Source organism: Desulfonispora thiosulfatigenes DSM 11270 (assembly GCF_900176035.1).
Lineage (GTDB): Bacteria > Bacillota > Peptococcia > Peptococcales > Desulfonisporaceae > Desulfonispora > Desulfonispora thiosulfatigenes.
The window spans coordinates 230,685-442,188 of sequence record NZ_FWWT01000022.1; the positions used below are offsets into that span (position 1 = coordinate 230,685).

General features: G+C 30.5%; 233 protein-coding genes, 9 tRNA genes, 2 rRNA genes, 1 other RNA gene and 3 pseudogenes (1 of these 248 running past the window's edge). 130 read left to right on the forward strand and 118 right to left on the reverse strand.

Going from position 1 to position 211,504, the window contains the following annotated elements:
- A protein-coding gene (gene trmL, locus B8965_RS09985) for a tRNA (uridine(34)/cytosine(34)/5-carboxymethylaminomethyluridine(34)-2'-O)-methyltransferase TrmL (protein WP_084054051.1) crosses the window boundary here: on the forward strand, positions 1-392 show its 3' portion. The gene continues 70 nt to the left of window position 1, outside the view; only the last 392 of its 462 coding nucleotides appear in the window; its start codon lies beyond the left edge, outside the window; the stop codon is at positions 390-392.
- A 33-nt stretch (positions 393-425) separates the two neighbouring features.
- Here the strand turns inward: trmL and B8965_RS09990 are convergent.
- Positions 426-500 (reverse strand) — tRNA-Arg (locus B8965_RS09990).
- 150 nt (positions 501-650) lie between these two features.
- Here B8965_RS09990 and B8965_RS09995 point away from each other — a divergent pair.
- The 4 genes and pseudogenes from B8965_RS09995 (at position 651) to B8965_RS10010 (ending at position 5,944) form a co-directional block, all read left to right on the forward strand.
- A pseudogene (locus B8965_RS09995) lies at positions 651-1,896 on the forward strand (adenosylhomocysteinase).
- Positions 1,897-1,931: 35 nt separating this feature from the next.
- On the forward strand, positions 1,932-4,673 hold the full coding sequence (locus B8965_RS10000) for a helicase C-terminal domain-containing protein (protein ID WP_159446327.1): 2,742 nt from the start codon (positions 1,932-1,934) through the stop codon (positions 4,671-4,673).
- A gap of 101 nt (positions 4,674-4,774) precedes the next feature.
- Positions 4,775-5,287 (forward strand): CDP-diacylglycerol--serine O-phosphatidyltransferase, encoded by a 513-nt coding sequence (gene pssA / locus B8965_RS10005; RefSeq protein WP_084054053.1) that lies wholly within the window; start codon positions 4,775-4,777, stop codon positions 5,285-5,287.
- A gap of 87 nt (positions 5,288-5,374) precedes the next feature.
- Positions 5,375-5,944 carry a hypothetical protein gene (locus B8965_RS10010; protein WP_084054054.1) on the forward strand — a complete coding sequence of 190 codons (570 nt, stop codon included), beginning with the start codon at positions 5,375-5,377 and terminating at the stop codon, positions 5,942-5,944.
- A gap of 91 nt (positions 5,945-6,035) precedes the next feature.
- Here the strand turns inward: B8965_RS10010 and B8965_RS10015 are convergent, their stop codons facing one another.
- On the reverse strand, positions 6,036-6,422 hold the full coding sequence (locus tag B8965_RS10015; protein WP_084054055.1) for a TIGR04086 family membrane protein: 387 nt from the start codon (positions 6,420-6,422) through the stop codon (positions 6,036-6,038).
- Positions 6,423-6,667: 245 nt separating this feature from the next.
- Here B8965_RS10015 and B8965_RS10020 point away from each other — a divergent pair, with 245 nt between their 5' ends.
- The 3 genes from B8965_RS10020 (at position 6,668) to surE (ending at position 9,251) form a co-directional block, all read left to right on the forward strand.
- Entirely contained in the window at positions 6,668-7,837 is a 1,170-nt protein-coding gene (locus tag B8965_RS10020) for a tetratricopeptide repeat protein (protein WP_084054056.1), read from the forward strand.
- Positions 7,838-7,942: 105 nt separating this feature from the next.
- Complete coding sequence (lepB, locus tag B8965_RS10025) at positions 7,943-8,464, forward strand: signal peptidase I (protein WP_084054057.1); 522 nt, start codon at positions 7,943-7,945, stop codon at positions 8,462-8,464.
- Positions 8,465-8,480: 16 nt separating this feature from the next.
- Entirely contained in the window at positions 8,481-9,251 is a 771-nt protein-coding gene (gene surE / locus B8965_RS10030; RefSeq protein WP_084054058.1) for a 5'/3'-nucleotidase SurE, read from the forward strand.
- Here surE and spoVB read toward each other — a convergent pair.
- Positions 9,248-10,792: a stage V sporulation protein B gene (gene spoVB, locus B8965_RS10035; RefSeq protein WP_084054059.1), complete on the reverse strand. Its 1,545-nt coding sequence runs from the start codon at positions 10,790-10,792 to the stop codon at positions 9,248-9,250. The genes surE and spoVB overlap by 4 nt on opposite strands.
- A gap of 131 nt (positions 10,793-10,923) precedes the next feature.
- Here spoVB and fusA point away from each other — a divergent pair, with 131 nt between their 5' ends.
- The 95 genes and pseudogenes from fusA (at position 10,924) to B8965_RS10505 (ending at position 93,454) form a co-directional block, all read left to right on the forward strand.
- Entirely contained in the window at positions 10,924-12,927 is a 2,004-nt protein-coding gene (gene fusA, locus B8965_RS10040; RefSeq protein WP_084054060.1) for an elongation factor G, read from the forward strand.
- Positions 12,928-13,055: 128 nt separating this feature from the next.
- A complete protein-coding gene (locus B8965_RS10045) occupies positions 13,056-13,889 on the forward strand; it encodes a PHP domain-containing protein (protein WP_084054061.1) in 834 nt (277 codons plus the stop codon).
- 50 nt (positions 13,890-13,939) lie between these two features.
- The gene (gene thiL / locus B8965_RS10050; RefSeq protein ID WP_084054062.1) at positions 13,940-14,944 is read left to right on the forward strand and encodes a thiamine-phosphate kinase; all 1,005 of its coding nucleotides are present in this window, start codon (positions 13,940-13,942) and stop codon (positions 14,942-14,944) included.
- A 191-nt stretch (positions 14,945-15,135) separates the two neighbouring features.
- A complete protein-coding gene (locus tag B8965_RS10055) occupies positions 15,136-16,299 on the forward strand; it encodes an ABC transporter substrate-binding protein (protein ID WP_084054063.1) in 1,164 nt (387 codons plus the stop codon).
- A gap of 76 nt (positions 16,300-16,375) precedes the next feature.
- Complete coding sequence (locus tag B8965_RS10060) at positions 16,376-17,269, forward strand: branched-chain amino acid ABC transporter permease (protein WP_084054064.1); 894 nt, start codon at positions 16,376-16,378, stop codon at positions 17,267-17,269.
- Between the two features lie 2 nt (positions 17,270-17,271).
- The gene (locus B8965_RS10065) at positions 17,272-18,333 is read left to right on the forward strand and encodes a branched-chain amino acid ABC transporter permease (RefSeq protein ID WP_084054065.1); all 1,062 of its coding nucleotides are present in this window, start codon (positions 17,272-17,274) and stop codon (positions 18,331-18,333) included.
- Positions 18,323-19,102, forward strand: a complete 780-nt coding sequence (locus B8965_RS10070) for an ABC transporter ATP-binding protein (protein WP_084054066.1) — start codon at positions 18,323-18,325, stop codon at positions 19,100-19,102. Before B8965_RS10065 ends, B8965_RS10070 begins: the two co-directional genes overlap by 11 nt.
- Positions 19,095-19,802 carry an ABC transporter ATP-binding protein gene (locus B8965_RS10075; RefSeq protein WP_084054067.1) on the forward strand — a complete coding sequence of 236 codons (708 nt, stop codon included), beginning with the start codon at positions 19,095-19,097 and terminating at the stop codon, positions 19,800-19,802. The genes B8965_RS10070 and B8965_RS10075 overlap by 8 nt, the downstream gene beginning before the upstream one ends.
- A 63-nt stretch (positions 19,803-19,865) precedes the next feature.
- Complete coding sequence (locus B8965_RS10080; protein WP_084054068.1) at positions 19,866-20,354, forward strand: YqeG family HAD IIIA-type phosphatase; 489 nt, start codon at positions 19,866-19,868, stop codon at positions 20,352-20,354.
- 305 nt (positions 20,355-20,659) lie between these two features.
- The gene (locus B8965_RS10085) at positions 20,660-21,190 is read left to right on the forward strand and encodes a shikimate kinase (protein WP_084054069.1); all 531 of its coding nucleotides are present in this window, start codon (positions 20,660-20,662) and stop codon (positions 21,188-21,190) included.
- 34 nt (positions 21,191-21,224) lie between these two features.
- Positions 21,225-22,469 (forward strand): GspE/PulE family protein, encoded by a 1,245-nt coding sequence (locus B8965_RS10090; protein ID WP_084054070.1) that lies wholly within the window; start codon positions 21,225-21,227, stop codon positions 22,467-22,469.
- A 122-nt stretch (positions 22,470-22,591) separates the two neighbouring features.
- Entirely contained in the window at positions 22,592-23,824 is a 1,233-nt protein-coding gene (locus B8965_RS10095; protein WP_159446328.1) for a type II secretion system F family protein, read from the forward strand.
- A 59-nt stretch (positions 23,825-23,883) separates the two neighbouring features.
- Positions 23,884-23,943 (forward strand): annotated as a pseudogene (locus B8965_RS12985) (prepilin-type N-terminal cleavage/methylation domain-containing protein); the annotation flags it as partial.
- A gap of 6 nt (positions 23,944-23,949) precedes the next feature.
- On the forward strand, positions 23,950-24,207 hold the full coding sequence (locus tag B8965_RS10100; protein WP_278336356.1) for a type II secretion system protein GspG: 258 nt from the start codon (positions 23,950-23,952) through the stop codon (positions 24,205-24,207).
- A 78-nt stretch (positions 24,208-24,285) separates the two neighbouring features.
- Entirely contained in the window at positions 24,286-24,894 is a 609-nt protein-coding gene (locus tag B8965_RS10105) for a prepilin peptidase (protein WP_159446329.1), read from the forward strand.
- Positions 24,867-25,355 (forward strand): prepilin-type N-terminal cleavage/methylation domain-containing protein, encoded by a 489-nt coding sequence (locus tag B8965_RS10110; protein WP_084054074.1) that lies wholly within the window; start codon positions 24,867-24,869, stop codon positions 25,353-25,355. Before B8965_RS10105 ends, B8965_RS10110 begins: the two co-directional genes overlap by 28 nt.
- A gap of 9 nt (positions 25,356-25,364) precedes the next feature.
- Positions 25,365-25,721, forward strand: a complete 357-nt coding sequence (locus B8965_RS10115; RefSeq protein ID WP_084054075.1) for a type IV pilus modification PilV family protein — start codon at positions 25,365-25,367, stop codon at positions 25,719-25,721.
- A complete protein-coding gene (locus tag B8965_RS10120; RefSeq protein ID WP_084054076.1) occupies positions 25,714-26,241 on the forward strand; it encodes a PilW family protein in 528 nt (175 codons plus the stop codon). The genes B8965_RS10115 and B8965_RS10120 overlap by 8 nt, the downstream gene beginning before the upstream one ends.
- Positions 26,205-26,654 carry a pilus assembly PilX N-terminal domain-containing protein gene (locus B8965_RS10125; protein WP_084054077.1) on the forward strand — a complete coding sequence of 150 codons (450 nt, stop codon included), beginning with the start codon at positions 26,205-26,207 and terminating at the stop codon, positions 26,652-26,654. The genes B8965_RS10120 and B8965_RS10125 overlap by 37 nt, the downstream gene beginning before the upstream one ends.
- 24 nt (positions 26,655-26,678) lie before the next feature.
- Positions 26,679-27,539: a type IV pilus biogenesis protein PilM gene (pilM, locus tag B8965_RS10130; protein WP_159446330.1), complete on the forward strand. Its 861-nt coding sequence runs from the start codon at positions 26,679-26,681 to the stop codon at positions 27,537-27,539.
- A 3-nt stretch (positions 27,540-27,542) separates the two neighbouring features.
- Entirely contained in the window at positions 27,543-28,199 is a 657-nt protein-coding gene (locus B8965_RS10135) for a PilN domain-containing protein (protein ID WP_084054079.1), read from the forward strand.
- Positions 28,196-28,843, forward strand: coding sequence for a hypothetical protein (locus B8965_RS10140; RefSeq protein WP_084054080.1), 648 nt, complete (start codon positions 28,196-28,198; stop codon positions 28,841-28,843). The genes B8965_RS10135 and B8965_RS10140 overlap by 4 nt, the downstream gene beginning before the upstream one ends.
- Positions 28,844-28,874: 31 nt before the next feature.
- Positions 28,875-30,302, forward strand: a complete 1,428-nt coding sequence (locus tag B8965_RS10145) for a TldD/PmbA family protein (RefSeq protein ID WP_084054081.1) — start codon at positions 28,875-28,877, stop codon at positions 30,300-30,302.
- A 54-nt stretch (positions 30,303-30,356) separates the two neighbouring features.
- Positions 30,357-31,775 carry an MFS transporter gene (locus B8965_RS10150; RefSeq protein WP_084054082.1) on the forward strand — a complete coding sequence of 473 codons (1,419 nt, stop codon included), beginning with the start codon at positions 30,357-30,359 and terminating at the stop codon, positions 31,773-31,775.
- An 83-nt stretch (positions 31,776-31,858) separates the two neighbouring features.
- Positions 31,859-33,205, forward strand: a complete 1,347-nt coding sequence (locus B8965_RS10155) for a TldD/PmbA family protein (protein WP_084054083.1) — start codon at positions 31,859-31,861, stop codon at positions 33,203-33,205.
- A gap of 50 nt (positions 33,206-33,255) precedes the next feature.
- Positions 33,256-33,699, forward strand: coding sequence for a type II 3-dehydroquinate dehydratase (gene aroQ / locus B8965_RS10160; RefSeq protein WP_084054084.1), 444 nt, complete (start codon positions 33,256-33,258; stop codon positions 33,697-33,699).
- The gene (locus B8965_RS10165) at positions 33,696-34,766 is read left to right on the forward strand and encodes a M24 family metallopeptidase (RefSeq protein ID WP_084054085.1); all 1,071 of its coding nucleotides are present in this window, start codon (positions 33,696-33,698) and stop codon (positions 34,764-34,766) included. The genes aroQ and B8965_RS10165 overlap by 4 nt, the downstream gene beginning before the upstream one ends.
- A 20-nt stretch (positions 34,767-34,786) precedes the next feature.
- The gene (efp, locus tag B8965_RS10170; RefSeq protein WP_084054086.1) at positions 34,787-35,344 is read left to right on the forward strand and encodes an elongation factor P; all 558 of its coding nucleotides are present in this window, start codon (positions 34,787-34,789) and stop codon (positions 35,342-35,344) included.
- 62 nt (positions 35,345-35,406) lie between these two features.
- On the forward strand, positions 35,407-35,799 hold the full coding sequence (locus tag B8965_RS10175) for a CD1247 N-terminal domain-containing protein (protein WP_084054087.1): 393 nt from the start codon (positions 35,407-35,409) through the stop codon (positions 35,797-35,799).
- 107 nt (positions 35,800-35,906) lie between these two features.
- Positions 35,907-36,938: a stage III sporulation protein AA gene (gene spoIIIAA / locus B8965_RS10180; protein WP_084054088.1), complete on the forward strand. Its 1,032-nt coding sequence runs from the start codon at positions 35,907-35,909 to the stop codon at positions 36,936-36,938.
- Position 36,939: 1 nt separating this feature from the next.
- On the forward strand, positions 36,940-37,458 hold the full coding sequence (spoIIIAB, locus tag B8965_RS10185) for a stage III sporulation protein SpoIIIAB (protein WP_084054089.1): 519 nt from the start codon (positions 36,940-36,942) through the stop codon (positions 37,456-37,458).
- 31 nt (positions 37,459-37,489) lie between these two features.
- Entirely contained in the window at positions 37,490-37,687 is a 198-nt protein-coding gene (spoIIIAC, locus tag B8965_RS10190; protein ID WP_084054090.1) for a stage III sporulation protein AC, read from the forward strand.
- A gap of 14 nt (positions 37,688-37,701) precedes the next feature.
- On the forward strand, positions 37,702-38,088 hold the full coding sequence (gene spoIIIAD, locus B8965_RS10195; protein ID WP_084054091.1) for a stage III sporulation protein AD: 387 nt from the start codon (positions 37,702-37,704) through the stop codon (positions 38,086-38,088).
- A 12-nt stretch (positions 38,089-38,100) separates the two neighbouring features.
- The gene (gene spoIIIAE, locus B8965_RS10200) at positions 38,101-39,279 is read left to right on the forward strand and encodes a stage III sporulation protein AE (protein ID WP_278336354.1); all 1,179 of its coding nucleotides are present in this window, start codon (positions 38,101-38,103) and stop codon (positions 39,277-39,279) included.
- A 10-nt stretch (positions 39,280-39,289) separates the two neighbouring features.
- The gene (spoIIIAF, locus tag B8965_RS10205) at positions 39,290-39,913 is read left to right on the forward strand and encodes a stage III sporulation protein AF (protein WP_084054093.1); all 624 of its coding nucleotides are present in this window, start codon (positions 39,290-39,292) and stop codon (positions 39,911-39,913) included.
- Positions 39,913-40,545, forward strand: a complete 633-nt coding sequence (locus tag B8965_RS10210; protein WP_084054094.1) for a hypothetical protein — start codon at positions 39,913-39,915, stop codon at positions 40,543-40,545. Before spoIIIAF ends, B8965_RS10210 begins: the two co-directional genes overlap by 1 nt.
- Positions 40,546-40,554: 9 nt before the next feature.
- Entirely contained in the window at positions 40,555-41,211 is a 657-nt protein-coding gene (locus tag B8965_RS10215) for a SpoIIIAH-like family protein (protein ID WP_084054095.1), read from the forward strand.
- A 98-nt stretch (positions 41,212-41,309) separates the two neighbouring features.
- On the forward strand, positions 41,310-41,705 hold the full coding sequence (locus B8965_RS10220) for an Asp23/Gls24 family envelope stress response protein (protein ID WP_084054272.1): 396 nt from the start codon (positions 41,310-41,312) through the stop codon (positions 41,703-41,705).
- A 90-nt stretch (positions 41,706-41,795) separates the two neighbouring features.
- Positions 41,796-42,326, forward strand: a complete 531-nt coding sequence (gene amaP / locus B8965_RS10225; protein WP_084054096.1) for an alkaline shock response membrane anchor protein AmaP — start codon at positions 41,796-41,798, stop codon at positions 42,324-42,326.
- A gap of 20 nt (positions 42,327-42,346) precedes the next feature.
- Entirely contained in the window at positions 42,347-42,568 is a 222-nt protein-coding gene (locus B8965_RS10230) for a DUF2273 domain-containing protein (protein WP_144015902.1), read from the forward strand.
- An 11-nt stretch (positions 42,569-42,579) separates the two neighbouring features.
- Positions 42,580-42,999: a transcription antitermination factor NusB gene (nusB, locus tag B8965_RS10235; RefSeq protein WP_084054098.1), complete on the forward strand. Its 420-nt coding sequence runs from the start codon at positions 42,580-42,582 to the stop codon at positions 42,997-42,999.
- Positions 43,000-43,121: 122 nt separating this feature from the next.
- Positions 43,122-43,967, forward strand: coding sequence for a sulfide/dihydroorotate dehydrogenase-like FAD/NAD-binding protein (locus B8965_RS10240; RefSeq protein WP_084054099.1), 846 nt, complete (start codon positions 43,122-43,124; stop codon positions 43,965-43,967).
- Positions 43,958-45,349, forward strand: a complete 1,392-nt coding sequence (gltA, locus tag B8965_RS10245; protein ID WP_144015903.1) for an NADPH-dependent glutamate synthase — start codon at positions 43,958-43,960, stop codon at positions 45,347-45,349. Before B8965_RS10240 ends, gltA begins: the two co-directional genes overlap by 10 nt.
- 16 nt (positions 45,350-45,365) lie before the next feature.
- Positions 45,366-46,586, forward strand: a complete 1,221-nt coding sequence (gene xseA, locus B8965_RS10250) for an exodeoxyribonuclease VII large subunit (RefSeq protein WP_084054101.1) — start codon at positions 45,366-45,368, stop codon at positions 46,584-46,586.
- Positions 46,576-46,797 carry an exodeoxyribonuclease VII small subunit gene (xseB, locus tag B8965_RS10255; RefSeq protein WP_159446332.1) on the forward strand — a complete coding sequence of 74 codons (222 nt, stop codon included), beginning with the start codon at positions 46,576-46,578 and terminating at the stop codon, positions 46,795-46,797. Before xseA ends, xseB begins: the two co-directional genes overlap by 11 nt.
- Complete coding sequence (locus B8965_RS10260) at positions 46,790-47,686, forward strand: polyprenyl synthetase family protein (RefSeq protein ID WP_084054103.1); 897 nt, start codon at positions 46,790-46,792, stop codon at positions 47,684-47,686. The genes xseB and B8965_RS10260 overlap by 8 nt, the downstream gene beginning before the upstream one ends.
- A 16-nt stretch (positions 47,687-47,702) precedes the next feature.
- Positions 47,703-48,143: a divergent PAP2 family protein gene (locus tag B8965_RS10265; RefSeq protein WP_084054104.1), complete on the forward strand. Its 441-nt coding sequence runs from the start codon at positions 47,703-47,705 to the stop codon at positions 48,141-48,143.
- 99 nt (positions 48,144-48,242) lie between these two features.
- Positions 48,243-50,162, forward strand: coding sequence for a 1-deoxy-D-xylulose-5-phosphate synthase (dxs, locus tag B8965_RS10270; RefSeq protein ID WP_084054105.1), 1,920 nt, complete (start codon positions 48,243-48,245; stop codon positions 50,160-50,162).
- 1 nt (position 50,163) lies between these two features.
- Entirely contained in the window at positions 50,164-50,964 is an 801-nt protein-coding gene (locus B8965_RS10275; RefSeq protein WP_084054106.1) for a TlyA family RNA methyltransferase, read from the forward strand.
- A 122-nt stretch (positions 50,965-51,086) separates the two neighbouring features.
- Complete coding sequence (locus tag B8965_RS10280; RefSeq protein ID WP_084054107.1) at positions 51,087-51,965, forward strand: NAD(+)/NADH kinase; 879 nt, start codon at positions 51,087-51,089, stop codon at positions 51,963-51,965.
- 1 nt (position 51,966) lies between these two features.
- Positions 51,967-52,419: an arginine repressor gene (argR, locus tag B8965_RS10285; protein WP_084054273.1), complete on the forward strand. Its 453-nt coding sequence runs from the start codon at positions 51,967-51,969 to the stop codon at positions 52,417-52,419.
- Between the two features lie 18 nt (positions 52,420-52,437).
- Positions 52,438-53,517: an AAA family ATPase gene (locus B8965_RS10290; RefSeq protein ID WP_084054108.1), complete on the forward strand. Its 1,080-nt coding sequence runs from the start codon at positions 52,438-52,440 to the stop codon at positions 53,515-53,517.
- 223 nt (positions 53,518-53,740) lie between these two features.
- On the forward strand, positions 53,741-54,103 hold the full coding sequence (locus tag B8965_RS10295; protein ID WP_084054109.1) for a DNA repair protein RecN: 363 nt from the start codon (positions 53,741-53,743) through the stop codon (positions 54,101-54,103).
- A 139-nt stretch (positions 54,104-54,242) separates the two neighbouring features.
- Entirely contained in the window at positions 54,243-55,550 is a 1,308-nt protein-coding gene (spoIVB, locus tag B8965_RS10300) for a SpoIVB peptidase (protein ID WP_084054110.1), read from the forward strand.
- 182 nt (positions 55,551-55,732) lie between these two features.
- Positions 55,733-56,521: a sporulation transcription factor Spo0A gene (gene spo0A / locus B8965_RS10305; protein WP_084054111.1), complete on the forward strand. Its 789-nt coding sequence runs from the start codon at positions 55,733-55,735 to the stop codon at positions 56,519-56,521.
- 240 nt (positions 56,522-56,761) lie between these two features.
- The gene (locus tag B8965_RS10310; protein ID WP_084054112.1) at positions 56,762-58,438 is read left to right on the forward strand and encodes a GspE/PulE family protein; all 1,677 of its coding nucleotides are present in this window, start codon (positions 56,762-56,764) and stop codon (positions 58,436-58,438) included.
- Positions 58,439-58,476: 38 nt separating this feature from the next.
- Positions 58,477-59,505, forward strand: a complete 1,029-nt coding sequence (locus tag B8965_RS10315; RefSeq protein WP_084054113.1) for a type IV pilus twitching motility protein PilT — start codon at positions 58,477-58,479, stop codon at positions 59,503-59,505.
- 32 nt (positions 59,506-59,537) lie between these two features.
- Positions 59,538-60,749 (forward strand): type II secretion system F family protein, encoded by a 1,212-nt coding sequence (locus B8965_RS10320; RefSeq protein WP_084054114.1) that lies wholly within the window; start codon positions 59,538-59,540, stop codon positions 60,747-60,749.
- 107 nt (positions 60,750-60,856) lie between these two features.
- Positions 60,857-61,300, forward strand: a complete 444-nt coding sequence (locus tag B8965_RS10325; protein WP_084054115.1) for a type IV pilin protein — start codon at positions 60,857-60,859, stop codon at positions 61,298-61,300.
- Positions 61,301-61,348: 48 nt separating this feature from the next.
- Positions 61,349-62,101, forward strand: a complete 753-nt coding sequence (locus B8965_RS10330; protein ID WP_084054116.1) for a prepilin peptidase — start codon at positions 61,349-61,351, stop codon at positions 62,099-62,101.
- Between the two features lie 17 nt (positions 62,102-62,118).
- A complete protein-coding gene (gene pilM, locus B8965_RS10335; RefSeq protein ID WP_159446333.1) occupies positions 62,119-63,180 on the forward strand; it encodes a type IV pilus assembly protein PilM in 1,062 nt (353 codons plus the stop codon).
- A gap of 9 nt (positions 63,181-63,189) precedes the next feature.
- A complete protein-coding gene (locus B8965_RS10340; RefSeq protein ID WP_084054118.1) occupies positions 63,190-63,777 on the forward strand; it encodes a PilN domain-containing protein in 588 nt (195 codons plus the stop codon).
- Positions 63,761-64,981, forward strand: a complete 1,221-nt coding sequence (locus B8965_RS10345; RefSeq protein ID WP_084054119.1) for a hypothetical protein — start codon at positions 63,761-63,763, stop codon at positions 64,979-64,981. The genes B8965_RS10340 and B8965_RS10345 overlap by 17 nt, the downstream gene beginning before the upstream one ends.
- A 15-nt stretch (positions 64,982-64,996) precedes the next feature.
- The gene (locus tag B8965_RS10350) at positions 64,997-65,656 is read left to right on the forward strand and encodes a type IV pilus modification PilV family protein (protein ID WP_084054120.1); all 660 of its coding nucleotides are present in this window, start codon (positions 64,997-64,999) and stop codon (positions 65,654-65,656) included.
- Between the two features lie 10 nt (positions 65,657-65,666).
- A complete protein-coding gene (locus tag B8965_RS10355) occupies positions 65,667-67,982 on the forward strand; it encodes a pilus assembly PilX family protein (RefSeq protein WP_084054121.1) in 2,316 nt (771 codons plus the stop codon).
- 20 nt (positions 67,983-68,002) lie between these two features.
- Positions 68,003-68,521, forward strand: a complete 519-nt coding sequence (locus B8965_RS10360) for a hypothetical protein (protein ID WP_084054122.1) — start codon at positions 68,003-68,005, stop codon at positions 68,519-68,521.
- 15 nt (positions 68,522-68,536) lie between these two features.
- Positions 68,537-71,089: a vWA domain-containing protein gene (locus B8965_RS10365; RefSeq protein ID WP_084054123.1), complete on the forward strand. Its 2,553-nt coding sequence runs from the start codon at positions 68,537-68,539 to the stop codon at positions 71,087-71,089.
- A 138-nt stretch (positions 71,090-71,227) separates the two neighbouring features.
- Positions 71,228-72,217 (forward strand): putative cytokinetic ring protein SteA, encoded by a 990-nt coding sequence (gene steA / locus B8965_RS10370; protein ID WP_084054124.1) that lies wholly within the window; start codon positions 71,228-71,230, stop codon positions 72,215-72,217.
- Between the two features lie 19 nt (positions 72,218-72,236).
- Positions 72,237-72,914: a glycosyltransferase family 2 protein gene (locus B8965_RS10375; protein ID WP_084054125.1), complete on the forward strand. Its 678-nt coding sequence runs from the start codon at positions 72,237-72,239 to the stop codon at positions 72,912-72,914.
- Positions 72,911-73,717 (forward strand): hypothetical protein, encoded by an 807-nt coding sequence (locus tag B8965_RS10380; RefSeq protein WP_084054126.1) that lies wholly within the window; start codon positions 72,911-72,913, stop codon positions 73,715-73,717. The genes B8965_RS10375 and B8965_RS10380 overlap by 4 nt, the downstream gene beginning before the upstream one ends.
- 93 nt (positions 73,718-73,810) lie before the next feature.
- Positions 73,811-74,875, forward strand: coding sequence for a branched-chain amino acid aminotransferase (locus B8965_RS10385; RefSeq protein WP_084054127.1), 1,065 nt, complete (start codon positions 73,811-73,813; stop codon positions 74,873-74,875).
- Between the two features lie 79 nt (positions 74,876-74,954).
- Positions 74,955-76,337, forward strand: coding sequence for a sodium-dependent transporter (locus B8965_RS10390; RefSeq protein ID WP_242941979.1), 1,383 nt, complete (start codon positions 74,955-74,957; stop codon positions 76,335-76,337).
- 103 nt (positions 76,338-76,440) lie between these two features.
- Positions 76,441-76,773, forward strand: coding sequence for a hypothetical protein (locus B8965_RS10395; RefSeq protein ID WP_084054128.1), 333 nt, complete (start codon positions 76,441-76,443; stop codon positions 76,771-76,773).
- A 342-nt stretch (positions 76,774-77,115) separates the two neighbouring features.
- Positions 77,116-78,126 (forward strand): stalk domain-containing protein, encoded by a 1,011-nt coding sequence (locus B8965_RS10400; RefSeq protein WP_423237179.1) that lies wholly within the window; start codon positions 77,116-77,118, stop codon positions 78,124-78,126.
- Between the two features lie 165 nt (positions 78,127-78,291).
- The gene (locus B8965_RS10405) at positions 78,292-78,630 is read left to right on the forward strand and encodes an STAS domain-containing protein (RefSeq protein ID WP_084054129.1); all 339 of its coding nucleotides are present in this window, start codon (positions 78,292-78,294) and stop codon (positions 78,628-78,630) included.
- 5 nt (positions 78,631-78,635) lie between these two features.
- Complete coding sequence (gene spoIIAB / locus B8965_RS10410; RefSeq protein WP_144015905.1) at positions 78,636-79,091, forward strand: anti-sigma F factor; 456 nt, start codon at positions 78,636-78,638, stop codon at positions 79,089-79,091.
- 10 nt (positions 79,092-79,101) lie between these two features.
- Complete coding sequence (sigF, locus tag B8965_RS10415) at positions 79,102-79,878, forward strand: RNA polymerase sporulation sigma factor SigF (RefSeq protein WP_084054130.1); 777 nt, start codon at positions 79,102-79,104, stop codon at positions 79,876-79,878.
- Positions 79,879-80,150: 272 nt separating this feature from the next.
- The gene (miaB, locus tag B8965_RS10420; protein WP_084054131.1) at positions 80,151-81,506 is read left to right on the forward strand and encodes a tRNA (N6-isopentenyl adenosine(37)-C2)-methylthiotransferase MiaB; all 1,356 of its coding nucleotides are present in this window, start codon (positions 80,151-80,153) and stop codon (positions 81,504-81,506) included.
- Positions 81,507-81,552: 46 nt separating this feature from the next.
- Positions 81,553-81,924 (forward strand): YlbF/YmcA family competence regulator, encoded by a 372-nt coding sequence (locus tag B8965_RS10425; RefSeq protein WP_159446334.1) that lies wholly within the window; start codon positions 81,553-81,555, stop codon positions 81,922-81,924.
- Between the two features lie 68 nt (positions 81,925-81,992).
- Positions 81,993-84,641 carry a DNA mismatch repair protein MutS gene (gene mutS, locus B8965_RS10430; RefSeq protein ID WP_084054133.1) on the forward strand — a complete coding sequence of 883 codons (2,649 nt, stop codon included), beginning with the start codon at positions 81,993-81,995 and terminating at the stop codon, positions 84,639-84,641.
- 4 nt (positions 84,642-84,645) lie between these two features.
- Positions 84,646-86,328 carry a hydantoinase/oxoprolinase family protein gene (locus B8965_RS10435; RefSeq protein ID WP_084054134.1) on the forward strand — a complete coding sequence of 561 codons (1,683 nt, stop codon included), beginning with the start codon at positions 84,646-84,648 and terminating at the stop codon, positions 86,326-86,328.
- A complete protein-coding gene (locus B8965_RS10440; protein ID WP_084054135.1) occupies positions 86,321-87,643 on the forward strand; it encodes a histone deacetylase family protein in 1,323 nt (440 codons plus the stop codon). Before B8965_RS10435 ends, B8965_RS10440 begins: the two co-directional genes overlap by 8 nt.
- Complete coding sequence (gene mutL, locus B8965_RS10445; RefSeq protein WP_084054136.1) at positions 87,636-89,507, forward strand: DNA mismatch repair endonuclease MutL; 1,872 nt, start codon at positions 87,636-87,638, stop codon at positions 89,505-89,507. The genes B8965_RS10440 and mutL overlap by 8 nt, the downstream gene beginning before the upstream one ends.
- Positions 89,497-90,282 (forward strand): class I SAM-dependent methyltransferase, encoded by a 786-nt coding sequence (locus tag B8965_RS10450; RefSeq protein WP_084054137.1) that lies wholly within the window; start codon positions 89,497-89,499, stop codon positions 90,280-90,282. The genes mutL and B8965_RS10450 overlap by 11 nt, the downstream gene beginning before the upstream one ends.
- Before the next feature lie 53 nt (positions 90,283-90,335).
- The gene (gene miaA, locus B8965_RS10455) at positions 90,336-91,247 is read left to right on the forward strand and encodes a tRNA (adenosine(37)-N6)-dimethylallyltransferase MiaA (RefSeq protein WP_084054277.1); all 912 of its coding nucleotides are present in this window, start codon (positions 90,336-90,338) and stop codon (positions 91,245-91,247) included.
- 53 nt (positions 91,248-91,300) lie between these two features.
- On the forward strand, positions 91,301-91,534 hold the full coding sequence (gene hfq, locus B8965_RS10460) for an RNA chaperone Hfq (RefSeq protein ID WP_423237176.1): 234 nt from the start codon (positions 91,301-91,303) through the stop codon (positions 91,532-91,534).
- Positions 91,535-91,711: 177 nt separating this feature from the next.
- Entirely contained in the window at positions 91,712-92,584 is an 873-nt protein-coding gene (locus B8965_RS10465) for an AAA family ATPase (RefSeq protein ID WP_084054278.1), read from the forward strand.
- A gap of 191 nt (positions 92,585-92,775) precedes the next feature.
- Positions 92,776-92,851 (forward strand) — tRNA-Lys (locus tag B8965_RS10470).
- Positions 92,852-92,855: 4 nt separating this feature from the next.
- A tRNA-Glu gene (locus tag B8965_RS10475) sits at positions 92,856-92,932 on the forward strand.
- A 4-nt stretch (positions 92,933-92,936) separates the two neighbouring features.
- Positions 92,937-93,012: transfer RNA gene (locus tag B8965_RS10480), tRNA-Val, on the forward strand.
- A gap of 9 nt (positions 93,013-93,021) precedes the next feature.
- Positions 93,022-93,097, forward strand: a tRNA-Asp gene (locus tag B8965_RS10485).
- A gap of 5 nt (positions 93,098-93,102) precedes the next feature.
- Positions 93,103-93,178, forward strand: a tRNA-Thr gene (locus B8965_RS10490).
- 9 nt (positions 93,179-93,187) lie between these two features.
- A tRNA-Tyr gene (locus tag B8965_RS10495) sits at positions 93,188-93,273 on the forward strand.
- Positions 93,274-93,287: 14 nt separating this feature from the next.
- A tRNA-Met gene (locus B8965_RS10500) sits at positions 93,288-93,363 on the forward strand.
- A 14-nt stretch (positions 93,364-93,377) separates the two neighbouring features.
- Positions 93,378-93,454: transfer RNA gene (locus tag B8965_RS10505), tRNA-Met, on the forward strand.
- A 153-nt stretch (positions 93,455-93,607) separates the two neighbouring features.
- On the opposite strand, the gene B8965_RS10510 is transcribed toward B8965_RS10505, so the two are convergent.
- Positions 93,608-94,249, reverse strand: a complete 642-nt coding sequence (locus B8965_RS10510) for a GntR family transcriptional regulator (RefSeq protein ID WP_084054139.1) — start codon at positions 94,247-94,249, stop codon at positions 93,608-93,610.
- 385 nt (positions 94,250-94,634) lie between these two features.
- Between B8965_RS10510 and B8965_RS10515 the strand changes: the two genes are divergently transcribed.
- The 10 genes from B8965_RS10515 (at position 94,635) to B8965_RS10555 (ending at position 104,895) form a co-directional block, all read left to right on the forward strand.
- Entirely contained in the window at positions 94,635-95,783 is a 1,149-nt protein-coding gene (locus B8965_RS10515; RefSeq protein WP_084054140.1) for a Glu/Leu/Phe/Val family dehydrogenase, read from the forward strand.
- A gap of 26 nt (positions 95,784-95,809) precedes the next feature.
- A complete protein-coding gene (locus B8965_RS10520) occupies positions 95,810-96,019 on the forward strand; it encodes a 4Fe-4S binding protein (RefSeq protein WP_084054141.1) in 210 nt (69 codons plus the stop codon).
- 3 nt (positions 96,020-96,022) lie between these two features.
- Complete coding sequence (gene vorB, locus B8965_RS10525; protein ID WP_084054142.1) at positions 96,023-97,075, forward strand: 3-methyl-2-oxobutanoate dehydrogenase subunit VorB; 1,053 nt, start codon at positions 96,023-96,025, stop codon at positions 97,073-97,075.
- 2 nt (positions 97,076-97,077) lie between these two features.
- A complete protein-coding gene (locus B8965_RS10530) occupies positions 97,078-97,815 on the forward strand; it encodes a thiamine pyrophosphate-dependent enzyme (RefSeq protein WP_084054143.1) in 738 nt (245 codons plus the stop codon).
- Positions 97,808-98,350: a 2-oxoacid:acceptor oxidoreductase family protein gene (locus tag B8965_RS10535; protein WP_084054144.1), complete on the forward strand. Its 543-nt coding sequence runs from the start codon at positions 97,808-97,810 to the stop codon at positions 98,348-98,350. Before B8965_RS10530 ends, B8965_RS10535 begins: the two co-directional genes overlap by 8 nt.
- 106 nt (positions 98,351-98,456) lie before the next feature.
- Positions 98,457-100,538, forward strand: coding sequence for an acetate--CoA ligase family protein (locus B8965_RS10540; protein ID WP_084054145.1), 2,082 nt, complete (start codon positions 98,457-98,459; stop codon positions 100,536-100,538).
- Between the two features lie 34 nt (positions 100,539-100,572).
- Positions 100,573-101,082 (forward strand): MFS transporter, encoded by a 510-nt coding sequence (locus tag B8965_RS12990; RefSeq protein ID WP_144015906.1) that lies wholly within the window; start codon positions 100,573-100,575, stop codon positions 101,080-101,082.
- A complete protein-coding gene (locus B8965_RS12355) occupies positions 101,064-101,819 on the forward strand; it encodes an MFS transporter (protein ID WP_144015907.1) in 756 nt (251 codons plus the stop codon). The genes B8965_RS12990 and B8965_RS12355 overlap by 19 nt, the downstream gene beginning before the upstream one ends.
- 160 nt (positions 101,820-101,979) lie before the next feature.
- On the forward strand, positions 101,980-103,377 hold the full coding sequence (nhaC, locus tag B8965_RS10550; RefSeq protein ID WP_084054146.1) for a Na+/H+ antiporter NhaC: 1,398 nt from the start codon (positions 101,980-101,982) through the stop codon (positions 103,375-103,377).
- A gap of 48 nt (positions 103,378-103,425) precedes the next feature.
- Positions 103,426-104,895, forward strand: a complete 1,470-nt coding sequence (locus tag B8965_RS10555) for an aldehyde dehydrogenase family protein (protein WP_084054147.1) — start codon at positions 103,426-103,428, stop codon at positions 104,893-104,895.
- Between the two features lie 64 nt (positions 104,896-104,959).
- Here B8965_RS10555 and B8965_RS10560 read toward each other — a convergent pair whose 3' ends face one another.
- Positions 104,960-105,538, reverse strand: a complete 579-nt coding sequence (locus tag B8965_RS10560; RefSeq protein WP_084054148.1) for a site-specific integrase — start codon at positions 105,536-105,538, stop codon at positions 104,960-104,962.
- A gap of 343 nt (positions 105,539-105,881) precedes the next feature.
- Here B8965_RS10560 and B8965_RS10565 point away from each other — a divergent pair, with 343 nt between their 5' ends.
- The 3 genes from B8965_RS10565 (at position 105,882) to B8965_RS10575 (ending at position 109,715) form a co-directional block, all read left to right on the forward strand.
- Positions 105,882-106,400, forward strand: a complete 519-nt coding sequence (locus tag B8965_RS10565) for a YehS family protein (protein ID WP_084054149.1) — start codon at positions 105,882-105,884, stop codon at positions 106,398-106,400.
- 33 nt (positions 106,401-106,433) lie between these two features.
- Entirely contained in the window at positions 106,434-107,306 is an 873-nt protein-coding gene (locus tag B8965_RS10570; RefSeq protein ID WP_084054150.1) for a metal-dependent hydrolase, read from the forward strand.
- Between the two features lie 75 nt (positions 107,307-107,381).
- Positions 107,382-109,715 carry an HD domain-containing phosphohydrolase gene (locus tag B8965_RS10575; protein WP_084054151.1) on the forward strand — a complete coding sequence of 778 codons (2,334 nt, stop codon included), beginning with the start codon at positions 107,382-107,384 and terminating at the stop codon, positions 109,713-109,715.
- A gap of 282 nt (positions 109,716-109,997) precedes the next feature.
- Here B8965_RS10575 and B8965_RS10580 read toward each other — a convergent pair whose 3' ends face one another.
- Complete coding sequence (locus B8965_RS10580) at positions 109,998-112,028, reverse strand: thioredoxin domain-containing protein (protein ID WP_084054152.1); 2,031 nt, start codon at positions 112,026-112,028, stop codon at positions 109,998-110,000.
- Positions 112,029-112,753: 725 nt separating this feature from the next.
- Here B8965_RS10580 and hflX point away from each other — a divergent pair.
- Positions 112,754-114,532 carry a GTPase HflX gene (gene hflX / locus B8965_RS10590; protein ID WP_084054154.1) on the forward strand — a complete coding sequence of 593 codons (1,779 nt, stop codon included), beginning with the start codon at positions 112,754-112,756 and terminating at the stop codon, positions 114,530-114,532.
- Between the two features lie 23 nt (positions 114,533-114,555).
- Positions 114,556-116,991, forward strand: coding sequence for a D-alanine--D-alanine ligase (locus B8965_RS10595; RefSeq protein WP_084054155.1), 2,436 nt, complete (start codon positions 114,556-114,558; stop codon positions 116,989-116,991).
- A 92-nt stretch (positions 116,992-117,083) separates the two neighbouring features.
- Here the strand turns inward: B8965_RS10595 and B8965_RS10600 are convergent, their stop codons facing one another.
- The gene (locus tag B8965_RS10600) at positions 117,084-118,085 is read right to left on the reverse strand and encodes a tyrosine-type recombinase/integrase (protein ID WP_159446335.1); all 1,002 of its coding nucleotides are present in this window, start codon (positions 118,083-118,085) and stop codon (positions 117,084-117,086) included.
- 238 nt (positions 118,086-118,323) lie between these two features.
- On the reverse strand, positions 118,324-119,475 hold the full coding sequence (locus B8965_RS10605; RefSeq protein WP_084054279.1) for a D-alanyl-D-alanine carboxypeptidase family protein: 1,152 nt from the start codon (positions 119,473-119,475) through the stop codon (positions 118,324-118,326).
- A 107-nt stretch (positions 119,476-119,582) separates the two neighbouring features.
- Between B8965_RS10605 and B8965_RS12485 the strand changes: the two genes are divergently transcribed.
- Positions 119,583-119,735, forward strand: a complete 153-nt coding sequence (locus B8965_RS12485) for a hypothetical protein (RefSeq protein WP_159446336.1) — start codon at positions 119,583-119,585, stop codon at positions 119,733-119,735.
- 31 nt (positions 119,736-119,766) lie between these two features.
- Here B8965_RS12485 and B8965_RS10610 read toward each other — a convergent pair whose 3' ends face one another.
- The gene (locus B8965_RS10610) at positions 119,767-120,567 is read right to left on the reverse strand and encodes a purine-nucleoside phosphorylase (RefSeq protein ID WP_084054157.1); all 801 of its coding nucleotides are present in this window, start codon (positions 120,565-120,567) and stop codon (positions 119,767-119,769) included.
- A gap of 25 nt (positions 120,568-120,592) precedes the next feature.
- Positions 120,593-121,765 carry a phosphopentomutase gene (locus B8965_RS10615; protein ID WP_084054158.1) on the reverse strand — a complete coding sequence of 391 codons (1,173 nt, stop codon included), beginning with the start codon at positions 121,763-121,765 and terminating at the stop codon, positions 120,593-120,595.
- 154 nt (positions 121,766-121,919) lie between these two features.
- Here B8965_RS10615 and B8965_RS10620 point away from each other — a divergent pair, with 154 nt between their 5' ends.
- A complete protein-coding gene (locus tag B8965_RS10620) occupies positions 121,920-122,177 on the forward strand; it encodes a 4Fe-4S dicluster domain-containing protein (RefSeq protein ID WP_084054159.1) in 258 nt (85 codons plus the stop codon).
- A gap of 133 nt (positions 122,178-122,310) precedes the next feature.
- On the opposite strand, the gene spoIIM is transcribed toward B8965_RS10620, so the two are convergent.
- The 48 genes from spoIIM to B8965_RS10845 all read right to left on the reverse strand — a co-directional run bounded on the left by spoIIM (position 122,311) and on the right by B8965_RS10845 (position 155,543).
- Positions 122,311-122,925 carry a stage II sporulation protein M gene (gene spoIIM, locus B8965_RS10625; protein WP_084054160.1) on the reverse strand — a complete coding sequence of 205 codons (615 nt, stop codon included), beginning with the start codon at positions 122,923-122,925 and terminating at the stop codon, positions 122,311-122,313.
- Positions 122,926-122,996: 71 nt separating this feature from the next.
- Complete coding sequence (locus B8965_RS10630; RefSeq protein ID WP_084054161.1) at positions 122,997-123,674, reverse strand: hypothetical protein; 678 nt, start codon at positions 123,672-123,674, stop codon at positions 122,997-122,999.
- A gap of 20 nt (positions 123,675-123,694) precedes the next feature.
- Positions 123,695-124,228, reverse strand: a complete 534-nt coding sequence (locus B8965_RS10635; protein ID WP_084054162.1) for an NUDIX hydrolase — start codon at positions 124,226-124,228, stop codon at positions 123,695-123,697.
- Between the two features lie 31 nt (positions 124,229-124,259).
- Positions 124,260-125,333, reverse strand: a complete 1,074-nt coding sequence (locus B8965_RS10640; RefSeq protein WP_084054163.1) for a DUF3866 family protein — start codon at positions 125,331-125,333, stop codon at positions 124,260-124,262.
- A 164-nt stretch (positions 125,334-125,497) separates the two neighbouring features.
- On the reverse strand, positions 125,498-126,949 hold the full coding sequence (locus B8965_RS10645) for a DEAD/DEAH box helicase (RefSeq protein WP_084054164.1): 1,452 nt from the start codon (positions 126,947-126,949) through the stop codon (positions 125,498-125,500).
- Positions 126,939-127,580 carry a peptidylprolyl isomerase gene (locus tag B8965_RS10650; RefSeq protein WP_084054165.1) on the reverse strand — a complete coding sequence of 214 codons (642 nt, stop codon included), beginning with the start codon at positions 127,578-127,580 and terminating at the stop codon, positions 126,939-126,941. Before B8965_RS10650 ends, B8965_RS10645 begins: the two co-directional genes overlap by 11 nt.
- Positions 127,581-127,672: 92 nt before the next feature.
- A complete protein-coding gene (locus B8965_RS10655; protein ID WP_159446337.1) occupies positions 127,673-128,686 on the reverse strand; it encodes a nucleoid-associated protein in 1,014 nt (337 codons plus the stop codon).
- An 85-nt stretch (positions 128,687-128,771) separates the two neighbouring features.
- Positions 128,772-129,158 carry a hypothetical protein gene (locus tag B8965_RS10660; protein ID WP_084054167.1) on the reverse strand — a complete coding sequence of 129 codons (387 nt, stop codon included), beginning with the start codon at positions 129,156-129,158 and terminating at the stop codon, positions 128,772-128,774.
- A gap of 178 nt (positions 129,159-129,336) precedes the next feature.
- Positions 129,337-129,411, reverse strand: coding sequence for a hypothetical protein (locus B8965_RS13020; RefSeq protein WP_341451827.1), 75 nt, complete (start codon positions 129,409-129,411; stop codon positions 129,337-129,339).
- 206 nt (positions 129,412-129,617) lie between these two features.
- Complete coding sequence (locus B8965_RS10665; protein ID WP_084054168.1) at positions 129,618-130,934, reverse strand: cyclic 2,3-diphosphoglycerate synthase; 1,317 nt, start codon at positions 130,932-130,934, stop codon at positions 129,618-129,620.
- 94 nt (positions 130,935-131,028) lie between these two features.
- Positions 131,029-131,292 (reverse strand): sigma-70 family RNA polymerase sigma factor, encoded by a 264-nt coding sequence (locus B8965_RS10670; RefSeq protein WP_341451828.1) that lies wholly within the window; start codon positions 131,290-131,292, stop codon positions 131,029-131,031.
- A 395-nt stretch (positions 131,293-131,687) separates the two neighbouring features.
- Entirely contained in the window at positions 131,688-131,945 is a 258-nt protein-coding gene (locus tag B8965_RS10675; protein ID WP_200805911.1) for a phage holin family protein, read from the reverse strand.
- Entirely contained in the window at positions 131,946-132,539 is a 594-nt protein-coding gene (locus tag B8965_RS10680; RefSeq protein WP_159446338.1) for a peptidoglycan recognition protein family protein, read from the reverse strand.
- A gap of 12 nt (positions 132,540-132,551) precedes the next feature.
- Entirely contained in the window at positions 132,552-132,863 is a 312-nt protein-coding gene (locus B8965_RS10685; RefSeq protein WP_084054171.1) for a hemolysin XhlA family protein, read from the reverse strand.
- Between the two features lie 68 nt (positions 132,864-132,931).
- Complete coding sequence (locus tag B8965_RS10690) at positions 132,932-133,393, reverse strand: hypothetical protein (protein ID WP_084054172.1); 462 nt, start codon at positions 133,391-133,393, stop codon at positions 132,932-132,934.
- 175 nt (positions 133,394-133,568) lie between these two features.
- Complete coding sequence (locus B8965_RS12820; protein WP_242941980.1) at positions 133,569-133,742, reverse strand: hypothetical protein; 174 nt, start codon at positions 133,740-133,742, stop codon at positions 133,569-133,571.
- A 2-nt stretch (positions 133,743-133,744) separates the two neighbouring features.
- Complete coding sequence (locus tag B8965_RS10695) at positions 133,745-134,041, reverse strand: hypothetical protein (RefSeq protein ID WP_084054173.1); 297 nt, start codon at positions 134,039-134,041, stop codon at positions 133,745-133,747.
- A 15-nt stretch (positions 134,042-134,056) separates the two neighbouring features.
- Entirely contained in the window at positions 134,057-134,866 is an 810-nt protein-coding gene (locus B8965_RS12825; protein WP_144015908.1) for a hyaluronate lyase N-terminal domain-containing protein, read from the reverse strand.
- Positions 134,867-134,880: 14 nt separating this feature from the next.
- Positions 134,881-135,123, reverse strand: a complete 243-nt coding sequence (locus B8965_RS10705; RefSeq protein WP_084054174.1) for a hypothetical protein — start codon at positions 135,121-135,123, stop codon at positions 134,881-134,883.
- A 14-nt stretch (positions 135,124-135,137) separates the two neighbouring features.
- Complete coding sequence (locus B8965_RS10710; protein ID WP_084054175.1) at positions 135,138-135,521, reverse strand: phage tail-collar fiber domain-containing protein; 384 nt, start codon at positions 135,519-135,521, stop codon at positions 135,138-135,140.
- Positions 135,518-136,333 (reverse strand): hypothetical protein, encoded by an 816-nt coding sequence (locus tag B8965_RS10715; RefSeq protein ID WP_084054176.1) that lies wholly within the window; start codon positions 136,331-136,333, stop codon positions 135,518-135,520. Before B8965_RS10715 ends, B8965_RS10710 begins: the two co-directional genes overlap by 4 nt.
- A complete protein-coding gene (locus B8965_RS10720; RefSeq protein ID WP_084054177.1) occupies positions 136,330-137,508 on the reverse strand; it encodes a baseplate J/gp47 family protein in 1,179 nt (392 codons plus the stop codon). The genes B8965_RS10715 and B8965_RS10720 overlap by 4 nt, the downstream gene beginning before the upstream one ends.
- Positions 137,501-137,860 carry a DUF2634 domain-containing protein gene (locus tag B8965_RS10725; protein WP_084054178.1) on the reverse strand — a complete coding sequence of 120 codons (360 nt, stop codon included), beginning with the start codon at positions 137,858-137,860 and terminating at the stop codon, positions 137,501-137,503. Before B8965_RS10725 ends, B8965_RS10720 begins: the two co-directional genes overlap by 8 nt.
- A 13-nt stretch (positions 137,861-137,873) precedes the next feature.
- Complete coding sequence (locus tag B8965_RS10730) at positions 137,874-138,197, reverse strand: Gp138 family membrane-puncturing spike protein (RefSeq protein ID WP_084054179.1); 324 nt, start codon at positions 138,195-138,197, stop codon at positions 137,874-137,876.
- Positions 138,194-138,985 carry a phage protein gene (locus B8965_RS10735; RefSeq protein WP_084054180.1) on the reverse strand — a complete coding sequence of 264 codons (792 nt, stop codon included), beginning with the start codon at positions 138,983-138,985 and terminating at the stop codon, positions 138,194-138,196. Before B8965_RS10735 ends, B8965_RS10730 begins: the two co-directional genes overlap by 4 nt.
- Positions 138,966-139,313, reverse strand: coding sequence for a phage baseplate plug family protein (locus tag B8965_RS10740; protein WP_084054181.1), 348 nt, complete (start codon positions 139,311-139,313; stop codon positions 138,966-138,968). The genes B8965_RS10735 and B8965_RS10740 overlap by 20 nt, the downstream gene beginning before the upstream one ends.
- Positions 139,314-139,320: 7 nt before the next feature.
- Complete coding sequence (locus B8965_RS12495) at positions 139,321-139,842, reverse strand: phage baseplate protein (protein ID WP_084054182.1); 522 nt, start codon at positions 139,840-139,842, stop codon at positions 139,321-139,323.
- 102 nt (positions 139,843-139,944) lie between these two features.
- Positions 139,945-140,451: a hypothetical protein gene (locus B8965_RS10750; protein ID WP_084054183.1), complete on the reverse strand. Its 507-nt coding sequence runs from the start codon at positions 140,449-140,451 to the stop codon at positions 139,945-139,947.
- Positions 140,452-140,561: 110 nt separating this feature from the next.
- Positions 140,562-141,074 carry a hypothetical protein gene (locus B8965_RS10755; RefSeq protein WP_084054184.1) on the reverse strand — a complete coding sequence of 171 codons (513 nt, stop codon included), beginning with the start codon at positions 141,072-141,074 and terminating at the stop codon, positions 140,562-140,564.
- A 47-nt stretch (positions 141,075-141,121) separates the two neighbouring features.
- Positions 141,122-143,677, reverse strand: a complete 2,556-nt coding sequence (locus tag B8965_RS10760; protein WP_144015911.1) for a phage tail tape measure protein — start codon at positions 143,675-143,677, stop codon at positions 141,122-141,124.
- 172 nt (positions 143,678-143,849) lie between these two features.
- Positions 143,850-144,137, reverse strand: a complete 288-nt coding sequence (locus B8965_RS10765; RefSeq protein WP_084054186.1) for a hypothetical protein — start codon at positions 144,135-144,137, stop codon at positions 143,850-143,852.
- Positions 144,138-144,202: 65 nt separating this feature from the next.
- Entirely contained in the window at positions 144,203-144,604 is a 402-nt protein-coding gene (locus tag B8965_RS10770; protein ID WP_084054187.1) for a phage structural protein, read from the reverse strand.
- Positions 144,605-144,617: 13 nt separating this feature from the next.
- Positions 144,618-145,619 carry a DUF3383 family protein gene (locus B8965_RS10775; RefSeq protein WP_084054188.1) on the reverse strand — a complete coding sequence of 334 codons (1,002 nt, stop codon included), beginning with the start codon at positions 145,617-145,619 and terminating at the stop codon, positions 144,618-144,620.
- Entirely contained in the window at positions 145,616-146,125 is a 510-nt protein-coding gene (locus B8965_RS10780; RefSeq protein WP_084054189.1) for a phage neck terminator protein, read from the reverse strand. The genes B8965_RS10775 and B8965_RS10780 overlap by 4 nt, the downstream gene beginning before the upstream one ends.
- A 1-nt stretch (position 146,126) precedes the next feature.
- A complete protein-coding gene (locus B8965_RS10785) occupies positions 146,127-146,480 on the reverse strand; it encodes a hypothetical protein (RefSeq protein ID WP_084054190.1) in 354 nt (117 codons plus the stop codon).
- Positions 146,480-146,992: a hypothetical protein gene (locus tag B8965_RS10790; protein ID WP_084054191.1), complete on the reverse strand. Its 513-nt coding sequence runs from the start codon at positions 146,990-146,992 to the stop codon at positions 146,480-146,482. The genes B8965_RS10785 and B8965_RS10790 overlap by 1 nt, the downstream gene beginning before the upstream one ends.
- A gap of 2 nt (positions 146,993-146,994) precedes the next feature.
- Positions 146,995-147,252, reverse strand: a complete 258-nt coding sequence (locus B8965_RS10795) for a head-tail connector protein (RefSeq protein ID WP_084054192.1) — start codon at positions 147,250-147,252, stop codon at positions 146,995-146,997.
- 4 nt (positions 147,253-147,256) lie between these two features.
- Positions 147,257-147,451, reverse strand: a complete 195-nt coding sequence (locus B8965_RS12830) for a Rho termination factor N-terminal domain-containing protein (protein WP_084054193.1) — start codon at positions 147,449-147,451, stop codon at positions 147,257-147,259.
- Positions 147,452-147,496: 45 nt separating this feature from the next.
- Positions 147,497-148,519, reverse strand: a complete 1,023-nt coding sequence (locus tag B8965_RS10805; protein WP_084054194.1) for a major capsid protein — start codon at positions 148,517-148,519, stop codon at positions 147,497-147,499.
- Between the two features lie 14 nt (positions 148,520-148,533).
- On the reverse strand, positions 148,534-149,163 hold the full coding sequence (locus B8965_RS10810) for a phage scaffolding protein (protein ID WP_084054195.1): 630 nt from the start codon (positions 149,161-149,163) through the stop codon (positions 148,534-148,536).
- Between the two features lie 61 nt (positions 149,164-149,224).
- The gene (locus B8965_RS10815; RefSeq protein WP_084054196.1) at positions 149,225-149,518 is read right to left on the reverse strand and encodes a hypothetical protein; all 294 of its coding nucleotides are present in this window, start codon (positions 149,516-149,518) and stop codon (positions 149,225-149,227) included.
- A gap of 66 nt (positions 149,519-149,584) precedes the next feature.
- Positions 149,585-150,397 carry a phage minor head protein gene (locus B8965_RS10820; RefSeq protein WP_084054197.1) on the reverse strand — a complete coding sequence of 271 codons (813 nt, stop codon included), beginning with the start codon at positions 150,395-150,397 and terminating at the stop codon, positions 149,585-149,587.
- Positions 150,398-150,400: 3 nt separating this feature from the next.
- On the reverse strand, positions 150,401-151,819 hold the full coding sequence (locus tag B8965_RS10825) for a phage portal protein (RefSeq protein ID WP_242941981.1): 1,419 nt from the start codon (positions 151,817-151,819) through the stop codon (positions 150,401-150,403).
- Positions 151,820-151,833: 14 nt separating this feature from the next.
- Positions 151,834-153,111 (reverse strand): PBSX family phage terminase large subunit, encoded by a 1,278-nt coding sequence (locus B8965_RS10830; RefSeq protein ID WP_084054198.1) that lies wholly within the window; start codon positions 153,109-153,111, stop codon positions 151,834-151,836.
- Positions 153,108-153,671, reverse strand: a complete 564-nt coding sequence (gene terS, locus B8965_RS10835) for a phage terminase small subunit (protein WP_341451796.1) — start codon at positions 153,669-153,671, stop codon at positions 153,108-153,110. Before terS ends, B8965_RS10830 begins: the two co-directional genes overlap by 4 nt.
- On the reverse strand, positions 153,614-153,805 hold the full coding sequence (locus B8965_RS13025) for a terminase gpP N-terminus-related DNA-binding protein (RefSeq protein ID WP_341451798.1): 192 nt from the start codon (positions 153,803-153,805) through the stop codon (positions 153,614-153,616). The genes terS and B8965_RS13025 overlap by 58 nt, the downstream gene beginning before the upstream one ends.
- Positions 153,806-153,874: 69 nt before the next feature.
- Positions 153,875-154,552, reverse strand: coding sequence for a hypothetical protein (locus B8965_RS10840; protein ID WP_084054199.1), 678 nt, complete (start codon positions 154,550-154,552; stop codon positions 153,875-153,877).
- A gap of 112 nt (positions 154,553-154,664) precedes the next feature.
- Entirely contained in the window at positions 154,665-155,543 is an 879-nt protein-coding gene (locus tag B8965_RS10845; protein ID WP_084054200.1) for a hypothetical protein, read from the reverse strand.
- Positions 155,544-155,907: 364 nt separating this feature from the next.
- Between B8965_RS10845 and B8965_RS10850 the strand changes: the two genes are divergently transcribed.
- The 3 genes from B8965_RS10850 to B8965_RS10860 are packed head-to-tail and all read left to right on the forward strand — an operon-like array spanning position 155,908 to position 157,839.
- Entirely contained in the window at positions 155,908-156,786 is an 879-nt protein-coding gene (locus B8965_RS10850) for a ParA family protein (RefSeq protein ID WP_159446340.1), read from the forward strand.
- Positions 156,770-157,156 (forward strand): hypothetical protein, encoded by a 387-nt coding sequence (locus tag B8965_RS10855; RefSeq protein ID WP_084054202.1) that lies wholly within the window; start codon positions 156,770-156,772, stop codon positions 157,154-157,156. The genes B8965_RS10850 and B8965_RS10855 overlap by 17 nt, the downstream gene beginning before the upstream one ends.
- Entirely contained in the window at positions 157,138-157,839 is a 702-nt protein-coding gene (locus B8965_RS10860; protein ID WP_084054203.1) for a hypothetical protein, read from the forward strand. The genes B8965_RS10855 and B8965_RS10860 overlap by 19 nt, the downstream gene beginning before the upstream one ends.
- Positions 157,840-158,085: 246 nt before the next feature.
- Here B8965_RS10860 and B8965_RS10865 read toward each other — a convergent pair whose 3' ends face one another.
- The 13 genes from B8965_RS10865 to B8965_RS10920 all read right to left on the reverse strand — a co-directional run bounded on the left by B8965_RS10865 (position 158,086) and on the right by B8965_RS10920 (position 164,897).
- Positions 158,086-158,613: a hypothetical protein gene (locus B8965_RS10865; protein ID WP_084054204.1), complete on the reverse strand. Its 528-nt coding sequence runs from the start codon at positions 158,611-158,613 to the stop codon at positions 158,086-158,088.
- A gap of 48 nt (positions 158,614-158,661) precedes the next feature.
- Complete coding sequence (locus tag B8965_RS12500; RefSeq protein WP_159446341.1) at positions 158,662-158,811, reverse strand: hypothetical protein; 150 nt, start codon at positions 158,809-158,811, stop codon at positions 158,662-158,664.
- 16 nt (positions 158,812-158,827) lie between these two features.
- Complete coding sequence (locus B8965_RS10870) at positions 158,828-159,220, reverse strand: DUF1064 domain-containing protein (protein WP_242941982.1); 393 nt, start codon at positions 159,218-159,220, stop codon at positions 158,828-158,830.
- Between the two features lie 126 nt (positions 159,221-159,346).
- A complete protein-coding gene (locus B8965_RS10875) occupies positions 159,347-159,547 on the reverse strand; it encodes a hypothetical protein (protein ID WP_084054205.1) in 201 nt (66 codons plus the stop codon).
- Positions 159,548-159,561: 14 nt separating this feature from the next.
- Positions 159,562-159,957, reverse strand: coding sequence for a single-stranded DNA-binding protein (locus tag B8965_RS10880; RefSeq protein WP_084054206.1), 396 nt, complete (start codon positions 159,955-159,957; stop codon positions 159,562-159,564).
- Positions 159,958-159,974: 17 nt separating this feature from the next.
- Positions 159,975-160,781, reverse strand: a complete 807-nt coding sequence (locus tag B8965_RS10885; RefSeq protein WP_084054207.1) for a DnaD domain-containing protein — start codon at positions 160,779-160,781, stop codon at positions 159,975-159,977.
- A gap of 198 nt (positions 160,782-160,979) precedes the next feature.
- Positions 160,980-161,816 (reverse strand): recombinase RecT, encoded by an 837-nt coding sequence (locus B8965_RS10890; protein WP_084054208.1) that lies wholly within the window; start codon positions 161,814-161,816, stop codon positions 160,980-160,982.
- A 15-nt stretch (positions 161,817-161,831) separates the two neighbouring features.
- Positions 161,832-162,764: a YqaJ viral recombinase family nuclease gene (locus B8965_RS10895; RefSeq protein ID WP_084054209.1), complete on the reverse strand. Its 933-nt coding sequence runs from the start codon at positions 162,762-162,764 to the stop codon at positions 161,832-161,834.
- Complete coding sequence (locus tag B8965_RS10900; protein ID WP_084054210.1) at positions 162,764-163,060, reverse strand: hypothetical protein; 297 nt, start codon at positions 163,058-163,060, stop codon at positions 162,764-162,766. Before B8965_RS10900 ends, B8965_RS10895 begins: the two co-directional genes overlap by 1 nt.
- 18 nt (positions 163,061-163,078) lie before the next feature.
- Positions 163,079-163,390, reverse strand: a complete 312-nt coding sequence (locus tag B8965_RS10905; protein ID WP_084054211.1) for an RNA polymerase sigma factor sigma-70 region 4 domain-containing protein — start codon at positions 163,388-163,390, stop codon at positions 163,079-163,081.
- A gap of 32 nt (positions 163,391-163,422) precedes the next feature.
- Positions 163,423-163,989 carry a helix-turn-helix domain-containing protein gene (locus tag B8965_RS10910; RefSeq protein ID WP_084054212.1) on the reverse strand — a complete coding sequence of 189 codons (567 nt, stop codon included), beginning with the start codon at positions 163,987-163,989 and terminating at the stop codon, positions 163,423-163,425.
- 98 nt (positions 163,990-164,087) lie between these two features.
- Positions 164,088-164,453 carry a hypothetical protein gene (locus B8965_RS10915; protein WP_084054213.1) on the reverse strand — a complete coding sequence of 122 codons (366 nt, stop codon included), beginning with the start codon at positions 164,451-164,453 and terminating at the stop codon, positions 164,088-164,090.
- 177 nt (positions 164,454-164,630) lie between these two features.
- Positions 164,631-164,897 carry a hypothetical protein gene (locus B8965_RS10920; RefSeq protein ID WP_200805912.1) on the reverse strand — a complete coding sequence of 89 codons (267 nt, stop codon included), beginning with the start codon at positions 164,895-164,897 and terminating at the stop codon, positions 164,631-164,633.
- Between the two features lie 94 nt (positions 164,898-164,991).
- Here B8965_RS10920 and B8965_RS10925 point away from each other — a divergent pair, with 94 nt between their 5' ends.
- Positions 164,992-165,642 (forward strand): hypothetical protein, encoded by a 651-nt coding sequence (locus tag B8965_RS10925; protein ID WP_084054214.1) that lies wholly within the window; start codon positions 164,992-164,994, stop codon positions 165,640-165,642.
- On the opposite strand, the gene B8965_RS10930 is transcribed toward B8965_RS10925, so the two are convergent.
- Positions 165,624-165,806: a hypothetical protein gene (locus tag B8965_RS10930; RefSeq protein WP_084054215.1), complete on the reverse strand. Its 183-nt coding sequence runs from the start codon at positions 165,804-165,806 to the stop codon at positions 165,624-165,626. The genes B8965_RS10925 and B8965_RS10930 overlap by 19 nt on opposite strands.
- A 109-nt stretch (positions 165,807-165,915) precedes the next feature.
- Here B8965_RS10930 and B8965_RS10935 point away from each other — a divergent pair, with 109 nt between their 5' ends.
- Entirely contained in the window at positions 165,916-166,080 is a 165-nt protein-coding gene (locus B8965_RS10935; protein WP_084054216.1) for a YjzC family protein, read from the forward strand.
- A gap of 262 nt (positions 166,081-166,342) precedes the next feature.
- Here B8965_RS10935 and B8965_RS10940 read toward each other — a convergent pair whose 3' ends face one another.
- Positions 166,343-166,588: a helix-turn-helix transcriptional regulator gene (locus B8965_RS10940; RefSeq protein ID WP_084054217.1), complete on the reverse strand. Its 246-nt coding sequence runs from the start codon at positions 166,586-166,588 to the stop codon at positions 166,343-166,345.
- Between the two features lie 156 nt (positions 166,589-166,744).
- Between B8965_RS10940 and B8965_RS12505 the strand changes: the two genes are divergently transcribed.
- From B8965_RS12505 to B8965_RS10955, 3 genes are all read left to right on the forward strand, one after another.
- Positions 166,745-167,512, forward strand: coding sequence for a helix-turn-helix domain-containing protein (locus tag B8965_RS12505; protein ID WP_159446342.1), 768 nt, complete (start codon positions 166,745-166,747; stop codon positions 167,510-167,512).
- A 116-nt stretch (positions 167,513-167,628) separates the two neighbouring features.
- Entirely contained in the window at positions 167,629-168,090 is a 462-nt protein-coding gene (locus B8965_RS10950; RefSeq protein WP_084054218.1) for an ImmA/IrrE family metallo-endopeptidase, read from the forward strand.
- Between the two features lie 29 nt (positions 168,091-168,119).
- Complete coding sequence (locus B8965_RS10955; RefSeq protein WP_084054219.1) at positions 168,120-169,040, forward strand: BRCT domain-containing protein; 921 nt, start codon at positions 168,120-168,122, stop codon at positions 169,038-169,040.
- Between the two features lie 201 nt (positions 169,041-169,241).
- On the opposite strand, the gene B8965_RS10960 is transcribed toward B8965_RS10955, so the two are convergent.
- The 3 genes from B8965_RS10960 to B8965_RS10970 all read right to left on the reverse strand — a co-directional run bounded on the left by B8965_RS10960 (position 169,242) and on the right by B8965_RS10970 (position 171,855).
- Positions 169,242-169,793, reverse strand: a complete 552-nt coding sequence (locus tag B8965_RS10960) for a hypothetical protein (RefSeq protein WP_084054220.1) — start codon at positions 169,791-169,793, stop codon at positions 169,242-169,244.
- Positions 169,794-169,873: 80 nt separating this feature from the next.
- On the reverse strand, positions 169,874-170,824 hold the full coding sequence (locus B8965_RS10965; RefSeq protein ID WP_084054221.1) for a hypothetical protein: 951 nt from the start codon (positions 170,822-170,824) through the stop codon (positions 169,874-169,876).
- 17 nt (positions 170,825-170,841) lie between these two features.
- Positions 170,842-171,855: a nucleoid-associated protein gene (locus tag B8965_RS10970; RefSeq protein WP_084054222.1), complete on the reverse strand. Its 1,014-nt coding sequence runs from the start codon at positions 171,853-171,855 to the stop codon at positions 170,842-170,844.
- A gap of 464 nt (positions 171,856-172,319) precedes the next feature.
- Here B8965_RS10970 and B8965_RS10975 point away from each other — a divergent pair, with 464 nt between their 5' ends.
- Both B8965_RS10975 and B8965_RS10980 read left to right on the forward strand, forming a co-directional pair.
- Positions 172,320-172,670: a hypothetical protein gene (locus tag B8965_RS10975; protein WP_084054223.1), complete on the forward strand. Its 351-nt coding sequence runs from the start codon at positions 172,320-172,322 to the stop codon at positions 172,668-172,670.
- A 95-nt stretch (positions 172,671-172,765) separates the two neighbouring features.
- Entirely contained in the window at positions 172,766-174,313 is a 1,548-nt protein-coding gene (locus B8965_RS10980) for a recombinase family protein (RefSeq protein WP_084054224.1), read from the forward strand.
- Between the two features lie 61 nt (positions 174,314-174,374).
- On the opposite strand, the pseudogene B8965_RS10985 reads toward B8965_RS10980, so the two are convergent.
- The 42 genes and pseudogenes from B8965_RS10985 to B8965_RS11185 all read right to left on the reverse strand — a co-directional run.
- Positions 174,375-174,776, reverse strand: a pseudogene (locus B8965_RS10985) (sigma-70 family RNA polymerase sigma factor); the annotation flags it as partial.
- A gap of 170 nt (positions 174,777-174,946) precedes the next feature.
- Positions 174,947-176,593 carry a peptidoglycan D,D-transpeptidase FtsI family protein gene (locus B8965_RS10990; RefSeq protein WP_084054225.1) on the reverse strand — a complete coding sequence of 549 codons (1,647 nt, stop codon included), beginning with the start codon at positions 176,591-176,593 and terminating at the stop codon, positions 174,947-174,949.
- A gap of 91 nt (positions 176,594-176,684) precedes the next feature.
- Complete coding sequence (locus B8965_RS10995; RefSeq protein ID WP_084054226.1) at positions 176,685-176,885, reverse strand: DUF4911 domain-containing protein; 201 nt, start codon at positions 176,883-176,885, stop codon at positions 176,685-176,687.
- Between the two features lies 1 nt (position 176,886).
- Positions 176,887-178,101 (reverse strand): peptidase U32 family protein, encoded by a 1,215-nt coding sequence (locus tag B8965_RS11000; protein ID WP_084054285.1) that lies wholly within the window; start codon positions 178,099-178,101, stop codon positions 176,887-176,889.
- 5 nt (positions 178,102-178,106) lie between these two features.
- The gene (locus B8965_RS11005) at positions 178,107-178,757 is read right to left on the reverse strand and encodes an O-methyltransferase (protein WP_159446343.1); all 651 of its coding nucleotides are present in this window, start codon (positions 178,755-178,757) and stop codon (positions 178,107-178,109) included.
- Positions 178,758-178,819: 62 nt separating this feature from the next.
- Entirely contained in the window at positions 178,820-179,845 is a 1,026-nt protein-coding gene (gene mltG, locus B8965_RS11010; RefSeq protein ID WP_084054228.1) for an endolytic transglycosylase MltG, read from the reverse strand.
- Positions 179,846-179,947: 102 nt separating this feature from the next.
- Positions 179,948-180,238 (reverse strand): DUF1292 domain-containing protein, encoded by a 291-nt coding sequence (locus tag B8965_RS11015; RefSeq protein WP_084054229.1) that lies wholly within the window; start codon positions 180,236-180,238, stop codon positions 179,948-179,950.
- Positions 180,239-180,330: 92 nt separating this feature from the next.
- Positions 180,331-180,741 carry a Holliday junction resolvase RuvX gene (ruvX, locus tag B8965_RS11020; protein ID WP_084054230.1) on the reverse strand — a complete coding sequence of 137 codons (411 nt, stop codon included), beginning with the start codon at positions 180,739-180,741 and terminating at the stop codon, positions 180,331-180,333.
- A 23-nt stretch (positions 180,742-180,764) separates the two neighbouring features.
- Positions 180,765-181,712 (reverse strand): aldo/keto reductase, encoded by a 948-nt coding sequence (locus B8965_RS11025; RefSeq protein ID WP_084054231.1) that lies wholly within the window; start codon positions 181,710-181,712, stop codon positions 180,765-180,767.
- A 63-nt stretch (positions 181,713-181,775) separates the two neighbouring features.
- Positions 181,776-182,030, reverse strand: a complete 255-nt coding sequence (locus tag B8965_RS11030) for an IreB family regulatory phosphoprotein (RefSeq protein WP_084054232.1) — start codon at positions 182,028-182,030, stop codon at positions 181,776-181,778.
- 74 nt (positions 182,031-182,104) lie between these two features.
- Positions 182,105-184,753: an alanine--tRNA ligase gene (alaS, locus tag B8965_RS11035; RefSeq protein WP_084054233.1), complete on the reverse strand. Its 2,649-nt coding sequence runs from the start codon at positions 184,751-184,753 to the stop codon at positions 182,105-182,107.
- Between the two features lie 67 nt (positions 184,754-184,820).
- Positions 184,821-185,855 carry an AI-2E family transporter gene (locus tag B8965_RS11040; RefSeq protein WP_084054234.1) on the reverse strand — a complete coding sequence of 345 codons (1,035 nt, stop codon included), beginning with the start codon at positions 185,853-185,855 and terminating at the stop codon, positions 184,821-184,823.
- A gap of 26 nt (positions 185,856-185,881) precedes the next feature.
- Positions 185,882-186,055, reverse strand: a complete 174-nt coding sequence (locus tag B8965_RS12510; protein ID WP_159446344.1) for a hypothetical protein — start codon at positions 186,053-186,055, stop codon at positions 185,882-185,884.
- Positions 186,056-186,069: 14 nt separating this feature from the next.
- Complete coding sequence (locus tag B8965_RS11045; protein ID WP_200805922.1) at positions 186,070-186,267, reverse strand: hypothetical protein; 198 nt, start codon at positions 186,265-186,267, stop codon at positions 186,070-186,072.
- Between the two features lie 12 nt (positions 186,268-186,279).
- Positions 186,280-186,822: a PRC-barrel domain-containing protein gene (locus tag B8965_RS11050; RefSeq protein WP_159446345.1), complete on the reverse strand. Its 543-nt coding sequence runs from the start codon at positions 186,820-186,822 to the stop codon at positions 186,280-186,282.
- 20 nt (positions 186,823-186,842) lie between these two features.
- Complete coding sequence (mnmA, locus tag B8965_RS11055; protein ID WP_084054237.1) at positions 186,843-187,889, reverse strand: tRNA 2-thiouridine(34) synthase MnmA; 1,047 nt, start codon at positions 187,887-187,889, stop codon at positions 186,843-186,845.
- 69 nt (positions 187,890-187,958) lie between these two features.
- Entirely contained in the window at positions 187,959-188,369 is a 411-nt protein-coding gene (locus B8965_RS11060) for an RrF2 family transcriptional regulator (RefSeq protein WP_084054238.1), read from the reverse strand.
- Between the two features lie 141 nt (positions 188,370-188,510).
- A complete protein-coding gene (locus tag B8965_RS11065) occupies positions 188,511-189,800 on the reverse strand; it encodes a replication-associated recombination protein A (RefSeq protein WP_084054239.1) in 1,290 nt (429 codons plus the stop codon).
- Between the two features lie 89 nt (positions 189,801-189,889).
- A complete protein-coding gene (gene trxA / locus B8965_RS11070) occupies positions 189,890-190,207 on the reverse strand; it encodes a thioredoxin (protein ID WP_084054240.1) in 318 nt (105 codons plus the stop codon).
- 21 nt (positions 190,208-190,228) lie between these two features.
- Positions 190,229-190,492: a metal-sensitive transcriptional regulator gene (locus B8965_RS11075; RefSeq protein WP_084054241.1), complete on the reverse strand. Its 264-nt coding sequence runs from the start codon at positions 190,490-190,492 to the stop codon at positions 190,229-190,231.
- A 48-nt stretch (positions 190,493-190,540) separates the two neighbouring features.
- A complete protein-coding gene (locus B8965_RS11080; RefSeq protein WP_084054242.1) occupies positions 190,541-191,266 on the reverse strand; it encodes a tRNA threonylcarbamoyladenosine dehydratase in 726 nt (241 codons plus the stop codon).
- Positions 191,267-191,278: 12 nt separating this feature from the next.
- Positions 191,279-191,457, reverse strand: a non-coding RNA gene (gene ssrS / locus B8965_RS11085) — 6S RNA.
- A gap of 61 nt (positions 191,458-191,518) precedes the next feature.
- A complete protein-coding gene (aspS, locus tag B8965_RS11090; protein ID WP_084054243.1) occupies positions 191,519-193,297 on the reverse strand; it encodes an aspartate--tRNA ligase in 1,779 nt (592 codons plus the stop codon).
- A gap of 1 nt (position 193,298) precedes the next feature.
- Positions 193,299-194,756: a coproporphyrinogen dehydrogenase HemZ gene (hemZ, locus tag B8965_RS11095; RefSeq protein WP_084054244.1), complete on the reverse strand. Its 1,458-nt coding sequence runs from the start codon at positions 194,754-194,756 to the stop codon at positions 193,299-193,301.
- A 12-nt stretch (positions 194,757-194,768) separates the two neighbouring features.
- A complete protein-coding gene (locus B8965_RS11100) occupies positions 194,769-195,395 on the reverse strand; it encodes an MBL fold metallo-hydrolase (RefSeq protein WP_084054245.1) in 627 nt (208 codons plus the stop codon).
- A 9-nt stretch (positions 195,396-195,404) separates the two neighbouring features.
- Positions 195,405-195,854: a D-aminoacyl-tRNA deacylase gene (dtd, locus tag B8965_RS11105; protein WP_084054246.1), complete on the reverse strand. Its 450-nt coding sequence runs from the start codon at positions 195,852-195,854 to the stop codon at positions 195,405-195,407.
- Between the two features lie 20 nt (positions 195,855-195,874).
- Positions 195,875-198,055: a RelA/SpoT family protein gene (locus tag B8965_RS11110; RefSeq protein WP_084054247.1), complete on the reverse strand. Its 2,181-nt coding sequence runs from the start codon at positions 198,053-198,055 to the stop codon at positions 195,875-195,877.
- Between the two features lie 17 nt (positions 198,056-198,072).
- Positions 198,073-200,637, reverse strand: coding sequence for a single-stranded-DNA-specific exonuclease RecJ (gene recJ, locus B8965_RS11115; protein ID WP_084054248.1), 2,565 nt, complete (start codon positions 200,635-200,637; stop codon positions 198,073-198,075).
- A 48-nt stretch (positions 200,638-200,685) separates the two neighbouring features.
- Positions 200,686-201,621, reverse strand: a complete 936-nt coding sequence (locus B8965_RS11120; RefSeq protein WP_084054249.1) for a cation diffusion facilitator family transporter — start codon at positions 201,619-201,621, stop codon at positions 200,686-200,688.
- Positions 201,622-201,770: 149 nt separating this feature from the next.
- The gene (secF, locus tag B8965_RS11125; RefSeq protein ID WP_084054250.1) at positions 201,771-202,619 is read right to left on the reverse strand and encodes a protein translocase subunit SecF; all 849 of its coding nucleotides are present in this window, start codon (positions 202,617-202,619) and stop codon (positions 201,771-201,773) included.
- A 16-nt stretch (positions 202,620-202,635) separates the two neighbouring features.
- A complete protein-coding gene (gene secD, locus B8965_RS11130; protein WP_084054251.1) occupies positions 202,636-203,874 on the reverse strand; it encodes a protein translocase subunit SecD in 1,239 nt (412 codons plus the stop codon).
- Positions 203,875-204,054: 180 nt separating this feature from the next.
- A complete protein-coding gene (gene yajC / locus B8965_RS11135; RefSeq protein ID WP_084054252.1) occupies positions 204,055-204,363 on the reverse strand; it encodes a preprotein translocase subunit YajC in 309 nt (102 codons plus the stop codon).
- Positions 204,364-204,431: 68 nt separating this feature from the next.
- Positions 204,432-205,538 (reverse strand): tRNA guanosine(34) transglycosylase Tgt, encoded by a 1,107-nt coding sequence (gene tgt, locus B8965_RS11140; protein ID WP_084054253.1) that lies wholly within the window; start codon positions 205,536-205,538, stop codon positions 204,432-204,434.
- 11 nt (positions 205,539-205,549) lie between these two features.
- A complete protein-coding gene (gene queA / locus B8965_RS11145; protein WP_084054254.1) occupies positions 205,550-206,575 on the reverse strand; it encodes a tRNA preQ1(34) S-adenosylmethionine ribosyltransferase-isomerase QueA in 1,026 nt (341 codons plus the stop codon).
- 134 nt (positions 206,576-206,709) lie between these two features.
- A complete protein-coding gene (ruvB, locus tag B8965_RS11150; protein WP_084054255.1) occupies positions 206,710-207,708 on the reverse strand; it encodes a Holliday junction branch migration DNA helicase RuvB in 999 nt (332 codons plus the stop codon).
- A 9-nt stretch (positions 207,709-207,717) separates the two neighbouring features.
- Entirely contained in the window at positions 207,718-208,305 is a 588-nt protein-coding gene (gene ruvA / locus B8965_RS11155) for a Holliday junction branch migration protein RuvA (protein ID WP_084054256.1), read from the reverse strand.
- Entirely contained in the window at positions 208,302-208,796 is a 495-nt protein-coding gene (gene ruvC, locus B8965_RS11160) for a crossover junction endodeoxyribonuclease RuvC (protein ID WP_084054257.1), read from the reverse strand. Before ruvC ends, ruvA begins: the two co-directional genes overlap by 4 nt.
- A gap of 113 nt (positions 208,797-208,909) precedes the next feature.
- Positions 208,910-209,521 (reverse strand): hypothetical protein, encoded by a 612-nt coding sequence (locus B8965_RS11165; RefSeq protein ID WP_084054258.1) that lies wholly within the window; start codon positions 209,519-209,521, stop codon positions 208,910-208,912.
- 155 nt (positions 209,522-209,676) lie between these two features.
- Positions 209,677-210,423 carry a YebC/PmpR family DNA-binding transcriptional regulator gene (locus B8965_RS11170; RefSeq protein WP_084054259.1) on the reverse strand — a complete coding sequence of 249 codons (747 nt, stop codon included), beginning with the start codon at positions 210,421-210,423 and terminating at the stop codon, positions 209,677-209,679.
- A 78-nt stretch (positions 210,424-210,501) separates the two neighbouring features.
- Positions 210,502-210,915, reverse strand: a complete 414-nt coding sequence (locus B8965_RS11175) for a hypothetical protein (protein WP_084054260.1) — start codon at positions 210,913-210,915, stop codon at positions 210,502-210,504.
- Between the two features lie 126 nt (positions 210,916-211,041).
- Positions 211,042-211,157: ribosomal RNA gene (gene rrf, locus B8965_RS11180) — 5S ribosomal RNA — on the reverse strand.
- A gap of 67 nt (positions 211,158-211,224) precedes the next feature.
- Positions 211,225-211,504: ribosomal RNA gene (locus B8965_RS11185) — 23S ribosomal RNA — on the reverse strand; the annotation flags it as partial.

The window sequence follows — 211,504 nt, forward strand, 5'->3', positions numbered from 1 at the left end:
TTACTGGATGCAATTTGCATTTAATCAAACCTTTGGGTTTTTTTATCGATGATAAATCACTAAAAAGAGCAGGCCTTGATTACTGGGATATGCTAAACGTAAAGGTATATGAAAATCTAGATCATTTTTTCAAGGAAAATGAGAATGGAAACTTTTATTTAGCTACGACAAAAGGAAGTAAAAACTATACTACTAAAAATTATAATAAAAATGATTATTTTATTTTTGGTAAAGAAACTAAAGGTTTGCCGGTGGATGTTTTAAAGAGATACCCAAATAATTGTATAAAGATACCTATGCTTGAAAATGAAAAGGCAAGGTCGTTAAATTTAGCAAATTCAGTAGCAGTCATTATTTATGAAGCTTTAAGACAAATCAATTTCGACATATAAAAAACTCCACTTTAAAAGTGGAGTTGTATTGTGTGGTACGCCCGATAGGAATCGAACCTACGCTTTTGGCTCCGGAGGCCAACGCTCTATCCACTGAGCTACGGGCGCCTAATTTCTTATATTAGTATACATTTACAATTTAATAATGTCAAAATTAATATTTTAGTTTAAAGAAATATAAACTGTGTTTTTAGGATAACAAAAAAATATTATTTGTTTTATAATATAATTTAAATACTAATTTCTTGGAGGTACCTAATGAAGAGTAAAATTAAAGATATTAATTTAGCGCCAAGTGGTCATAAAAAAATAAATTGGGTTAAAAGTCATATGCCAGTATTAAATTTAATTGAGAAACAATTTGAAAAAGACAAACCATTTCAAGGTAAAAAAGTAGTAATCTGCCTTCATTTAGAAGCAAAAACAGCTTATTTAGCAAAAGTAGTACAAGCAGGAGGAGCAGAGGTTACTGTAACTGCTAGTAATCCTTTATCAACGCAAGATGATGTTGTAGCTGCATTAGTTGATAGTGGAATAACTGCTTATGCGTGGCATGGTGCTACTGATGAAGAGTACTTTGCTCATATTGATTTAGCAGTAAATTCAAAACCTAATTTAATAATAGATGATGGAGGGGATATGGTAGCCTTATTTCATAAAAAATATCCCGAGTATCTAGAAAATATTATTGGTGGGTGTGAAGAAACTACTACTGGTATTGTAAGACTTAGATCTTTAGAAAAAGAAGGAGTACTTAAAGTTCCGATGATTGCTGTTAACGATGCTATGAGTAAATATTTATTTGATAATCGTTATGGAACCGGACAATCTGTATGGGATGGCATTATGAGAACTACAAATTTAGTTGTAGCAGGGAAATCCGTAGTAGTTATTGGTTATGGATGGTGTGGAAAAGGTGTAGCTATGAGAGCAAAAGGATTAGGGGCAAATGTTACAGTTTGTGAAATTGACCCAATTAAAGCTACTGAAGCAATCATGGATGGGTTTAGAGTAATGCCAGTAGAGCAGGCTTCAGAGATAGGAGACTTTTTCATAACAGTAACAGGAAATAAGAATGTGTTACGTGCAGAGCATTTTAGCAGCATGAAAGACAAAGCAATTTTAGCTAATGCAGGTCACTTTGATATTGAAATTTCTAAGCCTGATTTATGTGAGTTAGCAGAAAGAACAAATAATGCTAAACCTAATATAGAAGAATATATTCTAAAAGATAGGAAAAAGAATTTATTTATTAGCCGAAGGACGATTAGTTAATTTAGCTGCTGGTGATGGACATCCTGCTGAAATAATGGATATGACCTTTGCACTACAAGCACTATCTTTAGAATATATGTTAAATGATACTACGCTTACAGGCAAAGTATATAATGTTCCTGAAATAATTGATAAAAAGGTGGCAACTATTAAATTAAACTCATTAGGTGTAGAAATAGATGAATTAACAGAAGAACAGAATGTATATTTAAATAGTTGGCAGATTTAATCCTATTTAAGGATTAAGTTTGAGGTGGTGAAATTTTGAAAAACTTTTCTTTTGTAGCTTTAGATTTAGAAACTACGGGTTTAGATGAATCAGCAGAAATCATAGAAATTGGCTTAGTTAAGTTTATAGATGGGGAAATTACTGATAAATATCAAACACTTTTAAAACCATCTAAACCTATTTCTAAAGAGATAGAAGAACTTACAGGTATAACTAATGAGATGCTTAAAGACAAACCAAAGTGGGCCATGATTGAACACGATGTCCTTGATTTTATAGGTCAAGATTTTTTAGTAGCCCATAATGCATCTTTTGATTCTGGATTTATTAGTAGAGTAACCGATAAGTTAATTGAAAAAATATGGGTAGATACTTACCAGTTAGCTAAAATAGCTTTACCAACTATACCTAATTATAAATTAGCTGATATTGCTCAGTTCTTTAACTTAAAAATAGAAAAATATCATAGAGCTGCTAATGATGCTGAAATGGCAGGAAAGATATTACTGAATTTAGCTAAAACATTGTTTAAGTATTCGCCGTTTTTGATCCAGGAGAATATTGAATTATTGCAAAATACAAATGATGGTTTAACATATATTTTAAAAAATGTACAAACAAAAATTATTTCTAAATTTAGTTATGATGAAAATATACACCAGGGACAAGAACAAAACTATTCAAATACTGCCTTAAATATTAAAGAAGGATCTGAAACTTTAAAACCTGGTGGTATAATAAGTTCATGTTATAATAATTATGAATATAGAGTAGAACAAGTTAATATGTTAAAAGTAGTAGATAAAGCTTTTTTAGAGAATAAACATGCTATAATAGAAGCTGGTACAGGAATAGGTAAATCAATGGCCTATTTAATCCCTGCCCTTATTTGGGCACAAAAAAAAGAAAAAAAGGTTATAATAGCAACTCATACAATTGCTTTACAAGAGCAATTATTTAAAAAGGAAGTTCCCTTTTTAGAAAAGTGCTTTGAGGTAAAGTTACCAGTAGCGATTATAAAAGGAAGAAATAACTATATATGCAAAAGAAGATTTGAAAAAATAAAAGTTCTTAAAAAAACCGAAAGTAAAGAAAATATTTTTTTGATTCAAATTAATAATTGGCTTAGTGAAACAAAATACGGAGATAAAGAAGAACTTAATTTAAAAAAATATGAAAATGAGTATTGGCATCAAATATCTTCGCAAAGTGAAACGTGTTTAGCTAGAAAATGCCCTTTTTTTTACAAAGAATGCTTGTATATGAAAAATAAACGACATTCAGAAAAGAGCAATATAATTATAACCAATCATGCTTTATTACTACAAGATGCCAAGATTAATAATAAATTATTACCTGAATATGATTATGCAATTATAGATGAAGCACATAATCTTGAAGAAGAAGCAACCGAACAGTTTGCAACAAAAGTAGACCTTTTAAAGGTTATTAAATTATGTAATCAGCTATGTAAAGGAAAAAACATAGGCATTATAGATCGCATAAACTTCCAAATAACAAGTAGTGATAATTTAGGGAATTTTGATTTAGTCAAAGAAAATATTCAAATAATTAAAGACGAAACACAAATACTAAAGTCCAAAGTTTTAGAGATTAAAGAATTATTTTTTAATAGTAGAATAAGTAATTTCGATGAAACAAGAATTACCCAAAAAGAAAGAATGTCTCCGGAATGGATTTGCTTTTTAGAACAGTTAGATGAGTTAAAAAACTTTATAACTTCATTAAAAGTAAAATTAGTGAAAGTAATTTCTTATCTTGATAGTATCGAAAAACTTGAAGATTATAATAAGGAAATGGATTTTATAGTTAAGATTATTTCTGAAAATATCGAAACATTAAACATATTTTTAGAAGGTAAAAATCCAAACTATGTATATTGGATTGCAAGCAATAAAGGTAATAATTTTCAAAATCTCATTATATTCACAGCACCAATAGAAATAGGAAGTATCTTGAGTAAAAATTTATTTAATGATAAAAAATCTATAGTTTTAACTTCTGCAACATTAAGCGTAGCAGGAAGTTTTGACTATACTATTAAATCTTTAGGTTTAAAAGGTTATGATATTTTACAATTTACGGCTAATTCCCCTTTTAACTACAAAAATAAATCTCTTATATGTATACCCTCAGACATTCCAGATCCTACTTTAACATCTGAGGATAATTATACAAAAGAAATTATAAATAATATAAAGACAATTTTAAAAGTAGCTAAAGGTGGAGTATTAATTTTATTAACTTCTAATAAAATGTTAAATAAAATATATTATGCCTTAAAAAAGGATAGTAATTTAAAGGATAAAAATATTTTAACCCCGGGAATAGATGGAAGTAGGACTACTGTAATAAAACAACTAAAGGATAATATAAGTACAGTAGTATTAGGTGTTAATAGTTTTTGGGAAGGTATAGATGTAAAAGGGGATGCTTTAACAACAGTTATAATAGTAAAATTACCATTTGTACCACCTACAAGACCTGTTGTTGCTGCAAGATTAGATAAACTTAAAGAAAATGGGGAAATGGGTTTCTTTGTTTATAGCTTACCTAAGGCAATATTAAAATTTAGACAAGGATATGGGAGATTAATTAGAGATAAAAATGATTGGGGAGCATTAATTATTTTAGATCAAAGAATAATTTCCAAGAATTATGGAAAACAGTTTTTATCATCTTTACCCTCACAAAGGATAATCCAAGATACAAGTAAAAAGGTTTATAATAGTTTGGAAAAATGGGTTAATAATTAAAAGGGGGCAGATAGATAAATTATTTAATATTTAATATTAAATAGCACAATATAATATAAACGTAGAAAATTTTATATTTCAATTTAAGGGGGAGATTAGTAATGGGTACTAAAATTATCATCCCTAATATGGTTACTCTATCTAATTTATTATTAGGAATTATTTCTTTGAATTATACGATGAATGAACAATATACAGTTGCAGCTATTTCAATATTATTAGCTATGATGATGGATGGTATGGATGGTAAAATTGCGAGGAAACTAGATGTAGCTTCTAATTTTGGGAAGCAATTAGATTCTTTATGTGATTTAGTTTCATTTGGTGTGGCACCAGCGCTTTTAGTTTATGGTAGCTCTTTACAAGCTATAGGACCAAGTGGTCTCATTATTGCATTAATATTTGCTCTCTGTGGTGCAATACGCTTAGCTAGATTTAATGTTTTAGACATTAATGATCATTTTATTGGAGTTCCAATTACCTTTGCTGGATCTTTATTAGCTTTAGCTGTTTTAATAGCTAGCAGACTTCCGTTATCTGTTTTGTTTTTTTCCGTATTTACATTACTTCTAGCTTACCTAATGGTAAGTAATTTAAAAGTACCAAAATATTAAAGTGGCTGATAGCCACTTTTTTTGTTCTAAATTTAAATTATATGCATAATATACTTGTAGAATAAGGACAAGCATAGGAGAGATAAAATGGTATATTATCTATGGGTATTTTTATTTAGTTTTTTCTTAAATGATGCTAGAATTCTTTACAATATATTAGGTGAATTTTTAAGCCATATTAAATATAAAATAGTTTTCCAAGAATTAGGAATATTATTTTTATTGGTTTGCATTACTCTAAACTTTTGCAAAGGATTTTTTATTATATTTAATGCAGATAGTTCAGATAAATTTATTTTAGCGTTGCTTTTATTACTAGGAAATTTCTTAGGAGCAAGACCTGGAATCACGGGGGGGAGTGAATTTATCTTGCTATGGGGAATTTGGTTTGGTTATGATATAGTACTCGTAAAAATACCCCTAGCCATATTTTTAGGAATATTTATTATATTTAAAAACATTAAATTATCTTTATTTTCGAGTTATATAACTATGTGCTTAATTTTATTATTTAATAATTGTTACTCAATATTTTTTCTTTCGTTTTTAACTTTATTCACTACAAATGGAATAAATAAAGAACTTTTTATTATCAACTTTAATAAACTAAAAGAGAAAAAGTTTTTTATTAACCAAAGAGAGGTGAATGATTTATGAAGATTTATTATATTCCTTTACCAGAATTTTTAAGAGGTGTTTTAAGAAAAATTGTAAATTAAAAGAGGAGCTAAATGCTCCTCTTGAAAAATTAATTACCTGCTAATCCTACACCGATAACTCCACCTAAACCACTACCTAATACAGCATAAAGAATTTTCTTAGCCAATAAGCCTCCTGAAAAAGTATCTCCAGCTATAAAAGAGCCTATAATTAATGCAAATGCAAGATAAGTAAGACCTACCCCCAGTCCATGCAACAATCCTTTAGAACCTGCTATTTTAGATGATATTGTACTACCTAAAAGAATACTTACAAAAAAGATTAAACTAGCCAAAGCAGGTATATAGCTTTCTGATAATGATGAAAAGTGCAAGGTTAGTGTAATAATTAATGTTAAAACAAATGAGATAATTATAGCACCTAATGCCCCTTTTAAAATAGCGCGTCCCTTGATTCCTTCAATAGCTCTAGTCATGATCCTAGCCTCCTTTTATTCTTGTAATCTAAATTTATGTTTGAAAATTAATAATATGTGTTACAACTTTGTAAAATTATTAATTTGTAATTATTTTGTATTTTTGATTAAATGCGAAAATAGTCAGAAAAAACAAGAAATTAACTGGAATAAAAGGAAGGAATTGTAATAATCAATCCAGAAATAAAGAAAGTACCAACCCAAAATAATGTCAGACAAATGAAAGAGAAGAAAGAGGGGTAGACATGATTAAGGGGCATAATGTGTTAAGTAAAAATTCTATATATAAAAAACTTTTTAAGTTATATTGTTTAAGTTTTAGTTCTTTTAAGAATTGGCAGGGAAAACATAATATTTCTGTTGTAAAGTTATTAGACCTTTTAAGGCTAGAACCTGAAAATCCCGATTTACACTGGCGTTTAGGTGTAGGTTACATGAATTTAAATGATTCTGAAAATGTATTAAAACATTTTAGAAAAGCAGTTGAGTTTGGATACAGACAGCCTAAATATTTATTATGGTTAAGTGCAATTGAAAAAACTATCGGAAACTTTGATGAGGCTAAGAACTTAATATCAGAAACATTAGAAAAAACACCAAATTCTGCTGATGCTTGGGTAGTAAAAGGTGAACTGTATATAAAAAAAGAATCATATGAAGAAGCATTAACTTGTTTTGAAAAAGCTCTGGAATTTAATCATAAAAGCTTTTTAATTTGGAATAAAAAAGGAACTACACATTTAGCGTTAGAGCAAATAATCTTAGCTATGGAATCATTTAAAGAAGGATTAAAAATTAAGCCCAAAAATCCTGATTTATTATTTAATCAAGGCATGGCACATTTAAAATTAAATAAATTTAAAGAAGCTAAAGACTATTTTCTAAAAGCTGAAAAGTATAATTTTAAAAATGCTGAGCTTTATAGCTGCTTAGGTATGTGTAATTATGAGTTAGATAATTTAGAAGAAGCATATAAGTTTTATGAAAAAGCATTAGAATTAGACAATGAGAATATAGAGGAATTGGCTAATATGGCCTCTATAAAGGGAAAAATGGGCATGTATTTAGAAGCATTAGGATTATATGAGAAAATTTTAATTTTAAATCCTAAAGATATAACGTCATTAAATAACGCAGCTTGGTGTTTAGAAAAAATAAAGCAATTAGATGATGCAATTAAGTACTATTATCGTTCTTTAGCTCTAGATCCACTTAATTCAATTATTCGTTATAATTTAGCAGGGTGTTTATATACTTATGGATATAAGACAGAATCAATTGACCAATTAGAAACAATTATTAAACAAGAACCACGAAATAAAGATGCCTGGGGACTTTTAGGCAAGGTGTACGATTCTGTTAACTCATATGAGAAGGCAGTCGACTGTTATAATAAGGCCTTAGGTTTAAATTAAGATAAACATGGATTATTATAGTATTAACTGGTACAAATTTTTTACTTTTGCTATAATGAAATAACTTAACTAACTATTTATGAAACATAATCAGAGGTGTCTTTATTGAAAAAGGTTATAATTTTATCAAAAGATCTTTTAATTACTGTAATTCTTGCATTTATTCTTACGTATTTATTACAGAGTTTGATTATGGAAACTAGATATGTGCCTACTACATCTATGGTACCAACTATTAAAGTTAATCAAAGGGTCTTAGTAAACAAATTAGCTTATAAATATCAAAATCCAAAAAGAGGAGATATAATTGTATTTACCCCTCCTGTTGAAAATGAAGATAAAGATTATGTGAAAAGAATAATAGGGATAGCTGGAGATAAAATAGAAGTTAAAGATGGTTATGTATATATAAATGATCAAAAAATGAAAGAAAATTATATCTTTGAAAAACCAAATTATGATTTTGGACCCACGTTGATTCCAGAAAATTGTTTATATGTCCTTGGAGATAATAGAAATGAAAGTTATGATAGTCATTTATGGGGAAAGTGGTTAGATGAAAATCAGATAAAGGGAAAGGTGGTTTTTACCTATTGGCCACTAGAAGAATTTGGTGTAATAGAATAATGGAGGTTAATCTTTCGTGCATATTTTAGTAACAAATGATGATGGAATAAAAGCAGAAGGGATAAAGCAATTAGTTAATAGTTTACAAGAAGTGGCTACTATTACAGTAGTTGCACCAACTCAAGAAAAAAGTGCATGTGGGCATGGTATTACAGTAATCGAACCTATCAAGGTTAGTAGATATGATTGGGGTCAAAATATAAATGCTTTTGCAATAGATGGTACCCCTGCTGATTGCGTCAAACTAGGTTTAAATTCTTTACTTAGAACTCCCCCTGATTTAGTAGTATCAGGTATAAATAAAGGGGCAAATTTAGGTACTGATGTACTATATTCAGGAACTGTATCAGCAGCAATAGAATCAGTAATTCATGATATCCCAGCTTTAGCATTTTCACTTGATACATATGTAGGTAATGATTTTATGCTTGCCCAGGATGTCGTTAAATATTTATGTAAAGAGATGCTAACAAAAAGATTAGCCCACGACACACTTTTAAATATCAATATTCCTTACATTGAAAAATCTCAACTTAAGGGATTTAAAGCTACAAAACTAGGTGAAAGAAAGTATAAAAACATATATGTAAAAGAAACAGATGATGAAAAAAATGATTATTATCTATTAAAGGGAAAAGCTTTAAAAAGCGATTTAACTGACGAAGAAATAGATATAATTGCAATTAAAAATAATTATGTTTCGATAACCCCTATTCATCTTGATTTAACAAATTATCAATTAATAGAAAAAGTAAATGAATGGAATTTAAAAAATAAGGACTTTTAGTCCTTATTTTTTATTAGAGATTTTAAATTTAATTGGCCAAATAAAGTGCTTAAAAGTACATATAACAATCCACTACTTAAAATGCTCCATAAAGTAAATGCTTTTTCAGATAAATAAGGACTTAATATATTACATTGCCAGATAATCATAGCACCCATAACAAGGGCTAAGCAAAAGGGTATCAATATTTGACTAGTTTTGAAATAAAAGTTTGTATTTTTATGAACTGTTAATAAATTAAGAGAACTAACAATAATGAAGCTAAAAGTAAACGCAAGAGCTGCTCCATTAATATTTAATTCAGGAATTGATACTAAGAAAATTATTCCTATTATTTTTATTATAGCGCCAATAGTTGTATTAATGAAAACACTTTTAACAAGCCCTAAACCTTGTAAAATGCCATTAGAAGTTTGAATTAAATAAAGAAAGATAGCTCCAAAAGACAAGATTTTTAGTGTAGTTCCGTTTTCTGGTAGATTAAAAAAGATAGTACTAATTTCAGTAGCTTTTAGAAATAGAACAATGGCAGCTGGAAGTCCAAATACATAAGTGAGCCTAAGTGCTTCAGTACTTCTAGCTCTTAACATTGGCAGTGCACCTTGGGCTTCAGCTTCAGATATAGAAGGAATCAAAGAGGTTGCAAGTGAAAATGTTAATACAGTTGGTATAGTTAATAAAGTGATTGCAACTCCAGAAAATTGTCCGTAACTACTGGCTGCTTGACTTAAACTAAACCCAGATTTTTGTAAAATGAGAGGTATTAAGCTTGCTTCAACAGTTAAAACTATACTTGACACAAGGCGAGTCATAGTTATGGGTAAGCCAAAGCCAAATAGTTCTTTAATAATTGATCTTTTTCCTGAATTACTATTAAGGGATGACGTATTTAAATTAGGTAATAACTTTTTCAGTTTAAATTTGAAAAACACTAACATAAGTAATAGGCTGATTATTTCTCCACAGATCATACTTACCGAAAGTCCTAGAGCAATCATTTTAATTCCATAAGCTTGTAGTTTGTAAATTAAGTAAATTCCAACTACAAACCTTACAATTTGTTCGATACACTGACTTATAGCTGGAGGAACCATGTCTTGAAGTCCTTGGAAAAAACCTCTAAATGCAGAACTTAAAGAAACAATAATAATTCCAGGTGACATAGCATAAAAGCACCAGAGTACACGATTATCTGCATAAAAAAGATTAAGTATTTTGCTTGAAAATAAAATGATTAATATAAAGATCGTTACTGAAAATGTAGTTAAAAGTACTAAAGTAATTTTAAATGTTTTGAGTGCTTTTTTATAATTATTTTGACCTATATGATAGGCCACAATCTTAGATATAGCTATTGGAAGGCCAGCAGAGGTTAATACTAAAATAGTTATATATAAAGGAAAAATCATGTTAAATAAACCAACTGCTTCTGTACCAGCTAATCTAATAATGAGTACTTGGTAAATGAACCCTATAATTTTAACAAAAATATTAGAAACAAATAGAATTAAAGCACCTTGTATAAAAGTATGTTTTCCCATATATCCACTCTTCTTTAAAGCCTTTTTAAATACTTATGCAAATATTTATAATATAAAACCTGTTCTTAATATAAATTTTTGCAATAGTATTTTATAAAATCCTAATTAGTTATTTAGTGGGGAGGGGCTTTATGAAATGGTATGGGAGTGAAAAAATCAGAAATATAGGTATATTGGGTCATGGAGGAACAGGTAAAACTTCTTTAACTGAAGCTATATTATTTGCCACGGGTTTAACTAGTAGGATCGGAAAAGTTGATGAAGGAACAACTGTATCAGATTACTTACCAGAAGAAATTAAAAGAAAGATATCTATTACATCAAGTCTTGCACCATTTTACTGGAATGAATACAAAATTAATTTAATTGATACTCCAGGATATAATGATTTTATAGGCGAAGTATATAGTACATTAGAGGCAGTTGATAATTCTTTACTCATCGTGTGTGCATTTTCAGGGGCTCAAGTACAAACTGAAATTTATTGGAAACTAATTACTGAAAAAAATAAACCATGTACAATATTTATTAATAAACTTGATCGAGATAATGTAGACTTTAAACAACTAATTGATAATTTAAATGATAAACTAGATAAAAGAATAATGCCTATCCATTTACCTATCGGTTCAGGAAACGAATTTGACGGGATTATTGATGTTATAGGTCAAAAGGCATATAGTTTTAAAAATGGTAAAATGATAGAAACCAGTATTCCAGTAGAATTAGAAAGTAAAGCAAAAAAACATTATGATGCTTTAGTAGAAACTGTTATTGAAAATGATGATTATCTTTTAGAAAAGTATTTAGAAGGAGAAGATATTACCCTTTTAGAACTAAAAGAATCAATCAAAAAAATGATTAAAGAAGGTAGTTTATTCCCTGTTTTAATTGGTTCTGTTTTGAATAATATAGGAATTGATAGCTTAATTGAATTTATGGTTGAGTATTTACCATCACCTTTAGACATGGCAGAGAAGAATATTGATGATGAACCTTTAATTGCTTTAGTTTTTAAAACCCTAGCTGATCCATATGTAGGTAAGGTTAATTTTATTAGGATCAAGACTGGTAGATTAAGTAGTAACAGTACTGTTTATAATGCTACAGTAGAAGAGGATGAAAAGGTCGGGAATTTACTTTTAATGAGAGGTAAAAAGCAGGAAATAATTCATGAAGCAAGGGCTGGAGATATTGTAGCTATTAACAAATTACATAGTACTTTAACAGGGCATAATTTATGTTCAAAGGAGAATTATATATGTGAAGAAATTTATTTTCCTCTACCAACATATCAAGTAGCCATTATTCCAAAATATAAAGGTGATGAAGATAAAGTAGCAATAGCTTTAACAAAGCTATTAGAAGAAGATCCAAGTTTAAAATTAGAAAGAAATCCACAAACCAAAGAAACAATTATAAGTGGACTAGGAGAAATGCACTTAGAAATTTTAGCAGAAAGATTACACACAAAATTTGGCGTAGAAATACTAATGAATACTCCAAAAGTACCCTATCGTGAGACTATAACTAAATCTATAAAAGCACAAGGAAAACATAAAAAGCAAAGTGGTGGGGCAGGTCAATATGGAGATGTATGGCTTGTAATAGAACCTTATCCTGATGAGCATTTCTTTTTTAAAGCAGAAGTTTTTGGAGGAGCGGTTCCTAAAAGCTATTTCCCAGCCGTGGAAAAAGGGATTAAAGAAGCAATGTTAGAAGGAATTTTAGCCAAATATCCAGTTACTAATATTAGTGCTACCTTAGTTGATGGATCTTATCACCCTGTTGATTCAAATGAAATATCATTTAAGATAGCTGCCAAACAAGCTTTTAAAAAGGCGATGGAAAAGGCTAATCCTGTCTTATTAGAACCAATTATGAACGCACAAATCATTGCACCAGAACAATTTATGGGAGATATTATTGGTGATCTAAATACTAAAAGGGCTAAAATATTAGGTATGACCACAGAGAAAGAGCAACAAATGATAGAGGTTAATGTACCTTTACAGGAAATGCACAACTATACAATTGATTTACGATCAATAACCCATGGCCGTGGTTCATTTAAGATTAGTTTTTCTCATTATGAAATAGTACCCCAAAAAATAGCAGAGAATATAATAAAATAATAAATCTTAAAAGGGGACTTATCAAAGTCCCTTTTAGTAACTTAAATATTAATTAGCAAGATAATTCTGGTTATGATAAAATTAAAGATAATTTTTTAATTAAAAACAAAACTCAAGGACTGATAATTGTGAATAATTTTATAGATTTACACATCCATTCTACTGCTTCAGACGGAACTAAATCAGCTCAAAATATTTTAAATCAAGCTTTAGAAAAAAAATTGAAATATATAAGTTTAACTGATCATGAAAGTACCGAAGGTTATAAAGAATTATTATTAATTAAGGAAAAGTGGCAAGAAGATTTAATGATTATTCCTGGTGTAGAATTACATACTTACTATCAGGGCAAGGAAATACATTTACTGGGTTATTTTATTAATACCATAGATGATAGTTTTGAACATGAATTAAAAAAGCTGCGCAAAGCCCGCACAGAAGTTTCCTATTACACTGTCGAAAAAATAAACAAATCAGGAATAAATCTCAATTGGCAGATGATAGAAAATAAATTTAATACTGATGTAGCTATTACTAAAGGACACATTATAAAGACAATTAGAGAAAATGATTTACAACTTACACAAGAGGATTTTTACAATTTTTTCAATACTAAGGGTACAGATTATATCCCATTTAGACTTAATCCTTTAGAAAATGCAATTGAATTTATAAGGGAAAATGGTGGAATACCAGTATTAGCGCATCCAGCTTTAATTGGAGATGATTATCTGGTAGAACAAATAATAGCAAAGTATAGAATTGGGATAGAAGTTTTTTATCACTATTTTGGGGATAAGGCAAAAGAGTGGATAGAAAATTATAAAACAATAGCCAAAAGATATAATATATTAATGACAGGTGGTTCTGATTATCATGGTAGTATTACACAGGTAGAATTAGGAGATACATTTGTTCCCCAAGATATAATCGATAATCTTATTAAAGTTAAATATAAATAAGTAAAATTTAATAATAAAATAAAATATGTAAATGCAGAAAGGATACATTTATGAATTTAAAAGACATAGGAGAATTTGGGTTTATTAAAAGAGTAACTAAAGATAGTATTTTTAATCCTAGCGAGATAATTGTTGGAATTGGCGATGATTGTGCTGTTCTTCCTTTAGATGAAAAGAATTATCTTTTAGCCTCTTGTGATATGTTAATTGAAAATGTCCATTTTTTGAAAAATAAGAGTACTCCTTATCAAATTGGTTATAAATCAGTTGCAGTTAATTTTAGTGATATTGCAGCTATGGGTGGTTATCCAACAGGAGTAATGATTTCCATAGGTTTTCCAAAAGAAAATTCTTTAGAAGAAATTGAACAAGTATATCAGGGGATAAGTGATATATGTAAAAAGTATAATGCTAATATTGTTGGCGGTGACACTGTTTCTACAAAAGATGGGTTAGTAATAAATGTAAGTGTATTTGGTAAAGTAAAAAAAGAACATCTTCATTTAAGATCTGAGGCTAAGATAGATGATATTGTTTTTACAACCGGTAATTTAGGAGATTCAGCTGCTGGCCTAGAAATTGTTTTAAACAATGATTTGTTATTAGAAGAACAAAGTAAAGAAAAGCTTTTACTAAAACATTATCAGCCTGAACCTTGTCTAAAAGAAGTTGAATTATTAAATCAAGCTAGGGGATTACATGCTTTAAATGACATTAGCGATGGTTTAGCTAGTGAAGCTAGGGAAATAGCTGAAGCAAGTAATGTCGGTATAGAAATCTATGAAGATAAAATTCCACTATCAAATGAAGCCAAAGAATTAGCGCTTATTACTAAGAAAAATCCACTCGAATGGGCTTTATATGGGGGAGAAGATTTTCAGTTGGTGGGAACTATACATAAAGATGATTTTGAAAAGCTTAATACTACTTATGAAAAGGTGTTCAACCGTTCACTTTATAATATAGGTAAAGTGACGAAAGAAAAGGGAGTATTTTTAATCAAGGATAATCAAAGAACTCAATTAAAAGCAGGGGGATACAATCACTTTGCTTAATTAAGTAAATTTGGTAAAAATATGTCCATGTACATGCAAGAATCTTATCATTTTTCTAATACTCTTAATTTATACACTAAAAAAAATTTTATTGATTTTTCCTTTATAAAATGATAGTCTTTCATGTAGATATACAATTCCACATATGGAGGACATTGTACACTGAAAACTTTATTTAGGGAGGATAAGAAATGTTAAGAAAAAGAAGTGTGTTTTTCGTAGTTAGCTTACTAGTTTTATCCCTGATGGCATTTGGTTGTAGTAATACTGACCAAGACGCAAAAACCAATGAAGGAGCAGAAGATGTAATTAAGATAGGTGTCTATGAACCTTTAACTGGTGATAACGCAGCTGGGGGACAAATGACTTATGATGGTATGAAATTAGCTAATAAATTGTATCCAGAAATATTGGGTAAAAAGGTAGAACTTGTAACTGTAGATAATAAGTCAGAACAAGTAGAAGCGGCAAATGCAGTAACTAAGTTAATCGATAATGATAAAGTTAGTGTTATTTTAGGAAGTTATAGTAGTGGACTTGCTATGGCTGGTGGACAAGTAGCTAAAGAAAAAAATGTTCCGGTTATTGGTTGTTCTCCTACTAATCCTCTTGTAACAAGAGATAATGATTATTATTTTAGAGTGTGTTTTATTGATCCATTCCAAGGAACAGTAATGGCTAAATATGCTTTTAACGAATTAGGTGCAAAAAAAGCAGCAATAATTAGAGAAAATGGCGGCGACTATTCAATAGGTTTAGCTAAATTCTTTAAGGATGCATTTACTGAATTAGGTGGAGAGATTGTATCAGAAATAGATTATCAAAAAATGGATAATGACTTTAACTCTCAATTAACTACAGTAAATAAAGCTAATCCAGATGTAATATTTGCACCAGGAGATTTTGGTCCATCAGGATTACTTGTTAAACAAGCAAGACAAATGGATATTAAAACTCCAATTTTAGGTGGAGATACATGGGAAGCTGAAGAGTTTATTGATGTAGCAGGAGAAGCGGCTAATGGAATATTATTTAGTTCTCATTTTACAGCTGATGCTCCAGTAACTGAAATGACAAAAAAATTCTTAGCCGAATATGAAAAAGAATATGGTAAAAAGGCTAATGCTTTTGCAGCACTTGGTTTTGATACTTACATTATAGCTTTACATGCAATCGAAAAAGCAAATAGTACTGATCCACAAGCAATAAGAGATATTTTAGCAGATGTAAAAGATTTCGAAGGTTCTACAGGAATTATCAGTTTGGATGAAAATGGTGATGCTCTTAAGAGTGCTATTATTAACCAAATAGAAAATGGAAAAGCTGTATTTAAATCTGTTGTTGAACCTAAATAGTTAATTAACTACCTTCCTTCCTAATTTGGAGGGGAGGTAGTTTATTGTTTTGATAGAACATTAAGGGGTGAAAAATTTGGTATTAGATAACTTTTTACAAAACTTAGCTAATGGAATTTCTTTAGGCAGTTTATATGCTCTTATTGCAATTGGTTATACACTTGTATATGGGATTTTAAGATTAATTAACTTTGCCCATGGTGATATTTTTATGATTAGCGCGTATGTTGCAATATTTGGATTTACCGTATTTAATTTACCATGGTATATAAGTTTTTTATTAGCAATTGTTATAACTTCATTAATTGGTGTAGGAATTGAAAAAGCAGCCTATCGTCCACTGCGGACGGCACCTAGAATATCTGTATTAATTTCTGCGATTGGAATTTCCTTTCTTTTACAAAACTTAGGCATGGTTATTTTTTCTGGTAGACCTAGAACTTTTCCTACGCCTGATATTTTTGGTAAAATGCTTACCTTTGGTAATGTAAAGATTATGAGCTTAACCTTTATCATTCCAATAGTAACGGCTATATGTTTAATTATCTTGAATTTTTTAATTAGCAAAACGAAAATGGGAATGGCTATGCGAGCAGTATCTAAAGATTTTGAAACATCTAGACTTATGGGGATCGATGTAGATAAAGTAGTATCTTTTACTTTTATAATTGGTTCAGCACTAGCTGCCGTAGGTGGAATTATGTGGGGAATGAAATATCCAAGAATTGATCCTTTACTAGGTGTAATGCCAGGTTTAAAATGTTTTATTGCAGCAGTAGTAGGGGGAATTGGTAGTGTGACAGGAGCTACTATAGGTGGTTTTATTTTAGGTTTAGGTGAAATCTTATTAGTTGCTTTTTTACCTGCTTTATCAGGATATAGAGATGCTTTTGCATTTATACTATTGATAGTGATTTTATTATTTAAGCCTACAGGTATCATAGGCGAAAAAACAACTGAGAAGGTGTAAATATGATAAAAAATAAAAAAATTAAGTACATGCTTACATTTGGAACACTACTTCTAGCAGCTTTAATGATATTTTTAGCTGATAATTACTTAGATGATTATAGTATACGTATTTTAAATTTATCAGCAATTTATGTTATTTTAGGTATTAGTTTAAATCTAATAAATGGATTTACAGGTTTATTTTCTTTAGGACATGCTGGTTTTATGGCGATCGGTGCTTATACAGTGGCTCTATTAACTATGTCACCAAGCACTAAAGAAATGAATTTTTATATGTACTCTATTTGGGAACCTTTAGCTAATATCCAGCTACCTTTATTTATTAGTTTAATTATTGCAGGAGTGCTTGCTGCTTTTGTGGCACTATTAATTGGTTTACCTACTCTTAGATTAAGAGGAGATTATTTAGCAATAGCTACACTTGGTTTTGGAGAAATAATTAGGGTTATTTTTACTAATACAACTACGATAACAAATGGTGCTTTGGGATTAAAAGGAATACCTATGCAAACAAATTTATGGTGGAACTGGGGACTTGCAATTTTAGTTATCTTTATTATGAAAAATATTATTAATTCTAGCTTTGGAAAAGCTTTTAAAGCTATCAGAGATGATGAGATAGCTGCTGAAGCTATGGGAATTAATATTTTTAAATATAAGGTTTTATCCTTTATGATAGGTGCTTTTTTTGCAGGTGTCGGAGGAGCATTACTTGCTATCTTGATTACCACGATAAATCCAATTATGTTTAGATTTTTACTTACCTTCCAAGTGTTAATGATAGTTGTAATTGGTGGGTTAGGTAGTATAACAGGTTCAGTAATTTCAGGCGTTTTAATTACTGTGATGATGGAAGCTTTAAGGGTAGTTGAGCAACCTTTAAATTTAGGGTTTATGGTGATTCCAGGAATTCCAGGAATGAGGATGGTTATTTTTTCAATTATGCTTTTAGCAGTTATCCTATTCTATAGAAAAGGAATTATGGGTACCAAAGAATTTAATTGGGACTGGGTAATCAGAAAGCTACATCTAGCAAAGGAGGAAGATAGAAATGCAAAATAAAAGTATGCTAAAAACAGATAATTTAGTTATGCAATTTGGTGGACTAACTGCAGTTTCTGGTCTTTCTCTTGATGTAAAAGAAGGACAAATTGCAGGTTTAATAGGGCCTAATGGTGCCGGAAAAACAACTGCTTTTAATATGATCACAGGTGTTTATTCACCTACAAAAGGTCATGTGTATTTTAATAATGAAGATATTACTCCTTATAAACCTAACAAAATAACTAATTTAGGAGTAGCAAGAACCTTTCAAAATATAAGATTATTTTCCAGTATGAGTGTGTTAGAAAATGTAATAGTAGCTAAACATTTAAGAATGGGCGTTAATATTTTTGAGTCAATTATAATGTCTCCTAGTTATAAAAGAAAAGATAAACAAGCATATGATGAAGCGTATCAATTATTAAAAGAAGTACAATTAGAAGATGTAGCCCATGAACTTGCTACTTCCCTACCCTATGGTAAGCAACGAAGATTAGAGATAGCTAGAGCCCTAGCTACAAATCCTAAACTGTTACTTTTAGATGAACCGGCAGCCGGAATGAATCCTCAAGAATCTATGGAATTGATGCATTTTATTAAAGAAATAAGAGATAAATTTAAATTAACTATCTTAATGATTGAACATCATATGAAAGTTGTAATGGGAATATGTGAAAATATAACAGTATTAGATCATGGAGTTACTATTGCAGTAGGTTCACCTAAAGAAATTCAAAGTAATCCTAAAGTTATTGAAGCTTATTTGGGGGTGGACATAGATGCTTAAATTAGAAGACTTAAATGTTTATTATGGTGGTATTCATGCATTAAAAGGCATAGACATGGAAGTAGAAGAAAATAAAATTGTTACATTAGTTGGTGCTAATGGAGCAGGTAAAAGCACTACTTTACGTACAATTAGTTCTTTAGTTAAACCTAAAAGCGGAAAAATAACCTTTAATGGTGAAGACATTACGAATTTAAAAACAACGGAAGTAGTTAAAAGAGGTATAACCCTTGTACCAGAAGGAAGAAGAGTATTTGCTAATTTATCAGTACTTGAAAATTTAAAATTAGGTGCTTTTTTAAGAAATGATAAAAGCGAGATTGAAAAAGATATTAAATATATTTATAGTTTGTTTCCAAGACTAGAAGAAAGGACAGAGCAAATGTCTGGAACATTATCTGGTGGTGAGCAACAAATGCTTGCTATAGGTAGGGCTCTTATGTCTAGACCAAAGGTATTAATGATGGATGAACCATCTCTTGGTCTAGCTCCTTTAATCGTAAAAGATGTATTTAATATAATTAAAGAAATAAATAAAGAAGGTATTACTGTTTTATTAATAGAGCAAAATGCTCAAGCAGCTTTAAAAATTGCTGATTATGCTTATGTTCTTGAAACCGGAAAAATAGTTTTAGAAGGTCCAGGAAAAGAGTTAGCTAGTAACGATGAGGTTAGAAAATCATATTTAGGTGAAAACTAAAGTATAAATATATTATTGTACGAGAAAAATAGTAGGAGTCTTAGTGGTTTAGGAGGTAATTTCTTGTTATCATATTTTAAACCAGATTATTATGCACCCTCCCTATTTGAAATACCTATTGATGATTTAAAAACTTATGGTATTAAAGGTTTAATTATTGATTTAGATAATACACTTACTAATTGGAATACTATTGAAATATCAAAAGAAGTTACAGATTGGTTAGATAAGGTGCAAAAAAAGGGATTTAAGGTCTGTGTTGTTTCAAATAACAGTTTTGATCGAATAAATAATTCCCTGGAAGGTTTAGGTATACCCTTTGTTGCAAATGCTTTAAAACCAAGTAAAAAATCATTTGTAAAAGCCATGAAAATTATAGATACAAATATTAATAATACTGCTGTTATAGGTGATCAACTTTTTACAGATATTTTTGGAGGAAAACGGGTAGGAATAACGACAGTCTTAGTACTACCAATAAGTAATAAAGAGTTTATTGGTACTAAATTTGTAAGACTTGTTGAAAAAATTATAATTAAAACTCTATATTAATCATTGCAGGTTTTAGTCTATTACTTTAGACAAAGCCTGTTTTTTGTAATATTTATGTCTATATTTGTAGAAAATACAATCTTTTTAAGAAAAGAAAAAAGAGGAAATAAGCTGTATGTATGGAAAATTTATACATGGATAATTATATGCAATTACATATAGGAGGTTTTTAATATTGTTAGTTATTTTCTTATAAAATATGGATAAAAAAATAGATAATGAATATTAATAGTAATGGATAGATACTAATAAGTTTGTATTAAGCTAAAACATAGGAGACATAAAATGAAGCAGGGGTGATGCATATGAATAATAAAGGTAATATAATCTTAATAGGTTTTATGGGAACTGGGAAAACAGCAGTTGGTAGACGGTTATCAAGTATTTTAAATATGGATTTTTTTGATACAGATCAAGAAATTGAGACTGTGACAGGAATGACAATAGAGCAAATTTTTAAAAAGCATGGAGAGACACGTTTTAGATCAGAAGAAAACTTAATGGTAAATAAATTAGCTAATAAAACTAATTGCATAATTGCTACTGGAGGAGGAATGGTTTTAGACCCTGTGAATATTGATATATTAAGAAATACAGGGGTATTAATATGTCTAAATGCAAGACCAGAAGTTATCCATGATAGAGTAAAAAGAAGAAATAATAGGCCTCTTCTTAAAAAAGGAGATACATATCAAAATATTATAACCTTATTAAAAGAAAGGGAAGGATTATATAGTTGTTCAGATTATATAATTGACACTTCTGATTTGAATTTTGATGAAATAATAAATGAAATCTTAGAATTTCTTAAAGGACAAAGTAAAGCGCATGGTTAGTTTTTAAAGTATAAAAATCTGAGGTGATGATGCCTTGTACGCAAAAAGTAATCAGTATAATAATGAATCAAATAGTAAAAATGAAATAACCTCTGAGTTAGAAAACAGTATAACTTTAGAAGATATGTCGATTATTTCGATTGTGAATGATATTATTTCTTCAGCTGTGAGAAAAGGCGCTAGTGATATACATATAGAGCCTACAGAAGAAGACTTAAAAATTAGGTTTAGAATAGATGGTATGTTACAGGAATATTTAGGACTTCCTAAAGAAAAAATATTGCCTTTGGTTTCGAGAATCAAACTAATTGGTCAAATGGATATAGCTGAGCGTCGTTTGCCTCAAGATGGTAGAGTACAGATTGAAGTAGAAGAAAATAAAATTGATCTAAGAATTTCTTCTTTGCCTACTATTTTTGGAGAAAAGTTATTAGTTAGGATTTTAGATAAAAGACAAGACTTATTACATATTAGTAAATTAGGTTTTTCTAAAATACAACTAGAAAGATTTAAAGAAATTATTAATTATCCGTATGGTTTAATTTTAGTAACAGGACCTACTGGTAGTGGCAAAACGACGACCCTTTATGCAGCACTTAATTACATAGGTTCTATACACAAAAATATAATTACAATTGAAGATCCTGTAGAGTATGTTTTAAAGGGGATAAATCAAGTTCAGTGTAATTTAAAGGCAGGCCTTGATTTTTCAAAAGGACTAAGGTCAATTGTCAGGCAAGATCCTGATATAATTATGATAGGTGAAATACGTGACCAGGAAACAGCCAAAATTTCTGTACGTTCTTCTAGTACAGGTCATTTGGTTTTTTCTACATTACATACAAATAACGCAACAAGTGCTTTAAATAGACTCGTTAATATGGGGGTAGAGTCTTTTTTAGTGGCATCGTCTGTGATGGCAGTTATATCACAAAGGTTAGTAAGAAAAGTATGTCCTAGCTGTAAAGAAAGCTATATACCAGAAAAGACTTCACCAGAATTTATTTTTTTAAGTAAAAAACATACTAAACACGAAATCAAGCTTGCTTATGCTACTGGATGTAGCGCATGTAACTATACAGGTTTTAAGGGAAGAATAGCAATTCAAGAAGTCTTTAAAGTTTCAGCAAATGAAAGAAAATTATTACTAAATGGAGCTGATGATGAAACAATTAAAAAATCTGCTCTTAATAACGGTTTAATTACTATGGAACAAGATGGAATCACTAAAGCTTTAGAAGGTATCACTACCTTATCTGAAGTTATCAGAATAACTTAACTGTAAATCTAAATAATTAAAGTCTAGCCAGCCCAATAAACCTTTAGGGGCTGGTTTTCTTATGTACAAATGAGATTAAATTTATGGACATATGGCAATAATTGATAATAGTGGTGATGCGAATGCTGAATTTTAATTATAAAGCAAGAGATAAATATGGAAATTTAACTCGAGGAACTATTAAAGGAAATGATAAAAATAATGCTGTTTTACAATTACAGAAACTAGAATTATTTATTATCGAGATAAAAAATGTTAAAGGTACTTTTAGTTTTAGAAATTTAAACGTAAATCTTAATTTCCTGAATTCTGAGCAGTTAAAGCTAAAAGAACTAGAGGTTTTTTGTAGACAATTAGCCTTTTTGTTATCTTCTGGAATTCCAATTTTAAAGGCCTTAGAAATAATTATTAATAATAAAACATCTAAGAGAATACATAAATTCACCAAAAATTTAATTAACCATTTACATCTTGGATTAAGTTTGGGTGATGCTTGTGCGTTAGAAAGTAAAAAGGTACCTCTTATAATGACGAATTTAATTACAGCTGGAGAAGTAGGAGGGTTTTTAGATGTTTCCCTAGAGCGACTGGCCGATCACTTTGAAAAAGAAATTAAAACAAGAAATACGATTAAGACAGCTTTAACTTATCCTATAATTATTTTCTTGATATCTATATTAGCTTTAAATATTATTTTTATTTTTGTTATACCTATTTTTGCAAATATATTGGGAAATATAGATGCAAATCTTCCACTGGGAACAATTTTAGTCTTAAAGCTTAGTTTAATTTTGCGCAAATATTGGGCTGTTATCTGGATTTTAATGTTTAGTGTTATTTTTTTGATATACTATTTTGTTAAATCCATAAAGGGCAAAAAGTTTTTAGAACATTTAATCCTTAAAACTCCATTTTTAAATGAATTTAGTCAAAAAATAATAACTACTCGGTTTTGTCATATACTAGCTAAACTTTTAAACAGTGGAGTTGTCTTATTAAAGGCTTTAGAAATAGGGGAAAAAACTATAAATCATACTTTGTTTAAAAAAGAAATTATTTTAGCCCAAGAAAAAATACAAAAAGGAGTGAATTTATATGAAAGTTTGAAAACAAGTAAATGTATTCATCCATTAGGGTTACAAATGATCGCTATCGGTGAAAGTTCTGGTGAGTTAGATGAGTTGTTATTTAAAGTAGGAACTAAGTTTGACCAAGAAATTGATTATACGGCTGAGAGATTACCTAAATTAATTGAACCAATTCTATTGGTAATCCTAGGGGTTATTGTAGGTACTATAATTATTGGAGTTTTAATGCCCATGTTTAGTGCTATTAATCATTTAGGAGATTATTAAAATTTATTTGGAGGTCTGTTAAAATTGTTTTTACGTTTAATAAAACTTAAAAAAATCAAAAAGGTTTTACTTTAGTGGAATTATTAGTGGTAATTGTAATTTTAGGATTATTAGCTTCTTTAACTATGTGGAATTTAGGAGACAAGGTAGAGGTTGCAAAAGAGGCTAAAGCAAAAGCAGATATTAAAATTATCGAGACAGCAGTAGAATTATATAAAATGGATGAGGGTAAATATCCAGATAGCTTAGATAAATTAAAAAGTAAATATTTAAAAAGCATTCCTAATGATCCTTGGGATAATGATTATAAACTTGGAAAAGACGGCACAGTCGAAGCTAGTAAAACTGAAAATAGTGAAGATCCTAAAAAAGATAAGGAATAAAACTAATTAAAAAAACAGATAAATTTAAATTAACAGTATAGATAGCGAGGATTGGAAATGATATATGTACTTATATTTATGACAGGGTTAGTTATGGGGAGAATTACACTTTTTAGCCTAGATAAATTTTGGAATTGTAGTGTTAAAATATTAAATAAGTTTCCTTTACTAGAATTAAGCTCAGCTGTAATTTATCTAGGTATTTTTTATCTATTTGGGATTAACTTAGCTGCAATTTTTTATAGTTTGTTATTTTCTAGCTTATTAGTAATTACTTTAACAGATTTAAAATACTATTTAATACCTAATAGTATAGTATTCGGATTATTAATATTAGGACTAGCTTTTCATCTAACAACTAGACCGTTTAATTTCTTAAATGCAGCACTTTCATTTATTTTAGCAGGGGTATTCTTTTTAATTTTACAAATTTTTTCTGGAGGAGGGATGGGTGGGGGAGATATTAAACTAATCTCAATTTTAGGCCTATGGTTTGGATTTCCTGGGATTGCTTTAATTATCTTTATTAGTGCCTTAATAGGTAGTGTAATTGGGATAATTTTGATTATGATGAAGTTTAAAAACCGAAAGCAAGGCCTGCCTTTTGGCCCTTTTATTGTATTTGCAACGTTAATTGTATTTTTAGTAGGTGATCAAATATGGGCTTTATATCTAAAAGCGTTCTAAAAAGACAAGATGGTTTTACTTTTCTTGAATTAATGATTGTTATCATTATTATTGGGTTGATTACAAGTCAAGTTTCTTTAAATGTTTCCAAACTTATTGCTAATTATAAATTAAAATCTATAGCACATGAGCTTATTTCAGATCTAAGATATGCTCAAGAAACGTCCATTACTCAGGAAGGTAAAACTAAAATAATTTTTAGTAAGGATGTTAGAAAAACAAGGTTAAGCGGGTATTATGTTCAGTCAGTAAAAAATAAAAATTTCATAACTGACAAACTAATTAAATTTCCACAAGATATTAAAATGGACTATGCTAAATTTGGGAATTATGGACAAATTTTATTTATTAGTAATGGTAAACCTAAGGCCAACGGAAAAGTAATTTTAAAAAATCAATATGGAGAAGAACTATATGTTTATGTTTATAATAGGGGTAGATTTAGAATATCAACTATATGAGGTGTTTAAGTGAAAAGTCAAAACGGAATGACACTAATAGAAATCATGGTGGTAATGGTTATTATTAGTATTGCTTTAATACCAATGATGCATATGTTTACTTTTAATTTTCAAACTCTAAGTACAAGTAAAGAGAAATATGAAGCTATTTTAAAAGCTCAAGAAATTTTAGAAAGAGAAAAAAACAATATTAACACTTTTGCATCTAATTTACAAAGTTCCGCTATTTACGTAAGAAAAGAAGATGGATTTATATCTGAAATAACAGTTTCTCAAAAAGATATTTTATACACTATTGCGGTAAAAGTTTATAATGAAAATCAAAATGTTCAATTGATAACTAAAGTAGGTAATTATCATGAATAATAAAGGTTTTACTTTGCTTGAAATAATGGTGGTGATATTGCTTATTACTTTTCTAACAACTGCTTTAGGAGGATTATTAGTAACAGGTGTACAGACATTTACTAATTTTAAGAATCAAATTGAATTACAACAAAACCTCCGTTTTGCTTTATATAACCTTACCACTGAAATTAGAAAAGCTCGTCAGATATTAGAGATTAATGAAAAGATGATTAAGATAAAAACTCGTAATAATGAAACGTTCACTTATGAATTAGATAAAGACCCCCAGGCAACCGAACATCTCTATCAAATATCAGGAAATAATTTATATCGTTTTAGTCCAAACTCAAAAGCCCCTATCGCTAATTTTATTGACAAAATAATATTTAAGCCTAAAGAAGGTTATCAAAACCTAGAAGATATTACCTATATTGATATTACTATTTTAGGTTTCATGCCTAGTGGGAAGAAAATAGAGCTTAATTCAGGAGTGCAATTAAAATGGAAAAGCTTTGGTTCTTTTGTAAAAGAAGGTTAAACCATCTATTAAAAGATGAGCAAGGATCTGCATTGGTATTTTCTCTATTTATTTTAATTATGCTTGGAATATGGGGAGGGGCTACTTTAACTTTAAGTACAAATGAGTATTATATCTCAAATAATTCATTAAAAGGGATACAGTCCTATTATCTAGCTGAAGCAGGTTTAGAGGAAGCATTAGTGAATATTAAAAATAATCCTACTTCATTTGAGAATTATACAAATACTTTGGAAACAGGCAATTATAAAGTTACATATGAACAAAATAGTGAAAATAATATCGTGAAAATTACCTCATTAGGTCAAGCGAAGGAAGGCAAAAAAGAATTAAATGCTAAAGTAGAAATAAATAAAACACTTACAGAAGAAAATGAGGCAGTTTATGAGGTGAAGTTAATAGATTGGTGGTAATAAATTAATAAAGGAGTGTATAGATTGTTTTTTAATCGAAAAAGATTGGCTCTTCATATTGAAGAAAATAAATTACATATAATAATTTATGCTTTAGTAAAAGGTAGTTATCAAATAGAAAAAACTCAAACGATTAATTATGACCGACAAGAATTATTGGATTTTGTTGGGCAAAATCAGTTACAAAAAGCAAAGGTTCAAATTGTCTTAGGTGGTAAAGATGTAATAACACGTAGTATTACAATTCCGAGCATGCCAACTGAAGAAATTATCAAAACCTTGCGGTGGGAAATAATTAAATATATTCCTCTAAATTTAGAAGATTTAATCTATGATTATCAAATAGTTAATAAAGATAATAACCAAAAGCAAGAAATAATACAGATTTTATTAGTGGCGATAAAAAAGCATATAATTGAACAACATTGTGATTTTATAGCTAATGTAGGTTTAGTTCCGTATATTGTAGATACAGAAGGAACAATATTTAAATATATCTTTAAATATTTAAAGAGTAAAAAAGAAAAGAATGCCTGCTTAATATTTTTAAATAATCAGCGAGGGATTTTTAGTTTTATTGTCAATAAGAAAGTCTTTTTTGTTCATAATTTTGAAATTAAAACTGAAATGACTAAAGAGATAGTGAATGAATATGAAGGAGTTTTAACCTTTTTAAAGAACCAATTCAATTTAGAAGATATACATAGAATATATTTATTTGGTAATCAAGCAAATGATCATATTTGTGATTTGTTTGAAAAGGAGCTTAAGCTTCATATTAGTAGAGGTGAATTGTCTATTGATAAAAGAATAATACTTCCTAATGTTGAGGAAAGTAAGGGTTTACCTTTATTTTCTTTAGGCTTATTATTAAGGGGGAGCTAAATAATGGATATTAATTTATTGCCTCCTAAATATAAAAGTAAACTTTCCTTGAGTAAAAAAGGTATTAAAAGAATATTAATATATCTTTCAATTTTTAGCATAATTATTATTGGAATAACTAGCTATAATTCTTATAAAACTGCACTCTTAAAAAAAGAAGCAATATTACAAAAAAAATTAGCTAATTTAGAGCCTGGTTATAAAAGTATCACCGAATATGAAGAAAAGTTAGCAAACAATAATAAAGTTAAACAAATTACAGAGCACATCAATACCAATAAGCAAGTATGGTCCAGTTTATTAGTGGATATTTCCGGTTGTTTAGAAAATGGAAGTTGGCTTAAGAGTTTAGATAAAAAAGATAATAAATTAATTATTCAGGGAAACGCGGAAAATTTTAATCTTATTAGTACATATGCCATAAAACTTAGAGAACTTACCTGGTTTAAAAATGTAGATATAACCCTAGCAGAAGCATTTAGTGATCCTAATGTAAGTACGTCAAATGGAAATAAACAGCAGGAAGATAACAAGCAAAATTTTTTTGCCTTAAAAGATAATAAAATAAAATTAAATGATAATTTAGTAACATTCACTATAGAAGCTGAGTTAAAGAGACAGCTATCATTTTCAGATTCTCTAGAAGGAGGATCTAAATGATAAATTATTTAGCAGAAAAATTAAACATTCGTAAACCATTTTTATATTTACTGATTATATGTCTGCTAATATGCACTTATTTTATTCTAATAGAAGGTGAAATTAATTTTTTCGTTGAAAAGTATGCGCAGGTAAACTTTTTAGAGCAGGAAATTAAGTCCTTGGAGAAAAAAATTAAACCATTAGATCAGAGAAAATTAGAAAAAACACAAGAGGAAGTTGAGATACACAAAGAAAAGTATGAAATAGGGATACAATCACAACTTGTATTAGAACAGACGAATAAATATGCGCAAAGCGCTGGTCTTACTATTGCAGGATTTAAAACACATCAAAAAAATAATCAAGAGAATTTCAAAAGTAGGGTTTATGAATATATATTTACAGGACATTATGAAAATTTTATTAATTGGTTAAAATTAATGGAAAAAAGCTCGTATTACGTTAACTTAGAAAGATTACATATTTCTCCAGATGAATTTGAGGAGACAGACTTAGAAAATAAAAATTATGATCAAAGGTTACTTATAGTTGTATCAATTAATAATATCTCTCTAAATGAGTATAAGTGGGTAGAAAAAACTAATACTAGTTTTAGAAGGTATCCTTTTTATCCTAGTATTGTTCTTAAAGAAGAAGTATAAAACTAATAAATAAATTGGTAGAGGTGTTTAAATGGATAAAAAATTATTAAAAGAAATTTTAGATGTTTCCTTATCCAAAGGTGCTGATTTTGCAGAAATTTTTATCGAAGAAAAACAAACAACAGGAATTTCTTGTGAAGAAAAAAAAATAGAGCGAATCAATTCTGGTATGGATATTGGAGCAGGTATAAGAGTTATTGCAGGTGAAAGCACAGCATATACATTTACAAATGAATTGACTAAAGAAAAATTGCTAGAAATAGCGGAAGTTGCCAGTAAAGTAGCAAAGGGAAGTAAGAAAAATACATCCTTAGATTTTACTGTTCCAAGTCCAGTAGTAGAATTTGATATTGAAATTAGGCCAGATCAAGTAAACATTGATGATAAGGTTGATAAAATTAAAATTTGTGATAGTGCTTGTCGCTCAGTTGATGAAAAAATAAAGCAGGTTTCAGTGGGTTATGGAGATGTTTTACAAAAGGTTACTATTGCTAATAGTAATGGTGTATTTGTAGAGGATGAGAGAATTAGAACTAGATTTGTTTGTAACGCTATTGCAAATGATGGAAAGAGTATTCAAACAGGATTTTCTTCCCTAGGTGGTACTAGAGGCTTTGAAATATTTAAGCATAATGATCCTAAGGATTTAGGTGTGGAAGCAGCTAATAGAGCTGTTTTAATGTTAAGCGCAGAGGGATCTCCAAGTGGTAAAATGCCAATAGTTATGGCAGCTGAAGCAGGAGGAACAATGGTTCATGAAGCTTGTGGTCATGGTTTAGAAGCAGATTTAGTACAAAAAGGACTATCTGTTTATGCTAATAAAAAAGGTGAAAAGGTTGCTTCTAGTGCGGTAACTGTAGTAGATGATGCGACAATTGCTCATAAATACGGATCATATAGATATGATGATGAAGGAAATAAAGGACAAAAGAATGTTCTTATTAAAGATGGTATTTTAGAAAATTATATGTATGATTATTTAACTGCAACTAAGGATAAGAGAGAAAGTACTGGTAATGGTCGACGACAGTCATATCAAGAAAGGCCAATTCCGAGAATGACAAATACATACATTGCTAAAGGTAATGATGACCCTGAAAAGATAGTTAAATCAACTAAGCATGGTTTATTTGTCAAAAAAATGGGTGGTGGTCAAGTTAATACCACTAATGGAGATTATGTTTTTGATGTGGCAGAAGGATATTTAATAGAAAATGGAGAAATTACTAAGCCAGTTAAGGGTGCAACACTTACGGGAAATGGCCCAGAGACTTTGCAAATGATTGAAATGGTTGGAAATGATTTGGGTTATGCAATCGGTACATGTGGTAAAGAAGGGCAGGGGGTGCCTGTTTCGGATGCCCAACCTACTATGAAAATAAAAGAATTAATAGTTGGTGGGACATTAGCAGCTACAGATAAACAAATCTCGAGGGATTTTAAAATTAAGCGTATATAAATAAAAGCTTAATTAGGGTTTTTATAACCCTTTTTCTTATTAGGGGGAAAGAAGTTGTTTGAAAATATTAAAAAATCATCAAATTATAAGTGGTATGTCTTTGCAAGTGTATCAATAGGGACATTTATGTCAACTTTGGATGGTAGTATTGTAAATGTTGCTTTACCTAGTATTGCCGATGAATTTCAGGCAGATTTAAAATTAATTCAATGGATACCTCTTTCATATTTATTAATTATAACAAGTTGCCTATTGTTTTTTGGTAAAATAGCCGATACCTTAGGAAAAACTAAAGTATTTAGCTGGGGTTTCATTGGATTTATGTTAGGATCAACTTTATGTGCATTTTCTCCCAATATATATATATTAATTATTTCTAGGGTTTTCCAAGGAATTGGAGCTGCTATGATTATGGCCAATAGTTCTGGTATTATCATTGATGTATTCCCTCCTAGCGAAAGGGGGAAGGCACTAGGAACTGTTGGTACTATAGTTGCCCTAGGCAGCATGACCGGTCCGCCCTTGGGAGGATTATTAACAGGTATGGTTGGCTGGTCAAGTATTTTTTTAATCAATATACCTATAGGGATATTTGGACTTTTAGGAAGTATTTATTTATTACCTAAAGAAAAGGTAAATAAATTTAAAAGTTTTGATTTTCTTGGAGCATTTTTATGGGCAATAGGTATAGTTAGTTTAATTTATGGTTTATCATTAATTGAAGAATTAGGTATTACAACAAAGGTAATAACATATATTGCTGTCGGTGTATTGGGGTTATTATTATTTATAAAGATAGAATTTAAAAATAACGATCCTTTGTTAGACTTAGAGTTATTTAAGGATCCAATTTTCACCACGGGAAATATTGCAGGACTTTTATCTTTTGTGGCTATGTTTTTTGCTAATTTATTTATGCCCTTTTACTTTCAAGAAGTAAAAGGTATTGAGGCTAATCATGTTGGGTTATTAATGATGGCATTCCCACTTTCTATGGCCTTTATAGCCCCACTTAGCGGGACTTTATCTGATAAATTTGGTTATCGTATTTTAACAACTACGGGTATGGGTCTTATGGCCTTAAATTTATTTGCTCTTTCTAAAATTTCAGCTACTTCTCCTACACCTTTAATTGTATTTGCTTTTGGGGTTTTTGGAGTTTGTATGGGACTATTTCAATCTCCAAATAATAGTTCAGTTATGGGAGTAGTTCCTAAACCAAAACTTGGAATAGCAGGTGGTATTTTAGCTACAATGAGAAACCTAGGTATGGTTTTAGGTATAGCCTTATCTGTAACATTATTTTCTTATCGTCAAAAATTCTATCTGGATTTACAAGTACAAGAAAAGTTTGCAAATGCTTTAGGCGATACATTTTTCTTTGCTGGATTTATCGCTTTAATAGGTTTAGTTTTATCTTTTACGAGAGCAAAGGAAACAAAAAAGATAAAAGTTAATGTTAAAGGCTCATAAATGTTTAAAAAAACAAATAAGTAGGGATATTTCTTTTGAAAAGTTTAATAATAAAGATACAGGTTATTTTTGGAGGTGAATAAATGCATAAAAATGATTTTTTGAATTTAGGAAATAGTATTGTACAAAAAGCCCTAAAACATGGTGCTGATTTTGCAGAAGTTTTTATATCAAGATCTAAAGATTTAAATATAATGGTATCTAATCAAGAGATTAATAATATTAAAGAAGCTGAAGAACGAGGCTTAGGTTTAAGAGTTTTTAAAAATAATTGTTTAGGTTTTGCTTATACATCTGATTTAAATAGCACTTCTTTAGATAGAACTATCTTAAATGCTATCGCAAATGCGGGCAAAACTGAAAAGGATGAATTTTTAACCTTAGCTCCTAAATATGATTCTTATGCTAATTTAAATTTATATGATGAAAAGATCTTTAATAGATCAATTGATGAAAAAATAGATATAGCTAAGGAAATTGAAAGTTTCTCTAAAAAATATGATAAAAGAATTAAATTAACTGAAAGATCTTCTTATGAAGATTCACTATATGAAATTTGTATTATTAATTCATTAGGCCTTGAAGCTTATTATGAAGGTTCTTATTGTGGTGGATATGCTTTAGTTGTTGGTGAGGAAAAAGGTGAAAGTCAAACAGGTTTTGGCATGAAATATTCCCTAAATTATGAAGACCTTGATCCAAAAAAGATTGGTGAAGAAGCAGCAATGAGGGCAGTACGACTTTTAGGTGCACAGACAATGAAATCACAAAATGCTAGTTTAGTTTTAGAACCATATATGGCTACTAATTTTTTAGGTATTATTGCACCAGCATTTTTAGCAGATTATGTTCATAAAGGAAAATCCTTTTTAGAAAATAAATTAAATACTAAAATTGCAAGTGAATTAATTAGTATAATTGACGATGGCTCGTTACCAGGTAAAATTGTTTCCTCACCTTTTGACAGTGAAGGGGTTCCAACTTCTGAAACTATTTTAGTTAAAGATGGAAACCTTACAGGATATTTACACAATTTATATACAGCAAAAAAAGAAGGAATTAAGTCAACTGGTAATGCAAGTAGAGGCTCTTATCGAGGTTCACCAGAAGTAGGAACAACAAATTTCTATATAGGAGCTGGTAAGACACCGGTTAAAGAATTAATTAAAAATACTGATAAAGGTTTATTTGTAACTGATGTTATGGGTATGCATACAGCAAATCCAATAACAGGTGACTTTTCTTTAGGAGCTTCTGGAATATGGATAGAAAAAGGAGAATTTATTAAACCGGTGCGTGGTATTGCTATAGCAGGAAATTTAAAAGACTTATTATTAAATGTATCTGATGTAGGCAGTGATTTAACCTTCTTTGTAGGAAAAGGATCCCCGACGCTTAAAATAAATAATATTAGTATTAGTGGAAGTTAAAACTGTTCAAATAAGTTTTGTTGTGTTAATATTTTTCCAGGGGTGTAGAAGTGAATATAATTATCTTAGAAGGGCCTAATTTAAATCTATTAGGGACACGAAAACCAGAAGTTTATGGCAACAAAACTTTGCATGATAATCATATGTATTTAGAATCCATAGCTAAGGAATTAAATTGTAAAATATATTTTAAACAATCTAATCATGAAGGAGCTTTGATTGATGCTATTCATGAATCTAGGAATAAATATGATTTTATTATTATTAATGCAGGTGCTTACACCCATACTAGCATAGCAATAAGAGATGCAATAGAAGCGGTAGAAGTGCCTTGCATTGAAGTACATATAAGTAATATTTATGCTAGAGAAGATTTTCGTCACATTTCATTATTAGCTCCCGTTTGTGTGGGGCAAATATGTGGCTTAGGTTATTTAGGTTATGAGATGGCTTTAAGATATATAAATTTACAATTAGGAAAGGAAATAAAATGATAGAAAATAGAATCGCTGCTTTTCGAAGATTGTTAGAAAAACAAGGTTTGGATAGTTTTATTGTTTTAAATCCTGCAAATAGATTTTACTTAAGTGGGTTTAAAGGAACAGCGGGTGTATTATTAATAACGCTCAAGGAATGTTTTTTAATAACAGATTTTAGATATATAGAGCAAGCAAAACAAGAAGCAAGTAGTTATCAAGTTATCAAATATGAACTATCTATTAATGCAACAGTAAATGAAATTGCTCAAAAGCTACATATAAAGAAAATGGGATTTGAAGAAGATTATATAACATATAGTCAATATAATAATTTACATAATGAACTTATACAAATCAGTTTAATTGCGACAAATCAAGTTACAGAAGAAATTCGTATGATTAAAGATAATGAAGAAATCAATAATATAAGAAAAGCAGCAGCTATTGCAGATGAAGCATTTACTCATATTCTAAATATCATAGCTCCTGGAAAAAAAGAAACAGAAATAGGATTAGAACTTGAATACTATATGCTTTCTAAGGGAGCAAGTAAAACTTCTTTTCAAACAATAGTGGCATCAGGTGTGCGTTCAGCACTACCTCATGGGACCGCTACAGAAAAGATAATTGAAAAAGGTGACTTTGTTACAATGGATTTTGGTTGTATCTACAATCAATATTGTTCAGATATGACTAGAACTATCGTTGTTGGAACCCCGTCTACAAAACAAAAAGAAATTTATAATATAGTTTTAAAAGCTCAAGATTTAGCCTTAGAAGCCTTAAAAGCAAATTGCAAAACAAAAGACATAGATGCTTTAAGTAGAGGGTATATACACGAAAAAGGTTATGGAGATAATTTTGGACATGGTTTAGGACATAGTTTAGGTTTGGACGTTCATGAAAAGCCAAGTTTATCTCCCAAAGACAGTAATATACTAAAAAATAACATGATAGTTACTGTTGAACCTGGAATTTATATTCCAGGTTGGGGTGGAGTAAGAATTGAAGATTTAGTTGTTGTAAATGAGACAGGAATAGAAAACTTGACTCACTCACCTAAAGATTTGATAATTTTATAGCATAGTGGAGGTAGATAAGCATGTTATCAACAAGTGATTTTAAAACAGGAGTAACCGTAGAATTAAATGGACAACCTTGCCAAATTATAGACTTTCAACACGTTAAGCCAGGTAAAGGTGCAGCTTTTGTAAGAGCAAAAATACGTAATCTTAGATCAGGTTCTACATCTGAACAAACATTTAGAGCGGGAGAAAAAGTTCCTAAAGCTATTTTAGACAGAAGAGAAATGCAATATTTATATAATGATGGTGAATTTTATATTTTTATGGACAATGAATCTTTTGAACAAATTTCTTTAACACAAGATCAGCTAGATGGTGGAGAATTATTTTTAAAAGAAAATATGGATTGTTCTATTTTGATTTATGGAGAAGAAGTATTAGGAGTAGATTTACCTAATACTGTTAACTTAGAAGTTATAGAAACTGAGCCAGGTATTAAAGGTGATACAGCTTCAGGTGGATCAAAACCAGCTACAATGGAAACTGGCTGCGTGGTACATGTACCATTTTTCATTAATGTTGGTGATATTTTAAAAATAGATACTAGAACTAAAGAATATGTAGAACGTGCATAAGTTTATTTTTAAAAATAAAGGTAATACTATTAAAGTGTTAGATTTGAAGGGAGGTTTTTAATTTGACTGATTTACAAAGTAGTATTTCATATTTGCGTGGATTAGCTGATGGTATGGATCTTTCTGAAAACTCAAAAGAAGGAAAAATTATCATGGGCATTCTAAAGGTATTAGAAGATATGTCTGATTCTATTTTAGACATCGAGGATAGTCAAGATGATTTAGAACATTATATTGAAACCATTGATGAGGATTTAAATGATTTAGAAGTAGACTACTATGGTGATGAAGATTGCGATTGTGGTTGTGAGTGTGACGATGATTACTTAGAAGTAGAATGCCCAATTTGTCATGATTCAGTGTGTATTGATTCCAATATTTTAGATGATGACTCTAAGATATCAGACTTAAGTTGTCCTAATTGCGATGAATCTATTTTTGATGCTGAAGAATAAAAAACTTAAATTTGAATTTTTAAAAGTCCTAAGATTATTTTTTAATCTTAGGACTTTTTTTGTCATAAAGTAGGATAAGCTTCATATTAATTAATGAGGTGGATGTAATGACGAATATAAAAATTATTAAGAAAGAAACAAGCAGTCCTTTACAAAAAAATGTACTCACAGAAATACTACCTTTTTTTCCGCAAAACATAAGAGATTTAGTTTTAAAAATACCTGATTATATGATAGCTAAAATTGAAGAAATAAGAATTAGATTAAATCGTCCTTTAGTTATTGTAACAGAAAAAGATAACTTTGCTATTAATCATAAAGAAATTACAAAAAATTTAGAACAAGGATATTTTATAACTCAAGCTGATATTAATAAAATTTTACATTTAATTAGTCAAAGTTCAATTTATGCCTGGGAAGAAGAATTTAAAAGAGGATACATAACTTTAAAAGGTGGACATAGAGTAGGTATAACGGGAAAAGCAGTTTTAAATAATGGAATGATAAAAACTTTAAAAGATATTTCAGGTTTAAATTTTCGTATAGCTAAAGAAATATTAGGAGCAGCTACTAAAATTTTACCTTATATTATTAAATCACCTACTGAAATAGAACACACACTTATTGTATCTCCTCCAAGATGTGGAAAAACAACATTATTAAGAGACATAGTAAGACAACTCAGCATGGGTATTTCAAAGCTGAATTTTTTAGGTGTAAACGTAGGACTAGTTGATGAAAGATCAGAGATAGCGGGTAGTTATAATGGTGACCCTCAATATAATGTAGGTTTTAGGACAGATATTTTAGATGGATGTCCAAAAGCACAAGGTATGCTGATGCTAATTAGATCAATGTCACCTCAAGTAATTGTTACTGATGAAATAGGTACAAGAGAAGATGTACTAGCCATGGAAGAAGTATTAAATTCAGGAATAAATTTATTAACTACAGTGCATGGTGCAGATATTAATGAAATAAAAAGAAGACCAAATCTTAATATGATTTTAAATAGTCGAATTTTTACAAGAATAATTATTTTAAGTCGTTCAAGAGGTGTGGGTACAGTAGAGGATATTCTGGATGGCTATACATATAAATCTTTGCTTTTAAAAAATGTAGGTGAAAGGAACGGTTAGTATGTTGAAAATCCTGGGTTCAATTTTTCTTATAATGGGCTTTGGAGTAATTGGACTAGTTGTAGCTAGAAATTTATCTTTAAGGCCACTCGAGCTTAGACAAGTTCAAAATGGTTTGAAAATGTTAGAAACAGAAATTTTATATGGTTTGACTCCTTTACCAGAAGCATTATCAAGAGTTTCAAATCAAATTAGTTTTCCGATAAATAAATTATTTTCACAGTCATCTAATTATTTAAAAAATGGAGAAGGATTAACAGCTGGAGAAGCCTGGGAAATTTCATTAAATGAATTAGAACAAGAAAGTAGTTTGTTAGCAGAAGATATTGAGATATTAATCAGCTTTGGAAAAGGTCTAGGTGGTTCAGATCGTGACGAACAAACAAAACATTTGAAATTAGTTCAAGACCATTTAAAAAACGCAGAATTTAAGGCTGAGAAAATAAAAGAAACAAATCAAAAGGTATATAAATATTTAGGTTTTAGTTTTGGAGCAGTAATTGCGTTGATTTTAGTTTAAAAAGTTAAAAGTTGAATAGGAGGGAATTTAATTGGACGTAACTATTATTTTTAAAATTGCGGGAATTGGGATTTTAACAGCTGTTCTTCATAGTGTACTCAAATCCTTTGGCAAAGAAGATCAAGCGCAATTAGCTACATTAGCTGGACTTACAATAGTTCTATATATGGTCATAAGATTATTAGCAAATTTATTTGATTATGTTCGTTCTGTATTCTCTTTATATTAAAAAGAGGTGTCTCTATGGAAATTTTGCAAATTATAGGCATAGCTTTAATAACAGTTGTATTTTATCTTGTCTTAAAAGAAAGAAATAGTGAATTTGCCCTTCAGCTCACTATTGCATTTGGAACTATTGTTTTTTTACTGATGATAAGCAAAATTCAAGCAATATTACAAGTTTTTGGTGATTTAGCTATTAAAGCAAATGTAAATATGTTTTTTCTTAATACAATTTTTAAAATAATAGGAATAGCTTATATAGCTGAATTTGGATCACAAATATGTAGGGATGCAGGTAGTAGTTCAATTGCAGGAAAGATAGAATTTGCAGCAAAGATTATCATCCTTACCTTAGCCATTCCAATAATAGTGGCAATATTAGAGAGTGTTATTAAGCTAATTCCATAAGGCGGTATGATTATGAAAAGAGTAGCAATTATTATACTATTTCTCATTTTTATGAATATATTGACGCAAGGGATAGCACTAGCAAGTGAGGAGAAGGATATTCAAGAAATCACAGAAAATCAATTAGATCTTTTAGATTTAACAGAAGTTGATCGTTTTACTAATCACATAAATGAAGAAATATCATCGTTCATACCAAATTTTTCAGTACACCAATTTATCCAAGATTTAAAAGAAGGTAAAGTAGATTTAAGTTTTAAAGACATCATTAATAATACTTTTAAATTTTTGTTTAAGGAAATTGGCGTCAATCTAGCCCTTATGGGAAAGTTAATAGTACTTGCTGTATTATGTTCTGTACTATCAAATCTGCATAATGCTTTTGAAAAAGGCACCATAGCTAAATTAGCATACGCTGTAAGTTTTTTAGTTTTAATTACATTTATGATTAGCTCGTTTCAATATACAATCGAAATTGGAAAAGATGCCGTTCAAAATATGGTTACATTTATGCAAGCTTTAATGCCTATACTTTTAACTTTATTAGCTTCCCTAGGAGCATTTACCTCAACGGCCATATTGCATCCTTTTATTTTTATCACGATAGCTTCTCTAAGTACTTTATATAAAACAGTTATTTTCCCATTAATACTCTTAGGCGCAGTATTAAGCATTATTAATAATATTTCATCTGAATTCAAAATAACAAGATTATCAAGTTTATTAAATCAAGTAATAGTTTTCTTTTTAGGCTTAACCTTTACCCTATTTATAGGCGTTTTGAGTGTCCAAGGTGTAGGGGGAGCTATAGCAGATGGAGTATCCTTAAGAACGGCAAAATATATGACGGGTGCTTTTATTCCAGTAGTAGGTAGTATGTTTTCAGATGTACTAGAAGCTGTAATTGGTGGTTCTCTATTACTAAAAAATGCGATAGGTATTATGGGATTATTAATTATTGTAGTTATTTCTTTATTCCCAGCAATTAAAATATTTGCCATTATTATTATTTATAAAGTATCTTCAGCAATAATACAACCTTTAGGAAATTCTCAAATTTCAGATACTTTAGATAGTATGGCGGGCAGTTTATTATTAGTTTTTGCTTCTGTAGCCACGGTAGCTTTAATGTTTTTTCTCACTATCATAATAGTCGTCACAACGGCAAATATCACAGTCATGCTCAGGTAGGGGTGAAAAAATGAGCAGTTTAAATGAAATAATCCGTAATATAGCTGTTATAGTTTTATTGACCACTTTTTTAGATATGTTGTTACCTAATACCAATTTGAGAAAATTCATAAAAGTAATAATGGGCTTATTTATTATGGTGACAATTTTAAACCCAATTATAAGTATTTTCACAAATAGCGAAAGCTTATCAGCTTGGAACTTTTCGCTTCCTGAAAATGAAGATATAAATACAGTTTTAGCAGAAGGTGAAAAAATGTCTTTAGCGCAAAATTCAGAGGCAACCAGAGAATACAACTATAGAATAGAAAAACAAATCGAGGCCTTAGTGCATTTAATTCCGGAAGTAAGCCGTGTTAATTGTCAAGCTATACTTAAATCTACTGAAGATTTAAAAAATATGGGGAAGCTTGAAAAGGTTGATTTAGAAATATTTCTAGGTGGTGTAGATCAAGCTGATCAAGATTTACTAGTAGAACCTGTAAAAATCGAGTTTAATAAATCCCTAGAAAAAGAGGAGCCAAAAATTAATAACGAAGGTTTAAGAGCAAAAGTAATAAATCTTGTGTCTAATTATTATAGTATCAATGAAGAACAGATTTATATTGAATTTAATAGTGAGGAGGAAAGTTAATGGGAGACTTTTTTAAAACGCTATTTCCTGAGGATAAAAGTAAAAATCCAGTTAAAATTACAGCAAAACAAAAAAAGATAGTCATAAGCTTAGTTTTTATGTCCTTAATAGGAATTTTCTTAATGACGCTACAAAGTCCAAAGAATAATTTAAACCCAGAACAAAATCAGCTTGGTATGGATGCAGCTACTACTGAAGTAAAAACTAATAATAACAGTCAAAATGATCTAGGTAAAGCAGAGTTAGATTTAGAACAAAGGCTAAATAATATTTTAAGTATGATTGATGGAGCAGGTGATGTATCTTCCACAATTACCTTAGAATCAGGATTAGAATACGAATATGCAGTAAATACAAAAACTGGCCAAACAAAAATACATGAAAATGCAAAGGATGGAAGCAATCGAGTTACTGATGAGGCGCAAGAAGATAGTCAATTAGTAATGAAAACTGGAGCTCAAGGAAAAAATGATGCAGTAGTAATTAAAGAAAAAAGACCTCAAATTTCTGGCGTGATCGTTGTAGCAGAAGGTGCGAAGGATCTTGCAATTAAAGAAGAGCTTAATAGTGCAGTGCAAACCTTGTTAAATGTCCCAGCTCATAGAGTAATGATATTACCAAAAGGAAGGTAGGGATTTAAAATGATGTTTTTAATTAAAATTCGTAATGTAATGATAGTTACTTTAGTAATCTTAGGGTGTTCATTCATGTATATGGGTATGTCAGGTTTTGCAGATAAATATAAGCTCGCATTAGATGATTCTATTATTGAAGAGTTAAATGAAACTACTCAAGTAGTTGCTAAAGGCAATAAAGAAAAAGATCAAATCGAAAGTAAAGAAAAAGACCAAACTCCAAATAAAGATCAAGATAAACAAAAGGGCGGAGATGGTGAAAAGGTAATCCAAGATGACCAAACTACCGTTAAACAAAGCATTATAGAAAAAAACAGTGAGTTCTTTGTTGATTTTCGAATTAAAAGAGAAAAAGATCATGCCTCACAAATAGAAGTATTGCGAGAAATAGTAGACAATCCAAACTCATCTGCAGAAATAAGAACAAAAGCACAAGAAGAATTATTAGTGGTTTCAAAAGATATTTCTTTAGAATCCAAGATAGAAAATTTATTTAAAGCAAAAGAATATAAAGAAGCAGTGGCAGTAGTACAAAATGAAACAGCAACAATTATAATTAAAGCAGACACTTTAAAAGAAACGGATGTTAGTAAATTAGGAGATTTGGTTATCAAAGCTACTGGATTTACCTTAGATAACATTTCGATTATTCCTAAAAAATAATAAATTGCTTTAATGTTGGTTTGTTGAGCTCCTTTTGGTATAATTAAAAAATATATGAAACATGTGTGGGGGTGTGGGTTTTGGGCAATAATGTAAACATGACTAATTTAAATACATCAAATCTAAATGAATTAGGCTCTGTAAAGATTGCTGATGATGTAGTTGCAATTATTGCAGGCTTAGCTGCTACAGAAGTTAGAGGCGTTGCTGGTATGAGCGGAGGAGTTTCTGCTGGAATAGCAGAAATGCTAGGTCGTAAAAATTTAGCAAAAGGCGTTAAAGTAGAGGTAGGTGAAAAAGAAGCAGCTGTTGATTTATTTGTTATTGTTGAATTTGGAGCAAAGATTCCTGAGGTAGCTCAATTAATTCAGCAAAAGGTAAGAGAAGCAATAGAAGCAATGACCGGTTTAATTGCAGTAGAAATAAATATTCATATCCAAGGTGTAGCTTTTGAAAAGCAAGAAATAGAAGATAAAGAAATAAGAGTGCGTTAATTTTAGGTAGTCTATTTTAGACTTCCTAAAATTATTTTCTTTTGTACTCTTATTTAGACAAGCTGTCTAAAGTAAGGGGGATTAGGTATTATGCATTCAAAAACATATAGAGTTTTATTCGCGCTTATTTTAATAATTCTAGGGGCATTAGTTTCTGGGGTGCTATTTGGGTGGACTAGCCCTTTGGATTACATAAATAATAGTTTATTACATAGTAATGATAAAGTAATACTTGGATTTATAGCACTTTTTAGTATAGTAATTGGTTTTAGCATCTTAAGAGGTTCATTTAAACAAAAGATTTCTACGCAAACTAATATAATTGAAACAAAACTTGGAGAAATCAAAATTACTATTAAAGCGTTAGAAAACATGACTGAAAAAATTGCCAAAAAAATAGTAGGTATTAAAGAAGCTAAAACAAAAATTAAAAGTACTCCTAATGGTATTGCTGTTTTTATTGAAATAAGTGTAACATCTGATGTAAACATACCGGAAATAACTACTGAAACTCAAAATAAAATAAATGAATATTTTTTAAATCAAGCAGGAATACAAGTTGAAGAAGTACGTATATTAGTTTCTGATTTAGCAAAAGATGTGAAATCCCGTGTAGAGTAAATGGTAGGGGGGTAATAAAGTTGTTAGAAAAAATATTAGATGAAGTGCTTACCCATCACAAAGGAAAATTTTTTGGGATTTTGATTGGTTTGTTGTTTAGCGTACTTGTAATTAGCGTAGGCTTATTAGAAACCATTTTTATTGCTGTATGTATTTATATAGGTTTTGTTGTTGGTAAAAGAGTAGATCAAAATGAAAGTTTTTATTCTATAATTGATAAAGTTTTTAGAGAAAGACATTAGGAGGCCATAATTTGAAACGACGTGTAGCAAGAGAAAAATCATTACAGGCTTTATATCAAGTTGATGTGACAAAAGAAAATATACAAGAGGTTATCACCCAAAGATTAGAAGATGAAACTATAGATGAAAAGGCTAAAGAATTTATAGTTAATATAATCGAAGGCACGGTAGCTCATACTGAGGAAATTGACAAAATTATCAAAAACTATGCCGTGGACTGGACTATTGAACGGATGTCAATAGTTGATAGAAACATCCTTAGAATAGCAATCTATGAAATGAATTATTCTAAAATGACCCCTATCAAGGTTATCTTAAATGAAGCCATAGAACTTGCAAAGATTTTTGGTTCAGACAAATCTCCAAAATTCATTAATGGTGTTTTAGGAAAAATTAAAGAAGATTTTGGTGTAGAAGACGAAGATAAGTAGATATAAGAATTTCCTTTGGTTTATATTTATTTTAGTGATAAAATAGATTGTATGTTTGTGTTAGAGGCGTAAAATTACGCCTTTTTTACTATAAAGGATTATCAAAAGGAGGAAAAATAAAAATGTTCAAAATAGTTGATCATGAACAATTTGCGGATAATTTATTTTTATTTAAAATAGAGGCTCCGAGGTTAGCTAAAAAAGCAAAGGCGGGACAATTTGTAATTTTACGTGCTTTTGAAAATGGTGAAAGAATACCACTAACAATTGCTGATTATGATAGAGAAAAGGGCACAATTGATATAATATTTCAAACAGTAGGTAAAACTACAAAAAAACTTGGTTTACTAAAAACTGGAGATGAAATACTAGATTTAGTAGGACCTCTAGGAGAACCAACTGAAATTGAAAACTTTGGAACATCTGTTGTAGTAGGTGGTGGAGTTGGTATAGCACCTATTTATCCGATTGCTCGTTCATTAAAAGAAGCAGGAAATAAGGTAATTTCAATAATTGGTGCAAGAACTAAAGATATAGTATTTTGGGTAGATAAGTTAAAAGCAGTTAGCGATGAAGTCTTAATTGCCACTGATGATGGTAGTCTTGGTACTAAAGGATTTGTAACAGATTTGTTGCGTGGTAAAATGGATAGCGAGCAAATCGACAGAGTGTGGGCTATTGGACCTATGATTATGATGCGTGCAGTAGCAGAAGTAACCAGACCTGAAAAAATTAAAACAATAGTTAGTTTAAATCCTATTATGGTTGATGGAACAGGCATGTGTGGTGCTTGCAGGGTTTTAGTAGGAGATGAAACTAAATTTGCTTGTGTGGATGGACCAGAATTTGATGCTCATTTAGTAGACTTTAATTTAGCTATGAGAAGAGCTTGTTATTATAAAGAAGAAGAACAAACAGCACAAACTAGTGGTTGTAATAATAATGGAGGTGGATGTCAATGTCAATAAAAGCTCCTCGTAATCCTATGCCTTCACAGGACGCTATTGAAAGAAAAACAAACTTTAAAGAAGTTGCTCTAGGGTATGACAAAGAAACTGCTATAAATGAAGCAAAAAGATGCTTACAATGTAAAAAACCTATGTGTATGCAAGGTTGTCCTGTTGAGGTAGATATTCCTGATTTTATTGGTGCTATTGCTGAAGAAAATTTCGAGCAAGCAGCAAAAATCATTAAAAATAAAAATAATCTTCCAGCTGTCTGTGGTCGTGTTTGTCCGCAAGAGAGTCAGTGCGAACAAAAATGTATTTTAGGTATCAAAGGTGAACCAGTTGCTATTGGACGTTTAGAAAGATTTATTGCCGACTGGGAAGCAGCTGAGGAAGGAAAAGAAACTATTCAAACTTCATGTAATAATAAAAAAGTAGCTGTTATTGGGGCTGGTCCTTCAGGTTTAACTTGTGCAGGAGACCTAGCAAAATTAGGCTATGATGTAACAGTTTTTGAAGCTTTACACACACCTGGTGGTGTTTTAATGTATGGTATCCCAGAGTTTCGTTTACCTAAAACAGTTGTAAAAAGAGAAATTGATTATATCAGAGATTTAGGCGTAAAAATTGAAACGAATAGTGTAATGGGGAAAATTGGTACTGTTGATGAGTTAATGAATGAAGAAGGATTTTCTGCAGTTTATATTGCTACAGGTGCAGGATTACCACACTTCATGAATATTCCAGGAGAAAATTTAAATGGCGTATATTCAGCTAATGAATTTTTAACTCGTACAAATTTAATGGCTGCTTATAATTTTCCAAACTTTGATACACCAATAAAGGTTGGTGAAAAGGTTGCCGTAATAGGAGCGGGTAATGTAGCTATGGACTCTGCTCGTACAGCTTTAAGATTAGGGGCTAAGGAATCTATCATTGTTTATCGTCGTTCTAAAAATGAAATACCAGCAAGATTAGAAGAATTAGAACATGCTGAAGAAGAAGGCGTACAATTATTTTTATTAACAAGCCCAATATCTATCAATGGTGATGAAAATGGTCAGGTAAAATCAATGACCTGTCTAAAATATGAATTAGGTGAACCTGATAGCTCAGGTAGATGTAGACCTATTGCTATCGAAGGTTCTGAATTTGAAATGGAAATTGATACAGTAATTATGGCAATTGGTCAAGGACCTAACCCATTAGTAGCAAATAGCACACCAGGATTAGATTTAACAAAAAGAGGAAACATTATTGCAGATGAAGAAACAGGCTTAACTTCTAAAGATGGTGTCTTTGCTGGTGGAGATATAGTTACAGGTGCAGCTACAGTTATTCTTGCTATGGGAGCAGGTAAAAAAGCGGCTAGAGCAATACATGATTATTTAGAAAATAAATAGTATTTAGGTGAATAATATGTTTTCAAGAAATGTTACATTTTCTGTGAGCAAATTAAATCAATATATAAAGAATCTCCTTAGTGGAGATTCTTTATTATCTTCTGTATGGGTTTATGGTGAAATTTCAAATTTCAAGTTACATATTTCTGGTCACATGTATTTCACATTAAAAGATAAAGATAGTATAATTAAATGTGTTATGTTTAAAGGTAATAGTAAAAAACTAAAATTTTCGCCCGAGCATGGAATGCAGGTTTTAGCATTAGGTTACGTATCTTTATATGAACAAACGGGTCAATATCAACTATATGTAGAGGATTTAATTATCCATGGTGCAGGTGAACTTAACCTTAAATATGAACAATTAAAAAACAAATTAACAAAAGAAGGATTATTTGATATTGAGCAAAAGCGAGATTTACCTAGGATGCCTAAAAAAGTAGGGGTTGTAACGTCTTTAACGGGTGCTGTAATCAAAGATATAATTAGTATTATACATAGACGAAGTCCCATGACTGAAATCCTCATAGCTCCAGCTATGGTACAAGGTGTTGAAGCACCTACCTCAATTATAACTGCCCTAGATAATCTTTATGATAAAGATGTTGATGTTATTATTGTAGGTCGAGGTGGGGGATCCTTAGAAGAATTATGGTGTTTTAATAATGAACAAGTAGTAAGAAAAGTTAGTGAAAGTCCGGTACCTATAATAAGTGCAGTTGGTCATGAAACTGATTTTAGCTTAACAGATTTTGCAGCTGACTTAAGAGCTGCTACCCCTTCTATGGCAGCGGAACTTGTCGTTCCAACTGTTAAGGAATTAAAGGATAAAGTAGATTTTTATCATACAAGATTAAATCAAGTGCTTTTCGAAAATCTTGAATATAAAAAACAAGAACTTAGTGGTATTACAAATGAGCTACAATTATTAAACCCTTTAAATAAAATACTTGTTGCTAAAGAAAAAATAGATAATATGCATTTAAGAATAAATACCATTATGGAAAATAAATACAAATCTCAAAAACAAATACTAGATTTATTAATAGAAAAGCTTGATTCTTTAAGCCCATTAAAAACTCTAGCGAGAGGATACTGTATTTGTCTTGACGATAAAGCAAATGTTGTTAAATCAATACATAAGGTAAACCTAAAAAAACAAGTTAAATTACTTTTAAATGATGGTCAATTAATTTGCAATGTTGTAGAAAAAAAGGATGATATTTATGACAGTTAAAATTAATTATGAAGAAAATATCGCTCAAATAGAAAAGATACTAGGCCAATTAGATAAAGGTGAGTTATCCTTAGATAATTCTATTGAGCTTTTTGGTAAAGGAATTAAGTTGATAAATAGTTGTAATGATTATTTAAATAAATGCGAAAAAAAGATAAAGGTATTACAGGAAAATGAGGAAGTAGAATGGAGTGAAGAGACAAATGAATAGTTTAGATTTAAAAGAGTATTTAGCGCAAAAAGGTAAATACGTAGAAGAAAATTTAAATAACATACTTGTTTCTAAAGAGATCTATCCTAAAGAGATTCATGAAGCTATGAATTATAGCGTAATGGCAGGAGGAAAAAGATTAAGACCTATTTTATGCCTAGCTGCTGCAGATGCTGTGGGTGGAAATTCAGAGGAATTAATTGATGTTGCTTGTGCTTTAGAAATAATTCATACTTATTCTTTAATACATGATGATTTACCTTGTATGGATAATGATGATTTAAGAAGAGGAAAACCAACTAATCATATTGTTTTTGGTGAGGCCATAGCTTTATTAGCTGGAGATGGACTTTTAACCTATGCTTTTGAAGTTTTAAGTAAAGCGGGACTTAAATCTAATAATGCTGAAAATTATTTAAGGGTTATTCATGAAATTTCTGGGGCAGTAGGAACTATGGGAATGATAGGTGGGCAGGTTGTAGATATTCAATCTGAAAATATGGAGATAGATTTAAAAACACTAGAATATATACATAAATGTAAAACTGCTGCATTAATTAAAACTTCAGTGAGGGCAGGAGCCATCCTAGGAGGAGGAACAAAAGAGCAAATTGATGCTTTAACAACTTATGCCGAAAACTTAGGTCTTGCTTTTCAAATAACTGATGATTTATTAGATGTTTTTGGTGATGAAACAATAGTAGGCAAAAATATAGGAAGTGATGATAAAAATAATAAAGCAACATTTCCTAAATTACTTGGGATAGATAAAACTAAGGAAATTGCACAAGCTACAGTAGAGCAGGCGATTGATGCTTTAAAAATGTTTGACACTAATTCAGCTCCTTTAAAAGAGCTAGCTAAATACTTATTAGTTAGGAAAAATTAAACAAGGGAGAAATATAGTGAGTATACTAGAAGGAATATTTAGTAATAATGTATTAAAGGTCATTTTAATAGCCTGGGCTCTTGCTCAAGTCTTAAAAGTTATAATAATTTTATTTACTAAAAAAAGATTAAACCTTAATCTTTTAATTAGTTCGGGGGGAATGCCTAGTTCTCATTCCGCTTTTTCAACATCTTTAGCTGTAAGTGTAGGTAAACTTATGGGCTTTGAATCTCCTGAATTTGCTATTTGCTTTGCTTTTGCAATGGTTGTCATGTATGATGCTGCAGGAGTACGTAGAGCAGCAGGAAAACAAGCAAAAATATTAAATAGTATAATAGAAGATTTTTATTACGATTCTCATTTTAATAAAGATAGATTAAAAGAGTTATTAGGACATACTCCTATTGAAGTTTTTGCAGGTGCATTGCTAGGAATTTTAGTTGCATATTTATTTTGATTTTTAATAGTTTGAAATTAAAATTAACTTTTGTTAAAATAATCTGGATATAGTGAACGAGCATTTTATATCCAAAAACTAATGGAGTAGGTGACGAACTTGTCTTTATTAGATAAGATAGATCTGCCAAAGGATCTTAAAAAATTGACTGATACTGAAATTATAGAGTTGGCACAAGAAATTAGAGAGTATATTGTTGATGTTGTATCTACTACAGGAGGTCATTTGGCCCCGAATTTAGGTGTGGTCGAACTAACTTTAGCTTTACATACTGTCTTTTCTACTCCTAAAGATAAAATCGTGTGGGATGTAGGTCACCAAGCCTATGTGCATAAAATTTTAACTGGTCGTTTAAAAGAGTTTAAATCTTTACGTGAATATAATGGGTTATCTGGCTTTCCAAAACGTAGTGAAAGTGAACATGACTTTTTTGATACTGGGCATAGTAGTAATTCTATCTCTGTTGCTTTAGGCCTTGCAAAAGCAAGAGATTTAAAAAAAGAAAATAGTAATATTATCTCTGTCATAGGTGATGGTGCAATGACCGGGGGTATGGCCTTTGAAGCTTTAAATAATGCAGGAGCATTAGAAAAGAAAATGATAGTTATTTTAAATGATAACAAAATGTCAATTTCTAATAATGTTGGTGCTATGTCTGCTTATTTAAATAGAGTAAGATTAGATCCCCTTTATACAAAACGTAAAGAAGATATTGAATATATGCTGAAAAAATTCCCTGCTATTGGGAACAAAATGATTAAAGTAGCAGATAGAATAAAAGATAGCTTTAGATATTTATTAGTACCGGGTATGCTTTTTGAAGAACTGGGTTTTAAATATTTTGGTCCAGTAGATGGGCACGATTATAATGCATTAAAAACAGCACTTAATAATGCAGCCCTCATAAATAAGCCTGTTTTAGTTCATGTTATTACAGAAAAGGGAAGAGGTTATTTACCTGCACAGATGAATCCTGATAAGTTTCATGGTACAGGTTCTTTTGATGTCAAAACGGGTAAAACTAGAGGATCTTCTACCACACCATCTTATACTAAAATTTTTGGCGATACATTAGTTCAAATAGCAAAAAAAGACTTTAAGATAGTAGCTGTTACTGCTGCTATGGCTGATGGCACAGGAACGAGTAATTTTGCAAAAGAATTCCCAACACGTTTTTTTGACGTAGGGATAGCTGAACAACATGCAGTGACGATGTCGTCTGCCTTAGCATTAGAAGGGTTTAAACCCGTAGTAGCTATCTATGATACCTTTTTACAAAGGGCGTATGATCAAATAATACACGATGTTTGTATGCAAAATTCACATGTAATCTTTGCAATTGATAGAGCAGGTCTTGTAGGTCAAGATGGACCTACGCATCATGGTGTTTTTGATTTTGCTTTTTTAAGACATATTCCAAATATGGTAATTATGGCTCCTAAAGATGAAAATGAATTAAGGCATATGCTTTTTACAGCAACTTCTCATAATGGACCTATTGCAATTAGATATCCTAGAGGTAACGGTTTAGGTGTTCCTTTAGACGCAGAATTAAAAAATTTACCAATAGGAAAATCAGAAATAATTGAAGAAGGTACTGATTTAACTTTATTAGCTATCGGAAGTATGGTTTCCGTAGCCCTTGAAGTTGCCCATAAATTAAAAGATAAATGTGGTTTAAAATGCACTGTAATTAATGCTAGATTTGTAAAACCTCTTGATGAAGAAACTATCATAAATGCGTGTAAACATACTAAAGGCTTAGTTACCTTAGAAGAACATTCCCTGCAGGGAGGTTTTGGTAGCGCTGTATTAGAGCTTCTTTCAGATAATCAAATACATATAAATACTTTAAGAATAGGGTTAGAGGATAAATTTACTCCACATGGAGCTGTAAAAGTATTAAAAGAAGAATATGGATTACAAGCTGATTCAATAGTCGAAAAGGTTATAAATAAATTTAAAGAAAAAAACAGTATTTTAAATAAGTTTGCAATTAATTTTTCTGGGAGAAAATAAGATGGAAAAACTTAGATTAGATGTAGCTATTGTTAATAGAGGTCTTGCTAAAAGTAGGGAAAAAGCCAAGGCCTTAATAATGGCTGGAAAAGTATTAGTAAACGAACAAAAGATAGATAAGTCAGGGACAAATATAAAAAGTGATGCAGTTATTCGTATTTTAGGTACTGATAATCCTTTTGTTAGTAGAGGTGGACTTAAGCTAAAAAAGGCTATGGAATCCTTCTCTCTTGATTTAGAGGGTGTAGTAATGGCAGATATTGGTGCCTCAACTGGTGGTTTTACGGATTGCTCATTACAAAAGGGTGCAATAAAGGTCTATGCAGTAGATGTAGGTTATGGACAATTAGATTGGAAACTTCGTACTGATCCTAGAGTTATTAATATGGAAAGAACAAATGCTAGATACTTAACTCCTGAAATTTTAGGAGAAAAGGTGGATTTTGTTTCTATAGATGTATCTTTTATTTCTTTAGACAAAATATTACCAGCAGTAAACGAAATTTTAAAAGATACTGGTGAGGTAATTGCATTAATTAAACCTCAGTTTGAAGCAGGGAAAGATAGGATAGGAAAAAAAGGGGTAGTAAGGGATCCTGAAATACATATAGATGTAATTAAAAATATTTTTGAATTAGCAAAAGAACTGAATTTTGGAATAAAAGGATTAACTTATTCGCCAGTTAAAGGTCCTGAGGGTAATATTGAGTATCTTTTATGGCTAAATAAAAAAGATGAACTTGCAGAAATAGTTATAGAAGATGTGGTAAAAGAGGCTCACAAAAATTTAAAAACAAATTAATTATACTTCCTATGATAAAATACTTGGATAGAGGTGAATAAATTGTATGATACGATTAATTTTATCCTGGGTATAATATTTAGGAAGTATTTTATTTTATCATTATAGATTAGGAGAAATATATGATCAAAATCAAACATGTTGGGTTGATTATTAATTACTATAAAAAGCAACCCATAGCTTTAGCTAATGAAATTATAGAGTGGTTTGAACAAAGGGATATCAAAGTATATATACCAAGTGAAGAATCAACACAATTAGATATACCTATAAACATATCTGATAGCGAGATATGTTCGAAAGTTGATTGTATTTTAGTATTAGGTGGAGATGGCACCTTATTAAGAGCAGCTAGATTTTCAGCAGGGTATAATATCCCTATTCTAGGGATTAACTTAGGTAGATTAGGTTTTCTGACAGAAATAGAAGTTAATGAAATATATGACTACTTAGAAAAACTAACTAAAGGTTTATACTCCCTTGAAAAAAGATCAATGTTATTAGCCTCTGTAAAAAGAAATGATGAAATCATTCATGAAAGTTTTGCATTAAATGATATTGTAATTAATAAAGGTTGTTTTGCACGCCTAATAACACTAAGTGTTTTTTTAGAAGAAGAATTTATCGCTGAATATTCAGGTGATGGAACTATTATATCTTCTCCAACAGGCTCAACTGCTTACTCTTTATCTGCAGGAGGTCCACTTGTATATCCTAAATTAGATGTTAATATAATTACTCCTATTTGTCCGCATTCCCTCTATGCTAGACCAATTGTAATACCACCAAATGATGTTATCAGGGTCGTAGTTAGGGCAGTAATGGCAGATGCTAAGTTAAATGCAGATGGACAAAGTACCTTTCAGTTATTAAATGATGATGAAGTATTAATAACAAAAGCAAAGTACTATACAAATTTAATTAAATTTAAAGAAAGAAGTTTTTTTGGAATTGTGCGAGAAAAACTTAAAATAATAGATGGTGGAAATAACTATGAGTAGTATGAAATCTAGGCGCCAAAAAAAGGTATTAGATATAATCAAAGATAAAATTATTAGCACGCAGGAAGAACTAGCAGAATCACTAAGAGAAGAAGGATTAAATGTTACCCAAGCAACTGTATCAAGAGATATCAAGGAACTTGGTTTAATTAAAGTAGCAATCGGAAATGATATGTATAAATATGCTTTTCCAATTGAACAAATTTCTGTGTCGGAAAAAAGGTTAAAATTCATGTTTCAAGAATTTGTCTCTAGTATAGATTTTAGCGAAAACATGATAGTAATCAGAACCCCACCGGGTAATGCACAAACTGTTGCATCCCTAATTGATGGTACAAATATGGAAGAAATAATTGGAACTATAGCGGGAGATGATACTATTTTGCTAATTATTAAACCTAAGGAATCAGTTGCTGAAATTATTGATTACTTCAATAATTTATTAGTTAATTGATGATACAGGAGGTAAGTTATGCTTTTAGAATTAAGTATAAGAAATTTTGCCTTAATTGATCAATTAGACTTAAGATTTGATGAGCACCTTAATGTTTTAACAGGAGAAACTGGAGCAGGTAAATCAATTATTATTGATGCAGTTTCTCTTTTACTTGGGGCAAGAGCACAAAGCCATTTTATTCGAGTAAATCAAGAAAAAGCAATGGTTGAAGGGTCTTTTTATGTTCCAGTAGGACACCCAGTTGAAAATGTGTTAAATGAATTAGGTCATGAAGTAGATGAAGAAAGACTTGTGATCCTAGCTAGAGAAATTCACTTAAATGGAAAAAATGTTAGCCGCTTAAATAATAGGGTTATAAATTTGACTACTTTAAAAAAAGTCGGACCTGAATTAATAAATATATACGGACAGCATGATTTTCAAACTCTTTCAGAAGAAAAAATGCATTTGCATTTAATAGACTTACTCGGTGATAAGAGTTTTAAAAAAGATCTTGATAATCTGCAGGATTTATATAAAAATTGGCAAGAAGATGTAAAAAAAATCCTTAAATTAAAAGAAAAGATTAATGACAAAAATCAAAGAGTAGATTTTTTGAAATTTCAAGCCCAAGAAATTGGTGCCTTGAATTTAACGGAAAATGAAGACATAGAAATCGAAAATGAACTTAATTTATTAAAAAATCATGAAAAAATCGTTTCAGTAGCAGATAATAGTTTTAATCTCTTATATGGCCAAAACTCAGCATATGATCAAATAAGTAAAGCAATTGATGCTGTTTCAAGCTTAAAAGATATTGACCAAGAATTTGAAAATATTTTGAGCGATTTAAAAAATGCACAAATTAGTGTTGAAGAAAGTGCCAGAGTTTTAAAAGGCTATTCTGACAACTTTGATTATGACTTAAATCGCAAAAATTTCCTCGAAGAAAGATATTTTGAAATTAATAAATTAAAAAAGAAATATGGGAATACTATAAATGAAATTTTAGAATATTTAAATACAGCTAAACAAGAAATTGACGAAATTGAAAATAGTGAATTTTTTATAAAGGAACTAGAAGATAAAGAAAAAAATCATATTCTATCTACTTAGCTCTTGCTGAAAGGATTTCAGAAAACAGAAAAACAATAGCTGCAAATTTAGAAAAGAATTTAACCTATAAATTAAAAGATTTAGCAATGGAAAATACAAAATTTAAAGTATCATTTGAAAAAAAGAAGGAAATGCAAAAGGTATAGATAATCTAGAATTTTTAATTTCACCAAATCCTGGGCAACCCTTAAAGTCTGTCTCTAAAATTGCCTCAGGTGGCGAAATGTCACGAATAATGCTAGCTCTAAAAGTCATCTTAGCAAAAGTTGATTCTATTAATACTTTAATTTTTGATGAAATAGATGCTGGAATAGGCGGAAATATACTGGTCAAGGTTGCCGATACCTTATCTTCCTTAGCTACTGATTGTCAGGTAATATGTGTAACTCACTCACCACAAATTGCAAGTTGTGCCCATAAACATTGGTTAATCAGCAAAAAAATTATAGAAAATAAAACTATAACGGATATTAATGAACTTGCTGAAAATGAAAGAATAGACGAGTTAGCTCGCATGCTAGGTGGTAGTGATCAAGTCACTAAAAGTCATGCTTTAGAATTACGAAAAAAAGTAATTAGTAAATAATCTTGTTAAAACATATAGTTAAAAATTAATTATTCAGTAAATTGTAGAAATTATTAAATTATTAAATACATAAAAACGTGATAAAAGGTTACCCTAAACGTAAAGGAAAAGCACGGGGGGCAAAAGGATGTGAAATATAGTGCCCCCAAAAAACAAAAGACCTTTACTTTTATGTTTTGCCTATTTGTTGATAGCATCTATGTTTGCACTACCCATTAATGGTTATTTATCTATTCCAAAAGAACAAATAATAGCAGTTGGAGATAATCCCTCCGTAAGCACTTTATTTCCAAAAAAATTACAGGATAACTTTAGTTTGAAAATTAAAAATAATCAAAACAACCTTAATAATAAGGCAGTCTTGTCTTCAAATCAAAAAAACTCCATTGCAAATGTACCAGGTAAATTTGATATGAGTCTAATGTTATTTGGATTAATTCCCATAAAAAATATTAGCGTCAGTGTTGTGCCTGATATGAAATTATACCCAGGAGGTCAGGCAGTTGGAGTTTTATTAAGAACTAAAGGAGTTCTTACAGTTGGATTTTCTCCTGTAATTGATAAAAATAATAAATCTAGATCGCCAGCTGAAGATGCAGGAATCGATATTGGAGATAGCATTGTCGCTGTAAATGAAAAAACAATAACAACAGATGAAGAATTAGCAAAGCTAATAAATGATTTTGGAACAAACAATGAAAAAATAGTTTTAACCATAAAAAAAGAAAATATCTATGTAAAGAAAACAATTAAGCCGATAAAATGTTATCAAACGAACACTTATCGTATAGGCTTATTAGTAAAAGATAATGCTGGTGGAGTAGGTACTTTGACCTTTTATGATCCTAATACTAAAAAATATGGAGCATTAGGTCATATGATTTCAGATGTAGATACTAACAAACAAATAGTCATCAAACAAGGAAAGTTAATAAAAGCACACATTGAAGGCATTCGTGCTGGCAAAAGAGGTTACCCAGGGGAAAAAGTTGGAACTTTTATAAAAAATTCAGATTTAGGAAATATAGAAGTAAATAGTTACTGTGGAATTTTTGGTGAAATGGACAAAAATCTTGCTACAAATATAAGTGAGCCTTTACCAGTTGGCTTTTCACATCAAATTGAGACAGGACCAGCTGAAATTTATACAGTACTTTCAGGTGAAAAAGTAGAAAAATTTTCAATTAACGTTGATAAGGTTATGTTAGGAAAAAATGATGGCAAAGAAATGGTTATTAGAATAACTGATCCTAAATTACTTGGGATTACAGGTGGAATTATTCAAGGAATGAGTGGTTCACCGATAGTGCAAAATGGTAAAATAATAGGAGCCGTAACCCATGTTTTTATAAATGATCCTACTAGAGGATATGGAGTTTTTATTGAAGACATGTTAATGGAAGCAGGTATCTTAGATAAAAATGAGGAAACTAAACTTGGGGCTTAATTGCCTCAAGTTTTTCTTTTTCTCAAAAATATTAAAAACTAAAAAGAATTTTGACGAATAAACAAGGTGTGGCAAGAAAAAGTTCGAAACTTTATCTTTATAAGCTTCCAAAAGATTGAAGGAGATTTATTGGTCTTTGTCGAAAATAGTTCAGCAGGATAAAGTTAATAGGAGGCGTTTTAATTTTGGAATTAACTAAATTACTTATTGCAGATGACAACAAAGATTTTTGTGAAATATTAAGCGATTTTTTTTCGGAGGATCAAAACATAGAGATTGTTGGAATCGCAAATAATGGCGTTGAGGCAATAGATAAAATAAAGGAACTAAATCCAGATGTAGTAGTTTTAGATATAATTATGCCCCATTTAGATGGAATTGGCGTTTTAGAAAAATTAGCTTTAGAATCAAAAAGACCAAATATAATTATGTTAACAGCTTTTGGTCAAGAAGCTATGACCCAAAGAGCTGTTGAATTAGGTGCGAATTATTATTTACTTAAACCTTTTGATTTAGATGTATTAGGAAATAGAATTAAAGAGCTAGGAAAAGGTTATAAAAAAGTAAAACTACAAAGACCAGCAGAAAGTACTGGAGAAAAAGAGCAAAAGGGCATCAAAAACCTAGATATTGAGGTTACTAATATCATTCATCAAATGGGTGTACCTGCCCACATTAAAGGTTATCAATACTTAAGAGATGCAATTATGTATGTTGTTGATGATTTAAACCTTTTAGGTGCTATCACAAAAGAGTTATATCCGATGATTGCTAATAAGTATGAAACCACTCCAAGTAGAGTTGAAAGGGCTATTCGTCATGCCATCGAACTTGCCTGGGATAGAGGCAATGTAGAGCTTATGAACAGATTCTTTGGCTATACTATTAATTTAGACAGAGGTAAGCCTACTAACTCAGAGTTTATCGCAATGCTTGCTGATAAGCTAAGACTTGAATATTTGGTAAGTTAAAAAAAATTCACCTCGTTGATTATAATCAATTAGGTGAATTTTTCACCTATTATAAATACTTGAAATAATAGTTAAATTAGGATAAAATCAAATCAAAAAACAATTTATCTGTTGGGCAAATGATTCATGACTGTGTTTGGACGCCGATGTCATGTTGATGCAGTGGCGTAACCGACTAACAATGATCTATTTATTGTTGGTCTTTATTTGTGTTAAGGTACTATTTCCAAGGGAGGCACTATGGAAAAGAGGAAAAGGCTAGGAGATTTACTAGTATCTGCAGGATTAATCTTACCCGAACAACTTCAGGATGCCATTAAGCTACAAAAAAATACAGGCAAAAAACTTGGAGAAATTTTAGTTGATGAAAACATTATAGATGAAAAAGATATAATAAAAACCTTAGAAGTACAGCTAGGAATACCCTATATTAATTTAGAAAGGTATTACATAAATCCAGAAGTACCTAGATTAATAAATGAAAACTTAGCAAGAAGATATCTGCTCGTACCTGTTAAAAAAAGTAATAATAAATTAACGGTCGTTATGGCTGATCCCTTAAATATATTTGCCATAGACGATGTAAGTATCGCTACTGGTTTAGAGGTTATTATTGCTATTTCATCTAAACAAGAAATCTTAAATGCTATAGATTATTATTATGGAACGGAAAGTGCGGAAAAAGCAGTTGCAGATTTTAAAAATCAGTATGATATTGATAACTTAACTGATATAAATGATGAAGTTTTAAGCGAAATAAATAATGCCCCTGTTGTTAGATTAGTTAATTCTATTATTAAACAGGCCATTAAAACTAAAGCAAGTGATATACATATAGAGCCTTATGAGAAAAATGTCAGAGTTCGTTTTCGGATAGACGGACAATTACAAGAAATAATGGCGCCGGAAAAATCCACCCATTCTCCAATAATTACGAGAATTAAAATAATGGGAAAAATGAATATTGCAGAAAAAAGAGTACCTCAAGATGGCCGTCTAGAAACTAATGTAGACGGAAGGGACATAGATTTGCGTATTTCAACCTTGCCTACCTCATATGGTGAAAAGGTTGTAATGAGGCTATTAGATAGAAGTACTTTTTTAATGTCTAAAAGTAAGATAGGTTTCTCTGATCAAAACTTAGAAATTTTCAATCGTATCATACAAAAGCCTAGTGGAATTATTTTAGTAACTGGCCCCACAGGTAGCGGAAAAACTACAACTTTATATTCAATTTTAAGAGAATTAAATAGCGAACAAAAAAACATAGTTACCGTAGAAGATCCAATTGAATATAATTTAGAGGGTATAAATCAAGTACAAGTAAATCTTAAAGCAAATTTAACCTTTGCAAATGTCTTAAGATCAATATTAAGGCAAGACCCGGATATCATTATGATTGGGGAAATAAGAGACGAAAAAACAGCTCAGATTGCAATTAGAGCCGCTATTACAGGTCATCTTGTATTAAGTACTATGCATACCAATGATTCACCCTCAACCGTTGTACGTTTAGTAGATATGGGAATAAGACCCTATTTAGTTTCATCTTCTGTTTTTGGTGTTATCTCTCAAAGGTTAGTACGTAAAATATGTCCAGAATGTAAAAAATCTTATTTTCCAGATGAAATTGAGAGAAAATTACTAAGTATAGATGAAAAAACGCCTTTATATAAAGGAGAAGGTTGTAGTTACTGTAATTATACAGGATATAAAGGGCGCACAGCAGTTCATGAAATAATGGCTGTTAATAAAGAAATAAGACTCGAAATTGATCAAAATAAAAGTATAGACCTTTTAAAACAAACTGCTATAGAGCAGGGCATGATTCCTCTTAAAGAAAATTGTATTCAATTAGTTTTAGAAGGTATAACTACAGTCGAAGAATTAATCAACGTATCTTATAACTTGGATTAGGAGAAAAATTATGCTTATACTGGACTTATTAAGACAAAGTGTTGAAAAAAAATGCGTCTGATCTGCATATAACTGTGGGTATTCCACCAATTTTAAGGGTTAGTGGTAGTCTTCATAAAATAAATGATAGACCTTTATCTCCCCAAGATACAGATAATTTTGTGCAAGAATTACTTAATGAAAATCAACTTTTAACATTAAGAGAAAATGGAGAACTAGATTTATCCTTTTCAGCTGCAGGACTTGGAAGGTTTAGGATAAATATTTATAGGCAAAGAGGTAGTTATAGTTTAGCTATCAGAACCGTTGCCTTAAATATTCCTTCAATTGATGATTTAGGGTTTCCACCGATATTAAAAGAACTTGCTATGAAACAAAGAGGACTTATTTTAGTTACAGGACCAACGGGAAGTGGGAAATCAACAACGCTAGCTTCTATGATTGATTATATTAATACAAAAAGAAGCTGTCATATCCTTACCTTAGAAGATCCAATTGAATATCTTCATAAACATAATAAAAGTATAGTTAATCAAAGAGAAATTGGTAATGATTCAAAGAGTTTTTCTAATGCCTTGCGTTCTGCTTTAAGACAAGATCCTGATGTCATTTTAGTTGGTGAGATGCGTGATTTAGAAACAATTAGTATTGCTATTACTGCAGCTGAGACAGGTCACTTAGTACTTTCTACTTTACATACTGTAGGTGCAGCAAAAACAATTGATAGAATCATAGATATATTTCCTTCTAATCAGCAACAACAAATTAAAGTTCAGCTTTCAAGTGTTTTAGAAGGCATTATTTCTCAGCAACTATTAGAAAAGGTTGGAGTACAAGAAAGAGTAGCAGCCTTAGAAATCATGGTTGCAAACTCGGCCATTAGAAATCAAATACGTGAAGGAAAAACACATCAATTACAAACAAATATTCAAACTGGGAGAAAGTTTGGCATGAACACCATGGATAATGCAATTTTAGAACTTTATAATCAAGGATTAGTAGATCGTAAAACTGCCCTTACTTTCGCCGTAGATCGAGACAGTTTAAACAAATTAATGGGAATATAATGAATTTACATATTAATTAAGGGGTTGAATCGATGCCCACTTTTAAATATAAGGCTATAAATAAAAATGGTGAAAAAATACAAGATAATTATACCGCAAAGACAAAAGTCGAAGTTTTAACGATGCTTAGGCAAAACAATTATCAACCTATTAGTATTGAAGAAATTATCGAAGGACAACATACATTATCTTTAAACTTTATGAATAAAGTAAAGACAAAAGATATCTCTATTTTTTGTCGCCAATTTTATACTATGCTAAATGCAGGGATAACAGTTTTGAATTGTTTAGACACATTAAAAACGCAAACTGAAAACAAGAAATTACGTAGTGTAATTAACCAAATATATGAAGATGTTCAAAAGGGATTAACATTTTCAGAATCTATCCGTAAATATAATGATACATTTCCAGATTTATTAATTAACATGGTTGAAGCAGGAGAAGTTAGTGGAACCTTGGATATTATCATGGAACGTATGGCAGTACACTTTGAAAAAGAAAATAAAATTAATAATAAAGTAAAGGGTGCGATGATGTATCCCCTAATTCTAAGTATTGTCTCTATTTTAGTAGTAGTTTTTTTATTAATTTTTATTATGCCTACTTTTGTGGGTATGTTTGAAGGAAGTGGAGTAGAGCTCCCGCTTCCTACGAGAATATTACTTTCAATTAGTGAAACTATTCAAACTTATTGGTATATCCTTGTAGCTTTCTTGATTGCACTAGTTTTCTTAGTGAAAAGATATATTACTACGGATAAAGGACATTTTTTCGTTGACCACCTTAAGTTTAAAATTCCTGTTTTAAAAGACTTAACCCAAAAAGTAGTTACTTCTAGGTTTACGAGAACCTTATCGACTTTATTAACAAGTGGTATACCCTTAATTCAAGCTTTAGAAATAGTAGCCAAGATTGTGGGTAATGTTGTCGCAGAAAAAGGAATTTTAAATGCAAAAGAAGAGGTACGCAAAGGAGTAGATTTAGCTACTCCGATTAAACAAATAGGGATTTTCCCTCCGATGTTAGACAACATGATTCATATTGGTGAGGAATCAGGAGCTTTAGACGACGTCCTTGAAAAAACGGCTAATTTTTATGATGATGAAGTTGAAACATCCTTGCAAAAAATGACCACTTTATTAGAACCTTTAATGATTATCCTGATGGCTTTAGTCATTGGTGCAATTGTTATAGCCATGGTTTTACCAATGTTCAAAATGATGGAAACTGTAAACACCTAATATCCAGCACCAGAAACTAAAAAACTATGACAAAGGGGGAGTAAATTACCACTAAAAGCGAAGCTAGGTTAGTAAATAAATATAATTATTTTAAAGGGGGAAACAACATGATGAATAAGCAACTTACAAAAAAAATTAAGAACAAAAAAGGTTTTACCTTAGTAGAATTAATTGTCGTAATTGCGGTCCTAGGTATTATCGCAGCTATAGCCGTACCGAACTACTTGGGGATTCAGAAAGAAGCAAGAATTAAATCGGACTCTTCGACCGCAGCTTCAATTGTCAAGGCAGCAAGATTACAGCATTCGGTAGATGAAAAAGTAGTAACTGGTTTAAAAGATGCTACCACTCCTGGTACTAATCCATTAAAAGTAGAATATTTTGACGGAACTAAAACACCGCAATCAGGTGGAACATTTGAATTATCATATAACTCCGATGGAAAGTACGAAGTTAAATGGACTTCAGATGCAACCAAAGGTGATGGTAAAACCTATACCTATATCGAAGGAGCAGATAAAGCAACTACCCCTCCTCCTTCAAATGGTTGATAATTACTACCCTAAACCTAATACCTAACCACCCTGAAAGGAGAAGCTATGATTTACTTTGTGTTTTTTATTGGACTATTAATTGGCTCATTTTTAAATGTATGTATTTATCGTCTTCCACATCATGAATCCATAGCTTTTCCGCCTTCTCATTGCACGCGGTGTGAGACTAATTTACGGCCAGGGGATTTAGTGCCCGTACTTAGTTATTTATTGGCTAGGGGTAAATGTCGGTATTGTGGAGAAAAGATTTCTCTACAATATCCTGTGATTGAACTACTTAATGCCATACTTTATATTTTATTTTTCCTAAAGTATGGCTTTACAATTATTTTCTTAAAATATGCAATTTTAGCAAGTTTGCTGTTAGTTATTGCAGTTATTGATTACCACTTGCAAATTATACCTGATGAATGTAACCTTTTTGGTCTCATTGTATCAGGTGCTTTTATTATATTTTATAATTTTTCGTATACTTCCCTAATTGATGCAATATTTGGTCTTTTATTAGGTGGAGGGATATTTTTAGTAATAGCTCTTGTTTCCAAAGGTGGTATGGGGGGCGGAGATATTAAGTTAATGGGAGTTTTAGGACTAGCCTTAGGGGTTAAAGATATTCTTTTAATTACATTTTTATCTTTTATTATTGGGGCAGTTTTTTCCCTTTTCTTGCTAGGTTTTAAACTTAAAAAGCGTAAAGATCCAATTGCATTTGGTCCTTTTATTAGTGTTGCAGCTCTTATTACAATGCTGTATGGCACAAATATTATAAAATGGTATCTACACTTGATTTTAGGGTAAATAGTGAGGTGAAAAGTTTGTTTGCTAAAAAAACAATTTCCATAGAAATAGGAACAGCTACCACAAAAGTCGTAATTGGAAAATCTAGAAAAAATAATATAAACATAGAACAAGTTTGGAAAATTCCTACTCCAGTAGATACTTTTGATGATGGCGAAATAGTTAATCTTAATGTAATGATTGAAACCTTAGATAAATTTTTGGATGAAAATAAAATTAAGTTAAAAGAAGTAGTTTTTACCCTGCAAAGCACAAAAGCGATAACCAGGGAAATTATTATTCCCTATGTTAAGAAAGAAGAAGACTTAACCCAGATGGTTCAGCTAGAAATAGAACAGTATTTACCCATTAGATTAGAAGATTACATAATTGAGTATAGAATATTAGAAGAACTAATTACTGAAGAATCCAAAAACTTAGTGATTTTAATTGTAGCCTTACCTAAAAATATAGTAGAAGGGTATTTGAATTTAACAGAGGTTTTAAAATTAAAGCCTATTTCATTAGATATTAATGCTACTGCAGTCACTAAATTTTCACCCGAAGAACTTGTCAAAAACAATGAAAATACTGACCTAGATAAAACCGTAGCTCTTTTAGATTGTGGATATGAATATCTTAATCTTACCATCATTGAAAACGGAATTATGCGATTTACCAGATTGTTAAATTATGGCGGAAAAGATATTGATATGAGTTTAGCTAATGTTTTTAACCTTTCTTTACAAGAAGCAGAAGAAAGAAAGCTTGAATATGCAGATTTAACAGACACTGTTTTTGTAAATGATTCTCAAAATATGGTCAACGAGAATATAAAGACAAGTATTGATACCTGGATTCAAGAAATTCAAAAAGTATTTCGCTTTTATTCAAGTCGTAAAGTAGGTAACAAAATAGATGAAATTTATTTATATGGAGGTAGTTCAAATATTCCAGGTATGCCTGAGTACCTAGATAAAATGATGAATATACCTACATTTAAAATTAATAAAGTACATAATGTTAATTTAGATAATTTACCTGGAGAAATAGTTGTAGGGGATTACTTAAATGCCATAGCATCCCTGAAAGGAAGGTAAGCATAAAATATGCGTGATATTAACTTTTTTTCGTATTATATAGATAGAAAAGGATCTTCAAAGAAAAAACTATATATTTTAATAAGTACGCTAGCAATATTTATTTTATTTACAGGTATAACAACAACTCAAATTTTAAAAGCAAATCACCTAGAAAAAAAAATTAATCTTGTTCAAGCTGAATTAAGTAATCCAGAAATGCTAAAAAAGGCCAAAGAAATTGAAAAGAAAAAAGAAAAAGTAGACCTATTACGAAAGCACTATAATATAGTGAAAAAAATTAATCAACAAATAGTTGAAGTGGACAAATTTCATAGTCATCAGTTAGAAGTAATAGCAGATTCTTTGCCCCAACAATCATTTATAAAGGATATTTCTGTAGATAACGAGACAATTAAAATTCAAGGCATAGCTACTAATAATATTGCAGTAGCTGAGTTAGAACATAATTTGAAGAAAACACTCTTATTTGATGATGTTCATGTTGACATTATTAATGATGAAAGTGCAAGTGAAGAAATGACGAGTGCAGGAAATAAGCAGTTTAACCTTATATGTACTTTTTTTAAGGATGTGAATAATGGTGAAACTAACTAATCGTGAAAAAAATCTCTTAATTTTTTTAGCCGTAATTATAATATGTACTGCTTATTACCAATTTATCTTTGTACCTTTATATACTAAAGTAACCGACAAAAGTGAAGAATTAGAATTATTAGAAGAAAAATTAAATATATATCAAGAATTAATCGCTTCTAAAAAACTTGTAGATAAAGAATATAAAGTTGCTAATTTAAAAGATCAAAAGGCTAGTGAGAAATTCCTACCTTTTATCAGACAAGAAAGGTTAATCTTAGATATAGATCAAATGATTAAAGAAACTAATATACAAGTATCAAGCATAGATTTTTCTAAGATAGAAACAAAAAATATCAGAGAAAAAACAGATTCAAAGCCTGAAGAAAAAAAATCCAACTTACTTAAAGATATGAATGACTCCTATTTTCAGAGAAAAGATATTAAAAACAAAGAGGAACCTAAAAACGAGGAAAATAAAGAAGTCGTTCCTGTAGAACAAATTAAACTTTCCCTCAGTTTCACGGGAACATATAATCAAATCCTGGATTTTATTAAGAAACTTGAGGGTTTTGATAAAAAGATTCTCCTAGAAAGCCTAAAAATAGGTCAATCGGATGTTTTTACAGAAAATCTTTCTGCTAATATTGCGATAAATTTTTACGCAATACCTAAATTACAAATTGAAGAAGAATATTACAAATGGGAAATAAATAATACATATGGAAAAGATAATCCTTTTAAAGCAATAGCAGGATATTCTAAACCACAAGCAGAGGTAACAAATGGTACAATTAAAGCCCTTGCCAGCGATTTTATTATAAATGTTAATCCAATAACCTCTGATTTGCCTTCAGTAGTCATGAGTAAATCAAAAGATGCAAGCATGCAAACTTATGTTTTTGCTGATAATCCTGATTATGAAAATGTAACTTTTCAAGTTTTTCAAAAAGACAATAAGTATTTTTATAAATATAAAACACGCTTAGACAGTTATCCCAAAGACTTTGATTCTAGTCAAGTAGAATTTAAGCCAGTAAATGGCGAAGTAGTTCTACGTATCTATACGCAAAACAGGGTAAATGAAAAAGATAATAACGGTATTAATTTATCCCTTAGCAATAAGTCTGATTTAAATTTAAGAGTAATAGTTAATGGGGATGATACACAAAAGCCAAGAATCAAGATCCAGCACAAAGAAGGAAATGTTAGCTTAGAAAAATAGGCTGGAGGAATTGATATGTTTAAAGACATCAAAAATTCACAAGGTATAACCTTAATCGAAATTATTTTAAGCTTAGCAATTTTAGGAATAATTATTTATCCTATTTCAACTTTATTCATAACTAGCATTAATAGTAATATCGCTGCCAGAGATTATTTGACTGCTACTCAATTAGCTCAAAAATATATGGAAAAGGTAGTAGCTGATCCTACTTATTATATGAATATGACAGAAAAAAAGACGACAGAAATAGAAGGAGATCTACAGGTTATAGTCTATGAGCCGACGGAAGTTAGTAAGGGATATGATTTCCATGATTCTGGTATTAGTGCAACTAAAACAATTAATGCATCTAATATAAGCGATGGATACAAGATTGTGTTTGATAATTCTAATATAGAAAGTACTAAAATAATTTGTGATGCTAATACAATAAAAACAATAAGTATAGCTAATGATTCGGATCAATTAGCAAAAATTTACATGATTTACCCTAAAGGCAATACAAATAGAGTTTTTATTAATATACTAAAAGGTAAAGTAGCTATATTTGAAAATCTAGAAGAGTTAGATTCAATAAATGAGAATAAAAATACTGTCTATAAACTTAAAGTTCAAGTGAAAAAAGATGATACGATGTTAACAGAACTTGTAAGACTAAAAACTATAGATTAGGGGGCCCTGGATGCTTAAAAAAATATTTAAATCAAATACAGGCTCTACCCTTGTCCTTGTTTTATTTTTCTTATCTATTTTAAGTATGTTAGGTATTACCATTTTATCAGTGAGTACAGTAAATTTAAAAATGAAAGTCGTTGATAAAAATGCTAAAAACTCCTTATATCTAGCAGAGTCAGGACTGCAAGAAGCATATGCTGAAATAGGAAAAGTTATCGAAAAAGGAATTGACGTTGGAAATGAAAAAGTAGATGAAAAATTAAACGAATTCATCGAAGAAGAAAAGAAAAAAGAGGAAGAAAGTAGAGAAAAAGCTGCTTTAGATCCAGAAAATAAAATCGAGATATATGAAAGTCCTTACCTTACCGACGAAGGTTTTATTGACCAAGAAAGATTAGAAAAAGATAAAAAAAATACAATGATAAATTGGTTTAGGGAGGGGTACACAACATCTGTAAACGAAAAATTAGAAGGAACTATTTTAAATGGAAAAAATTACAATATAGTTGATAAGGATATTGATTCTTCTAATGCACAAGTAAGTATTATTGAGCCTATTAGTCTCTATCAAATAATTAACCAAGAATCAGAGGATTCAGAAAAGGAACCTGATGCAGAAGAATCAAAAGATAAAATAGAAAATGAGATAGTTGATGAAAAAATCAAGGAATATCGTAACTATCAAATCACCTTATTATCCGAATTTACACATAAAGAAATAGAAAAGGATGTTAGAGCAACTTTTATCCTTAAAGTTCCTGATTACCGCGCGGCTTATTTTTCGGATTATACAGTAGTACAATTAGATGAAAATATTTTATGGAAAAAATCTCTTACCACCGAAAAAAATATTTTTGTAGAAGATGATAATGTAACAATTAAGGGTGATATTTATGCTTATGGCACAGCAGAAAATGGAAGTACAAAAGGTGGCATTATAGTTGGTAATGAGGGTAAGGGAGTAAATTTAAGTGTTTATAATGGTCAAGTAGCCACCAATGAATATCTCCTTACTAATGATAGTAATTCTTCGATTACCCTAAATAATGGAGATCTCTACTGTAAGATTTTAGAGATTCCCGAGAAAACAAAAAATTGTGCAGTTACAATAGACAAAGGAACGGTTAATACACTTGACGATATTGAATTAAATGGGGAAAATGCTAAGATCGTAATAAATGGTAGTTATTTTGGTTTTACTGAAGGAAGTAACAGTAGCCACCATGAAGAAAGTAGTAGTATTGTAATTAACAGCCCTGACCTTGGCAGTGGCACTTCTTTAAAAATTACTGGCGAAGAGATACCTGGTTATGATACTGAGACCAGTCAATTAGTTGGAAATGATTATTATTCTGAAAAATATAATGATAAAAATAATAAAATTTTTGGTTATGGAATTATCATTGGAGGCACAGGATATATTAGTGAATTAAAGGATGAGCTGGATCAAAAATATGATTATCAAACAGGTGAAAGTGTATGTATTAAAGGAAATTATGTTGCTTATACGCAGTATTTAAAAGACCTGACTCGAAAAGGAAAATTCCATCCTGATAATATTATAATTAATTATTTTCCGCCCTTGTTTTTAGCGAATAAATATTTCTTATCTGGTGGCACTGAAGAATTATATACTGTTGTTGATAAGAGTGAATATTTTCAGCATTATAAAAACGATTATTATGGCTTAAATCTTAATTTAGGCAGTGAAAATGGTTTACAACTTGAAAACGTTAGACACTCTACTGGAGTATATATTAGTAAAAATAATATTTTTTCAAGTAAATATAACAATGATATAGCATCAATATTTACAGAAAAGAACGAAGACTATCAATATTATGTAAACAAAATGAGTGATCCTCAGGTCGTAACTTTATCTAACGAGGGAAGAGTTTTTAACGGATTAGGTACGAGGACAATGATAACAGATCAATTTGCCTTTACAAATAATATTATAATTAATGAAGCTAATGAATTGATTAGGATAAATAATAGCCCTGATATATCTATTACAATTAATGAAGATATTAAAAAAGGGATAATTATTACTAAAGGTGATGTTTATATTAAGGGAAAAGTCAATTTTCGTGGAACTATTGTAGCTGAAGGAAATATATATTTTCAAGATAAAGGAGCAAAAAAAATTACTCATGATGAAAATTATCTTCGTCAAACAATAAGCAAAAATGAAACCTTACGAGACCAGTTTAAAAATAATGGCAAAACTCAAAGTTTTGTAACTGACTCAAAACTAGGCGTAGATGAAACAGGTTCTTATCTAAAGTTTAGTAAGTTAATTGATATAGCATGGAAAAGATAGCTTTAAGGAGTGCTTAATATATGATAAATACTCATAAAATTAAAGGTTTTACCCTTTTAGAACTGATACTTACTTTAGCACTTACTGGAACGGTGACACTTGCTATCTTTTCGTTTTTTCTTTCTAGTTACCAAACATTTAGTATGTCAAATGATCAAATCGAAGTTCAGAACCAAGCCCAAATTGCAATAAGTAAATTTATTGAACCCATTATGTGGGCAACAGAAATAGCCGATATAAATTCAGAAAATAGCAATTTAGAATTTATAGAATTAGAAAAACTAACCTTAAAAACGGGTGATGAATATAACCAATTTGTTTTTGATAAAGCTCAAAAAAAGTTAATGTATGCAGTGAATCAAAATCAAAACCACCTTTCTCCCACGGTTTATGCGACTAATATTATTTCAGTACAGTACAAAGAACTAAAAGATAAACATAATAATATTATAGGACTAGGTATTAAGGTAGTTAGTGAAGTAAAGGAATCAAAAGTAGAGATTGAAAATGAAATTTATTTTAGAAATAAAATTAAATAAAAGGGGAGGAAAAAAATGAATAAGAGTAAGAGAGTTTTTTTAAAGACAATAGCTTTTACTTTAACATGTTTTATGCTCTTAAGTAGCTTTACCCCGATTTTAACAAGTGCAGCTGAAGCTACTCTAGGTAAAGCACCAATTAGTTTATTACGACAAGTAGATAATAAAAATAATGCTGTAAAAAAAGGTGAAGAATTTACTATCGATTATAAGATCCAGCCCCAACCTATTCAAGCTTCTCAAATTATCCCTGAATCGTATTTGCAAGATAAAGAAATTGTGCTGGTTATGGATACATCAGGGAGTATGGGTAAAGATGAAAATGATAAAAGCAAGAACAAGATTATATTCAATAATAAATCCGAGTATAAAATTGACGTAATGAAATTAGTTGCTCAAAACTTTGTTAGTAAATTTAAAGATGATAATCGGGTAAAAATTGCCCTAGTTCCATATTCAAGTAAAGCTAAAGATGTAACCTTTGACAATCAAAATTTTGCGGAAATGTCAAATATTAACACTTTGATGGGTGAGATTAATAAATTAGAGTCTGTTGGAGGTACTAATATAGGAGATGGATTACGCAAAGCTTACTATAAGTTTGAAAGTTCAGAGAAGAATACACGTAAATATATTATTTTAATGACAGATGGAGAACCTACCTTTTATTCATATACATCATGGTATTTGGACTGGTTCAAACGTGTATATAAATACTATTTAGGTAAAAATTCTTCGTATTATATTAATTCTCATAACGATTCTTCTAACGGTAAAGAATATGCCCGTAAAGTTGCACAGGATTTAATAAAAGAAGGACAGCACTCTATTAATTCCTTTATGATTGCATTTAGTAATGATGCAGATGGTACAGAACTTAAAAACATTGCTACTAGTGCTGGTGGAACTTTTATAAAAGCAGTAGATGGTAATGCCTTAGATGAAGTATATCAACAACTAGCTGATGAAATTAATAGTGATTTACCTATACATGGTGTAAAGTTTGCTGAAACAATACCTGATAGTTTTAGTATTATTAATGTATCAGAAGGTTTAGAAATAAATGGTCAAGAAGTAACTGGAAATATAGGCAGTATATCTTATAAACTAAATGATGATAAAAGCTTTTTTGAAGCTGAACCAATTGAGTTTTCGATTACTTTAAAGGCTAAGACCATAGGCGAATTTCCTTTAAAAGTTAATTCTTTCACTTATAAAGATTTAGATGGTACAAATGAAATAAAAGCTTTTTCAACCTTAATCATTAATGTATATGAAACTGATCCCCCAGAAATTATAGCAGTAATAGAGGATCACCCAACTGAATCGTCTAAGTATAAGTTAACTGTTTCTGTAGATGAAGCAGCAACTATCAAAGTATTAAATGATACAAAAGAAATTAAGACTTTTACAACTAAAGGAAAAGAGGAATTTTCTCTAGATTTCCTTAAAAATTCAATTACCAAAGACAAAGATTATCTAACCATAAAAGCAACGGATAATTCCTCAAATGTAACGACGGAAACAGTTCCACTTATTTATTTATCTTTAGAGAGTAGGGATTATTTTAATCCTAATAAACAAATAAATGAAAGACCTGTAAAAATAAATTTACGAACAGAAAACAATTCGACAATTACTTCAATAAGAGCAAATAATAAGGAAATTATCAAAAACCAATATACTGATCAAGGTAAATATAAAACACCCAATGAAACTATGTTTAAAGATGGGATTAATACTGTGCAAGTAATAGTTACTAATGAGCATGGAAATATGGCAAGTTTAAGCTTTAATCCTAGTCTTGATGCAATTGCCCCTAATTTAACAGCAAAATACACTGACGATTATAGTAAGTTACAAGTAAGTGTTAACCCAGAAGAAAAGATTATCTTTACTAGTGTGGAAGTAGATTTAAACAATGATGGTGTAATAACGGATGGTAGTAAAAACCAAGGAGACCAAGTTGCATTGAATGAGATATTTACTCAACCTGTTATAGAAGAAAATGATACAACTTTTACCATTGACTTAAAACCTGAATGGCACGGTAAAGAAATCATAGTTAAGGCAAAAGATAGTGCAGGTAATATTGGTGCTACTAATGCAAAAAATATTAGTACTATCCTAGATCACTGCCTAGTACTTCTTAAAAATAATAAAATTCAAAAATTAGATAAAGATAAGCTAGATATTGTTAATAATTTTGAAACAAAAGTGGGTGTTTTATTCAGCTCGAATTTACTTGTACCACAAAAAATGACCTTAATCTTAGATAAAGAGAATAAAGCTAAACTTGATTTAAAAGAAGTGACTATTTATAATGTAAGCGGAAATATGATATCTGCTCCTGAAAAAATTCATTTCACTAAAAATGGTAATAAATACGATATTAATATACCAAATCGTGAATTTGCACCAGAATATCTTCTTATTTATAACATTACTCCAAACCTTTCAAGTAATGAAGTTGCCGAAAAAGGTGTTTCTATTATTAATACTGTAGAGCTAAATGGACAAAGCAGTACTATAAATTTAAACATTAAAAAGCAACCACAAATTAAATAAATTATAACAAAATTTTAATTCTATCTTATCTACTTTTTAAGTATTTAAGATAGGATTTTTTTTAATTCATTATTTTAAGTATGATAGCTAGTGATTTATACCATACTATTTGTGAGTATAAATTTTGAGGTGTGACTTATGCTAATAAAAGGTTCAGTAGTTATCGATAAAAAAACCAAAAATTTAGTGAAGAGAATACTTCCAGGTCAAATTGCGATAATTAGTCATCGGGATTTAGATGAAATTGCTGCTGAGTCCTTAGTGGAAGCACGAGTAAAAGCTGTTTTAAACACAGATAATTCTTTATCAGAACTTTATACAAATGGGGGACCAAAAATTCTCTTAGCAGCTGGAATCCCACACATAGATTGTCTTGGTAATAATCTTATATCTCACTTAGCTGAGGGAGATGAAATTACGATTAAAGGTAATTTGATTTTTATAAATCATGATGTATTTGCTAAGGGAAGATTAATTACTGATAAAAATTTAACTCAAAATATGAAGATTGCACAAGAAAACTCTAATGAACAATTATGTAAATTTTTAAATAATACTTTATATTATGCTGTGAAAGAAAAAGATATATTTTTAAGCGAATTAGAATATCCCACGATAAGGACAAATATTAAAGGTAAACAGGTAGTTGTGGTAATCAGAGGAAAAGGGTATAAAAATGATTTATTATCCATGAAAGAATATATCAAGGAAAATCGACCCCTTTTAATTGGTGTTGATGGTGGCGCCGATGCTATTTTAGAAATTGGTCTTAAACCAGATTTAATTGTAGGTGATATGGATAGCGTTAGCGATGAGGCACTATGCCTTAATTGTGAGCGCATAGTACATGCTTATACTAATGGCAGTGCTCCAGGAATACAAAGATTAAAAGCACTAGGCCTAGACTATATTACCTTTGCTGCCCCAGGAACAAGTGAGGATATAGCGATGCTTTTAGCTTACGAAAAAGGAGCTGAAAAGATTATTGCTATTGGAACACATACAAATATGATAGATTTTATGGAAAAAGGGCGTAATGGGATGGGGAGTACATTTTTAGTAAGATTAAAGATAGGAAATAAATTAATTGATGCTAAAGGCTTTAGTACAATCTTAAATCCGGTTTAAAAAAAAGGAAGGGTTATTTGTGGAATCTAAAAATATTTCAGCATTAGTTCCAGCATTTAATGAAGAAAAAAACATCAAGGACACTATCTTAGCTTTGAAAAAAATAGAGGCTATTACAGAAATTATCGTAATTGATGATGGATCTAAAGATAGGACAAAGGAAATCGCGCAAGGTTTAGATATTAAAGTTATTTCTCAACCTACTAATTTAGGAAAAGGGGATGCTATTAATACAGGATCAAGATATGTTAATGGAAAGTATGTTGCCCTTGTAGATGCCGATTTAGGAAAAAGCGCAGAGGATATTAATTTATTAATTACCCCAATAATTAATAATAAGGCCGATATCAGTGTCGCAATATTTCCACCTGCAAAAAGAAAAGGGGGTTTTGGCTTAGTTAAAAAGCTTGCGACCTTTGGATTAAAGGTTAGAACTAAGCAAGTGTTTAAAGCCCCTTTATCAGGTCAGAGAGTTATGTCTAAGGATACACTATTAGACTTAGTTCCTTTTTCACCTAGATTTGGTTTAGAGGTTGAAATGACTATAAAATCAGCAAAAAAGGGATATAAGATTATAGAGGTAGAAACTAATTTATCACATGCTGAAACAGGTCGGGATTTATCAGGGATAATACATAGGGGAAAGCAATTTAAAGATGTATTTATATCTATTTTAATAAAGGGTTGGAAAAAATGAAAATATTTCTAATTTATTTGTTAGCTTTTATACTTACTAAAATAAGTTCCGTATTTATTGCAAATATGTTAATTAGATGCGGTGCAGTTCGTGCTAACTTTGAAGGTAAAGATATTCCAGTAGGAATGGGTTTAACCTTGTTTTTAGGAATAATTCCATCTTATTTATTAATTAATCAGTTTAGCCTAAATAATATGGATATAAATTATTTAACTTTATTTATTTTAACAGTCACAGTTTTAGTAGGATTTATTGATGATATTATTGGTGAAACAAAGGTTAAAGGATTAAAAGGTCATTTAAAACTTTTTTTTACGGAAGGTACCTTAACTACGGGCGCTTTAAAGGCTTTTGTAATTTCTCTTGTTAGTTTATTTTATAGCTTAAAAGTATCCGAAAGCTTTGTATTATTTATTCTAAACCTTTTCATTTTAATCTTAACTACGAATAGTTTTAATTTGTTAGATTTAAGACCAGGACGAGCTATCAAGGTATATTTACTTATTGCTGCTATAATTTTAATTAATTACCCCTTAAACCAGCCACTTCTATTGGTATTTCTTTTTGCTTTAATAGCTTATTTTCCTTTAGATTTAAAGCAAAGAGCTATGCTTGGTGATACTGGTTCAAATTTACTGGGGATTTCGTGTGGAATTAGCCTTATTTTAAACTTTAATTTATCAATAAAGATGGTAATCTTAGCCTTTTTAATAATATTACACGTTTACACAGAAAAAAAATCTTTAAGCGTTTTAATCGAAAAAAATTCTGTATTACGCTTTCTAGACAATCTTGGAAGATAATTAGTATAAACATATTTATATTTAATTGAAACTATTATATAATAGTATTAAAAATCAATTGTATTATACTATATTGTTATAGGAGGAATAGTAATGCAAGAACTTAAAATTATAAAAAGCACTACGCTTAAAGATAAACCTGAACAGGTAGGAGATTTTGGCACGATATTCACAGACCATATGTTTGTACTTGATTATGAAGAGGGTAAAGGATGGCATAATCCTGTAATAGAACCATATCAACCTATGCTTGTAGATCCAGCATCTGCAATATTACATTATGGTCAAGGTATATTTGAAGGTATGAAAGCTTATAAGACAAATGATGGACTAGTACAACTATTTAGACCTAGAGATAATTTCTTGCGTTTAAATAGATCTGCAGAGAGATTATGTATACCTCAGATTGATGTGGATTTTGTCTTAGAGTGTTTAAATAAATTAATCGAATTAGAATCTGAATGGATTCCCACTAAGGAAGGAACTTCTTTATATATAAGGCCATACATCGTAGCAACGGAGTCTTTCTTAGGGGTTAGACCATCTCATAAATATAAATTATTTATAATTTTATCCCCAGTTGGAGCTTATTATCCAGAAGGATTAAAGCCAGTTAAAATTTTAGTGGAAGATAAATTTGTAAGAGCAGTAGCTGGAGGTTTAGGAGAAGCTAAAACTATGGCTAATTATGCTGCTAGTTTATTAGCTGCTCAAGAAGCTAAGAGTAAAGGATTTTCTCAAGTATTATGGTTAGATGGTGTAAACCTTAAATATGTTGAAGAAGTAGGTACAATGAATATTTTCTTTAAGATTAATGGGGAAATTATTACGCCTGCTTTAAATGGAAGTATTTTACCAGGGATAACTAGAGATTCAGTAATTAAGGTATTAAAAAGTTGGGGATTAACTGTAAATGAAAGAAAAATTTCTATAGATGAAGTAGTGGAAGCTTTCGATAATGAATTATTAGAAGAAGCATTTGGTACTGGTACAGCTGCTGTTATCTCTCCAGTAGGTATCCTTCAATATAAAGATAAAAAAATGGAGCTAAAAGATTTTGAATCTGATAGTATCGCTCATAAATTATATGATTTTATTACGAAGTTACAATATGGAAAAGAAAATGATACTTTTGATTGGATTAAAAGTCTATCATAATATTCGTATTGTTGTTTATGTTAGGAAATCTATGTATAATTGATATTGTTGTTTTAAACTTACCTAAGGGGGATCGAATTTGAGCAAGAATATTAATTATACTAAACGTGAAAGTTGGGGCTCTAGTTTTGGTTTTATTATGGCTGCTGCAGGCTCAGCTGTAGGACTAGGAAACATATGGAAGTTTCCATACGTTGCTGGAGAAAGTGGAGGAGCAGTATTTTTATTTATCTACTTAATCTGTGCCCTTTTACTAGGATTTACAGTAATGTTATGTGAACATGCTTTAGGTAGAAATTCTCAGCAAGATGCTGTAGGAACCTTTAAAAAAATAGCACCAGGTAAAAAATGGTGGTTAGTTGGGGCTATTGGAGTTTTAGCTTCCTTTATAATTCTATCTTTTTATTCTGTGGTTGCTGGGTGGACTTTAGCTTATATTTTTAAGTCTGTGATTGGCAGTTTAGCTGGACTACAATTAACTGAATATAGTGGTTTTTTTAGTAATTTTATTAGTAATCCGGTAGAGCCAATTATTTGGCAAAGTATATTTATGATTATCACTGTAATTATTGTTGTAGCAGGTGTTCAATCTGGAATAGAAAAATGGAGTAAAGTCTTAATGCCAGCTCTATTTGCAATTCTCCTTTTAATCATAGTTAGAAGTTTAACTTTAGAAGGTTCTATGGAAGGTGTTAAATTCTTTTTAAGTCCGGATTTTTCAAAAATAAATAGTACTGTAGTATTATCTGCCTTAGGGCAAGCTTTTTTCTCTTTAAGTTTAGGTGTTGGCGCAATGATAACTTATGGTAGTTATTTAAATAAAAGATCTAATATTCCTTCGGCTGCCTTTATGATAATTGCTTTAGGTATATTAGTTGCTGTTTTAGCAGGACTTGCTATATTTCCAGCAGTTTTTGCAACTGGTATGAGTCCTAGCGGTGGCCCTGGCCTTATTTTTATGGTTTTACCAGCTGTATTTTCTAAAATGCCTTTTGGACACTTTTTTGAAATAATCTTTTTTATACTTTTAAGCATAGCTGCTTTAACTTCTGCTATATCACTTTTAGAAGTTTTAGTTGCCTTTATTAAAGATCAATTAAAGTGGACACGAAAAAAGGCTGCAATAATTAGCGGAGTACTTGCATTTATCTGGGGAATTCCCTCTTCCTTGTCACAAGGGATTTGGAGTGAATTTTTATTTAAACTTCCGGGTCAAAAACCCAAAGTGTTTTTTGATTTAATGGACTTTTTTGCTTCAAATATACTTATGCCAATTGGGGGCATTTGTGTATGTATATTTACAGCGTATATTTGGAAAACCAATAATGCTATAACAGAGCTAAGCAATAATGGCAAATATAGATATTCTTGGTTACCTCTATGGGGCTTTTTAGTTAAATATATCGCGCCAATAGTTATTTTCCTTGTTTTGTTACAGGGCCTTGGAATTTTAAAATCATAAACTATAATTTCGCACCTAAGGTGCGATTTTTTTATTAGTTGGTATTAACTTGGCTATTTCATAATACATATAGAATAATATCAAACTAAAAAGGTAACTAATCATGAATCAATTCTATAAGCCCCTTTCTTTTAATAAGTACAAACTAGGTACAATAAATGAATTCTTAGATTTAAGGGTTAATAATTATTTTAGATTGTTAAAAATAATAGAAGGAATTTTTGGTAAACCCAATTATGAATTAAAAGTAGATAAAGAAAAAATAGAAGGTTGGTTTTTAACCAATAAGAAAGAAGAATTAATTATTGAGTTTTCACCTGTAGAAGGAACTATTAAGGTTTATTGTAACGAAAAAAATAAGATCACAGAAAGCTTTCTAAAATGGTTAGAAAAAAGTAAAATATTTGTAATTAAAGAGGAGCGAAATATTAAGTAAATTTAAAGCAGCAAAATTAATAAGGGATAAAAGAGTATCATAAAGGATTAGTAAAGTATGAAAATTGTTTAGATTAGTATAATTTATTAGTAATATAGAAATTGATATAGAAAAATATTGTTTTTTTATTTACAATAGGGTTAAATGGTAATCAAAGGAGGTTCAATAATAAAAATATTCATAATATTATCATATCTGAAAGGGTGATATTTCATTTTAAGATTACGTAGTATTAAAGGACCTTTTGTATCACTGTTATTAATCGTATTTTTATTTTGCATTTTTCAGAACATATCTTTCGCGTCTGAAAGTCCTAAGCATATACTTATTAATAGTAAAGTAATTCAGTTTACTCAAAAAGAAGAAAAGCCAGTTATTAAAAATGATCGTACATATGTACCACTTAGAATCATTAGTGAAAATTTAGGCGCTGAGGTTAATTGGTTTGACAATCAAGTCTTTATTCAAAAGTCTAAAAAATTAGATTTAGCTAATGTTCCACCTAATACCTCTGGCAAAATAAGAATATTAATTGATAATCAAGTTATTAATATTACCGATAAAGATGGACAGGTTTACATAAGCGAAAAAGGACGTACAATGATTCCTTTACGAATTGTAGCAGAAAATTTAGATTGTGATGTTCTTTTTGATAAAGGAGTTATTGCTTTAACAACTAAAAAAGCAGAACCGCAGGATGAACCTAAAGAAGAACCCAAAGAAGAGCCAAAAGAACCAATTAAAGAAGAAAGTAAAACTGAAATTATTTCAATTAAGGGTCCGGCAATAGCAACATCTGAACAGTTGAAAAGATTAGTTAAAAGAGAAGAAGATAGAATGAAAGTTAAAATGGAAAGTCAAGGTAGACCATTTGAGCCATTTCCAGATGTTGTAGATCTTTATCTTGAAATTGGGAAAGAGTATGGTATACGTGGTGACTTAGCATACTGCCAGGCTTTAAAGGAAACAGGATACTTCCAATTTACAGGACAGGTACAACCTTTTCAAAATAATTATTGTGGATTATGGGCTACAGGAAGCCCATTAACAGGTGAGGAAACTTTAAAAGGTAAAGACACAATGGACATAAATAAAGTTCAGTTTTTAAAAGGTTATCATGGACTTACCTTTAAAAAGCCTGAGTACGGAGTAGAAGCACACATCCAGCATCTTTATGCATATGTAACAAAAGATGATCTACCAAAAGGTAAAGAGCTGCTAGATCCTCGGTTTAGCTATGTAAATAGAGGAGTAGCAACTAATTGGAATGATTTAAATGGAAGATGGGCAGTTCCTGGAGTTGGTTATGGGGAAAGTATTATTGATGATTATTGGAAAAAAGCATTTAAATAAGCATTATTTATTAAACTTGGTAAATTAAATTTTGCCAAGTTTTTTTTGTACAAACCATGTAGACAAAGAAACAAGTAATTCGACATTACTTTTTACAATTATTGGAAGGAATTGCATTATCTTTAGAGAATAATATAGCATGTAGAAAATAAGGAGGAGTTAGACTTGATAGCGATTAAAATTAAAAAAAATAGTTTAATTGTAAAGGTAAGTGGCGAATTAGATTTAGTTGTAGCTAAGGAATTTAGTGAATCTGTCGATAAAGTGTTACAGAATAAACCGATAAAGAGTTTAATTTTAGATTTATCAATGGTTAGTTTTATTGATAGTTCAGGATTAGGTGCTATTTTAGGAAGGTACAAGATTATTCAGCAACAAGGGGGAAAGATGTCCATTTTTGGAGCTATACCTTCAGTATATAGAATATTAGAATTATCTGGAATAATGAAAATAATCCCTGTTTTAACTTCTGAAGAATATGGATTAGAAAGGAAGGAGGCATAAGTAAAATGACTGAAAAAACAATGAATCATGTAAAAATAGAATTTTCGAGTTTACCTGAAAACGTATCTTTAGCGAGGGTATTAATTGCAAGTTTAGTAGCTCAAATTGATACTACTTTAAATGATTTAGAAGAAGTAAAGGTTGCTGTTTCAGAGGCTGTGTCCAATTCCATTATTCATGGTTACCAAAATAAGCCTGATGGAATGGTAAAGCTAGAGGTATTTATCAAAGATGGAATATTAGACATTACAATTGAAGACTCTGGTATAGGTATAGAAAATGTGGAGGAAGCAATGACTCCAATGTTTTCAACTATTCCGGAAAGAATGGGACTTGGTTTTGCTTTCATGAAATCATTTATGGACTCTGTTAGTGTAAATTCAAGCTTAGATCAAGGCACAAAAGTAAGTTTAAGAAAAAAAATAATAAGCGATAGTTCATGCGCCTTAATGGCTAAGTAAGGAATAATATATGAATACACGACTGTCTGAGATGAATTTACCGAGATTCCCAGTACTTAAAGATGATGAAATGAAAATGCTAATAGCAAAGGCTCAAAGTGGAGATGAATACGCAAGAGACAGATTAGTAAATTGTAATTTACGTCTTGTTTTTAATATGGTACAAAGATTTTTTAATAGGGGATATGAAAGTGAAGATTTGTTTCAGATCGGTACTATTGGTTTAATAAAGGCTATAGACAAATTTGATTCTAGTTATAATGTCAAATTTTCAACTTATGCTGTTCCTATGATAGTTGGAGAAATTCGCAGATTTCTAAGGGACGATAGTACAATTAAAGTAAGCCGATCTTATAAGGAAATTTCGTATAAAGTACATAAATGTCGAGAGGAATTAACTGCTAAATTAAACAGAGACCCTAAAATTAGTGAAATAGCAGAAGTATTAGATTTAAAGATTGAAGATATAGTAACTGCCTTAGATGCTGTGCAGTCCCCTACTTCAATTCACGAAACTTTGTATCAAGATGATGGTGACCCAATTTATGTTTTAGATCAATTATCAGATGAAAAAACATCGGGTGAACAATGGTTTGATCAAATCATTTTAAATGAAGTCCTGACAAGTCTTCCTATCAAAGAAAGACAAATATTAGTTTTGCGATTTTTAAAAGACAAAACTCAAAATGAAGTTGCTAAAATTGTTGGTTTGTCACAGGTTCAAGTTTCCCGTATTGAAAGACAAGCTTTAAAGGCAATTAGAGAACGGATGGATACAGGAAGCTAATTTGAAAATATGTGCAGTCTTTCTAATAGAAAATAATTTTTAGGGCTTAATAGCCCTTTTTTTAATGCAAAAATAGAATGTTGATAATAGTTAAAGCAAGACAGGAATATGTATATATTTCCCAGGTAATATTGAAATAGAGGGGTTTTTTTAAAAAATCATTATGTGTTATAATGAAAATTAGTATATATTTAAGTACTTGTTAAATTATAAAATAAGTTTATCGGTAGATATTGTATATTTAATCTGGTAATAGATTTGGAGGTTCAGTAATGCAAAACGGTAATAATTTTGAAATTGAAGAACACGCACAAACTTATTATATTCAAACTTTTGGCTGTCAAATGAATGAAAGAGATACAGAAATTTTAGCAGGAATGCTCGAACAGTTATCATATAGTCCTAGTGCTAGTATAGAAAAGGCCGATATTATTTTAATTAATACATGTTGTATCCGAGAAAAGGCAGAAAGTAAGGCGCTTAGTCAAATTGGGGAGTTAAAAAAATTTAAAAATAATAACCCTCATTTAATTATCGGGGTATGTGGTTGTATGGCTCAGCAAGAAGAGAAGGCCAAAGAAATTATGCGTTCATTACCTTATGTAGACTTTATTTTAGGTACTCATAATATTCATGAACTTCCTGATGTGGTTAAAAAAATATGGGCAGAAAAACAAAACTATGTTTTAGTGTGGGACCAAGAAAAAGAGATAATTGAGAACTTGCCATATAAAAACAAATTTTCTTACAAAGCTTTAGTCAATATAACCTATGGTTGTAATAATTTTTGCACATATTGTATAGTTCCCTATGTTAGAGGCAGAGAAAGAAGCAGACAATCAGAGTATATTTTAAAAGAAATAAGAGATATGGTTAATGATGGAGTAGTTGAGATAATGCTACTTGGGCAAAATGTAAACTCTTATGGCAAAGATTTTACAGAGATTGAGTATGATTTTTCAGATTTAATTAGTGATATAAATGAAATAGAAGGTTTAAAAAGAATTAGATATATGACCTCGCATCCTCGTGACTTTAATTTAAAATTAATTAAAACAATCGCTAAATGTGAAAAGGTTTGTCAGCATTTTCATTTACCAGTACAAGCAGGTAGTGATAAAATTTTAGCAAAGATGAATAGAGGTTATACACAAGAGACTTATCTAAAATTAGTGGATAATATTAGAAAGTTCAATCCTAATGCTACAATAACTACAGATATAATAGTAGGATTTCCCGGCGAAACAGATGAGGATTTCCTGGAAACTTTAAATTTAGTTAAAAAGGTAAAATTTGATAGTGCATATACTTTTGTATATTCACCACGAAAAGGAACACCAGCTGCAAATTTCCCAGATCAAATACCATTAGCTATAAAAAAAGAACGATTACAAACCTTAAATCAAATAATCAACGAACACAGTAGAGAAAAAAGTGAACAATATCTAAACAAAGTGTATGAAGTTTTAGTAGAGGGACATAGTAAGAATAATGACCAAATGCTTTCCGGAAGAACAGAAAGTGCGAAAAATGTAATATTTTCTGGAGATGATGAGTTAATAGGTAAAATTGTACCTGTATTAATAACTGAAGCTCAAACATGGATTTTAAAAGGTGAGTTGCAGTAACTAGAAAAAAATTATACAATAGAGAAATACTATGGAGGTGTTAAATATGCAAATTTTAGACAAAGCAAAAGAATTAGCAGACGCAATTAGAAATTCTGAAGAATTAAAGGCAGTACGTGAAGGTGAAATGGCTATATCAGCTGATCCTGAAGCACAAAAAATTATTGAGGAATACCAAAACTTGCAAAAAGAGGTACATACTCAAGGATTACAAGAATTAACTGCTGAATTAAAAGAACAAGCAGATTCTATTGAAGAAAAAATGTCTAAGAATCAAACATTAGTTGATTACTTAGGTGCGCAAGAAAAATTAGATAATATTTTAGGTCAATTAAATAACATGATTAATAACGCTTTAACTCAACAAAACGAAGAAGGATGTACTAGTTGTTCAAGTTGTTGTGGTAGTTGTTCTTAAGAAAACTTATATAAGGAGATTTTTTAATCTCCTTATATTTCTTATATAGTAAAACTTGGAGGAGTAAAATGTTTAGTAGCACACCTATGTTGATACAATATCAAGAAATAAAAAATAGTTATAAAGATTGTATTTTGTTTTATAGATTAGGTGATTTTTATGAAATGTTTGGTAGTGATGCAGAAGTTGCCAGTAAAGTATTAGAAATTGCTTTAACCTCTAGAGAGGCAGGAAAGGGAAGACGCATACCTATGTGCGGCGTGCCATTTCATTCAGCTGATAACTATATAGCAAAATTAATTAACAATGATTATAAAGTTGCAATTTGTGAACAAATGGAAGATCCTAAAAAAAGTAAAGGCATCGTAAAAAGAGATGTTGTTAGAATTATTACTCCTGGAACAGTATTAGAAAACAATCTCTTACATGAAGAGAATAATAATTTTCTAGTATGTATCACTAAAGGTGAAAACTCTTTTGGTTTAGCTGCGGTGGATATTTCTACTGGAGAATTTTATACTAGTGAAATTAATAAAAAAGAAGATTTAATCAATGAAGTTCTTCGTTATACACCTGCAGAATGTATTACATCCAAAACTCAATTTGAACTTGATCAATTACCTAATTCAGTTAAAATAAGCTATCATTATGATTATGCTTTTAAAGGTGATTACTGTAAAAAAATACTCTTAGAACATTTTAATTTAAATACTTTACAAAGTATTGGATTGGAAAATTTTCCTGAGGCGATCAAAGCATCAGGTGCTGTACTGGATTATTTGATATCTACTCAAAAAAATCCACCTGGTAATATCGAAAAGCTTAAAATTTATCACATTGAAGATAATATGTATTTAGATTTTGCCACTAAAAAAAATCTAGAACTAATTCAACCAATTAACATACAAGAAAAAAACAGTACTTTACTCTCTGTTTTAGATAAAACAGTTACGCCTTTAGGTGCGCGTATGCTTAAATCATGGCTGACGAAACCTTTGGTTAATAAAGAGGAAATTCAAAACAGATTAAATGCTAATGAAGAATTGGTTAATAATTTAGATTTACGCATGAAATTACGTAAGCTGTTAGATTCAATTTATGACTTAGAAAGAATTATTGCTAAAATTTCATTTGGTAATGCTAATGCCAAAGACTTACTAGCCTTGAAAAATTCTTTGGAAATTTTACCAAAGGTAAAAACTATTTTAGAACAAGCAAAATCTTATTTACTTAAACAAACATATGAGCAATTTGATGATTTAAATGATATTTACTCTTTATTAGAAAAAGCATTATATCCTGATCCTCCATTTTCAGTACGTGAAGGAAATCTTATCAATGATAATTATAATGAAGAAATTGATTACCTTAGATCAATTACTAGGGACGGTAAAGAGTGGATACTAAAATTAGAACAAGAAGAAAAGCAAATTTCTGGAATTAAGTCTTTAAAAATTGGTTATAACAAAATCTTTGGCTATTACATAGAAATAACAAAAAGCTATTTGCATTTAGTACCTGAGCATTATATCAGAAAGCAAACCTTAGCTAATGCCGAACGTTTCATAACCCCAGAATTAAAAGAAAAAGAAGCTTTGGTTTTAGGTGCAGATGATAAATTAAAAGAATTAGAATATCAAACATTTATTATGTTAAGAGAAGAAATTAAAGCGTTTAATTTCCGCATCTTAGCTATGGCAAAAATTATTGCAGAACTTGATTGTCTGGCATCGTTAGCACAAGTAGCTGTAACAGAAAATTATATTAAGCCAGAAATTTCAAATAATACAAACTTCAATATTAGTAATTGTCGTCATCCTGTAGTAGAGAAAAAACTTGCTGAACAATGGTTTATACCTAATGATATAAATATGAATTCTGATAATCACCGGTTTTTAATAATAACCGGTCCAAATATGGGCGGAAAAAGTACCTATTGCCGAAGTGTAGCTCTTGCAAGTATTTTAATGCAAATAGGAAGTTTTATACCTGCTGATAAGGCCGAATTACCAATAGTTGATCGAGTCTTTGCACGGGTAGGGGCTAATGATAATTTAAGTACAGGCCAAAGTACTTTCATGGTTGAAATGAGCGAAGTAGCTAATATAATTAATAATGCTACCAAGGATAGCCTGATAATTCTTGATGAAGTAGGCAGAGGGACAAGTACCTATGATGGATTATCCATAGCCTGGTCATTAACAGAATATATTCATAATATCATTAAAGCAAAAACATTATTTGCGACACATTATCATGAATTAATTACATTAGAAGAAAAATTAAATGGAGTAAAAAACTATAGCGTTTCTGTAAAGGAAGAGGGTGATGATATTGTTTTTATCAGAAAAATCATCTCAGGTGGGGCTGACAGAAGTTATGGTATACAGGTCGCAAAGCTTGCAGGTTTACCATCTACAATAATCGAAAGATCAAAAGATATTTTAAGTACATTAGAACAAAAACCTGAACAGACACAGCTGAGTTTTAAAGAAACTGAGTATAAAGAAGAAATGTTAAAGATAAAAGAAATACAAGAATTAAAGAGCAAACATGAATTAAATACTAAACAAGGCATAAATACTAAACAAGATATAAATAGTAAACATGAAAATGTCCTGAAACAATTAGAAAAAATAGATTTATTAAATATTACCCCACTAGAAGCTATTAATACTTTATACAAATTACAAAATAGTTTAAAAAGTGAGGATTGAAAATATGTATATTGGTATAGATGTCGGTGGCACATTTACTGATGGAGTTTTAATAGAAAATAATCGCGTTTTAAAAGATTTTAAGGTAAATACAAATAAAGATAATTTATTAGAAAGTATAACTCAGACTTTAGATAAATTACTTGATGATGTTAACAAAGATAATGTACAAAGAATTGTAGTTAGCACCACTTTAATGACGAATCTAATTTTAGAAAACAAATATGATCCAACTGGCCTTTTATTTTTAGCTGGATCAAGTATAAATATAAGTGAATTAACAATACCTTTTGCGTATAAGATAGCATCCGGAAATATAGATTTTCAAGGAAGAATACTAGAAGATATAGATGAAAATGAAATTATCAGGTGCGTTAAAGAACTAATTAAAGAAAAATATATTATTAACTTAGGAATTATTAGCAAGTTTTCCACGCGAAATCCTGATTTAGAATTAAAGGCAAAGAAAATAATCAAAGAACATTTTCCAAAGCTTAATATTCTTTCAAGTCATGAAGTTTCAGGTCAACTTAATTTTAAAAGGAGAGCTATGAACTTAGGCTTAACTTTAGCAAGTGGGGAATTGTTTACAACATTCACTACTTCTTTACAAGAAGCATTAAAGCTTAGAAACTTAAAATGTCCAGGTTACATTCTTAAAGCTGATGGTGGGGTAGTCCCGATTAACTCTGCTCATAAATTTGCTGTAGATACTATCTTCTCTGGACCTGCTGCAAGTTGTTTTGGGGCTAAAGCACTCTTAGGAGAAGATTCGACTGCTGTAGTTATTGATATAGGTGGAACGACAACCGATTTAAGTTTGGTTTTAGATGCGATTCCATTATATGCTTCTAAAGGAGCCAAGATAAATAATATATATACACATGTTCGTTCTTTAGCGGTCAACTCACTCCCTATTGGGGGGGATACAAGTATTATTTTAAAAGGCAATGAAGTTTCATTATCCTTTAAAAAAGAAGGAATTCCGGCTTGTCTAGGAGGAAATAATCCAACAGTAACCGATTGTTTAAGGGTTTTAAATCTTTCAGACTTTGGTGATAAAGACAAAGCAGAAAGTTCTTTAGATAAGTTGGCAAAAGAGGTTAATTTAACTAGTGCTCAGTTAGCCCAAAAGGCTATGGATTTAGTCGTTTCATTAATTCAAGATGGAATTGAATTAATGTATATTAGCTGGCAAAATGAACCTCGTTATCGTATTTGGCAATTACTACATACTAACAATAATAGGCTAAACAATATAATTGCTTTAGGAGGCCCTAGTGCCCCAATTGGTAAACTAATTTCTCGTAGAATGAGATTAAATAATATCTATTATCCAGTGTGTAATGTAGCTAATGCGATTGGAGCTGCACTTGCTTTACCTAATTATGAAGAAAATATTAGAATAAATACTACTAAAAAAGAAATTTCAACTAGTTGGGGTTATTTTTCAAAACAAAATATGCCTCAAAGATTATCTAAGGAAGATGCAATAAATCTTTCCAAGCAGATTTTTAGGGAATATTTAAGTGAATTTAATATTAAAGAATCTCCTGAAATATATCAATATGAAGTTTTTAATATGATAAGAAACATGCATACGAGTGGACAAATCCATGAAATTAAGATAGGAATTACTCCACAAATTATTGGAAATATAAACCTGCGGAGGTATCCTCATGAGTAATAAAACAGGATTAATCTTTTTTCCAGCTTTTGATTGGTCTATTTCTCCTACTCATCCTGAAAGAGAAGAAAGATTATTGTATACCAGAGATCAAATTATTGAAGAAGGTTTATTAGATTTAGAGGAAATAATCGAGTATAAAGCACAAATGACTACTGAACTTGATATAAAGAGAGTTCATTTTTGTATTCCTACGGTTAATAATGTTGTTACAGATGCACATTTAGTAGCAGCAGGTTCGGCAATTGCCTTAGGGGAAGCCTGGCATAACAAAGAAGTCTCAAATTCTTTTGCTTTAGTACGTCCTCCAGGACATCATGCTATGCATATTACTTACGGAAATCGAGGCTTTTGCAATATTAATAATGAGGCTATCTTGGTAGAATATTTACGTAAAAAATATGGATATAAAAAAATAGCCATTATTGATACTGATGTGCACCATGGAGATGGAACTCAAGATATATTTTATCATGATCCAGATGTGCTTTTTATTTCTTTACATCAAGACGGACGCACCTTATATCCTGGAACAGGATTTATGAATGAATTAGGAGGTCCTAATGCTTTTGCTAAAACTATAAATATACCATTACCACCAGGAACAGGTGATCAAGGAATAGATTATGTGCTTGATAATTTAATTCTACCTATATTAGATGATTTTAAGCCTGAGATAATTATTAACTCAGCTGGTCAGGATAATCATTTTACTGATCCACTTGCGAATATGAATGTTACGGCTTATGGTTATGGTAGGTTAAATCAAAAGTTAAATCCTGATATTTGTGTACTAGAAGGTGGATATGCAGTTGAAACAGCTTTACCTTATGTGAATATGGCTATTATTTTAGCCTTAGCAGGTAAAGACTATTCTTATATTAAAGAACCAGGATTAAAAGAGCAAAATTTAACCGAATCAGAAAAGACACTTAAATACCTTAAAGACTTTACTGTCAAAATGATGAGTATTTGGAAAAATAGAGACAAAATAGATTTAACTGAAATCTTTGGCTCTAAAGATATTTATACAAAAAGCAAAGAAATATATTATGATACGGATAATCTTTTAGAAGAACAAGAAGAAAGTATTTATAAATGTACTGAATGTGCAGGATTATTAACCTATGTATCGTATTTAAAAAAGTCTGCCAAAAACCTTTGTATTTCTATACCTATATATGCATGTAATGAATGTCTAAAGAAAGGTAAAAGTTTATTTGAAAATGCATGTAAAGATAATTTTTATCATCAGGTGTTTTTGCAAAATAAGGCAGAAGACATGTACTTAACTAAGGATGATGTAAATGGGTAAGATAAAAATATTAGACACCTTTACTTCTAATAAAATAGCTGCTGGTGAGGTAATAGAAAGACCCTCATCAGTAGTTAAAGAGTTAATTGAAAATTCAATTGATGCAAAGGCCAGCTTTATTCAAGTAGAGATAAAAGATGGTGGCACTACTTTAATTAAAGTAACAGATAATGGATCTGGAATGGATAAAGATGATGCCCTCATCGCTTTTAATCGACATGCAACGAGTAAAATTTATGATTCTAGTGATTTAGATAACATTAGTACTTTTGGCTTTAGAGGTGAAGCTCTCTCAAGTATTGCAGCTGTTTCACAGATAATCTTAAATACAAGTACCGGGGACCAAGTAGGTACGCAAATTAAAATAATGGGTGGAGAATTAGATAATATAAAAGAAGTAGCCTTTGCCCAAGGAACAAGTATTGAGATAAGAAATATATTTTATAATATACCGGCTCGAAGAAAGTTTATTAAAGGGCTTAGTTATGAAACAGGCTTAATAACGGAATTAATTACAAAATATTCTCTAGGTCATCCTCATATTAGATTTAAAGTAATAAACAACAAAAACATTATCTATGATACAGCTGGTAAAAACACTACTAAGTCAAGGTTAAAGGAAGTTTTCGGGGAAGAATTAGGTTCTAAATTTATTTATTCAGAAGATGAAGTTTTTGCAGGTTCTGAACTAAAAGCTTGGCTTGCACCCAAAGAATTTAGTAAAAGTACTCGTAATCAGCAATTATTTTTTATAAATGGAAGATTAATAAAAAGCAAAGAATTAAGTAAAAGCTTAGAAGATGCTTATCACACCTTTTTACCGAAAGGGAGATTTCCTATTGCATTACTTGATTTTACTTTGCCCTTTAATGAATTAGATGTAAATATTCATCCCACTAAATTAAATGTGAAAATTTATAATTTGGATTTTCTAGTAAGCAAATTAACTTCTTTAATAAAAGATACTCTTAATAAAACTAATTTAATTGAATTTAACGATTATATTTATCAAAATTTAAATGACAACTATGCTAGTGAAGATAATAACTTTCTCAGTATGGAAGAAGAAAATATACCAGTAAAAGCTATTTTTAAAGAACCAGAAATTAATTATTATCAAGATGATTTTAATCTCAAAGACTCTCTACTAGATCCAATAAATATCAAGCCAGAAAAAGATATAGCTAAACCAGAAGAACAATTTATTCACTTTAGAGAAAAAGATAAGCAAGCAAGTTTTACTGAGAATACAGAGGTTAAGGTTAAAGATATTCCTAATTTAAAGCCATTAGCTCAGTTAAATGATACCTTTATTTTGGCTCAAAATCAGGAAGGTCTTTTTATTATTGACCAACATACGTGTCATGAAAGAATTTTATATGAAAGATTCATGAAAGAAGATGCTGAAAAAACAATATTATCAGAAAGTTTATTAATTCCTATTACTTTAAATCTTACAGCTAAACAAGAAGGAATTTTAATAAAAAACATCTTAACCTTAAACAAATTAGGATTTATTGTTGAGCATTTTGGTACTAGGGCCTTTGTTATTAGAGCTCTACCTTTAGATTTGAAAATTAAAAATATTGAACAATTTTTTCTGGATTTAATCGATGAAATAGGAGAATATAGTAAAAATAATTATAATGTGTTAAGAGAAAAGGTACTAATTATGGCTTCTTGTAAAGGAGCTATTAAAGCAAAGCAAAAATTAAATAATGAAGAAATTTTATTTTTATTATCTGAGTTAGCAAAAGTGGATAATCCCCATACTTGTCCACATGGAAGACCTATTATTCATCATATTTCAATGAAACATTTATATAAAACTTTTAGACGGGGAGAATTTAACCTTGAATCATGATAATATAGTTGTTACAACTACTAAGCCTCGTGAACATCTAATTGAGATAGCGAGGTTGATTAGTGAAGAAATAAATATCCCCTATCTAGTTAAAGGAAACTTAAGTATGGCTAAATTTATGGAGACAAATAACTTAACAGATGTAATAGCTGTACGAGAAGATAGAATTCAAATTATTTCTGAAAATGGGGAATTCTTTTTTCACCCAGGATTAGCTATTCCAAGAATTAAAAATTATAAAAAAACACGCTATGACACTATGATAGAAGCCATGCAGTTACAGCCATCTGATGTCCTGTTAGATTGTACTTTAGGACTTGCCAACGATGCTATTGTAGCTAATTTTATCTTAAAAGATAAAGGTGAATTAGTTGGAATTGAAAGTAGTCCACTCATTTATGCGATAACAAAATGGGGATTAAAAAAATATTCAAGGGGTAGTAAAGCTACTCAAGAATCAATGCAAAATATCATTGTTAAAAATGAGAACTATGATACTTATTTAAAAAAACTTCCTTCAAAGAGTGTTGATATTATTTATTTTGATCCTATGTTTAATAAACCTTTATATAAATCAAATGGTATATGTGGTTTAAGGAATTTTGCTAATTATCAGCAATTAGATCAAAGCACAATTGATTTAGCGCTTAAAATAGCTCGCAAAAGAGTAGTATTTAAAGATAGGTCAAATAGTAGTAATTTTGGCAAATTAAATGTGGATGAAATAGTTGGTGGAAAATATAGTCCGGTTGCTTATGGTGTATTTATTTGTTAAGGGGATAATTTTATAACAAATTAGTAATAATAGGAAGGATGAGTTAATTGAATTTGCTTCCTCTTTTTGTGTTAGTTGGACCGACTGCAATCGGAAAGACTAGCTTAAGTATTAAATTGGCTAAAGAGTTAAAGGGAGAAATAGTATCTGCTGATTCTATGCAAGTTTATCGCAATTTAGATATTGGAACAGCAAAGGTCACTAAAAATGAAATGGAGGATATACCTCATTATTTAATAGATATTATCGATCCAACTGAAAATTTCAGTGTAGCAGATTTTCAGTCTTTAGCTAAAGAAAAAATTGCAGAAATAGCTAGCAGAGAAGTTTTACCTATGCTAGTTGGGGGTACAGGTTTATATGTAAATAGTATTGTCAGTGAATATAATTTTACAGATATTGGTGATACTGAAGATATAAGAAGGGATTTATGGAAAATTGCAGAAGATAAAGGTAATGAGGAATTAATAGAAAAGTTAAAGGTTCTTGATCCCATTAGTGCAGAAAAAATTCACCCTAATGATAGTAAGAGAATTATAAGAGCTTTAGAAGTTTACTATGCTTCTGGAAAACCTATTTCTTCATATCAAAATAATACTAGCAATTATGATTTGAACTTTATTGGTCTACATATGGATAGAGAAAAACTATATGAACGAATTAATTTGCGTGTTGATTTAATGCTTGAGGCAGGGTGGCTAGACGAATTAAAAAACTTATTAGCTAGCGGTGTACCTGCTAATGTACAAGCTTTACAAGGATTAGGTTATAAACAATTATTAATGCATTTAAATGGAGATATTTCGTATGAAAAGGCTATAGAACTAATTAAAAGAGAAACCAGACGATTTGCAAAAAGACAAATAACTTGGTTTAAAAGAGATGAACGTATCAAGTGGATAAATGTAGATGATAAAAATGAAGCACAGATTTTAGCAGAAATATTGTCCTACATTGAAAAATAAGTTACTTTACAAAATATAAAATATAAAATATAAATTTAGAACGGAGGAAAATTATGCAAAAACAGTTTAATTTACAAGATGCATTTTTAAATCAAGTACGTAAAGAAAATATTCAGGTAACATTTTTTTTGATTAATGGTTTCCAATTGAAAGGTATGGTTAAAGGTTTTGATAATTTTACAGTTATTATTGAAGTTGATAAAAAGCAGCAAATGGTTTATAAACATGCCATTTCTACAATTATACCAATAAAAACAGTGAATTTCATGCCAAATGACTCTAATTAAATAACATGTAGGCTGTTACTTAAGTACATAAGTAACAGCCTTTTTATTTTATTTTAAATTCACATTTATCGATATTTTGCATATTTTTATAGTAGGCATCTATATGGAGGTGAGAGAGAATTGGCTTTGAAATTTTCATATAAAGTTGACCCAAAGGGTGTTCCACAACTTATTCCAATGGGGAAAATAAATAAAATTACTAAATCAGAAGATAATAATAAAAATGATAATAAACAAATTCAGATTATATTAGATGATTTGGAAAATTTAGTAGGACTATATAATGTAAAAAAAATAGTATACGAAATTCAAGCCTTTATAAAAATACAAAAGAAAAGAAAAGAAGAAAATTTACTTTGTGAATCTTTAGTTTTACATATGATTTTTAAAGGTAACCCTGGTACAGGAAAAACCACGGTTGCTAGAAATATAGGCAGTTTATTTAAAGAGCTTAAAATATTAGATAAAGGACATATAGTGGAAGTAGAAAGAGCAGATTTGGTCGGTGAGTATATCGGACATACAGCACTTAAAACTAGAGAGCAAATAAAAAAGGCCTTAGGAGGTATTCTTTTTATTGATGAAGCTTATTCTCTTGCAAGAGGGGGAGAAAAAGACTTTGGTAAAGAAGCTATAGACGTACTAGTAAAGTCCATGGAGGATTATAAAAATGAGCTTATTTTAATTCTTGCTGGATACAAAAATGAAATGGATTCATTTATGAAAATTAATCCGGGGTTACAATCTCGTTTCCCTATACATATCGATTTTCCAGATTACTCTTTAACAGAACTAATGCAAATAGCTGAATTAATGCTTAAAGAAAGAGAATATACCTTATCAAATGATGGTAAATTAAATTTACAAAATATCCTTAAAACTAAAGCTTATAATAATCCTTACTTTGGAAATGCACGCATGGTACGAAACTTAATTGAAAAATCCATAAGATCACAAGCAGTTAGATTAATTGAAAAAGATAACATTACTAGAGATGATTTAATCCAGATAACCTTAGAAGATATTAAAAATGCTTTTCAAGAAATATAAGTAATCATAGAACTTATATTTCTTTTTTTTGCGCAATTTGAAATAGCATGATATTCTGTTTTAAGTCATTACTTGCACCTATAATACTAATTATTTAAAAAAATAAAAGTTTTTTAAATTTATTGTTGCTAAAAAGAAAACAAGGTGTTATACTAAGTCTTGTCGCTGAGGAACACAAAGACAAGCACTAAGAGCCATTAGCTCAGTTGGCAGAGCACCTGACTTTTAATCAGGGTGTCCCGCGTTCGAGTCGCGGATGGCTCACCATTAAGGCCCGTTGGAGAAGTGGCTGAACTCACTAGCCTTTCACGCTAGCACTCAGGGGTTCGAATCCCCTACGGGTCACCATTAAGGGCGATTAGCTCAGCTGGGAGAGCACCTGCCTTACAAGCAGGGGGTCGGCAGTTCGATCCTGTCATCGCCCACCAATAAAATATGGAGCTGTAGTGTAGCGGTTATCACGTCGGCCTGTCACGCCGAAGATCGCGGGTTCGATTCCCGTCAGCTCCGCCATATTTGCCGACGTAGCTCAATTGGAAGAGCAGCTGACTTGTAATCAGCAGGTTGCGGGTTCGAGTCCCATCGTCGGCTCCATTATAATAAGGAGAGGTTCCCGAGTCGGCCAAAGGGGGCAGACTGTAAATCTGCTGGCAACGCCTTCACAGGTTCGAATCCTGTCCTCTCCACCATTATAATTCAATATCGCGGGATGGAGCAGTTGGTAGCTCGTCGGGCTCATAACCCGAAGGCCGAAGGTTCAAGTCCTTCTCCCGCAACCAATTATATATTTTATGGCTGCGTAGCTCAGTTGGCTAGAGCATACGGTTCATACCCGTAGGGTCCGGGGTTCAAGTCCCTGCGCCGCCACCACAAAAAAAGAAGTACTTTGTCTTCTTTTTTTGTGTTTACTTATACTTATTTTTATTTTAAGTTAAAATAATATTTTTATAAAAGTGATAATGACTGTTAATATAAATAATGAATACGAAAAAGGTGCTTAAAATTAATGTTTTAGCACCTTTTTTATATCATATCAGGATGTTTTGTAGCCCAGTGATCGAATCGTAAATATTTTTCAAGTTCTTCTTTATCTTTTTCGACGAATAATTTGATTATTGTTCTGTGTTCATCATTTGTTTCCTTTAGGGTTGCAAATAATTTATCGGTATCAGTACTGATATAAGATCTATGTAGTGGACTTAAGGATAAATCATTTAGCATTTTGATGAGAATGGGATTATCACATTTATTGATATAAATTTTATGAAATTGATCTTGCAATGTATAGTAATCAGAATATTTAGTGTACTTTATCGCAATCTCAATTTTATCTACACATTCATGCATTTTTATAATATCATCTTCAGTTAAATTATCAACTGAAAGTGAAGCAGCAAGAGCATCGAGTGTAGCAATAATGGTATACAGATCTAATTTTGATTTTGTATCTATTTCAAGTACTTTATAACCTTTACGAGGAATCTTTTCTAAGATACCATCAGCTACAAGATGAATAAGAGCTTCTCGCACAGGAGTTCTACTAACATTAAAAAAGTTGCATATTTGAGTTTCATTAATTATTTCGTTAGGTTTAAGTTCATTATATTGAATTTTAGATTTGATATTATTAATGATTTGATCGCGGAATGATATTTTAGAATCCATAGTATTCTCCAATTCGGTTATTTTATCTTATTATAGCAATTTAAGGAGATGAATGTCAATGAACCAGAGTCTTAACGTATTAAAATTCAATACATGTATACGCATATACATATGTGCAATAATATGTAAATATACTAATATACAAATACATAAATATATTAATGTTTAACATAAGAAATATAAATACTCGGCATTTATACTTAATGTTCAACAGCCATACCCCTTGGTATTAAAGGGTTTTAGCTATAAGAGAAATATTGAAACTATACGGAATATTGAAAAAATTTGGATTTGACTAATATAATTAGAATAATGTATGATTGCATACATAGAATACATTAAAAAATACTTACTATAAAACATTGAATTTTAAGGGGGAAGTAAAATGGATATGAAACCATACGCAGTTGTTGAATGGAACGATACTGAAAGTAGTGCAAAAGGGTGGTTATGTATATTTAACTTCGTAAATAATTACAGTGGCGGTGGAACAAGAATGCATCCAACTGTTACAAGAGAAGAAGTTATTAGATTAGCTACAACAATGGGCTATAAATATAAAGCTTGCGAATCAACTACTACTGGTGGATGTAAAGGTGGAATAGCTTATGATTATAAAGCACCAGATGCTAAAGATGTATTAAGAAGATATATAGTTGCAATGGCTCCTTATATTAAAGCAGGAGCATCACTAGGTGGAGATCTAGGGGTTAATTATGGAGATGTTTTAGAAATATTTGATGATTTAGGTATAGGATTGCCACAAACAAATGCTATGAGAAATGATCCAGTAGTACAACAAGGAATTAAAAACCACGATGATGCTTGTTCATTAACTTATGATGGATTTTTAATGTACGATATGATTACTGGTTATGGCTTAGCACATGCCCTTGATGAAGCTTGGCAATTTAAAAATGGTAAAAAAGGCGCTGGAGTAGTTATTCAAGGTTTCGGTTGTGTTGGTGCTAGTATGGCTAATTGCTTAGATAAAATGGGATATAAAATTGTCGGAATTTCTGATGCAAACTGCTTAGTTTCTTGCCCAGAAGGATTAGATGTAAAAAAACTTATCGCAACAAGAAAACCAAAAGGTGAATTAGACCAAGCTGCATTTGCTGATAACTACACTGTAAGTGCTAATACAAGTTGGCTTGATGTAGATTGTGATATCTTAGTACCAGCAGCATTAGAAGATGTAATTAATAAAGATAACGTTAACGACGTAAAAGCATCCTTAATAGTTGAAGCTGCAAATATTCCTGTTACGGCTGAAGCTGACGAAGTATTAACTAAAAAAGGCGTGGATATTTGTGTAGACTTCGTTTCAAATATGGGTGGAATCAGAATATATGAAGCATTGGTATTTGGTATAGTAGATAAAATTCCTGAAGACATCGTTAATGATACAACTTCTTTAATTCGTAGAAATACAAGAAAAGTATTTGAAGAAGCTAAAAAACAAGGTAAAACTCAACGTCAAGTTGCAATGGAAATATTTGCTCCTGATACTTCTGATACACCAGACATATAATACAGTTCTAAATTTGGAGGTATATTATGAAAAAATTAATTATAAGTAAAGAAAGTTGTAAAAGTTGCAAATATTGTGTAAAAAATTGTCCTAAAGGGGCACTTTCAATAAAGGGTGAAATTAACGCAAAAGGGTATCCTTATGTATCGGTTGACCATGATAAGTGCATAACTTGCGGTATTTGTTATAATGTTTGCCCAGACTATGTATTTGAAATTGTAGAAGTGGAGGTATAAGAGATGAGAGAGCTCATGAAAGGTAACGACGCAATAGCTGAAGCAGTAGTAAGGGCAGGATGTAGATTTTTCTCAGGATATCCTATTACACCTCAAACAGAAATATTAGAGTATCTTTCTGTAAGACTTCCAGAGGTTGGTGGAAGTTTTGTACAAAGTGAATCTGAAATAGCTGGTATATCAATGGTATATGGTGCAGCTGCAGCAGGAATGCGTGCTATGACAAGTTCATCAGGACCTGGATATAGTTTATTGCATGAAGGAATTTCTTATATTGCTTCAGCTGAACTACCATGTTTGATTGTTAATGTAATGAGATATGGTTCGGGTCTTGGGGATATTTATGTGGGACAAAGTGATTATTGGCAAGCTGTAAAAAATGGTGGACATGGTGATTATCGTTCAATTGTTTATGCTCCAGCATCAGTACAAGAAGCTGCTGATCTTGTATCACTTGGTTTTGATAAAGCTGAACAATACAGAAATCCAGTAACACTTTTATCAGATGCTTCTATTAGTCAAATGATGGAACCAGTAGAAATGCCTGAAATGAAAGAACATGATCCTGATAAATTTGAATGGTCATTAAAAGGTAGAGGAAAAGGACCTTCTAGAAGTGTAACTTCAGTAATGTATTTCCAAGATAATCATGATGAATATATGGCTAAAAAGTATAAGAATATTGAAGAAAATGAACAGTTATGGGAAGAAACAAATACAGAAGATGCTGAAGTAATCTTAGTTTCATATGGTATATCTTCACGTGTTTGTGATGAAGCTGTAGCAATTGCAAGAAAAGAAGGATTAAAAGTAGGACTTATTAGACCTATATCTTTATATCCGTATCCAGTTAAAGCTTTTGAAAAACAAAAGAATGTTAAAGCTTATATTTCAGTAGAAATGACTGCACTAGCTCAAATGGCTGAAGATGTAGCATTGGCTTGTAAAATGAAGCAGCCGGTTTATGCTTTAGGTGGCATGAATATTTTTGAACCTTCAGATGTATTAGCAAAAGTTAAAGATGTATTAAATGGAACAGCAAAGGAGGTTTTCTAATCATGACAAAGAAAAAACCAGCAGCTTGTTTTGTAGATAATAAGTATTGTGCAGGATGTGGACACGGAGTTATAAACCGTTTAGTTGCAGAAGTTTTAGAAGAAATGGGAGTATATGAAGATTCTATTGGTTCAATTGCAGTAGGCTGTGCTTCTCATATGCCTGAAACCTTTGCTATAGATTGTATTCAAGCTCAACATGGTAGAGCTGCTGCAGTTGCAGTGGGTATTAAAAGAAGTCGTCCTGATAAAACAGTTTTCTCTTACCAAGGTGATGGGGATGCATTAGCTATCGGTTTTTCAGAAACTATGTATGCAGCAATAAGAAATGAAAATATAACAGTAATATTTGTGAATAATGGTAACTTTGGTATGACAGGTGGTCAAATGGCTCCTACAACTTTACCAAATCAAAAAACTACAACTTCTACTAAAGGCCGCGACACTAGCAAAACTGGAGATCCTCTTAATGTTATTAACATGATGAAAGGTCTAAATGTTGCTTATTTAGCTAGAACTTCTATAACTAATAACGCTAATATATTAAAAACAAAAAAGGCTATCAGAAATGCTTTTGAAGCACAACAAAATGAAGAAGGTTATTCATTTGTTGAAATACTTTCACCATGTCCAACGAATTGGAAAATGGATCCACTTAAATCAATGGAACATATCGATCAAAATGTTGTACCATTTTTTGAATTAGGTGAATTTGTAAAGCGGGGTGAAAAAAATGCCTAATCTTATATTTGCAGGATTTGGTGGTCAAGGTGTCTTAACCGCTGGACTGATTGTAGCGCAAACAGCTATGAACAATGAAAAAAATGTTACTTGGATACCTTCTTATGGTTCTGAAATGAGAGGCGGAACAGCAAATTGTAACGTTAAGATTAATGATGGCAAGATTGCTAGTCCTTTTATTAAAGAAATAGATATCCTAATTGCAATGAATATGCCTTCAGTTGCAAAATTTGAATCAATGGTAGTTCCTAATGGAACAATTATTACAAATAAAAGCTTAATTAAAGATTATAACTTTAGAAGTGATCTTAAAATTGTAGAAGTTGATGCAACTGCAATAGCAGAAGAAGCAAGTAATCCAAGAGGGGCTAATATTGTTATGCTTGGTGCATTAGCAGCCTCAGGAGATTTATTTGATAAAGATGTAATGGGAAGTGGAGTAGAAGAATTCTTTGCTTCGAAAGGTAGAAATAACCCAAAAAATACAGAGTGCTTTGTAAAAGGTTTTGAAACCTCTACAGTAATAAAAAAATAGCTTAAATTATAATTTGGTAGGCCTGTGAATAAGTTAATGATAATTAAAAAACTATAAAATTTATTCAGGGTCTACCTTTAATTCTATATTCGAAATGAGGGGTAATATGAATATCAATAAATTACTTAGTCCGGAAAGAATTGCAATCGTTGGGGCAAGTGAAAAAGAAGGTTTTGGTGGCGATACATGCCGTAATGTTTTAACTTATATGGATGAAGGAAGCTACTACTTCATTAATCCAAAGAGAGATACTATATTCGATAAAAAATGCTACAACTCTATAGAAGAATTACCTGAAAATATTGATCTTGTTGTAATTTGTACTCCACAAAAAACAGTGGAAGACATAATTAAACAAGCTACTACTAAAGGTGCAAAAGCAGCTGTAGTTTATGCAAGTGGCTATTCTGAAGTAGGAACAAAGGAAGGTATAGAAGCAGAGCAATCACTTATCAAGCTTTGTGAAGAATTAGATGTTGCCCTTATGGGACCAAACTGTGCAGGTTATGTTAATTTCATTAAAAACACGTCTCCTTTTGCTTTTATCTCAGATAAAAGAGAAAGAAAAGGCTCTGTTGGAGTAGTTTCTCAAAGTGGTCAACTTGTACTTTCTATGATGGATAGTCCTAAAATGAAATTTTCATATGCAATTTCAGCTGGTAATAGTAGCGTTTGTAAAATGGAAAATTATCTTGAATATCTTATTGATGATGAGGATACAAAGGTAATTGCAATGTACATTGAAGGTGTAAAAGATGCCGAACTTTTCATAAAAGCCTTAAAAAAAGCAGCACTCAAACGCAAACCTATTGTAGCTTTAAAAACTGGACGTTCTCAAAAGGCACAAGAAATCGCTGCATCGCATACAGGAAGTCTTTCAGGAGCAGATAAAGTGTTTGATGCATTATTCAAAAAATTCGGAGTTATCAGAGTTGATGATTTAGAAGAATTAATGTCTACATCTCTAGCTTTAGCAACTATTAAGAAAATGCCTACAAGTGAAAAAGTTGCAGCAATGAATTTATCTGGAGGAGAAACAGGAATATGCGCTGACCTTGGGGAATTACATGGAATAAACTTTGCAGATTTTACTCCTGATACTTTAGATAAATTAACAGAGTTACTTCCTTCATATGCTACACCTAATAATCCTTTAGATATGACAGCTACACTTTCTTATGATTCTGAAAAGTATGCTGAAGCTTTAAGTACTGTTATGTCTGATCCATCAGTAGGAATTGTAGCAGTTGGTTATACATTATTACAAGAAATTGCAGATCCAGCTATTATTTATATGGCAAAAGGAATTGAAATGGTAACAGAAAGAGAAGATTCTAAACCAGTTGTAATGATTCCATTTACTGAAAATACTAGAAATTTAGAGTATAGTGAAAAGTTAGAAAAAATAGGGGTACCTGTTTTACCAACTTCTAATTATGCATTTAAAATCTTAAAAAATATATCTGATTTTGTAGCTTATGATGTTACTAAACATAATCTTGATGTAAAAATGCCTATGGCAAAAGATGAAAATGAAGTAGCTTTAAGTGAATCGGAAAGTAGAGCAAAATTAGAAAAATACGGAATTCCATTTCCTGGATCCATTGTTGCTAAAACAGAAGCAGAAGCAATAGCAGCGGCTAAAAAGATTGATTATCCTCTAGTAGCTAAAATAGATAGCCCTGATATTCTTCATAAATCTGATATTGGCTGTGTAAAATTAAATCTAAATGATGAAAATCAAGTTATAGAAGCATTTAAAGAAATTATAAATAATGCTAAACAACATTATCCAAATGCACAAATTGATGGTGTTCAAATTACTACTATGGTTAAAAGTGGAGCAGAAATGATTATAGGCGTAAATAATGATCCTAATTTTGGACCATGCTTGCTTTGTGGTTTAGGCGGGGTATTTGTTGAAGTATTTAAAGATACTGCATTGTGTCTTGCACCTGTTTCTAAAGATGAAGCTTACGAAATGGTTAACTCACTACAAGGTATTAAATTATTACAAGGATATAGAGGCAGTAAACCTGCTGATATAGATGCATATGTAGAGGCAATAATTAATGTTTCTAATTTTGCATGTGATAATATTAATAATTTAAAAGAGCTTGATATTAACCCAATATTTGTATATGAAGATAATGTTTGTGCAGTTGATGCCCTGATAGTTGAAAAATGAAAAGTAAACACAAATAAATACTAGGAGGTTATTTATGAAAGATAAACGGCAAAAGTATTTAACTATTTTAGCCCTGTCACTTAGTGGTGGTTCAATTTACCTTTTACCATATCTTAAATATGTATTTTATGATCAACAGTTAGCAGTTATGGGTATTAATAATCAGCAATCTGACTTACTTTTAACTATGTATGCAATGGGATGTATGTTAGTTTATATACCTGGAGGTATGGTTGCTGACAGATTCTCTGCTAAGAAGTGTATTTTATTTTCTTTGATTAGTACTACAGTACTCGCTTTATTATATGCTTTTACTTTTAACTATAAATTATCGTTGGTTATCTGGTTGTTATTAGCAATTACAACAACTTTTGTTTTCTGGAGTTCGTTGATGAAAACAATTAGATTAATTGCTGATGATGATGAACAAGGAAGAATGTTTGGACTTTATTATGCAGGAAATGGAATAACAGGCGCAATTGGTAATTCTACTGCACTATGGGCGGCTGGTCTTTCAAGTGACCCTTGTTTAATGCAGTTTTAGTTATCGCAGCAGCAACTACAATATCAGCTATTTTAGTTGCTATATTTTTAAAAGATGATAAAAAGGCTAAACTTGAAACTTCTGAAGAAGAGAAGTTCCACTTTGGAGATGTTAAAACCTTAATTAAGAATCCAATGCTTTGGATATTTTCAATTGTAATTTTAAGTGGTTACACTTTATATTCAAGCACCACTTACTTTACACCTTATTTAACTAATGTAATTGGTGTTTCTCCAGAAGAATCTGGTATATTCTCAATTATTAGAACGTATATCTTTATGTTACTTGCTCCGGTAGGAGGATATCTTGCTGATAAAGTATTTAAATCTACAAGCAAATGGTTTATGGTAGCATTTTCTGTTCTAGCTGTTTTCTTTATTTCGGTTTTATTCATACCAGAGGGAGCAAATCCATTATTTGTTAGTATATTTACCTTGTTGCCAGGAGCTTTTGGTTTAGCTCTTTATGGTGTAGTGTTCTCCATAATTGGAGAAGCTAAAATACCTGTAGCCGTTACAGGTACAGCAGTAGGTATTGCATCTATTATTGGATATACACCGGATTTATTTATGTCTGCTATGTTTGGCACCTGGTTAGATAAGTTTGGTAACGGAGGATACACGTATATCTTTCTTTTCTTAGCAGGAATAGGATTTTTAGGCTTAATAGCTTCTTCTTTAATTAGAAGAAAATGTAAAATTAATGATAAAGATTGTGATATAACCCAAACTATTTAATATATAGTATGGATTATGTAAAGAAAAACTTTGCATAATCCATACTTAAATTAAAATGTTCCTAGATAATTAATAAAAAAGGTTAGATAGGTAATTACATATATCTGAAATAGATGTAATTACCTATCTGAGCTTAAGCATGGGATGGGGGGAAACTTGCATGACAGATGCAAATAAAAATATTAAACAAATTTCCTTTTTAAAAGCATTAATTCCTATTGTTTTTTTAATCGTTGCCTTGATTTCTACACTGAAATTTTTTGATGGAGATCCTCATATGGCAATCTTTGCTTCTACTATAGTTGCAGGTCTAGTAGCAAAATCAGCAGGACACTCTTGGAAAAGTTTAGAACAGGGTATAGTAGATACCTTTTCTAAGACAACGCAATCAATATTAATCTTTTGTATTATAGGTATCGTAATTAGTACCTGGATTCTTGCTGGGATCGTTCCAGCTATGATATTCTATGGATTAAAAATTATTGCACCTAGTATTTTTCTTATTACATCATGTTTAATATGTGCTATTGTTGCATTGGCTACTGGAAGTTCTTGGACAACAGTTGGTACAGTTGGGATTGCCATTATTGGAATGGGGCAGGGTTTTGATATTCCTTTACCGATAGTTGCAGGTTCGATAATTTCTGGTGCTTATTTTGGAGATAAATTGTCTCCTCTGTCCGATACGACAAACTTAGCATCAGCTATGGCAGAAGTTAATTTATTTGATCATATAAAACATCTTTTATATACGAGTATTCCAAGTTTAATGATAGCTTTAACTATTTATGGAGTTTTAGGAATAAAATACGGAAATGCATCTCTTGATACCGGATCAATAGATCTTTTATTGACTAATTTATCTTCTCAGTTTTATATTTCTCCGGTATTATTAATTCCGCCGGTATTAATTATTGCTATCGTTATTATGAGAATACCAGCTATACCTGGGTTAGTTGGTGGAGTAATTTTAGGATCACTTTTTGCCTTTGTTTTTCAAGGATCAGATATGACTACAATTATTAGAGTTGCTCATTATGGTTATGTATCAAATACAGGAATTGAGAGTGTAGATTCTTTATTAACTAATGGTGGCTTAAATGGCATGATGTGGGCTTTATCTTTAGTATTTGCCTCTCTTAGTTTTGCTGGAATTATGGAAACATCTGGAATGATAAACGCGATTGCAGAAAAAATATTAGTTTATGCAAAAAGAACTGGCTCGCTCATATTAGCCACTGTGCTAACTTGTTTCTCAATTAATATAATGACTGGTGATCAGTATCTTTCTATAATATTTACTGGTAAAATGTATAAAAAATCCTATACTCTTAAAGGTTTACATACTAAAAATCTGTCCAGAACTTTAGAAGATGCGGGTACCTTATCTTCTCCACTTGTTCCTTGGAATGCATGCGCCGTCTTTATGGCAACCACTTTAGGTGTAAGTACTATGGCTTATTTACCTTTTGTATTTTTTAATTTATTTAGTCCAATAATTGCTGTTATTTTTGGTTATTTAAATATAGCTATAGAACAAAAAGATCAGGATATCTGATCTTTTTGTTAATTTAATATAAATTATTAAGAGGAGGAATAGAATATTATGATAATAGAAAATGAATATCAGCTGTTTATAAATGGTAGTTTTAAACCATCAACCGCTAATGAATTTACTAAGGTAATAAATCCGTGTACTGGAAAAGTTTTAACTAAGGTAACTAATGCTACAACTGAAGATGTGGATAGAGCTGTAGAATCAGCGAAAAATGCTTACGGTGTTTGGAAAAATACTAGTGTAATGGATCGAGCAAATTTATTATTAAAATTAGCTGATAAAATTGAAGAAAATGCGGATTATTTAGCAAAAGTTGAAACTATAAATACTGGTAAGCCAATTGTCGAAACAAGAGAAGACATTGTAGCTGTAATAGATCAATTTAGATATTTCGCATCAGCCATTAGGACTGATGAAGGAAGTTATATAAAGCACGATAAAGATAATTTTAGTATTTTAGTAAAAGAGCCCTTAGGAGTAGTGGCGCAAATTATACCTTGGAATTTTCCTTTCCTTATGGCAGGTTGGAAACTGGCACCAGCCATAGCAGCTGGTAATTGTGTAGTGATAAAGCCTGCAACTAATACACCAGTTTCTCTACTAGAGTTAGCAAAAATAAGTCAAGGTATTTTACCTCCAGGGGTTTTAAACGTAATTACAGGATCAGGTAAAAAATGTGGTGAAAATCTTATTATGCATCAAGATGTGAAAAAAATTGCCTTTACTGGTTCTACTGAGGTAGGTTCAAATATAGGGCAAATTGCAGCTTCAAAAATAATTCCTGCTACCTTAGAATTAGGAGGTAAGTCTGCTAATATTATTTTTCCAGATGCTCCAATGGAAAAGGCTATCGAAGGTGCTGCTATGGCAATTTTATATGGACAAGGTCAAGTTTGTTCTTCGGGTTCGCGTCTTTTTGTTCATGAAACTATCTATGATGAGACTATAGAAAAATTAGTTAAGATTTTTAACAGTGTTAAAATTGGTGATCCTTTACGAGAAGATACAAGAATGGGTTCTTTAATAAATGAAACTCATTTTAAAAATGTAATGAACTATATTGAAATAGGTAAAAGGGAAGGCGCAAAACTATGTTGTGGTGGAGAAAGAATTGATGAGGGCGAATTTTCTAAAGGCTGGTTTTTACAGCCGGCTTTATTTAGTGAAGTTGATAATAAAATGAGAATTGCTCAAGAGGAAATTTTTGGTCCAGTTCTAGTCGTTATCAAATTTAAAAATGAAGAAGAAGTAATTGAAATGGCAAATGACAATATTTATGGTTTGGCTGGTGCTGTCTGGACTCGTGATATAAACCGGGCGCTAAGAATAGCAAACAAAACCGAAACTGGCACAATGTGGATCAATGAATATAATTTGGTGCCTTCTCATTCTCCGTTTGGGGGTTATAAAAAATCTGGTATAGGTCGAGAGGTCCATAAAATGGCATTAAATCATTATACACAAACAAAAAACATCTTTGTAAGCTTAGATGAAAGCATAAAAGGTTGGTATAGGTAATTAATACAAACACACAAGCCCTTTAAATTTAAAGCCTTAGACGGCAAATTTAAAGGGCATTTTTTTATAGATTTAAATTTATATACACATTATCGATATCATCTTGAGTAATGCCAATATATCTTAAAGTTATCGAAGGTGCCGAATGATTATATATTTTTTGTAATAATGTGATGTCAATTCCTGCCTGATAAGCATGATAACCAAAAGTTTTACGCAGTGAATGTGTGCCTATTGGTTCTGTTATTCCTACCTCCTTGGCAGCAGCATTTAATATTTCCCAAGCCTGTACTCTGGAGATCGCTTGATTATCCCCTTTTCTTGATTTAAATAAGTACATTTCTGGTTTAATTTCGTCTAGGCTAGTAATATATCTTGTGATGGCTTTTTCTGACGCTTTGTTAACAGGAAATTTTTTTATTTTGCTTGTTTTTGTTTCTCTTAATTCGATATAACTTTTTACTTTGCCTTTATTCATAATATCTTTGATTTTTAATTTTAATAAATCGCTTATTCTAAGCCCTGAATTTATACCTAAAACAAATAATAAATGATTCCTTGACCCAAATGTTTCATTAGCAAGTAGTATTTTCTTTATGGTTTCGATCTTTTTTATCTCTCGTATAGGTTGTACTAATTCCATAAAATGGCCCCTTTCCAATCTTACATAATCCTATTATAAAGCATTAACTGTTATATTAAAAGTAATTATATGGAATCTTTAACCAACGTATAATACGCATTATATGAACGAAACCAATCTTACATAATACTCTTTAGTTAGATTGGTGAAAATGCAGATAAATTGGTATAATTAAGGACTTTAAAGAATGTTTCTAATGTTACTTTTATTAAAAGCGTTTTCGTTTAATTTTTAGTAATTTTGCCTTAGTTCACAATAAGTAGTAAAATACTAAAAAGGGAATGCTATTGATGCTGAGAACGCAAAGGGTGATGAGGATGAATTTAATTAAGGAGGAAGATACATGGATAATAATGATATATTAATCAGATTAAGATATGCCTTAGATATAAAAGATACTGATATGGTGGAGATTTTTAAATTAGGGGAAGTAAAGTTAACAAAAGAAGAAGTAAAAAAAATGCTCATAAAATCTCAGGATACTTTAATGGAAGAAGATGAAGACTTAAGTACTGGAGAAGAAAATTTAAAATGCACAAATCAAATGCTAGATTCGTTTTTAAATGGATTTATTATTTTTAAGAGAGGCGTGCAAGACCCGAAACCTGGACAATCTGATAAAAAAGTGTTAGCTATAAAAGATAATTATAATCTTAATAATATTACCTTTAAGAAATTAAAAATAGCCTTATCTTTAACCAGTGAAGATATTCTTGATATCTTAGAAGAAGCAGGGGTAATTATTACTAAAGGAGAGTTAAGTGCTATATTTAGAAAAGAAGGACATAAAAATTACAAAGAATGTGGAGATCGATATATAAGGAATTTTTTAAAAGGATTGGCTCTAAAATACAGAGGATAAGGAAACTAAATATTAATTTTAAAGAGGTATGTTATGGATACAATCACTCATACATTGATGGGACTTACCGTATATGGCTCTGTGAATAAAGAAAATATTGCGCAACCAACAAAAAAAGCGATTTTTGTAGCAGCTATCGTAGGTAATCAAATTCCTGATATAGATATACTGTTTAACCTCGTAGAAAAAGGTAGGATAATGTATCAAATGTGGCATAGGGGGGTTAGCCATTCCTTACTCATGGCACCCTTTTGGGCTCTAATTATTTATGCAATCTGTTATTTGATTTGGAAAGACAAAGATAAAAGGATTTTTTATATAGCACTTATAAGCGTTTTTTTACATATTGGTTTTGATGCTCTAAACACCTGGGGAACTGGACTTTTTGAACCCTTTTCTTCCACTCGAGTAACTTTAGGTATGATATCGATAGTTGATGTAGTTATTTGGTTATTTATGCTTATGGGCTTTGCTTTTATAAAGTTTAAAAAAACATATCCAGAGTATAAGATTTGGAGAATTGTTTGGATGATAATCTTTGTTCACGTTATAGTTCAGTGTGTGCAAGGTCAAATAATTAGCATGGATGCTGATTTAGCTTATGAAAAATCCGTAATTTCAGCAAGTTTTGTTCCAGGTAATTTTTCAGTCATTGGTAAAAATGAAGATGTGGTTGAGATTTATATTAAGACGGTTTGGGGAGCGAAGAAAAATATTCAGATATTGCATTCTAAGGAAAAAGCAGATTTAACACCTTTGTTTGCTGAAAACCCCAAGGCAGAGGTTTTAATTCAGTGGTCTCCATTTGTCGTAATTGTTGAGGAAGAAAATAGGCTTGGAATTTTTGACCCTAGATTTTACCGAAATGGCAGTTCTTTCTTAGCTGAATATATTGAGAAAAAGTAAAAGGTATTAAAGATACTTATGGTATACTTATCTTAGAAATTTCGAGACAAATCAATAAAAAGGAAATGGTATAAAATGAAAAAATCAAAAGAATTTAGCAAAAACTTACCTATCCGAACGGTATTTATTATTTGTTTTATAATAAGTATATCTCTTACAATTGGAATAATTGGTTATATTGTTTTCACAAATTGGTTTACGTCAATAGATGAAACAATTACAAAAATGGCTGAGGATATGAATAGAGCAGTTGTAAATAATATTGATGCTTTTATTCGTGTTCCGCTAGATATAAACAGCTCTAATAGAGGTCTTTTAGAAAAAGGTGTTGTAGATATTAATAATGAGCTAAATCGGGAAATGTTTTTTGTAAATATACTTAATAGTCAAAAAGGAGATAGTTTATATAGTTTTAGCTATGGTACTGAGTCAGGAGAGTATTATGGTGCTCGTAGAAATAAAAATAATAATATTGAAATAATGAGAAACAATGCTGCTACAGGTGGTCATTCCTGGTATTACTCTGTTACCGAAGACATGACAGCGGGTGACCGAGTAGTTGAAGCTGGTAAATTTGATCCGAGGACGAGAGATTGGTATAAGGCAGCAAAAGAAAGAAAAGTTCCCGTATTCTCACCAATCTATAAACATTTTGTCATGGATGACCTAACAGTGTCTGCTTCAGTACCTATTTATAATCTCGACGGTGAGTTTAAAGGAGTATTAGGTTCGCATATAACGCTTTCCAAGATAGATAATTATTTAAAACAAATTGTAAAACCTGAAAATGCACAAGCTGTTATTGTGGAAAAAAATTCTGGTGAACTAATTGCAAATTCATTAAATATCGATAACTTTGATACTCTTGAAGATGGGACGTTTAAAAGACGTAACATTGATCAAATTGATAATATAGCTATAGTACAAGCATATAATAAATACAAGAATGACCATAGTGAAAGCTTTGATATACACTATGAAAAGTATAGGCTACATTTTAATGTAACCGAATATCATCAGGAAGGTTTAGACTGGGTAATTATTGCTGCACTGCCTAGAAGTATTTTAGCTACAAGTGCTATGAACAGTATTCAAGTGGCTGTAATTTTAACTATTATTTCACTTATTTTATCGGTCCTTATTTACTTAAAGCTGACAAAAAAATTATTAAGCTCTATAGATAGATTAATAGCTACAACTGAGAAATTTTCAGCAGGTGACATGGAGCAAAGAGTAAGTATAACTAGGGATGATGAAATAGGCAGGATAGCTCAATCATTTAATAAGATGGCAGATACAATGTATGGACTTATCAATAATTTAGAGAAAAAAGTAGAAGAAAGAACAGTAGAATTAACAGAAGCTAATAGTGTATTAAGAGAAAAATTGCAACAAATAGAATATTTAAGCTTTTATGATCATTTAACAGGGCTATATAACCGAAGGTATTTCGAAGAATCAATTTTAACATTAGATACTGAGAAAAATCTACCCATTGCTATAATAGCAATTGATGTGAACGGTTTAAAACTCACTAATGATGCCTTCGGACATGAAATGGGAGATCTATTGCTTCAAACTGTGGCTGACATATTAAAAAAAGCTTGTAGGTCAGAAGACATTATTTGTCGTATGGGTGGAGATGAATTTTGCATATTACTTTCCCAAACTGATGAAACTCAAGTTGAAAAATTAAAACAGAAAATCATTTCTGTTGTTTCTAGCACAAAGCTTGGAAGTGTAATAGTTTCTTTATCTATTGGATATGCATTGAAAATAGAAGTTGGTAATGATATAAAAGATATACTTAAGCTTGCTGATAATAATATGTATCAAGATAAGCTAACACATGGTAAAACAATGAGAAGTAAAACAATTGAGACTGTACTCCGAAATATTAACCATAAGTATGACCAAGAGCAAATTCATACCGAAAGAGTTTCCCAGTATTGTGAAGCAATTGCAACTGCCTTAGGTCTTAGTAATAAAGAAATTCAGGATATCAAAATTGCCGGAATCTTGCATGACATTGGGAAAATAATGGTACCAGCTGAATTATTAAATAAGCCTGGCCAGCTAACATCCGAAGAATTTGAAGTAATCAAAAGGCATCCAGAAATAAGTTATCAAATATTAAAAGTAGTGGATGAATATGCTGCACTAGCAGAAGATGTACTTTATCACCATGAACGCATTGATGGTAAGGGTTACCCCAAAGGCCTAAAAGGCAAGGATATTCCCTTAAATGCAAGAATAATTGCAGTAGCAGATGCCTATGAAGCTATGACTGCTAGTAGACCTTATCATAATTCTAAAACTAAAGACGAAGCAATAGCTGAATTATTAAAAAATGTTAATACCCAGTTCGACCTAGAGATAGTGAAGGTATTTGTGGAAGAAGTTCTGTAAAAAATGGACAACTAATTAAACACCTTATTTTACACTCTCATAATGACAAATGAAATGAACTTAAATATTTTTTAAGTTCATTTTCTTTGCCAAGAATTATTATATAGATACTTAAATGCACTTACTATTTTATAGATTTAAGCTTAATAATATCTCTCCAGAATTCTTCTTTAGTAGCCATATTAGTTTCAATTGAATTTATTTTTAATAATATCTTTTAACATTTGCTCCATAGGATATTCCTCCTGGTTATTTACTCGCTTTTAATAATAATATCATTTTTTAAGAATTTAAAATACTTTTAAATTCCTCTAAGCTTGTAAGTGGGGGGTGGCACGAATGATTTTCACAAACAAAAACCGTAGGTTTATTTTCCACTTGCTGATTATTTTCTAAAAAAGGAGCAATACTAATTAAACTTTCTCGTGTACCATTATTCAAAAGATGCGTAGTAGTAAAAGGTTCAAAATTATGTGTTAAAGTATCTTTATATTGCTGCATTTCTTCTTTAGTTCCCATGAAGACAATTTCAGTTGACTTTGATATATTATATAGAAGTGCATTAAATAAAAACGAATGGGCAGTGGGGCTGTTTTCAACTGTTCCACCAAAGGTTTCAAAGATTTGATTTGCCTTATTCTCTAACTCTTGGTCACCTGTAAGTCTAGCTAATTTTAAAAAGTTATAGGCAGCTACAGAGTTACCAGAAGGCATGGCTCCATTATAAATTTCCTTTGGTCTAGCAATTAATTTTTCACTATCCGATCCAGAGAAAAACAAACCACCTTTTTCATTATCCCAAAACAATTTAAGTAATTCTTGATTTAAATCTAATGCTTTTTTCAAATAATGAGGTTCATAATTTGCTTCGTATAGTTCAATTAATCCCCATATTAAAAAGGCATAATCATCCACATAACCCAAATGTTTAGCTTCTTTTTCTCTAAATCTTGCTAAAAGCCGCTTATCTTGATATAAATTAGTAAATATAAAATCCGCGGCCTTTTTTGCCGCTTGGGCATAGTCTTGATTATTTAGAATCCTAGCACCATAACTAAAAGCAGCTATCATTAAACCGTTCCAGGAAGTTAAAATTTTATCATCTTTATGCGGAGGAATTCTTTTTTCTCGATAATCATATAATTTTTTACGCATATTATTATAATCATGATTCTCTAAATCTTTAAGGTCTACCCGAATTAAATTTGGAATATTTTTTCCTTCAAAATTTCCTGTTGAAGTAATATCATACATTTTACAAAAGTTCGTACCTTCTTCTATTCCTAAAAGATTTAAAATTTCAGCTTGATCCCACAGATAAAATTTACCTTCAATACCTTCTGAATCAGCATCTTCAGCTGAATAAAATCCTCCATCTGGAGAAGTCATTTTTTCCAGGACATAGGTAAAAACTTTCCTAGCTACATCACTAAATAATTCATCTTTTGTTATTTGATAAGCCTCTAGATATACTACGGCTAGGAGGGCATTGTCATATAACATTTTTTCAAAATGAGGTGCAAGCCACCTATCATCAGTTGAATATCGTGAAAAACCAAACCCAATATGATCAAACATTCCACCTTTATACATACTTTTTAAGGTATCAGTCACCATGTCTAAAGATTTTTGATCTTTATTGACTTTATAATATCTTAATAAAAACATAAGATTGTGAGGAGTAGGAAATTTCGGTGCTTTTCCAAAGCCACCATACTTAGTGTCGAATATTTTATTAAAAGTTTTAAAGGATTTTTCAATTGTTTGATTTGAAATATTTCCTGTCCTTTCTGTAAAAAAATGCTGATTAACTTGTTTTATAATATCCTCACTAGACTCTAATAATTTTTCATGATCATTAAACCAAACTAAACTAATATTTTTTAAGAGCTCAATAAGTCCAGTCATTCCCATTCGAGTATTTTTAGGAAAATAAGTTCCTGCAAAAAATGGCTTTTTATCTGGTGTCATAATGATAGTAAGAGGCCACCCGCCCTGACCAGTTAAAGCCTGACAATAAGTCATATATAAACCATCAATATCAGGTCGTTCTTCACGGTCTACTTTAATTGCTATATAATGTTTATTCAAAACCTCAGCTACTTCTTCATCCTCAAAAGATTCTCTTTCCATAACATGACACCAGTGACAGGTGGAATAGCCAATGCTTAAAAAAATCGGTTTATTTTCTTGTGTAGCTTTGTCAAAAGCTTCGCTACTCCATGAATGCCAATCAACAGGGTTATAGGCATGTTGCAAAAGGTAAGGGGATTTTTCGTGGATTAGTCTATTGGATTTTCTACTTATGTTCATAAGGCATTTCCTCCTAGTTATATTTAATACCTCAATCGTGTGTACTAACCTTTCTATTTTTCCCAGTTTCAATCTATGTATCCTCTGATCTTTAAGACTATGTAGTAAAAGAGGTTGAGTATAGATAAAAAAGTATAAGAAAATGCAAGAAGGAGAGATTTTGATTATAATAGATAAAAACTTTAAAGGAGTTTAAATCAAAATTAATTACATTTTTATTCATGTAATTAATTTACCATTTACGCTAATAATATATATATATTATTTTAAAGGTGTGGTTATATGGATTTACCTAGTAGGAAAGAAAGAAGACAAAGTGTTAAACAAACTATAAAACAAACAGAAATGAAAAGTATAAGAAGTGCAAAAAATACCAAAAGCACTAAACGTACAAAGATTACCAAAACATTTAGTAATTCCAAAACTAACCCTCACAAAAAAGGATATTTGGGATATTTATTTTTAGTACTTTTCTTACTTATTAATGGGTTTTTAATTTATACCTTAAACACCTTTCTTCTATTATTTTCTATACCCGCACTTTTAGTGTATGTTTTTTTACAGTTTTTCCAAATAAATAAAAAAGTTTTAGTGATAAATCTTATTTGCACCTTTATCTTAACTATTGGTATTTTTGAGGTGTTATATAGACAAAACTTTCAATAGTAAAACCTTAATATGGTATAATATTATAGTAACTAAAACAGGTTAGGTGGTTTTTGAATATGTGTAAGTGTCATGGCGAAATAGGATCGTTAAATAAGAGGATTAAAGAAGAACTAAATAGTTTTTTTGATTATAAAATATTACGCAATCAGATAATATCTCTAGATTTAATTGAAAGTATGGTTACCCTTACAAGAGAAATTAAAAAGGAAATAGCTGTTTGTATTGATAATAAAGGAAAAGTTATTGATGTAATTGTGGGAGAAAAAAGTCTCGTAGAAATACCTAGTTTATGGGTTAAAAGAGATCAGCTTGGTTTAAGTGGGGTTAGATGTATCCATACACATCCTAGTGGTGATTCTTCTCTTAGTGACGCGGATTTAAGTACATTAACTAATCTACATTTAGACTGCATTGTTGCACTAGGAATAAATGATTCTCTTTCATGTAGTATTGCTTATCCTATTAATATGAATGAAAACAATCAAATAATCTATGAAAAGAAGGAACACTTAACTACGGAAGCTTTATTAGAAATACCTTTTGAACAAATTATTCTAGATTTCAATAAAAATTATGAGCCTCAAGGTCTTTTGGTAAAAGAAGCAGAAGAAAAGGCTCTATTAGTTGTTGTAGACTGGTCTAAAGAAACTGAAGAAGTTGTTACTGAATCTGCGGAAGAACTAAAAAATCTAGCAACTACTGCGGGATTAATTGTTTCTGAGACTATTATTCAAAAACGAGATCGACCAGATTCCCTTTATTTTATTGGAAAAGGAAAGCTACAAGAAATATCATTATATGTTCAGCAAAATAATATTGATTGTGTAATTTTTGATGATATGCTTAGTCCATCTCAACAAAATAATTTAATGGATGTTTTAAAGGTAAAGGTTTTAGATAGAACTAGCCTTATTTTAGATATATTTGCACAACGAGCTAAAACAAAAGAGGGGAAATTACAAGTACAACTAGCTCAGCTTAATTATCTCTTGCCACGTCTTACTGGTAAAGGAATAAGCATGTCCCGCCTTGGTGGGGGAGTTGGAACTAGAGGACCAGGAGAAACAAAATTAGAGACTGATAGAAGATATATAAAAAGACTGATTCATAATATTGAGACACAGTTAAAAGAAGTAAAAAAACAAAGACAAATTCATATTGATAAAAGAAAAAACAATAATGTACCTGTAGTAGCTTTAGTTGGATATACTAATGCTGGTAAATCTTCACTCCTTAATATCTTAGCAGATGAAAACGTATTGGCTGAAAATAAATTATTTGCTACCCTTGACCCAGTAACCAGAAAAGTAGTTTTAGATAATAATCAAGAAGTGCTTTTAACTGACACAGTTGGCTTTATAAAAAAGCTTCCTCATCAATTAATTTCTGCCTTTAGAGCAACTTTAGAAGAAATAATTTATGCAGATCTATTACTCCATGTAGTAGATATAACTAATGAAAATTATGAAATGCAAATTAAAACAGTTAATAACGTTTTAAAGGAAATAGGAGTTACAGATATTCCTACTATTTATGTTTACAATAAGGTAGATTTATTATCTGAAATTCCACCTATTAACTCAGAAGATAGTTTTTGTTATTTATCAACAAAAACAGGTGTAGGTATAGAAGATGTAAAAAATATATTAGCAGATCACTTTTTTACTGAGAAAAAGTACGAGGTTCTTATTCCGTATACTGAAGGAAAATTAATTGAAAAAATACACAATATAGGTACTGTTGATAGTCTTTCTTATGAAGAAGAGGGAACTTTAATTTCTTTTACATCATTTACAGATAATGTAGATTTAGACATCTTAAAACATCAAAAATAAAGCAGAAAGTAGAGTAGGTAATAATGAAAAGTTTTTTTAAACTAATTCAAAATAATTTTAACTTAAGTGATGATTTAATGGAAATCATTGAAAAAAGTTATACAAATGTACAAACTCCATGGCAGAAAATATCTGATATTACTGCCATTAATCAATTTAAAATTTTAAAAGCATTTCAAAAACATAAGGCATCTGATTTTCACTTAAATGGTTCTACCGGCTATGGTTATGGTGATGTAGGCAGGGACTTGTTTGAAGAAATATGGGCTAGTATATTTAAAAGTGAAGCAGCTCTTGTAAGATCTAATATAGTTTCTGGAACTCATGCTATAGCAATTAGTCTATTTGGTAATTTAAAGCCAGGTGATGAGGTTATTTCAATTAGTGGTACTCCTTATGATACTTTACTTGAAATTATAGGAAAGAATAAAGAACCTGGTACCTTATCAGAATTAAATATATCCCATAAGGTTATTGACTTAACTTCGGAAGGGGATTTTAATTATGATCAGATAAAAGACGAGATAACAGAGCAAACTAAAATGATTTGCATTCAAAGATCCAGGGGATATAATTGGAGACCATCTTTAACTATAGCTAAGATTAAGAGTATAATTAGCTATCTTAAACAAATTAATCCAAATTTAATTTGTTTTGTGGATAATTGTTATGGTGAATTTGTAGAAGAAATCGAGCCTATCGAAATAGGAGCTGACCTAGCAGCTGGTTCTTTAATTAAAAACCCTGGTGGGGGCCTAGCTCCCAGGGGAGGATATGTTGTAGGAAAAAAAGACTTAGTAAATAATGCATCGCTTAGATTAACAGCTCCAGGTATCTCGGGAGAAGTAGGGTCAGCACTAGATTTTAATCGATTAGCTTATCAAGGTTTATTTATGGCTCCTTTAATCGTTGAGCAAGCTTTAAAGGGATCTATATATACTTCTGAGCTATTAGACGCTTTAGGATATAATGTATCTCCAAAAGCATCAGAAAAACGAACTGACATAATTCAAGCAATAAAATTAGAAAGTCCTGAAAAAATGCGTTTATTTTCAAAAGGTATCCAAAGCGCATCACCTTTAGACTCTCATGTAACTCCTTATGAAACAGCATTACCTGGTTATGATGATGCTGTAATTATGGCTGGAGGAACATTTATTCAAGGATCATCTATTGAATTAAGTGTCGATGGTCCATTTCGCGAGCCATATATTATATATTTGCAAGGTGGCTTAAGTGTGAACCATATTATTATAGGAGTAATTTCGGCAATAAGAGAAATTAAAAAAATTCTCAATAAATTAATAAACTTTGAATATAATTATAAATGTAACAAAAAAAGTTTAGAAAGCAGAGGTTTGATTATGAAAAAAATTAAGGTTGGTTTAATGTTTGGGGGAAGATCTGGTGAGCATGAGGTTTCTTTAAAATCAGCAGCCTCTATAGCCAAAACATTTAATAAAGATAAATACGAAATTATACCTATTGGAATTGCTAAAGACGGTAAATGGTACGCTCCCATAGACATTTCTGGTATTGAAAATTTTTCGCAATTTATAAATACTGAAAATCAAGTAACAATACTACCTTATCCTAATGAAAATAAGCTTATAAATATTAAAGATAATACAGTTGTTAGTAAGCTAGATATAGTATTTCCTGTGTTACATGGTACTTTTGGTGAAGATGGTACTATACAAGGCTTATTGGATTTAGCTAATATACCTTATGTTGGTTCTGGAGTACTAGGTTCTTCAGTGGGTATGGATAAAATTGCAATGAAGGATATCTTTGCTCAGCATGACTTATCCCAAGTTAAATACATAGGGGTGCTTCGTTCCGAAATAGAAAGGGATATTGAAAAGGTGATAGGGGAGATAAGGGATTACCTTGAATTTCCATTGTTTGTAAAACCTGCTAATTTAGGATCTAGTGTAGGTATTAGTAAGGCTAATTCTGTTTTGGAATTGAAGGAATCACTTATTGAAGCTGGTAAGTATGATCGAAAAATTATTATTGAAGAAGGACTTAATGTTCGCGAGATTGAAGTTAGTGTTTTAGGTAATGATAATCCAATAGTTTCCCTTCCTGGGGAAGTAATTCCAAGTAATGAATTCTATGATTATAAAGCAAAATATATTGATAATTCTTCAACTTTAAATATACCAGCTAAAATAGATGAAAAAGTAATTTATAAAATTCAAGAATTAGCTAAAAGGGCCTTTTTAGCTTTAGATTGTGCTGGTTTAGCGAGAGTAGATTTCTTTATTTGTAAAGATATCGGAGAAATATATCTTAATGAAATAAATACATTACCTGGTTTTACATCAATTAGTATGTATCCTAAATTGTTCGAAGTGACTGGAATCATGATGGCTGATTTATTGGAGAATTTAATTAGTCTTGGTTTTGCTAGGTGTGATGAAAAGAATAAAAACTTAACTTCTTTTGAATTTTAATATTTGTAATTTTAATATTTGTTTAGCTAAATTTGCATTGTAAAAATAAACGCTCTAGAATTGTCTATAGCGTTTATTTTTTATAAAATTACTTAAATATTTTCATTTTTTAAGATTGGGTTTTTATCTTTTACTTCTTTTAATCTATGCAGATTACTGTTTACATAAATAGAAGTAGTAGCTAAATTTTCATGACCAAGAAAATCTTGAATATCGTGTATTGATACGCCTTTATCAGCTAGTATGGTTGCAAAACTATGTCTTAACTTATGAGTAGTAAATTTCCTTTCTTCATTATTTAAATTTGCAAGCAAAAAAAGTTTATCAATGATTAATTGTACACCTCTAGTTGAAATGCGTTGTTTTAAACGCGATAGAAATAGAGCCTGCCTATGACCAGTTTTTATTTCATAAGACTTAGGTCTAACTTTTAAATATGTATTTATAGCACTTATGCAGGTTTCATTTAAAGGCAAGATTCTTTCTTTTTTACCTTTTCCTTTAATTAGGATAGCATCATTTTCGATATCCTCTAAATTAATACTTACTAATTCGCTGAGTCTAAGTCCTAATTCTAAAAAAAGAATAATAATAGCTTTATCTCTTTCTTTAAATTTTCCCTCATATGACTTTAGAATTGGTTCAATAATGGTTATTATCTGATTTTCAGTCAAGGAAATTGGTTGCTTTTTTGGTGTGCGAATATCAATATCGCCAATAGGTGTAGCTGCTATTTTATTAGTAAATAATAAATAATCAAAAAACCGTCTTATTGATACTAACTTTCTTTTTTGAGATCTTTCATTATTTTTTAACACTCCAACATAAAAAGACATAAACCTTTGTACATCATTCCACGTCACACTGGTAATAATTTCATTTGTAAGTTCATCAAGTGATGTTTCTTTGAGGATTTGATTTATTTTTTCATCTAAATTAATATTAGGGTTTTTATGAAAAATTAAAATAAATCTAAAGAAAAATGATAAATCAAGCATATATTCATTAACTGTTTTAGGCGTAAGCCTGCGAGTATTTGCAATAAAATCTTGATAGTCAGATAAGTATAAATTTTGTTTAGTTTTCTCGCTCAAAATCATAACCTCCTTATACTTCACCAAATCATAATTTTGTGAAGTTCATATTATTAGATTCTCTAATAACTTATAAATTCCTTTTATTTTTAAATCTTTTTTTATTTTAACTTTATATTTTAAAATTAACTTTTTAAACAATAAAAAAAGGTTGGGCTTTTAAAAGGTCTTCCTTAAATCCTTTTAAAATATCACAACCTTTTTTATATTTTTATAATGACTTTAACTTTACTTATAATTAGTCAAAATCATATAATTCCGTGTATACTTTATTGAATTGACGCCAAATAGTTCCACGCTTTACATTTTCCTTTGCTACTAAATCATATTCACATATGCGCGTATTACTTTTTAGTATGGTAACTGTTCCAACCTTATCGCCTTTCTTGACTGGAGCTTTAATACTTGACATTAATTTTATTTCTTTTGTAATATTTTTGTCCTTACCTTTTGCAATTATTGTTCCAACATTATCTTTTGTAACTGCGGTAACAAAATCTTGTTCACCTTTATCAACATTAATTTGACCTACTTCTTGCCCTTTTTTCATGAATTCTTGATACTTGTATCCAGCAAAACCATAATTAAAGAGAGTCATGGCGTCTCTAAAATTACCTCTCCGTTCTTGTGCTCCTAATACAACAGAAATTAGACGTAAAGAATCTCTCTTTGCAGTTGAAGCTAAACAAAAACCTGATTCTTCACCAATCCATCCAGTTTTAAATCCATCCGCACCTTTATACCACCATAAGAGTTTATTGGTACTATCAAGTTGGAACGGTTTTTCGGTATTTTCACGTAATTTATAATGTTTAATTGATGTTAATTGTAATAATTCTTTATGTTTTAAACCTTCCTTTGCTATCATGGCCATGTCATATGCACTCGTATAGTGTCCTTCTGCTTTTAATCCATTAGTATTTTGAAATTGTGTATGTTTTAATCCTAATTCTTTTGCTTTTTCATTCATTGCTTTAATAAAAGATTCTTCACTACCATATAAATGTTCAGCAACAGCTACGCAAGAATCATTAGCAGATCCAACAGCAATAGAAATCAATAACTCTTTTAGTTTCATTTCTTCACCTGGTTCTAAATAGATTTGAGAACCACCATACTGTGAAGCATGTTCACTTGCTACCACCACATCCTCAAAATTACCTCTACCATCCTTAATTGCTTCAATAGCAACTAATAAGGTCATTAATTTAGTTACACTTGCTGGTGCTCTTTCAACATGAGGGTCCTTTTCATATAGAATTTTACCTGATTCAGCATCAATTAATATTACTGAAGGTGATTCTAATTTTAAATCATTTGCAAAAGTAGCTTGGGGTACTAATGTGAATAACAAAAGTAATAGTGTCATTATTGAGATACTTCTTTTCATGTTCACAAAACTTCCTCCTTAAATATTTCTTTTATTTTATTATTTCCAAAAAAGATTTAGGTATGCTTTATCTTTGAAGGTAAATAATATAAAAAGGAGGTGTTTTCATGACTTTATATATAGCAGTTTCATTATTACTATTTCTTGGAGGATTAACTTTATTTGTAATTGGCTCAAAAGTAATTTATCCTCTCTATTTAATGTTTATAGAACAAAAAGTAATTAGTAATCCTACAAAATTCCTCAAAAAGGTCAAATAAAAACTCCCTATTATTTAGGGATTTTTTATTATTAAATAGCTGAAATTATTTTTAAAACAAGTTTTCTTAAATCATGTTTAACATTTTCAGCTGTTGCAATAACTTCATTATGATCTAATTTTTTATCTAAAACTCCTGCTGCCATATTTGTTATACAAGAAATACCCAAAACTTCCATACTACCATGATTAGCAACAATAGTTTCAGGAACTGTTGACATCCCCACCGCATCGGCACCTATCACTCGTAAATATTTTATTTCTGCAGGAGTTTCATAGCTAGGTCCTGTTACCCCTGAATAAACGCCTTCTTCTACATGTATGCTTAATTCTTTAGCCATATCTTTAGCTATCGCCCTGAAATTAGGATTATAAGCATAACTCATGTCTGGAAATCTAACTCCAAATTCATTTTTATTTGTCCCTATTAAAGGATTAGTACCCATTAAGTTGATATGGTCTTTTATAATCATAATTGTTCCAGGTTTATAGCTGGTATTAATTCCACCTGCTGCATTAGTAACTAAAAGTTTCTTTACGCCTAATAATTGCATAACTCTAATAGGAAATGTTACTTGCTCCATATTATACCCTTCATAGTAATGAAATCTACCTTGCATTGCAATTACGGAAGTTCCTGACAGCATGCCTACAACTAATCTTCCTTCATGACCTTCAACGGTTGATACAGGAAAATTAGGTATTTCATTATAGGGAATATAAATTGGATTTTCTATTTCTTCAGCTAAAAAGCCTAATCCAGAACCTAAGATTAATCCTAATTCTGGTTTAATATTTATTTTTTCAGTTAGATATTTAATTGTTTTTTCCATATACTTTACCTCTCTTTAAAATTAATTAATTCTTTTTAATTTCATTCCACATACTTGTACCATAACCTTCATATTTAACATTAAAATATTCTGCTAAAGTTGCACCTAAATCTCCAAAGCTTGATCTAGTTCCTATATTTAAGTTTTTTTGTACTGAATTACCCATTATAAGTAGTGGTACATATTCTCTATTATGATCAGTGCCTGGTGTTGTAGGATCATTGCCATGATCAGCAACAAGAATTAAAATAGTATTTTCATCTAATATTTCCCAAAGCTCAGGTAATCTTTTATCAAAACCTTCCAATGCTTTAGCATAACCTACAGCATCATTTCTATGACCATATAAAGAGTCAAAATCAACTAAATTAGTGAAAACTAAACCTTCTTGTAAGTTTTCATAGGCAGAAATAGTTTTGTCGACACCTTCCATATTGTTTTTAGTTGGATAACTTTTACTTATACCTTCTCCTGCAAATATATCATAAATTTTCCCCACACTAATTACTTCTTTATTATTTTCTATAAGTGTATCAAGTAAGGTCTTTTTAGGTGGCTTTAAGGAATAATCATGACGATTTGCTGTTCTAACAAAATTTCCAGGAAGTCCTCTAAAAGGTCTCGCAATTACCCTTCCTACCTTAAACTTACCATCTAAAAGCTTTCGTGCACTTTTACACATATTATATAATTCTTCAATTGGTATTATGTCCTCGTGTGCTGCTATTTGAAAAACACTATCTGCTGAAGTATATATTATAGGGAATCCTGTTTCCATATGTTCTTTACCAAGTCTTTCTATGATTTCAGTACCAGAAGCTACTTCATTGCCTATAATATCTCTACCGATTAATTGTTTAAATTCTGAAATTAATTCATCGGGAAACCCATTTGGAAATGTAGGCATTGCTTCTTCAGTTATAATGCCCATTAACTCCCAATGACCTGCAGTAGTATCTTTTCCTTTAGATAATTCTGCTAATTTACCGTAGCTACCGAGTGTATTAATTTGAGGTACTACTCCTGTTACTTCCGTTAAATTACCTAAACCCATTTTTTCTAAATTAGGCAAATTTAATCCTCTAACATGATCAGATATATTTTTTAAAGTATTACAATTATCATCTCCATATAGATGAGCATCAGGCAATTGACCTATCCCTAAACTGTCTAAAACTATTATAATTGCTTTTTTCATTAGTAACCTCCCCTATCTTAAGTAGGATATATTATAAATATTAAAATATACAGTTTTATTAAGTTATTCAATAATTGATTAAAAACTTCCTGCATTATTAGCTAAGTATTGGTTATATTAACTAATAAAGTATTGATTTTGGAAGGATGATAATATGTTAGCAAAAAAATGGAAAAGTGAAGGTTATGATAACGAAAAAGGTAATTTTACAATATTTTATGATTTGTGTAAGGGTTGTGGTTTATGTATAGAAAAATGTCCCACAAGTTGCATATCTTGGTCTAAGTCTTTAGGTTTCATGGGTACACCTTCAGTAATTCCAAATATGGAAAAATGTATTGTATGTGGTACTTGTGAATTAGTATGTCCTGAACCAGCAATAGTAATATCTCGAAAGCAAATTAAAAAATAAATAAAATACTAGAGTAAGAATTTAATTAAGCTATATTAATAATGAAAACGCACCCTCTAGCTAGACTTGAACTTTCTACTCGTCTATTCTATAGGGTGCATAGTTATTTATTATTAATTAGAACTTTATTATTTTATTTCAGCATATTTGATGTTAAAGGTATTACATATCCTTCTATTATGCCGGCTCCAATCATAATCACAGCTATACTTAGCATAATTACTGTATACCTTATAAAATAAGCAATTAATGAATAAGCATTATTTTTATTTCCTTTAACGAGATAGACACAAAAATTAACTGCAAGTATACCAGCTATTATTAAGGCGGGTATATTGATAATGTTTTGTGGTAAAACTGTTAATAATATCAGCATCAGACCCTCAAGAGCTTTATTTTTAATTAAAAACCCAACTGTAAATCCTAATATAAAACCTCTCGTAAAAATAATTATTAATATTAGTGGTAATCCAATAACAGTTAGCCCAAGAAACCAAACTTTTGCTAATGTTTGAAGATTTCTTAAGATTGCATATTTAATAGTTACCTGCGAATTATAATTATCATCTATATTTTTAATTCCATTATCCATAAAACTTTGCAAGTTAGTTATCTGGCTATCACTAAGGACATTTACCCCCATCGAACCGAAAAATATCCCCATAACAAAGAAGAAAAAGACTAAAATAATTATTATATAATTATTTCTAAAATATTTTTTAAAATCTAGCTTGACCAATCTCTTCATAATTTCCTCCTCTTTTGAAATCCTTTACATATAATATATATGCATAAAAAGAGGGTAATTATGACTAAATTTTATAAAGAAAGATATCCTTTGTTTATTATAATTTGATAGATATGACCAGCTGCTAAAATATCCTCATACGAATTACTACTTGCCGCAACTACTGCAATAGACTTGCCTTTAGCTAAATCAATTGCTCTTTGTGCGCAAATTAAGGCAGGATCATTTCCTTTATACAGAGTTGTTCTTGCCACGGTCCCAGTAGTGATAGAAGTGCTATATTGAAAAGCTGCATCATATGCCACTCCTCCTGTATCACTAACACATATCACAACCTTGTTGTCAAAGTCTGTGATTTTAGCTATTTCCGCTCCCAAATTAGGAATAATATCAGCAATTTTGGCTTTGCTTCTTTTAATACCCCTTATGACCTTTTGGCATTTCTTTTCTCTTTCTTCATAACTTCCATAACGTGGTTCGGAAATTAAAATTACTTCTGTATTATGTTCAAGAGCTTTTTGCCCGGCTAAATAACCAATTTGTTCAGGGTTTACCTTTACAGGTGCTCTAGTTAAATCAGGACTAGCCCCATATGCAAAAATAGCACCTTTTTCTAAAGCTATTTCAACTGATGTTGACATGTCGATTACGTCCACTATCATTACGAGATATCCTCTTTGTGAATAGAGGGCAGCGCCTGATGCATTAGCGGTCACGACAATCTCTTTGGTATTTTGTAAATTATTCATTTTCATACCCCGATATAATTTTATAGTTTTACTTTTAATAAAAGAAACTGTAGGGCAACTTGTGTTTTTATGTCTCTAATTTGACCTTTTTGCATAATTTCTTTTACTTCGTCAATTGATAAATTATAACTTTCTAAGATTTCATCTTCATCTAAGTTCATACTTCCCTTCGATAATTCTTTCGCAAAATAAATATGAATAAGTTCATTACAATAACCTGGAGAAGCATAAAAATCTCCAATTTTCTCCCAATGCTCCGCTATATATCCGGTTTCCTCTTGTAATTCTCGTTTAGCACAATCTAAAGGATCTTCATCTTTTTCAAGTTTCCCTGCGGGAACTTCCCATAAAGTTTCTTCAGTAGCTTTTCTATATTGTTTAACTAAGATTACCTTATTCTCATTGGTTAATGTTAAGATACATACAGCTCCTGGATGTTCAACTATTTCTCTAAAAGCATCTTTACCATTAGATAATTTGACTTTAAGTTTTTTTACAGTTATTATTTTCCCTTTAAAAATTAATTCTTCTTGTACCGTTTTTTCAGTTAACATGTCTCATTCTCCTTACATCATTAAATAGTCATTATTTTAACTTTGCCGTATATGTACCTGCAGCACAACAGGTTTCAAAAAAAGTTCTAGCTTGAGATAAGTCTTGACCCATAGTTTTAACATTAATGTTATGTTTTTCTAAATATTTAAGACCTAATTTCCCATCTTCATAAATAATAGAATGTTTATCAAAAATTTCATGACATTTAAGTTGATCATTAACATAATTAGCCTTATCCTTATTATCTATTTTAGGAATGACAACAGTAGTTTTTGCTAAGGCTATTTTATTTAAAACTGTTAATACGTGATGACTAACCCCTATATGCCTCTTTCTAGATTCATTAAAGTTTATACGTGGTATAAGAATAGGATTGCCTTCTAAGCTATGTACTGCATTAATAATTTGTCCTACCTCTAGCGCAGTAGTTCCTAATGATGTACCGGTACCTACTACACCTGGTCCCATTATAACTATTATAATATCTGCCTTTAAAACTTCATAAGCAGCCGCAAGACCCGAATATATGTTTATAGCCTCTAGCTGACCTCCATATGAATTACCAGTTGTTACAGTGCCATTTAACCACTTTAACTTATTAAGAAATGCAACTGTATGACTAAATGCCATTGGAAGTGCTCCACCGTCAGTCATTATATATGATATTTTTAAATTTGGATTTAATGCTTTAATTCCTGCTATGGTAGGTATAAGCATGCTGTGTAAGAAACCAATAAGTACAGGTGCTTTATTTAAACTTTGAAAATTTTTGATTTCATTATGGTAAGGGCTATCTTCTTCTTCTACACTTAAGACTTTTATTTGTTCAGGTGTATATCTTAATTTCATAATATGTCCCTTTGTAACAGTATCACAATTAGGATTTGATAATTTGCCCATTATAAAATGATAACCACCTGTACCTAAATTTAAAGTAAAGGCCGTAGTATTTACCAAAACCTCTTCATTATTAACTAGCTTACCTATCATTTTAGGAAAACTAATAGCTTTATATTTAGCATTGTTAATATTAATTAAAACAATTTGTAATTCAGGACTTTCTTTTAATATTTCTACTACCAATCCTAATCTTATTCTAATCATATCTTCTCCATAATAAAGAATTTCAAAGCACTATTACAATATTATCCCATTTAAGAGATAAAATATACAAGACAAAAGTTTACATAACCTGGTTTAATAACTATTGACCACATAAAAAAACCTCAAACTTATTAATTTGAGGGACATATATTATAATTATATTTTTATTTAATATCCTTACTAACTTTACGAATTCTACCTTTAATAGGTTTATTTTGTAACTCCTTGAAAACAAGTTCACCTTTATTATTTAGTATTTCTACAAAGGTGGATATATCCAGTATACTTATAATTCCTATATCAGAAGCAGTCACACCCTGTATACTACAAAGAGTACCTACAATATCCACTGGCCTCATTTTGGTTTTCTTCCCTGCATTAATATGTAATTTCAAAATCCCTTTGTTAAGCTGTGCCCCTTTTATTTCTTTAATTTCTGGTGTAGTATTTATTTTGTCAATAAATTCCTGTTTGGAATTATGCACAGCTTCTTTAGCTGGTCTTTTTTTAAACATAATTTCTTTGCCTATATATTGTTGTATATCTTTTAAAAATTTACCTTCATCTGGTGTTACAAAAGTAATTGCTCTACCCTCTTTATCAATTCGTCCAGTTCTTCCTATCCTATGTACATAACTTTCTTTATCTTGTGGTATATCATAATTAATTACAAGTGAAATATTATCTATGTCTATACCCCTAGCTGCAACATCCGTTGCTACCAAATATCTAAAATATCCTTGTTTGAAATCATTCATTACTTTTATTCTATCCTGTTGTTCCATTCCACCATGAATTTTCTTACAAGTATACTCGAGACTTGCCAATTCTGACGAAACCTCATCCACCTTTTGCTTAGTATTACAAAATATTATACAGCTATCTGGATTTTCTAATATTGTTATATCTCGTAAAAGTTTTATCTTATCTTTTTGTTCTATAGTATATCTTTCTTGATATATTCTATCTGACACTGAAACTTGTTCTTCTATTTCTATATAAAGAGGATCTTGCATATATTTATTACATAAAACCTCTATATCCCTTGGCATGGTAGCTGAGAGTAACATCGACACACGTTCCTTAGATAAACTGCTTATTATGGTTTCTAATTGTTCTATAAATCCCATATTAAGCATTTCATCAGCTTCATCAATGACAAGGTATTTAATTTTTGATGTATCTAAAGTCCCTCTTTCAATATGGTCTAGAATACGACCAGGGGTACCAACTACTACATGTGTTTTTTGTTTAAGTTCTTTTTCCTGAAGATAAAAAGGCGACTTTCCATAAACTGCTGGAACTTTAAGTCTTTTAAATCTACCTATATTAAATATATCCTCTTTAACCTGGATAGCAAGTTCTCTTGTTGGTTCAAGTACTAATGCTTGAGGTCTATTTTCATCCCAGTCTACTAATTCACAAATAGGAATTGCAAAGGCTGCTGTCTTTCCACTTCCTGTTTGAGATTTTACTATTACGTCCTTCTCTTCTAAAACAGCTGGAATAACCTGTTCTTGAACTTTAGTAGGGTTATTAAAATTCAACATACCAATTGATTTTAGTAGATCACTACTTAGTCTATATTCGTTAAAACACGAATTACTATTTTTCATCCTCTACCACCATTACTTTCTCAATTACTACATCTTCCACGGGTACGGAGACTTCACCTGAATAACTACTTTTTTTTACAGGCAAACCTGCAAGTTTATCAAGAGTTTCTTCACCTTCAATTAATTTGCCAAAAGCCGCATATTCACCATCTAGAGAATTTACATCTCCATGCATTATAAAAAACTGACTACTTGCTGAGTTCATATCATTACTACGAGCCATCGAAATGACCCCTTTTGTATGCTTAAGGTTATTTTCTTTAAAGCCATTTTTGCTAAATTCACCTTTAATATTCTTTTCAGAACCACCCGTACCATCACCCTTAGGGTCACCACCTTGAATCATGAAATCCTTGATAATTCTATGAAATTTCAATCCATCATAAAATCCAGACTTAGAAAGGGTTACAAAATTCTCTACAGTTACAGGAGCAATTTCTGGATATAATTCAAATATCATTTTCCCACCATCCTTCATCACTATCTCTACCTTAGGATGATAAGATTCACTATTTATCCCCGCATTTGGATTTTCACTAGTATCTTCATTATTGCACCCAGTAACTAGTAACATCATTCCTAATATGGCCATCATTACTACAAGAAATCTTTTGTTACAAATTTTTAACATATTTACTCTCCTTTAATTCTGGTTATTTGTTAATTCTGCATTTCTTTATATTACCATTGTTTTTAAAATATCTCCTAGTTTTGTGTTAAGTATCATTTAAGTTGCCTAATATTTTTTATAACAATGGAAATAGTTCCATCTTCATTATTAATAAATTCAATTTTATCTTTATTATCGAATTCAGATACAAGGAGGTTTATTTCTATCCCTGTATCCGTAATAATCTTTTGTTTTTTGTATAAGTTTTTCTGCTGGTCAATATTTACAGCAATTTTTTTATCTAAAATTCCTTTTTGCTCAACTTGAGCAATATACTCTTCTTTTACTTGCGGGATGTTACCAAATACAGTATCCGCTATTTCTTTGATATCAACTTCACTACCATCCTCAATATTTTCACTTACAACTCGTTTAAATTGAACAATTTTATCTATATTACCGCTATCATAGTATTTTGTGGTCATTTCCTGAGCAGTTTTCTCTAATATTTTTACCTTTTCTTTACCTGATAAATCACTATTACATTTTAAAATATTTTTAGAAATATAAAATTCTTTATATCCATCTATCTCAAATTTCTTTTCAATTAAATGAATATCGTAAGTTTCCAGATTAATAATAGCACATTCTTCTATTTTCTGATTTTCATTGGGTAAAGTAGTTTTTTGTTTGATAATTGAATTTAATGTACCAGTCTCTAAATTCTTTACTTGATGAATGTAAGATTCTTTATAATTTAATTTCAGAAACGCTAAAAACTTCACATCATCCATTTCAAATAAACAACAAATAAGATCTCCATTAGGAATGTCTACATATATTTTTAGTTGTTCATAAAACTTAGTTGCCAAATCTTTTGTTAATAAAACAAAATCAAGATTATTTTCGCTTATTGCTTGGCAATACTTCCTAATATTATTTTCAGTACTAATAAATTTTGCTTCTTTCAATAAAGGATTTTTTAATACTTTTATAATATGTTTTAAGATGAATTCATCAATTTCTGGTGGTAGTTCTAATACAATTTCAGAGAGTACAGGTACACCTAAATCTTTATCTAAAATATGTACAATTAATTTATCTAATATAATAGTATCAAAATTCATTTTACTTCCGCCCCCTACAGCAAATATAATTATAGTAACCATGAATATGCTTATGTTTATCTGGCCTTTCAGGGAAATAAAACTATTATTTTAATATATCATTCCATTTAACTAGTTCTTCTCTATTATTACTAACATCTTTAATTATAATAGGATTTGTAAATTTTTTAATTTTCTCTCTAACTATACTTGCCATTTTTAGAACATCCTTATTCTTCGAAGTTGATGTTCCACTAATTTGTTCATTTAAAGCTGTATCATTCATCACAATTACTATCTTGCGGTCCATATATTGTTCTAATTCTTTCAATACTTCTCTTAATGCAATTAGATTTACAATAGCTGGTTTCTTGTATTCCTTTAATATAGATTTTTTACACATAAGATTTTGATTATCATAGATACAATAACTAATCTCTATGTCCTCACCCTCATAATAACTTGGAATTGCTACTACATAAGCTGTAATCATTATAAACCTCCATAATTCTTCAAATTTCTAAAAGAAAATTAAAATTAATCCTCAGAATCTTGTTCTACATAAATCATTGTTCGACCAGTGTTGAGACTAGTAGTTTTAAAATATTTCTCAGTCATTTCATTATAACCTATGTCCTATATTACCTACCAACAGTATTTTTAGAAAGAGTCTAACTTGAGATGCACACCTGACGCAAATGATACTGAACTCTGACACCGCCAAGCATGCCTACAAAAGCACTCATAATAGCTACTGGTTTACCATACAAAGCAATACGTCTCCTCTTGACGACCAATCTAGTGCATTCTTCATCCCTAAGTAATTTCCTGAAGCTTATGTAATTATTTCCCAGGAAACAAACTATGTTTTATTTAGGATAATAATATTAAAGTTAAATAATACTAAGATAGCCAAGAATAATATTATCCTCGGCTACCTTGTTCTAATGGATTATGCTAAATGGTCTTTTAAGATATCTTCTAAATTCGGATCTCCTATTTCCTGTAATTTATATCCTACTCTTACTATCTTTTTATCTGTATCGATGATTCTAGTAATATCTATTGGCGTACCAGAAATTACTGTATCGCAGTCAATGGCATTTATCATTTCTTCTAATTCTTTTACTTGGATATCTCCATATCCCATTGCTGGCAGTATAATTTCTAGATGATTATATTTTTCATATGTTTCTTTTATGCTACCAATTGCATAAGGTTTTGCATCTACTATTTCCCCAGCAGCGTATTTTTTTGCTGCAATCATACCTGCACCATATTTCATGCCTCCATGAGTTAGTGTAGGTCCATCTTCTATTACTAAAACTCTTTTACCTTTTATCTCTTCACCGTAGTCAACAGATATTGGAGATGCCGCTTCAACGATTTTTGCATCTCTATTATATTTTGCAATATTTTCTCTTACAAGCTCTACGCCCTTCATATCAGCTGAGTCAATTTTATTGATAACTATTATATCGGCCATCTTCAAATTTGTTTCCCCAGGATGATATGTAATTTCTTGGCCAGGTCTTAAAGGATCTACTATGACGATATTTAAATCTGATTGATAAAATGGAAAGTCGTTATTTCCTCCATCCCAAAGAATTATATCGGCTTCTTTTTCTGCTTCTCTCAGGATTGTTTCATAGTCTACACCAGAGTAAACTACTATTCCATTATCAATATGTGGTTCGTACTCTTCTCTTTCTTCTATCGTACATTTATGCTTGTCTAAGTCTTCATATGATGCAAATCTTTGGCAAACTTGGATCTTTAAATCGCCATAAGGCATAGGGTGGCGAATTGCAACTACCTTTTTACCCATATTTTTAAGTATATCGGATACTCTTCTGGTTGTTTGACTTTTCCCTGCTCCTGTTCTCACAGCGCAAACTGATACAAGAGGTTTATTAGATTTAATACTTGTATTTTCAGGACCCATTAATCTAAAATCTGCTCCTGTGCTTAAAACTGTTGAAGCTTTATGCATAACGTCTTCGTGAGAAATATCGCTATATGCAAATATTACTTGTTTAACTTCATTGTCCTTTATTAGTTGTACTAAGTCATCTTCAGAGTAAATAGGAATGCCAGATGGATAAAGTCCTCCAGCTAACTCAGTTGGATATTCTCTACCGTCGATATTTGGTATTTGTGTAGCGGTAAATCCAACTACATTGTATTTTTCATTGTCTCTAAAGTATGTATTAAATACATGAAAATCTCTACCTGCAGCTCCCATTATAATTACGTTAATTTTTCCCATAAAAACACCCTCCTAGCTTTAAATAAAACAAAATCTCAATTTTATGTATTCATCGCTTATTATATCATAGTAGTTGTGTTTTTATGGGATTAAATCAAGCATCCATACTTTTTACTAATTTCTCAATAGCTTTTTTCTCTATTCTTGATACATATGAACGAGAAATACCTAACATTTTTGATATTTCACGCTGGGTTTTTTTAATTCCATTGATTAAGCCAAATCTAAGTTCTAAGACCTTTTTTTCTCTTTTATTTAATATTTTAATTTTTTCAAGTAAATTTTGATACTCAAATGATACTTCTACCATTCTAGAAACTACATCAGGGTCGGTTCCTAAGATATCGATTAAATTTATTTCATTGCCATCAACAGGTTATCTACCGTTTAATATAAATGATTTCCTATTATATATAGAAATAAAATCAATTGAAATAAGAATATTTATAATATTGTGTATATATGTAAGTATTTCCCAGGAAACAAGCCTTGTATCACATTAAGAAAAGCCGGGTTATGTGCTTGGGTTTTACCATATACTATAACTTTATATAACTATATTAAACATGTCCTTTATTTTCAACATTCACCATATTTTATAAAATTTTTGCCCTCCATATTTGCGTTGTAAGACCTTAGAATTAGGCACGCGAGGTGATAGCATGTCCGAAAAATGGGCATAAAAAAGACCTCAGGAGAAAATATCCCCTGAGGTTGAACTGGTAAATAATCCTTACTAGTTGCACTATATATTTATTCCCTATTATTAGTTTGCTTAACTACTTGGTGTCCAAGTACCGATATGCCAGCTATAATTATTCCTTGTGCAACTGAATTTACACTAAAACCTAACATGCCAACGGCTCCTGTAATACCTAAAATTATTACAACCCATACAATGGTCCAATCTTGTACCTTGGGTGTTCTTTTTAAAAAAGTTCCAACAATCCAAAGAGCAGGTATTAAAATATAAGCTTCCTTAATAATATAATTCATAAATTCTATTTCCATCTATCTCACCCCACTTATTCTATTCATCATTTCAAAAAACAACCAAAGAGGTGTGTTTTCATTTAATAGGTCCTTACCTTTCCAATCCTTAGAATTAGCAATTAATCCCTTCTTAGCTAAACTATCAATCGCTTTTTCACCAGTTTGTTGCTGCCAACTCTTTGCCACTTCTGACACCCCTGTATTATTAGAATGTGCTCTATTAATAACCTTGTCCATCGGAAACCTAGTGCCCGGGCAAGTTTTGTATCCAGCAAAATGATTATGAGTGTAAATGCTTAACTTTCCGTATCTGTTAAATATATCTTTCAACAATTTATCTAATGTATCTAACTGCTTTTGATTAGGCTCATATTTATCAAAATTACCCACTAGGCAAATACCTAAGCTAGTAAAATTACATCTCTGTTCTTTACAATGTGCTCCTGTGTCGTTTTCAGCTCTACCTTTATGTAAACTTCCATCTTGCTCTATAAGGTAATGATAACCAATATCACGCCAACCATTAGTCTGCATGTGATACCTTTTAATACTTTCAAAAGTCCCACCATCTGTAGCTGAATGGTGTAAAATAATCTTATCTGGTTTATTCAAAATAATCCCTCCCTATTTAATTAACCCGTTTTGCAGGGCATAAAAAAAGAAGGATACAATTCCTCCTAAAATCAGACCCATAAACCACATCATATTACTATTAAGTCTCCCTAACTGCTTGATTAAACCATCTAATCTTTCTTCTAAGCGACTAGAAAAAACCTCCATTCTATCTAATCGTTCGGAATGGTTGTTTAATCTTTGTGTATGTAAAGCTAAGCACTCATCTACTCGCCTGTGTTTTTCAGTACATATTTTTTCCATTTGCACCTCCAAAGTTTCAAGGGCACCTACTATTAGTAGACACCCTAGTTTTTTTTGCATAAAAATAACACCTTTTTAGGTGCTCTTAAAATTCCCCAAAAACTAGAAAGAGCCTACGGATTCAAAAGTTAAGCTTTGATTTCCCTGTACTCTTTTAAATATTTTTCAATTATGTTTATAATTTTGTTGAAATTATTTAATAACATATCATTCTGTCTTGGTTCAAGTTCTTCATTAAAATTAGCTTCAGCAATAATATTGTCCATCTCACGAACTGTATCAGCTAAATCTTGATGCAACAGGTAGAATTTCAAGAAAAAAATAGATCTAAATTCTCTAGTATAGGATTTGAGATTAAATTCAACATGTGGGCCAGTATATTCGCACATTATATGTTCGCCCTCTAGCCTTAAAATTTCACTATAAATCTTAAGACGCTCTATATTCTCAGCAGATTTCTCTCTTTCTATATCTCTATTTAGTTGTTTTTTAAGTACGTTGTTCTGTGTCATGTAGGTTGCAATACCACCAATCGCAACGCCTAGCAAAGGCAATGATGAATAAATTACTTGAGCCCATGTAAATTCCATTTAGACCCCTCCCCATTCATCATCTTTCGACAAAAGAGGAAGGAATCCTTTTAGGCCATAAAAAATACACCTTATCGGCGTTCTAGTTGTTACGCATTTTAGTCCGAATGCATAACTTTTAATGCTATCGTATCATCGTACTACTGCTGCTTAATCCACAATTGTTCTTGTATAACTAAGCTACTTTACTCCACTGATCTAACAATCCTGCTAAAGTACCTCTTTTTTCTAACTCAATTTCCACCTTTTCTCTAAGATTCAAAACAGTCGGCACTAATTTAATTCCTAAACTATTTTCTCTAGTTGCTCTTTCTCCCATTTCACATAAATCAGCGTATAATATTTCCATTTTTATAGTCCTCCTAGTAACTCTAATATTGTTTCAAATTGTTCTGCTTGACTTATCTTTATTTTTTCTATATCAGTAAGTTCTCGGGGTTGATTGTTTAAAGCATCTATATCCTCTTGCGACATATCTTCAATCCATCCTGTACCCGTCCATTTAGCTCTATAGAGCCCATTTGGTGGATCTATAGTAATAATGTTTTTTGTCAATCCTTCTGTAGGATTATCTTCTTCATCAAATTCAGTTACATTAATTGATTTTATATAACCATTTTCGTCTATTTCATAAACTTGTTTTTTCATTTCTGCAAACCTCCATTAAGATTGATAAATTAAAACAAATGACAACGTGTCGCCAGTTGCCAATCCGTTTAATGCTGCAACCCTTAAACCGTCTGTATCTCTGTTATATATTAATGCAGGTAAAACTTTACCTGTATTTGCCCCTGTTAGCATATAAACATTGCACGTTGCATATGCCAATGGTCTATACTCACTAGGTAAGGTTGTCACAACAGTGTAGGTTGCTATAGTCCCTACTGTTAAATTTCCATACAAAACAACCTGCCCTAAATCATTTTTAGAATATTTTAATGTACCAGTCCACCCATTTTGTAAAGTTGCACTTATCCAGTTTTTTTGCTTAGCTGTAGCCACTTTTGTCCAAGGTTTCCATCCAATAGCAGCACTCTTAACTCTATAGAATGAGTCCCCTTCTTCATCATTTAGTGTTGAATAAGCCACCGTGGCTCTTTGTGTCACAACTGTACCACTAGCTTTAAATACCTCTATCAAATAAGTTGCAATTCCTACAGTTATAGGCAAATCTAAAGTGTTCGATGATACAACCTTATAAAATCCTGTATTTAAAAGCTCATTTGCACTTTCTACAACGGTTTCTTTCAATCCTAATGGGCTTGCATACCCTCTCGTAATTTTAATGTCATTTAAGTCTGTCGTAATTTCTGCCAAATGTGCATCAAATGCTTCTTTACTCACAAGACCTATATTTCCACCTGTATTGCCAACAAAAAGTTCTTTTGTATCTGTACATAGTGCAGGTTCTCCCACGCTAAGACTAGGTAGACTTGCCTTTAAACCTCTTCTTATTTGTATTTTATTCGCCATTTTAATTCTCCTTTCTAATATATCCCACCATCAATTAGTACGCCATTTGGTTCATTTCCATCGAAATTTCCACCGTTAATGGGCATATAATTTAGAAACTCTTTCAATTGGATTATTTTTTCATTTAAAAATGCGTCATTATTAATTAGTTTTTCATTTATTTGGTTAAAAAGTTCAGCATCATTAGGATCTGTACGCTCTAGTTTTCTTATACTTGTTGTAATTTCTTTAGGATCTTTAATTTCATAGTCTGCCATAACTTATCCCTCCTTTAAAAAAGTTCATCCCATTCAATTTCTATCCTAGTATCTCCATCTTTATTTTTAGGGCTAAATGTTTTAACTGCAACTAAGTCCCCTTCACTATCATAAATACCAACAGCAGATACCTGAGTTCCTATACTTTCTTCAAAATTCAAAGAGCCCTTTATCCTTACCGTTGTAGGATTAAAGAGCTCTGTATTATCTAAATCTTTTTTCATAAATTCCCCAGGAACTAAAGTAAGGTCTTGAGAAGGTTTAATAGGATTTCCTAATGTATCATGCCCACCATCACCAAAAGCAATCTTTGTTATAATTGGCAATGGAGCAAGTCCTAAATGTGCCTTAGCAAACTTCTCTCTTGCTTTTATAGTCGTAACCACATATTCACTCACTTTCTCACCTCCAGAACATTTACTTTATTAATCACCCTATCCCTCAAACTATCTAAGTTAGTCTGACCATTTAAAAAGTAAGTACCATCTAGATATGCTTTACTTCTTAATACATCTACATTTATGATATCTAAAATTATTTTTTGATTTATAGTTACTAAAGAACTACTTTTATGAAATATATTAATCTTTACTGAATTTCTTATGTTAATCCCAAAATTACAAACTATTTTTTCTGGTAATTCCCAATATAATTTAATTGCACCAGCTGCTACACGTTTAATATTGTTCTTTGCACTTTCAAAAGCTAATAATTTATCATTATTAATTTCAAGACCAGCATTTAAAAATGTTTCGCCATTTAAGAAATATGAACCATTTAACCTAATAATTTCTCCAATTATTACTGGTTGTGTATTTATGTTGTTAACTATTAAACATAACCCTGCAGGTTCATTTCCATATTTAGAATCAATCCATGTTTCACTTAATCCTTCATAACTATCCCCTAGCAAAAATGAAGCAACTTCATTAATCGTCTCTATGTCACCAGGAGATTGATTAGCTTTTATTTTTACCTTTATTGCTTTTCTATAATTCAAATCGTCATTATCATTTCTATACTCGAGAACATTTCTGCCAATCTTGTCAAGGGTAAATCCTTTTGCTCTATCCATATCCCTATAAAGTTCAATCATCTTAAATGTATATTCTAATTCTTTGAATTCACTTTCAGTTAATTCAAAGAGCTTTGCATTTATACTATTAGGATTTTTATTATAGTTATCTGGTAATTTCTCTATTAGATTCATAAAATCAACACCTTATCAGGGCTGGTATTTGCCACTTCCTTATTACTAACTAAGATATTTAAAGATGAATATGTTTGTCCATCCACACTTACTTCTATATTTACATCATCAACTCCACTAATTTTACTTACTTCAAATATAATTTTACTTACTATAACGTCTCTTCCTAGACCTAAACCTTTATAATTAGTACCATCTGAATCTATGCCACCTATATATTTAATTATATTAGTCTTGATTAAATCATCACCATTAGAAGGATATTTTTCATTTTTAGTAATTGTTACTTTTACATATGTTTCTTTTATTGTTGGTCTTGTAAAACCAATCAAATGTGACCTTCCTTTGCTATCTAGAACAATTATTTCAGTAGTTCCGTAACTACGTATTCCACCAGCTTTTGCATTTAAAATAGTTTTAGCAACTTCTGTATCATCACCACCATATACAAAAGGAGCCAAACTTTTCGGGGGAATTCCATTATTTTCTTGCATCGTATCATTTTCTTCTACTAATGCATCTTTTATTGTATCCATACTTAAAAGTGATGCTTCAACGGATTCCCTCGTACTACTACCACCCATTGAAACAGACCTATCATATCTTTCTCTAAACTCGTAATCATCTTCAACCTCTCTGCCATCTTGTGTTGGTTCAAGGTTTGTTATGCTCTCTACTCCAGGAATAGGCTTAACTATTTCTGTTATAGAATTAGCAGAAACATTGCCAATTTTCCCAGGTTCAATAGCTTTTATATTTACAATTACATATCCAACATTAGTAATAATTACGTCTCCCATGGTTTGAAAGAAAATTTCATTTGTAGTAGAACATAAAAAACCAGTCGGTATTCTTGTCCCGACTGTACCCGTAATTTTTATTTTCCCTATTGCTTCTACTTTCCCTTTTTTATTAGTACCAATATATTTCCCTACATGACTTAATGATACTCCTTCAGCTGTATCAATATAGGCACTAAAATATATTTTCTCAGCTTCTTCCCAAAGTTTGCTAATTTCCCAGGCATTTGTGCGTATATATAAGCCTAATGGACTTTTTTCACTAAGATTAACGTCCTCACCAAATAAATTTCTTGCCCTGGCTTCCATATCTTCCTGAATGTCTATATATGTTTTTCTTTTGAATCCCTTAGCAGTCAAACCAAAGTCAACCAATAGGTATCACCTCATTTCCGTTAATGGTGTTACCAGTTTTCATTAATAAAATAAAGCTAACTTTTAAATACCTTCGTGCATTATCAAAACTTATTTCTACTTTCTCCACTTTTTCTATACGGTCTTCTTGAGATAAAGCTTTCACTATGGCCATTCTAATTCTTTCTTTGTCAATTTGCTTGCCTTGTAAAACCTTATAATCAAGACCAAAATCTATATTTAAAAACCATTCTCCAATATTAGTACTTAGTAACCTTTCTATACTTTGTTTTTCTTCTTCTATTCCTTCTACTAAAACAATATCTTTACCATCAAAAACAATATCACCGTTTTTAATTTTAAATGTTTTCATTATTTATCATCACCTAACTCAATAATCCCAGAATAATGCCATCTGATAAATCATGTTTTCTTTCCCCAGATCCATCTAATGCTCTTTCTGCAAAAACTACTAGGACCGTATCCCCTTTTTCATAAAATGGATGACTAACTGAAATGATAGAATTCTCTTTTGTCTTTTGTTTTAGTATAGGAATATTAATAAGCATAGGTAAATCAATAAAAAGTGGAACGACATCAGCAGTACCTTGTGCTTCATTAAATTTTTCTATTTTGCAAGGCATACAAGTGTGCAAGTTATTTATTTTGCTATTAACTAAACCCTCTAAGAAATTTATAGCTCTACTCATTTTCCTACCACCTCAACGTTTGTTATAAAGTCTCCATGATGACTTCCTTTAATAACCCTATATATGCCATTAGCTGTTTTACTCTCTATTTTAAGAATGCTGTCAATATTTATCCTATGATTAAGTAACATTTTAACTTTATAACCAAATATCATTTTCCCATCTATTTCTTCTTCAAATGGTACAGGAGTTTCAATTAATCCAGTATCAGCATTTAATACAAAACCCGTTACAGTTCCTTCATCCCAAGGCCTAATATAAATTTTGCCATGATTTATGTAAAATTTACTTTTAGTATCTTTAACTATTGATCTAATGGCACTTTCCAAGGTGCCTGATACACTTCTACCATTTTTATAAACAATATTATCAGCAACAGTTATTTCCCCAATTTCTAATCCAAATATTCCAGTCAAATCATTCAGTATCTGTTTTGCAGTAATACCAGCCTTATAAGTGTTACTTACTTTCGTTCTATACCATTCCTTAGATCCATCACCAACCAAAAGCTTTATTAATTTATCTACACCTTCCCATGATGTTTCGACTTTAGCAATGCCACCAATTAAAATACTTCCTACATCACCTTCATATCCAGCATTTAAAATTATTGTTTTATCCTTGCGAATACTCTCTATTGTACTATCAGAAAGATTAAATATTTTCACTTCTGAAATATTAGGTTCTGGATCTTGGTCAAAATCAATCTTAAAATCAATTTCAAAGTTATCATTAGTAAATGATTTATCCGCAGTAATTATTTCAATTTTACGTTTCCAAAGTTTCATCTTCTTGCTCCTCTGGATCAATGATATACAAAAATACTTTTTCATTTATATTATCTAAACCTACCCTATTTTCTTCTTCCGCTAAATCCCAAGGAATTATTGCAACTTTAGGGATATCTAAGTAAGAAACATTTTGAAATAAAGGTTGTCCATAAACTATTTTCTCACCTGATACTATTAATTCTTCACTTTTATATAAATCAACAGTTAAAAACTCGCCTAAAGAATTATAATTAATTTCAAAAAGAAAGGTTTCCCCTTTTAACTGAATCTCAAAATCATAGGGGATACTGTCTTTTTCTATTTCAATATAATCTAAATCTAACACTAATGTATCATCCCCTTATTTTTCTTATTTCAGCTGCTGAAACCTTTTGCTTTAATTTCTTTTTACTATTTTTACTGCTTTTTTTCTTTTTTGTTTGTTTTTTTCCCTTTTTTTCTTTCTTTTTAGTTTTAATATTAACTTTTGGGGGTAAATTTGATTTTTTTATATTTATTGTTTTTCCTTCTGCAATTCTCACATGTTTAAGTGTCATAGTAAAAGAAAACCCATTTGCAATACCTTTATCATGAGTGGTGTCTAACTGTTCAATTACTACATTGTAAAAGATATTTCTACCTGTATACGTTAATAATTTTCCTTCATTTTTATATTTATTTAATTTAGCTAATTTATCTCCTGCATCATCACCAACAACTACACCATTTATAGTAAGAAAAATAGGTTTAGGCTTGATGTGATCAGCTATATCCTGTCCTCTTTCTACTGGTTTTTCTGTTACCTCTACACTACCAGAAGGGGTTTCTTTTTCTACTGCTGAAAACTCAATATCTTCTAATCTAGCTAAGTTCATGAAATTCACCTACTTATAGATATAAAAAATAGCACTTAATTAAGTGCTATTTTTTATGTTAATAGTATTGATTATTATTTTCTTGGGTTATTTATATCCCTGTTAATACTGTTCTTCTCCATTAACAGTAAGTAGCATAGCATGCATCGAACCTGTTTCACCAACAACATTGTCTATACCTTCTACATTAGAGTAACCATTTCCAGATAGGGTTCCCCAAACTTCAATTTTATCCCCTATCTCAGCATTAAAATAACTATGTTGGATAGGCATAACATAACCGTTTTCATTTTTGACCAACCACGCTGAAGAATCTCCGATATTATCAATAGTAGTTTTTTGAATTAATTCCCCTTTAAAATAATAATCCATACCGGTAAAATCATAGTCTCCTTTTGTAACTAATACTGCCCCAGCTTTTGCAGGATGATTTTCAGCATTTTTTTCACATTCTGCTTTGAAATCAGGCTTTTTTTCTCCTTCACTCTTAATGTTATCTTCTGTTATTTCTGTTTCCTCAACTTTTTGCTCAGTTTCTGTAGAGTTACCACAAGCAAATAATGAAAAAGCTAACACTATGTTTAAAGCTGTTAATAATATTTTTTTCATACAACCCCTCCTTGTAATAATCATTATGTATAAACTACAACATCTTCCAATCAAACTAATTTCATTGAAGTTACCTACTTATAGATATAAAAATAGCACTTAATTAAGTGCTATTCTAAGCTTTTATGTTCCCAGTATTGGTCAGCTACTATTTTAAAGTTATAAATATCGAAGTTTTCCCAGTTAATATCTTGAGCATTATCTTTTCTAAGTAAAATTCTCATAATAGGCAATTCTTCGGTATTACCTTTCACGTCTACCAATTCATCTACCCAAGTAATATTTACTTCTGATATTCCATTTATCTTGAAAGCCTTTTGAAAGACATCTCTGCTGTAGTCAAGATATTGTAATTTCGATACTGAATCAAAAGCTTCAATATTAACTATTTTATTCCCTTCTCCAGCTATAACATCTTCTATAAAGTTAATCTTAATCTTGTCCTTATTCCTTTGTCCTACATTTTTAATAACCATTTCTTTTATTTGATCCTCTAGACTCATTGGTTCTTTTTTTGCTTCATTTTCTACTTTTTCATTAACATTATCTGAGCTGCAACCAGTAATGAATGATAACATAATAACTAGAATTAAAATAATATTGAATTTATGAATAACAATCACCCCTTATTGGATTATTATAACAGATAATACAATATAACTCATTACAATTAATTGCTAATAGGTCTTTTCAAGAGTAACATTTCCCAATATCTTTCCATAAGAGAGTATAATCTTTTTTCTAATTCTCTTTCTAAATCAGTTGGAGCATTTTCCATTGCCCCACCTTCAATAGCTACCTTAATTACTGGGCTAAAGACATTGTTTCCTCCACCACCAATTGCTTGTCTAGTTTCCTTGTTAGTGCTTACGCTTGCACCTCTACGGAGATTTAATAATTCAGGACCTTCTTCCCCAACAATTGCTGGTCCTCCCCTATGGAAGTTGGTTCCTTTAGCTAACATAGGGATGTTGGCTATATTAGCACTTTTTCCTCCCACAACCGGAATCCAGCCTGGTGCTTTAATAGAGTTAATACCACCAATAAGCCTATTAATAGCCCCAATGATTATATTGATTGATGAAACAGCACTGTTTTTCATGCCTTCCCATAAATTGTTCATTATATTTCTAGCAGTTTCACTTTTCTGATATAAAACAACTAATCCTCCTGCTAATAATGCAACAAGTCCGATAACCAAACCAATAGGATTTGCATTTAAGGCAATATTCAAAGCCCACTGGGCAGCAGTCATAGTTTTTATAGCCAGCGAACTTCCTACTATTGCAATTTTCTGTGCTACCCATGCAACAGTTGTTGCGGCAATAGAATAAACAACACGCCAACCACTTAGGGCATAATTAACCATTGAAACAATTAGCTGAGTGGTTATAATCCCTGCTGTTTTAATAGCTTCCCAACCAGACCTTATCAAAGACATTATAAATTGGCCAGTAATAACTCCTGCGGTCTTTACTGCTTCCCAGCCTGTTTTTATAAAACTTAGTATTAATTCTCCAACTAGCTTTCCATGCAACCAGCCAGCCAAAAAAGCAGTACGTATAAAACTTGCACCTAAACTACCAACTATTCTTGCTCCCGTTATAACTGCTTCTATTCCTGTTTTTATTAATGCTGGAGTAAATAAAACACCTAAAGTAGTAGCAACTGTTTTTATGGTATTTTCATTTTCTATTAAAACGTTTTTGATATCGTTCCAAGTACCAATAAACCATTTAGATATATTGTTTTGAAAATTATCAAACCATTCTGTTAAAATAACAAATCTTTCTTTTATTGCAATAACTATAGTTGAAATTTTAGTTTTAATATTATTCCAATTCTTATAAAGTAAGAAGCCAGCTACTGCTAATCCTAATACCACTGCTGTGGCAATACCAAAAGGGGTGGCCAACCAACCAACAATTCCCCCAGCAGCTGCTAATCCTTTTTTTACTTTAGCAAATACCGTAATTCCTTTACCAACCGTCCATATTAAAGGACCAATAACTGCTGTTAGCCCAGCTATTACAATAATGTCCTTTTTGGCTTCAATATTTAAGCTTCTAAAATTCTTTATAAACTCTGACCCTTTTGATAAAAAAGAACCTATAACTGGTAAAATAATATTACCTATTTCTTTTCCGAGTAGACCCATTTGATTTCTAAAAAATACTATTTTAGATTTTGTTGTTTTAAATCTTTCCTCTGCTTCTTTTGTAAGTGCGTTATTTTCTTCCCATGCTTTAGATCCCATTTTCAAACTCTTATTAAACAAATCTCCTGCTCCGCTTGCTCTTAATAAAGCATCTCGAATTAAAAAGTCATTTAACTCTAAACTCTCCAAAATTGGTACAATATTAGCACCTTTTTTTTGTAAATCGCCCATACCTTCAATAAAAGAAACAATTGCACCTGAAGAATTATTTTTAAATGTTTCTGCAAATTCCTTTGAACTCTTTCCAGCCACTGCAGCAAATAATTCCAATTTTTCTCCACCAGCTAATACATTGTTTTGTATGTCTAACATAACCTTACTAAATGCAGATCCACCTGCTTCTGCTCTAATCCCAACACTCGACAAAGCACCTGCAAAACTAAGAATATCAGCCTCAGACATACCTACTTGCTTTCCTGCCCCAGCTAGTCTCAGACCCATTTCTACAATTTCACCTTCTGTGGTAACAAGTTTGTTGCCAAGATGTACTACAGTAGATCCTAATCTATCAAAGTTATCTTGAGACATCTCAGTAATATTTGCTAACCTAGCCAATGCTGTTGCTGCTTCTTCACTAACCATATTTGTGGCAACACCCATTTTAGCCATAGTGTCAGTAAATCCTAAAATATTTTCATTCCTAATCCCTAATTGTCCAGCTGCTTCAGCAATCCCATAAATTTCAGTTGTTAAAATTGGTATCTTATCTGCTGATAAATCATCTAAAGATTTTTCAAGCTGTTTAAACTCTTCTTCCGTCATATCAATTGTTTTACGTGTTCCAGCAAAAGCATCTTCCATATCTATTGCAATTTTACCAGCTAAAGTTCCCATTCCAATAATAGGAGCGGAGATACCAACTGTCATTTTTTTGCCTACACTTTCAAAACCCTTGCCCATTTTTTCATATTGTTTTGCAAGTTCTATCGACTTTTCCTTGGATTCATCCATTTTTTTATTAACTGCATCTATTTCATCAACTGCATTACCTTGAAAACCTATAGACACAAATAAATCTCTTAAAGAAGACAATTGGCATCACCGCCCTTTCCCGTTATCTTTACTAATTTCAATATAATAATCTAATGCTGCATTAGCTTCTATAACTTCTTCCTCGTCCATTTTTAGCGCATCTGAATAACTGATATTTCCATCTAAAACAAGTCTCCAGAATGGCCAATTACTCTTTGCTTTCTTTTTCGCTAGAGCTTGGATTAACCTTGGTTTGGAGAAATGACTCTATCTCATTTACCAACTTTCCAGCAGTTTCAAAATCATCATCAAAATCACTCATTTTAATCTTAGGATTTATAACACAATGTTTGAAAAGTTCTTCAATATATGGAGATTTCATTAAAATACCATACTTGTTTGAATGTCTATCAATCATATCCATATAGGATTTAAAAGGTATTCTTTGTATAGTAAATTCCTTGCCATTAATTTTAACTGTTTTTTGTTTTAACATAATTCATCATCCTCCAATAATTTTTTTAAATAAAAAAGCACCTAGTTTTTAATTAACTAAGTGCCTTACTTGAATTGTAGATCAGCTACGAAAAAGACAAACTCTCTTTCGGATATTTCTTTGTCGGCTTCATATGTTGCTGGTTTTCTTACTCTGCATTCAGAACCACCAACTTGAATAGCATTTTGATTCAAATCAACTATTTGTACTGGTACTATAGCATTAACACCTTTTCTATTTGCCAGGTCTGTTAAATAAATTACTGAGGGACTTGTGCTTTCTAATGTTACAGTTATTTCTCCTGTTCTATCATTAGATTCAGAAACAGCTACTTCTCCCTTAGCTCCAACATATTCAGTAAAATTATCTTCATTTCTTTCCGCCTTAACAAAACTACCCTCAGCAAAACCGGTTAAAGCAATGCCACCTACTATAACATTTACATCTTCAGTATCAAATGTCCTCAATTAAATCCCCTCCTTAATACGTAAGCACTCCAGATATTTTACCAGTATGAATAGCACCAGCTAGTTTAGCAGACCAATTAATACCGTTGTAAATTCTCTGAGCTACATCATTAAATTCAGCATCTTCTCTTTTTGAAAATGTTATTTCATAAATTCCATTTCCATTTTCATCTTTAAGTATTATGCCTTTTTGTACCGCTTGTTTTAAGACTTTTTCAGCTACAGATACTAGCATTGAAATGCCTGTATTGTCATAAGGTATCTTAGGAGTACTAGTAGCTAATTTCATAGCCTCGTTTTCCATAGTAGCTTTAATAAAATGAGCTCCTATTACTACATCTATATATTCCCCAGAAGTTGTAATACCCTCTGTAGTTTGTAACACTCCCATTTTTTTAATATAAGAGAATCCACCATTCTCATGTAGCTTATTTAAATCAGCTGTAGCAATGTTAGAAGCTTGTACCCCTTCTATAGTTTTGAATTTAAATGTGACACTACCTGGTTCATATGCTTGACCAATAGCAGCTAAACCTTCGGAAACAAATGCCTCTGTATCATTATGATACATTACTGTTGCATTTTCATTTTGCATAGTTTCAACTAATGCTTTATTTTGAGTAGTAGAAAAATATATTCTTATTTGGCCATCTGTCCAATTAGCTAATTCTTTAATTACATCATCACCATTCTCAGTACAGGTTAAATAGTACCAATCATTATTCACCTCTATTAAGGCTTGTAATTCATTAACTAAATCAGTTGGTGACCCTGTAGAACTGTCCCATAAAATACTATGTATAGCTATTCTTTTTGGAATCTCTTTTTGTCCAAAAATTCTGCTAGCCAATTTGTATTCCTTGGATTCTTCCCCATAATCCTTAGCAATTTCTTGTAGGTCTTTATATTCCGTATAAGGTTTATCTTTACTAGTTCCCAAAATTAAAATAATCCCAAACCCTTGCTGAGAGATGGGCTTAGTTATTTTTTGTATGTCGACCACAAAATCTTTCATACTTTACCTCCTTTTATTTTAAACTTTTCTATAGTTTCAACTTTTAATTTACTTTGACTCGAATACCTTAAGGTTACATCAAAGCCATATCTTTTTTCATAGTTATCTATTATCTGTATTGTCCTATCTTGAATATCTGAACATTCAACAACAACAAGATTATTGTTCTTCAAAAGCAATCTACCTTTAAAGTTAAACCATTTTTTAATTTTATTAGCTAAATCAATCGCTTCTAAATCATCTAAACTATAACTACTAAAAGATATAACCATCTTAGGTTGTTCTTCCCTAGTGTATTCAATATCATATTCAAAATTAGGATCAATAGATGGTATAGGCTCTAAGAGCAAATTAAAACCACCTTGATTTTTATGCAAGGTGGTAAATTTATAACTTATAAAAGGATATTTAGGCTTTTTATTTGGATTATCAGTAGGAATAACTGGAACTTGTAAAAACTCATATAGCCCCTTAACTATGAAATTTCTCATATCCTTATATTCCAAGTCATTCCCCTGCCCTTCTAGCTAAATATACTCTTAAACCACTAGCATGTTCTGTATAATCAATTTCCTCAGATAATGTAAATTCATTATCCTTATAAACTATCTTTTGACCAATTAATAATTTTTTATGAATGTATATTTTTATATCCTGCCTAGTATATTGTCCACCTTCACTATATTGGATATTGGAGTTTAAATCCTTGATAGAAAGTTGGAATACTGCAGCCTCTTCATCCACTGGTTCAGATTGACCTGAAACCCAGGTGCCTCCATTTTCATAATCATAATATCCTTCTTTATCACTTATGAGTTTAATAATAGTTGAGTGTTTTTTTATTAAATTACTAAAGTTCATTAACCTCTCACCACCCTATAAGTAATTGAATCTCTTAGTTTACCTGTATTAATAAGGGGATTGCTACTGCCCTTATTGGAGATAGTCATAGGATGATTAGATGGTTCTTTTAAATCTGTCAAATATTCTTGAATTTGATCTACTGAATATTGACCAACTAAATCAAAAAACTGATTAGTTCTAATATCCAAAGATAATACTCTTATAAGGAGTTTTTTTGCAGTTTTATAAATTTCTTTTTTTCTGTCTTCAAACCCACTCCTTATAAAAGATCTCTCTGGAATTTTTATATCTTTAGTAGTTCTTTTTAAATGAAGTCCTTGACTATGTAAATATGCACGCATTTTTGGAGTAACTTTTATATCGCAACCATATTCATTCACATTAGCAATCATTAAAATTTCAGAACCAGCATCACTAAATATTCCTACCTCTATTTTTTGGTTTATTAACTCTTCAAGCATTTCTTTGTATTTTGGAATATTATTTTTATCTTGAATTTTTATACTCATAGTTACCACTTTAACCTTTTATAAGGTCTTAATAAATTTAAGACATCTACTGGAAAGTTTTTAACTTCAAAGTATGATTGCTTTAAATCTGATATTCCTTCACTCTGAACTGTTGCATCTTTTGAATCATATTTTATAAGTTTATCTATTGCTAGTTTAATAGGTCCAGGAGCTTCTTCTACTTGTTTTAATTCTTTGAAATTACCTGTTTCATCTTTTATAAGTTGAAAATAGACTACCTTTAATTCTTCCAAGGTCATAAAATCACCCCTTTAAGGTTTCAAGAAGTTCATCTTTTTTCATCTTAGAATATCCTTCTATTTCTTTTTCTTTGGCTAACTCTTTTAATTCTTCTACTGTCAAATCTTCAAGCATTTTGCAAATTTCATATTCTTCTTCTTTTTTATGACTTAGTACATGCTTTCTTAGTCTTAAAATTCTTCTCTCATATCTATCCATGTATATACCCCCTTAAAAGTATAAAAGAGAGGTTTATCCCTTCTCTTATTCATTCTCTAGCTTGAATAAAAACTTAACTATTCTAACTTTCTTAGGCTCATATACTCTTTGGAAGTTAAGACCATTTTCTAACTCGTCAAGTGTTGGGAACTTTCCAGCAACTGATGATTCAGTAAACTTAACTCCTCTAGGATGTAGTATCGATAACTTTCTATTAACTAAAATATCTTCACCTGCAAGAGATAGCCCTTTTCTTACCACTTCTGTTTCTAATATCTTAGGGTCACTTCCATTACCCCAAGCAATAGCTCCTCTACCAAATAGATACATTTCTGCTGATTTAGTTAATGGGTCATAAGCCATAGCATCATCAACTATAACCTTTTTACCTTTATATGTTTTCATTACTACATTACCTTCTGAATCTCTTATAACTTCTATCTCATCTTGTTTAACTAGATGATTTTCTACTTCTGAGTGCATCATAATAGCAGTTAGAAGTTCTTTAGCATCTCCCATTAATTGTTGTGCGTCTAAGAAAGAATGAGAGTTTAGCACCGCTTTATTTCCGAGTTCTGCTGTTATATCATATACTTTTTCTTTCATTGTTGTAGATGCAAACACTCCATCTAGTGTAGAAAGAAGTACTTTTTGATATGTTCTGTTCCAATAATCAGCGAATCTATCAGCTATTACTCTCATTGGATCATCACCTGCTAAGTGTCCTGCTAATGCATTAGCTCCAAAGGACTTAACAAATGCTAGTTTTCTTGCTATATCTTGCCCTGTTGTGATTTTACCTGGTACTGTTTCGCCATCATCATCCATTATCTCTACTTCACCTGTTAAATCGTTCCAAAATGGCATGTGAATTAAAGTGTTGGGACCACTTGCTAAAGCATCAAATTCTTTGTCGTGCTCAGCTATGCCTGATTGAATCAATTCTGATAACTCCATAGTTTTATTTACTACATAAGGTGTAAATACCTCTGGTTGTATCACATCTGCTATTTTAGTTGTTGAAGATGCAAATAACTGTAAGTTCAATTTTAATCCTTTATGTTTCATTCTTCATCTCTCCTTTAATTAATAGCTATTTTTAATTTAGCTGCAAGTTCTGGGTTTTCTTTTAATAGTTTTCCTTGCTCAGTTAGGTTAAAATGCTCCTTACTAAATGGATTATTTTTACATTCTGGATCTACTGGATTGGTATCTTTATTAGGCTCTCTGCCTTTTAATGTATCTGAACCAAATAAATAAGACTCCTGTTCTTTAAGAGTCTTTAATTGTTCTTCTAATCCTATTAAATTCTCTCCATCAAGACTAACTTTCTCTAAATCTAACAAAGCCTTAACTGCTTTTAAATTTTTTGCTTTTTCATCTTTAAGTTTTAATTCTATGGATGTCTCTTTTCTCAAAGCTACTATTTTAGTCTCATACTCTTCCTTTGTTGTTTTATTTAATTTCTCCAGTTCGTTTATTTTAGTAGTAAGTTCTTCATTACCTGCAGCTTTAATTTTTAGTTCTCCTAACTGCTTATCCCTTTCTTTAATCTGAATTTGTAAATCTGATAGTTGATTATTTATACCATCAAATTTATTTTTTTCTACATAATCAGAGCTATCAACTAAGTCAATATCTTTGTACTTAGTCTTAATATCTTCTGGTATTTGTTTAAAATGTTCTCCTAGTATTTCACTTAACTTTGGCATTTACCTCATTCCTTTCTTAGCCTTTTACGCCTTGCTAAAGGCAAAATAAAAAGCCTTATTTCTAAGACTTATTAAAAGCACAATTTATTTGAAAACCTTTATTAATTTGTTGTGATATTTTATTGTTTATTTCCTCCATAGATGTATTAATATTTCCATACTCACCCATCTTAATTGTTATTGGAGTATGTTTTCTAGTAAAAGGTTGTCTTAAGGGTGCAGTATTAGGCATAGTTCTACTTTCTAGGTTAGGCTTTGACATTTCAGCTAATGCACAAGCCACCATTCTCTTATTGTTGCAAGCATCTTTATTTTTGCAATTTTTGCATTCATCACATATTTTGCTTAAAGTCATTTATTGTTCTCACCTCATTTTTTAGCAAACTAAAAAGACCTATTTCTAAGTCTCATTTTTTTAAAATTACAATATATCTATTTTCCAAGCACACCTGCAATGAATATCATGCTTTGCTGATCCTGTTAATCCAGGTGCAAAACCAGTGGATCCATCTGGTAAAACAAATAATTTATCATAAGGTATAGTCACACCATCCATAATAGCATGCATAGTTCTGACTCTTTCATCCCTAGCGGAGATCCATGTCTTTATCATTTTAATTTTACCTGCTGATTTATCAAGACTATCTTTTTTAGCTTGATTAAACACTCTATGGCTTTCAGTTCTTATAATTCTAAGAGGATTGACAACCTGTCTAGACATAACGTCATTAAGTCTTTGAGATGCTTGGCTATATGTCATACCTTCTTTAAGTCCTTGGGTAACTGTTTCCCTTATTTTTAATACTGCATAATCTCTATGAATTCCCATTCTTTCAGTCCATTTCAAGCCACTAATGTCATTATATAAAGCTAACTTTAACACTTCATCTTTAACTATTGGAATGATAATCTTACCTGTTTTTATTTCAATTATATTTTTCAATCCATCATAACCAGCTTTATAATCCAGATTTAATGCTTTATCTATATTTTTTGAAGTATCTTTATATAAATCATTAGTGATTTCATCTAGCATTTTTTGCAGTGTTTTTAGACGATTATATTTTGCCATTTCTTCATAGGTTAATTTTCCATCATCTTCATATTTATTAAACATTTCTGCCATTATCTTTCTAGCATAATCTAAAGTCTTTTTATAATCGGTAATTATATTACCTTCTGTAGTTGTAATTATGTTTTCATGTAGTTCTTCTAATTTTTCAAATTCATCCAATCACTAATTTACCCCCTTTCTGATAAATCTATCAATATCATCTAAGTTTTTAACAGTTTCAGCTGATTCTTTTTTAAGTCTTTCTAATTCTATTGAAACGTCTTCTACCCATGGATGATTAGCCACTATCGTTTCATCACTAATTACTCCTTTTGATTGAGAAGCTATTTCTACATCTTCCTTATTATTAGTAATCATAGTCTTTCTAAAAGTAACTTGTACTATGGTATTATCATAATTTCTATTTTCAACAATATTAATATACTCTGTAGTAAACCACAAAATCCTTTTTAGAGATTTTCTAAATTTTCTTTCCATGATAGATGCTTTTAGATCCAATAAAGAATATAAAAATTTAAGAGATACTCCTGAGGGGCTATTGCCAAATCTATCCGTTTTCATGTTTACGCCCTGACCAAATATAAATATATTCTCTTCCAACCTATCAACCATTTCTTTTTTAGCTTCTATTGGTATATTTAATTCTAATTTATCCACCCCAGAACCAGTTTCAGCTGATACTTTAATAGCTTTGTAATACCTTAAATTTTCTTTAAACTCCGCTAAATCTGTTCCTTCATAACCTTTAAGAATCGTTATTATCTCTTGAACCTCAGCTAAGTTATTGGCTAAATCCGAAATACTAAGATCATATTCGTCAATAAGTTCTTTATAGAACGTTAAATCGCTTAATCTTTCTTCATTATTTGGAAATTCAATAAAAGGTACCTTACCCCATCCATAACCAACTTCATTATAATAAAAGTGGCTATCGGGATTGTTTAATTCTATATCATCTAATATAAAATCACCTGATTCTGTTTCTATATAAAAGGTAACATTATGCCTTGTCCACCATTCAGCCCTAATTCTTTCTTTACCATTAACTTCTACTAGGTAATATCTTAATGCTGCTTCTAAGTTCTCCTGGAGACTTGTGTCATAGATTGGTATTACTTCTTCAGCTGGGATGATAATAAACTTAAATTTGCCTTCTTCATTGATATATACATGTAGCCATTCGGTTCCTTTGTTTGAGGAATTCTTAGCTAACTCTGTTAGGGTATCATCCCATTCTTCACCTAGGATAAGATTTAACCTATTTTCATACTCCTTTTGGTTTTCTTCACATTGGAATATAACAGGCTTACCAACTAAATATGCTACCTTCTGATCAACCAGCATTTTATGCCAGTTATGAGGTAGCCTATGATTTTCTTTTGTAAAATCTTCTGTTTTTGCACCGTCCTGATAAAAGTACATTCTTCTTTTAAGAATCTTGTTCTCATTTTTATAATATTTTTCTCCCTCAAGCATTTGAGATGTATCGTGTTTATTAATTAAATCTTTTATTATAGCTTCGTTGCTAATTTTAGATTCATTAATTATTTTTTGTTTAATAAGCTCATTCCAAGTAAACAAATTATCACCTACCTTTACTTAAGAAATTGTACTGCATTTCCTTTTAAATCAGAAACCTCATATCCATCTAATGCATACCAAATAGCACTAAATGTATGAGGATCTATTTCAAATTGGTCCTCTATAATATTTCCATCTTTATCAACCTTGTAGGTTAAATCTTTTAATTCGTCTTTAGTATTAGGACAATTTTCTGAACAAATAATTTTCTTAAATCTCTTTACCTTTTTAGTATTTTGAAGCCTACTGCCTTGAAACTTTTTAGCTCCTGTAATATTAAAGCCTTGCTGCTTAAAAAACTGTATCGTTTTAGGTTCTGCACTATCTGCTCTTATTAATTCTCTAGTTGTTTTAAATTCAGCTATTTCAATAGCTGTTTTATCATCAGTCATTTTATTTTTGTAATACTCCCAGTATATATAAAGAATTTTATTTTCATGATCTATGGCTAATCTTATTAAGGCATTATATGAAGTTTCAAATCCAAAATCAAAGCCGACACGTTTCATATCTTTTGGTATATTATTAATTCTTTCTATAACTTCATAATGTGGCAAAACTATAAATTGAGGCAAAACTCTAACTCCATTAACTCCAAATCTTCCCTTTCTAGCAATTCGATAAAGATCTAGGTCATATGTTTTTAGTTCCTCAAGTTGTTCTGTATAACTTTTAGGTAAAAATAAATTATCATCAGCAGTAGAATGATGATAATAAGTATTGTTTTTTATTATATTTCTTTCTTTATAAAGATCTTCGTCATTTAATATATATATCTTTTTCTTTTTATCTTGAAAGAAATGTTTGTATGACCAATTACTCTGACTAACAGGGTTTGTAGATAATATAAAGTGAATTGATAAACTTGGGTGTCTAGCCCTTCCTAGTAACTCTTTATAACCCTCGTATTTTAATTCTGAACATTCTTCTATCCAAATGATTGTGACACCATGAATAGACTTTAATTTAGCAGGCTTATCCATACCTTTAAATATTATCTGAGATCCATTAGGGAACTTTATCTGCATTGGAGATGTTGTTATTTTTATTGCATCATCTAATCCTAAATCTATAATGATTTCCTCCAGCAATGCAAAGCAACTATCTCTTATGGTCTCAAATACTTCTCTAACTACTAATGCTTTTCTTTTCTCCTGCAGTAACTTTAAAATTAGCTTTAAGGCTACATGATAACTTTTAGAACTTCCATATCCTCCTACAAGAAAATATGTTTTATAATCCCAATCAAATATAAAATTTTCAAAGTGAGGATTAATTTCTTTCTCTATCACTTGTCCTCACCCTTTCGCTTAATTACTATTTCAATTGGTTTATCCTTATCTACTCCCTTAACTTTTTCTATATCAGCCTTCAATTTTTCAATCCTTAATTTTTGCTCTTCAGTAGCTAGATCAGTTTGCATCATTTCCTCATATCTTTTTATCATACTTCTAAGTTCTGACATTGCTCTTGATTGTGCTTGTAGAAAGTTAGCTTGTTTATCCCAAGCATATTGGAACTCCCATTCTCTTTCTGTAAAGGTATCTCCATCCTTTTCTTTTTTTAGATGTTTTGTAATATCATCTTGGTCTTTTACATACATAATTCTTTGAGCTCTTATAATTGCAGCATACTGAATAGTTATGTTCTCCCAAAGTATATCCAGTGAATCTTTTCCTTTAATTTCTTGGATAATGCTTAAGGTTTCATTAGGTAGATACTTACTAAAAAAGCCATGGGTTTCAGCATTTTTATTTCCTGCTGGAGCACCATGGCCTACTGCATTTTTATTATTTAAGGGTGCACCCTTCTTCTTTTTGTGTGCACCTTTTTGTTTTTTTCTTTTGACCAACCATATCTTTTTATCCAGGACTTAATTGTATTTATACTAACCTCATATTTCTCGGCTAGGTCTTTATATTTCATACCATATAAATAATCTTGTTTGGCTAAGTCTTTGTCATCTGGATCCCTTATATTTGTCATACCACCACCTCAATCGCTGATTGCTTGTTTGTTTTGGGAATGAAAAAAGAGCCGTTGGGCTCTTGAAAATTAATTTCCTACCGATATTGTTTCTTTAATCTGTAAGTATTCTATTCTTTCTGATTCAAATCTAGCTAATTTGTACTTCGTAAAATATTTGTTTCCAAATAAATCTTCATAACGAATTTCTATAGGTTCTTCATAGTTAATATTAAGAGGACACAAAAAATCCCAAAGTCTTTTTTCAATTGAGATGCCTTTTAAAGATTTATCAGATGGAATGACATTCCCAAATGACTTTATAAATATTTTCTCTTCATCGACAACTTCCACAACAATCTCTATATTAGTTGCTATGCCTAATCCAATATTCTTTATTTCTAATGAATCTATGTATGCATCACTAGCATAACCAATATAAAATCTTCTGTCTACCCTCCAGTTGTTTCCCCTATCTCGTTCTTCTAAAATAAGAATAGGTCTTTCCCTTCTGTATTCCACATTCCTAGCTTCCTTAACTGTTATTAATACAGCAGTTAAAGTTCCTATTCCTCCTATCAAACCACCTAATAAAGAACCTAAAAATGATGCCCACTCACCGTTAGTTATATTAGATCTATAACTATTACCAAAAATGAATTTATCTATCAGAAATGGAATCAGCATACTAGCTATAATCATAATAAGCATAGTCTTTACACCTATGTTTATTATATCTTTTGATTTTAAAAAAGTTTTTCTACTCATATCCCCCTCCTTTCAACTACACAATTCGGCAAAAGAAGGCAAAAACCTTTCTGAGTGTTTCTACATTATTCCGTATAAGAAACAGATACCACCTCTAACTTCCTTGATTAACTTACGCTATATCAATTATCTTTAACTTTTTAACGGTTTTTTCTAGTGTTGTTGTGTTCAGGACTGTCTCTTTAAGGGCATGAACTTCTTTTTCTTGCATGAAAAGATTGCTTAGCAAATCTGCATCAGGTTTATTTATAAAATCAAAATTATATTCCTCATTTTCCCTAAGTTGATAATCATTAGACCTTATAATTTTTAATCTTCCAAAATATTGATTTCCATCCAACCTAAAAAAATTAGCCTTTATCTTAATTGTCTCGGGTTCTAGTTTTACCTTTTGTTGAAATAAGTTCTTTTCATGTTCCGTTATATTTATAGCTTTAGAATGCGGAAATTTTTTATCAGTAAAATTTATAGATTTAACTCCTTTTTCATGATCAATACTTTTAGCCATTTGTTCAAAGTTAGTTTCTGCTTTTTTTACAAATGCTATGGTTTCATTAGGAATAATAATGACTGTATTATTGTCTCCATTTATTACATTAAGCATATTATTATCACCTGCTTCTATTGTTATCTTTTCCCCATTTGAATTTGCGGTTAAAACAAATTTCAAATACTTAAATCCACTTAAAACCAATTCAAACAAATCCTTAGGAGTAAGTGTACTAACATAAGGAATAGCTAATTGTGTTACAGTAGCTATATAGATACCCATTTCAGACACAAAAGACCCATTTTTAAAATCTAAAGTTCTAATTTGAAAGATTTCCCTGTCTTTATCGCTCATACGTTTCTTATGATTTATGGTTAAATAGGATTTATCAAAAATTCCTTGAAAATTTTTAAGGCCTATTAGTAAATAGTAAAGATTTTTGCTATCATCAAACTGTTCCCCTGTCATTTTAAATACAATATTTAATTCTTCTGAATTCAAGATAATTACCCCCCAAATTTTAAAATTCGACAGGTAATTTAATAACCCTTTCCAAATATTTCTGCATTATCCGACAAAAAAAGTAGCCTCATGTAAAGGGCTACCTTAACAATATTCATTTTTTCTACTATACTAAGCATATCATAATTTCCTATTAAAACTCGTCAACAATTCGTCGGAAACTCGTCATTTTATTTATCGAATTTACTTATTTTTCTGAAAAAGGTGGAAAAAATACCATTCGTTGCTATAATGAAACTATGAATGTGCATTGTCACGATAATAACTATAATTAAAACAGATACTTAGATTAACAAACAGCAAAGAAAAGCAACCCATATAAATGGGACGAGGGGGAAAAGTATTGACTACACATAATAATGCGAAAAACGTAATATCATTTATAAATATGAAGGGCGGTGTAGGGAAAACTACTCTATGTCTTAGCTTGGCTTATCAATTATCAATGGAAGATAAAAAAAAGATATTAATAATAGATATGGATCCTCAATTCAATGCTACGCAAACAATGATGGAGCAATATGATTTAGTGGATGAATATTTGAATAAATTTAGAACAGAAAAATCAATTATTAATATTTTCAAAAGAAAAAAATCACTTACTAATACTAGATCTTCTGAAATAGAATTAAAACCAGAAGATACGATTATTAAATCTACTATCAATGAGAATTTAGATATTATTTGTGGAAATATTGATATCATTTTCGAGGATAATAATCAAGATTCGATAAGTAAAAAAAGGTTAGATCTGTTTATTCGTAAACATAAACTTAATGAATATTATGATTTTATATTTATTGATTGCCCTCCTACTATATCATTTTTTACAGATGCTTCTTTGATAGCCTCTGATTATTATTTAATACCAGTAAAAATAGATAAATTTTCAATTCTTGGCGTTAAGATGCTAGACAATGTTATAGCTTTAATGAAAGAGGATCCAGAAAATAAAGTTGATTGTTTGGGTATAGTTTATACAATGGAGGAAAAACAAAAAAAGTTAGAATCGATAAAAGATCTTTTCGAAGAAAATGAACTAATAAGAGATAATTATTATATTTTCTCTAATACCATGCCAAAACATAATCATTTACTATCTGGTAGTAAAGGAAATATAGCATACAATTATGATGATACTCGGGGAGATATAAGATCATTAAGTAAAGAGTTCTTAAGGGTCTATTTTAAAGAAGGTGAACAAAATGAAGAATGTTCTTAAGAAGCATAATTCCGAACTTTATATAGAAGCTATTGGACTGAATTCACTTATTCTTTTATCAAAGGATCTATTCCCTTCAAATGATGATCTAAAGAGCTACACAGATGAAATTATTAAAATCGAACTAAAAAACTACTTATTCAAATCCAGAACATTACTAGTTGCAAAAATAAATAAGTATATTTATGACTTAGAAGTTGATGAAATTAAGACTCTTTACAAAAACATGAATAATTATTTAATCAACAAAGATGGTAAGAGCGATAAAGACAATGATAACAATAAAAATAATAGAGATGAAAATAATAAAATTAATAATAAAAAAAATAAATCTAAGGATAATTTAAAAACATGGTTAGAAAACATTTAGTTGACAAAAAAACTACAGAAGTTTTATTAAGTCCATACAAAGATATGATTACTGAGTATAAAGAATATATGGTTAAAAATATTAATGATACAAGAGGTAGTTATGACAAAGTAATAAATATCGGCAAATCATTAGTAATAATAAAAGAATACGTTTTTTCAGATAAATTTAAAGATGAGTATTTTTCTACATTACTAATATCTGATATAAATAGCTGTCTGTATTGTATTAGAAATAATTTACCCAAACGTTTCTTTTACTTTTCTTTTAGAGGGTGTATAGAATCCTTCGCTAGATTAAATATTATCGAGAAGTCATCTAAGATAGTAGACAATGTATTTAAAGACTTTAAAAAACAAAATAAGCATATTATTGCCGATAATGAATTTTATCAAGATTTTTTTTCTGTAATTAAATCAAAATATACTATTTCTTCAGGATATGTTCATGGCAGCATGAATGCAAATCTATCCTTAAAAGAGTCTATTGAAGACTTTCATAATTCTAACTCTCATAGAGATACTCAAGAAATGATAGAGGATTTGGAAAAAATAGTAGAATTAATAAAAAAATTCTATTTAAAAAAAGATACAAACCTTTCAATATTGAAGCATGCATACCACAGGAGAATTATTATCTTAAAATATTTATTAACTAATTCCGAAGTGAGACAATTATTTTAACTTGCTATAATTTAAAACTAATCTTTTTTTGATTAAAGATTAGTTTTTTTATTTGTTTATATACGAACACTTACTCGTTAAAATGATTTTATCCCAGTAAAATAGATACTTTTTGCTAGATCTACGCCATGGTTACTTATAACAATTAACCAATATATACCCAATATGCTGTATATTGTCTTTTCGAAAATCCTGAACAACTAACCTTATTTTCAAAAATCTCAAATTTGAAAATAGGTCTTAGTATTAAGCCCTAACCTTCAAAAATTCATGAAACCTACTAAGAATCCTTTCCCTAGTTCTCCGTACTGTTGCCTCACCACAATTTAAAGTTATGCCAACTCCAATGTTAGAGCGTTGATACAAGTAGCACTGTTCAAACACAGCTTTTTCAAAATCATCTAAATGTGTATTTGCTATATACTCAACCCAATCAATTTTGCTTTCAAGTTGCATAATCCGACACTTTAATTTAATCTTTATTTTTCTAAGATTTTGTATTTTCTCAAATATTTTTGCTTGATTCATTTCGTACATATAGCTTGCCCGTTCAATTGGAGTAAATTCAGAAGAACCTCCATGTCCACCTCCTGGGGTAAACCTCATTTGCCCAGGGGAAGGGAGTAGATCTTCTTTTTCTGCGAGTATTCCACGAAATTCTCGTATCTCTTTTTCTATTTTTTCTGCTGCTACATAAAGACCCTCTAGTCTTTGTTTATTCTTCCAAAACCTCTTAAGAGAGTTTTCTAGCTGCCTTTTTGTATCTTTATTCATATCCCTTCCCCCTGTTCAATATTTGAATATATAATCTTTATAAGTACATTATTTCAAACTATTTTCTTCTTTTTTAAAAGAATATATATATTTCCCGTCAATAATTTGTACATAACTTCCTTTGGACTCTTCTTCCCGAACAATGTTGATTTTTTCTTTAAAGTTTTTAAACGGAATCATCTTAACAACTACTCCCATAAAATCACCCCTAAACTTATTCCTCCACAAAATTAATGTCTGGATATTTGAATAAAAGCATTTTCTTTTTTAAGAGATACTCTTTAGTTCTAAACCCTTTTGTGTCTATGTATTCAATTTTGTCATTTGGATAAATAACTTTAAAATCAGCTCTATATGTTATCGGTCTAATCTTTTTACCGTCTTTATTTCTATACCCTGGCTGTAATTCAAACTCAGGTTGTAGTTCAAAATCTTTTATTTCTCCAGCTCTTTTTAATAGTTTTAATTCACTATATTTTCTAGCTTCTTTTACGCTATCAAAAGTTATGCCGTCTATTTCTTTTTTTCTGGACCCGTACTTTGACTTTGATTTTTTAGTTTTAACTATTCCTAGCTGCTCTGCCATTTCTCTGCTGATTCTGGTCATTTTCTTATCACTACATTTCTTTGAGAAATATTTTTATAATATGGGCATATATCTGCAAAGTAGTACGGGTTCATTTTCTTGCCATTAATTTGGCATTTGTGATCCCTAGTGCCAAAATTTTTGCATTCATTGCATTTCGCCATTTTTTATACCCTCCCTAGCCCAGATTTCATGAATCCGATTAAATCCTTCACCAGTTTCAAGATTAACTTTTACTATTGGATTTTGAAATTGTTTTTCTAATTGATCTAAAGAATTAAACTTTGGCAGATAATTAAGGGCTTGTCCAAACCAGTTATTAGCTTTATTTTCTTTTTTAGCTGGCATTTAAAATCACCCTCCTAAAACGGAATATCATCCTCGTTAAAATCTACTTCGTGCCCAAATTCATTTGAGTTATCAACAATCTTGTCCTTATTTTTGCGATTATCTAGAAATTCCACACTATTTGCTACTACCTCAGTTACCCACCGTTTCTGGCCTTCATCCGTCTCATAGGTACGCACTTGTAAACGACCATCAATTGCTACTTGTGAGCCTTTACCAAGATAAGTAGCACAGTTTTCTGCAGGTTTACCCCAAACTTGTATAGGGATAAAGTCTGCTTCTTTCTTACCATCTTGGTTAGCAAATGGTCTATTAACTGCTAAGGTAAAATTAGCTACACCCTTACCGTTAGGCGTAAATCTTAGCTCAGGATCTTTAGTCAAACGACCTATCAAAACAACTTTATTCATGGTTTTATCACCCTTTCCTACTCAACCAAATAATCTAAATCACGTATTTTATTAGTCGTTGAAAACTCACCACTGCCATTAGGCTTGTGGCTTTTTTTGCTAAAGACATTGCTATTTCTTTTTTCAAACTCAGCCTTAGCAAGCTTTGCTTGTTCTATTGTTTTAATCCCGCTCTTTTGCCAGTTCAGTAGAATTTTATCTATGTACCCAATGCTACGTACATTCCTACCCAATGCTTCGCTAACCGCAAACTTAATTAAATCGTCTAGAAATATCTCTTGCCATTCAGAAACAGTTTGTAGTTGAGTAGGGCTTAAGAGAAATCCAAACTCCTGTTCAATGAATTTGAAAATGGTCGCGTGCTCGTCTACTACTAGTAATTTAGTTTCGTTTAGTTTAGTTTCGTTTAGTTTATCTAATGTGGCATGGTTGTAGGCATAACTGTCGGCACACTTGTTGGCATGGTTGTCGGTATAACTGTCGGCACTATATGCCGACAAATCTTTATTGATATCTTTGTTGGCATGTTTGTAGGCACTATATGCCGACAAGGATATCATTGAATATATAGCAGCTTGATTGCCTTTTCTCTGTTTCCAGTCAATTCTTCCCTTTTGCTTTAGTTCATTTCTAGCTTTAGAAATTGTTCTTTCAGCTAATCCTGTCTTAACACATAACACCGATATGGCTACAGCAAACTCGGCTGTCCATCCAGCCTTATTGTTTATGTGCATTAAGGCATGCCATAAGACAATACTAGATGTAGACAATGAATTTGTTTCGAGCCAATCATAGAATGCATTAAGTTCTTTTAAATAGTTCACGTTATCACCCCGAATAGTGGTGTTTAGTTATGCTGCTTTCTGTAACCTTTGTATTTCTTCACAAGCCTCTAACGTTGCCCTTTGAACCTTTAAATATAAATTGAAATCCTTTACCTTTCCGTTAAACCTTAATATACAGAACATATGGTTTTCCTCCTTTTGATAAAAGCAGGTAGGGTTTTACACCCTACGCTATTATTAAAATTCTGTAGGTTCTAATTGTGAATCTGGTTCACTTTCTACTGTGCTATTTTCAACTGCCTCATATTCGACCTCAAATACATTTTCATCTTGTATCTCTGTCATATTCTCGGATATCTCAGTCTTAATTGACCCATCCTCTGTAACTTGTTTTACAAATTCAACTTTAATAGGAGCATATTTAAGAACTTTTTTAAGTACCGTTTTCTTAGCCATTTCATCAAAATTATTAGACCAGGGACTATACTTGCTATTAAACCCTTGGCTATATTTACGTGCATGGTTTGTAATATCATCCTTGCTCATTACCTCAAAGCCAAATCCACCATTTACAAGCTTAAAAACTGCATAATAGGCAATTGTATTACCTCTATTATTAGAGGCTGGTTTATGCACTAAATTTGGTTCTAAACCAAACTCATATTCAAATACATCATTTTCATAAACCTCTTTAGCATATATATTTGTAAACTCTCCTGATCTATGAGCAAGATCAATCATACCTTTGTATCCCAGTTGAAACTGTACCTCTGGAACGCCTTTATTTCGATATGGTATTAAATAAGCTTGTCCCAGTGGAGTATTCGGTTCCAATCCTAATTGTGCTGCATTCATTAAAGCACCCATGAAACTCTTTGGTGTACATTCTGCAAGAGCAGGATTAACGCTTATTGCACTTAATGCCATTCTGGTAAATCTTTCTGGAGTAATAACACTAGGTAATGCCTTTTTTATTTCTGGCTCCATTACCTTAATCCAATCCTTCATATTTTTAGGTTCTTTACTTGTTTGTACCGCACCAGCCTTATTTGCTAAAGCATTTTTAACACTCATTTTTAAACCCCCTAATTATTTAATTTGAAATCTTCTATAGGAACTTGTATTTACATATTGATCATATAAATCTGGGTAGTCTTTTTTAAATTCTTTAGAATCAAATCTATTAGAATTAATTGTTTTCCACGTAACCTTTTTATCTCTAATAATGGCTGTTTCAAAATCACCCATCCCTACTTGAATAACCTGTTCAATTTGCGATTTTTCTAGTTCTAATTTTTTAATCATTTCTGCAATTTCGGCTCTTCTGTCAATGTGGTTAATATAATCATCTTCAAGATCTATGAAACTATCTGGTGTAGAATTTGGGTACATCATCTTTATTAAATTCCCAGCATCTTCTGATCCATCTGGAGCTGGAATTATTTTAGGTACTATATGATTTTCCCAGAAATCTTTTTCTATCTTGATTAGGTAATTAATTATTTCTTCATCACGTTCAATTTTTTTATAAACAAACTTTTCATTTCCAATTAAACATGCTATCCACCAAGCTTTATATCCAGTTACCGCCATATAGTGATGACATTGGATTTCATAATGAGCAGGTATGTTATCATCTTCCCAATCTTTTCTGGAATATGAATTAGTAGTTTTGCATTCCAGTCCTTCTTTTTCTCCTACTACCAAACGGTCTACATTTGCAAACATAAATTCATTTTCAGAGTGTGCTAAAATTGCATTTCTCTTTCTAACTTTTAAGCCTGTAGCTTCTTCAAATCTAGTTGCTACATAATCCTCTAAATCTCTACCGACTCTCATTCTCTCATTGTCTTCAACCTCTTCACCTTGACCGATTTTATCTAAGTAAACAGATATAGGACTTTTCCAAGGATTTAATCCTGCAATAGCTGCTGCATCCGACCCACCTATTCCTTTTTGTCTCCACTTTAACCATTCCCCATGATCCATATCCTTTGTTGATACTAAAGTAATTGCTTGCATTATTTATCCCCCCATCCACACATAGGACAAAAGACTTCATTGCCTCTTTCATATGCAGGAGATCCAAAGTATTCACCAGCACAATTTATAAAAGTAGTGATTTCAAGCTTTGAAAAACAATCAGGACATCTGCTTTGTAAGATACAATCTCTAGAAATTCTTTCAGCTAACTTTTGGGCTACATCTTGACCATTGTTATTAAGGTATTCGGCAATATCTTTTAAATAGCTAAGTTGTTCTTTCCCGTTCATATCCCCTAATGAGCTTTCAAGTGCATCTATAATCTCATGTTTCATGCGATAACCTCCCCTTTTCTAAGCATATAAAGGCTCTCTTTCTTCTCCGTTTGGCCATATTTCGATTAAACATTCTTTACAGTAATAAACCTTAAGAGATCTAATATCAGTACAGCTAATAACCTCGTTCACGGTGTGTTTATGCTTGCAAATTGGGCAAATTGGTTTAGGTTTTTCTTTTTTAGGGACATTCCTTTTAATAAATAAATGCACTGTTCCATATTTAATATTAAGTACTTTTGATATTTCCCTAATTGATTTACCCTCTTCAGTTCGTAAAAATATAATATTTTTTACATCATTTTTAGTAATGTCTTTAAACCCTTTCATTTTTTTCACGCTCCAAATATGGTATAATACCATTAGTTAGTTTTTTTAAGCGATCCTGTGTTCCCAGCACAGGGTCTTTTTTGTGTATAACCATTCCTTTGGCATTTTTCATTATGTTCTTGAATTAATCCAGATATATCAATCCATTTGCCTAAACTAATTTTCAAAGTTTCTATGTTATGCTCAACATCTAGAAATTGGTGTAGGCATTTTTTAAACTCTTTTAACTCCTGGTCTGTAAAATCAGACTGACAATTCTTATTGACTGCAAGTTCTAACATATCTTTTAATACAGCCTGAGCCTCTGCCATTTCACCTGTTAGCTTTAAAAGCACACTTGCTGGATCAAGATTAACTTTGTCCAAAATCTCATAACTATAAGCCTTACCTATAGAACAATGCCAGCGACAATATTGTTGAGTGAGCCATGGATTTTGGCAAATTCGACTAATTTCTAAAACTATATCTGCTTGTGGTACTTGAACTTTTGTTTCGTATGCTTCTATGCTTCTATCTCCAATACCAACTTTTTTGCCTAGCTCTTTTCTTGTAAATCCTTCATTGTCTCGTGATCTTCTAATTTCAGCTCCGATATGCATTTTCTGTCCTCCTTTCCGATAACTTTTAGGAGTTAGATAGATATAATCCCCTGCTGTTTTTTGGTAAAATATAATTAAGTAATAAACGACCTCCCTTCCTAACTGGCTTGTCCTACCTTGCCAGTAACCTGCAGGTTTTTATATATTTCCTTGAAAGCAACAGTTAATATTTGAGCTTCTAGTTCAGTAATTTGCATTTGTGCCTGGATAATTACATCTGGAAATGTTGGATTTTCATCTCCGAAAATATAGTCAAAGTTTAGACATGCTCCAGTAGCCTTTTGGTTATCTAGATTTTCAACTATAACTGCAAAACTTGAATTACCTGCTCCTGGTATTTCAACCACAGACATTCTTAAATTTGTTTTAGGTCCTACTGTTATGTAGTGGATAGAATCTAACTGTTTTACCCAAACATCTTTGATTTGATTGTTTACTTGAATAAAACTTTTAATCTCAAGCACCTTTTTTACCCCCTTCTTTATTACACTTGTTCTAAATAGTTAGATGGCCTGTTAGCAGCATTACCCCAGCTAGTAATAGTAAAGAGTAACATTTCCTATAACTTTCCTTCAATTTGTACCTTTTCTTTTGGTTCTTCATGTCCAAACCTCCTTGTCCAAATTTATCTTTAAGAAGGACTAAGCCTTCTCTGCTTCAGCTTCTTCATTAAGCTTTAATTGCTCCTCGATTGATAATGAGTTCCAAATCGCCCATCCTGCCCTATGAAATTCTTCTAGGATTATCTCCTTTTGTTCATCACTAATAGGTGGCGGAGCAACTACATGAACAGTTGTGTTACCAAACTTATAACTTGCATCATACTTTTTTGTCTTAGTATTCATATCATCACCCTTACCATATGTATGCGAGTGGTCAAGAGGGACTACCCTAGAATTTTTAAACATTTATCTCACCTCCTTACTAATAAAATATCTTTACAGGTCTTCTCACCTTTCTAGCGAAATTAATAGTTGTCGAAGCTAATAAATTCGAAAGGAGGTGAAAATAATAGAAAATCATACTCTCTTAGTTGCTGTCATACCAATAATAATTTCATTAATATCTTTATTGATAAGCATGATTAGTTATTATAAAAATGCTCCACCCATAGATATTGATATATTTGAAGAAGCTCTTTTTTATAAAGGTATTATTGGTTATCATAATGCTAATATGGATTTTATTCCGGTTATAGTTGCTTCAAATGACGCAAATGGTTTTGAACTTGAATTTTGTATAATTAATATCAGAATAATAAATCCTAAAAACAGTCCAGTATCAATTTTTAATCTCCAAGTGTTAGATGAAAAAAACAACTTATTAAACTACCATAAACAAATTGATATTCCTTATATCAGTGAAATTTCGAAATTAATAATTATTGATAAAAAGCAAACAAATAACACTTTAGGAATAAACTTGCCCTATAGTCATTACACGACTATTCCAGGCGGATGTTTTGCGCATTTAGATATTGTAATACCTATAAATGAAATAACTGAAAATGATTCTAAAGTAATCAAGGTTTTTTTCCGAGATAGTAGACGAACTTTTCTTACAGTAATAAAACGAAAACTTAAAAGTAACGCAAAACTTAAATATCCAATTCACTATAAAGAAATAAACCTATCTTATCCTCCAAAGGGATAAATTTTTGATCCCTTTGGTATAACGCTGTGATTTAGCATAAAATTGTTAAGTATGGGCTTTGTTTTTCTTACTAATAATCTTCTCCCTGGCTGTTCTTGAACTCGCCCTTCCAGTTCAGCCACTCTCTTTTCTAATTCAGTAACTCTCTGTTTTAAACTATTCACTCCCCCACCCCTTTATCTCGTATGCAATATGGTTGTCCTTATTCCATAATTCTCCTATAATCTAAATACAAGCTCTGCCAAGCTGAGTACTTATGAAAGGAGAATATAAATGTCTAGTTTAAAGAAACCTGGTACCGACAATGAACCAGCTGGCAAGTATAAAGAAGTTGGCCCTCGTGGTGGTGAAGTTAAAAATCCTAGAGTTATAGAAATTGACAAAGGCGACAGACTTCCACCTACCCAAGAAAAAGGTCATAAATGGAAAAAGATATGACATTTCTTAAAAGCCATTGTTTCAGCAGTGGCTTTTAAACCTCTATTTTCTTTCTTGAGGTGCACCAGCTTTTTCCTAAAAAATCAATTTGAATCCAAGCTTCCACATACTTAACCCCATTTTCTACATACTTAGTAATATAATGCTTTACCACCCTTTCCACCCCCTTTCCAGTAATTCCAACAACCATATATTTAAGGCAATAACCTCATATTGATGAACGTTAATTTTTTTATGTAGACTTAGATTAGGAGTATTGAGTTTAAATTACATGATTTTTATATTTTGGATTCTCCTTTTGTTCATCATGGTTTACATGGTTCGTAAAAAAAATCTCTTCTACTAGTAAATTTAGATAGTTAGCTATTTTTATAATTATATCTCCGCCAGGATTTGCAACACCTCTCTCAATATCTGATAAATATGGTCTGGAAATTCCAATTGAATTAGCTAACTCGGTCTGCGTAATACTTTTATTTTTTCTGATTTCTCTAATTTTGTTCTTCATGGTTTACATACGACCCCTTTCTTGTACTCCTTGGTTTACACTTATTATAAAACACGTATGTTTTTATGTCAACTATGTTTAACAAGATGTTTCTCTTTTTACCTTGTTGTATTCTATGGGTTACATTAAAATATAAATATAAGGTAGGTGAACACAATGCAACTCGGAGAAATAATTAAAAATTATAGAAAACAAAATGATTTATCTTTAAGAGAATTTGCAAATAGATGCGATTTAAGTCATGCTTATATTGCTAAATTAGAAGACGGAATAGATCATAGAAGTGGCAAAAAAGTTGAACCTACTTTGGATACAGTAAAAAGAATTTCAGATGCCATAAATATACCCATGGAAAGGTTATTATCTATGATCGGATATATAAATAAAGAAACTAACCTAGATAGCCCTCATGTACCCCAGGAGTATGAGGAAAAACATAAAATAACTAAAAGAGATTTAGATCAATATGAGGATTTTGTTGAACATGCCGGAACCTTCTTTATGAATGACGAGGTTGCTGGTGTTTTAATGTCTACGTTAGGTGATAAGCTTAGATCTTTAAGAGAAGATAAAAACTTAAAACAAATTGAATTAGCAGAAAAATTTAAAAAACATAATTTCAATATAACTAGTGCTGCCATTTCGCAATATGAATCTAATAAGCGAGTTCCAGATACGGAAATGTTAGCTATGTATGCGGACTTATTTAATGTAAGTTTAGATTGGTTATGTGGCAGAACAAATGTAAAAAATCCTGATATAAAGGAAACTATCACCAACAGACCATATACGGATCCAAAACTTGATGATTTGCTAAAAAAGGTTCCTGATTTAACAGAAGAAGAAAAGGAATCTTTGGCTGACCATATGGAGTTTGCAATGAAAATTATTGAAAAGGAACGGGAACGCAGAAAAAAATTTTAGGACAATGTTAGTGTTGGTATATTATCAATTTAGAATAGATATTTTAATATTGAAATACCTATTCTAATATTAAGAACACTTTTCTAAGAGAATTTAAATACAGGGAGTCATAAAATATGAATATCGCAATAAAAAAAGCCCTTGCAGTTTTAGAAAACTACGGGCTTTTGTCATGTGTATTAACTTTTCGACAAATTCAGTCAATATTAGACAGTGAAAATATCATATTTAACAATTTTTCTTTTAATGGTCGTTTAAAAGAAAGATATATCTCTACTGGGGATGGAATTTCAATTATAACAATAAATGGTGATGCTGAAACTCAAGACGCTAAGCACTTAACTGCTCATGCCCTTGGACATCATTTTCTACATAAGGGCAATTATGCGTACATAGATAATATCGTTTTGGACAAACATGAGAACCAGGCAGAAGACTTTGCAGCAATCTTATTAGTACCACCTTTGGCTTTATCAAAATCTAAGCCGTCAACTACTATAGAATTAACAGAATTATTTGAAATTCCTTTGCACTTAGCTGAAAGAAGATTGAAAATATTTGAGATGCATGGATTATAAAATTAATTATTTAAGAAAGGGTGTTTTAAATGAGTAACCTAGAAGCTTATGAAGAACTTGATTTTAGACATTACATGTCTAAAGCTGAAATTGATAAAGCTCTACACACATTAGAAGGTTTATTAAAAGGTGTAGCTCTGGATAACATTATTAATAATCTTGAAGTAGAAGAAGTAAAACATTGGTGTAATCAACATGAAGAATACTTGGATAGGCACCCCTTTTCCGAACTAATCCCATTGCTTATCGAAGCATTGGAGGATAACCATCTAGACAAAGACGAAATAAAAGATATTCTTTGGGTGTGTAATAATTTTAAAACACAAAGTGCTTATTATGATTTAGTTACCTCTGATATCCAAAGACTTCAAGGTATTTTGCATGGAATATTGTCAGATAATGAAATTACAATAGAAGAAATTAAAGGTTTGAAAGATTGGTTAAACGAAAATGATCATTTAACAACTACTTATCCCTATGATGAAATATACAGTCTAGTAGTTTCTGTATTATCAGATGGTATTCTGAGTAATGAAGAAAAAATAATTTTAAAAATATTTTTTAGTGATTTTGTAGATACAGGTAATTCCAAAAGTATTGAATCACATGAAACTAAAGTTCTAAAGAAACAATTGTCTATTAGTGGAATATGTGCTATTTGTCCAGAAATTCTCATAGAAAATAAAGTTTTTTGCTTTACAGGAGTATCAGAAAAAACAACTAGGAAAGGATTTTCTGATGTAATTGAGGCTTTAAAGGGACAATATAAAAACTCAGTAACACAAAAAACTAATTATCTAGTAGTAGGAAATAAAGGTAACCCCTGCTGGGCATTCTCATGTTATGGAAGAAAGGTTGAAGAAGCTATTACTCTTAGAAAGAAAGGCCATAATATTCAAATTGTAAATGAAAATGATTTCTGGGATTTTATAGAAGATTTAACTATTTAGCTTTTCTATAACTGTATTGATTAACTTGTATTGATAGGTATACATAAAAACATTTAAGTAAAAATATATACCAAAACTTACCCAAAAGATGGGTAAGTTTTATTATATAATTTAACATGCCTATAAAATAAATACCTTGTTTGACTTATTAGATCTTTTTGACTCTATTAAAGGTACATAAAGGATATAAGTGTAAAATTATTAATCATCATCAACTATTCCATAAACCTCAATATCCTTTTTATCTTTCTCTAAATCATATTCACGAATTTTATTAATAATAAATTTTAAATCAAGAATAGACATAAAAAAGTAACATACGCCTAATATTAATAATAATAATTCTATATTAACTAAAAATATCTGAATTTTTTTACTGGAATTTATCATTGCAATAAAAGATACTACAATTGATCCTAAATTTAAAAATATTCCTCTTGATATTGAAGTATGAATTAAATCTAAGTGTCCCCATTCACTTAATATTTTTATTATTTTGTTATTAGAAGTACTAACAATAATGCTTAAACCAGTAAACAAGAAACCAGCTAATATTGCATTAGTAGATAAAATATTAAAATGTAAACTTTGTTGTTGTGTACTATTAAAAATTTCATTACTATATAGTTTAAAATACCAATAACAAACCTCATATAAAATTAAAGTTAGAACAGGGAAAATTATTAATCGATTAAATTCTATATATTTCTTTATTTCTTGCATAATATTTATTAATTTATAACTTAACTTCATAATAATCCCCCCTTTTTTTATTAGAACCTTTAATTCTATAAAAAATATTCTTTGTTTTCTATATATTATTTATTAGTATACTATATAACCTTAAGTTTAGGTTTCATATCACTATATATATATTCCAAAGAACTAAATATTTCCTCTAACGGTATATATGTAGTTCTAGGTTTCTGTTTTAATGTAACTTGCCTAGTAAAAAACGGTTCAAGTAAATCAAAATTTTCAACTCTTTCATCAATATTAGCCCTTACAATTAGTTTTTCTAAAATATTCTTTCCATTGTCTTTTTCTTCATAAATAGTATCGATGATTGCTTTTAAGCAATCATAATTATCTTTTTTTAGTTTTTCATCTCCACCAGCAATAATAATACTTACAGTTTCACTTTGTAACTCATTAAACTTTATTGTTTTCTGCTTACCTAATTTTATACCAACATCTTCAAATAATTCTTTTGCGGGAATAGCAAATTTAAACTCTGCTAAACTAAAGTATTTTATCTTGTCCATAAATTCTAAAGCATTATTATTTGGTATAGGAATAATTTCTGCATTTAAATTATAATTTCCTTCATTTGTTTTTACTCGTTTAATATTATGTTCAAAAAATCTAATGAATTCTTTTATTTGAGGTGCTTCTCTCGAGAACATATGAGTAATTTTTCCACTACTAAAGTCTAACAAAAAGTATGTAAACACCTCTAAAAACTCGTCAGTATTAAGATTAATCTTCTTTGTACTTAAATCATTAAAATTCCTACGCTGATAATTATTAATATCTTTTTTCTTACCAATTCTACAAAACATATTTTCGTCACACATTTTTAATATATCTAAAATAATTGGATTATCCTTATCTTCATTTAAATAAAAAGAATATTTTTCAAAACCTTCTTCTAATTCGAATTTTTCTTTTTTCAATTTTGCTTTAATTACTTGTAATAATTCTTCTTTTGACAATTCTTTTTTCTTACCCTCAATTAAAACTTTAAAATCATAAAATAATATAGTTCTATTTACATATCCCAATATATTCTCCTCCTAAATCATTTAAACTCTTTAATATTTTTAAGTAATATAGATACTGTTCCATCTTCATTGTTAATAAATTCAATTTTATCTTTATTGGTAAATTCATCTACTAGTAAATTAATTTCAATTCCTGTATCAGTAACGATTTTTTGTTTTTTATAAACATTTCTCGTTTGATCAAAATTAACGGGAATTTTCTTTTCTGATATACCATTTTTTTGAATTTGCTTAATATACTCTTCTCTTACTTCTGCAATATCTCCAAATACAGTATCAGCTATCTCATGTACATCAACAACACTTGAATCATTGATATTTTCACTTACAATTCGTTTAAATTCAACTATTTTACTAATATCACTATCATCAAAGTATTTACTAACCATCTCTTTTGTCGTTTTTTCCAACACCTTAACTTTATCTTTACCAGATAAATCACTTGTACACTCTAATATTTCATTAGATATATAAAATTGTTTTGAACCATCTTTATCAAATTTCTTCTCAAGTAATTTTATTGAAAAATCATCAAGATTTATAATTACAAATTCTTCCACCCTCTGATTATCATTAGGTAAGACTGTCTTTTGCTTTATAATAGTATTTAATGTACCATTTTCAACATTTTTTACTTGATGTATATATGATTCTTTATAATTAAATTTAATCATTGCATAATATTTCTTATTAGAAATTTCAAATAAACAACATGCAAGATCTCCATTAGAAATATCAATAAAATTATTCATTTGTTCAAAAAATTTACTAGCAAATTTTCTTGTAACCATCAAAAAACTAGAATAATCTTCTTTTAATTTTCCACATAATTTCTGTGCTTGACATTCATTGTTTATAAATTTTGCTTCTTTTAAAGATGCATCCTTTAAAACCTTCCTTATATGCTTTGTTATAAATTCACTTATTTCACTTGTTAAAGATAACTCTAGATCAGATAAAACTGGCAAACCTATATTTTTGTCTAAAATGTGTACAACTAATTTACGAATAAAAATATCATCTGATTTCATTTCTGTCTCCTTTTTGTTTATTTCTAAATAAAATTATTAATACTTTTCTTTTTTTACACATAACCCCATTATAGTACTTTAACAATGCAAAATATGTAGATTATTGTAAGTTGTTTAATTTAAGTTAATGTAAATATTTTTATAATGCATATTTAAAGAATAAAAGTATTTCAATTAAATTATATAACAAGAACTTATTCTCTCTATGAAAGTAAGTTTTTACTAAATAATTTAACATGAGCTGATCACTTGGAAACAGGTACACTCTATATCAAAGTAAGTTCTGATGATCAAAAAAAGTTTAGTCCCGATGCCCAGAAAAAAGCATTTTTAAAGTATGTAAACTAGTTAATTTCTACTTACCAAAACTTACTCACCAATTGAGTAGATTTTTATTGTATAATTTATTTAAAACTAATAATTGATATTATATATAAGCTTTAGATAGAAAGGAGCTGCCTAATATGACTAATGAAGATTTTCAAAGACTAGTGTTGGAAAAATTAAATGAATTAACAACAGATGTTTCTGAGATAAAATCTAATATTTCTGGATTGAAGTCTGATGTTAATGATTTAAAGTTAGCTCAAAAAGAATTAAAATCTGATACTAGCGATTTAAAGTTAGGTCAAAATGAAATAAATAGAAAAATGGATGCGGTATACGAACAAACGGCTATGCTAAGTGAGTTTAAAACTGAGGTAAATGAGAAACTAGAAGATATTCAGGTAGATATTAATTTCTTAACTAGAAAGGTCGCTCAAAGTGATGCTCAAATAATTAAACTTAAAAGGGATCTTAGAAAAGTAGAATAAAAAAATATTTTAAATATTATATTAAAGCTTCTAACCAGAACTTACTCATATTTTGAGTAAGTTCTTACTATATAATGTAACATGAGGTGAATATAATGAGCTATAAGCGTGTTGCTATGTATTTGCGAAAATCTCGAGCTGACTTTGAAGCTGAGGCTCGTGGAGAAGGAGAAACTTTAGCTAAACACAAAAAGACGCTTCTAAAGTTATCCAAAGAATTAAAATTAAATATAGTTAAGATATATGAAGAAGTTGTCTCAGGGGAAAGCTTAATCCATAGACCAGAGATGTTAGAATTATTAAAACGAGTAGAAAACAAGGAATATGATGCCGTAATCTGTATGGACGTTGACCGTTTAGGGCGTGGAAATATGCAGGAACAAGGGTTAATATTAGAAACCTTTAAAGAGGCTCATACAAACATAATTACGCCCCGTAAAACTTATGACCTGCACGACGAATGGGATGAAGAATATAGCGAATTTGAAGCCTTTATGGCTAGAAAAGAATTAAAAATAATTACACGAAGGTTACAGTCGGGTCGAGTACGAAGCGTGGAAGAAGGAAATTATATAGGTACAAATCCTCCTTTTGGGTACGAGATTAATAGAGATAATATAGGCAGAACACTAATCCCCCACCCTGAACAAGCTCCTGCAATTAAATTAATCTTTGATTTATATATTAATGGTGGCAAAGGATCTAATAAAATCGCAAATGAACTAAATGCACTAGGTTATAAAACCTACACAGGGATCAAATGGAAAAGCTCATCAGTTCTAACTATTATAAAAAACCCTATTTATGCTGGGAAAATAACTTGGAAAAAGAAAGAAATAAAAAAATCCAAAACCCCTGGACAAAAACGAGATACCAAAGAACGCCCTAAGGACGAATGGATTATAGCTGATGGTAGGCATGTGCCAATTATTAGCATGGAAACTTATATGAAGGCACAAGCAATATTAAAAAGCAGATACCATGTCCCCTATCAGCTTGAAAACGGGATTTCTAACCCACTTGCAGGTCTAATTAGATGTGAAGTTTGTGGAGCGTCTATGGTTTATAGACCTTATACTAATGGTAGAGATCCACATATAATGTGTTATAACAGGTTTTGTCAAAATAAAAGTAGTAAGTTTAAATATGTAGAGGAAAGATTAATTAAAGCTTTAGAAGATTGGTTAAGAGAATATAAAGCCAGCTGGGAAGGTTATGATAAAGAAGAAAGTAATGAAACGGATATTATAGAAATAAAAAGGAAAGCTATTTTTAACTTAGAAAAAGAATTAGACCAATTAGAAAATCAAAAAGAAAAATTACACGATTTTTTAGAGCGTGGCATTTATGACGAAGAAACTTATTTAGAACGATCTCAAAACTTAGCTACCAGAATAGAAGAAACTTTAAAAACAATCACGCTTTCTAAAAAAGAGTTAAAACAAGATGCACGAAAGGAATTAGCACAAAAAAATATAATTCCTAAATTAGAGAACGTAATTAAACTTTATAAAACCTCGAAGGATCCAGCACAAAAAAATAGCTTACTCAAGTCAGTGCTTGAGAAAGCTATTTACAATAAAGAGAAGATTCAGCGAAATGATGACTTTTATTTAACTTTATACCCTAAACTACCAAAATGAAGAACTATGTATCCCTTGGCATTCAAGGGATACATTTTGGTGTCTAACCCGTTGGTGGGAACTCATTACCCTCTTTATCAACCCCTATTGGATCATATAAAGAAACTTCACTACGAGTTTTTTTAATTGAACGTAAATGCATTAGAATTTCATTTTCGATGCATCTAGCAGCATATGTAGCAAGTTTAGCACCTTTATCTGGATTAAAGGTATTAATCCCTTTTATTAACCCTATTGTACCTATTGAAATTAAGTCATCCTTTTCCTCGTTTGCCCCTTCAAACTTTTTCGTTATGTGAGCTACTAATCTCAAATTATGCCTAATTAATACCGCTTTTGCCTCTTCATCCCCTTTACTTAATAGCTGTAGATATTTTTTCTCCTCTTGTTCATTTAAAGGTTGGGGAAAAGCATTATTATTCACATATGATATTAAAACAAAAAAGTTTTTTACTAGGTCCATGAAATTATTTAAAATAAAAGATGGCTGCACTTTTTATTCACCTCCATAACATTTACGTCTTAAATAGTATGGTGGGGGAGCTAAAATTGTGCACGTCCTTGGTAAAAAACTTAATTAATTTAATTATTAACATTAAATAAGCCCTATTTTTATAGATATTTAGGTTACGCTTATTTTTCAAATTTTAAAATTGTGTCAATGATATGCTTAAAAATTGGTCCTGCATCTCTGCCTCCCTGTAATTCCTCTTTGCTTTTGCTTTCTTTTTCTTCAATGAGCACAGCTATAGCCCATTTTGGATTTTCAAGTGGAGCGTAACCTGCATACCATGCTAAATATTCGTCTGCTTTATCAGTTTGAGGCGTACCAGTTTTTCCTGCCGAGCCATATTCTTCTATCCATGCTCTTTTACCTGACCCATTTTTATTTGTTTCTGCAAGCATATTTTTTAGTTCTCTAGCTGTTGTATCACTATATATTTTTGTAAAGATTGGTTTTTTACTTAAATTTTCATATCCTTCACTTGTAATCAATCCTTTTATTAAACGTTTGTTCCAAACATCTTCTATATCTTGATGAGAGCCATTCCTTGCTATTGTGGCCATTATATTTGCAATCTCCAATGGACTTGTTTTAAAAATTTCTTGACCTATTATTCCATTAGCTCGAGCATTATTTGAATTTAATGCCTTTCCTTTTACAGGTTTAATCCCAAATTTATCGATTATATATTCTTTTAGTTTATTAGGTCCAAGTTGTAATCCATAATGAACAAAAGTAGTATTACATGAACGAGCCATAGCTTCAGTCATTGTTAAATGACCATGTTCTCGTGGGCAAGTTACATGTGATAAGGACGATTCTCCAGTACAGTCAAAAGTAGAATCTGGAGTTACTAATCCTTCTTCAAGGATTGCAGCGGCGGTTAATACTTTAAAAACTGAACCAGGATAGACTTTATAATCGATTACTCTTTCCTTTTGATCTGTAAAATTTGGTTTCTTTTGATCTAGGGCTGGACGACTAGCTGCAGCTAAAATATCACCATTTTCTATATTTAATACTACAACACTTCCTTTAATCACATTGTACTTATCTAATGCTTCTTCAGCTACCCTTTGAATTTGACTATCAATAGTTAGAACTACATCTACTCTCTTTTTATCTTTTTCAATCATAATATTCCGAAACCCTAGACCTTCTAACAGATTTCCTCTACCATCCATTATCGGACTTATAATTTCTTCTGCTTTTTCACCTCTTAGTTTTTTTTCCCACTTTTGTTCAATTCCCAATAAACCCTCTCGATATGTACCCTTGTCTTTATAACCTAGGCATCCAACTATATTTGTGGCTGTCGAATATTCCCCATACCTTGTTTTAACAGGTAAAGTCATTATTCCCTTTTCATCCCAAGCAGAAATTGTATCAATAATATCTTCTTCATTAGTTTTTATCGTAAAAGGGTCTGGATATATTTTAATATGATTTCGGTAATATGGTTTTAGATTAGTAAACTTAGGATATATTTCAGGAATTTCTTTTTTTATTTTTTTTAGTAATACATCGTGTTCTTTAATTAATTGTGGAAACACTACTATATTGGTTTCAGTTCTAGTATCAGTTAAAGAAACATTATGGCAATCTAAGATATCTCCTCGAACATATTCTTCTCCAGGAAAGTCAATTATTCTGCTGCTTAAAGACATTTGAGCATATTTTGGTCCATTAATTATTTGTTCATAAAATGCTTTAGAACTAATACCTATAAACAAAACTGCAAATACAATTATGAGGTTTGTAACTCTTGTATGCATGTCTATCCCCCCTGCTTTTAGCTTTTCCAAAATGTTAAAGGGATAAACAAAAAAACTACTACTTAGGTGCTTAAGTAATAGTTTTAATAGATTATAAAAATTCAATTTGTTTAGGTAGATTTTGCAAAATTTCTTTTACGTCATATACTGTTTGAGGGGTTGCATTTACTTTTATAAGTCCTAACTTACTATCAATTGTCGTTACGAGTGCTAAACCGTTATATGCTTCAAATATTTTATTTATAAAGGAGATATCTTTGGGATTTACTCTGAGATTAATTATATAAGACATATTATATTTCCTTACGCATAATGTAATAAGGAGCTAACTTTTGTTTTACAGGTATTTTTACTATTTGATTAGGGTGAGGTGCTGCTTGGATTTGATTACCTTTATCATCATACATTATTTCTATTGTTTGAGTAAAATCATCCCAAGTTGGGCCAAAAAACTCTATTTTATCTCCAATTTCAAATTTATTTCTTTGTTCAATTGTAACCATTTTTTCATTTTCATTATAGTCTAAAACTACACCTAAGAATTCATAAGGTCTAATATAATTTGAACTTTCAATACTTGAGGACGCGTTGTTTAAATCTTTAAAATAAAATCCAGTTGTATAGGGTCTATGACTAATTTTATCAAGTTCTTCTTTCCATTTATCTTCTACCTTGTACTTGTTCTTTTCGAAAAAGCTATCTATTGCTTTTCTATATGATCTTAAAATAGTAGCTACATAGCTTATACTTTTCATTCTTCCTTCAATTTTAAAACTATCTATACCAGCTTCGATTAATTTGTCTAGCTGGTCAATTAAACATAGATCTTGCGAATTAAAAACATAGGTGCCTTTTTCATCCTCAAACACTGGATAATATACACCTGGTCTTTTTTCTTCTACAAGGTTATAATTCCATCTACATGCCTGTGCACATTCTCCTAAATTTGCATCACGACCTACCATATAATTACTTAGTAGACATCTACCAGAATAAGATATACACATTGCCCCATGTACAAAGCATTCCATTTGAGCGCCAGTTTTATCTTTAATTTCTTTTATTTCATTTAGCGATAGTTCTCTAGCTGCTACTATTCTATTAATACCTTGGTCTAGCCAAAATTTAGCACTAGCCCAATTAACATTGTTAGCCTGTGTACTTAAATGAATTTCTAATTTAGGTACTGTTTCTTTTGCAATCATAATTACACCAGGGTCAGCACAAATAATAGCGTCTACGCCTACATCATATAAATCCTTTAAATAACTGTCTAATCCGATTAAATCCGCATTATGTGGAAAAATATTTATAGTAACATATACCTTCACATTATGTTCATGCGCAAATTTTACCCCTTCTTGTATTTCATCTATTTCAAAATTGCCGGCAAAAGCTCTTAAACTAAAATTTTTTCCACCTAAATAAACAGCATCTGCACCATATAAAACAGCAAACTTTAATTTTTCAAGATTACCAGCTGGGGCTAATAACTCAGGTTTTTTCATTTTTATCATTCCTTTCTCCAAATAAGTGCTACTCCGTCTCCTAATGGCACTATACTGCTTTTAAAATTATCTTTATTCTTTAATTCTTCTAAAAAATTTCGCATACGATGGACCATAGTTTTTTTCCGTCGTTCTGGAAACTTTAAATCTATAACCCAACCATTAATAAGAACATTATCAGCTACAATTAAAGAATTTGGTTTTAATAATTTATCTGCTAACTCTAAAAACAAGGGATATTGACCTTTAGCTGCATCTAAAAAAATGAAATCATAAGTATCCTTTAAATTGTGTATTACATCTTTAGCATCACCATTAATAATTTCTATTTTTTCACTTACTCCTGCTTTTTTAAAGTTTTCCCTAGCACTTAAAACCCTGTGAGGTAAAAGTTCAATAGTAGTTATTTTAGAGTCTGGTTTCTGTAACGCCCTAGCCATACAAATAGTTGAATAACCAATAGCTGTCCCTATCTCTAAAATATTTGTAGGCTGTAACATAGTAACTAGTAAATTTAGTAATTGTCCTACCTCAGGATCCACTATTGAGACATGGTTCTCGTTTGCAAAAACTTCCATATCATGTAATAACGCATCTCTATCTGGAAGTAAACTACGTAAGAAGTTTTGCAAATCTAAATCTAATACATCTTTCATAAATGACACCATCCATAATAAATAGGGGTGAGCTATCTGCCACCCCTAAAGTATATTTAATTTTAATATCCTAATTTTCTTTTATTTTTAACATGTTCATCATGGGTCGTAGAAAAAAGATGACCACCACTACCATCTTTTTTAGCAACAAAATAGAAATAGTTAGTTACTTCTGGTTTGCTAGCGGCAATTAAAGATGCTTCTCCAGGACTACATATAGGCCCTTTTGGTAAACCATAGTTTTTATAAGTATTATAGGGCGAATCTATTTTTTCATCTTCTATATAAATTTTATCTTTTCTTTCTGGAAATAAATACTGTAAAGTTGCACAACTTTGTAATTTCATATTAGTATTTAATCTATTTATAAAGACAGATGCAATTATAGGTCTTTCCTCATCTAATATAGCTTCCTTTTCAACTACAGATGCTAGTATAATTAAATCCCACGGAGATAATCCTGATTGCATCTCTGGTAAGCTATTATAAACATTTTCAAATCGTTTTAACATTACAGTTATTATTTGTTTAGCAGACATGGACTTTCCAACTTCATATGTATCTGGAAATAGAAAACCTTCTAATCTTTTTTGTCCTTGTGGAGCGTTTTGCAAAAATGCAAATTCAGTAAAAGGCTCATTTTCAACAACCTGCCAAAACTCTTCTTTGTCTACTAAATCTTTTTCAACTAAAACGTTACAAATTTCATTTAGTGTATAACCTTCCGGAATAGTAAAACTAATCGTGTAGGTTTGTCCATTAATTAGAGCCTTAGATATCTCCTTCATAGTCATAGAAGGACTTAATTTATAATCTCCTGCTTTTAATGAACTTTCTATGCCATTAAAGGTTAGATAAGCTCTAAAGGCTAAGGCATTTGTAATAATACCTTCTTTTTCTAAAGTTTTTGCAATGCTTATAGTTGAAGAGCCCGATTTAATACTTATTAATTTTATATCTTTATTATTTATATTATTAGCTCCAAATAATCCATTAAAAATAAGCCAAATTATGAATAAAATTATTAATAAATATAGGGCTAATGACTTTTTATTTTTATAAATATCCTTAGTACCGATTTTTACCACTACCCTCTAATTTAGTATCACTTTGATTATACTATTAATTGTGGCTTTTAAACAAGTATTTAGGTCAATAAAAACCACCATTTGCATGGTGGTTTTAAATAACTATTCGTTTGACTCTTCTTCATCATCTTCTTCGATCATCTCTTGCCACGCATTTGCAACTTTTTCCCATTCATCATCATCTTCGATATCAAGTAGAATATCTTCACCATTTTCATCTTGGTGAACTTTTAGAATGATTACTTCATCTTCTTCAACGTCTGCTGCTTCTTCAACAGGAGCTAAAAATGCATATCTTTCTCCATCTAGTTCTATTGCGTCTACTAATTCAAATTCATGTTCTTTTCCATCTTCATCTAATAGGGTAATGATATCTGCTTCAGTATTTTCCATATTAAACACCTTCTTTCTTAAACTAAAAACATTGTAGTTTTAAAACTACTACTTGTCAACATATTCCTATTATCATTATACCATAATCTTGATTAATTTATTCTCTCTAGGTAAGATTGTAAAATTATAGTAGCTGCTATTTTATCTACTACCTGTTTTCTTTTTTTTCTTGACACATCACCTGAAATTAAAGTTTTTTCAGCAATAACTGTTGTTAATCTTTCATCAATATAACTAACTTTTATATCTTTTACTTTTAAAAATTCTTCGACAAATTGTTTAACTTTTTCACCTTGAGGCCCTAGGGTACCATTCATGTTTTTAGGGAGACCTACCACTAATTCAGATACTTCATTTTTTTCAATTACATTTACTATGTGATTTATATCCTTATTTAACTCAGATCTTGTTAAAGTTTCTAAACCTTGAGCAGTTATTTTTAAAGCATCACTTAAAGCTAATCCTATTCTAACATCTCCTACATCTAAAGCTAATATTCTCACATTTTCACCTCTGTATTTTATTTTTATATAACTTTAATCGCAAATAACGGGCACACAGATGCACAATAACTGCACATTATACACTTTTTAGTATCTACTATTGCTTTATTATTTTTTAACACGAGAGCACTATGAGAGCATCTTTTAACACATGCCCCACAACCTTCACAGTAATCTTCAATATGTAATTTCCTCTTTTTATTTTTTAGTTTATTTAAGTAATTGGAATCCGGAGTAGTTCCTTTTAACCAAGATAGATTAACCATAACCTCGTCTATTGATTGCATTCCGATTGCTATTGCATCAAGTTCAGACCTATTAAATGCCCACTCAAAAGCATTTTTAGCATCATTTAAAAAATTACCACCACCTATTGGTTTCATACCATAAATGCCTTTACCTAATTTCTTAGCCTTTTGTAATAAGGAGAGCATTTCTTCAATATTACCATCTAAAATACCAAGACCTTTATAATTTACGATTGGATGAACAATTTCAAGTTCATCAGTTTCGATTACTGCTTCGACACCTTTAATATGATGCGTAGAAAGACCAATAGCTCTTATCAAACCTTTACTTTTAGCTTTTAATAGATATTCTATTGCTTCCCAATGCCCCTTAACAGTAAGCATAGATTCTTGCTCATGCAGTAGAAATATATCAATTACATCTCTATCTAATTCTTTTCGTGCTTTTTCTAAACTTTTTTTCATCATTTCTTCTGTATAAGCATAGCATTTTGTACTAATTACTATATCATGTGGTGCAGTTTTTAAAGCATTTTTAATTAGTGGATAGTTTTCATAAATTTCAGCTGTATCAATGAAATTTATCCCATTATTAAAAGCTACTTGCAATAATTTTAAGCTATTATCCAAAGATAAATTAGCTTGTAAAGGTCCCATAGTTAAACTTCCAAAACACATTTTAGAAACCTCTATACCTGTTTTTCCCAATTGACTATATTTCATTACATCCTCCAAAATAATCTTAAAAATAAAATCCCACTATTAAAGGTGGGATTTTTTGTAATATTACTTTTTTAAATAATCTTTAACTAATTCTTCGATTATTTCATCTCGCTCCATCTTTCTGATTGTACTTCGTGCTTCGTTATGGCTAGTAATATATGAGGGATCACCAGATAAAAGATACCCAACAATCTGGTTAACAGGATCATAACCTTTTTCAATTAATGCTTCATATACTAGATCTAAAATTTTTTTTGGTGAGATATCCTCGTCCGCCTTAACATTGAAATACATGGTTTTGTCTAAGTCTGAAGCCATCCTTGATCACTCTCCTGAAAAACTTTATTATATATAATTTCTAGCTAATTATTAAATATCCTTTTATTTAATAATTAGTTTTTTAATTGAGACTCAATAATATTTGGTACTAAATCAAGTGCTTCTTGTAATTTAGTTACATCCGTACCACCAGCTTGAGCCATTTCTGGGCGTCCACCGCCACCACCACCAGCTCTTTTGGCAACCTCTTTAATAATATTTCCAGCGTGAATACCTTTAGTAATTAAATCTTTTGTTACCACCGCTACAAAATTTAATTTACCATTGTATTCACTGCCCAGCACAATTACTCCTGATCCAACCTTATCTCTAAAAGTATCTGCCATAGATCTTAAACTATTCATGTCCGAACCATTAATAGTAGCTGTTAAGAGTTTAATTTCTTTTATAGTAATAATATTATCTAATAAATCAGTAACTTGATATTTAGCTAATTTTGCTCTTAATTCTTCTATTTCCTTTTCATTTTCCTTTAGTTGACTAGCCATTTGTTCTAATTTATTATTTATATCTTTAGGATTAATTTTTAAGCTCGTACCAATTGATTTTAATTGATTTTCATGACCTTTAATTAATTCAAGTGCCTTTTGTCCAGTTACACCTTCAATCCTTCTAATACCAGAAGCTACTGAACCTTCACTTATTATTTTAAATAAACCTATTTCCGATGTATTTTTAAGATGAGTTCCACCACATAGTTCTAGGCTGATCTCACCGATACTTACGCATCTAACCTTTTCTCCATACTTTTCATTAAATAAAGCAGTAACATTATCCTTTTTAGCTGTTTCAATATCAGTTTCATATACATTTATTAAACTTGCCTGTAAAATTTCATGATTAATTAAATCTTCTATCTTTTCAAGTTCAGTTCCGGTTACTTGAGAAAAATGCGAAAAATCAAAACGCAAACTATTGGCATTTAATAATGAACCTGCTTGATTAACATGATCTCCTAATACTTCTTTTAAAGCTTTATGGAGTAAATGAGTAGCTGTGTGATTTCTTGCAATTGCTTTTCTTGTGTTTTCATCTACAGAGGCTGTAACAGTTTCTCCTGCCATTAATTTTCCAGATACTTTACCTTTATGAATAATTTTATTATCAGGAAGCTTAGTAGTATTAGAAATAATTATTTTACCAATTTCCCCTACTATTATACCACTATCTCCAGCTTGTCCTCCACCTTCAGGATAAAAAGGAGTTACATCTAACAGAACATATACTTCGTCTCCTTCAGTTACTTCTAATCGTTCAGAACCATTAGAAATTAACTTTAATATTTGACCTTTTTCGCTTAAACTATCATATCCTGTAAATAAGGTTTCTTTTTCGTTTCCAGCATATTTGGCAAAGGTAAGAGCTATATCCCAAGTTTGATTATCTTTTTGTGCATTTCTTGCTCTATCTCTTTGTTCTTTCATTGCATTTTCAAACCCTAATGTATCAACGGTTAAATTTTCTTCTTCAGCTATATCTTTCGTTAAATCTAATGGAAAACCATAAGTATCGTATAAATTAAAAGCTTCTTTACCCGAAATTTGGGTTTGTCCTTTTTCTTTTAATGATTTTATAACTTCAGTTACAATTTTTAATCCATCATTTAAAGTTTCCTGGAAACGTTCTTCTTCATTTTTAATTATTTTTTGGACAAATTCTAATTTATCTGCTAATTCTGGGTATGAATCTTTCATCAATTCCATAACTTTAGGGGACATTTTATATAAAAACGAATTGTTAATACCTAAAGATTTACCAAATCGTACAGCCCTACGTATAATTCTCCTTAAAACATATCCTCGACCATCATTACTTGGTAAAACACCATCAGAGATTAAAAATGTGCATGATCTTGCATGATCAGCAATTACTCTAAAAGGAAAACCACTTAGCCCTTGATCATATTTTTTATTACTTAATTTTTCTACCTCGTTTATTAAAGGTTTTAATAAATCTGTCTCATAGTTTGAATTAACTTGTTGCATAATAGAGACAATTCTTTCTAACCCAAGACCCGTATCAATGCTTGGTTTTGGTAACGTAGTTAATACACCCTTATCATCACGATTATATTGCATAAAAACTAAATTCCATATCTCTAACCAACGATCGCAGTCACATTTTCCTAGACCGCAATCAGGTGCACTACAGCTATGTTTGATTCCCCGATCAAAATGAATTTCACTACAAGGACCACATGGACCAGTTTCACCCATTGACCAAAAATTGTCTTTTTCGCCTAATCTTAAAATTTTATTAGAGCTAAATCCTGTAGTTTGTTCCCAATATTCATAAGCTTCATCATCATCTTGATATACAGTAATGTATAAATTATCGGTGCTCAGTTTAAGCTCTTTTGTTAGAAACTCCCACGCAAAAGCTATTGCTTCTTTTTTGAAATAATCTCCAAAAGAAAAATTACCTAGCATTTCAAAGAATGTATGATGTCTAGCAGTTTTACCAACTGTATCTAAATCATTATGTTTACCCCCTGCTCTTACACACTTTTGGGAAGTTACAGCTCTTTTATAATTTCTTGTTTCAAGTCCTAAAAAGATATTTTTAAATTGATTCATACCTGCATTAGTAAAGAGTAAAGTAGGATCATCTATTGGAACTAGAGAAGAACTATGTACCTGATTATGACCTCTATCTTCAAAAAAACTTATAAATTTTGCTCTGATGTCATTTGCTGTTATCATATCGAAACCCCCTGCTTAATATCTTGTTAAATATAAATCTAAATACTTAAATATTTTATCTAAATATTTATAACTCAATTAATTTATTTATAAAAAATTTAAATAATATAATTAAAATACATGTAATTGGAACAGCTAAAATCATACCAAGTATTCCACCTAAATGACCTCCAGCTAATAAAACAAATATAACAGCTAAAGGATGTAAACCTAGGTTTTGTCCTAACACTTTAGGTGAAATAACATTTCCTTCAATTTGCTGTATTATCAGCATAATAATAAAAACATATAATGCTATTTTTTTAGATTTTAAAAGAGCAATGGCTACTGCTATTATTATAGCAAATAATGCACCAAAATAAGGTATAATATTTAATACAGATGTTAATAAACCAATAACAAGTGCAAAATCCATATCTATTAAAATTAAAGCAATGGTTGTGATTATACCAACCATGAGTGCAATAATTATATTTCCACGTATAAAACTTTTCAGTACAGAGTCAATCTTCCGACCTAATACCACTATATCATCTCTAGTCGAAAAGGGTAGTAACTTTAAAAAATAATCTTTAAATTTCTCGGTATCATTTAATAAATAAAAAGCTAATATAGGAGCTAAAATAAAATCAAATGTTTTGGAAAATAATAACAGAATCGTTTGAGTTACTCCCTTTATAACGTTTATTACATAATTTTCAATATCGTTAATCATATCATTAGTAATATTTCTAATACCTTCTGGTAGAGGAACTTTACTATATGTTTCTTGAAACACTTTAATATATTCTTGAGCCGCTAAAGTATAAGAAGGTATTGTCTCTCCAAAACTAGTCAATTCAGCTAAAACTTTAGGTAGAAAATTAAAAATAATGGCAGTCAAGATTATATTAAAAGAAAAATAAATAAAAATAATGGCCCAAGTTCTACTTAATCCTTTTAATTCAAAAAAATTAATAAGGGGTTTTAGTATATAAGCTAAAAATATAGCTAAAAAAAAGGGAGTCAATATAGGATATATTAGTTTAAAAAAATATGCTAGTCCTAAAATAAGACCAGCAAATACAATTATCCGAATTACCTTATTATTTAATTTAAACATTTTTACCTCTATTTTTATTATTTAAGTTATTTTTTAAATAGATTTACTTTTCCTTTTGTACTCTTAAATATTCGATTTGCTTTTTTGTTTATAGAATTAGTGTTTACTAGTCTTTTACGCTGTATATTTTTACCATTCATGAGACTATAAACAGAAGCAACCAAACCACCGATTAAAATTCCATTAAACAACTTTTTCATAACCACACCCCTTTTCAAGTTAATGTAGCATCGGTATAATTTAAAACTTCTTGATCATTATTTAATGATACTAAGGATCCATCTTCTGCAATATCAAAAACTTGCGTCTGATTACCAGTATTATTAAACTCTATATAGCATTCCCAACAAAAGTACTGATTATTAGCTAATTTCCCTATAGATTTACCAGTACAAATTGGACAATTAACCAAAATTAACATCCCCTAACTTAAAGCATCTTTTTCTTTGATTACTATTACACCATTTCCATAGCTGGTTACCTGGTTTAAGAAAATTTTTGCTCGACCCTTTAAAATATCTTTAAATAATCCATCTGAAATTTCATAGCTTTCAATAGAACCTGAAAAAACATCTAAACAAATATCATTGATAATTCCTAAAACTTTACCCTCTTCAGTAATAACAGGGCGTTTCAAGATATCCCTTGGATATAATAATAAATTCTCATGATTATATTGTGGCATATCTATAAATATTTCTTGTGAAAATTCGCAATCCAGACTTAAAAAATCTCTGCCCAAATTTTTTGTATTATTAAATGATAAAAATAAATCATTTCTGGTTATAAAACCTATTAATTTCTCATTTTTGATATCTAAAATAAAGTCTTTGATTTCAGCTAGTTGAGTTCCAGTATTTAAATCAATTATTGGGATCTCATATAGTGATGATAATCTAGTAATCATATTAAAATCCTTAATGAAAGTAATATCAGTATTATTACCAAAAATAAAAAAAACATGCATAAAATGCATGTTTTTTTATTTTAAATTATTTTTCCTCCACCTAAAACTACATCACTATTATAAAAAACAACAGCTTGTCCTTTAGTAATAGCTCTCTGTTCTTCCCTAAATTTAACTGAAATAGCACCATGGTTATGAGGACTAATGGTTGCTTTACTTAGTTTTGCTCCATATCTAATTTTTGCTTCTACTTCCATACTTTCTGTTAATTCATTTAGATGAATTAAATTATATTCATTACACACTAATTTACTCTTAAATACATCTTCGTTATCACCAATAACTACAGCATTTTTTTCTACATCTATATCAACCACATATGCAGGATATCCTAAAGATAGTCCTAAGTTTTTTCTTTGACCAATAGTATAAAAGGAAATGCCTTGATGAGTACCTATAACCTTACCTTTTGTATCAAGAAAATTACCTTTTTTAAATAACTTATTATCAACATGATTATATAAAAATTCACGATAATCATTATCTGGAATAAAACAAATTTCTTGACTTTCTGGTTTTTGAGCAACGCTTAAACCTATTTGTGTAGCTATTTCTTTTATTTTATTTTTAGTATAATTACCTAAAGGAAAAATTGTTTTACTTAATTCTTCCTGTGTTAAATTATACAAAAAATAAGATTGGTCTTTACTAGGATCTAACCCCGTTTTTAATAGGTACTTTTGAAAAGATTCATCCCACTCTATCCGAGCATAATGCCCGGTTGCAATGATATCAGCACCTAACTTAGATGCTTGTTGTAGAAAAAGATTAAATTTGATATTTTTATTACATTCTATACAAGGATTTGGTGTTCTACCTTGTAAATATTCATTTTTAAAAGATTCAACGACATTATCATTAAACTCCTTTTGAAAATCAAAGACATGTAAAGGAATATTTAATTTATCAGCAACTTCCTTGGCATTCTCAATAATGAAATCATTTTCAGGCCATAACTTGAAGGTCACTCCAATAACATCATAACCTTCTTGTAATAATAAATGAGCTGCAACGGAGCTATCTACCCCTCCACTCATTGCTAAGGCTACTTTAACTTGATTTTTCATTTTATAAACCACCTTAAAACTATTGTCTATAAATACACCTACACCAAATAAAGTTTAATAAATAAAAATTTACTCTTTATTTACTAAACTAGCTAGTGTAGTAGAATCTAATACTTCAACTACCTTTTCTTGTATATTCTTCCACAAGCAGCGGGTTGCACAATTATCGATATTATCACAATCATTATTTCCATCTTCGCTTACGCAGTTAACTGGTGCAATGGGACCTTCTAAAATTCTAATAATATCACCTATATTTATATTCTCAGGTGTTTTTGCTAAAATATATCCACCTTGAGCTCCTCTAATACTATTAACCAGTCCACCTTTTCGTAAAGAAGACATTAATTGTTCTAAATAATGCTCTGATAAACTTTGATTTTTAGCAATACTTTTTAAAGGCATAGGTCCTGTAGAATTATTTATTGCTAATTCATACATAGCTCTTACACCATATCTGCTTCTAGTGGAAAATTTCATAATAACACCTCAACTTAAATCATACGTAATTACTAGGATTTATATTTCCAAAATATCATAACTACATAATATGGTCAACATAATTATTTCTTAGTTAAGATGAATTAAATAAGTACTTCACTGTAAAGTGAAATTAAATTATTAAGTGTTATTAATTTGCTTTTTTTTCGTTGAATTATAATATTTCTTTTCTTTAAGGGCATCAGGCAAATATTGTTGCTCCACAAACCCATTAGGATAGTTGTGAGGATATTTATACTCAAGTCCATGACCTAACTTTTGGGCTCCTTGATAATGAGCATCTCTTAAATGCGTAGGAACTGTACCAATCTCTATATTTCTAATATCATTTAAGGCACTATCTATTCCCGTTATTACGGCATTACTTTTAGGTGCTAGTGCAATATATAAAGCAGCCTGTGCTAAAATTATCCTCCCTTCAGGAAGACCAATAAACTCTAAAGCACTAGCCGCACTTTGAGCAACTACTAAAGCATTTGGATCAGCTAGTCCTACATCTTCAGAAGCATGAATTACTATCCTTCTTGCTATAAACCTTGGATCTTCTCCAGCCTCTAGCATACGTGCTAAATAATGTAAGGTTGCATCAGGATCTGATCCCCTCATGCTTTTTATAAATGCTGAAATGATATCATAATGATTATCTCCTGTTTTATCATAAGCAACAATTGGATTTGAAATAATTTCTTTTAAATTTTTCACAGATATTACTCTTACACCTTTTTCATTTGCTTTTATAGACCCTACAACCATTTCTAAGCTATTTAATGCTATCCTTACATCACCCCGGGCAGATTTTGCAAGATAGTCTATAGCATCTTCAGTAATACTAATATTATAATTACCGAGACCTTGTTTTGTATCCGTAATACTTTTTTTAATAATATCTATAATATTCTCTATTGATAAAGAATTTAGTCTAAAAATTAATAATCTAGACAAAAGAGCAGAATTTATACTAAAAAAAGGATTTTCAGTTGTTGCCCCAATTAATTTAACTATTCCAGCTTCCACGGATGGTAATAAAGCATCTTGCTGAGATTTATTAAACCTATGTATTTCGTCGATAAAGATAATAGTAGACTTTTGATAAAGGCTTAAATTTTCTTCTGCCTCAGCAATAATTCTCCGTAAATCTGCTACACCATTTATAACAGCATTTAATTTTATAAAATAACTATTTGTTTCTTCTGCTATTACATTTGCTATAGTTGTCTTACCTGTCCCTGGCGGGCCGTAAAAAATAAGGGAATTAACATTATCCTCTTCTATAGCATTTCGAAGTAATTTCCCTTTTCCTAATATTTCATCTTGTCCTAGAATATCATCTAATGTCTTTGGCCTCATTCTAGACGCAAGCGGTGCTTTTTTCTTTAAGTGACCTTCTTTAGCCATACTAAATAAATCCATAATGTCACCTTCGTTTCTCTAAAAATAGTTGTATTTTTATATAAAAAAGCAGCTATGAAAGAATTTCTTATTCATAGCTGCCTAATTTATTAAAGCGCTTTATTGATAAATTTAGCTAATTCTTCTTTATCTTTAAACCCAACAACTCTGTCTAATTCTTTACCATCTTTAAATAGGATTAATGTTGGTATACTCATTACACCATAAGTTTGAGCTGTAGAACCATTTTCATCAACGTTTAATTTGCCTATTTTTGCTTTACCTTCAAAATCTTGAGCTAATTCTTCTACAACAGGTCCAACCATTTTACATGGTCCACACCAGTCTGCCCAAAAGTCTACTAACACAGGTTCAGATGATTTTAATACTTCTTCTTCAAATTTAGCAGTAGTAAATGTTAATGCCATAAAAAATCCCTCCATTTATTATTATTTAATAAAACTAATTAATACCTTCATTAAGTCTTCTATGACCTCATCTTTAGGTCTTGTATCTTCAGATGAAGTTAGACATTCTTTTGCGTGATTCTCAAAAATTAATGTGCCGACTTTATTGACTGCAGCCTTAACAGCAGCAATTTGAATTAAAACATCAACACAACAGGCTTCATTGTCTAGCATTCTTTGAATCCCTTTTAATTGCCCTTCAATGCGTTTTAGCCTGTTCATTATATTTTGTTTTTCTGTAGTCATCTAAATTCACCTTTCATCAACAATATACCTATGAGGGGTATAATTAGATTATATCTCTATCATGCATGTACTGTCAAATAAAAGGTCATTTATTACTTCTCCTGCCAAAAGAAGGCCTGCTACAGGAGGTACAAAAGAGATACTACCTAAAACCTTTTCTTTAGTATTATCATTTTGTTCTATTTTTATAGATTTTATTGGGGAATAAATAACCTTTACTCCACTATCAATTCCTTTTTGTCGTAATTCTTTACGCATTACTTTAGCTAAAGGGCAACTATGTGTTTTACTTACATCTACAATTTCAAAACTTTTATTATTAAGTTTATTAGCCGTTCCCATAGATGAAATTACATTTATATTCTTTTGTTTGGCTAACTCAATAATTGCTATTTTTCCTTTGACATAATCAATAGCATCTATTATATAATCGTACTTTTTATTTAAAATTATACTAACATTTTCAGGTGTACAAAATTCTTTTTTAATTTCTACTTTACAATTGGGATTTATATCTTTAATTCTATTTTTCATTACATCAACTTTAGACAGTCCAATTGTAGAAGTTAATGCATGTATTTGTCTATTAATATTAGAAACATCAATAATATCATGGTCAACAAGTAGTAAATTTCCAACTCCACATCTAGCTAAGGCTTCAACAACATAGGACCCAACTCCACCAACACCTATTACAGCTATACTAGAATTTGTTAGTTTTTCTAAACCTTTATCTCCAATTAATAAAGTTGTTCTTTCAAGTGCTTTTTCCATTAGACACCTCAAAAAAACCCCACGATGCCGTGACCCTTTGTTTTTTAAACCTGCTTAGCAGGTGGGTGCTCTCCTAGATATTTCATAAGTCCCTTAAATTCAGGGCATTTATTAGATATCTAAAGTTAAGCTCCCGTTAAAAAAAGTGTTGGTTAAAAAATCAAATAGGCACACGCACATTGTAGGATTTATCTTTAAATTTATAATACAATAACCTTACATTAAATTCAAGTTGTTTCTATATATATCTATTTATTTATTAGTCTTAGGGATATTATCGGTTTTGATGTATAATTCTTTTAATTGTTTATTCGATACTTCAGAAGGTGCATCTGTCATTAAATCTGTAGCACTTTGAGTTTTTGGAAATGCTATTACGTCTCGTATTGTATCCTTTTTAGACATTAGCATTACTAATCTATCTATACCAAATGCTACCCCACCATGTGGAGGTACACCATATTCAAATGCATCTAATAAAAATCCAAATTGATTATAAGCTTCTTCAGGTGTAAATCCTAATAAATTAAACATTTTTTCTTGAACTTCTCTTTTAAAAATACGTATACTTCCTCCACCTATTTCAACACCATTTAATATCATGTCATAAGCCTGTGCTTTTAATTCACCTGGATTACTTTCCATATCCTCTATACTATCAGCATTTGGAGATGTAAATGGATGATGCATTGCTGTGTATCTCTTAGCTTCCTCATTCCACTCTAATAATGGGAAATCAATAACCCATGAGAAATTTAATTCTTCATTATCTATTAATCCTAATCTTTTTCCTATTTCAAGTCTTAAATGCCCAAGACTTTCTGCAACAATCATCGGTTTATCTGCTACAAATAATAATAAATCTCCTGGCTTTGCCTCAAATACATTAATAATATTATTTATTTCATCTTCATTAAAGAATTTAGCTATCGGTGATTTTACTCCTTCATCAGTTATAATGAAATATGCTAGTCCCTTAGCACCATAGATGCTTGCAAGTTTTGTTAAATCATCAATATCCTTTCTGGAATATTGACCGCACCCAGTAGCATTGATACCTTTTACTTTACCACCACTATTAGTTATTTGGGCAAATACTTTAAAACCACAGTCTTTAACTAAATCAGTAATTTCTTTAAGTTCCATCCCAAATCTAAGGTCAGGCTTATCAGAACCAAAACGATTAATAGCATCAGTATATGTTATGCGTTTAAAAGGTGTCGCTATTTCTTTTCCTAAACTTTCTTTAAAGACAAATGCCATCATTTCTTCCATGATTTTTAAAATATCATCTCTATCCATAAAAGACATTTCAATATCTAATTGTGTAAATTCTGGTTGACGATCTGCTCTTAAATCTTCATCTCTAAAACAACGAGCTATTTGAAAATATTTTTCCATTCCCGCAACCATAAGTATTTGCTTGAAAATCTGTGGTGATTGTGGAAGTGCAAAAAAATCACCAGGGTTTACACGACTAGGTACTAAATAATCTCTTGCTCCTTCAGGAGTACTCTTGGTTAAAATAGGTGTTTCAATTTCTAAAAATTCTTTTCTATCTAAAAAGTCGCGGATAGCTTTGATCATTTTATGACGTAAAACAAGTGTATTTTGCATTTCTGGACGTCTTAAATCTAAATATCTATACTTTAATCTAATCATTTCATCTACTTCAACATTATCATTTATAGCAAAAGGTGGGGTTTTAGATGTGTTAAGTATTTCAAGTTCTGATGCCATTACATCTACATAACCTGTAGCTAAATTTTCATTTATAGTTCCTTCTGGGCGAAGAACTACTTTACCCTTGATTGCGATTACATATTCAGTTCTAATTGATTCTGCTAATTTAAAAGCTTCCTGGTTAATTTCTGGACTAAAAACTACTTGAACTAAACCCGATCTATCTCTTAAATCTGTAAAAATTAATCCCCCATGATCACGTCTTTTGTTTACCCATCCCATTAACACTACTTCTTTATTAACATCTTCTTTACGTATAGAATTACACTTATTAGTTCTTTTTAACATATTACTTAATCTCCCTTCGATATAGTTTATAAATTGCTTTGACTTTTTCGGTTATTACTTCATCTATATTTTCAATATAATAAAATAAATCTTTAGGATTATTTTGGTTTTCTAAAGCATATTCATCATTAAGTAAAACTTTTGAAGTTGCTCCGACTCCAAGACCCCAAATTGTCTGTCTTTCTTCTATCATTTGAATATTATAGATACAAGGATAATCATATTCACAATAACCTATATTCTCTAAATTAGCTATCATTTGTCTTTGTCTGTATAAATAATAAGGAATCAGCCCATTATCATACATTTTTTGTTTAGTAACTTCTAACATTTCAGCTATCAAATTTTCGTTACTATTCTCCAATAACCCTAAATCGTATTTAGAGGATCTTTTTAGCGATAAAACATGAACAGTCACATTATTAGGTCTCAGTTTTGATATTTCATCAAGAGTATATCGTAAACTATCAATATCTTCACCAGGCAGACCTAGGATTATATCCATATTTATAATTTCAAATCCAATTTTTTTAGCTAATCTAAATATCTCGATAACTTCATTTGAAGTATGATTACGTCCTATTTCATTTAAAGTTTTATCAACCATTGTTTGTGGATTAATGCTTATTCTATTTACCCCTAATTCTTTTAAGATTTCAAGTTTCTTTTTATCTATAGTATCAGGTCTACCAGCTTCAAGCGTGAATTCAATAGTTTTATTAGTAATCAGTGCAGAGTTTATAACTTTTAACAGTCTATTTAACTGCTTATGAGTAAGAACAGAAGGTGTGCCCCCTCCAATATAGACAGTTTGTACTACTATATTATTATTTTTAAGAGCCTCACCAACTTGAATTATCTCTTTTATTAAGCAGTCTAAATAAGTTTCTAGCTTGTTTTCCCACTTTGAAATTATGTAAGATGGAAAAGAACAATAAGAACATTTAGATGGGCAAAATGGAATACTTATGTATATACTTACATTTACCTTAGCTTCCTTATGAATTAATAAATTATTTCGTTGAAAGCTAGTAATTTCAATTAAATTTTCTATTTTCTCATCACTTAGCAAATATTCTTTTTTTAAAACACTATAAATTTCAGCGGTATTTAAACCTTGATCCCATAACCTATGAACTATTTTGGTAGGCCTAATACCTGTCAATATCCCCCATGGGCTATTTTTATATTTTAAAAAACTTGCTAATAATTTATAAACACCAATTTTAACTGCTTTATTTATTTCGCCATTTCCATCATTAATATCAAACTTAAAAGAACAATTGTCTTTTAGGGTACAATATATCTTTTCATTATTTACTTTTATCTCCAATAAAATGGCTTTATCTGATGTATTATTTAAAAAATCATCCCAAGTAAGGGTAGGTATAAAAATACGAATAATGTGAAATATAATATTTGCGTATTCTCTACTATTTTCCGTTAGAGCAATAATCATAAAATTACCTACTTATTTTATATAAAGATTTATTTGTTTTTCTAAACCTATGCTGCTTTTAGGTCCATGTCCAGGATAAATTGTTACATCATCTGGTAATACTAATAATTTTTCTTTAATTGACTTTATAATCTCTTCATAATCTCCACCTTCAAAATCTGTTCGCCCAATTGAACCATAAAATAAAGTATCCCCTGTAATACAAATTTTATTTTTTTCATTATATAGACAGATTCCTCCTGGAGAATGACCCGGAGTATGAAGAACTTTTAACCCTAAATTACCAAATTTAATTAAGTCATTATCTTTTAATGAAACATCTGCTTTTAATCCTTCTTTAGTATTGCCCATATAGAAAGATAAATTAAGTTTAGGATCGATAAGCATTTCATAATCGTCTTCATGAACTAGCAAATCACAATTAAGAGCTTTTTTAATTTCTTCATTACTTCCAATATGATCATAGTGGCCGTGAGTGTTAATGATATATTTAATGTTTATGTTTTTATCATTAATAACATCTAAAATTCGCTCACCTTCATCACCTGGGTCTATAACTACACCTTCTTTAGTAGTTTTACAGTTTAAAATATAACAATTAGCTCCTAAACTCCCTACCGGTAAAATTTCAATATCCATATATACCTCCTAAAATAGTTTTTTACTATCTAGCATTATTGTAACGGGTCCATCATTAACTAGTTCTACCTCCATATGCGCACCAAAAACACCTTTTTCTACATTTAGTTCATTTTGAGATAAAAACTCATTAAATTTATTATAAATCTGTTCTGCTTGAATAGGTCTTCCTGCGTCCATGAAATTTGGTCTCCTACCTTTTCGACAATCTCCATATAAGGTAAATTGTGAAATAGATAATATTTTATAGTTTTTATCTACAACAGAATAATTTAGCTTTCCCTCTTCATCTTCAAATATCCTTAAATTAGCAATCTTTTCCGCTAAATATTTAGCATCTTGTTCAGTATCATCATGAGTAACACCAACTAAAATTAATAATCCTTCTTGAATTGATCCAACAACCTTAGAATCAACTTTAACTGAAGATTTACTTACTCTTTGTATAACAGCTCTCATTTATTTTAATTCCTTTCTTACTATGATTTTGCAGGCGCAGGTGTTATACGTTGTACCTCAACTACATCTTTTACTCTTCTTATTTTTTCAATTAATATATTTAGTTCTTCTAAGTTATTAACGCTAACTTTCACATCAATATAAGCATAGCCCCTTTTTACCCTAGCATTGATTCCATTAATATGAGTTCTTGAATCTCCAATAATTAACATTACCTCCGAGGTTAATCTTAACCTATCAAGAGCAACTATCTTAATTTCAACTTGAAAATTAGACTTCTTAACTTCATCCCAAGCAGCTTCTAATAATCTTTCAGGTTCTTCAATTTTATAAACTTTAACATTTGGACAATCTTCCCGATGAATTGAAACTCCTCGTCCTCTAGTAATAAATCCTATAATTTTATCCCCTGGTAATGGATTACAACATCTTGAGAATCTTACCAATACATTATCAATACCCTTAATTCTCACGCCTTGAGAATTTTGATTTGACGAAAGCTTTTGCGGTTGCTTTACAACTAATAATTCATTGGTATCAATAATTTTAGTTTCTTTGCCATATTCATCTTTTAACTTTAAAATAACCTGAGCAGATGTTACAGCACCATCACCGATTGCTACTAAAAGATCTTCATTATTATTAAAGCCTAATTTTTTAGCAATGTTACTTAATTTATCAGGTTTAGTAAGGGTATTTTCATCTAGCCCTTGTTTTCGTAATTCTTTTTCTAAAGTTTCTTTTCCCCTAATATAGTTAACTTCTCGTTTTTCACGTTTAAACCATTGTCTAATTTTATTTTTAGCTTGAGAACTTTTGACCATCTTTATCCAGTCCCGACTTGGACCATTCGCTTGCTTTGTTGTTAGGACTTCAACTATATCACCTGTTTTTAATTCATAATCTAAAGGAACAATTCGACTATTAACTTTACTACCGATACAACTATGTCCTATTTCTGTATGTACCCTATAGGCAAAGTCAATAGGGGTTGACCCTGCGGGTAATTCATATACATCACCTTTAGGAGAAAATATAAATACTAAATCTGTAAATAAATCTAATTTTAGCGTTTCCATAAATTCTTTAGGGTCTTGTAACTCATTTTGTAACTCTTTAATTTGCTTTAGCCATGTTAATTGATCCCCGACTTGAGTTTTTTGCTTTGAAGCTTCTTTATATAGCCAGTGAGCAGCAATCCCGTATTCTGCAGTACGATGCATATCCCAGGTTCTAATTTGAATTTCAAGAGGATTACCTTTAGGGCCTATAACGCTTGTATGTAAAGATTGATACAAGTTAGGTTTTGGCATAGCGATATAATCTTTAAATCTCCCAGGTATAGGTTTCCATAATGTATGAATAATTCCTAGTGTACCGTAGCAATCTTTAACACTATTTACAATAATCCTAATAGCTATTAGATCATATATTTCATTAAGATCCTTACCCTTTTTCTCCATCTTCACATATATACTATAAAAATGTTTAGGTCTTCCACTTATATCAGCTTCAATATTTGCTTTATTAGTTATTTCATCGTTCAAAGTTTCAATTACTCTATTAATGAATTCTTCTCTTTCTTTTCGTTTCATGGATATTTGCTCAACTAAATAATAATACTTTTCAGGCTCTAAATACCGTAAAGAAAGGTCATCTAACTCCCACTTAATTTTAAAAATACCTAAACGAGATGCTAGTGGAGAAAATATTTCTAAGGTTTCTTTGGCTATTTCTCTTTGCTTCCAGAAACTTTGATGTTTTAAGGTACGCATATTATGAAGTCTATCAGCTAGTTTAATAAGCATAACTCTAATATCTTTAGACATAGCTAAAAACATTTTTCGATAACTTTCAATTTGTCTTAATTCTTTAGATTTGTATTCTATGCGACTTAATTTTGTTACTCCATCAACTAATAAAGCAATTTCATCGCCAAATTTATTTTCTATTTCCTTGATATCAATATCTGTATCTTCAACTACATCATGTAATAAACCCGCAGCTATGGTTGCAGCATCTAAACCTAGACTAGCCAAAATATGTGCAATTGCTAAAGGATGGGTTATATATGGTTCTCCTGAGTTACGTAATTGACCTTCATGAGCATCTTTAGCATAGTTATATGCTCTTTTAATTAATTCTACATCTGCTTTAGAATTGTTCTGCAAAACTTGAGTAAGTAATTCTTGTATAGGCATATTCATCCATCCTTTTTCTAGGAACTTAGATATTCTATAACTTTATCGTAATTTAGAAAAGCTATTTTTAACATTTCATCAAATTCTAATCTTTCTTTGACTCCTTGCCTAAAACTTAAAGAATTCTCTAAGTTAACTTTAGGAGGATTTTCTTTTAACTCAATACATTTATCATTTACTTCAACTTTGTTTCGTATTAATTCAAGTTCTTCTAAAATATCTAACCAGATAATCATACTTTTTTCACTTAAAGATTCTATCTCATATATCTTACCCCATTTAATAATATCTTGATAAGTTATAAGAGAATTGTTACTATTTTGAGCAATTTTTTTAAGTAAAAGATAAAATTTACCTAGTGTTTTTCTATCAGGAGCTTTTTCTCTTAAAAATAGGTCATTTTCTTTAGAGTCATTTTTAGTATAAAGTAAATGCATTTGAACTGATAACTCATCTTTTGCTAAAAATGAATATATCTGCTGAAGTTCAGCCTTAGAAAATGGCAAATCGTATATTATAAAAGCATACTTAACTAAATAATTTAAGTTATGGACCAAATGATTTGTGGTAATCAGAACATTTAAATTATCTTTTTCTAAATTATCCTCAATATGCTCACTTATATCAGATTTCAAGACCTCGGGATAATATTCAATTTTATCTTTAAAATCTGGCAATTCATTTTTCAATTTAGCTACTAGATTAAAAGCATTTTGCTGTGTATTTGTCTTAATTATTAGCTTTTCTTGTGCTAAAATTAAATTTTTCACATAGTTTATTTTATCACTACAATTTCTAGAGTCAATTATTTTAAAGTTTGGACTGTAAGAAGTATTAGAATCCTCTAAAAGTGCTAATTTTTTATAAGGATTATCAAGTTCCTCAAAAGATTTAATATCTTTTAATAAAAGCTGTAAACTTGTTTTACCTCTCCACTCATTCCTATCTAAAGTAAAAGCTAAATCAAGTAAATAACTATCATTAATAATATCTTCATAATCACTCATGTTAAATCCTAATGACTCCCAGGGTTCATTATTTAGATTAAACTGCACTTTAATATGTCTTCCATCACTACCAAGTTTGGTGATTTTAACAGGTTTAATTCCTCTAATAGCAAAAACGGGCCTAGGATTAGAGTGCCCATAAGGCTCAAGCTGTTGTAATTGCTTATATACATCTAGGTTAACTTCACTGAGATTAATTGCAGAGTCTATTTTTAATTTTTGCTTAAAATCTTCAGGTGCTAAATTTGAAAAAGCATATTCGTTAATTTTAAAAATAAATTTAGGTATATTTTCTACTTTTAAACTAAGTCCAGCTGCTTGGCTATGACCTCCAAACTGTGTTAATAATTCCTGACACTGCATCAATGCTTGATGCAAATGAAAATTTGAAATGCTTCTCCCAGAACCTTTAGCAATACCATCTTTAAAACTTAATAAAATAGTAGGTAAATAATATTTTTCTACTAATCTTGAAGCCACAATACCAATAACTCCTGAATGCCAATTTTCCGAACCCAAAACTAAAACTGCAGTTTTTTCTTTATCTAAAGACTCTGCCATTTCTATAGCTTCTTTCATTATTTGTGCTTCTATGTCTTGACGCTCTTGATTTTTAATATTCAGATCCTCTGCAATTAGAAGAGCTTCTTTTTCATCACTTGATAATAATAATTTAACCCCTAACGATGCATCATCCAGTCTACCACAAGCATTTAAACGTGGAGCAATACCAAAACCTACTTGTCCAGATGAAACCTTTTGAAAATCTATTTTAGCGACCTCACACAATGCCTTTATCCCAGGTCTTAAACCAAGTTTAATTTGCTCCATTCCTTCTCTAACCAAAATCCTATTTTCATCTTTTAGAGCTACTATATCTGCGATAGTACCCAGTGCAACTAAATCAAGATATTTACTAATTTCTTGTTCCTTTAATTCTGGTAATATGCGTGACAAACCATGGATTAGTTTAAACGCTACCCCCACTCCTGATAAATTACTCCAAGGGACACCTTCGTCATCTAAGACCGGGTTTACGATAGTACAAGGAGGAATGGAGTTACCAATTTGATGATGATCTGTAATAATAAATTTTAGACCGAGCTCCATTGCTTTGGATACTTCCTCTACAGCAGTTATACCACAATCAACAGTTATTATTAAATCTACTCCATTTTCTTTCATCTTAGCTAAGGCTTCATAATTTAATCCATAGCCTTCTTCTAAACGATTTGGAATATAGTAGTCTACTGACACTTGTAAAGAAGTTAAAAACTCAACTAATAATGCTGTGCTTGTAATTCCATCTACGTCATAATCGCCATAAATCATAATTTTATCTTTATTTAAAATTGATTCTCTGATTTGCTCACAAGCTTCTTTTACACCTAGCATATAAAGGGGATCTGATAATTTACTGATATCTGCCTCTAAAAAGTTTTTTGCTTTATGGTAATCTGTATATCCTCTTTCAGCCAATATGTTTGCTACTATTGGTGAGATATTAAGTTTTCTTGCTAGGTCATTTATATTTTGTTTATTATTCTTAATGTTCCATATTTTTCGTTTAATCAAAACTTTACCTCCATCAAAAAATTTCCCAAGTTATTATCTTGGGAAATTTTAATCTTTTTTCATTTTTCCTAAATAAGGACACCCTTTCCCCTCTGAGCTATTACAGTCTTCATTTTTCATAATGACATCGGTACATGGTTCTGCATGAATCAAACAATGACAATACGTATATTTTGTCTTTAAATTTTCTTCTATTTCACTACAAACCGCGTGAACTTTTTCTATAGACCATTTTTTAGGCACCACTAAATGTAAATCTATATGTATTTCAGATCCAGATTTGCGTGTTCTAAGAGAGTGAAATTCAATAAAACTAGCTGAATGCTGGATTAATATTTCTCTTATTGCCTGTTCTTCTTCTTCATCTAAGCTAGAATCTACTAAAGGATTAAATGCTCTTTTAGTTATTTCAATAGCTTCTTTCATAATAAATAAAGCAACTATTATTGCTATTAAAGGATCAATAAAAAACCATTTAGTAAAATACATAATAACTATACCAAGTAATACACCTAAAGAAGTATAGACATCTGTACGCAAATGTAGTGCGTCAGCTTCTAAAGCTATCGAATCTTCACTAATACTAACTTTATAAAGGTGGGAGGAAACTATATAATTCAGTAATGCACTTATTCCCATAACAATAATACCTAAACTAAAACCTTGCATTTGACCACCTTGGAAGAACTTATGAAGGGACTCATAAATAATCCATAGAGCAGCTACAAAAATCAATAAAGCTTCAATTGTTCCTGAAACATTCTCATATTTTCCATGACCAAAGTGATGATCTTCATCTGCAGGCTTATTTGCAATTCGAATTGCAAAAAAGGCTATTAAGCTTGCTACTAAATCCAATCCCGAATGAATGGCTTCAGATAAAATACTAACAGAGTTTGTAAAAATACCTACAAATAATTTTAACGTTGTTAATAAACTATTTGATAAAATTGATAATAAAGCAGCCCTACTTTTTACTTCCACAAAATTTTCTCCCTTCAACTTATCTAACTAATTCTATCATATTTACGAGGTTTATATGCCTTAGTTTATAATATTATATTATGTTAAAGTAAATGATAAATATTTATTAGAATTTAAAAAAGTCTCAGCATATTGCTGAGACTTTTTTATTATTTCTTTAATCCTTTAAACTCAAACCAACAAGGACTAGCTATAAATATAGAAGAATATGCACCGATTGATATTCCTATAATTAAAGTTAATGCAAAGATTTTAGTTGTTGCACCACCAAGGACAAACAAAGCAACTAAAGTAAATAAGGTAGTTAAAACTGTATTTATCGAACGTGATAAAGTTTGTATGATACTATCATTGGTAATTTTTTCAAGGCTTTCTTTTTTAACAATCCTCAAGTTTTCTCGTATACGGTCAAAAATAACAATAGTATCATTAATAGAATAACCAATAATAGTTAAAATAGCAGCTATAAAAGTAATATCTACTTCAATTTTAAATAAAGAAAAAATACCTACTGTAAATAAAACATCGTGTATTAATGCAATAATCGCTGCTAAGGCAAATTTAAATTCAAATCTAATCGTGATATAAATTACCATTAATATTATTGCAATTACCAGAGATAATATGCCATTTTTTCTTAACTCTTTTCCAATTACAGGTCCTACCTTTTCACTACTAAGAACTTCCATCTTTCCAATATCATCTTGCAATTTAGTTTTTATTTCTGCTAATTTGCTTTCCTCAAGTGATTCTTTCGTTTTAATGACAAAAATATTATTATCTGATCCTTGAATTTGTGCATCATCTAAATCAAATGCTTTTAATGATTCCCTAATATTTTTGGTACTTGTTTGCTCACCAAACTGTACACTTAATGTATTACCACCAATAAAATCTATACCAAAATTAAGTCCATTGATAAATAATGATAATAAACTAACTATAATTATTATCGCAGAAACAGTAAAAGGTATTTTCCTTTTTCCAATAAAATCCATGTTTTTTCCCTCCGATCTATGCTCCAAATAACTTGGTATTTTTGAAAAGATTAGAAACAGCTAGTTGACGTAAAATAAAACGAGTGAATGTTAATACGACAAATAAACTAGCTAAAATACCAATACTTAATGTTACTGCAAATCCACGAATCATACCTGTTCCAAAATACATTAAAACTACTGCAGCTATGAGTGTTGTGATATTAGCATCAAAGATTGTCCAAAATGCTCTTGAAAAACCAGCATCTATAGATGCTCTTAAACTTTTACCATTACGTAACTCTTCTTTAATTCTTTCGTATATAATAACATTGGCATCTACTGCCATACCTACCGATAGTAAAAATCCTGCTATACCAGGTAAGGTTATAGTTGCATTCATATAGATTAAAATTCCCCAGACAATAATTGAATATAATACTATTGAAAATCCTGCCACAATCCCTGGTAAACGATAAAATAATAGCATAAATATTAAAACAGCTGATAAACCATAAAGTGCTGCGTTTTTACTTTTAATTAAGGAATCTACTCCTAGTTTTGCCCCTACACTCCTATTTTCAACTATTTCTAGTTTTACAGGGAGTGCACCTGAACGAAGTAAAACAGCTAAATCACGTGCTTCTTCTAAAGTAGAAAATCCTCCTGAAATAGAAGCATGTCCATTTGTAATAGCTTCATCTATTCTTGGAACTGAAATTGGTTTTCCATCTAAATTAATTGCAATTGCACGATTAGGATCATCTTCACCGTATTTAGTTGCAAGATCTTTTGTAGCCTCAGCAAATTTCTTTGCACCTTCACTATTAAATTCTAAACTTACATAATTTTTTTTGTTTAAATTTGTTTCACCTGGGTTTATACCTTCTTTAGCATCTTTTAAATCTTTTCCTGTTACTACCACTTCATTATTATCAACCCTAACAAATTCTAAATTAGCCATTTTTCCTAAAGATTTAACTGCTTCTTCTGGATTTTCAACCCCTGGTAGTTCTACTAAAACCCTTCTTTCTCCTTCTTTTCTTATCTCAGGTTCAGTAAGACCCATGCCATTTACACGATTTTCTAAGATCGCTATAACCTTATCTATATCGTCAGCTGTCGCATTTTTAGGTGCTTCTAATCTAACCATAACTCCACCTTTTAAATCTAATCCTAGTTTTACATTATTTTTATATGGCTCAATTACAACAAAAGCCAATACAACTACAAGTGCTAGGACTAATAAGCTTGTAAATAATTTTCTAAAGCGCATAAATTCTCCTCCTATCTAATTAAGCACACAAAGTATTATATACCTCTAAAAAAAATAATTCAATTAAGAATAATAACTTTGTAATAAGTTGCAATTATAAGTAAGCCTTACCAATAATAAAAGACAAAGAAATCTAATTTACTTAGAAATCTTTGTCTTTTTCCTAACTATAAATAGATATTATTTTTCTTCTATTAAAGCTTGTTCATCGTTACTTTCTTCCTGAATATTTGTAGTTTCTGTTACAACTTGACCTACAGAAGTTTTTAACATAGTTAAATTTACATTGTGAGCAACTTTTAACACAATTCTATCATCTTTTATTGATTTTATTTCGCCTTCTATACCACCAATAGTAACAACCTTATCTCCTTTACGGAGATCAGATAACATAGTCTTTCGTTGTTTTTGTTGTTTTTGTTGTGGCCTAATCATGGTAAAGTAAATGATTAAGAAAAAGGCTCCTAGCATTAATAATTGTTGTGACATTATATACCTCCTAAATATTTATTGTTACTATATAAATAAATTATTTCTATAAAGTTGACTTTATTCCTTTAAATTTTATATTTTTTATAGAATTCTTTCCTAAATTCAATAAATCTATCTTCTAAAATGGCATTTCTACTTTCTCTAGCAAGTTCTAAAAGGAAATGCAAATTATGAATACTTATTAATCTAAGTCCTAATATTTCATCTGTTTTAATTAAGTGACGAATGTAAGCTCTTGTAAAGTTCTTACAAGCATAACAAGTGCATTCTTCATCAATAGGAGTAAAATCAGCCTTATATTTGGCATTTCGGACAACCAGTTTGCCAGTCCTTGTCATAGCTGTCCCATTACGCGCAATTCTCGTTGGAAGTACGCAGTCAAACATATCTACTCCCCTCATTATACCTTCAACAATATTATCAGGAGCACCTACTCCCATCAAATATCTAGGTTTATGCTTTGGCATTATAGGAGTAAGATAATCTAATACTTCATACATTAACTCATTTGGTTCTCCCACACTCAGTCCTCCTATTGCATAGCCTGGGAAATCCATAGGAATTAATTCATTAGCACTTTGAATACGTAAATCTTTAAATGTTCCACCTTGAATAATCCCAAATAAAGCTTGGTCATTTCGTTGGTGTGAATCTTTACACCTTTTAGCCCATCTCGTAGTTCTTTCTAGGGAGTTTTTCGCATATTCATGTGTACAAGGGTATGGTGCACATTCATCAAAAGCCATAATAATATCAGCACCTAAATCATTTTCTATTTCCATAACCTTTTCAGGTGATAAAAAATGCTTAGACCCATCTAAATGAGAGCGAAATTCTACACCTTCTTCAGTGATAGTCCTTAAATCTCCTAAGCTAAAAACTTGAAAACCGCCACTATCAGTTAAAATAGGCCTATCCCAATTCATAAATTTATGTAAACCACCTGCTTCTTTAACCAATTTATGGCCTGGTCGTAAATATAAATGATATGTATTGCTTAATATTATTTGCGAATTAATAGATTTTAATTCACAAGGGCTAAGGGTTTTTACGGTAGCCTGCGTACCTACAGGCATAAATATAGGAGTTTCTATATCACCATGTGGAGTTTTTAATAATCCTACTCTAGCCTTTGTATCTTTACATTCTTTTATAAGTTCAAATTCAAACACCTAATAACCTCCTATATTATCAGCATCGCATCGCCAAAACTAAAAAAGCGATATTTTTTTTCTACTGCTTCATGGTAAGCTTTTAAAACATTTTCTCTGCCTGCTAAGGTGCTTACTAACATAATTAAAGTTGACTTTGGCAAATGAAAGTTCGTAACTAAACCAGATACAATTTTAAAACTATATCCAGGATATATAAATATATCTGTCCACCCTTCTCCAGGGATAACTTCACCAGTTTTTCCTACAGCTTCTAAAGTACGAGTAGATGTAGTCCCTACTGCTATTATTCGTTTATTTTGTTTCATAGCCCTATTTAATTTATCTGCAGCTTCTTCTGATACTTTAAAATACTCTGGATGCATATTATGTTCCTCTATATTTTCTACTTTTACTGGTCTAAAGGTTCCAAGACCTACATGAAGTAAGATTTCTACTACTTCAATATTTTTATTTTTTAACTTTTCTAATACCTCAGGTGTAAAATGGAGTCCAGCTGTAGGAGCTGCAGCTGATCCAGAATGCTCTGCATAAACTGTTTGATAACGTCCCTGTTCTTCTAATCGCTCTGTAATATAAGGTGGTAAGGGCATTTGTCCTAATTCATTTAAGATTTCATTGAAAATTCCTTGATATTTAAATTTTATTATTCTTCCACCAATGTCAGTAGTTTTTAGTACTTCACCTATTAATTTTCCTTCACCAAAGATTATATTTGTCCCAGCTTTAAGTTTTTTCCCAGGTTTAACTAAAGCCTCCCAACAATCTACCTCTTCAGATTGTCGTAAAAGCACAACTTCAATCTTTGCTCCTGTGTTTTCTTTTACACCATATAAACGAGCGGGTATAACTTTGGTATTATTTATAACTACTACATCATTTGGAGAGAGATAATCAATTAAATCACTAAAACTCTTATGTTCTATATTTCCACTCTTTTTATCTAAGACAAGCATTCGTGAAGAATCTCTCTGTTCTAAAGGATGTTGTGCTATTAATTCTTCAGGTAAAAAATAATCAAAATCGCTTAATTTCATTGTTAACTCCTTAAATTTAGATTGCGTTTGTATCAACAACATATTATACCATTATTCTTAAGGATTGTATTTTAATTATCTCATCATCTCATAAAATTAAAGATTAGTGCTAAGATAATAATTAGTAAAATATTTTACCCTGTATATTTTATCCCTAAGTGTTTATATGCTAAAGGAGTACATACTCTACCTCTAGAAGTGCGTTTTAAAAATCCTATTTGCATAAGATAAGGCTCATACACATCTTCAACTGTATCTGATTCTTCATTAATCGTTGCAGCTAAAGTATCTAATCCTACAGGACCTCCATTAAATTTAATTATAATAGTTTCAAGCATTATTCTATCAATATTATCTAAACCAAGGCTATCTACTTCTAATAAATCTAAAGCACTTTGGGCTATTTTTTCATCAATAAATCCTTGTCCTTTTACCTCTGCATAGTCCCTTACACGTCTTAATAATCGATTTGATATACGTGGGGTTCCCCTTGACCTTTTAGCAAGCTCTAAAGCACCGTTATTATCAATAGGAACATTAAGAATCTGTGCTGAACGCGTAATTACTTTGGCTAATTCTTCATTTGAGTAAAACTCTAATCTATTGACTACACCAAATCTATCCCTTAGAGGTGAAGTTAATAGACCCGCTCTCGTCGTTGCTCCAATCAAAGTAAAAGGGGGCAAATCTATTCTAATAGACCTTGCACTTGGACCTTTTCCTATAATAATATCAAGGGCAAAGTCTTCCATTGCAGGATATAGTACTTCTTCAACAATTTTATTCAATCTATGAATTTCATCTATAAAAAGAACATCATGTGGTTGTAAATTTGTTAATATAGCTGCTAAATCACCTGCTCGTTCAATTGCAGGACCTGATGTTATTTTAATTTGCGCATTTAACTCATTTGCAATAATATTAGCTAATGTAGTTTTTCCGAGTCCAGGTGGACCATATAGTAAGACGTGATCTAAAGCTTCATTTCTTAATTTTGTTGCTTCAATAAAAATAGATAGAGTTTCTTTAACTCTATCTTGTCCAATATAATCTTCTAAATACTTTGGACGAAGGTTTACCGACTCTTCTAAATCTTCTATCTTACTTTGTGGAGAAATTAACCTATCTTCCATGAGTACCTCCTAGACTTTTGCTAATAATTTTAATGCTGATTTTATCAGTCCTGCCTCATCTGAATCAGGATTATCTTTTATAATTTTAGGATATATTTTATCCACTTCAGTCATTTGATATCCTAACGCTAGTAAAGCTTCTATAACACCATTATTATAGTTATTCATCGGTAGTGTAGTTTCTTCAGTAATTGTTATCTGATTAATCTTTTCTTTAAGTTCTAAAATCATTCTTTGTGCTGTTTTTTTACCTACACCTGGTAGTTTAGTTAAATAAGCAATGTTCTCGATCTGAATGGCACTATTTAATTGATTTATTGTAGAGTTAGAAACAATCCCAAGGGCAACTCTAGGACCAATTCCAGATACATTCAGTAACAAAGTAAAATAATCTTTTTCTTCCCAAGTAGAAAATCCATATAATTGCCAGTTATCTTCTCTAATATGTATATAAGTATAAATTTCAATCAAATCATCAATCTTTATTTTATCCATAAGATAATTAGGCATAAAAACCTCATAACCAATATTATTTACAACAATGATTGAACTATTAAGTTCTTTTTTTATTATTTTACCATTTAGATATGAAATCATATTGTTCTTATCCTTACGTTAGTTTGCTTGAAGTGGGCATGACAAATGGCTACTGCAATTGCATCAGCAGCATCATCAGGTTTTGGTATTTCTTTTAAATTCAAAAGCACCTTTACCATTTGTTGAACTTGATTTTTCTGAGCCCTTCCATACCCAACTACTCCTTGTTTAATTTGTAAAGGAGTATAGCTATTTACTTTAAGACCTTTTAATGCCCCTGCTAAAAGTATAGCTCCTCTAGCTTGACCTACAGACAAAGCAGTTTTTACATTTTTATTGAAAAATAGCTCTTCTACAGCCATTTCATTAGGCTTATATTTATCTAATAACAAATTTACATGATTATATATTTTTTCTAATCTTTTTTCTAAATCCAATGTAGACTCTGTATAAATACACCCATAATCAATAGGTATAAATTTATTACCTTCTACCGAAATTATACCAAACCCGGTGATTGCTGTACCAGGGTCAATTCCTAAAATTATCATTTACTTCACCTCTTAAACTAATTCTACAATTATAAAGGTATTCCTTTAATTTTTCAAGTGTTATAAAAATAAAAAAGATTTTGCAAAAGCAAAATCTTTTTTAGGTACTTGGATTATAAATGTTCACTCAAACTATCTAAAATAGCAACTAGTTCTTCCATTGTATAAAATTCCATTGAATAATTTTTTATTTTATTCTGATACTCTATAGGTAAGCTACTAACAGGTATATCAGTTACCTTATATACCCCAGATAAATTTTCTGTTTCTCTAGGTCCATAATATACAGCAACATAGTTTAACGAACTATCTAAACCTAAATGCCATATTTGACTATGTACAGGGCATAAGCCTTCTTCTTTTTTAATGATTGTAATTTGATCTGTTTCAGTACGTTTTACCTCCCAGTTTTCTTCTTTAGGATAAATTTTCTTTATATCATTTAAACTTAATTGATTTAACCTTTTCCGTTCTGAATCTTTTAAGTCGATATTTTCTTTATCACAATTAAGATCATATCTCACACATAAATCATATTCTTTTTCCATAATTACATTAATGTCATCAGTTATTTGAAAACTTTCTAATGAAACACTACTAAGACCAGTTTCATTGGGCTTTTGAAGTGGCTGACGGTCTACATTTAAGTAATATGAAACAATACTACTCATCATAAAAACAACAAATAATCCTATATATACGTATTTGAATTTTTTCCAAGACATAAATTTTACCTCCATAATATGTGTATCAGATTTCATATACATATTATTTCCAAAACTTAACTAAATATACTATGAGGTAGAAATTTAAAATAAAAAAACCATTAAAACATTATAATCAATCTAAAATGCATTAATGGCTTTTTTATAATATTCTTTTATAATTGTTCCATTATTTCATCTGGAATGTCAGCATTTGAAAAGACCCCTTGCACGTCGTCATGTTCTTCAAAGGCATCAATAAGTTTAATTAATTTTTTAGCTTGATCTTGATCTGTTACTTCAACTGTATTTTGAGGAACTAAGGTAACTTCTGCTTGGGTAAACTCAATACCACCCTTTTCTAATTCACCTTTAACAAGTTCGAAGTTATCAGGATCTGTATAAATTTCTACAGCCTCGGCATCATAATTTATATCTTCAGCACCTGCTTCTAAGGCCATAAGCATTAATTCATCTTCTGACATTTCTGGAGATTCGATTAATAAATATCCTTTTCGATCGAACATATAAGAAACACAACCTGTTTCACCCATATTTCCACCATTTTTTGAAAACAAATATCTAATATCCCCTGCTGTTCTATTTCTATTATCAGTCATAATATCTAAAGTTATAGCCACTCCTCCTGGACCATAACCTTCATATGTAACTTCTTCATAATTATCTCCATCATTACTGCCTATACCTTTTTGAATAGCCCTTTTTATATTATCATTAGGCATATTATTTATTTTAGCCTTGTCTACAGCAATTCTAAGACGAAAATTACCATCAGGATCTCCTCCACCTTGTTTTGCTGCAACGATAATTTCTCTAGCTAGTTTAGTGAAAATTTTGCCTTTTTGTGCATCTTGTTTAGTTTTCCTATGCTTAATATTTGCCCATTTAGAATGCCCTGCCATGGTATATTCCCCTTCCTTTGCTTTATCGCTATTAATTTTAACACAACATTGTATACTTTTAAACCTATGTTAGTATTCTTAATTGACAATACAAAAACAGGCATCACTGCCTGTTTTTAATTTAATACCAGGTTCTAGTTCTTTTAATTTTAATAATCCCTTACTAAAATCTTTTTTAAAACCTTTTAATATGTTTTCATCATCTGTTTCACAGTATTTAATTAATTTTACATATGTTGAGGCTAAAAATGTTAAGGTCTCTGATAATTTTTCATCACCATGCTGATTTGCTTTAACTCCGTATTCAGAAACCTTACTCCATATTTCTCTTGCTTTTTTTACATCCTTTTCTTTTATAGCAACATTAGTATCTGATACAATATTATTTACTATTTTAGGAACTACATCCCTTTTAATTATTTTAGAATCATCACAGCCCAAACTAAAATTAGTGATCATTACCAAAATCAAGAGCAATATTTTTTTTCTCACCATTTCACTCCTTTATAAACTTAAGGTACAATGAGAACTTTAAATATATAATCAAGCTAATATTACTACTTATCTTGATAAATGTCAAATTAAGTAAATCCACCTCAAAAAGGTGGATTTTTGTATTCCCGGCGACGACCTACTCTCCCAGGACCTCTGGTCCAAGTACCATCAGCGCTGGAGGACTTAACTACCGTGTTCGAAATGGTAACGGGTGTGACCCCTCCGCTATTATCACCGAGAAAATATGTAATTGTTGAGTAGCATTTGCTCTCTCAAAACTACACAGTGAAGATTTTCGTCTTTATTTAGGTCAAGCCCTCGACCTATTAGTACTAGTCCGCTAAATACCTCACGGCACTTACACTTCTAGCCTATCTACCAGATATTCTCTCTGGAGTCTTACCAGCTTACGCTGTGGGAAATCTCATCTTGAGGTAGGCTTCGCGCTTAGATGCTTTCAGCGCTTATCACTTCCAAACGTAGCTACCCAGCTATGCCTCTGGCGAGACAACTGGTACACCAGCGGTTTGTCCAACCCGGTCCTCTCGTACTAGGGTCAGATCCTCTCAAATTTCCTACGCCTGCG

Excerpts from the sequence above, each read along its gene's own strand:
- B8965_RS10990 (WP_084054225.1), bottom strand. The coding sequence starts at position 176,593 with ATGCATACAAGAGTTACAAACCTCATAATTGTATTTGCAGTTTTGTTT.
- B8965_RS10610 (WP_084054157.1), bottom strand. The coding sequence starts at position 120,567 with ATGGAAAAAACAATTAAATATCTAACTGAAAAAATAAATATTAAACCA.
- B8965_RS10435 (WP_084054134.1), top strand. The coding sequence starts at position 84,646 with ATGTATATTGGTATAGATGTCGGTGGCACATTTACTGATGGAGTTTTA.
- B8965_RS10350 (WP_084054120.1), top strand. The coding sequence starts at position 64,997 with ATGTTTAAAGACATCAAAAATTCACAAGGTATAACCTTAATCGAAATT.
- B8965_RS10705 (WP_084054174.1), bottom strand. The coding sequence starts at position 135,123 with ATGGCAGACTATGAAATTAAAGATCCTAAAGAAATTACAACAAGTATA.
- B8965_RS10320 (WP_084054114.1), top strand. The coding sequence starts at position 59,538 with ATGCCCACTTTTAAATATAAGGCTATAAATAAAAATGGTGAAAAAATA.
- ruvA (WP_084054256.1), bottom strand. The coding sequence starts at position 208,305 with ATGATTTCATATCTAAATGGTAAAATAATAAAAAAAGAACTTAATAGT.
- B8965_RS10360 (WP_084054122.1), top strand. The coding sequence starts at position 68,003 with ATGATAAATACTCATAAAATTAAAGGTTTTACCCTTTTAGAACTGATA.
- B8965_RS10660 (WP_084054167.1), bottom strand. The coding sequence starts at position 129,158 with ATGATTACAGCTTATGTAGTAGCAATTCCAAGTTATTATGAGGGTGAG.
- B8965_RS10575 (WP_084054151.1), top strand. The coding sequence starts at position 107,382 with ATGAAAAAATCAAAAGAATTTAGCAAAAACTTACCTATCCGAACGGTA.
- B8965_RS11100 (WP_084054245.1), bottom strand. The coding sequence starts at position 195,395 with ATGGATATTGAAATTTTACCGGTAGGGAGTTTAGGAGCTAATTGTTAT.
- ruvC (WP_084054257.1), bottom strand. The coding sequence starts at position 208,796 with ATGATAATTTTAGGAATTGACCCTGGTACAGCAATCACCGGGTTTGGT.
- trxA (WP_084054240.1), bottom strand. The coding sequence starts at position 190,207 with ATGGCATTAACATTTACTACTGCTAAATTTGAAGAAGAAGTATTAAAA.
- B8965_RS11110 (WP_084054247.1), bottom strand. The coding sequence starts at position 198,055 with ATGCCTATACAAGAATTACTTACTCAAGTTTTGCAGAACAATTCTAAA.
- mutL (WP_084054136.1), top strand. The coding sequence starts at position 87,636 with ATGGGTAAGATAAAAATATTAGACACCTTTACTTCTAATAAAATAGCT.
- B8965_RS10630 (WP_084054161.1), bottom strand. The coding sequence starts at position 123,674 with ATGAATAATTTACAAAATACCAAAGAGATTGTCGTGACCGCTAATGCA.
- secD (WP_084054251.1), bottom strand. The coding sequence starts at position 203,874 with ATGCGCTTTAGAAAATTATTTACAAGCTTATTAGTCCTAGCACTTGTA.
- B8965_RS10295 (WP_084054109.1), top strand. The coding sequence starts at position 53,741 with ATGTCACGAATAATGCTAGCTCTAAAAGTCATCTTAGCAAAAGTTGAT.
- B8965_RS12500 (WP_159446341.1), bottom strand. The coding sequence starts at position 158,811 with ATGGGAGTAGTTGTTAAGATGATTCCGTTTAAAAACTTTAAAGAAAAA.
- vorB (WP_084054142.1), top strand. The coding sequence starts at position 96,023 with ATGAGAGAGCTCATGAAAGGTAACGACGCAATAGCTGAAGCAGTAGTA.
- B8965_RS10570 (WP_084054150.1), top strand. The coding sequence starts at position 106,434 with ATGGATACAATCACTCATACATTGATGGGACTTACCGTATATGGCTCT.
- B8965_RS10385 (WP_084054127.1), top strand. The coding sequence starts at position 73,811 with ATGCAAGAACTTAAAATTATAAAAAGCACTACGCTTAAAGATAAACCT.
- B8965_RS10275 (WP_084054106.1), top strand. The coding sequence starts at position 50,164 with ATGGAAAAACTTAGATTAGATGTAGCTATTGTTAATAGAGGTCTTGCT.
- B8965_RS10365 (WP_084054123.1), top strand. The coding sequence starts at position 68,537 with ATGAATAAGAGTAAGAGAGTTTTTTTAAAGACAATAGCTTTTACTTTA.
- B8965_RS10395 (WP_084054128.1), top strand. The coding sequence starts at position 76,441 with ATGAATCAATTCTATAAGCCCCTTTCTTTTAATAAGTACAAACTAGGT.
- B8965_RS10690 (WP_084054172.1), bottom strand. The coding sequence starts at position 133,393 with ATGGAATTTACATGGGCTCAAGTAATTTATTCATCATTGCCTTTGCTA.
- B8965_RS10595 (WP_084054155.1), top strand. The coding sequence starts at position 114,556 with ATGAAAAGTTTTTTTAAACTAATTCAAAATAATTTTAACTTAAGTGAT.
- B8965_RS11005 (WP_159446343.1), bottom strand. The coding sequence starts at position 178,757 with ATGAAAGATGTATTAGATTTAGATTTGCAAAACTTCTTACGTAGTTTA.
- B8965_RS10940 (WP_084054217.1), bottom strand. The coding sequence starts at position 166,588 with ATGAAGAACAAAATTAGAGAAATCAGAAAAAATAAAAGTATTACGCAG.
- B8965_RS10325 (WP_084054115.1), top strand. The coding sequence starts at position 60,857 with ATGATGAATAAGCAACTTACAAAAAAAATTAAGAACAAAAAAGGTTTT.
- B8965_RS10695 (WP_084054173.1), bottom strand. The coding sequence starts at position 134,041 with ATGAAAAAACAAGTTTATGAAATAGACGAAAATGGTTATATAAAATCA.
- B8965_RS10750 (WP_084054183.1), bottom strand. The coding sequence starts at position 140,451 with ATGAAAAAAATATTATTAACAGCTTTAAACATAGTGTTAGCTTTTTCA.
- gltA (WP_144015903.1), top strand. The coding sequence starts at position 43,958 with ATGTCAATAAAAGCTCCTCGTAATCCTATGCCTTCACAGGACGCTATT.
- B8965_RS10855 (WP_084054202.1), top strand. The coding sequence starts at position 156,770 with ATGAAGAATGTTCTTAAGAAGCATAATTCCGAACTTTATATAGAAGCT.
- B8965_RS12485 (WP_159446336.1), top strand. The coding sequence starts at position 119,583 with ATGACTTTATATATAGCAGTTTCATTATTACTATTTCTTGGAGGATTA.
- B8965_RS10220 (WP_084054272.1), top strand. The coding sequence starts at position 41,310 with ATGACTAATTTAAATACATCAAATCTAAATGAATTAGGCTCTGTAAAG.
- B8965_RS10675 (WP_200805911.1), bottom strand. The coding sequence starts at position 131,945 with ATGGAAATAGAATTTATGAATTATATTATTAAGGAAGCTTATATTTTA.
- secF (WP_084054250.1), bottom strand. The coding sequence starts at position 202,619 with ATGGATTTTATTGGAAAAAGGAAAATACCTTTTACTGTTTCTGCGATA.
- B8965_RS10960 (WP_084054220.1), bottom strand. The coding sequence starts at position 169,793 with ATGAAGTTAAGTTATAAATTAATAAATATTATGCAAGAAATAAAGAAA.
- B8965_RS10515 (WP_084054140.1), top strand. The coding sequence starts at position 94,635 with ATGGATATGAAACCATACGCAGTTGTTGAATGGAACGATACTGAAAGT.
- B8965_RS10135 (WP_084054079.1), top strand. The coding sequence starts at position 27,543 with ATGGATATTAATTTATTGCCTCCTAAATATAAAAGTAAACTTTCCTTG.
- fusA (WP_084054060.1), top strand. The coding sequence starts at position 10,924 with ATGAAATGGTATGGGAGTGAAAAAATCAGAAATATAGGTATATTGGGT.
- B8965_RS10735 (WP_084054180.1), bottom strand. The coding sequence starts at position 138,985 with ATGAAACTTTGGAAACGTAAAATTGAAATAATTACTGCGGATAAATCA.
- hemZ (WP_084054244.1), bottom strand. The coding sequence starts at position 194,756 with ATGATTATTGCTCTAACGGAAAATAGTAGAGAATACGCAAATATTATA.
- B8965_RS11015 (WP_084054229.1), bottom strand. The coding sequence starts at position 180,238 with ATGGAAAATACTGAAGCAGATATCATTACCCTATTAGATGAAGATGGA.
- B8965_RS10900 (WP_084054210.1), bottom strand. The coding sequence starts at position 163,060 with ATGAAACATGAGATTATAGATGCACTTGAAAGCTCATTAGGGGATATG.
- B8965_RS10530 (WP_084054143.1), top strand. The coding sequence starts at position 97,078 with ATGACAAAGAAAAAACCAGCAGCTTGTTTTGTAGATAATAAGTATTGT.
- ruvB (WP_084054255.1), bottom strand. The coding sequence starts at position 207,708 with ATGGAAGATAGGTTAATTTCTCCACAAAGTAAGATAGAAGATTTAGAA.
- B8965_RS10280 (WP_084054107.1), top strand. The coding sequence starts at position 51,087 with ATGATCAAAATCAAACATGTTGGGTTGATTATTAATTACTATAAAAAG.
- B8965_RS10075 (WP_084054067.1), top strand. The coding sequence starts at position 19,095 with ATGCTTAAATTAGAAGACTTAAATGTTTATTATGGTGGTATTCATGCA.
- amaP (WP_084054096.1), top strand. The coding sequence starts at position 41,796 with ATGCATTCAAAAACATATAGAGTTTTATTCGCGCTTATTTTAATAATT.
- B8965_RS10895 (WP_084054209.1), bottom strand. The coding sequence starts at position 162,764 with ATGCAAGCAATTACTTTAGTATCAACAAAGGATATGGATCATGGGGAA.
- dtd (WP_084054246.1), bottom strand. The coding sequence starts at position 195,854 with ATGAGAGCTGTTATACAAAGAGTAAGTAAATCTTCAGTTAAAGTTGAT.
- xseA (WP_084054101.1), top strand. The coding sequence starts at position 45,366 with ATGTTTTCAAGAAATGTTACATTTTCTGTGAGCAAATTAAATCAATAT.
- B8965_RS11075 (WP_084054241.1), bottom strand. The coding sequence starts at position 190,492 with ATGACTACAGAAAAACAAAATATAATGAACAGGCTAAAACGCATTGAA.
- B8965_RS10565 (WP_084054149.1), top strand. The coding sequence starts at position 105,882 with ATGGATAATAATGATATATTAATCAGATTAAGATATGCCTTAGATATA.
- B8965_RS10100 (WP_278336356.1), top strand. The coding sequence starts at position 23,950 with ATGTGGAATTTAGGAGACAAGGTAGAGGTTGCAAAAGAGGCTAAAGCA.
- B8965_RS12990 (WP_144015906.1), top strand. The coding sequence starts at position 100,573 with ATGAAAGATAAACGGCAAAAGTATTTAACTATTTTAGCCCTGTCACTT.
- B8965_RS10970 (WP_084054222.1), bottom strand. The coding sequence starts at position 171,855 with ATGAAATCAGATGATATTTTTATTCGTAAATTAGTTGTACACATTTTA.
- B8965_RS13025 (WP_341451798.1), bottom strand. The coding sequence starts at position 153,805 with ATGACAAATATAAGGGATCCAGATGACAAAGACTTAGCCAAACAAGAT.
- B8965_RS10910 (WP_084054212.1), bottom strand. The coding sequence starts at position 163,989 with ATGCATATCGGAGCTGAAATTAGAAGATCACGAGACAATGAAGGATTT.
- B8965_RS10015 (WP_084054055.1), bottom strand. The coding sequence starts at position 6,422 with ATGACTAGAGCTATTGAAGGAATCAAGGGACGCGCTATTTTAAAAGGG.
- B8965_RS10440 (WP_084054135.1), top strand. The coding sequence starts at position 86,321 with ATGAGTAATAAAACAGGATTAATCTTTTTTCCAGCTTTTGATTGGTCT.
- B8965_RS11060 (WP_084054238.1), bottom strand. The coding sequence starts at position 188,369 with ATGAAATTTTCCACTAGAAGCAGATATGGTGTAAGAGCTATGTATGAA.
- B8965_RS10815 (WP_084054196.1), bottom strand. The coding sequence starts at position 149,518 with ATGACTTTAAGCAAAATATGTGATGAATGCAAAAATTGCAAAAATAAA.
- B8965_RS10790 (WP_084054191.1), bottom strand. The coding sequence starts at position 146,992 with ATGAGTATAAAAATTCAAGATAAAAATAATATTCCAAAATACAAAGAA.
- queA (WP_084054254.1), bottom strand. The coding sequence starts at position 206,575 with ATGAAATTAAGCGATTTTGATTATTTTTTACCTGAAGAATTAATAGCA.
- B8965_RS10215 (WP_084054095.1), top strand. The coding sequence starts at position 40,555 with ATGATGTTTTTAATTAAAATTCGTAATGTAATGATAGTTACTTTAGTA.
- spoIIM (WP_084054160.1), bottom strand. The coding sequence starts at position 122,925 with ATGAAGAGATTGGTCAAGCTAGATTTTAAAAAATATTTTAGAAATAAT.
- pssA (WP_084054053.1), top strand. The coding sequence starts at position 4,775 with ATGGGTACTAAAATTATCATCCCTAATATGGTTACTCTATCTAATTTA.
- B8965_RS10785 (WP_084054190.1), bottom strand. The coding sequence starts at position 146,480 with ATGAACTTTAGTAATTTAATAAAAAAACACTCAACTATTATTAAACTC.
- B8965_RS10510 (WP_084054139.1), bottom strand. The coding sequence starts at position 94,249 with ATGGATTCTAAAATATCATTCCGCGATCAAATCATTAATAATATCAAA.
- mnmA (WP_084054237.1), bottom strand. The coding sequence starts at position 187,889 with ATGAAAAATCAAGTTAAAGTAGCCTTAGCAATGAGTGGAGGGGTAGAT.
- B8965_RS10535 (WP_084054144.1), top strand. The coding sequence starts at position 97,808 with ATGCCTAATCTTATATTTGCAGGATTTGGTGGTCAAGGTGTCTTAACC.
- B8965_RS10540 (WP_084054145.1), top strand. The coding sequence starts at position 98,457 with ATGAATATCAATAAATTACTTAGTCCGGAAAGAATTGCAATCGTTGGG.
- B8965_RS10685 (WP_084054171.1), bottom strand. The coding sequence starts at position 132,863 with ATGCAAAAAAAACTAGGGTGTCTACTAATAGTAGGTGCCCTTGAAACT.
- B8965_RS10560 (WP_084054148.1), bottom strand. The coding sequence starts at position 105,538 with ATGGAATTAGTACAACCTATACGAGAGATAAAAAAGATCGAAACCATA.
- B8965_RS10635 (WP_084054162.1), bottom strand. The coding sequence starts at position 124,228 with ATGTTAACTGAAAAAACGGTACAAGAAGAATTAATTTTTAAAGGGAAA.
- B8965_RS10355 (WP_084054121.1), top strand. The coding sequence starts at position 65,667 with ATGCTTAAAAAAATATTTAAATCAAATACAGGCTCTACCCTTGTCCTT.
- B8965_RS10935 (WP_084054216.1), top strand. The coding sequence starts at position 165,916 with ATGTCTAGTTTAAAGAAACCTGGTACCGACAATGAACCAGCTGGCAAG.
- efp (WP_084054086.1), top strand. The coding sequence starts at position 34,787 with ATGTTATCAACAAGTGATTTTAAAACAGGAGTAACCGTAGAATTAAAT.
- B8965_RS10860 (WP_084054203.1), top strand. The coding sequence starts at position 157,138 with ATGGTTAGAAAACATTTAGTTGACAAAAAAACTACAGAAGTTTTATTA.
- B8965_RS10555 (WP_084054147.1), top strand. The coding sequence starts at position 103,426 with ATGATAATAGAAAATGAATATCAGCTGTTTATAAATGGTAGTTTTAAA.
- B8965_RS10950 (WP_084054218.1), top strand. The coding sequence starts at position 167,629 with ATGAATATCGCAATAAAAAAAGCCCTTGCAGTTTTAGAAAACTACGGG.
- spoIIIAE (WP_278336354.1), top strand. The coding sequence starts at position 38,101 with ATGAAAAGAGTAGCAATTATTATACTATTTCTCATTTTTATGAATATA.
- B8965_RS10580 (WP_084054152.1), bottom strand. The coding sequence starts at position 112,028 with ATGAACATAAGTAGAAAATCCAATAGACTAATCCACGAAAAATCCCCT.
- B8965_RS11030 (WP_084054232.1), bottom strand. The coding sequence starts at position 182,030 with ATGGCTTCAGACTTAGACAAAACCATGTATTTCAATGTTAAGGCGGAC.
- aspS (WP_084054243.1), bottom strand. The coding sequence starts at position 193,297 with ATGTTAAAAAGAACTAATAAGTGTAATTCTATACGTAAAGAAGATGTT.
- B8965_RS12825 (WP_144015908.1), bottom strand. The coding sequence starts at position 134,866 with ATGGCGAATAAAATACAAATAAGAAGAGGTTTAAAGGCAAGTCTACCT.
- B8965_RS10260 (WP_084054103.1), top strand. The coding sequence starts at position 46,790 with ATGAATAGTTTAGATTTAAAAGAGTATTTAGCGCAAAAAGGTAAATAC.
- B8965_RS10210 (WP_084054094.1), top strand. The coding sequence starts at position 39,913 with ATGGGAGACTTTTTTAAAACGCTATTTCCTGAGGATAAAAGTAAAAAT.
- argR (WP_084054273.1), top strand. The coding sequence starts at position 51,967 with ATGAAATCTAGGCGCCAAAAAAAGGTATTAGATATAATCAAAGATAAA.
- spoIIIAF (WP_084054093.1), top strand. The coding sequence starts at position 39,290 with ATGAGCAGTTTAAATGAAATAATCCGTAATATAGCTGTTATAGTTTTA.
- B8965_RS10640 (WP_084054163.1), bottom strand. The coding sequence starts at position 125,333 with ATGATTAGAATAAGATTAGGATTGGTAGTAGAAATATTAAAAGAAAGT.
- B8965_RS10380 (WP_084054126.1), top strand. The coding sequence starts at position 72,911 with ATGAAAATATTTCTAATTTATTTGTTAGCTTTTATACTTACTAAAATA.
- B8965_RS10020 (WP_084054056.1), top strand. The coding sequence starts at position 6,668 with ATGATTAAGGGGCATAATGTGTTAAGTAAAAATTCTATATATAAAAAA.
- B8965_RS10665 (WP_084054168.1), bottom strand. The coding sequence starts at position 130,934 with ATGGGAAAAATTAACGTAATTATAATGGGAGCTGCAGGTAGAGATTTT.
- B8965_RS11065 (WP_084054239.1), bottom strand. The coding sequence starts at position 189,800 with ATGGATTTATTTAGTATGGCTAAAGAAGGTCACTTAAAGAAAAAAGCA.
- B8965_RS12495 (WP_084054182.1), bottom strand. The coding sequence starts at position 139,842 with ATGAACTTAGCTAGATTAGAAGATATTGAGTTTTCAGCAGTAGAAAAA.
- B8965_RS10330 (WP_084054116.1), top strand. The coding sequence starts at position 61,349 with ATGATTTACTTTGTGTTTTTTATTGGACTATTAATTGGCTCATTTTTA.
- B8965_RS10155 (WP_084054083.1), top strand. The coding sequence starts at position 31,859 with ATGCATAAAAATGATTTTTTGAATTTAGGAAATAGTATTGTACAAAAA.
- B8965_RS10865 (WP_084054204.1), bottom strand. The coding sequence starts at position 158,613 with ATGAATAAAGATACAAAAAGGCAGCTAGAAAACTCTCTTAAGAGGTTT.
- B8965_RS10345 (WP_084054119.1), top strand. The coding sequence starts at position 63,761 with ATGGTGAAACTAACTAATCGTGAAAAAAATCTCTTAATTTTTTTAGCC.
- B8965_RS11040 (WP_084054234.1), bottom strand. The coding sequence starts at position 185,855 with ATGTTTAAATTAAATAATAAGGTAATTCGGATAATTGTATTTGCTGGT.
- B8965_RS12505 (WP_159446342.1), top strand. The coding sequence starts at position 166,745 with ATGCAACTCGGAGAAATAATTAAAAATTATAGAAAACAAAATGATTTA.
- B8965_RS10605 (WP_084054279.1), bottom strand. The coding sequence starts at position 119,475 with ATGAAAAGAAGTATCTCAATAATGACACTATTACTTTTGTTATTCACA.
- B8965_RS11080 (WP_084054242.1), bottom strand. The coding sequence starts at position 191,266 with ATGGAAAAAGCACTTGAAAGAACAACTTTATTAATTGGAGATAAAGGT.
- B8965_RS10655 (WP_159446337.1), bottom strand. The coding sequence starts at position 128,686 with ATGAATTTTGATACTATTATATTAGATAAATTAATTGTACATATTTTA.
- B8965_RS10425 (WP_159446334.1), top strand. The coding sequence starts at position 81,553 with ATGCAAATTTTAGACAAAGCAAAAGAATTAGCAGACGCAATTAGAAAT.
- B8965_RS10810 (WP_084054195.1), bottom strand. The coding sequence starts at position 149,163 with ATGCCAAAGTTAAGTGAAATACTAGGAGAACATTTTAAACAAATACCA.
- B8965_RS10995 (WP_084054226.1), bottom strand. The coding sequence starts at position 176,885 with ATGTCTTATATAATTAATCTCAGAGTAAATCCCAAAGATATCTCCTTT.
- B8965_RS10905 (WP_084054211.1), bottom strand. The coding sequence starts at position 163,390 with ATGAAAGGGTTTAAAGACATTACTAAAAATGATGTAAAAAATATTATA.
- B8965_RS10065 (WP_084054065.1), top strand. The coding sequence starts at position 17,272 with ATGATAAAAAATAAAAAAATTAAGTACATGCTTACATTTGGAACACTA.
- spoIIIAA (WP_084054088.1), top strand. The coding sequence starts at position 35,907 with ATGACGAATATAAAAATTATTAAGAAAGAAACAAGCAGTCCTTTACAA.
- B8965_RS10875 (WP_084054205.1), bottom strand. The coding sequence starts at position 159,547 with ATGCCAGCTAAAAAAGAAAATAAAGCTAATAACTGGTTTGGACAAGCC.
- B8965_RS10775 (WP_084054188.1), bottom strand. The coding sequence starts at position 145,619 with ATGAAAGATTTTGTGGTCGACATACAAAAAATAACTAAGCCCATCTCT.
- B8965_RS10725 (WP_084054178.1), bottom strand. The coding sequence starts at position 137,860 with ATGAAAACATTTAAAATTAAAAACGGTGATATTGTTTTTGATGGTAAA.
- B8965_RS10730 (WP_084054179.1), bottom strand. The coding sequence starts at position 138,197 with ATGAGTAGAGCTATAAATTTCTTAGAGGGTTTAGTTAATAGCAAAATA.
- B8965_RS10650 (WP_084054165.1), bottom strand. The coding sequence starts at position 127,580 with ATGTTAAAAATTTGTAACAAAAGATTTCTTGTAGTAATGATGGCCATA.
- alaS (WP_084054233.1), bottom strand. The coding sequence starts at position 184,753 with ATGATAACAGCAAATGACATCAGAGCAAAATTTATAAGTTTTTTTGAA.
- B8965_RS10620 (WP_084054159.1), top strand. The coding sequence starts at position 121,920 with ATGTTAGCAAAAAAATGGAAAAGTGAAGGTTATGATAACGAAAAAGGT.
- B8965_RS10140 (WP_084054080.1), top strand. The coding sequence starts at position 28,196 with ATGATAAATTATTTAGCAGAAAAATTAAACATTCGTAAACCATTTTTA.
- B8965_RS12820 (WP_242941980.1), bottom strand. The coding sequence starts at position 133,742 with ATGGAAATATTATACGCTGATTTATGTGAAATGGGAGAAAGAGCAACT.
- hflX (WP_084054154.1), top strand. The coding sequence starts at position 112,754 with ATGTGTAAGTGTCATGGCGAAATAGGATCGTTAAATAAGAGGATTAAA.
- B8965_RS11025 (WP_084054231.1), bottom strand. The coding sequence starts at position 181,712 with ATGAAATATAGTCAATTGGGAAAAACAGGTATAGAGGTTTCTAAAATG.
- B8965_RS12830 (WP_084054193.1), bottom strand. The coding sequence starts at position 147,451 with ATGGATAGATATGAGAGAAGAATTTTAAGACTAAGAAAGCATGTACTA.
- B8965_RS10795 (WP_084054192.1), bottom strand. The coding sequence starts at position 147,252 with ATGACCTTGGAAGAATTAAAGGTAGTCTATTTTCAACTTATAAAAGAT.
- B8965_RS10110 (WP_084054074.1), top strand. The coding sequence starts at position 24,867 with ATGGGCTTTATATCTAAAAGCGTTCTAAAAAGACAAGATGGTTTTACT.
- B8965_RS10010 (WP_084054054.1), top strand. The coding sequence starts at position 5,375 with ATGGTATATTATCTATGGGTATTTTTATTTAGTTTTTTCTTAAATGAT.
- B8965_RS10145 (WP_084054081.1), top strand. The coding sequence starts at position 28,875 with ATGGATAAAAAATTATTAAAAGAAATTTTAGATGTTTCCTTATCCAAA.
- B8965_RS10955 (WP_084054219.1), top strand. The coding sequence starts at position 168,120 with ATGAGTAACCTAGAAGCTTATGAAGAACTTGATTTTAGACATTACATG.
- B8965_RS10975 (WP_084054223.1), top strand. The coding sequence starts at position 172,320 with ATGACTAATGAAGATTTTCAAAGACTAGTGTTGGAAAAATTAAATGAA.
- spoVB (WP_084054059.1), bottom strand. The coding sequence starts at position 10,792 with ATGGGAAAACATACTTTTATACAAGGTGCTTTAATTCTATTTGTTTCT.
- B8965_RS10715 (WP_084054176.1), bottom strand. The coding sequence starts at position 136,333 with ATGAATCTAATAGAGAAATTACCAGATAACTATAATAAAAATCCTAAT.
- B8965_RS10980 (WP_084054224.1), top strand. The coding sequence starts at position 172,766 with ATGAGCTATAAGCGTGTTGCTATGTATTTGCGAAAATCTCGAGCTGAC.
- yajC (WP_084054252.1), bottom strand. The coding sequence starts at position 204,363 with ATGTCACAACAATTATTAATGCTAGGAGCCTTTTTCTTAATCATTTAC.
- B8965_RS10120 (WP_084054076.1), top strand. The coding sequence starts at position 25,714 with ATGAATAATAAAGGTTTTACTTTGCTTGAAATAATGGTGGTGATATTG.
- B8965_RS10870 (WP_242941982.1), bottom strand. The coding sequence starts at position 159,220 with ATGACCAGAATCAGCAGAGAAATGGCAGAGCAGCTAGGAATAGTTAAA.
- B8965_RS10240 (WP_084054099.1), top strand. The coding sequence starts at position 43,122 with ATGTTCAAAATAGTTGATCATGAACAATTTGCGGATAATTTATTTTTA.
- B8965_RS10095 (WP_159446328.1), top strand. The coding sequence starts at position 22,592 with ATGCTGAATTTTAATTATAAAGCAAGAGATAAATATGGAAATTTAACT.
- mutS (WP_084054133.1), top strand. The coding sequence starts at position 81,993 with ATGTTTAGTAGCACACCTATGTTGATACAATATCAAGAAATAAAAAAT.
- thiL (WP_084054062.1), top strand. The coding sequence starts at position 13,940 with ATGAATTTAAAAGACATAGGAGAATTTGGGTTTATTAAAAGAGTAACT.
- steA (WP_084054124.1), top strand. The coding sequence starts at position 71,228 with ATGCTAATAAAAGGTTCAGTAGTTATCGATAAAAAAACCAAAAATTTA.
- B8965_RS10920 (WP_200805912.1), bottom strand. The coding sequence starts at position 164,897 with ATGTTTAAAAATTCTAGGGTAGTCCCTCTTGACCACTCGCATACATAT.
- B8965_RS10840 (WP_084054199.1), bottom strand. The coding sequence starts at position 154,552 with ATGAGTAGAAAAACTTTTTTAAAATCAAAAGATATAATAAACATAGGT.
- xseB (WP_159446332.1), top strand. The coding sequence starts at position 46,576 with ATGACAGTTAAAATTAATTATGAAGAAAATATCGCTCAAATAGAAAAG.
- B8965_RS12510 (WP_159446344.1), bottom strand. The coding sequence starts at position 186,055 with ATGAAAAAGTTGTTTAATGGAATTTTAATCGGTGGTTTGGTTGCTTCT.
- B8965_RS10520 (WP_084054141.1), top strand. The coding sequence starts at position 95,810 with ATGAAAAAATTAATTATAAGTAAAGAAAGTTGTAAAAGTTGCAAATAT.
- B8965_RS11050 (WP_159446345.1), bottom strand. The coding sequence starts at position 186,822 with ATGCATGTTTTTTTTATTTTTGGTAATAATACTGATATTACTTTCATT.
- B8965_RS10125 (WP_084054077.1), top strand. The coding sequence starts at position 26,205 with ATGGAAAAGCTTTGGTTCTTTTGTAAAAGAAGGTTAAACCATCTATTA.
- miaB (WP_084054131.1), top strand. The coding sequence starts at position 80,151 with ATGCAAAACGGTAATAATTTTGAAATTGAAGAACACGCACAAACTTAT.
- spoIIAB (WP_144015905.1), top strand. The coding sequence starts at position 78,636 with ATGACTGAAAAAACAATGAATCATGTAAAAATAGAATTTTCGAGTTTA.
- B8965_RS10645 (WP_084054164.1), bottom strand. The coding sequence starts at position 126,949 with ATGAAAAATAGTAATTCGTGTTTTAACGAATATAGACTAAGTAGTGAT.
- sigF (WP_084054130.1), top strand. The coding sequence starts at position 79,102 with ATGAATACACGACTGTCTGAGATGAATTTACCGAGATTCCCAGTACTT.
- B8965_RS10165 (WP_084054085.1), top strand. The coding sequence starts at position 33,696 with ATGATAGAAAATAGAATCGCTGCTTTTCGAAGATTGTTAGAAAAACAA.
- B8965_RS11170 (WP_084054259.1), bottom strand. The coding sequence starts at position 210,423 with ATGGCAGGGCATTCTAAATGGGCAAATATTAAGCATAGGAAAACTAAA.
- B8965_RS11000 (WP_084054285.1), bottom strand. The coding sequence starts at position 178,101 with ATGAAAAAACCTGAGTTATTAGCCCCAGCTGGTAATCTTGAAAAATTA.
- B8965_RS10880 (WP_084054206.1), bottom strand. The coding sequence starts at position 159,957 with ATGAATAAAGTTGTTTTGATAGGTCGTTTGACTAAAGATCCTGAGCTA.
- B8965_RS10765 (WP_084054186.1), bottom strand. The coding sequence starts at position 144,137 with ATGTTAAAACAAAAAACAGTTAAAATTAATGGCAAGGAATTTACTATA.
- B8965_RS10465 (WP_084054278.1), top strand. The coding sequence starts at position 91,712 with ATGGGGAAAATAAATAAAATTACTAAATCAGAAGATAATAATAAAAAT.
- B8965_RS10055 (WP_084054063.1), top strand. The coding sequence starts at position 15,136 with ATGTTAAGAAAAAGAAGTGTGTTTTTCGTAGTTAGCTTACTAGTTTTA.
- B8965_RS10340 (WP_084054118.1), top strand. The coding sequence starts at position 63,190 with ATGCGTGATATTAACTTTTTTTCGTATTATATAGATAGAAAAGGATCT.
- hfq (WP_423237176.1), top strand. The coding sequence starts at position 91,301 with ATGCAAAAACAGTTTAATTTACAAGATGCATTTTTAAATCAAGTACGT.
- spoIIIAD (WP_084054091.1), top strand. The coding sequence starts at position 37,702 with ATGGAAATTTTGCAAATTATAGGCATAGCTTTAATAACAGTTGTATTT.
- B8965_RS10070 (WP_084054066.1), top strand. The coding sequence starts at position 18,323 with ATGCAAAATAAAAGTATGCTAAAAACAGATAATTTAGTTATGCAATTT.
- B8965_RS10615 (WP_084054158.1), bottom strand. The coding sequence starts at position 121,765 with ATGAAAAAAGCAATTATAATAGTTTTAGACAGTTTAGGGATAGGTCAA.
- B8965_RS10085 (WP_084054069.1), top strand. The coding sequence starts at position 20,660 with ATGAATAATAAAGGTAATATAATCTTAATAGGTTTTATGGGAACTGGG.
- B8965_RS11165 (WP_084054258.1), bottom strand. The coding sequence starts at position 209,521 with ATGTCTTGGAAAAAATTCAAATACGTATATATAGGATTATTTGTTGTT.
- B8965_RS10805 (WP_084054194.1), bottom strand. The coding sequence starts at position 148,519 with ATGAAACATAAAGGATTAAAATTGAACTTACAGTTATTTGCATCTTCA.
- B8965_RS10290 (WP_084054108.1), top strand. The coding sequence starts at position 52,438 with ATGCTTTTAGAATTAAGTATAAGAAATTTTGCCTTAATTGATCAATTA.
- B8965_RS10310 (WP_084054112.1), top strand. The coding sequence starts at position 56,762 with ATGGAAAAGAGGAAAAGGCTAGGAGATTTACTAGTATCTGCAGGATTA.
- B8965_RS10105 (WP_159446329.1), top strand. The coding sequence starts at position 24,286 with ATGACAGGGTTAGTTATGGGGAGAATTACACTTTTTAGCCTAGATAAA.
- spoIIIAB (WP_084054089.1), top strand. The coding sequence starts at position 36,940 with ATGTTGAAAATCCTGGGTTCAATTTTTCTTATAATGGGCTTTGGAGTA.
- B8965_RS10890 (WP_084054208.1), bottom strand. The coding sequence starts at position 161,816 with ATGAGTGTTAAAAATGCTTTAGCAAATAAGGCTGGTGCGGTACAAACA.
- nhaC (WP_084054146.1), top strand. The coding sequence starts at position 101,980 with ATGACAGATGCAAATAAAAATATTAAACAAATTTCCTTTTTAAAAGCA.